Origin of the sequence: Bombella saccharophila (genome assembly GCF_026385475.1) — a bacterium.
Taxonomy (GTDB): domain Bacteria; phylum Pseudomonadota; class Alphaproteobacteria; order Acetobacterales; family Acetobacteraceae; genus Bombella; species Bombella saccharophila.
In genome coordinates this window covers 691,156-913,540 of the sequence record NZ_JANIDW010000001.1, presented here as the reverse complement: position 1 = coordinate 913,540, position 222,385 = coordinate 691,156, and the positions used below count along the sequence as shown (strand labels likewise).

General features: G+C 52.9%; 226 protein-coding genes, 11 tRNA genes, 1 other RNA gene and 1 riboswitch (1 of these 239 cut by a window edge). Of the genes, 131 read left to right on the top strand and 107 right to left on the bottom strand.

Going from position 1 to position 222,385, the window contains the following annotated elements; all coding sequences use genetic code 11:
* Positions 1-163: 163 nt before the first annotated feature.
* The 4 genes from NQF64_RS04235 to NQF64_RS04220 all read right to left on the bottom strand — a co-directional run bounded on the left by NQF64_RS04235 (position 164) and on the right by NQF64_RS04220 (position 1,762).
* Entirely contained in the window at positions 164-496 is a 333-nt protein-coding gene (locus NQF64_RS04235) for a type II toxin-antitoxin system HicB family antitoxin (RefSeq protein WP_266106597.1), read from the bottom strand.
* Positions 493-747: a type II toxin-antitoxin system HicA family toxin gene (locus NQF64_RS04230; protein ID WP_266106560.1), complete on the bottom strand. Its 255-nt coding sequence runs from the start codon at positions 745-747 to the stop codon at positions 493-495. Before NQF64_RS04230 ends, NQF64_RS04235 begins: the two co-directional genes overlap by 4 nt.
* A gap of 92 nt (positions 748-839) precedes the next feature.
* Entirely contained in the window at positions 840-1,586 is a 747-nt protein-coding gene (locus tag NQF64_RS04225) for a phage antirepressor KilAC domain-containing protein (RefSeq protein WP_266106559.1), read from the bottom strand.
* A 17-nt stretch (positions 1,587-1,603) separates the two neighbouring features.
* On the bottom strand, positions 1,604-1,762 hold the full coding sequence (locus NQF64_RS04220; RefSeq protein ID WP_266106558.1) for an Arc family DNA-binding protein: 159 nt from the start codon (positions 1,760-1,762) through the stop codon (positions 1,604-1,606).
* A 121-nt stretch (positions 1,763-1,883) separates the two neighbouring features.
* Between NQF64_RS04220 and NQF64_RS04215 the strand changes: the two genes are divergently transcribed.
* Both NQF64_RS04215 and NQF64_RS04210 read left to right on the top strand, forming a co-directional pair.
* Complete coding sequence (locus NQF64_RS04215) at positions 1,884-2,306, top strand: Arc family DNA-binding protein (RefSeq protein WP_266106557.1); 423 nt, start codon at positions 1,884-1,886, stop codon at positions 2,304-2,306.
* On the top strand, positions 2,303-2,731 hold the full coding sequence (locus tag NQF64_RS04210) for a hypothetical protein (protein ID WP_266106556.1): 429 nt from the start codon (positions 2,303-2,305) through the stop codon (positions 2,729-2,731). Before NQF64_RS04215 ends, NQF64_RS04210 begins: the two co-directional genes overlap by 4 nt.
* Before the next feature lie 3 nt (positions 2,732-2,734).
* On the opposite strand, the gene NQF64_RS04205 is transcribed toward NQF64_RS04210, so the two are convergent.
* The 29 genes from NQF64_RS04205 to NQF64_RS04070 form a co-directional block, all read right to left on the bottom strand.
* On the bottom strand, positions 2,735-3,274 hold the full coding sequence (locus NQF64_RS04205; protein ID WP_266106555.1) for a Gp138 family membrane-puncturing spike protein: 540 nt from the start codon (positions 3,272-3,274) through the stop codon (positions 2,735-2,737).
* 73 nt (positions 3,275-3,347) lie between these two features.
* A complete protein-coding gene (locus NQF64_RS04200) occupies positions 3,348-4,412 on the bottom strand; it encodes a hypothetical protein (RefSeq protein WP_266106554.1) in 1,065 nt (354 codons plus the stop codon).
* Entirely contained in the window at positions 4,412-4,702 is a 291-nt protein-coding gene (locus tag NQF64_RS04195; RefSeq protein ID WP_266106553.1) for a phage baseplate plug family protein, read from the bottom strand. Before NQF64_RS04195 ends, NQF64_RS04200 begins: the two co-directional genes overlap by 1 nt.
* A complete protein-coding gene (locus NQF64_RS04190) occupies positions 4,702-5,364 on the bottom strand; it encodes a hypothetical protein (protein WP_266106552.1) in 663 nt (220 codons plus the stop codon). The genes NQF64_RS04195 and NQF64_RS04190 overlap by 1 nt, the downstream gene beginning before the upstream one ends.
* Positions 5,364-6,926, bottom strand: coding sequence for a transglycosylase SLT domain-containing protein (locus NQF64_RS04185; protein ID WP_266106551.1), 1,563 nt, complete (start codon positions 6,924-6,926; stop codon positions 5,364-5,366). Before NQF64_RS04185 ends, NQF64_RS04190 begins: the two co-directional genes overlap by 1 nt.
* On the bottom strand, positions 6,913-7,053 hold the full coding sequence (locus tag NQF64_RS04180) for a hypothetical protein (protein WP_266106550.1): 141 nt from the start codon (positions 7,051-7,053) through the stop codon (positions 6,913-6,915). Before NQF64_RS04180 ends, NQF64_RS04185 begins: the two co-directional genes overlap by 14 nt.
* Positions 7,050-7,511, bottom strand: a complete 462-nt coding sequence (locus NQF64_RS04175; RefSeq protein WP_266106549.1) for a phage tail assembly chaperone — start codon at positions 7,509-7,511, stop codon at positions 7,050-7,052. The genes NQF64_RS04180 and NQF64_RS04175 overlap by 4 nt, the downstream gene beginning before the upstream one ends.
* Positions 7,512-7,514: 3 nt before the next feature.
* Positions 7,515-7,955, bottom strand: coding sequence for a phage tail fiber protein (locus tag NQF64_RS04170; RefSeq protein WP_266106548.1), 441 nt, complete (start codon positions 7,953-7,955; stop codon positions 7,515-7,517).
* The gene (locus NQF64_RS04165) at positions 7,955-9,112 is read right to left on the bottom strand and encodes a DUF3383 family protein (protein WP_266106547.1); all 1,158 of its coding nucleotides are present in this window, start codon (positions 9,110-9,112) and stop codon (positions 7,955-7,957) included. Before NQF64_RS04165 ends, NQF64_RS04170 begins: the two co-directional genes overlap by 1 nt.
* On the bottom strand, positions 9,109-9,690 hold the full coding sequence (locus NQF64_RS04160) for a phage neck terminator protein (protein WP_266106546.1): 582 nt from the start codon (positions 9,688-9,690) through the stop codon (positions 9,109-9,111). Before NQF64_RS04160 ends, NQF64_RS04165 begins: the two co-directional genes overlap by 4 nt.
* Positions 9,639-10,031, bottom strand: a complete 393-nt coding sequence (locus NQF64_RS04155) for a hypothetical protein (protein ID WP_266106545.1) — start codon at positions 10,029-10,031, stop codon at positions 9,639-9,641. Before NQF64_RS04155 ends, NQF64_RS04160 begins: the two co-directional genes overlap by 52 nt.
* The gene (locus tag NQF64_RS09015) at positions 10,024-10,494 is read right to left on the bottom strand and encodes a hypothetical protein (RefSeq protein WP_407651797.1); all 471 of its coding nucleotides are present in this window, start codon (positions 10,492-10,494) and stop codon (positions 10,024-10,026) included. The genes NQF64_RS04155 and NQF64_RS09015 overlap by 8 nt, the downstream gene beginning before the upstream one ends.
* Complete coding sequence (locus NQF64_RS09010) at positions 10,491-10,928, bottom strand: DUF4054 domain-containing protein (RefSeq protein WP_407651796.1); 438 nt, start codon at positions 10,926-10,928, stop codon at positions 10,491-10,493. The genes NQF64_RS09015 and NQF64_RS09010 overlap by 4 nt, the downstream gene beginning before the upstream one ends.
* Complete coding sequence (locus tag NQF64_RS04145) at positions 10,928-11,338, bottom strand: hypothetical protein (RefSeq protein ID WP_266106543.1); 411 nt, start codon at positions 11,336-11,338, stop codon at positions 10,928-10,930. Before NQF64_RS04145 ends, NQF64_RS09010 begins: the two co-directional genes overlap by 1 nt.
* Positions 11,339-11,340: 2 nt before the next feature.
* Entirely contained in the window at positions 11,341-12,390 is a 1,050-nt protein-coding gene (locus tag NQF64_RS04140) for a DUF2184 domain-containing protein (RefSeq protein WP_266106542.1), read from the bottom strand.
* A 17-nt stretch (positions 12,391-12,407) separates the two neighbouring features.
* On the bottom strand, positions 12,408-12,896 hold the full coding sequence (locus NQF64_RS04135; protein ID WP_266106541.1) for a structural cement protein Gp24: 489 nt from the start codon (positions 12,894-12,896) through the stop codon (positions 12,408-12,410).
* A gap of 11 nt (positions 12,897-12,907) precedes the next feature.
* Entirely contained in the window at positions 12,908-14,167 is a 1,260-nt protein-coding gene (locus NQF64_RS04130; protein WP_266106540.1) for a DUF2213 domain-containing protein, read from the bottom strand.
* A gap of 7 nt (positions 14,168-14,174) precedes the next feature.
* A complete protein-coding gene (locus tag NQF64_RS04125) occupies positions 14,175-14,975 on the bottom strand; it encodes a phage minor head protein (protein WP_266106539.1) in 801 nt (266 codons plus the stop codon).
* Positions 14,975-16,420, bottom strand: coding sequence for a phage portal protein (locus NQF64_RS04120; protein WP_266106538.1), 1,446 nt, complete (start codon positions 16,418-16,420; stop codon positions 14,975-14,977). The genes NQF64_RS04125 and NQF64_RS04120 overlap by 1 nt, the downstream gene beginning before the upstream one ends.
* A 197-nt stretch (positions 16,421-16,617) precedes the next feature.
* Positions 16,618-17,871 (bottom strand): PBSX family phage terminase large subunit, encoded by a 1,254-nt coding sequence (locus NQF64_RS04115; protein ID WP_266106537.1) that lies wholly within the window; start codon positions 17,869-17,871, stop codon positions 16,618-16,620.
* Complete coding sequence (locus NQF64_RS04110; protein WP_266106536.1) at positions 17,846-18,298, bottom strand: terminase small subunit-like protein; 453 nt, start codon at positions 18,296-18,298, stop codon at positions 17,846-17,848. Before NQF64_RS04110 ends, NQF64_RS04115 begins: the two co-directional genes overlap by 26 nt.
* The gene (locus NQF64_RS04105) at positions 18,291-18,791 is read right to left on the bottom strand and encodes a hypothetical protein (RefSeq protein ID WP_266106535.1); all 501 of its coding nucleotides are present in this window, start codon (positions 18,789-18,791) and stop codon (positions 18,291-18,293) included. Before NQF64_RS04105 ends, NQF64_RS04110 begins: the two co-directional genes overlap by 8 nt.
* Positions 18,788-19,432, bottom strand: a complete 645-nt coding sequence (locus tag NQF64_RS04100) for a hypothetical protein (protein ID WP_266106534.1) — start codon at positions 19,430-19,432, stop codon at positions 18,788-18,790. The genes NQF64_RS04105 and NQF64_RS04100 overlap by 4 nt, the downstream gene beginning before the upstream one ends.
* Positions 19,433-19,543: 111 nt before the next feature.
* Positions 19,544-20,188, bottom strand: coding sequence for a hypothetical protein (locus NQF64_RS04095; protein ID WP_266106533.1), 645 nt, complete (start codon positions 20,186-20,188; stop codon positions 19,544-19,546).
* The gene (locus NQF64_RS04090; RefSeq protein ID WP_266106532.1) at positions 20,181-21,092 is read right to left on the bottom strand and encodes a hypothetical protein; all 912 of its coding nucleotides are present in this window, start codon (positions 21,090-21,092) and stop codon (positions 20,181-20,183) included. Before NQF64_RS04090 ends, NQF64_RS04095 begins: the two co-directional genes overlap by 8 nt.
* A gap of 412 nt (positions 21,093-21,504) precedes the next feature.
* Complete coding sequence (locus NQF64_RS04085) at positions 21,505-21,735, bottom strand: hypothetical protein (RefSeq protein WP_266106531.1); 231 nt, start codon at positions 21,733-21,735, stop codon at positions 21,505-21,507.
* Positions 21,732-21,989 carry a DUF2312 domain-containing protein gene (locus NQF64_RS04080; RefSeq protein WP_266106530.1) on the bottom strand — a complete coding sequence of 86 codons (258 nt, stop codon included), beginning with the start codon at positions 21,987-21,989 and terminating at the stop codon, positions 21,732-21,734. Before NQF64_RS04080 ends, NQF64_RS04085 begins: the two co-directional genes overlap by 4 nt.
* 11 nt (positions 21,990-22,000) lie before the next feature.
* A complete protein-coding gene (gene ssb, locus NQF64_RS04075; RefSeq protein ID WP_266106529.1) occupies positions 22,001-22,474 on the bottom strand; it encodes a single-stranded DNA-binding protein in 474 nt (157 codons plus the stop codon).
* A complete protein-coding gene (locus tag NQF64_RS04070; RefSeq protein WP_266106528.1) occupies positions 22,474-22,716 on the bottom strand; it encodes a hypothetical protein in 243 nt (80 codons plus the stop codon). Before NQF64_RS04070 ends, ssb begins: the two co-directional genes overlap by 1 nt.
* A 102-nt stretch (positions 22,717-22,818) precedes the next feature.
* On the opposite strand from NQF64_RS04070, the gene NQF64_RS04065 reads away from it, so the two are divergent.
* Positions 22,819-23,034, top strand: a complete 216-nt coding sequence (locus NQF64_RS04065) for a hypothetical protein (RefSeq protein WP_266106527.1) — start codon at positions 22,819-22,821, stop codon at positions 23,032-23,034.
* Between the two features lie 137 nt (positions 23,035-23,171).
* Here NQF64_RS04065 and NQF64_RS04060 read toward each other — a convergent pair whose 3' ends face one another.
* On the bottom strand, positions 23,172-23,357 hold the full coding sequence (locus NQF64_RS04060; RefSeq protein WP_266106526.1) for a Cro/CI family transcriptional regulator: 186 nt from the start codon (positions 23,355-23,357) through the stop codon (positions 23,172-23,174).
* A gap of 245 nt (positions 23,358-23,602) precedes the next feature.
* Here NQF64_RS04060 and NQF64_RS04055 point away from each other — a divergent pair, with 245 nt between their 5' ends.
* The 10 genes from NQF64_RS04055 (at position 23,603) to NQF64_RS09005 (ending at position 28,756) form a co-directional block, all read left to right on the top strand.
* On the top strand, positions 23,603-24,145 hold the full coding sequence (locus NQF64_RS04055; RefSeq protein WP_266106525.1) for a S24 family peptidase: 543 nt from the start codon (positions 23,603-23,605) through the stop codon (positions 24,143-24,145).
* Positions 24,146-24,184: 39 nt separating this feature from the next.
* Positions 24,185-25,144 (top strand): hypothetical protein, encoded by a 960-nt coding sequence (locus NQF64_RS04050; RefSeq protein WP_266106524.1) that lies wholly within the window; start codon positions 24,185-24,187, stop codon positions 25,142-25,144.
* Between the two features lie 245 nt (positions 25,145-25,389).
* Positions 25,390-25,743: a hypothetical protein gene (locus NQF64_RS04045; protein WP_266106523.1), complete on the top strand. Its 354-nt coding sequence runs from the start codon at positions 25,390-25,392 to the stop codon at positions 25,741-25,743.
* Positions 25,743-26,012, top strand: a complete 270-nt coding sequence (locus NQF64_RS04040; RefSeq protein ID WP_266106522.1) for a hypothetical protein — start codon at positions 25,743-25,745, stop codon at positions 26,010-26,012. Before NQF64_RS04045 ends, NQF64_RS04040 begins: the two co-directional genes overlap by 1 nt.
* Complete coding sequence (locus NQF64_RS04035; protein WP_266106521.1) at positions 26,009-26,335, top strand: hypothetical protein; 327 nt, start codon at positions 26,009-26,011, stop codon at positions 26,333-26,335. Before NQF64_RS04040 ends, NQF64_RS04035 begins: the two co-directional genes overlap by 4 nt.
* Before the next feature lie 37 nt (positions 26,336-26,372).
* A complete protein-coding gene (locus NQF64_RS04030) occupies positions 26,373-26,570 on the top strand; it encodes a hypothetical protein (protein WP_266106520.1) in 198 nt (65 codons plus the stop codon).
* Positions 26,570-27,433 (top strand): PD-(D/E)XK nuclease-like domain-containing protein, encoded by an 864-nt coding sequence (locus tag NQF64_RS04025; protein ID WP_266106519.1) that lies wholly within the window; start codon positions 26,570-26,572, stop codon positions 27,431-27,433. The genes NQF64_RS04030 and NQF64_RS04025 overlap by 1 nt, the downstream gene beginning before the upstream one ends.
* A complete protein-coding gene (locus NQF64_RS04020) occupies positions 27,430-28,407 on the top strand; it encodes a recombinase RecT (RefSeq protein ID WP_266106518.1) in 978 nt (325 codons plus the stop codon). Before NQF64_RS04025 ends, NQF64_RS04020 begins: the two co-directional genes overlap by 4 nt.
* The gene (locus NQF64_RS04015) at positions 28,404-28,568 is read left to right on the top strand and encodes a hypothetical protein (RefSeq protein ID WP_266106517.1); all 165 of its coding nucleotides are present in this window, start codon (positions 28,404-28,406) and stop codon (positions 28,566-28,568) included. The genes NQF64_RS04020 and NQF64_RS04015 overlap by 4 nt, the downstream gene beginning before the upstream one ends.
* The gene (locus NQF64_RS09005; RefSeq protein ID WP_407651795.1) at positions 28,565-28,756 is read left to right on the top strand and encodes a helix-turn-helix transcriptional regulator; all 192 of its coding nucleotides are present in this window, start codon (positions 28,565-28,567) and stop codon (positions 28,754-28,756) included. Before NQF64_RS04015 ends, NQF64_RS09005 begins: the two co-directional genes overlap by 4 nt.
* Here the strand turns inward: NQF64_RS09005 and NQF64_RS04010 are convergent.
* The gene (locus NQF64_RS04010; RefSeq protein ID WP_266106516.1) at positions 28,689-29,918 is read right to left on the bottom strand and encodes a tyrosine-type recombinase/integrase; all 1,230 of its coding nucleotides are present in this window, start codon (positions 29,916-29,918) and stop codon (positions 28,689-28,691) included. The genes NQF64_RS09005 and NQF64_RS04010 overlap by 68 nt on opposite strands.
* 153 nt (positions 29,919-30,071) lie before the next feature.
* Positions 30,072-30,161: transfer RNA gene (locus NQF64_RS04005), tRNA-Ser, on the bottom strand.
* A gap of 258 nt (positions 30,162-30,419) precedes the next feature.
* Here NQF64_RS04005 and NQF64_RS04000 point away from each other — a divergent pair.
* Positions 30,420-30,548 (top strand): hypothetical protein, encoded by a 129-nt coding sequence (locus tag NQF64_RS04000; RefSeq protein WP_266106515.1) that lies wholly within the window; start codon positions 30,420-30,422, stop codon positions 30,546-30,548.
* A 189-nt stretch (positions 30,549-30,737) separates the two neighbouring features.
* On the opposite strand, the gene NQF64_RS03995 is transcribed toward NQF64_RS04000, so the two are convergent.
* Both NQF64_RS03995 and NQF64_RS03990 read right to left on the bottom strand, forming a co-directional pair.
* Positions 30,738-32,048 (bottom strand): DUF2130 domain-containing protein, encoded by a 1,311-nt coding sequence (locus tag NQF64_RS03995; RefSeq protein ID WP_266106514.1) that lies wholly within the window; start codon positions 32,046-32,048, stop codon positions 30,738-30,740.
* 52 nt (positions 32,049-32,100) lie between these two features.
* Complete coding sequence (locus NQF64_RS03990) at positions 32,101-32,901, bottom strand: NAD(P)H-dependent oxidoreductase (protein ID WP_457851384.1); 801 nt, start codon at positions 32,899-32,901, stop codon at positions 32,101-32,103.
* A gap of 178 nt (positions 32,902-33,079) precedes the next feature.
* Here NQF64_RS03990 and ffh point away from each other — a divergent pair, with 178 nt between their 5' ends.
* From ffh to NQF64_RS03935, 11 genes are all read left to right on the top strand, one after another.
* Positions 33,080-34,501, top strand: a complete 1,422-nt coding sequence (ffh, locus tag NQF64_RS03985) for a signal recognition particle protein (protein ID WP_266106513.1) — start codon at positions 33,080-33,082, stop codon at positions 34,499-34,501.
* Positions 34,502-34,554: 53 nt separating this feature from the next.
* Entirely contained in the window at positions 34,555-34,911 is a 357-nt protein-coding gene (gene rpsP, locus NQF64_RS03980) for a 30S ribosomal protein S16 (protein WP_099027235.1), read from the top strand.
* Positions 34,912-34,933: 22 nt separating this feature from the next.
* Positions 34,934-35,476: a ribosome maturation factor RimM gene (gene rimM, locus NQF64_RS03975; protein ID WP_155573381.1), complete on the top strand. Its 543-nt coding sequence runs from the start codon at positions 34,934-34,936 to the stop codon at positions 35,474-35,476.
* Complete coding sequence (trmD, locus tag NQF64_RS03970; protein WP_099027233.1) at positions 35,473-36,177, top strand: tRNA (guanosine(37)-N1)-methyltransferase TrmD; 705 nt, start codon at positions 35,473-35,475, stop codon at positions 36,175-36,177. Before rimM ends, trmD begins: the two co-directional genes overlap by 4 nt.
* Positions 36,178-36,201: 24 nt before the next feature.
* Positions 36,202-36,579, top strand: a complete 378-nt coding sequence (rplS, locus tag NQF64_RS03965) for a 50S ribosomal protein L19 (protein ID WP_099027232.1) — start codon at positions 36,202-36,204, stop codon at positions 36,577-36,579.
* 33 nt (positions 36,580-36,612) lie between these two features.
* The gene (leuC, locus tag NQF64_RS03960) at positions 36,613-38,055 is read left to right on the top strand and encodes a 3-isopropylmalate dehydratase large subunit (protein WP_266106512.1); all 1,443 of its coding nucleotides are present in this window, start codon (positions 36,613-36,615) and stop codon (positions 38,053-38,055) included.
* A gap of 2 nt (positions 38,056-38,057) precedes the next feature.
* Entirely contained in the window at positions 38,058-38,720 is a 663-nt protein-coding gene (gene leuD, locus NQF64_RS03955; protein WP_266106511.1) for a 3-isopropylmalate dehydratase small subunit, read from the top strand.
* Positions 38,717-39,826, top strand: coding sequence for a 3-isopropylmalate dehydrogenase (gene leuB, locus NQF64_RS03950; protein ID WP_266106510.1), 1,110 nt, complete (start codon positions 38,717-38,719; stop codon positions 39,824-39,826). Before leuD ends, leuB begins: the two co-directional genes overlap by 4 nt.
* A gap of 49 nt (positions 39,827-39,875) precedes the next feature.
* Positions 39,876-41,078, top strand: a complete 1,203-nt coding sequence (locus NQF64_RS03945; RefSeq protein WP_266106509.1) for a pyridoxal phosphate-dependent aminotransferase — start codon at positions 39,876-39,878, stop codon at positions 41,076-41,078.
* Positions 41,078-42,283, top strand: coding sequence for a pyridoxal phosphate-dependent aminotransferase (locus NQF64_RS03940; protein WP_266106508.1), 1,206 nt, complete (start codon positions 41,078-41,080; stop codon positions 42,281-42,283). Before NQF64_RS03945 ends, NQF64_RS03940 begins: the two co-directional genes overlap by 1 nt.
* A 137-nt stretch (positions 42,284-42,420) precedes the next feature.
* A complete protein-coding gene (locus tag NQF64_RS03935; RefSeq protein ID WP_180794242.1) occupies positions 42,421-42,741 on the top strand; it encodes a hypothetical protein in 321 nt (106 codons plus the stop codon).
* Here the strand turns inward: NQF64_RS03935 and NQF64_RS03930 are convergent.
* A complete protein-coding gene (locus NQF64_RS03930; protein ID WP_266106507.1) occupies positions 42,738-43,157 on the bottom strand; it encodes a DUF423 domain-containing protein in 420 nt (139 codons plus the stop codon). The genes NQF64_RS03935 and NQF64_RS03930 overlap by 4 nt on opposite strands.
* Before the next feature lie 75 nt (positions 43,158-43,232).
* Between NQF64_RS03930 and NQF64_RS03925 the strand changes: the two genes are divergently transcribed.
* The 3 genes from NQF64_RS03925 (at position 43,233) to NQF64_RS03915 (ending at position 45,707) form a co-directional block, all read left to right on the top strand.
* Positions 43,233-43,781 carry a DUF4142 domain-containing protein gene (locus NQF64_RS03925; RefSeq protein ID WP_266106506.1) on the top strand — a complete coding sequence of 183 codons (549 nt, stop codon included), beginning with the start codon at positions 43,233-43,235 and terminating at the stop codon, positions 43,779-43,781.
* Between the two features lie 206 nt (positions 43,782-43,987).
* Complete coding sequence (locus NQF64_RS03920; protein WP_266106505.1) at positions 43,988-44,602, top strand: hypothetical protein; 615 nt, start codon at positions 43,988-43,990, stop codon at positions 44,600-44,602.
* A gap of 1 nt (position 44,603) precedes the next feature.
* A complete protein-coding gene (locus NQF64_RS03915) occupies positions 44,604-45,707 on the top strand; it encodes a glycosyltransferase (RefSeq protein ID WP_266106504.1) in 1,104 nt (367 codons plus the stop codon).
* 17 nt (positions 45,708-45,724) lie between these two features.
* On the opposite strand, the gene NQF64_RS03910 is transcribed toward NQF64_RS03915, so the two are convergent.
* Positions 45,725-46,264 carry a hypothetical protein gene (locus NQF64_RS03910; protein WP_099027222.1) on the bottom strand — a complete coding sequence of 180 codons (540 nt, stop codon included), beginning with the start codon at positions 46,262-46,264 and terminating at the stop codon, positions 45,725-45,727.
* 226 nt (positions 46,265-46,490) lie between these two features.
* Between NQF64_RS03910 and ispH the strand changes: the two genes are divergently transcribed.
* The 8 genes from ispH to NQF64_RS03870 all read left to right on the top strand — a co-directional run bounded on the left by ispH (position 46,491) and on the right by NQF64_RS03870 (position 50,236).
* On the top strand, positions 46,491-47,513 hold the full coding sequence (gene ispH, locus NQF64_RS03905; RefSeq protein WP_099027221.1) for a 4-hydroxy-3-methylbut-2-enyl diphosphate reductase: 1,023 nt from the start codon (positions 46,491-46,493) through the stop codon (positions 47,511-47,513).
* Positions 47,514-47,519: 6 nt separating this feature from the next.
* Positions 47,520-48,473: a homoserine kinase gene (locus NQF64_RS03900; RefSeq protein WP_266106503.1), complete on the top strand. Its 954-nt coding sequence runs from the start codon at positions 47,520-47,522 to the stop codon at positions 48,471-48,473.
* Positions 48,463-48,951 (top strand): ribonuclease HI, encoded by a 489-nt coding sequence (gene rnhA / locus NQF64_RS03895; RefSeq protein ID WP_266106502.1) that lies wholly within the window; start codon positions 48,463-48,465, stop codon positions 48,949-48,951. Before NQF64_RS03900 ends, rnhA begins: the two co-directional genes overlap by 11 nt.
* 84 nt (positions 48,952-49,035) lie before the next feature.
* A tRNA-Asn gene (locus NQF64_RS03890) sits at positions 49,036-49,111 on the top strand.
* 132 nt (positions 49,112-49,243) lie between these two features.
* A tRNA-Asn gene (locus tag NQF64_RS03885) sits at positions 49,244-49,319 on the top strand.
* 146 nt (positions 49,320-49,465) lie between these two features.
* Positions 49,466-49,981, top strand: coding sequence for a xanthine phosphoribosyltransferase (gpt, locus tag NQF64_RS03880; protein WP_266106501.1), 516 nt, complete (start codon positions 49,466-49,468; stop codon positions 49,979-49,981).
* Positions 49,982-50,062: 81 nt separating this feature from the next.
* Positions 50,063-50,139, top strand: a tRNA-Pro gene (locus NQF64_RS03875).
* Positions 50,140-50,159: 20 nt separating this feature from the next.
* Positions 50,160-50,236: transfer RNA gene (locus tag NQF64_RS03870), tRNA-Arg, on the top strand.
* Between the two features lie 56 nt (positions 50,237-50,292).
* Here the strand turns inward: NQF64_RS03870 and NQF64_RS03865 are convergent.
* The gene (locus tag NQF64_RS03865) at positions 50,293-51,327 is read right to left on the bottom strand and encodes a glycosyltransferase family 32 protein (RefSeq protein WP_266106500.1); all 1,035 of its coding nucleotides are present in this window, start codon (positions 51,325-51,327) and stop codon (positions 50,293-50,295) included.
* A gap of 17 nt (positions 51,328-51,344) precedes the next feature.
* Positions 51,345-51,866, bottom strand: a complete 522-nt coding sequence (locus tag NQF64_RS03860) for a hypothetical protein (protein WP_143813654.1) — start codon at positions 51,864-51,866, stop codon at positions 51,345-51,347.
* A gap of 273 nt (positions 51,867-52,139) precedes the next feature.
* Here NQF64_RS03860 and NQF64_RS03855 point away from each other — a divergent pair, with 273 nt between their 5' ends.
* From NQF64_RS03855 to NQF64_RS03840, 4 genes are all read left to right on the top strand, one after another.
* Complete coding sequence (locus NQF64_RS03855) at positions 52,140-53,906, top strand: HAD-IIIC family phosphatase (RefSeq protein WP_266106499.1); 1,767 nt, start codon at positions 52,140-52,142, stop codon at positions 53,904-53,906.
* A 263-nt stretch (positions 53,907-54,169) separates the two neighbouring features.
* Positions 54,170-54,685 (top strand): hypothetical protein, encoded by a 516-nt coding sequence (locus NQF64_RS03850; RefSeq protein ID WP_266106498.1) that lies wholly within the window; start codon positions 54,170-54,172, stop codon positions 54,683-54,685.
* 4 nt (positions 54,686-54,689) lie between these two features.
* Positions 54,690-55,733: a glycosyltransferase family 32 protein gene (locus NQF64_RS03845; protein WP_266106497.1), complete on the top strand. Its 1,044-nt coding sequence runs from the start codon at positions 54,690-54,692 to the stop codon at positions 55,731-55,733.
* Positions 55,734-55,846: 113 nt separating this feature from the next.
* Positions 55,847-56,488, top strand: coding sequence for a hypothetical protein (locus NQF64_RS03840; protein WP_099027212.1), 642 nt, complete (start codon positions 55,847-55,849; stop codon positions 56,486-56,488).
* A gap of 68 nt (positions 56,489-56,556) precedes the next feature.
* Here NQF64_RS03840 and NQF64_RS03835 read toward each other — a convergent pair whose 3' ends face one another.
* Entirely contained in the window at positions 56,557-57,450 is an 894-nt protein-coding gene (locus NQF64_RS03835) for a glycosyltransferase family 8 protein (RefSeq protein WP_099027211.1), read from the bottom strand.
* A gap of 84 nt (positions 57,451-57,534) precedes the next feature.
* Here NQF64_RS03835 and NQF64_RS03830 point away from each other — a divergent pair, with 84 nt between their 5' ends.
* Entirely contained in the window at positions 57,535-59,466 is a 1,932-nt protein-coding gene (locus tag NQF64_RS03830) for a glycosyltransferase family 2 protein (RefSeq protein ID WP_266106496.1), read from the top strand.
* Positions 59,467-59,524: 58 nt separating this feature from the next.
* Here NQF64_RS03830 and glf read toward each other — a convergent pair whose 3' ends face one another.
* Together glf and NQF64_RS03820 are read right to left on the bottom strand one after the other, a co-directional pair.
* On the bottom strand, positions 59,525-60,679 hold the full coding sequence (gene glf / locus NQF64_RS03825; protein WP_099027209.1) for a UDP-galactopyranose mutase: 1,155 nt from the start codon (positions 60,677-60,679) through the stop codon (positions 59,525-59,527).
* Between the two features lie 104 nt (positions 60,680-60,783).
* The gene (locus NQF64_RS03820) at positions 60,784-61,695 is read right to left on the bottom strand and encodes a glycosyltransferase family 8 protein (protein WP_099027208.1); all 912 of its coding nucleotides are present in this window, start codon (positions 61,693-61,695) and stop codon (positions 60,784-60,786) included.
* A 209-nt stretch (positions 61,696-61,904) separates the two neighbouring features.
* Between NQF64_RS03820 and NQF64_RS03815 the strand changes: the two genes are divergently transcribed.
* Positions 61,905-63,374, top strand: a complete 1,470-nt coding sequence (locus NQF64_RS03815) for a glucoamylase family protein (RefSeq protein ID WP_407651793.1) — start codon at positions 61,905-61,907, stop codon at positions 63,372-63,374.
* A gap of 1 nt (position 63,375) precedes the next feature.
* Here NQF64_RS03815 and NQF64_RS03810 read toward each other — a convergent pair whose 3' ends face one another.
* The 25 genes from NQF64_RS03810 to zwf all read right to left on the bottom strand — a co-directional run bounded on the left by NQF64_RS03810 (position 63,376) and on the right by zwf (position 93,287).
* Positions 63,376-63,954, bottom strand: coding sequence for an isochorismatase family protein (locus NQF64_RS03810; RefSeq protein WP_266106495.1), 579 nt, complete (start codon positions 63,952-63,954; stop codon positions 63,376-63,378).
* The gene (locus NQF64_RS03805) at positions 63,951-65,312 is read right to left on the bottom strand and encodes a hemolysin family protein (RefSeq protein ID WP_099027206.1); all 1,362 of its coding nucleotides are present in this window, start codon (positions 65,310-65,312) and stop codon (positions 63,951-63,953) included. Before NQF64_RS03805 ends, NQF64_RS03810 begins: the two co-directional genes overlap by 4 nt.
* Positions 65,313-65,321: 9 nt before the next feature.
* Positions 65,322-67,397 carry an NAD-dependent DNA ligase LigA gene (gene ligA, locus NQF64_RS03800; RefSeq protein ID WP_266106494.1) on the bottom strand — a complete coding sequence of 692 codons (2,076 nt, stop codon included), beginning with the start codon at positions 67,395-67,397 and terminating at the stop codon, positions 65,322-65,324.
* Positions 67,394-69,130 carry a DNA repair protein RecN gene (recN, locus tag NQF64_RS03795; RefSeq protein ID WP_266106493.1) on the bottom strand — a complete coding sequence of 579 codons (1,737 nt, stop codon included), beginning with the start codon at positions 69,128-69,130 and terminating at the stop codon, positions 67,394-67,396. The genes ligA and recN overlap by 4 nt, the downstream gene beginning before the upstream one ends.
* Before the next feature lie 132 nt (positions 69,131-69,262).
* The gene (locus NQF64_RS03790; RefSeq protein WP_099027203.1) at positions 69,263-70,309 is read right to left on the bottom strand and encodes an outer membrane protein assembly factor BamD; all 1,047 of its coding nucleotides are present in this window, start codon (positions 70,307-70,309) and stop codon (positions 69,263-69,265) included.
* Positions 70,291-71,349, bottom strand: a complete 1,059-nt coding sequence (gene lpxC, locus NQF64_RS03785; protein WP_266106492.1) for a UDP-3-O-acyl-N-acetylglucosamine deacetylase — start codon at positions 71,347-71,349, stop codon at positions 70,291-70,293. The genes NQF64_RS03790 and lpxC overlap by 19 nt, the downstream gene beginning before the upstream one ends.
* A gap of 64 nt (positions 71,350-71,413) precedes the next feature.
* Positions 71,414-72,844, bottom strand: a complete 1,431-nt coding sequence (gene ftsZ / locus NQF64_RS03780) for a cell division protein FtsZ (RefSeq protein WP_266106491.1) — start codon at positions 72,842-72,844, stop codon at positions 71,414-71,416.
* Between the two features lie 128 nt (positions 72,845-72,972).
* Complete coding sequence (ftsA, locus tag NQF64_RS03775) at positions 72,973-74,304, bottom strand: cell division protein FtsA (protein WP_266106490.1); 1,332 nt, start codon at positions 74,302-74,304, stop codon at positions 72,973-72,975.
* Positions 74,305-74,310: 6 nt separating this feature from the next.
* A complete protein-coding gene (locus tag NQF64_RS03770) occupies positions 74,311-75,204 on the bottom strand; it encodes a cell division protein FtsQ/DivIB (RefSeq protein WP_266106489.1) in 894 nt (297 codons plus the stop codon).
* Between the two features lie 6 nt (positions 75,205-75,210).
* The gene (locus NQF64_RS03765; RefSeq protein ID WP_266106488.1) at positions 75,211-76,203 is read right to left on the bottom strand and encodes a D-alanine--D-alanine ligase; all 993 of its coding nucleotides are present in this window, start codon (positions 76,201-76,203) and stop codon (positions 75,211-75,213) included.
* A 13-nt stretch (positions 76,204-76,216) separates the two neighbouring features.
* Positions 76,217-77,128: a UDP-N-acetylmuramate dehydrogenase gene (gene murB, locus NQF64_RS03760; protein WP_266106487.1), complete on the bottom strand. Its 912-nt coding sequence runs from the start codon at positions 77,126-77,128 to the stop codon at positions 76,217-76,219.
* On the bottom strand, positions 77,125-78,543 hold the full coding sequence (murC, locus tag NQF64_RS03755; RefSeq protein ID WP_266106486.1) for a UDP-N-acetylmuramate--L-alanine ligase: 1,419 nt from the start codon (positions 78,541-78,543) through the stop codon (positions 77,125-77,127). The genes murB and murC overlap by 4 nt, the downstream gene beginning before the upstream one ends.
* 39 nt (positions 78,544-78,582) lie before the next feature.
* Positions 78,583-79,695, bottom strand: coding sequence for an undecaprenyldiphospho-muramoylpentapeptide beta-N-acetylglucosaminyltransferase (gene murG / locus NQF64_RS03750; protein WP_099027195.1), 1,113 nt, complete (start codon positions 79,693-79,695; stop codon positions 78,583-78,585).
* Positions 79,692-80,891 (bottom strand): FtsW/RodA/SpoVE family cell cycle protein, encoded by a 1,200-nt coding sequence (locus NQF64_RS03745; RefSeq protein ID WP_099027194.1) that lies wholly within the window; start codon positions 80,889-80,891, stop codon positions 79,692-79,694. Before NQF64_RS03745 ends, murG begins: the two co-directional genes overlap by 4 nt.
* A complete protein-coding gene (murD, locus tag NQF64_RS03740) occupies positions 80,891-82,267 on the bottom strand; it encodes a UDP-N-acetylmuramoyl-L-alanine--D-glutamate ligase (RefSeq protein ID WP_266106485.1) in 1,377 nt (458 codons plus the stop codon). The genes NQF64_RS03745 and murD overlap by 1 nt, the downstream gene beginning before the upstream one ends.
* Before the next feature lie 2 nt (positions 82,268-82,269).
* Positions 82,270-83,361, bottom strand: coding sequence for a phospho-N-acetylmuramoyl-pentapeptide-transferase (mraY, locus tag NQF64_RS03735; RefSeq protein ID WP_099027192.1), 1,092 nt, complete (start codon positions 83,359-83,361; stop codon positions 82,270-82,272).
* Positions 83,361-84,773 carry a UDP-N-acetylmuramoyl-tripeptide--D-alanyl-D-alanine ligase gene (locus NQF64_RS03730; RefSeq protein WP_266106484.1) on the bottom strand — a complete coding sequence of 471 codons (1,413 nt, stop codon included), beginning with the start codon at positions 84,771-84,773 and terminating at the stop codon, positions 83,361-83,363. Before NQF64_RS03730 ends, mraY begins: the two co-directional genes overlap by 1 nt.
* Positions 84,773-86,260: a UDP-N-acetylmuramoyl-L-alanyl-D-glutamate--2,6-diaminopimelate ligase gene (locus NQF64_RS03725; protein ID WP_266106483.1), complete on the bottom strand. Its 1,488-nt coding sequence runs from the start codon at positions 86,258-86,260 to the stop codon at positions 84,773-84,775. The genes NQF64_RS03730 and NQF64_RS03725 overlap by 1 nt, the downstream gene beginning before the upstream one ends.
* A 9-nt stretch (positions 86,261-86,269) precedes the next feature.
* The gene (locus NQF64_RS03720) at positions 86,270-88,222 is read right to left on the bottom strand and encodes a peptidoglycan D,D-transpeptidase FtsI family protein (RefSeq protein WP_407651792.1); all 1,953 of its coding nucleotides are present in this window, start codon (positions 88,220-88,222) and stop codon (positions 86,270-86,272) included.
* 55 nt (positions 88,223-88,277) lie between these two features.
* Positions 88,278-89,000, bottom strand: coding sequence for a cell division protein FtsL (gene ftsL, locus NQF64_RS03715; protein ID WP_099027188.1), 723 nt, complete (start codon positions 88,998-89,000; stop codon positions 88,278-88,280).
* A complete protein-coding gene (gene rsmH, locus NQF64_RS03710; RefSeq protein ID WP_266106594.1) occupies positions 88,997-89,941 on the bottom strand; it encodes a 16S rRNA (cytosine(1402)-N(4))-methyltransferase RsmH in 945 nt (314 codons plus the stop codon). The genes ftsL and rsmH overlap by 4 nt, the downstream gene beginning before the upstream one ends.
* Before the next feature lie 29 nt (positions 89,942-89,970).
* Positions 89,971-90,447 (bottom strand): division/cell wall cluster transcriptional repressor MraZ, encoded by a 477-nt coding sequence (gene mraZ / locus NQF64_RS03705; protein ID WP_099027187.1) that lies wholly within the window; start codon positions 90,445-90,447, stop codon positions 89,971-89,973.
* 359 nt (positions 90,448-90,806) lie between these two features.
* An RNA gene (gene rnpB / locus NQF64_RS03700) (RNase P RNA component class A) lies at positions 90,807-91,206 on the bottom strand.
* A 50-nt stretch (positions 91,207-91,256) separates the two neighbouring features.
* Positions 91,257-91,709: a hypothetical protein gene (locus NQF64_RS03695; RefSeq protein WP_266106482.1), complete on the bottom strand. Its 453-nt coding sequence runs from the start codon at positions 91,707-91,709 to the stop codon at positions 91,257-91,259.
* A 102-nt stretch (positions 91,710-91,811) separates the two neighbouring features.
* Positions 91,812-93,287, bottom strand: a complete 1,476-nt coding sequence (zwf, locus tag NQF64_RS03690; protein ID WP_099027185.1) for a glucose-6-phosphate dehydrogenase — start codon at positions 93,285-93,287, stop codon at positions 91,812-91,814.
* Positions 93,288-93,666: 379 nt separating this feature from the next.
* Here zwf and NQF64_RS03685 point away from each other — a divergent pair, with 379 nt between their 5' ends.
* Positions 93,667-93,933, top strand: coding sequence for a DUF2312 domain-containing protein (locus NQF64_RS03685; protein ID WP_099027184.1), 267 nt, complete (start codon positions 93,667-93,669; stop codon positions 93,931-93,933).
* Positions 93,934-93,938: 5 nt separating this feature from the next.
* Here the strand turns inward: NQF64_RS03685 and NQF64_RS03680 are convergent, their stop codons facing one another.
* Complete coding sequence (locus NQF64_RS03680; RefSeq protein WP_099027183.1) at positions 93,939-94,853, bottom strand: LysR family transcriptional regulator; 915 nt, start codon at positions 94,851-94,853, stop codon at positions 93,939-93,941.
* A 101-nt stretch (positions 94,854-94,954) separates the two neighbouring features.
* Between NQF64_RS03680 and budA the strand changes: the two genes are divergently transcribed.
* From budA to NQF64_RS03655, 5 genes are all read left to right on the top strand, one after another.
* On the top strand, positions 94,955-95,686 hold the full coding sequence (gene budA / locus NQF64_RS03675; protein WP_099027182.1) for an acetolactate decarboxylase: 732 nt from the start codon (positions 94,955-94,957) through the stop codon (positions 95,684-95,686).
* A gap of 77 nt (positions 95,687-95,763) precedes the next feature.
* Positions 95,764-97,446 (top strand): acetolactate synthase AlsS, encoded by a 1,683-nt coding sequence (alsS, locus tag NQF64_RS03670; RefSeq protein WP_266106481.1) that lies wholly within the window; start codon positions 95,764-95,766, stop codon positions 97,444-97,446.
* Between the two features lie 175 nt (positions 97,447-97,621).
* On the top strand, positions 97,622-98,365 hold the full coding sequence (locus NQF64_RS03665) for a (Fe-S)-binding protein (RefSeq protein ID WP_266106480.1): 744 nt from the start codon (positions 97,622-97,624) through the stop codon (positions 98,363-98,365).
* Entirely contained in the window at positions 98,362-99,774 is a 1,413-nt protein-coding gene (locus NQF64_RS03660; RefSeq protein WP_155573329.1) for a lactate utilization protein B, read from the top strand. The genes NQF64_RS03665 and NQF64_RS03660 overlap by 4 nt, the downstream gene beginning before the upstream one ends.
* A gap of 11 nt (positions 99,775-99,785) precedes the next feature.
* Complete coding sequence (locus tag NQF64_RS03655) at positions 99,786-100,376, top strand: LutC/YkgG family protein (protein ID WP_266106593.1); 591 nt, start codon at positions 99,786-99,788, stop codon at positions 100,374-100,376.
* Between the two features lie 48 nt (positions 100,377-100,424).
* Here NQF64_RS03655 and obgE read toward each other — a convergent pair whose 3' ends face one another.
* From obgE to rplU, 3 genes are all read right to left on the bottom strand, one after another.
* Positions 100,425-101,426: a GTPase ObgE gene (gene obgE, locus NQF64_RS03650; RefSeq protein ID WP_266106479.1), complete on the bottom strand. Its 1,002-nt coding sequence runs from the start codon at positions 101,424-101,426 to the stop codon at positions 100,425-100,427.
* A gap of 107 nt (positions 101,427-101,533) precedes the next feature.
* Positions 101,534-101,800, bottom strand: a complete 267-nt coding sequence (gene rpmA, locus NQF64_RS03645; protein WP_099027177.1) for a 50S ribosomal protein L27 — start codon at positions 101,798-101,800, stop codon at positions 101,534-101,536.
* A gap of 29 nt (positions 101,801-101,829) precedes the next feature.
* Positions 101,830-102,144: a 50S ribosomal protein L21 gene (rplU, locus tag NQF64_RS03640; RefSeq protein ID WP_099027176.1), complete on the bottom strand. Its 315-nt coding sequence runs from the start codon at positions 102,142-102,144 to the stop codon at positions 101,830-101,832.
* Positions 102,145-102,441: 297 nt separating this feature from the next.
* Between rplU and NQF64_RS03635 the strand changes: the two genes are divergently transcribed.
* Positions 102,442-102,531: transfer RNA gene (locus tag NQF64_RS03635), tRNA-Ser, on the top strand.
* A 91-nt stretch (positions 102,532-102,622) separates the two neighbouring features.
* Positions 102,623-103,657, top strand: a complete 1,035-nt coding sequence (locus NQF64_RS03630) for a tetratricopeptide repeat protein (protein ID WP_266106478.1) — start codon at positions 102,623-102,625, stop codon at positions 103,655-103,657.
* 146 nt (positions 103,658-103,803) lie between these two features.
* Here NQF64_RS03630 and NQF64_RS03625 read toward each other — a convergent pair whose 3' ends face one another.
* From NQF64_RS03625 to NQF64_RS03615, 3 genes are read right to left on the bottom strand one after another with little or no spacing between them, the layout of a single operon-like run.
* Positions 103,804-104,652, bottom strand: coding sequence for a fumarylacetoacetate hydrolase family protein (locus NQF64_RS03625; protein ID WP_266106477.1), 849 nt, complete (start codon positions 104,650-104,652; stop codon positions 103,804-103,806).
* The gene (locus NQF64_RS03620) at positions 104,649-105,758 is read right to left on the bottom strand and encodes a glycosyltransferase (RefSeq protein WP_266106476.1); all 1,110 of its coding nucleotides are present in this window, start codon (positions 105,756-105,758) and stop codon (positions 104,649-104,651) included. The genes NQF64_RS03625 and NQF64_RS03620 overlap by 4 nt, the downstream gene beginning before the upstream one ends.
* Before the next feature lie 5 nt (positions 105,759-105,763).
* Complete coding sequence (locus tag NQF64_RS03615; protein WP_266106475.1) at positions 105,764-107,962, bottom strand: FUSC family protein; 2,199 nt, start codon at positions 107,960-107,962, stop codon at positions 105,764-105,766.
* Between the two features lie 215 nt (positions 107,963-108,177).
* Between NQF64_RS03615 and NQF64_RS03610 the strand changes: the two genes are divergently transcribed.
* Entirely contained in the window at positions 108,178-108,660 is a 483-nt protein-coding gene (locus tag NQF64_RS03610; RefSeq protein ID WP_099027171.1) for a MucR family transcriptional regulator, read from the top strand.
* A gap of 137 nt (positions 108,661-108,797) precedes the next feature.
* Entirely contained in the window at positions 108,798-109,085 is a 288-nt protein-coding gene (locus NQF64_RS03605; protein WP_099027170.1) for an HU family DNA-binding protein, read from the top strand.
* Here NQF64_RS03605 and NQF64_RS03600 read toward each other — a convergent pair.
* Together NQF64_RS03600 and trxB are read right to left on the bottom strand one after the other, a co-directional pair.
* Positions 109,066-110,010 carry a LysR family transcriptional regulator gene (locus tag NQF64_RS03600; RefSeq protein WP_099027267.1) on the bottom strand — a complete coding sequence of 315 codons (945 nt, stop codon included), beginning with the start codon at positions 110,008-110,010 and terminating at the stop codon, positions 109,066-109,068. The genes NQF64_RS03605 and NQF64_RS03600 overlap by 20 nt on opposite strands.
* Positions 110,011-110,200: 190 nt before the next feature.
* Entirely contained in the window at positions 110,201-111,181 is a 981-nt protein-coding gene (gene trxB / locus NQF64_RS03595) for a thioredoxin-disulfide reductase (RefSeq protein WP_099027169.1), read from the bottom strand.
* 238 nt (positions 111,182-111,419) lie between these two features.
* Here trxB and NQF64_RS03590 point away from each other — a divergent pair, with 238 nt between their 5' ends.
* Both NQF64_RS03590 and NQF64_RS03585 read left to right on the top strand, forming a co-directional pair.
* Positions 111,420-111,884, top strand: coding sequence for an Lrp/AsnC family transcriptional regulator (locus NQF64_RS03590; RefSeq protein WP_099027168.1), 465 nt, complete (start codon positions 111,420-111,422; stop codon positions 111,882-111,884).
* Between the two features lie 8 nt (positions 111,885-111,892).
* On the top strand, positions 111,893-113,311 hold the full coding sequence (locus tag NQF64_RS03585; protein ID WP_266106474.1) for a glycosyltransferase family 39 protein: 1,419 nt from the start codon (positions 111,893-111,895) through the stop codon (positions 113,309-113,311).
* A gap of 74 nt (positions 113,312-113,385) precedes the next feature.
* Here NQF64_RS03585 and rpsU read toward each other — a convergent pair whose 3' ends face one another.
* A complete protein-coding gene (rpsU, locus tag NQF64_RS03580; RefSeq protein ID WP_026294133.1) occupies positions 113,386-113,589 on the bottom strand; it encodes a 30S ribosomal protein S21 in 204 nt (67 codons plus the stop codon).
* 241 nt (positions 113,590-113,830) lie between these two features.
* Between rpsU and NQF64_RS03575 the strand changes: the two genes are divergently transcribed.
* Positions 113,831-114,283, top strand: coding sequence for a MarR family winged helix-turn-helix transcriptional regulator (locus NQF64_RS03575; protein WP_266106473.1), 453 nt, complete (start codon positions 113,831-113,833; stop codon positions 114,281-114,283).
* Between the two features lie 56 nt (positions 114,284-114,339).
* Here the strand turns inward: NQF64_RS03575 and NQF64_RS03570 are convergent, their stop codons facing one another.
* On the bottom strand, positions 114,340-114,927 hold the full coding sequence (locus tag NQF64_RS03570) for an outer membrane protein assembly factor BamE (RefSeq protein WP_099027166.1): 588 nt from the start codon (positions 114,925-114,927) through the stop codon (positions 114,340-114,342).
* 144 nt (positions 114,928-115,071) lie between these two features.
* Between NQF64_RS03570 and NQF64_RS03565 the strand changes: the two genes are divergently transcribed.
* From NQF64_RS03565 to NQF64_RS03535, 7 genes are all read left to right on the top strand, one after another.
* Positions 115,072-115,674 (top strand): DUF177 domain-containing protein, encoded by a 603-nt coding sequence (locus NQF64_RS03565; protein ID WP_266106472.1) that lies wholly within the window; start codon positions 115,072-115,074, stop codon positions 115,672-115,674.
* Positions 115,675-115,898: 224 nt separating this feature from the next.
* Positions 115,899-116,102, top strand: coding sequence for a 50S ribosomal protein L32 (gene rpmF / locus NQF64_RS03560; protein ID WP_099027164.1), 204 nt, complete (start codon positions 115,899-115,901; stop codon positions 116,100-116,102).
* 100 nt (positions 116,103-116,202) lie between these two features.
* On the top strand, positions 116,203-117,306 hold the full coding sequence (plsX, locus tag NQF64_RS03555) for a phosphate acyltransferase PlsX (RefSeq protein WP_099027163.1): 1,104 nt from the start codon (positions 116,203-116,205) through the stop codon (positions 117,304-117,306).
* 8 nt (positions 117,307-117,314) lie between these two features.
* Positions 117,315-118,304 carry a beta-ketoacyl-ACP synthase III gene (locus NQF64_RS03550; protein WP_099027162.1) on the top strand — a complete coding sequence of 330 codons (990 nt, stop codon included), beginning with the start codon at positions 117,315-117,317 and terminating at the stop codon, positions 118,302-118,304.
* A 66-nt stretch (positions 118,305-118,370) separates the two neighbouring features.
* On the top strand, positions 118,371-118,682 hold the full coding sequence (locus tag NQF64_RS03545) for an integration host factor subunit alpha (RefSeq protein ID WP_099027161.1): 312 nt from the start codon (positions 118,371-118,373) through the stop codon (positions 118,680-118,682).
* Positions 118,679-119,728 (top strand): MerR family transcriptional regulator, encoded by a 1,050-nt coding sequence (locus NQF64_RS03540; protein ID WP_266106471.1) that lies wholly within the window; start codon positions 118,679-118,681, stop codon positions 119,726-119,728. Before NQF64_RS03545 ends, NQF64_RS03540 begins: the two co-directional genes overlap by 4 nt.
* 74 nt (positions 119,729-119,802) lie before the next feature.
* Positions 119,803-119,879: transfer RNA gene (locus NQF64_RS03535), tRNA-Pro, on the top strand.
* Positions 119,880-119,890: 11 nt separating this feature from the next.
* On the opposite strand, the gene NQF64_RS03530 is transcribed toward NQF64_RS03535, so the two are convergent.
* Together NQF64_RS03530 and NQF64_RS03525 are read right to left on the bottom strand one after the other, a co-directional pair.
* Positions 119,891-121,033: an AI-2E family transporter gene (locus NQF64_RS03530; RefSeq protein ID WP_099027159.1), complete on the bottom strand. Its 1,143-nt coding sequence runs from the start codon at positions 121,031-121,033 to the stop codon at positions 119,891-119,893.
* A 50-nt stretch (positions 121,034-121,083) separates the two neighbouring features.
* Positions 121,084-121,935: an NUDIX hydrolase gene (locus NQF64_RS03525; protein ID WP_230880604.1), complete on the bottom strand. Its 852-nt coding sequence runs from the start codon at positions 121,933-121,935 to the stop codon at positions 121,084-121,086.
* A gap of 170 nt (positions 121,936-122,105) precedes the next feature.
* Between NQF64_RS03525 and NQF64_RS03520 the strand changes: the two genes are divergently transcribed.
* From NQF64_RS03520 to NQF64_RS03505, 4 genes are all read left to right on the top strand, one after another.
* On the top strand, positions 122,106-123,911 hold the full coding sequence (locus NQF64_RS03520; protein ID WP_266106470.1) for an ATP-binding cassette domain-containing protein: 1,806 nt from the start codon (positions 122,106-122,108) through the stop codon (positions 123,909-123,911).
* A 129-nt stretch (positions 123,912-124,040) separates the two neighbouring features.
* The gene (rpmB, locus tag NQF64_RS03515) at positions 124,041-124,346 is read left to right on the top strand and encodes a 50S ribosomal protein L28 (RefSeq protein ID WP_099027157.1); all 306 of its coding nucleotides are present in this window, start codon (positions 124,041-124,043) and stop codon (positions 124,344-124,346) included.
* Positions 124,347-124,469: 123 nt separating this feature from the next.
* Positions 124,470-126,581 (top strand): elongation factor G, encoded by a 2,112-nt coding sequence (fusA, locus tag NQF64_RS03510; protein WP_099027156.1) that lies wholly within the window; start codon positions 124,470-124,472, stop codon positions 126,579-126,581.
* Positions 126,582-126,684: 103 nt separating this feature from the next.
* A riboswitch (Fluoride riboswitch) is annotated at positions 126,685-126,767 on the top strand.
* Between the two features lie 46 nt (positions 126,768-126,813).
* Positions 126,814-128,148 (top strand): voltage-gated chloride channel family protein, encoded by a 1,335-nt coding sequence (locus NQF64_RS03505; protein ID WP_266106469.1) that lies wholly within the window; start codon positions 126,814-126,816, stop codon positions 128,146-128,148.
* A gap of 66 nt (positions 128,149-128,214) precedes the next feature.
* Here NQF64_RS03505 and NQF64_RS03500 read toward each other — a convergent pair whose 3' ends face one another.
* Positions 128,215-131,007, bottom strand: a complete 2,793-nt coding sequence (locus NQF64_RS03500) for a phosphoenolpyruvate carboxylase (protein ID WP_266106468.1) — start codon at positions 131,005-131,007, stop codon at positions 128,215-128,217.
* Positions 131,008-131,220: 213 nt separating this feature from the next.
* Here NQF64_RS03500 and NQF64_RS03495 point away from each other — a divergent pair, with 213 nt between their 5' ends.
* The 8 genes from NQF64_RS03495 (at position 131,221) to NQF64_RS03460 (ending at position 138,543) form a co-directional block, all read left to right on the top strand.
* Complete coding sequence (locus tag NQF64_RS03495) at positions 131,221-132,477, top strand: DUF445 domain-containing protein (RefSeq protein ID WP_099027153.1); 1,257 nt, start codon at positions 131,221-131,223, stop codon at positions 132,475-132,477.
* 113 nt (positions 132,478-132,590) lie between these two features.
* Entirely contained in the window at positions 132,591-133,085 is a 495-nt protein-coding gene (locus NQF64_RS03490) for an SUF system Fe-S cluster assembly regulator (RefSeq protein ID WP_099027264.1), read from the top strand.
* Positions 133,060-134,541 (top strand): Fe-S cluster assembly protein SufB, encoded by a 1,482-nt coding sequence (gene sufB / locus NQF64_RS03485; protein WP_099027152.1) that lies wholly within the window; start codon positions 133,060-133,062, stop codon positions 134,539-134,541. Before NQF64_RS03490 ends, sufB begins: the two co-directional genes overlap by 26 nt.
* Before the next feature lie 3 nt (positions 134,542-134,544).
* Positions 134,545-135,315 (top strand): Fe-S cluster assembly ATPase SufC, encoded by a 771-nt coding sequence (sufC, locus tag NQF64_RS03480; RefSeq protein ID WP_266106467.1) that lies wholly within the window; start codon positions 134,545-134,547, stop codon positions 135,313-135,315.
* A complete protein-coding gene (sufD, locus tag NQF64_RS03475; RefSeq protein ID WP_266106466.1) occupies positions 135,312-136,514 on the top strand; it encodes a Fe-S cluster assembly protein SufD in 1,203 nt (400 codons plus the stop codon). The genes sufC and sufD overlap by 4 nt, the downstream gene beginning before the upstream one ends.
* The gene (locus NQF64_RS03470; protein ID WP_266106465.1) at positions 136,504-137,715 is read left to right on the top strand and encodes an aminotransferase class V-fold PLP-dependent enzyme; all 1,212 of its coding nucleotides are present in this window, start codon (positions 136,504-136,506) and stop codon (positions 137,713-137,715) included. Before sufD ends, NQF64_RS03470 begins: the two co-directional genes overlap by 11 nt.
* A gap of 85 nt (positions 137,716-137,800) precedes the next feature.
* A complete protein-coding gene (locus NQF64_RS03465; protein WP_370513593.1) occupies positions 137,801-138,172 on the top strand; it encodes an SUF system Fe-S cluster assembly protein in 372 nt (123 codons plus the stop codon).
* A 14-nt stretch (positions 138,173-138,186) separates the two neighbouring features.
* The gene (locus tag NQF64_RS03460) at positions 138,187-138,543 is read left to right on the top strand and encodes a HesB/IscA family protein (RefSeq protein ID WP_099027147.1); all 357 of its coding nucleotides are present in this window, start codon (positions 138,187-138,189) and stop codon (positions 138,541-138,543) included.
* Between the two features lie 12 nt (positions 138,544-138,555).
* Here NQF64_RS03460 and NQF64_RS03455 read toward each other — a convergent pair whose 3' ends face one another.
* The 3 genes from NQF64_RS03455 to NQF64_RS03445 all read right to left on the bottom strand — a co-directional run bounded on the left by NQF64_RS03455 (position 138,556) and on the right by NQF64_RS03445 (position 142,705).
* Complete coding sequence (locus NQF64_RS03455; protein ID WP_266106464.1) at positions 138,556-139,854, bottom strand: class I SAM-dependent RNA methyltransferase; 1,299 nt, start codon at positions 139,852-139,854, stop codon at positions 138,556-138,558.
* Entirely contained in the window at positions 139,851-142,082 is a 2,232-nt protein-coding gene (locus NQF64_RS03450; RefSeq protein WP_266106463.1) for a DEAD/DEAH box helicase, read from the bottom strand. The genes NQF64_RS03455 and NQF64_RS03450 overlap by 4 nt, the downstream gene beginning before the upstream one ends.
* Before the next feature lie 179 nt (positions 142,083-142,261).
* On the bottom strand, positions 142,262-142,705 hold the full coding sequence (locus NQF64_RS03445) for a hypothetical protein (protein ID WP_266106462.1): 444 nt from the start codon (positions 142,703-142,705) through the stop codon (positions 142,262-142,264).
* A 59-nt stretch (positions 142,706-142,764) separates the two neighbouring features.
* Between NQF64_RS03445 and NQF64_RS03440 the strand changes: the two genes are divergently transcribed.
* The 15 genes from NQF64_RS03440 (at position 142,765) to dnaE (ending at position 161,294) form a co-directional block, all read left to right on the top strand.
* The gene (locus NQF64_RS03440) at positions 142,765-144,210 is read left to right on the top strand and encodes an NAD(P)H-hydrate dehydratase (RefSeq protein WP_266106461.1); all 1,446 of its coding nucleotides are present in this window, start codon (positions 142,765-142,767) and stop codon (positions 144,208-144,210) included.
* A 159-nt stretch (positions 144,211-144,369) separates the two neighbouring features.
* Positions 144,370-144,454, top strand: a tRNA-Leu gene (locus NQF64_RS03435).
* A gap of 67 nt (positions 144,455-144,521) precedes the next feature.
* The gene (tig, locus tag NQF64_RS03430; protein ID WP_266106460.1) at positions 144,522-145,850 is read left to right on the top strand and encodes a trigger factor; all 1,329 of its coding nucleotides are present in this window, start codon (positions 144,522-144,524) and stop codon (positions 145,848-145,850) included.
* 160 nt (positions 145,851-146,010) lie between these two features.
* The gene (locus NQF64_RS03425; RefSeq protein WP_099027142.1) at positions 146,011-146,655 is read left to right on the top strand and encodes an ATP-dependent Clp protease proteolytic subunit; all 645 of its coding nucleotides are present in this window, start codon (positions 146,011-146,013) and stop codon (positions 146,653-146,655) included.
* Positions 146,656-146,688: 33 nt separating this feature from the next.
* Positions 146,689-147,954 (top strand): ATP-dependent Clp protease ATP-binding subunit ClpX, encoded by a 1,266-nt coding sequence (clpX, locus tag NQF64_RS03420; RefSeq protein ID WP_099027141.1) that lies wholly within the window; start codon positions 146,689-146,691, stop codon positions 147,952-147,954.
* A gap of 164 nt (positions 147,955-148,118) precedes the next feature.
* The gene (lon, locus tag NQF64_RS03415) at positions 148,119-150,689 is read left to right on the top strand and encodes an endopeptidase La (protein ID WP_266106459.1); all 2,571 of its coding nucleotides are present in this window, start codon (positions 148,119-148,121) and stop codon (positions 150,687-150,689) included.
* Between the two features lie 126 nt (positions 150,690-150,815).
* A complete protein-coding gene (locus tag NQF64_RS03410; protein WP_099027139.1) occupies positions 150,816-151,103 on the top strand; it encodes an HU family DNA-binding protein in 288 nt (95 codons plus the stop codon).
* A gap of 91 nt (positions 151,104-151,194) precedes the next feature.
* Positions 151,195-151,269: transfer RNA gene (locus tag NQF64_RS03405), tRNA-Val, on the top strand.
* Between the two features lie 22 nt (positions 151,270-151,291).
* Positions 151,292-152,029 (top strand): biotin--[acetyl-CoA-carboxylase] ligase, encoded by a 738-nt coding sequence (locus NQF64_RS03400; RefSeq protein ID WP_266106458.1) that lies wholly within the window; start codon positions 151,292-151,294, stop codon positions 152,027-152,029.
* Positions 152,030-152,037: 8 nt separating this feature from the next.
* Positions 152,038-152,871: a type III pantothenate kinase gene (locus NQF64_RS03395; protein ID WP_266106457.1), complete on the top strand. Its 834-nt coding sequence runs from the start codon at positions 152,038-152,040 to the stop codon at positions 152,869-152,871.
* Between the two features lie 18 nt (positions 152,872-152,889).
* Complete coding sequence (locus tag NQF64_RS03390; RefSeq protein WP_099027136.1) at positions 152,890-154,548, top strand: ribonuclease J; 1,659 nt, start codon at positions 152,890-152,892, stop codon at positions 154,546-154,548.
* A gap of 12 nt (positions 154,549-154,560) precedes the next feature.
* A complete protein-coding gene (gene proS, locus NQF64_RS03385) occupies positions 154,561-155,877 on the top strand; it encodes a proline--tRNA ligase (RefSeq protein ID WP_266106456.1) in 1,317 nt (438 codons plus the stop codon).
* A 1-nt stretch (position 155,878) separates the two neighbouring features.
* Positions 155,879-157,126 carry a lipoprotein-releasing ABC transporter permease subunit gene (locus tag NQF64_RS03380; RefSeq protein WP_155579394.1) on the top strand — a complete coding sequence of 416 codons (1,248 nt, stop codon included), beginning with the start codon at positions 155,879-155,881 and terminating at the stop codon, positions 157,124-157,126.
* A complete protein-coding gene (locus NQF64_RS03375) occupies positions 157,119-157,817 on the top strand; it encodes an ABC transporter ATP-binding protein (protein ID WP_266106455.1) in 699 nt (232 codons plus the stop codon). The genes NQF64_RS03380 and NQF64_RS03375 overlap by 8 nt, the downstream gene beginning before the upstream one ends.
* Before the next feature lie 48 nt (positions 157,818-157,865).
* On the top strand, positions 157,866-161,294 hold the full coding sequence (dnaE, locus tag NQF64_RS03370; RefSeq protein WP_266106454.1) for a DNA polymerase III subunit alpha: 3,429 nt from the start codon (positions 157,866-157,868) through the stop codon (positions 161,292-161,294).
* Positions 161,295-161,350: 56 nt separating this feature from the next.
* Here dnaE and NQF64_RS03365 read toward each other — a convergent pair whose 3' ends face one another.
* From NQF64_RS03365 to NQF64_RS03350, 4 genes are all read right to left on the bottom strand, one after another.
* Positions 161,351-162,250: a hypothetical protein gene (locus NQF64_RS03365; protein WP_266106453.1), complete on the bottom strand. Its 900-nt coding sequence runs from the start codon at positions 162,248-162,250 to the stop codon at positions 161,351-161,353.
* Between the two features lie 54 nt (positions 162,251-162,304).
* Complete coding sequence (locus NQF64_RS03360; RefSeq protein WP_266106452.1) at positions 162,305-164,137, bottom strand: cobaltochelatase CobT-related protein; 1,833 nt, start codon at positions 164,135-164,137, stop codon at positions 162,305-162,307.
* 3 nt (positions 164,138-164,140) lie between these two features.
* Positions 164,141-165,109, bottom strand: coding sequence for an AAA family ATPase (locus NQF64_RS03355; protein WP_266106451.1), 969 nt, complete (start codon positions 165,107-165,109; stop codon positions 164,141-164,143).
* A gap of 123 nt (positions 165,110-165,232) precedes the next feature.
* Complete coding sequence (locus NQF64_RS03350) at positions 165,233-165,844, bottom strand: J domain-containing protein (RefSeq protein WP_099027129.1); 612 nt, start codon at positions 165,842-165,844, stop codon at positions 165,233-165,235.
* 134 nt (positions 165,845-165,978) lie between these two features.
* On the opposite strand from NQF64_RS03350, the gene NQF64_RS03345 reads away from it, so the two are divergent.
* Together NQF64_RS03345 and NQF64_RS03340 are read left to right on the top strand one after the other, a co-directional pair.
* Positions 165,979-166,278: a BolA family protein gene (locus tag NQF64_RS03345; protein WP_266106450.1), complete on the top strand. Its 300-nt coding sequence runs from the start codon at positions 165,979-165,981 to the stop codon at positions 166,276-166,278.
* Positions 166,275-166,922: a LolA family protein gene (locus tag NQF64_RS03340; RefSeq protein ID WP_257875169.1), complete on the top strand. Its 648-nt coding sequence runs from the start codon at positions 166,275-166,277 to the stop codon at positions 166,920-166,922. The genes NQF64_RS03345 and NQF64_RS03340 overlap by 4 nt, the downstream gene beginning before the upstream one ends.
* Here the strand turns inward: NQF64_RS03340 and lipB are convergent.
* A complete protein-coding gene (gene lipB / locus NQF64_RS03335; RefSeq protein WP_266106449.1) occupies positions 166,906-167,589 on the bottom strand; it encodes a lipoyl(octanoyl) transferase LipB in 684 nt (227 codons plus the stop codon). The genes NQF64_RS03340 and lipB overlap by 17 nt on opposite strands.
* Positions 167,590-167,676: 87 nt before the next feature.
* Here lipB and NQF64_RS03330 point away from each other — a divergent pair.
* From NQF64_RS03330 to NQF64_RS03300, 7 genes are all read left to right on the top strand, one after another.
* Positions 167,677-167,763 (top strand) — tRNA-Leu (locus NQF64_RS03330).
* Between the two features lie 229 nt (positions 167,764-167,992).
* Complete coding sequence (gene galU / locus NQF64_RS03325) at positions 167,993-168,862, top strand: UTP--glucose-1-phosphate uridylyltransferase GalU (RefSeq protein ID WP_099027127.1); 870 nt, start codon at positions 167,993-167,995, stop codon at positions 168,860-168,862.
* A 15-nt stretch (positions 168,863-168,877) separates the two neighbouring features.
* Positions 168,878-170,287: a phosphoglucomutase/phosphomannomutase PgmG gene (gene pgmG, locus NQF64_RS03320; protein WP_266106448.1), complete on the top strand. Its 1,410-nt coding sequence runs from the start codon at positions 168,878-168,880 to the stop codon at positions 170,285-170,287.
* Between the two features lie 11 nt (positions 170,288-170,298).
* Positions 170,299-171,069: a ComF family protein gene (locus NQF64_RS03315; protein ID WP_266106447.1), complete on the top strand. Its 771-nt coding sequence runs from the start codon at positions 170,299-170,301 to the stop codon at positions 171,067-171,069.
* An 18-nt stretch (positions 171,070-171,087) separates the two neighbouring features.
* Positions 171,088-171,348, top strand: a complete 261-nt coding sequence (grxC, locus tag NQF64_RS03310; RefSeq protein ID WP_266106446.1) for a glutaredoxin 3 — start codon at positions 171,088-171,090, stop codon at positions 171,346-171,348.
* The gene (locus NQF64_RS03305; RefSeq protein WP_099027123.1) at positions 171,326-171,811 is read left to right on the top strand and encodes a DUF2147 domain-containing protein; all 486 of its coding nucleotides are present in this window, start codon (positions 171,326-171,328) and stop codon (positions 171,809-171,811) included. Before grxC ends, NQF64_RS03305 begins: the two co-directional genes overlap by 23 nt.
* Positions 171,812-171,915: 104 nt before the next feature.
* Positions 171,916-173,157, top strand: a complete 1,242-nt coding sequence (locus tag NQF64_RS03300) for a lactonase family protein (RefSeq protein ID WP_099027122.1) — start codon at positions 171,916-171,918, stop codon at positions 173,155-173,157.
* Positions 173,158-173,230: 73 nt separating this feature from the next.
* Here the strand turns inward: NQF64_RS03300 and ubiG are convergent, their stop codons facing one another.
* A complete protein-coding gene (ubiG, locus tag NQF64_RS03295) occupies positions 173,231-173,992 on the bottom strand; it encodes a bifunctional 2-polyprenyl-6-hydroxyphenol methylase/3-demethylubiquinol 3-O-methyltransferase UbiG (protein WP_266106445.1) in 762 nt (253 codons plus the stop codon).
* 210 nt (positions 173,993-174,202) lie between these two features.
* On the opposite strand from ubiG, the gene NQF64_RS03290 reads away from it, so the two are divergent.
* The 6 genes from NQF64_RS03290 (at position 174,203) to prfA (ending at position 181,275) form a co-directional block, all read left to right on the top strand.
* Positions 174,203-175,429 (top strand): aspartate kinase, encoded by a 1,227-nt coding sequence (locus tag NQF64_RS03290; protein WP_266106592.1) that lies wholly within the window; start codon positions 174,203-174,205, stop codon positions 175,427-175,429.
* Positions 175,426-176,472: an NAD(P)H-dependent flavin oxidoreductase gene (locus NQF64_RS03285; protein WP_266106444.1), complete on the top strand. Its 1,047-nt coding sequence runs from the start codon at positions 175,426-175,428 to the stop codon at positions 176,470-176,472. The genes NQF64_RS03290 and NQF64_RS03285 overlap by 4 nt, the downstream gene beginning before the upstream one ends.
* A 69-nt stretch (positions 176,473-176,541) precedes the next feature.
* Positions 176,542-177,747, top strand: a complete 1,206-nt coding sequence (locus tag NQF64_RS03280) for a RodZ domain-containing protein (RefSeq protein ID WP_266106443.1) — start codon at positions 176,542-176,544, stop codon at positions 177,745-177,747.
* Between the two features lie 86 nt (positions 177,748-177,833).
* Complete coding sequence (ispG, locus tag NQF64_RS03275; protein WP_099027117.1) at positions 177,834-178,955, top strand: flavodoxin-dependent (E)-4-hydroxy-3-methylbut-2-enyl-diphosphate synthase; 1,122 nt, start codon at positions 177,834-177,836, stop codon at positions 178,953-178,955.
* Positions 178,955-180,205, top strand: a complete 1,251-nt coding sequence (gene hisS / locus NQF64_RS03270; protein ID WP_266106442.1) for a histidine--tRNA ligase — start codon at positions 178,955-178,957, stop codon at positions 180,203-180,205. Before ispG ends, hisS begins: the two co-directional genes overlap by 1 nt.
* Complete coding sequence (gene prfA / locus NQF64_RS03265; RefSeq protein ID WP_155573272.1) at positions 180,202-181,275, top strand: peptide chain release factor 1; 1,074 nt, start codon at positions 180,202-180,204, stop codon at positions 181,273-181,275. The genes hisS and prfA overlap by 4 nt, the downstream gene beginning before the upstream one ends.
* Positions 181,276-181,284: 9 nt before the next feature.
* On the opposite strand, the gene NQF64_RS03260 is transcribed toward prfA, so the two are convergent.
* Positions 181,285-181,773: a hypothetical protein gene (locus NQF64_RS03260; protein ID WP_266106441.1), complete on the bottom strand. Its 489-nt coding sequence runs from the start codon at positions 181,771-181,773 to the stop codon at positions 181,285-181,287.
* A gap of 44 nt (positions 181,774-181,817) precedes the next feature.
* Here NQF64_RS03260 and prmC point away from each other — a divergent pair, with 44 nt between their 5' ends.
* Entirely contained in the window at positions 181,818-182,657 is an 840-nt protein-coding gene (gene prmC / locus NQF64_RS03255) for a peptide chain release factor N(5)-glutamine methyltransferase (protein ID WP_266106440.1), read from the top strand.
* A gap of 181 nt (positions 182,658-182,838) precedes the next feature.
* Entirely contained in the window at positions 182,839-183,312 is a 474-nt protein-coding gene (locus tag NQF64_RS03250; RefSeq protein WP_266106439.1) for a DUF4167 domain-containing protein, read from the top strand.
* 159 nt (positions 183,313-183,471) lie between these two features.
* Here the strand turns inward: NQF64_RS03250 and NQF64_RS03245 are convergent.
* Positions 183,472-183,546 (bottom strand) — tRNA-Met (locus NQF64_RS03245).
* Between the two features lie 179 nt (positions 183,547-183,725).
* Between NQF64_RS03245 and NQF64_RS03240 the strand changes: the two genes are divergently transcribed.
* A complete protein-coding gene (locus tag NQF64_RS03240) occupies positions 183,726-184,928 on the top strand; it encodes a mechanosensitive ion channel family protein (RefSeq protein ID WP_099027259.1) in 1,203 nt (400 codons plus the stop codon).
* Here NQF64_RS03240 and NQF64_RS03235 read toward each other — a convergent pair.
* The 3 genes from NQF64_RS03235 to NQF64_RS03225 all read right to left on the bottom strand — a co-directional run bounded on the left by NQF64_RS03235 (position 184,916) and on the right by NQF64_RS03225 (position 189,032).
* Complete coding sequence (locus tag NQF64_RS03235; protein WP_099027111.1) at positions 184,916-186,478, bottom strand: amino acid permease; 1,563 nt, start codon at positions 186,476-186,478, stop codon at positions 184,916-184,918. The genes NQF64_RS03240 and NQF64_RS03235 overlap by 13 nt on opposite strands.
* Before the next feature lie 28 nt (positions 186,479-186,506).
* Positions 186,507-188,033 carry an APC family permease gene (locus tag NQF64_RS03230; protein WP_266106438.1) on the bottom strand — a complete coding sequence of 509 codons (1,527 nt, stop codon included), beginning with the start codon at positions 188,031-188,033 and terminating at the stop codon, positions 186,507-186,509.
* Between the two features lie 129 nt (positions 188,034-188,162).
* Positions 188,163-189,032: an undecaprenyl-diphosphate phosphatase gene (locus NQF64_RS03225; RefSeq protein WP_099027109.1), complete on the bottom strand. Its 870-nt coding sequence runs from the start codon at positions 189,030-189,032 to the stop codon at positions 188,163-188,165.
* 162 nt (positions 189,033-189,194) lie between these two features.
* On the opposite strand from NQF64_RS03225, the gene NQF64_RS03220 reads away from it, so the two are divergent.
* Complete coding sequence (locus NQF64_RS03220; RefSeq protein WP_099027108.1) at positions 189,195-189,653, top strand: MlaD family protein; 459 nt, start codon at positions 189,195-189,197, stop codon at positions 189,651-189,653.
* Positions 189,654-189,664: 11 nt separating this feature from the next.
* Here NQF64_RS03220 and NQF64_RS03215 read toward each other — a convergent pair whose 3' ends face one another.
* Positions 189,665-190,729, bottom strand: coding sequence for a D-alanine--D-alanine ligase (locus tag NQF64_RS03215; protein WP_266106437.1), 1,065 nt, complete (start codon positions 190,727-190,729; stop codon positions 189,665-189,667).
* Positions 190,726-191,298, bottom strand: a complete 573-nt coding sequence (locus NQF64_RS03210) for a DedA family protein (protein WP_407651791.1) — start codon at positions 191,296-191,298, stop codon at positions 190,726-190,728. The genes NQF64_RS03215 and NQF64_RS03210 overlap by 4 nt, the downstream gene beginning before the upstream one ends.
* Before the next feature lie 97 nt (positions 191,299-191,395).
* On the opposite strand from NQF64_RS03210, the gene NQF64_RS03205 reads away from it, so the two are divergent.
* The 7 genes from NQF64_RS03205 to NQF64_RS03175 all read left to right on the top strand — a co-directional run bounded on the left by NQF64_RS03205 (position 191,396) and on the right by NQF64_RS03175 (position 198,481).
* Positions 191,396-192,424: a lytic murein transglycosylase gene (locus tag NQF64_RS03205; protein WP_407651790.1), complete on the top strand. Its 1,029-nt coding sequence runs from the start codon at positions 191,396-191,398 to the stop codon at positions 192,422-192,424.
* 101 nt (positions 192,425-192,525) lie between these two features.
* On the top strand, positions 192,526-193,752 hold the full coding sequence (locus NQF64_RS03200; protein WP_266106590.1) for a D-alanyl-D-alanine carboxypeptidase family protein: 1,227 nt from the start codon (positions 192,526-192,528) through the stop codon (positions 193,750-193,752).
* A complete protein-coding gene (gene tmk / locus NQF64_RS03195; RefSeq protein ID WP_266106436.1) occupies positions 193,739-194,398 on the top strand; it encodes a dTMP kinase in 660 nt (219 codons plus the stop codon). Before NQF64_RS03200 ends, tmk begins: the two co-directional genes overlap by 14 nt.
* 2 nt (positions 194,399-194,400) lie before the next feature.
* Complete coding sequence (locus tag NQF64_RS03190) at positions 194,401-195,318, top strand: DNA polymerase III subunit delta' (protein WP_099027257.1); 918 nt, start codon at positions 194,401-194,403, stop codon at positions 195,316-195,318.
* Between the two features lie 54 nt (positions 195,319-195,372).
* Complete coding sequence (metG, locus tag NQF64_RS03185) at positions 195,373-196,914, top strand: methionine--tRNA ligase (RefSeq protein ID WP_155573262.1); 1,542 nt, start codon at positions 195,373-195,375, stop codon at positions 196,912-196,914.
* Positions 196,911-197,696: a TatD family hydrolase gene (locus NQF64_RS03180; RefSeq protein WP_266106435.1), complete on the top strand. Its 786-nt coding sequence runs from the start codon at positions 196,911-196,913 to the stop codon at positions 197,694-197,696. The genes metG and NQF64_RS03180 overlap by 4 nt, the downstream gene beginning before the upstream one ends.
* A complete protein-coding gene (locus NQF64_RS03175) occupies positions 197,693-198,481 on the top strand; it encodes an MBL fold metallo-hydrolase (RefSeq protein ID WP_266106434.1) in 789 nt (262 codons plus the stop codon). Before NQF64_RS03180 ends, NQF64_RS03175 begins: the two co-directional genes overlap by 4 nt.
* Positions 198,482-198,685: 204 nt before the next feature.
* Here the strand turns inward: NQF64_RS03175 and argH are convergent, their stop codons facing one another.
* Entirely contained in the window at positions 198,686-200,140 is a 1,455-nt protein-coding gene (gene argH / locus NQF64_RS03170) for an argininosuccinate lyase (protein ID WP_099027100.1), read from the bottom strand.
* Between the two features lie 10 nt (positions 200,141-200,150).
* Here argH and NQF64_RS03165 point away from each other — a divergent pair, with 10 nt between their 5' ends.
* The 12 genes from NQF64_RS03165 (at position 200,151) to NQF64_RS03110 (ending at position 212,424) form a co-directional block, all read left to right on the top strand.
* Positions 200,151-200,723 (top strand): TlpA family protein disulfide reductase, encoded by a 573-nt coding sequence (locus NQF64_RS03165; protein ID WP_266106433.1) that lies wholly within the window; start codon positions 200,151-200,153, stop codon positions 200,721-200,723.
* Positions 200,724-200,737: 14 nt separating this feature from the next.
* Positions 200,738-201,505, top strand: coding sequence for an N-formylglutamate amidohydrolase (locus NQF64_RS03160; RefSeq protein ID WP_407651805.1), 768 nt, complete (start codon positions 200,738-200,740; stop codon positions 201,503-201,505).
* Positions 201,505-202,335 (top strand): shikimate dehydrogenase, encoded by an 831-nt coding sequence (locus NQF64_RS03155; RefSeq protein ID WP_266106589.1) that lies wholly within the window; start codon positions 201,505-201,507, stop codon positions 202,333-202,335. The genes NQF64_RS03160 and NQF64_RS03155 overlap by 1 nt, the downstream gene beginning before the upstream one ends.
* 2 nt (positions 202,336-202,337) lie before the next feature.
* Entirely contained in the window at positions 202,338-202,973 is a 636-nt protein-coding gene (gene coaE, locus NQF64_RS03150; RefSeq protein ID WP_266106431.1) for a dephospho-CoA kinase, read from the top strand.
* Positions 202,970-203,665 carry a DNA polymerase III subunit epsilon gene (dnaQ, locus tag NQF64_RS03145; protein WP_099027095.1) on the top strand — a complete coding sequence of 232 codons (696 nt, stop codon included), beginning with the start codon at positions 202,970-202,972 and terminating at the stop codon, positions 203,663-203,665. The genes coaE and dnaQ overlap by 4 nt, the downstream gene beginning before the upstream one ends.
* A complete protein-coding gene (locus NQF64_RS03140; protein WP_266106430.1) occupies positions 203,662-204,570 on the top strand; it encodes a glycosyltransferase family 9 protein in 909 nt (302 codons plus the stop codon). The genes dnaQ and NQF64_RS03140 overlap by 4 nt, the downstream gene beginning before the upstream one ends.
* A 51-nt stretch (positions 204,571-204,621) precedes the next feature.
* Positions 204,622-205,944: a dihydroorotase gene (locus tag NQF64_RS03135; RefSeq protein WP_266106429.1), complete on the top strand. Its 1,323-nt coding sequence runs from the start codon at positions 204,622-204,624 to the stop codon at positions 205,942-205,944.
* A gap of 105 nt (positions 205,945-206,049) precedes the next feature.
* Positions 206,050-206,742, top strand: coding sequence for a tetratricopeptide repeat protein (locus NQF64_RS03130; protein WP_266106428.1), 693 nt, complete (start codon positions 206,050-206,052; stop codon positions 206,740-206,742).
* Positions 206,739-208,148, top strand: coding sequence for a PQQ-binding-like beta-propeller repeat protein (locus tag NQF64_RS03125; protein ID WP_099027092.1), 1,410 nt, complete (start codon positions 206,739-206,741; stop codon positions 208,146-208,148). Before NQF64_RS03130 ends, NQF64_RS03125 begins: the two co-directional genes overlap by 4 nt.
* A complete protein-coding gene (der, locus tag NQF64_RS03120; RefSeq protein ID WP_266106427.1) occupies positions 208,141-209,508 on the top strand; it encodes a ribosome biogenesis GTPase Der in 1,368 nt (455 codons plus the stop codon). Before NQF64_RS03125 ends, der begins: the two co-directional genes overlap by 8 nt.
* Positions 209,509-209,594: 86 nt before the next feature.
* Complete coding sequence (locus tag NQF64_RS03115) at positions 209,595-211,028, top strand: sugar porter family MFS transporter (protein WP_099027090.1); 1,434 nt, start codon at positions 209,595-209,597, stop codon at positions 211,026-211,028.
* Between the two features lies 1 nt (position 211,029).
* Positions 211,030-212,424, top strand: coding sequence for an MFS transporter (locus NQF64_RS03110; protein ID WP_266106426.1), 1,395 nt, complete (start codon positions 211,030-211,032; stop codon positions 212,422-212,424).
* Here NQF64_RS03110 and ubiA read toward each other — a convergent pair.
* Complete coding sequence (gene ubiA, locus NQF64_RS03105; protein WP_266106425.1) at positions 212,399-213,340, bottom strand: 4-hydroxybenzoate octaprenyltransferase; 942 nt, start codon at positions 213,338-213,340, stop codon at positions 212,399-212,401. The two genes, NQF64_RS03110 and ubiA, sit on opposite strands and share 26 nt — an antisense overlap.
* A gap of 92 nt (positions 213,341-213,432) precedes the next feature.
* Between ubiA and NQF64_RS03100 the strand changes: the two genes are divergently transcribed.
* The 3 genes from NQF64_RS03100 to NQF64_RS03090 all read left to right on the top strand — a co-directional run bounded on the left by NQF64_RS03100 (position 213,433) and on the right by NQF64_RS03090 (position 216,301).
* Positions 213,433-214,140, top strand: coding sequence for a 16S rRNA (uracil(1498)-N(3))-methyltransferase (locus tag NQF64_RS03100; protein ID WP_266106424.1), 708 nt, complete (start codon positions 213,433-213,435; stop codon positions 214,138-214,140).
* A 127-nt stretch (positions 214,141-214,267) separates the two neighbouring features.
* Positions 214,268-215,653 (top strand): glutamate--cysteine ligase, encoded by a 1,386-nt coding sequence (locus tag NQF64_RS03095; RefSeq protein WP_266106423.1) that lies wholly within the window; start codon positions 214,268-214,270, stop codon positions 215,651-215,653.
* Positions 215,654-215,671: 18 nt separating this feature from the next.
* Positions 215,672-216,301 carry a LolA family protein gene (locus NQF64_RS03090; RefSeq protein ID WP_266106422.1) on the top strand — a complete coding sequence of 210 codons (630 nt, stop codon included), beginning with the start codon at positions 215,672-215,674 and terminating at the stop codon, positions 216,299-216,301.
* Here NQF64_RS03090 and rsmI read toward each other — a convergent pair.
* A complete protein-coding gene (rsmI, locus tag NQF64_RS03085) occupies positions 216,298-217,197 on the bottom strand; it encodes a 16S rRNA (cytidine(1402)-2'-O)-methyltransferase (RefSeq protein ID WP_407651788.1) in 900 nt (299 codons plus the stop codon). The two genes, NQF64_RS03090 and rsmI, sit on opposite strands and share 4 nt — an antisense overlap.
* Between rsmI and NQF64_RS03080 the strand changes: the two genes are divergently transcribed.
* Positions 217,182-218,645 carry a penicillin-binding protein activator gene (locus NQF64_RS03080; RefSeq protein ID WP_266106420.1) on the top strand — a complete coding sequence of 488 codons (1,464 nt, stop codon included), beginning with the start codon at positions 217,182-217,184 and terminating at the stop codon, positions 218,643-218,645. The genes rsmI and NQF64_RS03080 overlap by 16 nt on opposite strands.
* A gap of 55 nt (positions 218,646-218,700) precedes the next feature.
* On the opposite strand, the gene NQF64_RS03075 is transcribed toward NQF64_RS03080, so the two are convergent.
* The 4 genes from NQF64_RS03075 to NQF64_RS03060 all read right to left on the bottom strand — a co-directional run.
* Positions 218,701-219,096: a hypothetical protein gene (locus NQF64_RS03075; protein WP_266106419.1), complete on the bottom strand. Its 396-nt coding sequence runs from the start codon at positions 219,094-219,096 to the stop codon at positions 218,701-218,703.
* A gap of 180 nt (positions 219,097-219,276) precedes the next feature.
* Positions 219,277-220,176: a lysophospholipid acyltransferase family protein gene (locus NQF64_RS03070; protein WP_266106418.1), complete on the bottom strand. Its 900-nt coding sequence runs from the start codon at positions 220,174-220,176 to the stop codon at positions 219,277-219,279.
* A 10-nt stretch (positions 220,177-220,186) separates the two neighbouring features.
* A complete protein-coding gene (lpxK, locus tag NQF64_RS03065) occupies positions 220,187-221,167 on the bottom strand; it encodes a tetraacyldisaccharide 4'-kinase (protein WP_099027082.1) in 981 nt (326 codons plus the stop codon).
* Positions 221,167-222,385: the 3' portion of a 3-deoxy-D-manno-octulosonic acid transferase gene (locus NQF64_RS03060; RefSeq protein WP_266106417.1), read on the bottom strand. It continues 32 nt past the right edge of the window; only the last 1,219 of its 1,251 coding nucleotides appear in the window; the start codon falls outside the window, past its right edge — the gene reads right to left on this strand; it ends in the stop codon at positions 221,167-221,169. The genes lpxK and NQF64_RS03060 overlap by 1 nt, the downstream gene beginning before the upstream one ends.

The window sequence follows — 222,385 nt, the reverse complement described above, 5'->3', positions numbered from 1 at the left end:
CAAAATGGCGGTTTTATCAGACAGCACAACGAGATTGCCGGTGCTATCAAGCGATAAGTCCCAATCAGAGGTAAGGGAGAGGGTTTTCATGGGGGCTCCGGGCATAAAAAAACCCTCCCGGTGAGGGGAGGGTTCGTAGGTATTGCAGGTGGGTGGAGTAGGGTTACGCTTCCATGCCCGCCAGAGAGTCCCTGATGAGCTGGTTGAGGCTGACGCCACGGGCAGCGGCCATCTCGACAGCACGGGCATGTTCCTTCTCCGGCAGACGGACCTGAAACTTGCCAGAGTAATGCCGGACGGGGTCGATGCCTTTTTCCTTGCACATCTCTATGAAGATACGCAGGGACGTTTCCCCCTCTTTCTGAAGGTCTTTCACGCTTTCGGCATAGAAGTCAGCCCCGCCATTCATCCCCATGAACTCGCCACGGAACAGGCCGGTATCAGGGTCAAACTCGATGACAGCCCGATGCCCGTTGATGGTCATGATGTTCTTCATGGCTTTACTCCGTTGCTTTCCAGCCATTTCCTTACCGAGGCCACAGCCCCCTTGTCTGTGGTGGGTTGAGGGTGAGGGCGATGAAACACTTTCACCTCATTGAACAGGAAAACACCGATACGTGAGCCTTCACGTTCCGATACTTCCCCGCCCAGCGCAATGAACAGGGCCTCTATGTCGGCCCATGAGATATTGCCCGACACGGGTCGTTTGAAGATCAGTGCCAAGGTTTTGCGGTGCTTCGCCTTCATGCTTTTCTGGTACCAGATTATAGTATTGTTTTCAAGGGAAAAAGCACCCGCTAAGGTGCCCCAATCCCCGCATGGGCGGGGAACAATGTTGGTCAGGCCACGGCTTGCAAGCGGGACGGGAGCAGCTTGGCCAGCTTCCGCAAGCCTTGGGCTGTCACAAGGACGCGCTCGCAGACCTTTTCACTGCCATCAGCCTTGAGGACGGTATGCACCTTATGTTCCAGATCGCCCGTGTTGCAGCGCTGGGCATAGCCAAGCCATGTCTTGCCGCCCGGCCTGCGGTAAATCCAGTTGTTCCGGCTGAGGTAGTCGAACAGGTCCTTGGGGCGCATCTGCAAAGCCTTGGCGGCTTCCGTGATGCACAGGGACCCGTCCGCCTTGGCGATGCGGTCCAGCGCGGAAACATCTTCCTGCATATCCGCAATCTGGACCTTCTGCCGGTCAACCGTGGCTTGCAGAACCTGCATGGCCCGGAGGGCAAGCTGCTCCGGCGTTTCCTCCGGAGTTGCCACCATGTAGCCGCCCGTCTTGCGGATGGCGGGGATGACCTCTGCGGTCAGCCACTTCTTGAACCGTTTTGCCTCTGGCTTGCGGCTGGTGAGAACGAGGGACCAAAGGCCGGACTCGTTGATGATAGCAACTTCCTGTGGGCCACCAAGGGTGTCGGTAATGCCGACACCCTTTTCATCATCGTCCAGACGGGAAGATGCATCACGGCTATTGCGGATTTCCAGCACGTCGCACACATCAACCAATACCCAATGGGGCGTATCGCCCTGTTTTATGACGCGGACAGATTTTCCTTCAAAAGAGAAGGGGATTAGGTTAGTATTTGTCACAAGGTGTCCTTTCGTGGTCACTGTTCAGAGGCATCGGGATTGCTTTGGTTGGCTCCCGATGCCTTTTTTGTTGCTTCGAGCAGAAGTTCGTTAATTTCAGCAGTCATGCTACGAAAATTTTCAGCAGCAAAACGCTTCACAACCTCATAAACGTCCGGCCTAAGCCGAAGTGTCATGCGCCTGCATTTTTGGAATTGGGTTTCCATTTTTACCGCCTCCTTAACGGCACAAAACATATGCCATGGCACAACTGTTGTGTAAATAGGCAACGCTCAATTTTTGTGCCATTATCTCCTTATGAACAACACAGACCGTTATCGCCGCTTTAATCTGCGGATTCCCAAAGAAACATATGAACGTCTTCAAGAGGCCGCTGATGCAAGGTCGCATTCAATGAATGCTGAAATTGTGCAGAGGTTGGAAGAAAGTTTTTCTCAATCCACTTCAAGTTGCCGCACAGCTACAGAAGAGATGGGGTTGTTTTTTATTTTAGCTAACGCAATGTCCGCTAAGAAAAATTTTATTAAAAAACTTGAGAATGTAAGGGCTATAAGAAATGGATTGAAGGTTGATAGATTAGAGGAAGAACTGGCAAGAAGAGCATTACGAGACGCTGAAATTTCGTACGAACATTCCTTAAAAGCGACTCGTGATCTGGGTATATTTAACGATGAACTATTAATTGGGCCTGATGAAATCCAGATAGAGGATACCCCATGAAACACCTCCTCATTATTACCGCCGCCGTTATCGGGCTGGCGGGGACGGCTCGGTCCCAGCAGATGACGCAGGAGCAAATACGTGAGTTCAATAGGAAGCAGGTTGAGCATATGTGCGCTACAGGACATTGCTCTGCGCCAGCATTGACAGACGAGCAGTACAAAACCCTTAGGGATGAAGAAAACAGCGAGAACCTTGTCAGGTTGCGCCGTGTTGGCCTGACTCCCGATACCGCTCAGAAGGCCGTGTGGGCCTTGAACCACAGACCACAAAGTGCCTGTGCTGTATATGCGTCCAAGATTATCGTTGGCATCGACATGGCCCGTTCCGCTCCTGATAACCCAGCGACAGCCTATAGCCCGGATACGGACATCATCATAATTGAGCGTAACCATCTGTGCGACAGGAAGATGCTTGACAGGTAGTTTTCATGAGGGTGGTGAGGTCTTTCCACCGCCCGCCTGGACGCCGCCATGTGTGTGCTGCTTGAGAGAGATACCGCCAGCCTTTACATCGCCACTGGTCTCGATGTCGCAGTTTGCCGTGATTTTTGTGGCCTCGATGGAGACTATCCCCGGCGTTACGATGCGCCAGCCTTGCGCTGTGGCTTGAATGAATTGGTCCGGCCCATTATTCAGGAAGCCGCCCACATAGACACAGTCCTGCATGGCGAACTGCCGGAACGAGGCGGGAGGAGAGGGCTGGCGGCTGGTGACAGCGTGGGTGTGGTCGCGCCCGGATATGATGATGAAGCCAATATCGCCCAGTTTGGGGTCGATGATGAGGGCAGACGTGCCACCCTGGATGCGGAGGTAGGGGACGTTGTGAATGACCTGCCGGGGATAGGGCTTCCCCTGTTTGTCTTGCTGGTGAACCATTGGCTGCACATCGACAGAGCCTGTGATGGATGCCTCGCCGGGATGGACGGCCTCTACCTTCACCAGAAGAGGTGTCCCCAGCTTGGACACGGCGTTGCGTACCGTTGCTCGCTGGGCGGCGGCGGCGCCATTGGTCGCCGTATCGGGCGTCAGGTAAGGGGCGTCATTTTGTGGAGAAGGCATAGGGGTTGCTCAGGTCTGTACGTTGACATTCAGCCGTGGTCATCCACGGGCCGTTGAGGGTCTCGGAGGAAATATCGTGAGTGATGTTCCGGGGTGTCCATGTGCCATCCCACGGGGCGTTGCGGGCCGTGACGGCCTGCCCCTGCTGGTTCAGGCCGTTTGCATTGGTCAGCCAGCCTGCGGGTATCTGGCTGCTTTTCACATAGATGGGCGCATTGAACGCAATGTCGGGCCGGAAGAGGCAGTTCAGCACCAGCCCGGTTGCGCTGTATTCCGGGTAGCCTATCATGCCGGTCTCGGGTCCGATCAGTGGCGTTTCGGCCTTTCTTGGCTCCCGGCTCCCGTCATAGTTCGGCCCCCAGACGTGCAGGGTGCCAAGGGAAGACTTCCCCCGCTCATCCTGTGCGCTGGGGATCGGACGAAAGTCGTAAGTCCCCCCCATGGCCTCTATAATATCTTCAATCTGATTAAGGGTGGTTCCCTCGCCGTAGTGGTTGCAGAGGGTGGCATAGCTTCCCCAGCCACCATGATCGACTAGCGTCATGCCAGCCTGTGCGCAGATGTCTGAGAGGATGGACACCACGTTGCGGGGGCCACGGTAGCTTATTGCAGGAGGGATTACGGCCGTGGCTAAAGAGATTGTCCGGGCCACGACTGTGAAGATGGCCGAGCCGCCGTTGAAACTGGCGTAGGCTTTGAACACGTTGCCGTGGAAGACGGTTGGCAGTGCGTTTCCATAAGTTCCGGCCCGTACGGTGATGGTTGTGCTGGATTGGTTAGTTAGAGTTGGATTGGTAGCGTTGGGCCGATTCTCAATGAAAGAGAGGCGGTTCATATCCTGCCAGCTCATGCCTTCGATGGTCAGTGCAAGTTCTGACCCGAGGCTCATCCCTGCATGTTTGATTGTAGCCCGGATGCGGTGTGCTCCGTCTAGTGTTAGGCTGTCAGTCCCGCCGCCGGGTAGGGCCACATTAAAGGTGATTGAAATCTGCTTGCGTGTGAAGGACCGGTCGGGGGCGGTCACGGAAAGATTGGTCTGTGCCATCACGAAACTTCGTATTGAAGGAAGAAGCGGTTGCCTACACCGGTGTAGTATGGGTCGTCATTGCCCTGCGTGTCGGTGAAGAACAGTTTGCCGGAGAGGGGCGAGGTCGGGTTGCGAATGAGGTCAACGCTTGTTAAGCAGACGGCCCCCATGATGAGGGGCTGTTCATTCAGCCATAAATCCAGATACATCCCCGTGGAGAGCTGTCGGAGCCAGATGCGGCATGGCGCGCCGGATAGGGTCGTTGTTATCTCTTGAGAAGGGGAGGCATTAAGCGGAATGATTGCCATCAGTTTGCTCCTGCCTGAACGTATCCTCCACTTTCCTTCTGTGCGCCTTGAGGGTGCTTAGTATTCACCCAACCGGAGGTTTTTGCGCTCCTGATTTCCTGCACTGTCACATCAGCAGCAATTATGCCGGTTGTGCTGATGTTACGGGTAAATCGGTATCCGATGACGTTCGCTCGTTTGTAAATACGCTCGGGGGTCGCGATGAAATACAGCTTCGTATCAGCAACTAAAGTCTCTAGTGTAGCGATGAAGTCCCGCCGGATACTATCCGGGCCGTCACCTAGCAACCCGCGCACAAAGCCGGGGAGTAGGTTTTCTGCTATACTGCCTGTCTCCGAGCCGTCACATACAAAGCGAATGGTGGCGGTGTAAGGGGCCTGTACTTTGTCATAAGCCATGAAGGCCCCGTCTTCCTGCGGGGCAGTGGAAACTGTGGTCTGCCGGGTTAAGTCTAGGCTTTCCACGTGCGCTGCCGAGAGGATGTTTTTTGGCTTCCGGCTGAGAAGACTGTCTATGTCATCGCCGAGGACGCGAGCAAAAGGGCTTGGCGGTTTGTCCTCATAGGGAAGAAAGATGCCCCATTGTCGTGCGGCGCGCTGGATGGCCCAGTCAGTAATGGCACCCCCAGCAAAGCCGGATAGGGCCGCTTTAAAATCTGCCATTACATTGTCCTCTGGTCGTTTTGCGCCATCTGTTGCGGCAGAGACCGCGCCACCTCTTGCGCTATCTCATGAGCCGTTTTCCCGGCTCCGTTGATTGCAATGGAGATATTTGGAGCATGAGTTGTATTGTGATGCACAATATTCCCCGTGGCGTAATTACGACCGACTTTATTGAGGTAGTCTGAGGTCTCGGCGGGGAGAAAAGAACGCCAATTATCCCCGTGGGCAGAAATATCCTTGTCTAAATTCCCCGGACCCCAATTATAGGCGGCAAGAGATTTTGAAAGGTCGTGGTATTTTGCCAAAAGCTGCCCTAGATATTTCTGGCCAATTTGCCATGACTCATCGAGATCATAGGGGTTCTTCCCGCCTAGCCAGCGATAGGTGGAGGGGATGAACTGCAATGCACCAGCGGCCCCGGATTTCGGGTTATAAGCGTTGGGGTTTCCGTGACTTTCCTGCATTGCGACGGCCCCGGTGAGACGGTCGAGATCGACCCCACCAGACCCCGTTTTCGCTTGCGAGGCATACAGCTCGCCGACGCCCGTATCCCATGGGCTTCTTCCTGTAGAGGATACGTCATTCATGACGGTTTTGGCGACACCATACACGGCACCCAACCCAAGGGTGGACCCTATCCCGCCAGTAATTACCTTGCCTGCCCCAGAGAGTGCGCCGAACACTTTCAGAAATGATTTTGCGGTCAGAACGCCGGAAAGGACAGAAAGGGCCGCCGCAATCCCGGCCACGCCGTCCGCAATCTCCTGCGGGTGCGCTTTCTCGATGGCGATCATGGCCTGTAGGAAATTGTGCAGGGATGGTTCCAGCTCAGAGAAGACCCTCTGCATCACCTGATCGGTGTTGGCTTTTAGCTCTGTCCAGTCAGATAGAAGCTGCTCGCCCTGCCTGATTTGCTCTCGCGAAGGCCCGAGGCCTGCGAAGCGTTTTTTCAGGGCATCGTAATCGGGGCGGCTGACTAGATTGTTGAGAGAGGCTGAGCCTCCGAAGTCTTCTAGGTATCGGTCCTGAACGGCCCGGCTGCTGCTCAGGAACACCTTTGAATGAGCAATCTGGTCCAGAAGGTCGCCCCGCACATGTCCGTTTTGGTCTACAGGGTTCACACCCAGAAAAGCAGAGAGCTGCATTAGCTCACCTCTTGTAGCGGAGGAGGCGTATTTGTTCTGAACCCCCTTGAATAGGCCGTCTATATCTCCCGGGTTCACTCCGGCAGCCTTAGCAGCTTCATGAAGTTGAGTGAGTTTCTGCGGGGCTATATCTAGCTGCCGGGAGAGGTTACCTAATGCTGTATTAGCGGCGGCGATATCATGCGTGAAGGAAGCGATACCCGCCCCGCCCGTAAACAGGGCGATTGCTCCCAGAGCCTCCCGCCGGAAGGCGGCGAATGAATCTGCCCCCTTTTTGCCCACTTCCTCAAGGCTTTTCCCTGCCTTCCCGACCGCTTTATCTGTTTTGGCAAGCCCTTCTTCTGCCTGCTTGGCCCCTTTAACGAGGTTCCCGCTGTCCATCAGAAGTTGAACGGTCAGGGTATCAAGAATTGCCATTTACGCGCTCCACTGCCGCGATTTCCCAGAGCAGCCACATATCTTCACTATCGTAGATGGTCTTCAGTTCATGCAGCGTTGCCAGTTTGGCCCCCATCACCAAAGCGAGGGGGTCAGACACATTCACGCATCTTGCTGGCTTTCGCCCATCACCGGCTCCCGCAGAGCTTCGATGAGAGGATAAATCTGGTAAATCGCGGCCTTGAAAAAATCCACATTAAGCCGGAACGCCTCCGTTCGCAGGGCGGGCAATGTGTTGGGGTCTGAGATGTCAGCTTCGATGAGGGGTGCGGCCTCAACGGCGGGGTTCCCGGGGTCGCGGCGGATTGTCACGCAGTCCAAAAGCCCTTGGAAGGCTTTGTCGCAGTCCTCATCGCTCATATGACCAAACAGGGCCATGCTCTGCCCGGAGAGGCCAGCAATCCCGCTTTGCAGGGCCTCGCGCGGGGTGTTTGCGCCCGCACGGGCGAGGGAGCGAACGACATTGCGAGCCCAGCGGTCCGCTGTGAAGGCGGACATGCGGGAAATGACGAAGCACTTGCCTGCATCTGACCCGTCTTTAGGGGTCCATTCAATGGATTTCATAAATTAAATCCTCGCTGGCAAGACGTTTTCCCACCGAATATGGACGGACCGTTCGTCCAACAGCTCCCCACCGTTAGGGACCGCCGCCATCTCCACGATACAGCCCGAAACGAACGTATATTTCCGGTTCAGGCCGGGCAGTTGGAGCTCCCCATTCAGCTCATAGACTGTCCGGGCCTGCCGTGTGGCCATCTGGATGGCATCGAAGATGTCCCATGTGTTGCTATTGGGAGAGAAGTTCAGCGTCATGTCGTAGGCGGACGGCACGAAACCCTTGTTTAGCTTCCCGTCAATGGACAGCCGGGTATCCGCTAACCGGAGTGCCTGCCCTTCCCATGCCCGGTTAGTAGACCAGTTCTCCAGTCGAACCGGCACATTGAAAAGGGTTTTTACCGTAAGAGTAAAGACGGCATCAGCTGAGGTAATGAAATCGCTGTTACTCATTACTGCACCTCAATGCTGGCAAGGTTAATGGACTGGACGCTTTGACCATCCGTGTACCAAAAGCGGCAGGGCGGGCTTTTTCGAGCGACCCGAATGTCTGCGGCGGCGGTGGAGGCGTTGGGCTGGAAGTACCAACCACGGCTCTTCACCGTGTCGCTGATGGAGGTTCCGGCGGCCCGGTCGATCTGCTGCTTTTGAAGGTCCGTCAGGTTCACGCCGGGGCGGATGGCTCCGAAGCGTAGTGCCTGATTGATGGTGTCCTGCACGGCGGCGGAGATGAGGCCATCCCCCTCTGTGTTGTAGGGAATCTGCCCCACGCTCAGCAGCAGGTTGAGAAGGTCGGACTGGAAGGCGGCATTAAGCCAAATCTGATTGATGTAGCTATCAGCCCAGAGGAAGGAGCCGGACACATTCCCAGTTTCCAGCCATTGGAAGCGGCCAAGTCCGTTGGCATAGGCCCCGTAGAAGTTATAGCCATTAGCGCGCAATGTGGAAGCGGTTACGGCATCTGTTACGGTAGGGGTAAGCAACCCACTGCGGCGGAAGCATAGGTTCGTCCGGCCATTCGTGGCGTCAAAGTCGATGGAGGCCATCCAACCTAGGCAGAAGGCCGCTGCTAGCGGGTCTTTATAGAGCAGGGTGGTGCCGTCGATGTTCTGATCCTGCAACCATGTGCCGAAGCTGGTACTGTTCTGCGAGGCAAGGGCCTTCTCGTCCGTATCCCAGGGCACATACCAGTAGCGGTCAGACTGGCTGCCCGTCCATGTGGCGAAGGCCTGCTTCTGGGCGAGTGTCGGCTCCCATGTTGTGGTGAAGCCTGCGAAATCCTGCGTTTGGCCTGCCACCTCATTCATAAGGGCTGCCGGGTCTGCCTCATGGTCCACTGCTGCTACATAGATGAGTAGGGTAGAGGGGGCGGATGCCGCATTCGTATAGCCGCTGAAATAGACGGCCGCCATGCGGGCCTCTAGGGAAGAGGCTGTGAAGTCAGTCGCCACATCGCTGGCCTGTGTGTAGGTACGCAGCGTCCCAGCGGGGATAGCCCCGCCACTGGCCGCCGTGGTGATGATGAGGCCGTTGATAAAAGAAACCCCGCCAGCTGTTCCAAGCGTGGCGGGGTTGATCTTCACGGTCTGTGAAATGGGGATGGTACTCATTTGGTTTTATCCGTGGTTGTGTGAAGGTTATCAGCCTGCGTAACGGTTTCCATCCCTAGGTGGATGGCGGACTGGCCCGGTTTAGTGACGGAGGCCAGCACATCGGCAACAAGGTCAACGGACCACTGGTCCTCGTACTGTTTTTCAGCCGTAGTGAAGGCGTGTTGGCGCGGGTCGGATGCGTATAGCGGGGCAAAACCGGGCAGATGGTCTCGGAACCATGCTACGGCATCAGCGTCGCGCCACATGGTGTTGATGAGCGAGACCGCATTGCCAGCACCCTCTCCGAAGGTTGTAACCTGCACGCTCAGTTTTTCAGGCTTGTTGAGCGTGACAGATCCATCAGGATTATAACGCCGGCTGTTCGTGGCGTAGCGGTTGCGGCTGACAATCTGCATGATGGCGAAGGGCATTTCCTCGGTGGCCACGCCATTTTGCTGCCCTTGTCGGACAGTCCACGGCGGGGGGAGGATGTTCTGCACGAGCCAATCCCCAATGCCCTTCAGGATGTCGCTCTCGCTAGGCTTTAGTTCGAGGTTTGCCCGTCCTTGATTTGGCGGGTTACTGCTATTTTGCACCAGTCATCACCTCCCCATTGTTCAAGAACCTGCGTCACACGCCAGATGCCGCCGTTAAAAAGGAGAAGGTCACCGCCCGTATCTAGTGGTCGGTTGAGCGCATGAACTGCGCCTCGCATATAAACCGTTCGCATGTCGGCCTGCTGTTCGATGTTCTCAAGAAGCTGGAGGTCGCCCCCTGCGAGGGCCTGAACTTCAATATGTACGGGGATGTCCCGATAGGTGCTGGTTGCACTGTAATCTTCGGCGATGGCCACGCCATCAGAAACACGCAGCACAGCGTCCTGCATGGGATTTACATCCCCCAGCATCCCGGAGGCTGCTTCGAATACGTCAATCATCGCTGTAATCCACCTGATAGCGCACAGATTGCGCCATGTGGCCCGTATCAATTAGCGGTTTGTCTGGTCGCTCGCTGCCCTTCTTAAGCCGCTGCCTGACCGTTGAGGGAGCTAGAGGAGGCTCCGTAATCGCCGCAATCTTCTGCTGCACATCATTGCTAACCGCTGCTCCGAGCCGCTCCAGAGCCTGCCGCGCATCGCATCTAGTCGCTCGTAGAGCCGCCTCAGCCGCACAGGGCCACTGCCTGCTACGCTCGGCTATGGTTGTTCGCATGAAGGAGCGTGCGGGGATACGGTCACTCCCAAACTCCTGCACGGCAGCCACAGTGGCAACGGGTGTTCCGTCCGGGTATGTAGCGTCCCTGAAGAAGCCCACGCTTACCCGCTTGGCATTAGTGGCGTTTCGCTGAACATCATTCAGATACTTGGCCAGTTTGGCCCCGCCTCTCATCCGTGCGCTCATGGGAAAATCCTTGCGGGGTGGGGCCTTCCCGGTGTCATCCGCATCTGGCGGTACCGGGCCGTGGCCTGCCAGTAGGTAAGGCCGTACTGCGTCTGTGTGAACCAGCCCGCATTGGTGGGCAGGGCGGACCCATCGTAGGAGACGGACACGGAGCCACGGGTAGCCGATGCCAGCCGTCCCACGCCCTGCATCCCCGTCGATGAGCCGCTGCCTGCTGCTGTATTGAGACCAAGCTGTGCCTGATGCGCTACGAGCAGCCACAACAGGTCGCGCCGCTCGTCCACATCCTGCACGATGGATTGTGGGCTGTTGTTGAGGAACAGGCATGCCTGTCGGAACAGGAACCCCGTCTGTGGCTCTGCGACTGTGGAGGCCAGCTGCGGGAAGGCGGCGGCCCAGTCGGGATACACGAAATCAACAACACCCTGAGCCATTACTCTCTGTCCGCTTTCTTCACATCACCGGGGAGGGCGTTCTGGTCTGCGCCCTCAAGGCCTGTCTTTTCCTTGGCGAGCTCAGCCACGGCAGCATCAGCCTTGGCGGCATTGGCCTCAGCGAAGACAAGATGCTGCGTCACGAGCTGGTTGCGCTGGTTCTGGTCAAGCCACGCCTTCCAGAAGTCCCCGTCCACCTCAGTGCGTCCGGCACGCCCCAGAAGACGGCCTTCGGCCTTGTGATAAGTCGGATCATGCTTGGCCCCGTTTAGGGTCACGCTACGCAGGGCTACGGCGGCCTGCATCACCGGAGCCTCGGAGGAAGCCCGGCTTTTCAGGCCGTCCAGATCGTGCAGTTCCAGCGTAACGCCGGAGGGCAGGCGACAGAGTACGGTTACGGTATTGGCCATGATTAAATCCCCACCATCGTTACGCAGGCGATCGGGTAGAACCAGATGGTGCCCCATGTGCCCTGGGACTTCTTCTGGCGGATGTAAGAGCTGTAACGCTCCACGGCATGGGCACGCAGTTTGTCGGTGAAAGCGGTCGTGACCGTTTCCTGCCCGTCCACTTCCCGCAGGAAGAGCTGCATCTGCGTTACCTTGCTGAGGCCGCCGGAGAGGGTGCTGCCTGCTTCCGGCAAGGTCTCAATCGTCAGGTTCGGCAGGTTCTGCTGAATCAGCTCACGCAGGGAGACACGGAACTGGTTCGTGTACAGAAGACACTGCTGCCGTTCTGTCGGAATGACGAGAGTTAGCGGGCTTTCCAGCGTGACATTACCGCCCATCTGAACGGAAAGCTGCTGGAAGGCCTTCATGATGTCGTTATAGACCTGCACCGGGTCGGTGGTGCTCATCCAGTCATTGCCGCCTGTAGCCGTACCGGAAGGCGCAATCTTTGGCGAGGGCTGGATGGCGGCTGGCAGAGCCGTGTCGTTAAGTGCGCCACGCAGCTGAAGACCTTCCACACCGAACAGGTTGATGCGGTTGCTCGCTTTGTTCAGGACGGAGATGGACGCCTCGTTCTTCTGGCTAACCCAGTCCAGACGGGCTGCCCCCATGCGTTCCGCCTCCCGTTCTCCCCATTTCGTCCATGTCTGAAAACGGAAGGACTGACGCTGCACCCAGTTAGCGTTGGCACCGCTATCGCCGTTCTGGCTGTAGTCGCCGTAGGAGGCCGTTTCACCGGACAGCTCAACGAATGGGAACTGTGCCGTATCCGTCAGCCAGTCGCCCTTTTGGGCCTGCCCATACACCTCTTCCGACTTGATCGGGGTGATGATGGCCCGTTTGATGTTCGGGTCCGTCCATGTGGAGAAAATGGACGGGATGCCGGAGTTAGGGGCCGTAACGGCACTGTCAAAAGCACCGCTAGACCGGTCCATGACGCCGTGAACACCGAAGTCGCGCCTCAGCTGTTCAAGGGTCACAGAACGCAGATGTGCGTCTGTAGTCTGGTTCATTTTTCTACCTCAGAAGTTCAGGAAAGGGGGCCGGTGATGATGATGTCGCTGCCTGCTGGGCCGCCCTGCGATACGGTCCATCCTGTATCAACGGTGCCCTGCGGCGCATTGTCTGCCGGAGCCGTCTGAATGCTTCCGTCCGTTGTGGCGGCATACACACTGTCGCCACGGTTGGCGGGAGTGCTGGAGCGTGCCCAGTAGTCGCCACCAGCGGAGAGGGTAGCTCCAAAGCCGCCCGGAATGGTCATGGTAGCGGACTGGAGATACTGGGTCGTCAAACCCTGCTGATCGCTGTGGACGAAACCGACAGGCTTGCCCGTACCTGTGTTGGATACGGTAAGGCCGTCCTGATTGACCCATGCGAAGGCGGCGATAGTTAGGCCGGACGGACCAGCACGGAAGCCGGCCTCGGGGGAGATGACAGACCGGCGAGGGTTGGCGGAGGCGATCGTCCCCGGAAAACCCTGCGGCCATGTGTAATTAACGGAACTCTGAAACTCGCTCATTGCGGATTTCCTTACAGTTTGCGGGGGGCTTTGTAGGGGAGGGCGGCACTGTCAGCGGCCATGACTGTCTCGTAGTTGGCACGGATGCTGCGAAGCTGTGCATTGACCAGAGCTTTGAGGCCCGCTTCATTCACGCCCTTTACGCTGTCCATCGCCATGCCGCTCTGTCGCAGGGCGTAGCGATAGACCTGTGCGGCGCTGTCCATGCCATAAACCTCACCAACCAGCGGGCGCACGAGATTGCGGGCGTCTTCTGTGGCCCGGCGCATGGCACGGTCAGCGGCGAGGGCCTTCCGGATGGCGGCATCGGTCGCCATTCCCCGCCTGCGCTCCTTCTCTTCCTCGTCGTCCTCATCTTCCGCCTCAGACTGAGCGCCGGAGTTCGGACCAGTGACCTCTTCTCCGTCATCCTCTGCGCCGCCGCCCTTGAGCATTTCGGCGCACATTTCCCGGCATTTGGAAGCCTGGGCAGGGGTAAATCCCTCCTGCCGCATGAACTCTTCCATTTTGGTCAGGCGGTCGTCCTGCTGCCCGGTCTCATCGTCATCTTCGCCGCCGGGCTTGTCCGTCTCACGATCGCCCTCATCAATCAGGGCCGCCGCTTTTGCCCGGATGGCGTCATCGGAAAGGTCGCCCATGAAGGGGCGCAGGGCTTCGATGACCGGTTCCAGACCGTCCTCATCGCGGGCCGCCTTGTTGTTCATGTCCATCTTGTTCTCCTTGGTTATTGCGCTGTCATTCACCAGCACGTCCGGGCCTGCGCGGCCCTTTTCGACTAGGGCAACATGATTGCCCCGGATGTTAATCATGCGGCCATCATAGGGCTTGCCCTCGTACTGGCCGGGCGTCATATCCGCTTCGTAATTGTACCCGCAGGACAGCTCCCGCTGCTCGCCAGACTGGATGCGCTGGATAGTCGGCCCATCAAAGATGACCATGCCGACCATCAGGTAGGGTGCCTCGAAGCGGGCATTGTCCATCGTGGCCCCAACCGTCAGTTCCCGAGGATGGGCGTCCGCACTGGTTGGCGTGTGGTCCTCCAGAACCGGAAGGGAGTTGAACGTGTCCGCCGCCTTTTCCAGTTCCTTCGGGTCGCGCAGGAGGCGGTACATCTGGTCCGGGTTCAGGCCTAGCCGGGCATGGTCGGGTATTTCCCGACCCAGATACTCGCAGATATTGGCTTTGCTGATGGGGGTGCGCTCTACACGCAGGCGGCCATTATCATCAAAGCTGCGGACAGAGCCGCTACGGTCATAAGCGAGGATGGTCATTTTGTTCTCAATCGTTGTAGCCGGGAATGATGTATTCAGCTCGGCAATGGCAGTTAATCAGCTCGCCGGGCTGGATATACTCGCCCGAGATTTTGCAACCCTCGGCCACGAAGTAGCGGCGGCCATCGGCCTTCACATGGTCTTCGCGAGGGTGACGTCCTCCGCCAACATGCCGCCAGTATGCTTCTTTCAGGCCGATACCCGTTGCCCGTTCTCGCTCCACGCTCTGGTTGATTTTGTGAGACTGGTCACGGGCGATCATAGCTGCTCGCCGAGTGGAGATGCCGAAGGAGGCTTCAAGCTGGGTGGTTAGTTTCCCTAGATTACTGCCGCTGGTAACGGTATTGGTTACCACGGCCTGCACACGGTCCTGATACTGCTCGCCAATGCTCTTGATGAGGGCCACATTCTGCTCCGTGGCGATGCTGAGCTTGCGCTTGAGGTCGGCATCTGGCTTGAAGGTGATGCCAAAGCCAGCCCGGTTCAAACGCCGCCGTAGGTCACCTTCCGCATCGTTCTGACCCCGTTTGATGAAGGTTTCAGCCAACGCCTCAGCTTGTTCGTTGAACAGCTTAGACCATTTGTTACGTAGCTTGCGCAGCACATCACGTAGGGATGTGACAGGATTGGCATCCTGTGCCAGCTCCGGCTCAGCACGGCGGTAATGCACCTGTATCGTCCGCAGGGTATCGCGGTGCATCCGCTTGATGAGCAGGCATATCCGCTCGTAATAGGCTGCCCCTACGCCAGCGTTCACCCGACCTTTAGCCAGTCGAACGGGCTTGCCCGGAGCGCGCAGCTTTGCCATTAGACGCCTTCCATCCCGTCAGTATCACTCTCATCGCCAGAGCTGCCAAAGCTGGGCATATCCTGTTCAGGGATGCCCGGCGCATCGCCAGAGAGATTTACCCCTCTGTAGATACTGGATTGGTCCTGCTCCTCACGCATCCGGGCTTCATCCGGCGTGATTTTTCCGGCCTCGATGTTCACCTTGTCGGTCTCGGCCTTGGTGCGCTCCACCGCAGCAGCTTTCTCATCGTCCAGCTGCCAGAGGTTCACGAAGTCGAAGTCTATGGCGTCATCCACATCACCCCATAGATGCAGCTGCACGAGACGCAGGACGCGCTCCAGCACGGGCCGGAGGTTGTTTTCCTGGAAGGCAGCTATCTCATCGTAGAAGACCCGGATTTCACCCTCGGATGAGGCGTTCAGGCCGTTAGGGGTGATGCCGAACAGTTTGACCAGCGGGATGCCGGGGATGGATGCCATCGCCTCCATTGCCTGCGCTTGCAGGTCAGACAGACCGCCTAGAGGCGTGGCGATAATCGATACGTCCTCATTTTGATGGTCGGCGACAATCGTATCCTGACCCTCTGAGACCTGCTGCATGAAGGCCGCGCGGCCCTGAATTGACGCCTGATTGACGCCCCATTCCATACCCCCTTGGGGTGCGCCCATGTTCCCCGTCATGTCGGTTTTCAGCACCAACTTGGAGAAATTGGCCGTGATGTTGCTGACGCTGTTGCGGGTCCGCAGGAAGTTGTGGACATAAGGGCGCAGCTGCTGGGTGAGGGAGAGGCCGCCAAAGTTGAAGGCTGGTTTGAAGATGTCAGGCACCTCATACGGCACCATCTTCAGCAGCCGGTCCTTGTGGGTCAGACATCCTTGCACCCAGTAGTTGTCCGGGTCATAGAACCCGCTCCGGTAGGGACTGTCGGCATTGTAGTAGTTCGGTGCAGTCCATACCGGGTCAATCCGTTTCAGCCCGTTAAAACTGTCTTTCTCAACCCCATATTTCGTCAGCTTGAGCGGTATATTCTGGCCCGTGGCGTCCTTTGGCAGGCTGCCTACGTCTATCCATGCGTATGAGACGCCATAGAGCAGGCTGTCGAGCGTCATGCGGTACATGAGCCGCCGAACGTCCAGCCGTTTCAGCTCAGCTTCGAGGTCGCTAATCTTCTGCGCCGTATCCTGCGACAACTCTTCACGAGCCGCACGGGCCTCCTCGTCCGTGTCGTACTCGGCTTCGTCAAGATTTTTCGTGGATTTCAGCCTGACCCATTCCCGGGTTGCCTCACGGGCGATGACATCGCACGGCTTACGGAACTCGGCCCGCATGGCCATCTGGCTGAGAAGGGGATAGCCCATGAAGCCAAGGCCATCTGCCATCCACGACTGTAAGGCTACAGCATTCCCTGAGGCGTATGCGCCCAGCGAGGCGGCGACGCCATCCAGTGCGCTATCGAACGCCATCCGCTGCCCTTCCGGCACAACTCCCGGGGCTGGACGGCAGGGGGCGAGACGGACGGCAAGAGGCGGGGCGGCGTCATACGCTTGCCGCTCGACGTGGCGGAAAGCCCTTATAAACGGTTCCTTGCGCTCTGGCCGCACGTCTCCTGCGCTCTCCTGCGAGGGTGCGGGAGTACGTTTAAAAGGCCACATGATGCGTCCTATACGAATGATCGGCGAATGGTTGGCGGCCCTGCGAAGGCGGAGAAGTCCGGCATCGTCCGGCGGTTCTGGATGAGGCCGTCCAGGGCGTAACGAAGGGCGTCGATCCAGTGGTTGTTAGCGTCTTCTATTTTCGGCAGGACGTGCTCTGTCTGGCGGTCGACCTTGTAGGAATACGTCCTGAACTCACGGGCAGCTTTCTCAGCCCGCTCATGAATGCGGATGCCTCGGAAGGCTTTCAGCCGCTCGATCCCATCTTCCACGCTACCCTTCCACTTCTTGGCCGGGCCAATGCGGAATCTGTATTTATTGGCCAGATAACTGATCGTTTCTGGTCGAGCGCAATCGGCCATGATCGGCCATTCCCGTGAACCGGGGACACGATCGAACAAAGCGGGCAGGGCGTCCATTTCAATACCGATGCCGCCTTCTGCATGGTCGATGTGCAGCACGTCGTCCTGAATGAAGCAGCGGACTATGGCGGTAGGGTCTTTTGCGAAACCCCAGTCAACACCGAAGTAGAGCCGGGCATCATCCGGCGTCTCGAAGCGGCAGCCATACTCGACCCTGTTACGAAATATGAGGGCCTCGGTCGTCTGCTGGTATCCGCCTTCCCAGATATGGTCATACTCATCCGGGCGGTTCCTCAGGTCTCGTTCCCGCTCATCGTTTAGAACGGCTGGGAACCACGGGTTATCTGACCAGTTGGCGTTGATAACCACGATCTCCGGGTCGGCATCCGCCTCTGGTGTTCGCAGGAACGCATCTACCGGGTCGGTCTCTTTGGACGGGTTCCAGCTGAACCATATTTCAGAGCCCGGTTTGCGGATGGTGGGCCTTAACAGCTTCATGGAAAAGGCGGAGAGAGACTGCGCCTCCTCAACCCACGCTACGTCAAAACCCTCCAGCGACTTGATAGAGTCTGCCGTATGGTTTTGCATCCCTTGAAATATGATAATCCCATCTCCCGGTGTGCGTATTTCTTTATCCAGCACCTCGAAGCTGTCATCCAGCCCCATGCCGTTGATTTTGTCTTCAACCAGCTGCTTAACAGACATGGCCAATGACTTCTGAATCTCGCGGATGCAGACAGCCCGGAAACCGGGACGCATGAGGGCCTGCTCCACGAGCAGCTCGGCAAAGAAGTGTGATTTCCCGGACCCTCGGCCGCCCCAGACGCCCTTATATCGGGTAGGGCGGAGAAGGGGCTCGAAGACAGCAGGTGTCTCAAGGGCCAGACTGTTCGCTTCCATGATCCGGCCTCACAATGATGCGCCTGATTTCCCGCACGGGGCCGCCGCCCTCGCCAGTATGTTCAAGCGTCTGCTTGTCTCCAAAAATCTTGGGAGCCCGGCGGCCAATGTCCCACTTCTTCATTTCAAATCTCACACGATGAGCGGCGGCGTTCTCAGGGTTGGTTAGCCCCTCCAACTCTCGCACCTCATCAGCCATCAAGTGGCCGCTCATTTCTCGCGCGCGCATGTACTGCTTAAACAGGTCGTCATCCTGATGAATCCATTTCAGGAATGTGGGGCATGACGGGCGGTTTGTTGGGCCGCATATGGCACGAAGGGTCTTACCTTCGACAATCTCCATGAGCATTTCTTCAAAGAGGCCCTTGGAGTAAGGAACACTTGGCCGCTTTGGCCGTGTTGCCTTCTTTACCGGCTTCTTAGCCATAAATCCTGCTCACTTCGGTTGACCTACGCTCATAGCGTTCCCAGCGGGTCATCGCATCTTCTTTCTTCACTGCAATCAGCACACGTTGCAACAGGTCGGCACTCACGCCGTCCTGTCGGGGGCGCAGACATTTGAGCTGTAGCCGGAACGTGCGACAGCGGACCTTGTTGCCAACCATCACGCCCATCATTAGGCAGTCAGACATCGGCACCGGCACGTCAGAACGGTGGGCATGTCGGGGACGATGTAGGACACGACAGAGCACGGCTGTATCGCCTTTCACCCCCACCACAATAGCCAACAACCCACACGGGCCAGACACAACACTCCCGCGCTCAATCCGGCGTGCGGAGAGAGGGGCGGGGCGGGGCATGGGAACCTCTGAAGGCAGAAAACCCCGCTCGGATTTCAGGTCCGGCGGGGCGTTGTCGTATAGGTGATGAAGGAGGGTAGATACAGAAATCGAATCGTGACAATTTTCTACTGTTATCATGCAGTCGCTGTCAAGGCATGTTTTGGCCTGCCTAATATTTTTTCTCCACGTGCGATCAGTTGCCTCATGCCGGGAGCCGCTAGATTGAACTGCCGGCAGAGTGGAGGCAGGGACGGACAAGAGCGATAAAGCCGCGCCGCAGCAATGGCGCGACCCGCCTCACTTTTGCGCTGTTGTTTCCAGAAATCAGCCAGCATAAGCAACGCCGTTTGACATTCCGTGGAGGCCTTATGATTTCTTTGCCTTTCTTTTAAATGCGGCCAGTGATAACGCCCTATGGCAGCGAATGACCAGCTGTAGGCCAGCATCTGGACCAGCAGGCAATGACGTTGATAGCCCGCGTGTTGCCAGAATCCTTTGATAGGACGCCACGCCTTACCGCGTAGGGCATTGAAGGTGAACACATCACCCGGAACCGGTGGCTGGCCGCCATTTTTCATAGCATCACAATATCCATTCACGGCTAGTTCCCAGTCCGTTATCCAGCGGGCGGCTTCTGCGATGACATCATCACCCACCCGTGGGCGTAATACCGCTAGCGTGTCTGACCGGCGACGTTTCCGCCCGTATTTTTCCCAGTCCGGCTTTCTCATGCGTTCGCGTGTTGGCCCTGTCATTGTGCTGCTCTCCTTTTCGTTCATTATTTACAATTTGCGCGGCCGTAATTAGTCATGAGAGCGTCTCTATCCTCTGGATTGGTAAATTTGTTCGGGGGATTTGCGGCGTGTAGAAAGGCATCTCTAATTGGAGCATTATTCCATCGCTGTTCGTTTGCTCTTAAACCGGCTTAACGTGCTGCTGAGTTGCCGCTGGAGCTGGTCGCTCTGCTCGCTGGTGAGCTGGAGCGGCTCCGTGGCGTCATCCTCTGGCGGCGGGGCGTATCCCAGCGTGAATCGTTTCCCGTTGTCGTGGGTCACGATCAGGCGCACCTTGCTGATCTTCCGCTTCCATTCTGCGGCCCGCTCCTCGGCCAATTCGAGTAATTCAGCCGGGGTCGGCATCCACTTGAACCGCTTGAAACAGGCTCTGGCGAACCCATCCCCGAACGCACAGCATGGCGAATCTTCCAGAGCCATTTGGGCCGCTGCAATCCTCAACCCTAGCGTTTCCTGATCCAACGGCTTCACGGCAATAGCGTTCAGCGATTGATGCAGTTTCACCAAAAAATCCCGCAATTCTTCCGGTTCTGGGGCGGCGAGATACTTGGCTTCCATCGCCTCGGCGGTTTGTCTTGCCTCGGCCACAACAGCACGGGGCAGGTAGGGCAGCCGGCTTGCATCCGGCGCATCATCCTGAGCCCGAATAGCCTCTACCAGAACCGGGCTGTACTCGATCTGACCGCCCCGTATCATGGCGAGGAACTGCGAGTTTTCAGATGTTTTTAGCTGGTTAGCCATTGGCTTGACCTTTCAAAAAATCCAGAGAGGCCCGGCGGTTTTCCTCGTCTCGGCTCATGGGGCGGGGGAATGGTGCGACGTTGGAATGGTTGGTGTTGTTCAAAAATCGCTCTTGCCGACGGTCTGCGCTGCGACGACACCATGTCCGCCATGTGGCGGCCCAATCCAGTTTCACCCCGCCGGCACCCGGCTTGGAGTGCCAGTAGTCCCGGAAATCATCAGCTTCTCGCTGCGGGTCGAGGCTGCGCTCGGTGGCGTAGTCGATCAGCTCCTGAGATGGTTGCCAGTTGTCGGGCAGGCGATGCCCCCGCTTGGACGGTGGAGATTTTGTTTTCGGGGGAGCGGCCGGATCGCTTGCGTGCGCCTCTCGAACGGAGTGAGAGAGTATATCCTCTTCCTCTTCCTCTCCTCTTCCTAGGGGAACTGGTTCCGAACTGGTTCCGAACTGGTGGGGAACTGATGGGTAAGAGGTGCCATTTTTATCGGTACTGCTGGGGTTCCAGTTGCGAACATTGGGATAATTGTTTTCCTTATGTTCCTCCCCAATGCTCGGCACGTTCTCTGTTGCGCAGAACTTTACGATCTTTCCCGGCATCGGGAATTTGCGGTTTGGCTTCTTGGGTGACTGCCACTTGCCGAAGTTGCGAATTGCTCCAATGATCTGGCCATCAGCTTCATATTGACGGATGACGCCAATCTTGAGCAGCTCAGACAGAACCGCTTCAGCATCGACGTTGTGCATGGGCATCAGGCGGGCTTTAAGTTGGCGTGGCTTCCATGCGAATGCTCCGCCATCGTCAGCCTCATTCCAGAGGCCGATCATGAAAAGCTGGGCCTGCATCGACATCTCGAGCGTGGCTTCATCGGTCCAGAACCCTGGATGAATGGATCTTATGCGGGCCATTTTCAGTCCCTCTCAATCTCTGTTATTGTGACCACGGTTTTCTGTTCACAAAGACGGCATTTCACGGCGTGATATTCAGCTGTCATATGAGCTGGACTGTCATCCGCAATTATGCCCAGCCCCCGCTTGTTCCTCTGGCTGCCCCCCTTGCCCATGACCGGCGTTGTCAGGCAGTCGATGAGCTGCTTCCCACCTCCAACCAGATTATCGTAGTCAGGGGTCCCTGCGCTGTGCCGTTCGATAACGACGTGCGCTTTCTGAAACGGTTCACGTGGCATCCCGGTGGCTCCCCCGATTTGTTCCAGTATCGCGCCCCTGATAGCTGCCTGCTGGCGCTTTCTGACACTCCAGTGCGCCCGTAGAGAACGGTTCAGAAGCGGGTATGGTGCAGGAAGGATAAAACTGATACGTCTCACCGGAACCGCCCTTTCTCATCACGTCTCCGGCGTGCGAGGGCATCGTCTCGCTGGGCACGCAGGCGGCAGTTCTGTGCCAGAAGGGCGTCCCTGTCCTCTGCCAGTTTGCGGTTGTAGGCCATTTCGGCAAACAGTCGCTCTTCTACACCGCTGAGGGCCAGTTTCAGGGCGCAGTTTTCAGCCCTGATCCGGCCACGGCGGGTCACGATAAAATCCAGAATACTCATATCCCGAGTGCCCTCCGGTAGGCGTCTAGGATGGTCTCCTGTTCCTCCACCTCAGCCGGTTCCTGCTTACGCAGCTTAAGCAGCTGCTTGATTACCTTGACATCAAACCCAGCTGATTTTGCTTCCGTGAACACGTCCCGGATGTCAGAACCCAGAGCCTTGCGCTCATCTTCCAGACGCTCGACACGTTCGATGATGGAGCGGAGCCGGTCAGCGGCGATCCCACCCACGTTATTGGTTGTTTCATTGTTCATTGTGTGCTCCATCAGAAAGGAATTTCGTCATCCAGCTGCTGGTTCCCATACCCGTACCCGGCAGCATCGCTCATGGAGTTGCCGCTCTGGTAACGCTGGGTGCTGGTCTGGTTGCTGGCCTGTGCGGGCTGTCCCTGACTATCGAGCAGCACAAGACTGCCACGGAAGCGGTCAATCACCACCTCGGTCGTGTGCTTCTCTACGCCCTGCTTGTCCGTCCATTTGCGGGTGCGGAGTTCGCCCTCAATGTAGACCTTGCTGCCCTTGTGCAGGTAGCGTTCGGCAACATCACCGACACGCTCATTGAAGATAGACACACGGTGCCATTCTGTACGGTCCCGCCGCTCACCCGTGTTGCGGTCGTTCCATGTGTCACTCGTGGCGATGGCCAGATTAACGACCTTGCTACCGGACTGGGTATTGCGGACTTCCGGGTCTCGACCCAGATTGCCCACGAGGATCACCTTGTTGACGCTGCCTGCCATTATGCGTCCCTCCGGCGTTCCAGCTCATCGTAGGCAACACGGCCCATCAGCTTCATGAGCGGTGTCGGGATCACACCAGCGTTGATGGCGGCAAGGTCAGAGTCCGGCAGCTGGCAGAGGAATGTTCTGGCCCGTGGCTCTACCAGAGCAGGGCAGCCATGCTTCCGTAGTTCGTCATCGGTAGGGCTGGGGAAACTGCCACAGTCACGCCGTTCTTCCTGCTCGGTAGGGCCGTCATGCACGACGCAGCCTGACTGATAGCAGGCGTGCCCTGCTACGCTCCCTGTGCACCCGGCGGAGTACGAGTCCGCCGGGTGCTGTTTATCAACTACAGGAGTGGAATCATGGCTAGAACGTCCAAAGAGAGTGGAATGACCAGAGAAGACCTGATCTGGAACGTCGCCAGGGCCATTGCCAGAGCGAAGAAGAGCGCAGATGGCAGAAACTGGGTGGTCATCGATCCTGATTATACTGATTTTAATGCGACCAGGGATGGAGTGGTCGAAATTTTCAAGACGGCTGTTGCGATCGTCGATGGCAAAGCCGATCTGCCCTCTTAAGTAGAGGTCAAACAGGGCAGCGGAGGCGATGATTCTTTCCGCTGCCCACGTCTGTCCTTTCCCCGCCTCAATCGCCAGCCGCAGGCTTTCGATGGACGGCTTGATACGCACCTCATCGTGCGCTTTCTCGTTCTCGCTCATAGCGCGCTCCTTTGGGTGGGGTGTTTACGGGTCGCCAGTTTCAGCAGCGTGGAAACCGGGGTTTTGGTTAGGCGGGAGACATCCTGAATCCGGGAGAGCGGCACACGCTTCCACTGGCAAACGGCCTGCGAAGTGATGCCAAGCTGGCGGGCCATGAGTACCGGGCCGCCTCCTTTCCTCACGATCTCCTTGATCTGTTTGTTGCTCATGAAAGCGAATGTAAGAAATAATTACCAAAAGAGCAATTTATAATTACGGTGAAACGGGTATTTTTTTGAGATAGGATGAAAGAATGTCTTACACGGATGAACCGTTTTCCTCCTTCCTGGTCCGCTCTATGGCGGCGGCCAAGCTGACAAATCAGCAGGTTGCTGATCGTTTCGGTATAAAATCTCAAGCTGTAAGCCAGTGGAAGAGCGGCAGGAATATGCCGAAATCGTCCATCATTGATGAGGTCAGACGGTATCTTTCTGATGCGGCGGCCTCCGCTCCTTCAGCCTCCCACATGGCCCATCCCAAGCAAAGCCAGCTAGACGGCACTTATGGGCTGGTGCGGATCCCTGAGTATGATGTGCAGGCTGCGGCTGGCGCAGGGCTGGAGGTGCCCGACTTGCAGGATGCCTCCAGAATATGGACGCTGCCCAGAAGTGCCCTGGCTGGGGTACGGGCCACCTCGCTCAATAATCTGGCCATTGTCACGGTGGCCGGTGAGTCCATGATCCCGGATTATCTTCCGGGTGAGAAAGTCCTTGTTGATGTAGGTGACCGTATCGTCTCTCACGACGGGGCCTACATCATCCACAATCGCTACGGTCTGGTGGTGAAGATGGTCCAGATTATTCCCGGTTCCTCCCCTGAGCAGGACGTCCTCCGCATCATCAGCAAGAATCCTGACTATTCTCCGTATGACCAGCCCGTGGCGGACGTGATGATACAGGGCCGGGTGGTCGGGAAGTGGGTTTGGAAGTAGCCAACTTCTATCTGAGAATCACGGGTTAAGGGATGAAAGATGAAGGTAACGATTGTTCACAAGGCTAGTGCAACCAATAATGATTTGGGACAGAAGCAAGGGAATCTTTTCTCTCTTGTTGAAGAGGAAATTAACTCTCTTGGAATGGGGGTTTTAAGTGATGGAACGCCGTATCTAAATCAGAGAGGGTTAGCGCATATTTGTGGGGTAAAGAATGCTCATATTGGCACTATAAGCAGTCAGTGGAATGATAATGAAAAGCCAAGAATAGAAAAAATAAAGGAAATATTGAAACAAGATGTTGGCACTGTTCCTGATTTTCCTCATGTCGAAATAACACATGAAGGACGAAGCCACTATTGTTACCCAGTTGTCATCTGTCTAGCTGTTTTGCAGTATTATGCGTTTGAGGCTGGAGCTAATTGTCAAAAGGAAGCTAGAGATAACTTTAGAAAGATGGGGGGAGACTCTCTTAGTAGATTTATATACGAGCAAGTTGGGTATAATCCTAAGGATGTATCTAAGGCTTCTTTAGATCCATGGCTTGAACGGTTGAAGTTGAATTATAAATCCGCTCCAGATGGATATTTTTCTGTATTTAATGACTCAAGCGACCTTATATATGAAATGATACAGAAAGGAATAGAGGTTAATAAGTATACTGTACCAGATATATCTATTGGAAAACATTGGTCTTCTTATTGGCAAAAAGAAAATCTTTCTCAAGTTTATGGCGAACATCAGGAATGTTTACATTGGTACCCCGAGTCTCATCCTCAGTCTTATTCCAATCCTCAGAGGATCAAGTGTTATCCAATGGAGGCGTTAGGGTGTTTTAAGACATGGCTTAGAAAGGAATATGTGGAAGGTGGGAAGCTTGTGGAGTATTTTCGCGGAAAAGAGAAGCGGAAAGCTTTGCCTGAGGGCTTGTTTGGAGAGTTGGCACTGGCGTTTCCTTCAAATATTGCTTCTGCTCCGGATATTGCTGATAGAGAGTGATATACCCGGCAAGGGAATCAATTAAAAATGGCGGTAAACTGCCAAAAATTTGATTTTTCCCTTGTTTTGGGAATCAGTGATGCCAGCCGCCCTTCGGGGCGGTTTTTTTGTGCGTGGTTCCTGGGGGATTATAGCTCTACTTTCAGGCGCTTACAAATTTTTGAAACTTTTAATTACTTTTTGCTTGCGCTTAATGTAAGTTTTAATTACATTCACCTCACACCACACAAACACGGAGGTGAGAGGTGGATAACAACAGAAATGCAGCCCTAATCCGCATCAAAGCAGCCCATGACGAGCTGGAGATCGTGTCAGAGGGAACAGGGCTGACGATCAGCGAGCGCAACGAGCTGACGAACGCCATGCTGGCACTCGACAACCTGATCGACAGCCTGACCTACCCATACGAGCGCAATGAGCCGATCACAGAAGCGTCATTCCCACAGATCGGGCCGTTCAATACAGCCGCTCTGACCGAGGCTCTGTCTAGCCTCTCAATCCGCAGCGAACAGGACTACCCTCCCGCCAATCCAGAGCGGGTCCGACATGTCGAGATTGGGACAGGGCCTAGCGTGATTACGGCACGGAGGGTCGGGTGATGAGCAAAAAATACGAACTGACTGATGATACGATCGAGCATGACGGGCGCACCCTGTACCGCATCCGTGCCTTGGTAGACATCCCTGCTATCGGGGTCTCTGCGGGCGATTTGGGTGGATACGTGGAGTCTGAAAAGAATCTGTCCCATACCGGGGATTGCTGGGTGCACGGGAACGCTAGGGTTCGTGGAAACGCCTTTGTGAACGACAATGGCTTTGTTGGCAGCAATATGATCGTGAACCAGGTTATTTATGGAGAGGTGCAATGAGCCTTATCTCCGAGCAGATAGCCCACCAGAACCGCCCGACTGACAACGGACTGCTAGAGCGTGTCGAACGGGACCGTCATCCGTCGTCATTCGCCCTGCTGGCCCTGATAAGCCGTGCGGCTGACATTCTGGAAAAGAATGACACTCTCAATGAGAGGGTGGAGGATGAGACGTGGATTACGTTCGACGCTCTCGATAAATTGCGGGGGAAGTTGAGTACCATTCTCTACGAAGATGAGGCAGGAATTACTGCTGCGAATAAGCAGCTTGACTCAATCTATACCTATTACGACATGCGCCATGCCGAGGCAGTGGGCAAGTAACGCCTGTTAAGGCCAAGTAAAACTGGGAGTTTTTGAGATGCTGAAAAATGCAAACGGGGAAAGTGCGTCCCAAATTGATGAAGCGCGGCTGCTGCGCAAGCTGGCCCAGAAGGTCATTAATGATGGCCTTGTTTATGTCCGCCAAGGGGACCTCCAGAAGGCGCAGAGAGCAGAAGAAATCGCAGGGATGCTCCTCGATGAGGCTCGGGCTGTTCTGGAAGAGAGGAGGCTGTGATGGCTACAATTACCGAGCCCGGCATTTACGACCTGACGAATGAAGAATACCACGCAGACCCGTGCGAGCCCATGAGTCTGTCCGCGTCAGGAGCAAAGCAATTGATTCAAAGCTGCCCAGCTCGTTTCATCTACGACCGTACGCACTCTCGTGGTGTAAATAGAAACTTCGATATTGGCACGGCTTCTCATCTGATGGTGCTAGAGCCAGAAAAATTCGACAGCTCTGTCAGCATAGTGGAGGCAGAAGATTGGCGGAAAGCCACGTCTCGTGATGAAGCCGACCGAGCGAGGGAAGAAGGGCTAATTCCGCTCTTGAGAAAGGAGATTGATTCTCTCCAAGCCGCGCGCACTCGCCTCTGGGAAGAGCCGTTGGCTCGTATGGCCTTAACGGGCGGGGATGCTGAAAAGTCCTTATTTTGGCAGGATGAGGGAACGGGCATCTGGTGCCGCATCCGTCCGGATTACATCCCTAAAGGGGGTAAGCGGTTGTTCGATTACAAGACGGCCATATCCGCTTCGCCTGATGATTTTGGCAAGGCAATTTACCGAAATGGATATCACCAGCAAGCTGCCTGGTATCTAGATGGCTACGCTGCTGTGACAGGGGATAGACCGGATGAGTTTTGGTTCATCGTACAAGAAAAAACACCCCCTTATCTGGTCGCGTTTTACCGGATGGACCCTCTCAGTATCGAGATAGGCCGCGTTTTAAACCGCAAGGCGATAGGCATTTTCAAGTGGTGCCTTGAGCATGATGAATGGCCCGGATACGTCCCGGAAATTGGCGAGAAAGCACGGTTTTTTGACACGCAGCCCCCGGCCTGGCTGGTGAGGGAATACGAGGAGGAGATGGAACAATGAGCAATTATCGCAGCCAGGCCCCGGCCAAACTGACATCGCAGCAGTTCGCGCAGGAATTCAGCAAGATTGTTCCGCAGGTCAAGCAGCTGCTTCCGGAGCATGTCACGTTCGAGAAATTCGAGCGTGTGGTGCGGATGGCGGTCAACAAGAACAAGGCGATGCTGAATTGCACCCCCCAAAGCCTGTTCGGGGCCTGCGTCCAGGCAGCGGCAGATGGCTTGCTCCCTGACGGACGGGAAGGGGCGATCATTCCCCGCAAGGGGCAGGCCTGCTGGCAGCCCATGGTGGCGGGCCTGATGAAGCTGGCCCGGAACAGCGGGGACATAGCCAGCATTTCGGCGCAGGTTGTGTTCGAGGGGGAGAAGTTCCAGTTCCTGCTGGGGGATGAAGAGCGCATCGAGCATGAGCGCGACCTGACGAAAACCGGCGGCCGCATTGTCGCGGCCTATGCCGTGGCGCGCCTGAAGGATGGCTCGGAGCCAATCCGGGAGGTCATGAGCTGGCAGCAGATCGAGCAGGTGAAGCTGGTGAGCATGGCCCGCGAATCAGGGCCGTGGAAGGACTGGCCGGACGAGATGGCCAGAAAGACCGTCATTCGCCGCCTGTCGAAGCGGCTGCCCATGAGCACTGACAAGGAATATTCCGCCGATAGCCGGTTGCAGTCCGCCATTGAGCGCGTGGACAGCATGGTCCAGCTGAATGGCACCCGGGCTGCCAGCCCTACACCGGCCATTGAGGCACCTGACGAGTTCGCGCAGGCAGCCAATGGAATTACCCATGAGGAAGGCAAGACGCCGTCCCTGTTTGATCAGCTGCGCGCTGCGACAACCGCAGATGAAGTGTCTGCCCTGTCCGATGCTGTGCGTGAGGAAATCGACAAGGCCACGGTGAACGGAGACGAAGATTTGGCTAACGATTTGGACAACGCATTAGAGGAAGCGCACCGGCGTACCTATCAGGAGGAGACGCCATGAGCGATAAAAAGACATCTCGCATCATCTGCTGGATAACGCCTTACGCCGCAGAGAGTTTAGGGCGCGTCAAAGGCGATTTCCCGCGGTTTATTGCTGTAAGCGTCACACGCACGGAAACGCATACAGTTGCTCTTTGTGCTGATGAAGGGGGGAAACAATGAGCGGACAGGTATATATTTCCGTCGCGAAGGTGGCAGAGATCGTGGGGGTTGATAAATCAACAATCTGGCGTTGGAAAAGGGCCAAGAAGTTTCCAGCCCCTACGATACAGACCGGAGGTTCTACGCGCTGGTCGGAGAAGGTGGTTCGGGATTGGTGCTCTGGTAAAGCAGAAAGCGAGGGGGCTTGAGCCCCTCGCTTAATAGATCGCCCCATTCCTGCAATATTTCTCGCCGTTCATCCAGATACTGAGCCCGGTTATAGACAGCGGCCACTTTATCATTTTTTTCATGAGCCAGAATAAGCTCAATGAATGCGCTCTCTTTGGGGCGGCGCGTGTTCATTATTGTGGACATGGACGACCTGAACCCGTGCGGACAGTGGGTTCCCTGATAACCAGCTCTATTCAGACAGTAACCTATAGCGTTCCCTGATAGAGGTCTGTTGATGTCATGTTGAGAGGGGAATAGATAAGGCGCATCCCCTGTCAGGGTTCGTAATACTTCCAGAATCTCTAAAGCCTGTCGTGACAACGGCACAACATGAGCCCTCTTCATCTTCATGCGAGCCGCGGGGATTGACCAGATCACCCCGTTTATCTCGTCCCAGCGTGCCCCGCATACCTCACCGGGCCGCACTCCTGTTAGGGCTAGAAACCGCAATGCCAGAAAGGTTGTCGGGCGTGCCGGACGGCTCTCTACATCAGCGAATAATTGATGAATGGCGGCAATATCCGTTAAGGCCGGACGTGGGCTGTGAACCACGGGAAGCAGAACGCTTTTGAGGTCCCGGGCTGGGTTAGTGTCCGTCATTCCATGCGCAATAGCGTGTGAGAAGATAGCGGAAATGCGCTGACAAACGCGCCTACTGGTTTCAATAGCGGAACGCTTCTCCATATCCCTGATTACGGCCAGAACCATAGGGGGCGTAATCTCGGCAACTGGGACATTCCCCAATTTCGGCCAGACAAATTGCTCCAACGTCTTCTTGACCTGCCCTGCGTGCTTGGCGGTCCATCGGGGCGTGTTGATGCGCAACCATTCCTCGCCGATTGCCTGTAGGCGGTTAGCAATCCCTGCAGCAGCAGCCTTTTCCTGCTTGCGGGTAACATTTGGATCACGACCCGTTCGCAGGTCGGCCTTCGCTTTATCCCGTGCTTGCCGGGCTTGGGATAGAGAAACGGCTGGATACGGGCCGATTGATAAGGTATTCTCTTTCCCGCCTATCCTGTATCGGAACTGCCAGAGTTTTGAGCCATTGGGCAGCACTCTGATAGCCAAGCCGCCTGAGTCGGCTTTTCTATAGGGTTTCTCTTGGGGTTTGAGGCGTTTTACAGCGATGTCAGTCAGCATTTACCCACCGTAGCGGTTTTTTGCCCGCAAATATACCCACACTTATGCGCCATTGTATGCGACTAATTGCAATTTATAGCAACAAATGAAGATTGTTTTTTGGCTGTTTTCTGCGTTTTCTGAAACCCATTGCCATGGGATGAAACGCATTGATGGCGGATGGGGTGGGATTCGAACCCACGGTACGCTTCCACGCACGCTGGTTTTCAAGACCAGTTCCTTAAACCACTCGGACACCCATCCAATCTGCGGCTGTTGATACTGTCTCACGCGAATAGCGTCAAGCGGTGTTCGCGGTATGGGGGTATAAAGGGTAAAGAAAAAGCCACCCCGTTATAGAGTGGCTTTTTCCGTATATCCCCGCGAGGGCGAGGAACGTTCGGCCCCAATTGTATTCAATGGGCCATCCCTGCGCAGGCAGGGAACGATGAAGGTGTTAAAAGATGCGAGTTTATCGTGATAGGAGCATTAACCCATATCGCCGGAGCATTATGCTTCAATATGGAGGAGCATAGACATAACATCAATATCGCTATGATGATTGCACTAGGCATCAGCCATGACGATGTGTTAGAAGAGACGGAACGCACTTTTTTAGAGTGGTACTGTTTGGACATTATTACCTCTTGAAGGTGTGGGCGGATCAAGAACTGGAACTTCTTGGTCCGCTTTTTTTATGGGCAGCGGGATTGCTGTCATGAGCGCGATTCCTATCACGGTGGATTTATCCCGTCAATGTATGATTTTTATATAACTCGATATAGAAAGTTTCTATTTCGATTGTATTCAACTTGTATTTTTGTTTTGGGTCAGAGGTTATTACTCTCCCTTCAGAGCCGCAAATTGCGCCTTCATTGTTGCATTGCCGCGTGTGAGTTTTTTGATGGTGACGTCCTGGGCTTTGTCATTGGCAAGGCGGAGGTTGTTGCCCGAACTCAGCAGGTTTTCTTTGATTTTCTGAAGGTGGGAGATGGATTTATCAATCTCCTCAATCGCTTTGTTAAACTGCTTATGGGCGAGGTCGTAATTGCGGGAGAAGCCGTTTTTAAATGTCTCCAGCTTCTCCTCAAAATTGGTGACATCAATGCTTTGCTGGCGTGTGAGTTCTAGCTCTCTCTTATAGGTTAGTGCATTGGTGGACGCGTTGCGGAGGAGGGAGATAATGGGGAGGAAGAATTGCGGGCGGATGATGTACATCTTCGGGTAGCGATGTGAGACATCTACAATGCCTGTGTTATATAGCTCATTTTCTGGCTCTAGCAGGGAGACCAGCACGGCATATTCGCATTTCTTCTCCGTGCGGTCTTTGTCTAACTCTTTGAGGAAATCTTCATTCTTCTTTTTGGTGGCTGTGCTGTCATTTTCGTTCTTCATTTCAAACATGATGGAGAGGATTTCCGTTCCGCTTTCATCCATATCGCGGAAGATGTAATCGCCCTTACTGCCAGAGCGCGCGTCATTATCTTTCTCAAAATACGCGCGCGGGAAGGCCATAGCGCGGGAGCGGTTAAACTCTACCTCGCAATGCTGCTCCAACGTTTCCCCAACCATTTTGGTGGAGAGACGGGCCTTCATGTCCTTTAGCCGCTCGATGTGGTCGTCACGGTCCTTTAGCTGCAACTCGTAACGCTCTTTTAGTTGCGTGGTGGCGAGGCGGCTTTTGAGTTCAGCTTCATTTAAGGTGTTTTGTAGGGTGTCACGTTCTTTCTGAATCGCGTCCACCGCCTTCGTAATAGCAAGCTCCTGCTCTGTTTTGCTTGCTGATAGCTTGGCTTGGAGGGCATGGATTTCCCGCTCCTTAGCTTGCACAGCCTCTTGTAGCTGGGCCTTCTTTTCTGCTTCAGCGAGGCGGGCGGCGGCTTGCTGGTCGGCTTCATGTCGCTCAAGCTGGTTTTTAAGGGCTTGTATTTTCGCATCACGCTCATGAAGGGCCTGATTCATCTCACGCTCGGAGGCCAGCTTAGCGCGCTCGGCAACAAGACGTTCCTCCTGGGCAGCAGCTTCCAACTTTTCATGCAGGGCCTTGGAGAACTCCTTATCGCGCACTTGTTTAACAATGTCAGCATAGCCTGCATTATCAAGCGAGAACGTCTCATGGCAGTGCGGGCAAGTAATGTTATGTGCGGTCATGGAGCAGCTTTCAGAAGGGGGGGAGGGTTAGAGAACGCGTGTGAGAGCGGGATTAGGATAGCTTTTTGATATGGAGGTTAAAGCCATGCGCATGAGCCTCTTCCAAACCGGGACGAAGCTCCCGCGTTTTAGGGTCGTAATCCCCACTCGCTGCGGAGCGGAACGCAATAGGCGGCGTGGTCTCTAACGTGGCGAGACGCTCCCGGAAGCGGTCAACAACAGCCGGGAAGCCTTCGCCATAATCTTCTAGCCGGTCGGCGTTATAGACGAGGAAGGACGGCAAGGTAGCAAAGCCCGTATAAAAGAGCGTGCCATGGGTGAGAGGGAAGAGGAGGTCCTCAATAGGGCCGCAAATGCCGCGGGCGGCGTAGTCATGTTCTGTCCCGCCGATTGTCACGCTGAGCATGGCGCGTTTGCCCTTCATGCTTCCATCGCCGTAGCTTTTGCCTGTGCCATATGCAAAGCCAGCAGAAAAGACGCGCTCAATCCATCCCTTTAAAATAGCCGGAGCAGAAAACCACCAGAGGGGGAATTGGAAGATAACCGCATCAGCCCAGAGGAGCTTTTCTTGCTCCTCTTTAACATCTTCGGTCAGTTCTCCACTCTTATAAGCTTGGGCAGAGGAGGCTGCGACATTAAAAGGCTCGCCCGTTGTTTGATGGGGGAAGTCAGCACGATCAACCGTGGCTTTCCACTCCATGCGATAAAGGTCGGATAGACGCACTTCATGGCCGAGGGAGCCGAGTTCTCGTGCGGCAATATCAACCAAAGCCCCATTGAGGGATTGGCGTTCAGGATGGGCGAGGACGATGAGAATATTCATGCTGTAACCCTTTGTGAGTCCGATCATCATATGAAGAGGCCTCACATAGGCTACGCTTCTGCTGCAAGAGAGGCAACAGAAGGTAGGGCAGAGTGGGAAATGCTTGACGGAGGGCGGTAGAGGTCGTAAAGGCATAAAAAGTTTACGGACACGTCACTCCGCGAGGGTTCGCGCAGTGGCGCATTTGTCATGGAATTAAGGATAGATCGTGTTCGAGCAGCTTTCTGGCAGAATGTCGAAGGTCTTTGAGGGTCTCTCCCGTGGGGGGAAGCTTTCGGAGGGTGACGTCACCGAGGCCATGCGCGAGGTTCGCTTGGCCATGCTGGAGGCCGATGTCGCCCTGCCTGTGGTGCGCAGCTTTGTCAGCAAGGTAAAGGAGCGCGCTGTTGGTGGTGAGGTGCTGGATGGCGTCTCCCCCGGTCAGGCTGTGGCGAAGATTGTCAATGATGCGTTGATTGAGGCTTTGGGCGGGGCGGGGGCTGTTCCGCTTAACCTCTCTGCCCCGGCACCGATTCCGTATCTTTTGGTTGGTTTGCAGGGGGCGGGTAAAACCACGACCGCTGGTAAGCTGGCTTTGCGCCTTGCTAGCCGGGAGCGTAAAAAGGTGCTGCTGGCGAGCTTGGACGTGCAGCGTCCCGCCGCGCAGTTGCAGCTTCAGCAAATTGCTGAGCAAGTGGGGGGACGGACGGAGGGGTTAGTCACCTCATTGCCGATAGAGCAGGGACAAGGGCCGGTTGATATTGCCCGCCGCGCGCTAGAGGCTGGCCGTCGTGAAGGCTTCGATGTCGTTATTTTAGATACCGCAGGGCGTCTGGCGATTGATGAAGCCTTGATGGATGAGGTCCGTCAGGTCCGTGACGTGGCAAAACCGGTGGAAACGCTGCTGGTTGTAGATGCCATGACCGGGCAAGATGCCGTTAATACCGCCCAATCCTTTAAGGAGCAGGTCGGGCTAACAGGCGTGATTATGAGCCGTATGGATGGTGATGCCCGTGGTGGTGCCGCCCTCTCCATGAAGGCCGTAACAGGGGAGCCCATCAAATTCACCGGCTCTGGTGAGAAGATGGACGCTCTGGAAGAGTTTCATCCTGAGCGTGTTGCAGGGCGTATCCTCGGTTTAGGCGATGTCGCCGGGCTGGTGGAAAAAGCGTCCGAGCAGCTTGATCAGGAAGAAGGTGAGCGTGTTGCCAAGCGGATGCTCGCCGGCAAGTTTGATCTGAATGATTACGTCTCACAGATCAATCAAATTAACCGTCTTGGGTCTATCTCTGGTATTCTTGGTATGTTGCCGGGGATGGGCAAGCTGAAGGATAAGCTCGCGGGGAAGGATTTGGATACCTCCATCTTCAACCGGCACAAGGCGATTATTTCCTCCATGACAGCGCAGGAGCGCAAAAACCCGGAGATTATCAAGGCGTCACGCAAAAAGCGTATCGCCCTTGGCTCTGGGACGAGCGTGCCAGAGGTCAACCGGCTATTAAAGCAATTTAGCGAGATGGCCACGATGATGAAGCGGCTTAGTAAAATGGGCGGCTTAGCAGGGTTGATGCGTGGCATGGGGGGTGCTGGTGGCCTAGGTGATATGCTCAAGGGGATGGGCGGTCCAGCTGGCCGACCACCTTTTGGCTAAGTGTCTGCTTGGCTGTGTGTTTTTTGTAATGTTCTGATAAGGCAGGAGTTATTATGAGCCTGAAGATTCGTCTATCCCGCGCAGGGGCGAAGAAGCGTCCATATTATCATATTGTGATTGCCGACAGCCGCAGCCCGCGTGATGGCCGTTTTGTAGAGAAGGTCGGGGCTTATAACCCGATGCTTCCTTCCGACCATGCCGAGCGTGTCCGTCTTAATGACGAGCGCATTAAGCATTGGCTGGAGAAGGGCGCGCAAGCGACCGACCGTGTGGCACGTTTCCTCGGTCATGCAGGGCTGGCTCCGAAGCCGACCTTCCATGAGCAGCCGAAGAAATCTGCACCGAAGAAGAAAGCCCAAGAGCGTGCTGCTGCCGCTGCTGAGGCCGCTAAGGCAGCCGAGGCCGAGTAAGGCCTAAGCGGGAGATTTCCTCTTGTCACAATCTTCGTCACATCAGGATGTTTTGGTGGCCACAATTGGCCGCCCGCATGGTGTAAGGGGCCTTGTGCGCCTGCATCCTGCTACAGAGCATCCCGAAACTGTGGAGGCACTTGGCCCTCTGCATGATGAGACAGGGGCTATGTGGCATATACGCTGGAAGGCACCGGGCATAGCGGCCATTCTAGGGCAGGATGGCCAGCCATTACCGGACCGTACAGCGGCAGAAAAGCTGGTGAATCGTAAGCTCTATGCGGCGCGTGAGGCATTGCCAGAGGCAGATGAGGATGAGTTCTACCATATTGATCTCATCGGTATGGAGGCCTCTCTCACCTCTGGGGAAGCAGTTGGGCGTGTTGTGAATGTCCATGATTATGGGGCAGGTACAAGCTTAGAGCTGGAAACAGGGCAGTTGATTCCTTTCACCATGGCGTGCGTGCCGGAGCTAGACATAAAGGCAAAACGCCTTGTGATCGTTCCGCCGGAGGCTGTGGAGGTAGAAGGGGATTTAGCTGGTGAGGTAGAAGTCCGCTCATGACATGGCAGGCTGATATCTTAACCCTTTTCCCGGAGATGTTCCCCGGCCCGCTAGGCTGTTCTTTAGCAGGCCGTGCGTTAGAGCGAGCTTTATGGGCGTGCCATACGCACGACCTTCGTCCCTTTGGGCGGGGGGTGCATAAAGCTTTGGATGACGCGCCTTTTGGCGGGGGAGCAGGGATGGTTATGCGGCCTGATGTGCTGGATGACGCCCTAACCAGTGTAAAGCAGGTAGGCGATAACCGCCCGGTGATTTATCCAACACCGCGTGGGCATCGTCTAGAGCAGAAGGATATTGCACGTTACGTTCAGGGGGATGGGGTTATCATTCTTTGTGGACGCTTCGAAGGGGTGGATGAGCGCGTGCTGGAGAAACATGCAGTCGAGCAAGTCTGCATGGGGGATTTTGTCCTTTCAGGGGGGGAGATCCCAGCATTAGCCCTTTTGGATGGCTGTGTAAGGCTTCTGCCGGGTGTGATGGGGTCCGCATTAAGTGGGGAGGAAGAAAGCTTCTCTGCTGGATTGTTGGAATATCCCCAATATACACGGCCTGCATGTTGGGAGGGGCGCGAGGTTCCTCCGGTTCTGCTATCTGGCAATCATGGGGAGATCGCCCGTTGGCGTGATGAGAAATCCATTGCTGTAACGCGGACGCGCCGTCCAGACCTCTGGGCTGTGTATGAACGCTTTCAGCACCATTGAGTTTGTTTTTGCAGGAGTTTGAGTATGAACATCATTCAGCAATATGAGGCGCGCGAAATGGAGCGTCTCGCTGCTATCCGTAGCGTACCAGAGTTCGCCGCGGGGGACACAGTGCGCGTTGGTGTGCGCGTTGTGGAAGGCACACGCGAACGTGTTCAGGTGTTTGAGGGGGTCGTGATTGCCCGCTCTAACCGTGGCCTTGGCAGCAGCTTTACAGTGCGTAAAGTCTCCAATGGTGAGGGGGTGGAGCGTGTTTTCCCTCTTTTCTCCCCCGCCATTGCTGATATTACAGTAGTGCGCCGTGGTAAGGTGCGTCGCGCGAAGCTATATTACCTTCGTGGTCGCTCTGGTAAGTCCGCTCGTATTGCCGAGCGTCCACGCGATGTGAAAAAGGAGGGCTGATTTTTCAGCTCTCATTAAAGGAGATGAGAGAGAATGCAACATCCGGCTAACCCTAGAACTTTATACGATAAGATCTGGGATGATCATGTGGTGAAAACCCTTGATGACGGAACAAGCCTTCTCTACATCGACCGGCACCTCCTCCATGAGGTGACCAGCCCGCAGGCTTTTGAGAGTTTGCGGGCTGCGGGCCGCCCAGTACGGCGTCCTGATGCCACAATGGCTGTGGCAGACCATAACGTCCCGACCTCTGACCGCTCCCAACCGGTGGAAGACCCGCAGAGCCGCCTTCAAATTGAAACATTGGAGGCGAATGTTAAAGAGTTTGGCGTTCCATATTTTCCTTTACGGTCCCGCCAGCAGGGCATTGTGCATGTGGTTGGGCCAGAGCAAGGCGTTTCCCTCCCCGGCATGACGATTGTGTGCGGGGATAGCCATACCTCCACCCATGGGGCTTTTGGCTCTTTGGCTTTTGGTATTGGTACGTCTGAAGTCGAGCATGTATTGGCAACCCAGACGCTGCTTCAGAAGCGTAGCAAGAATATGCGTGTGCGGGTTGAGGGTGATGTCGCACCGGGCGTGACGGCAAAGGACATCATGCTCAGCATCATTGGCCGTATCGGTACAGCTGGTGGGACAGGCCATGTGATTGAGTTTGCAGGCTCTGCCATCCGTAATCTGGATATGGCTGGGCGCATGACGCTGTGTAATATGTCTATCGAAGCCGGAGCGCGCGCAGGCATGGTCGCACCGGATGAAACGACCTTTGCGTATGTAAAGGGTCGTCCTTTTGCCCCGCAGGGTGAGGCTTTCGAGCAAGCCGTGGCTTATTGGAAGACGTTAGCCACCGATGATGGCGCGCATTTTGATGAAGAAGTGGTGTTGGATGCCGCGGCAATTACGCCGTCTGTCACATGGGGGACAAGCCCGGAAGATGTCCTGCCCATTACAGGCACCGTGCCCCGCCCTGAGGAGTTTGCCGACCCAGCCAAGGCCGAGCGCATCCGCCGCACGCTGGCCTATATGGGGCTAGAAGCAGGGCAGAAAATTGCCGGCACACCGGTGGATGTCGTCTTTATTGGCTCTTGTACGAATAGCCGTATTGAGGACCTTCGCGCCGCTGCGGCAGTCCTTAAGGGGCGGAAGGTGGCCGAGGGTGTGCACGCGATGGTCGTGCCGGGCTCTGGCCTTGTGCGCTATGCTGCGGAGCAAGAAGGGTTGGACAAAATCTTCCGTGAAGCCGGGTTTGAATGGCGCGAAGCGGGCTGCTCTATGTGCTTGGGTATGAACCCCGATAAGCTCAGTGCGGGGCAGCGTTCTGCGTCTACTTCCAATCGTAATTTTGAGGGACGGCAAGGCCCGGATGGGCGGACGCATCTTTGCTCTCCCACCATGGCCGCTGCGGCGGCTGTGACAGGGACGCTCTGTGATGCGCGTGATTTGTTAAAGCCTGAATTGGCAGAAGGAGCCGCTTAATCATGGAAAAATTTACACGTTTAACCAGCGTTGCAGCGGCTCTCCCACAAGAGAATGTGGATACGGATCAAATCATCCCCGCTCGTTTTCTTAAAACCATTCATCGCACGGGGTTGGGTAAGCATCTTTTCGCCGGGCAACGTTATGATGCGCAGGGGAAGGAAAACCCGGATTTCGTGCTGAATAAACCAGCCTATCGTAAGGCTGGTATTCTCATCACGCTAGATAATCTGGGCTGTGGCTCTTCGCGCGAGCATGCACCTTGGGCGTTGTTGGATTTCGGTATTCGTTGCGTTATCGCGCCCAGCTTTGCCGATATTTTCTATAATAACTGCTTTAAGAATGGCATTTTGCCCATTCGCCTGCCGCGTGAGCAATGTCTCGCTCTGATGGAGGATGCGAGCCATGGTGAAAATGCGCGCTTAACCGTTGACTTGGAAAAGCAAGAGATTCATCGCCCTGATGGTGAGGTCGTGACGTTTGAGATGGACCCGTTCCGCCGTCAGGTTCTTTTAGAAGGGCTGGATGATGTGGCTCAAACGCTGAAGACTCATGAGGAGGCCATCCGCGCTTTTGAGGCCCGGCCTTCACGCGCGTGGGTGCCTTCAACGAAGCAAGCTAGCTGCCCGCAAAGCGTCATTGGCGCAAAAGGAGAAACAGCATGAGTGCTTCACATAAAATCCTTTTGCTGCCCGGTGATGGCATCGGGCCAGAGATTATGGCTCAGGCGGTCAAGATTATTGATTGGTTGAAGGCCGAGCGCGGGCTTAATGTTGACTTGTCGGAGGACCTTGTCGGTGGGGCGTCTCTGGCTAAATATGATGTACCTATCCGCGATGAGGTGATTGCCAAAGCAAAAGCGGCCGATGCTGTTTTATTTGGCTCGGTAGGGGACCCAGCATGGAAGGATGTCCCCTTTGACCGCCGGCCAGAGGTGGCTATTCTGCGCTTGCGTAAGGATTTGAATCTTTACGCAAACTTACGTCCTGCCAAATTGTTCGACCCGCTATTATCGGCATCTGCGTTAAAGCCGGATGTGGTGCGTGGGTTGGATTTGATGATTGTGCGTGAGACGGTCGGCGGTGTGTATTTTGGCGAGCCGCGCGGTATTGAGAGCCTCCCCGATGGCACAAAGCGCGGGATTAATACCGAAGTTTACACCACAGCCGAGATTGAGCGTGTGGCTCGTGTAGCGTTCGACCTCGCTCGTTTGCGGAGTGGTCGTGTTTGCTCGGTAGAGAAGGGCAATGTCATGGAGAGCGGCTTGCTCTGGCGTGAGGTTGTGACGGACCTACATAAACGTGAATATAGCGATGTCACGCTGACCCACATGTTAGCTGATAATTGTGCGATGCAGCTCGTGCGGGACCCACGGCAATTTGATGTGATGGTTACGGGGAATCTCTTTGGGGATTTATTATCTGACCTCGCCTCGATGTTGACGGGCTCTTTAGGCATGTTGCCTTCTGCCACATTAGGCACACCGGTCGGGAGTGATAAACGCGCGGCTTTATATGAGCCCATCCATGGGAGTGCACCCGATATTGCGGGCAAGGGCATTGCGAACCCGCTTGCGCAAATCCTCTCCTTAGCGATGTTACTGCGTTATTCGCTGGAGCGTGGTGAGGATGCTGCGTTGATTGAGCAAGCCGTGTCTGATGTTCTGGCCTCTGGGTTACGGACGGCAGATATTGCGGCGGCGGGCGATACCCCCGTGGGGACTGAGGAGATGGGTGCGGCTGTTCTTAAAGCATTGCGCGCCCGCGCTTAAGTGCAAGGGGCCTAAGAAGCCCCTGTTAAAGATGTAAAGAGGAGTGGATATGCCACTTGCTGCCACGCGGATGGGGCGTATTTTGCCTAGCCAGACCATCGCCATTACGCAAAAGGCGCGGGCTTTAAAAGCAGAGGGGCGGGATATTATTAGCCTCTCTGCCGGGGAGCCGGATTTTGATACGCCTGACTTCATCAAACAGGCAGCGATAGAGGCAATCCAGCGTGGCGAGACAAAATATACGGACGTAGCGGGCATACCGGCCTTACGCCAAGCTGTTGCTGCGCGGTTGAATGCTGATTTCGACCTTGATTACCGCGCGGAGGAGATTTGCATCTCTACAGGCGGTAAGCAGGTCATTTATAACGTCATGGTCGCGACATTGAATGAGGGGGATGAGGTCATCATCCCAGCCCCGGCGTGGGTCTCTTACCCTGATATTGTACAGCTGGCTGATGGTAAGCCGGTCATCGTACCCACGACGTCCGAGACGGGGTTCCGTCTAACAGCCGAGCAGTTACGGGCAGCCATTACACCGCGGACGCGTTGGCTGATGTTGAACTCCCCCTGTAATCCGACAGGCAGTGCGTATTCTCGTGAAGAGTTAAAGGCCCTAACAGATGTGCTGCTAGAGCACCCGCAGATTTGGGTTTTAACGGACGATATTTATGCCAAGCTGACCTATGATGGGCGGCAGGCTTATACCATCGTGCAGGTAGAGCCGCGCTTGCGGGAGCGTACCCTTACGATGAATGGTGTCAGCAAAGCCTATGCCATGACAGGCTGGCGTATTGGTTTTGCTGCCGCCCCCGTGCAGTTGATAAAGGAGCTGATAAAGCTGCAAGGCCAAAGTACGAGTAATGCCTGCTCTATCGCCCAAGCGGCGGCCTTGGCGGCTGTGTCTGCCCCGCAAGATTTCATTCAAGAGATGGTCTCTGTCTATCAAAAACGGCGGGACCTCGTGGTCGCAGCCCTTTCCCGCGTGCCGGGGCTTATATGCCCTAAGCCGGAAGGGGCTTTTTATGTGTTCGTCTCGGTGCAAAATCTGTTGGGTAAGCGCACAGCAAGTGGGCATGTGCTGAAGAATGATGAAGATTTCGTCACGGCCTTGCTGGATGAAACCGGGGTTGCTGCCGTGCATGGCACTGCGTTTTTGATGCCGGGTTATTTCCGTGTGTCATACGCGACAAGCACGGAGCTTTTGGAGGAAGCCTGCCGTCGCATTGCCCGTTTTTGTGAGGGGCTAGCCTAATGTTTAAACCAGCCGAGCGTTTAGCGACATTACCCACACCCGCAACCATTGCTATGGCCGCGCGTGCGCGTGAGCTTAAAGCGCAGGGTAAGCCGGTGATTTCCTTAGCCTTGGGCGAGCCGGATTTCCCATCGCCTAACGCCGCGTTGGAAGGTGCGGTAGCAGAAGTCCGCGCGGGGCATACTGGCTATCCGCCAATTCCCGGTCAGAAGCCGCTATTGGAGGCCATTGCGGCAAAGTTTAAGCGGGATAATGGGTTGGATGTATCGCTAGAGCAGTTGATGGTCTGTAATGGCGGCAAACAAGCTATTTTTAATGCGTTTATGGCCTCCTTAAATGAGGGGGATGAGGTTGTTGTTCCCGCTCCTTATTGGGTGAGTTATCCCCTCATTGCGCGGATGTTTGGTGGTGTGCCAGTGGAGGTCCCTTGCCGGGAGGAAGATGGCTTTCGCCCACAAGCAGAAGCGATTCGCGCAGCAATTACCCTACGCACGCGTTGGCTTGTGCTGAACTTCCCCAATAATCCGACCGGGGCTATCCTAGAGCGCGCTGATTTGGAGGCGATTGCTGCCGTGTTGCGCGATGCCCCGCATGTCATGGTGATGAGTGACGAGATTTACGAGCATCTCACCTTTGATGGTAAAGCGCATCTTTCTTTGCTCAATGTCGCGCCGGATTTGGCAGAGCGTGTCCTCATCATCAATGGGATGAGCAAAGCTTATGCGATGACTGGCTGGCGTGTTGGCTTCGCTTGTGGTCCTGTGCCGCTCATTAAGGCGATGATTAAAGTACAGGGCAATGCGACATCTGGCATTTGTACCTTGGCACAAGGCGGGGCCGCCGCGGCTTTGCGGGAAGATATGGCCGGGGTGCAGGCGATGCGAGCAACTTATGAGCGGCGGCGTGGCGTTGTGGTCGGGGCTTTACAGCAGATTACCGGGCTTAGCTGCGCTATGCCGCAAGGGGCATTTTATGCTTATCCCGGCTTATCTGCCTTGATGGGCATGCATTCAGCCGGGGGGCGTTTGTTAAAAGATGATGTCGCCTTTGCTGAGGCTCTGTTGGAGGAAGCGCACATCGCTACAGTTCCCGGCTCTGCCTTTGGTTATGGCCCACATTTACGGCTCTCCTTTGCGGCCGCCGATGCAGAGCTTGCCGAAGCCTGCGAGCGATTGAAGGATTTTGTGGCGGGGATAAAGGGCTAGACGTACTCCTAAGAGAGGAAGGTAGAGAAACTGTAACAATACGATGCTGAAAATGGCCTTTCGCGGCCTGGATTCCTTGATCAACTATGATTTCCTGTTAGGCTATCTTTACGTTGTGAGCAGGATGGGTGTTTGAGGTGAGACGGAAACGGCCAATTTTTTATAAAACGTCGCGTAAAGAGGTATCGGTTGCCTCTACGCTTGGTCGTATGGTCGTGTTGTTGGGGCTAACGTTTGGTTTCCTCCTGCTTGTGCGATTCTGCTCTCCTGTGTTTCATGCTGTGCAATATGTCGCGGGGACAGCGTGGTGGCAGCAACTTTATACGCTGCTGCATATAGAAACAGCTTTGGGGCGGGAGCAACTCATCCTGCTGGGTATTGTGTTAGGGGCTTTTGTGCTTGCCCTGTTAATCCAGCTGTCAGGATTATGGCTGTTGCAAAAAATACGCGGGCGTTAAGCGCTCCTCTGTTGTAGAGCAGAGGACGCTACACATAACCACGACAGGATGAGCATTGTTCCCCCTAAGGGGGCTAGTCGTGCAGGGAATAAGACCCCAACTCCATGAAGTGCAACAGGGATACTAAAGAGGGTGGTGCCGAGGGCCAGACCTATGCAGCCGCATGTAAGACGTAGCGGATGCAGTTGGGAGGCTCCTAAGCTTAGGGCACAGAGGGCGATTCCGTGCCATAAAGCAATGTCGGCAGCTCTATGGAGCATATCTCTGCCTTGTGGAGATAGAAAAGCGGCGTCGGGCAGATGGGTGGCTAGGGCTTGGCTAGCAACGGCGAGGCTGGCATAGAAGGCTCCGAAAGCGAAAAGATAACGTAAAATCCTATGGATATAGGTAGGAATTGTCCTGTTATGTTGCTGCATATTGGTTATAACCTGACGTAATTAACGACTGTTGTTGAGTGTTCCATGTGTTTGGGAGGATGAGAAGAGAAAATTATGAAACGTCATTCCATATTATGTATTGCATTTTTGGCTATGGGGGGGTGTGCATTATTCCCGCCTTCAGCACCGCGGGTTCCGCCTCTACCTAAGGGGCCAGTAACGCCGCCTAAACTGTCTGTAAGTGATGTGGCAATGTTGCAGAAAATTGAGTCTCGAGCTGTTTACATGAAGGCTATGGCGAGTTTGGCTGATACCCATAGTAGTGATGAGTTAGTGAAGGGTTTTGCTCGCCAAATGGTGCAGGATTACGATAAAACGCATGTGGCAGCGCAAAAACTGGCAACAAATTTTAATCTTGCTTTGTCAGATGCTCAATCAGCACAGGATAAGAACCGCCTAACACGCTTAGGGAAGCTGTATGGTCGTCCCTTTGATAGAAATTTTCTATACAATTTAATACATTCCTCCACAGCAAAAGAACGGGCGGAATTAAAGGCTGTGCAGAAAAATGGAAGCACAGCGGAGATGAAAAGCCTTGCCGGTGCGCTAGTAACCTTATTAGAGCAATGCCAAGTGCAAGGTAATGGGTTAATTCATCGTTAAAATTTCTAGAAACGGCTAATCGGCGACCTGTCAAAATGTTATCTTATTTTTGACATTTTCATTGTAATGTGGCAGAGGCAAGTAGTCGTTGGGAATAGAGACCTATTATTCCCTCTAATCTATAAGTCATATCTTTTAGGAGGTAGATATTATGGAGAATAGAGGGAGTGATAGTGGCTTGAATCGTATAACTTTATTGAAGATTGTTGAAATTACAGACAATGCAGGATGAATCGTATCTAACCGAGCATTCTCTCCGTGAAGCGTTGGAGAGAATGGGGATGGGTAATGACACTGTGTCACCGTCTCAACCGAGAATGGTTGGTAATCGGCAGCAAAATAGTGGTGCGTCAGGGCGTGTTCCCTTTAGGGGGCGGGTAAACCAGCAGACAACAACGCGTCGTCGCCGTTTTGCAGGGGACGATACAGTGGTTGTGGAACATCAGACCCTCGCACGCCCAGGGCAGAAGCGGAACGTAAACCGTATTGCTGCGACAATCGAGGTGGGGCAGGAGCAAGAGCGGTTAAAGCAGAGCTTGCAGCGGGAGAGACGCCGATCGCACGATGCAGAGGCCGAGTTAGCTATTCTGGGGGATCGTGTCCGTACGGCGACAACGCAAATAACGCATTTGCGTTTGCAGGTTGATGAAGGCAAGAAGCTGATACAACAGCGTGATGAAGAGATTTTGTGCCTTAGGTCGGAGTTGCACCAGTTGCGTGGGCAACAGCGTAAAAAGTCTGCTTCGGCTACAAAGGTGAAAGCGGCGTCTGTTGAGGCGGATGAATCCAACCAAAAACCAGTACAGTGGTGGAAGGATTAGAGTGCACAATGCCCGACATGGGGGAGGCGGATGGGTTACGGCGCGTCCGTTGAAGATTGTCCATGTCGGGGATTTCTTTTTTAGTTTGAAGAGAAACGCCCCTAGCCAGTTTAGTGTGGGGGGTAAGCTTTCTCACGGGTTAGTCCGCAACGGGCATCACGTTATTGATCTCTCCTACCGCGATGTTGCGCGTGCGGGGGGATGGTTTGGCAGCCGCAAATTAGGGCGGCGGTATTTATGGCGTGCGTTGAAGGAATTCCTCGCGCTAAGTGCGCCGGACCTTCTTTTATTAGGTCATGGCTATATGATTCCCCCTGCTGTCATTGCGGAGATACGCCGCCAGCAGCCAGGAATGCTCATCGTACAATGGAATATTGATGCGTTATTTGTCCCTGATAATGTGCGGGATTTTGCTGCCCGGCATCAGGTGGTGGATGCTAGTTTCATCTCCACGGCGGGGCCGATTGTGCGTGAGATTATAGGAGAAGGCGGGCGTGTTTATTTTCTGCCTAATCCAGTAGATGCGAGTGTAGAGCGTGGTCAGGCTTTTGCGCGTCAAAATATAGAAGCGGACCTTTTTTACTCTTGCGGTAATCCAGCGCGCGAGCGGCTCATTTGTGGGCAGAGCTGGGAGATGAACCAGTTTTGTCAGATGTTAGAGGGGACATTGCCGCCCACTATGCGCTATGCGTATGCAGGGGTACGCGGGCAGCCTTATGTGAGCGGGCCTGCTTACGCTGCGTTACTAGAGCAGAGCGCGATGGGCCTTAATATTAGCCGCCGGGCGGATTATCATCTTTATAGTTCAGATCGTCTTGCACAGATGGTCGGTAATGGACAGCTTGTATTTATGGAGCGACAAACAGGCTATGATTGCCTTTTTTCTGAGCGAGAGATGGGGTTTTTTAGTACAATAGATGAGCTTAGTGAGGCTATCTGTTTCTTCCATCAACATCCCAAAAGCCGCCAAGATGTCGCTCGGGCGGGGTGGCAGCGTTATCATCAACTCTTTAATGAACGTGCCGTGGCTGATTACCTCATTGGCCAGACATTCGGCACGCTCTCTGATGATGATCATACATGGCGGCAGTTTACCGCGATATAGGGGGGTAGCGCCGCTCGTTATTGCACATGTTCTTGGAATTGAGCTGCGCGTAAATGGGTCCGATTATAATCTAATTCATCATGGTTTAGCTGCAAGCCGATCTCCATAGAGTAAGGGCTGATCTGCGGATTATTGCCCGTTGGGATATCAATAAAACGCAACGGCGTATTAACCTGTGTGATGGAGAGCGCAGGTGTTAATTTTAGCGTCTCGGTGAAGATTTTTTTATCTACAATCTTTCCATCTTGTAGGATGGCCACAAAATACGGGATGGTTACGGTATCGCCTTTTGCGGCGGGACCACGCTCTAGTTGGAGGTTCAAGCTAAGACGTACACGGGTAAGGGGGCGTTTTTGCTCATCTTGCGGGCCGGTACGACAATCACCTTGCACAGCTAATATATGTGTTGAGGTGAGCCTGTGTGCAGCATCCAGCCCTTTGCCATCATAAGTAATGAGGTCCGCTAAGGGGCCGGGCACATCAAATTTGGGGCATGCTGGGGCGAAGGTATGTGTGGTATCAGCACCTTCGCAGCCGGTAAGAAAACTAATGAGCATGAGGGCACCGAAACCCCCCATCAAGCGGGAGAATATAGGGGAAGAGGGAGAGAATGCGGGCATCGGACTCAGAAAACTCCATAGAAAATGGGCGTAGGACATTGCAGCAGACGGCAATACGGACGATATAAGGGCCCAAAGGTGATGCTTTATATGCTATATCTTTGTATGAGGTATTGCCGAACCGTTCAATATCGTATCGTTTATCGCCTGCCTGGGGAAGATTATGTCAGAACAGACGACACCTGTAACCGCCAACTCTGCTAACCCCGGAGCAGATTCGCCGACCTCTCGGCCCAAGTTAAAGATTCTACTCGCAGGCCCGCGAGGCTTTTGTGCGGGGGTGGATCGGGCTATTCGTGTGGTGGAAGAGGCTTTGCGTCGCTACGGCGCGCCTGTTTATGTCCGCCATGAGATTGTTCATAACCGCACGGTTGTAGAAGGTCTGGAAGCCAAAGGGGCCATTTTTGTAGAGGAGCTAGATGAAGTTCCTGAAGATGGTCATGTAGTGTTCTCCGCCCATGGTGTGCCGAAATCCGTGCCAGCGGAGGCGCAGCGGCGTAACCTTTTATATTTGGATGCCACATGCCCGCTTGTCTCTAAAGTCCATCGGGAGGCAGAGCGTCACTTTGCCGGTGGTGGGCCAGAGCAGCGTCATATTTTGATGATTGGCCATGCAGGCCACCCCGAAGTTGTGGGAACAATGGGGCAGCTCCCTCCCGGAGCCGTCACCTTGATTAATGATGCGCGTGAGGCTGCTGAGGTTCAGCCGAAGGATGTGGACCGCCTCGCCTTCATTACTCAAACAACGCTCTCAGTTGATGATACAGCGGAGATTGTTGATATTCTGCGCACGCGTTTCCCTAATATTGTGGGGCCGCGGCGGGAAGATATTTGTTACGCCACGACGAATCGCCAAATGGCGGTTAAGGAGCTGGCTGCGGAATGTGATTTGGTGATTGTTATTGGCTCGCCCAACTCCTCCAATTCGCAACGGCTGCGCGAAGTGGCAGAACGCTCTCTTGCAAAGCGTGCCCTCTTGGTGCCGAAAGTCTCCGACATGGATTGGAGCGAATTAGATGGCGTCAAAACATTAGGGATGAGTGCCGGGGCTTCCGCACCGGAGAGCTTGGTGCAGGAGATGATAGAGGAGCTTTCCGCTCGCTATGATGTCACTATTGAGGAGCGCATTGTGAAGGAGGAGAACATCAATTTCCGCTTGCCACAGCCTCTGGCGGATGCGGTCTAAAGCCTTATGGCCGTTTATACGGAGTTAGATGAGGAGGTCTTACGGGACTTCCTCTCCCTTTACGCTATAGGGGACTTGCACTCCTTCGTTGGAATTGCGGAAGGTGTTGAAAATAGCAATTTCTTGCTCAAGACAACGCAGGGCCGCTTTATCCTAACCCTCTTTGAAAAACGCATGAACCCGCAAGAATTGCCGTGGTTCTTGGGGTTGATGGGTCATTTAGCGCAGCATGATATTGCGTGCCCTCAACCTATCATGGCGCGGGATGGCCGCGTATTGCGGCAATTAGCGGGTAAGCCTGCTGTGATTGTTAGCTTCCTTGAGGGGCACGCACGGGAGGAGATTACACCAGCGGCGTGTGCGCAAGTGGGACAGGCTTTGGCGCGTTTGCATCAGGCCGGGCAAAGCTATAAGGCGGAACGTCCCAACGCCCTTGGGCCACAGGGATGGCAGAGCGTATTTGCAAGTTGCACTGATGGTGGTGATGAGGCTGTAGCAACCCTTATTGCAGAGACAAAAGGGGCTCTCGTTGAGGTCATTAAGGCATGGCCAACGCAAGACCATTTACCACGTGGGCAGATTCATGCTGATTTATTCGTAGATAATGTCTTTTTTGAAGGAGAGATATTATCCGGCATTATCGACTTCTACTTCGCTTGTACGGACTTCCTCGCTTATGACCTCGCTATTTGTGTAAATGCGTGGTGCTTTAAAGCCGAGCAGGATTATCAACCCGACCGGGCAGAGGCTCTTTTACAAGGTTACGAGCAGATTCGCCCCCTAAGTGATGCAGAGCGGGCGGCTTTGCCGGTCTTATGCCAAGGGGCGGCGTTACGGTTTTTGCTCACACGTCTTTATGACTGGGTTCATACCCCAGCCGGGGCGTTGGTGACGCGTAAAGACCCATGGGCGTATCAGCGGCGGTTGCATCATTTCCAAAAGGTGCCGCATGTCCCCTAATGCTGAGGCAGAAGATACCCCCACTATGGAGGTCGATATTTGGACCGATGGCGGGTGTAAACCCAACCCCGGCCCTGGGGGATGGGGCGTGCTTTTGCGCTATCAAGGGCATGAAAAGGAAATGAAAGGCGGCGAAGCGGAGACGACCAATAATCGTATGGAACTTACCGCTGCCGCTATGGCTTTGGAGGCCCTAAAGCGACCTTGTATCGTGAATCTTTATACCGATAGTGCTTATTTGCAGAATGGCATAACGCGTTGGCATACAGGGTGGGTACGTCGTAACTGGCGCAATGCATCAGGTGACCCGGTAGCGAATATGGATTTATGGCGGCGCATTTTAGACGTTGCGAAACGCCATAAAATAGAATGGCATTGGGTGAAGGCTCATGCAGGGCTAGAGGAAAATGAGCGCGTTGACCAATTAGCAACAGAGGGGCGGGAAGAGCTGGAGAGGGGCCATTCTGCTGCGTCTTAATTGTTGTTGAGTGTTTTCTTGAGGAAGAAACGTATTATAGGGCTTTACCCATAGGCTGAGTTTCGCTAGATAAGCCCTAGCTGATCCCGAATAGCTCAGTTGGTAGAGCAAGCGACTGTTAATCGCTGGGTCGTAGGTTCGAGTCCTACTTCGGGAGCCAGCTTTTTTTAAGTAAGTCCGGCCTTTTAAGGGGCGGGCTTTTTTTGTGCTTAAAGCTGCGAAAGTTTTTTCATCATTGTGAAAAAAAGCCTTTACCCATTCGGGGAGTTTGGGTAGATAAGCTCCCAGCTGATCCCGAATAGCTCAGTTGGTAGAGCAAGCGACTGTTAATCGCTGGGTCGTAGGTTCGAGTCCTACTTCGGGAGCCAGCCTTTTTAAGTAAGTCCGGCCTTTTGGGGTGCGGGCTTTTTTTATATGTTCGCTAAATTATGTGATCCACCAGTTCTACCCTCCCGTACAATGCAGTATGAGGGAATGACCATCGAGGATAGCCATAAGGAAGGCATTAACCAGCATGACGGGCGTAGCGCAGACACAAGGCTCTCAGAACATTAAATACGCAACGGTTACATGGGACCAGCTGCATCGTGATGCGCGCCTGCTCGCAGCGGAGTTGATGCGGCAATATAGGCCGTTTCGTGGTATCGTAGCGATTACACGAGGGGGGCTAATTCCTGCTGCAATTTTAGGGCGGGAGTTGGGCTGCCGATTGATCGAGACGGTCTCGGTTGTGAGTTATGAAGGAGAAGAGGGCACCCAGCAGGAGCCTAAACTGCTTAAAGAGGCAGACGCGGCTGGAGACGGGGAGGGGTTTCTTATTGTGGATGACCTTGTCGATTCTGGTGTGACAGCGCGTTATGTGCGGGAGATGCTGCCTAAGGCGGTATTTGCTTGCCTTTATGCCAAACCCGATGGGCGGCCTTATACGGATCATTTTGTAACGGAAGTTGCACAAGATACATGGGTATTGTTCCCCTGGGATATGGCCCCGCAATTTGTGCCGCCCCTTAGCCGTGGAGCCGTTGTATAATTTTATGAAAAAACTCACCTGTTTGGGGTGAAACCCCCTTGCCTGAAAGGGCAAGGCCCTTTAAGAAGTAGCTCACGTCGTCGGGGCGTGGCGCAGCCTGGTAGCGCGCCTGTTTTGGGTACAGGAGGCCCCCGGTTCGAGTCCGGGCGCCCCGACCACGTTACACAGCAAAGGCAGAGCGCCCTTAGCTCAGCTGGATAGAGCAACAGCCTTCTAAGCTGTGGGTCGCTGGTTCGAATCCAGCAGGGCGCACCATCATATATTGTGGCTTGGTGCGCAATTTTTAGCTTGAAGTCTCATTTCTTCTGTAATTACGGTAACGTCTCTGGCTCGATAATGAGCGGTGTATCTTGGCGCGTATAATGTGTTGGCCCAATTTTGGCGTAATGAGCTTCGTGAGAGAAGATATTATACTCAACCCCGCTGGTTAGCGCATGGAAGAGCCGTGCATTTTGCGGTGTGCGATAGCTGTGGAGAATACGGGAATATATAATAGGCCCTGTGGTCAGGAACGTCCCTTGCAGGCCCACACTATGAATAAAGGGATCATAGAGTTTAATATTGCATAATGTTTGATGAATAATACGTCGTAGTAAAGGGTGCCCTGCTGCGTAGATGAGGAAGAATTGTTGATATTCTCCCGCATATTTAACATGCTGAATCTCGGGATATTCCGTACCCACACGCGGCCAGAAGGATAATAAGGCTGTATCGTCAGGCCGAATGATTGTGTGCAGCGGGACGACGATTGTCGATTTAAGGTCCAGATACACACCGCCGAGCTGGTAGAGGCATAGGTAACGGAAAAGATCAGCCCGTGCGGCCCCATAACGGGGATTTATTGCATTATAATAGCGTAAAACATCGTCGCCATAATGCTCCGCTATAAAATCATGAATAGCGCGGCCGCCTTGGTCGGACCAATAGCAGAAGTCATAATCTGGGTTGAGAAGAATCAAATTATCACGATTATGCCGAAATGATTCGGGGAATTCAGCCTCTTTGCCTGTTTGATGAATATATTTCGCAATGGTCGTGGCTGGTTCTATAACGGGGGGAGGTGGTGGGAGTATAGTAGGGTCAATGATGCGCACATAACTATCTGCATGGAGCGGATCGCTATGATGGGTCATGGACATATCAGGATGTAGAATGAGATTCCCTTGCTCTGGATGGGTAAAAACATATTGGTTGTTACCCATGTTTTTGAGCACATAGCCATGATGTGTCATGTCCCCTTCAGAGGCAGGGGGAAGGGCGTTCTCATCGCTATAAGCGCAAACATGCTGTTGGCTTAGCCCTTGTGGAGTACAGGCAATATAGGTGTTAAGACGGCTAAGAAACATGACGTAGGCCCATCAGTTTATGGTTTGACCGAGCGACAAAATAAGGTGAAGTGGCTGACAGACTCATTGTCATAATTTGTAAAAGAGATTGTGTGGTCTTCGCCTTCTTTTATAGAGGATAAAGCAGCTAGGCTGGGTAGGTTGTCGTAAAGATTAATCACGACCTCCCCAATGCGCCCACCACCTGGCTTATTGTCGCTAGGAGGCAAAAAGCTGAAATGCCCTACCTGCTTAGATGATGCTTCGGCCGTAATATGGCTCATATCAGGGTCACTGATGAGGGCTAAACCTTGTAACATGCGCTCTGTCACGGGGAGAAATTGCTCCCACGCATTGACGCCAGTTACAAAGCCGAGATCATCAGAGCGTGGGTTAATGCTGAGAAACTCGTTTGCGTCTTTTTTTTGTAATTTAACTAAGCCTCTGCGGATTTTTTTCATAATGAGAGGTTCGACAGGGAGCTGTTCTCCGTTAAGATTCCACCATGTGAGGTCTGCTTGTGGCGGGAGAGGAAAGGGAGAGGGAATAAAGCCGTTCATAAGTGTCCCTTGGAAAGGAGTACGTATAAGGCGGCTCTGAGAGGGGGCATAGCTAATGATGTGCCCAAAGCAATCGAAGAACCAAACTCTCTCAAAAAAAGGTAAATCTCGCTCAATCATCGAGGAACTATAGAACTTTTTGTGATTTTTTATAAGATTATTTCCTCATTCTTGAGAAAAAGTTTATAGTGCACAGAATGTAAAAACTGTAACGTGTTAACCATAGAGAAAAGAGGATGTATTCCTCCTTTGATAGCTGATTAAGGTGTGTGGATGAGTGAAGCCGTTAGATTGCTAATATGGGATATGGATGAGACCTTTTGGAAAGGAACGCTCGCTGAAGAAGGAATCATCGCTGAGAGTAATGCCGCTGCTATCGTACGGACCTTAACGGAACGCGGTATTTTAAATTCTATTTGTTCGAAGAACGATTTCGAGGCCGTAAAAGCCGAGCTTGAAGCCATGGAGATATGGGATCATTTTGTGTTCCCTAGTATCGATTGGAGCAGCAAAGGCAAACGCGTTGCTGAAATTATTCAGAAGATGCAACTTCGGCCGGAAACGGTCATGTTTATTGATGACAACCCCACAAACCGCGAGGAGGTGCGCCAAACCTGTCCTGGTATCCAAGTGGAGGATGAAACATTTGTAGAGCGTATATTAGAGTCTGACCTCTTTAAGGGGAAAGATGATAAAGAGAAAAAACGCCTTAAACAATATAAACTACAAGAGCAGAAATATAAAGATCGTAATGAAAGTGGTGATGCTGCGCTTGATGATTATGATTTTTTGCGGAAGAGCAATATACAAGTTGAAATTATTTACGATTTAACGGAGCATAAAGAGCGCGTTGCAGAATTACTAAATCGAACGAATCAGCTTAACTTTACAAAAAAGAGGCTTTCAGAAGATAAAGTTGAGGCTCTTTATGATGTTGAGCGGATGATCGAACATACAGGGACGTTCAACCATATGGCGGTCGTCCGTGTGAGAGATAATTATGGTGATTATGGCATCGTTGGTTTTTTCCACGTTGTGCAGAATGCCACGGATAATTTTCTCGTTCATTTCTGTTTTTCGTGCCGTACCCTTGGGATGCATATTGAGACATGGGTGTACCGCTATCTTGGTGAGCCATATTTAGAGGTCCAAGGGGAGGTGGCAAACGACCCGACTACAGACACAGCTCCGGTAGATTGGGTGCAGCTTACCTCTTTTGATGAAGAGGGCGAGGCTGTGCCTCTACAGCAGGCCGATTATCCTATCCTTATGGGGGGTGGTTGTGATGTTGATTCTATTCGGCATTATGTAAAAGATTGCTCGAGCGATATCACCGTTTTTACGAATACGGTGCGTAATGGTTTTTTGATTCGGCGGGACCATTCCTCCATGGTGCGTATCAGTGTGGAGGGAGGGGAGCGTGAGCATACCGCTCTGAGGCAATGTGGTTATAAGGCGGAAGATTTTTTCCCTTCTTTGCGACCTTTAGAAGAGGCCCCATGGGGGTTGGTGGTGTTTAGCTTTTGGGCAGATGCGGGCTTCCAAATTTACCGTTTGCCAGATAGTGAACATACAGCGACTTATTGCCCTCCGCAGGTAGCGTATGGGAATTTTCAGCAATTTTATGAAGATGATTTTTTAAGAATGGGCGGTCCACGCTCGGAGTTACGCTATTACCGTTTTGCGAAGGCTAATTTGCGTCCCTTAGGCGTGATTGACGAGGAACGACATAAGGAAAATTTGCGGGCAATTTTGCGGAAGGTTCCCGCACATTGTGATGTTGTGTTGTTTACACTTCCCTCTAAAGTGCCTGATCTATACCCTGAGTCCGGCATATTAGAACGGCATGCGACGGTGGCTTTTTGGCAGTATGAAGTATCGGAGGAATTTCCTAACGTACGGTGTGTAAATTTTGATCAGTTTATTCATTCTTTGGAAGAAGCTCACACATACGATCATTTCGGTCGTGTAGTATATCTTAGAGCGGGGCAATACCTGAAGGATCTGTATCAGAGAAAGGTGCGTGAATTGGAAGAATAACATCTTAAAAAGATATAAATATTAAGATTGAGTTCCTTTGTAAGGTTGTTTTTATCTTCTAACCTTGTGTTCTTTTACATATAAGAGCATAGTGAGGCACGATAGGTGAGGGGCAGGGATTGTAAATGGCTGTCAAAAATTCTTTTTTGTACTCGTTCGAGAAGGTTTGGTTTCTTGATGGTTACGGGCATATGTTGTGTTACGAGCCGTATAGGCGGGGCTTGGCGCGGGTTCCTTTATTAGGAATGTTGTTGAAGGGATTTGTGGCGTTGCCCTATCCATTGCCGGTCTCTTCTGTTCCAACATGGTGGGGGAACTCCGGTGTGCCGTTAGAGGTGCCTGCCCTTGTGTTAAACACCGAGGATAGCGGCCTTGTGACATTGCAGGATGAGGCCGGGGCGTATCTTTCTATTGATGTGCGTAATAATCACACTCTTTTTGTTGGTGCTGCCAATGAGTGGGAGCGTTTTTTGCCTATTACGCATGATATGTTTCAAGGTCTCATCCTTATGACGGACCCTGATATCGGTGAGGTTCATCTATCATCGACAGGTCAGAGAATTAAACAATTAGAGTTCCCTCAAGCCGGCGCAGCAGAATTGTATACGGCATTATTGGGAACATTACGCATTGATTTAATGAAGAGTCGGCAAGCTCTTGCAGCCTTGGGACGGTTAGGCGTTCATGATGTCATGACGTTGTCTTTGCCTTTGCATAATAGCGAGTCGTGTTGTGAGATAACGGCAACCCGTTTGAAACCGATCGTGGGGGAGGGTTGAGGATATGTTTGTTGGCTATTTGGGTACTTATATTGCCTCGTGCGATGGGATGATTGTGCAGCGGCATTTATGTTCTTGGTTTGATAAGGATGAGGTAAAGCCGTTAACGGAGGAAGAATTACGCGAGAGGGGCTATGTCCGTCAGGATGTAGCCTCACAGCGCTATGTTTTTCGGCATGAGGAGAAGGGATTCCTCTCCTTTGGCTATGATATGAGCATCGAGCATGTTACTGGCCCTGGTAAGAGTGCGATTTTTCAAAAGATTGATCCATCTATTCTACCTGACCCAGTGCCAGAACGTCCGCTAAATGCGGGGATCGAGAAGAATATTCATCAAATTGGCATCGGTTTTGGAGAGCCTGGCACTTATCCTGAAGTTTTCCGTGATAATCGCGCACAATTGCTCCATTTAAATGCTGAATATGAATATTTTTATTGGTCTGATGGTGGTTTTTTTGACATTAAAAAGTTCATTTTAGATCATTATAGCGAAGAAGTTTACAGCTATTATCAGGCCATCCACCCAGATTATGGTGCTGCTAAAGCGGACCTCTTCCGTTATTTGTGTATTTATGCGATTGGGGGCGTCTATGTGGATTTAAAGACGGCCATTGCCACGCCATTAAGCATAATTACACGGCCTGATGATCGTTTTTTAGTATCGCATTGGTGGCATGCAGCGCGCCAACATCCTGAAGTCCAGCATATGACCTACGGGGAGTATGAGCAATATTACCTTATATGTGCGTCTGGACATCCGACTATGCGGCGCATTATCCACCAGGTGATGTGTCTTTTGCGTGTTTATCAACCTGATATGCAGGGTAGCGGGCGGCATGGGACGCTATTGGTGACAGGGCCGATTGTGTATTCTCGCATGATTGAAGCTTATGGAAATGAGGGGCCAATCCGTCATATTCATAGTTTAAGTAATGGTGTGGAATATACAACGCTTGACGACAAGGGCGGTCACGAGCAGCATACGGGGGGACGCGTACATTATGCTTCTTCGTCGGCGCCTATCGTGTCGGATACTAGTGTTTTATGAGTAGATTGATAGCGTGCATCTTTTTTTGATGTTTCGTTAGGATTCTGGTAGGACTTGATAAGAGAGTATATGCTAAGTGAGGCATATACTCATTCCCTTTGGAGGAAAAATTTATGCCTGATTTTGATGCCCTGCAACGTATATGGCTTTTGGACTGGTTTGGTCATGTGGTGAATTATGATGGGGACCGGAAGGAGCTACGGCGTCAGTTTTTAACGCCGTGTGAATATCCTGACCTTTTTATGATTTCGTCTTGGCCAGTGCAGACGCCGTCGCGTGTGATGCTGCGTCGGACATCTTCTATCCCTCAGGGTTTGCCAGAAGCGCAGTTTGTCGAAGCAGGGAAGCATATTGTTGGGCTTCAAACGCAGGGGGCTGCGGGGACCTTTTTGTCCATCAACCCAAGCAATGAGGATATGCATTGGTATGCCGGCTATTTGTTGGATTGGGAACGCTTCATTCCTTTAACTAAGCCAATGATGGATGCTTTTTCCATTTTTCTAGATGGTTCTCTGGCAGAGCTTAAGATTAATGGTAAGCCAGTGAGTGGTTTGGCCTGGCCGGATGTTTCTCAGAATATTGGGAACTTTTTCTGGTTAGGGGGACAGAAAGTCGCGCTTTCTAGAAACCTAGAGAAATTGGCTGAAATTGGCGAGATTCCGGCTGGTAAGTCTGTTGATGTATTATTGCTCAGCCCAGAGAGTGACCAAGTAAAACTAACCGTGACACGCTCTAATGTACCATTAGAGGATTGAGACTTTATAAAGTAAGACGCTTTATTAGAGGTCAAAAAAATCCCCGGAGTTGATCCGGGGATTTTTTATTAGAAATACTGCATAACTCGTTCTAGAGTTCTGCGGTAATCATCTGTGAAGGGGCCGTCCCAGCCATTCCACGGCTTTGGGAAGCCTGTGTAGTGAATCGCAAAAGGATCCTTCAGGGTTTCACGATATAAGTCCCTCCAATGGGGGGGGAGATTTTCACTCGCTTCCTCACAGCCTGGCCCCCAGCAAACATCCCAATTGGGATGAATAAAGCAAACATGGCCGTAAAAGACGCGGTTGAGAATATCTTGGTCCATCATCCAAAAAAGAGTGCCGCATAGGGTGCCACACTCCCGCACTTGGTGCTCGGTAATTTTATCGATGTTGATGACCAACACGCCGCCTTGGAAATAATCGTCGGAGTTTTGAACACCCAAAGCGCCCCGGTGATAATCGATAAGAGGGGGCCCCCCGGCGACCTCTTTGGGAAGGCGGAATCCATTATGTTGAGCGGGAATCATAAGGAGGTCCCGCGTAGCGCCGATCTGCGCGTCCTTATGAATGGAGTAGAAAAGCCCGCTTGGGCAACGACGCATAAAAATATCAGAATCGAGGTAAATAACGCGCGGAAAGTTGTGAAGAACTTCTGGAATAGCCAAACGATAAAAAGTAGGACGAGACGCATGTCCTAAGTATGAGGGGTTGTTTTTATTCATCCATTCGCTAATATCGACAAAATGGATTTCCGAACGAGGCGAGTTAAAGAGGCGGCGGCCAATGTCCTGTGTCTCTTTTGACATGCCTTCATGGAATAAATAAAACGCCAGTCGGACACCAGGAAGAATATTGTCTAACCCGGATTGTATGGTAGTATAGGCGTATGGTGCGAAGTTTTCGCTTAGTCCCAAAACAATGGGGATGGTGCCTGCTGGAGGTAAAGGTAATGTTTGCATAGGCGAACAATATCAATACCTGATAAGGGTGCCAAGATAAAAAAATGAGATCGGTGTAGTGAAAATGCAGAAGGGTTGTCAGGCATGAATGCAGACCGGGGAAGTTTTTTTTATTTGGAAACTGCCCACGGAGGCTGGTTGGCCGTAAGGCAGAAGGATGGTGCTGTTTGCCATGTACGTAGTGATGAGATGACCTCGCGCGCGGAAGATGGCACGTCGGTATATCGTCCGTTGTTATGTGTGGTCTTCCCGCAGTGGCCTGATTACGCATTTTTGACGGCGGAGCCTCCCGAGGAAGTGGAGGCATCCCCCTCCGTTTTATGGATAGACCAGTTCCTCTATAAGGGCACAGTGATCCCCTTCCGGCGTATTAAGACGGTGGAAAGTGGAGAATATGCCGGGTTGGAAAGTGTTTTTGTGCAGGAGCGCTTTTGCACAACCCATGCTTGGTCCTACGCTAAGGGTGTAAATTATTTACTGGGTGATTGTGTGCAGATGAAGGGATGGGAGCAATTCCATTTCTGCCCAGTAGAACCACCAGAAGGCGCCTTATTACATTTAGGGCGAGAATTTGCAGGGCATTTTCAACGCACGATCAGCCCTGAGGGCCTGCGTGCTTTGATTCTCAATTATGAGGGGCATTATCTCCAGCATGTTTTAGACGGGCTTTTCCCTTTTATACGTACGCGGGATCTGAAAGCCTTCGCAGCTTTGTTGTTTAAGGACAAGGCGTTATTAGATGCGTTAAGTCGGAAAGTAAGAGATGTTTTTTGGCTAGATGCGATTAATAGCTTAGTTGCTTGGCAGGATGGTGGACGGCCAGCGGCGCATGGTTCGCTGCTTTGTGATGCAGCGAATATACGCTTGACATACGGCGTAGTAGGATCCCCCGAGGGGTTCTTGCATATGTTGTTACAATATATGCGAGGCCACATTACCCCTCGGAAGAAAGTATGTCTCCTCTCTACCGTGCGTAATGAAGGTATCTATTTACTGGAATGGATCGCTTACCATAGGAATATGGGGGTCGAGCATTTTTTCATCTATAGTAATGATAATGATGATCAGTCGGATATTCTTTTAAAAACTCTGCATGATGAAGGTATTATCACCTATATTGATAACAAGGTGTCTTTAGGGGATTCAGCGCAGCTTAAGGCTTATGGTCATGCGCTGAACATCCTACCGGATATTTTGGATTATGAGTGGAGCTTTATCCTCGATGGTGATGAGTTTATTACACTCTCGCCTATGTTTGATAAGGTGCAGGATTATCTAAGAGGGATGGAGCGTTGGGATACGGACGCCATCGCTTTAAACTGGCAGTTCATTTCATCTGAAGTGAATCAAAATGGTTTTGCCGACCTGACCGTCCCGCTGACACAACGTAATCGGGTTATTGTCTCTCATGGTCGTGTGGGAGAGGGGTGGCGGTTAGTGAAGTCTGTCTGTCGTCCGCAGAAGGTTTTACAATCGCGTCCGCATAATCCCCTTTGGTGGTACGGGGACTCCTTTACATATAGATTAGCAAATGGCGGATTGCATGAATATCGTAATCCACCACCTGGCATTGGGCGTGATCCTGCTTTCTCTGATCATGGCTATTTTGATAAGATCTATATATCGCACTACTACTTTAAATCCATTGTAGAATGGATATGGAAATATGCCCGTAATAGTGGATTGGATGGTGCTATTTCTTTCGGTGTAGAGCGTTATGCGGATTATTGGGCTAATTCTTATATTACCCAGCTTGAGGATACCTCTACCGCTGTTAATGAGAATGTTCTGCTGCGTGAGCTGGCAACGCAAAGGGAGTTAGACCGTTTGCGGAGTATCCCTGCCGTACGTGAGGCAGAAAATACTGTACGGCGCGCGTGGGAAGAGCGTTTAAATTACCTTTTGGATATGATTGCTGAGGCTGACGTTGCTTCTCGCTTGCGGGAGGAATGGCGGTATATTTTTGATACCATTCCCACAGAGCGGATGGGGAATTTACCCTTGCATGTTCAATAAGATGAAAATGTATGACCAGGGGATATAGAGGAATTTTGAGCCTCTGTATTTTCTCTGGTCAACTGGATGTGTGGAAGAAGCTTGGGATTGGGGTGTCTGTTTTAAGGGCATGATCAATAACTGAACATGCTTTGAGGGCCTCGTGTATGGTTACATCCATATCGAGGTAACGATAGGTCCCTAGCCGTCCTAAGAAAGAGACATGGGGAGTTGCTTCAGCGCGTTGGATATAGGTGGTGAGCATGGCGTCTTGCTGGGCTAATCTTATGGGGTAATAGGGTATGTCTTTCTCTTGGGCGAGGCGGCTATATTCCCGAAACCAGATTGTTTTTTCTAAGTGAGGTGCCTCCCATGGTGTAAAATGTTTATGTTCGGCGATGCGGGTGTAAGGGATATTTTCATCACAATAGTTAATAACGGCTGTGCCTTGGTAATCACCGTGGCCTTCCTGCTTTTCAAAATCTAATGTGCGGTAGGGTAGATGGCCATAAGCATAGTTAAAGTAACGGTCAATCGGTCCTGTATAGAAGATGTGGTCAAAAGCCTCTTTAAAAGGGAGTTCTTCAAACTTTGTATTGAGTTTGATGTCTATAGGAAGGTTTAAGAGCATAGATTCAACGAGGGCTGTATATCCTTTTTCGGGGATGCCCTGGTAAGGATGGCTAAAGTAATTATCATCGTAATTGAATCGAACAGGTAGTCTCTTTAGAATAGAAGCAGGGAGTTTTTTTGGGTCCATGCCCCATTGTTTACGTGTATAGCCTTGGAAGAAGGCGTAATATAGGTCCTTTCCAATCATAGAAAGAGCTTGTTCTTCAAAATTAGAAGGGTTTTTGATTGTTTTGTCAGAGATGGCATAAATAAATTCCTCAGCCTCGCGAGGATTCATAGTTTTTTTATAAAAGTGATTAATAGTCATTAAATTGATAGGAAGGGAAAAAATCTGATTTTGTGAGACCGCCTTAACGCGGTTAATATAAGGGCGGAATGTGCCAAATTGCGTTATGAACTCCCAAACATGGTGATGGGCTGTATGAAAGATATGCGGGCCGTAATGGTGTAGCATAATATGGCTGCTAGGATCACGTGATGTATGGCAGTTACCTGCGAGATGTGGGCGCTCATCTAGCAGGAGAACGTCATGGCCTTGTAGGGCGAGATGTCGGCTAATGATGGCCCCACTAAAACCAGCACCGATAATACAAAATTTCATTATTTACCTTTTATAAATATAAAACATTTTATTGAATGTAATTCATATAATCATTCATGAAAATAGGAAATTTAGTATTTTAATTGTGCATTAAATATTGTTTTTTATTTTGGGGGTACGCTATCCCATAGGGAACCACATAAGATTTCTGCTGCTAAGGGGGCAAGACGCTTTTGTAGTGCGTGCCATGTACTTTCATATTCGGGGTAATAGGTAAGAAGGCGGTATTCTGGTTGTTGCTGCCAAGGTTTGCTTGGTCCCGCAAAATGGCAAATGGCAGCATTCTGCCGTCCTTCGATGAGGTCTGACTGAAAAGACTGGCGGAACTCTTCTGGGGGAAGATGCATATATTCTATATTGACGTTCCATTTACTGGGAAAAAGATGCAGAGAATCTTGGAAAAGATAATTTAAAATAGATTCATCATGTGATTGCCATTGATTTTTTATCAATTCAATGCAGTGTTTTGCTTCTTCGGTAGTAATGTTTTTTGTATTAAAGAGGACGACACCACTATTAAAGTAGTTTTCATAATGTCTTATTTGAAGGGTGTTTCTTGTATAATCCTCAAAGCCCCATATATGACTTGTATGTAGATGACTATGATATGTATCCTTAACAGCGCCTATTTTTTTGTCATTAGGCATAGCATCAATCATTGTGAGAATATCATCACGAATGAAAAGGTCAGAATCTAAGAAAAGAGCTTGGTCGTAAGAGGCGAAATATTTAGGGATTAAGAGCGGGAAGAAAACTTCTTTGGGATGCCTAGGGTCGTGCGTGGGGATATTGTAACCCTCGAATGCAGTGCTGCATTTAATGAAAGTGACAAGCGGCCCGCAAGAGTGGATAAATTTCTCAATAAGATGCATAACGTAAGGGTTAAGTGCATCATAGAAAATAAAAAATTCGATACGGCGTAGGTCAGAGCAATGCTGTATAAGTGAATATATTGTTGTCAAAGCAGGTAAGGTAAAATCTTGGTTGAATGCAAGAATAATAGGTATAGAGTTCATTGTTGTAGAATCTATTAGGACGTTAACCGTTCCTTTGTTGTATAAAAAAAATGATATTAGAGCTATAAGAATTTTTTATCTCATATTATGAATTAATTATTAAAGATAAAACTTCAAAAAAAGGAATTCACAATGGTGATAATTGTCATGTAAGCTGTAAATCATTCCTTGGGGTTGGAATGAGAGAGTCTAATGGAGGGATAGTTTCCATGGCATGTTGGCATAATAAGATTTTTTCATCTTCTTGGCGTATATTGCGTATCCTTCCGCTTGCCATTGTGGGGATGGGGGGCATATTGCCTATCTCTTCTTATGCGACCGCGCAAACTGTAATTTATAAAACGTCAACTTCCCTTTCTGCTCATGATATTTTCCTTGAGGATGTGGAGCATCGTACGTTCAATTGGTTTTGGGAGACGGCGAATCCGCGCAATGGGTTGGTGCCAGACCGTGCGCCTTTGCCGCATGGGGCAGCGAGTATTGCCAGTGTTGGCTTTGGTTTGACAGCTTATGGCATTGGTGTGGAGCGCGGCTATATCACACGGGCGCAGGCTGTGGAGCGCAGTTTGGTCACGCTGCGTTTTCTTCTCTCTTTACCGCAAGGGCGCGCGGTGAATGGGACGGCGGGGTATCGTGGGTTTTTCTACCATTTCTTAGATTCTGAGACCGGTTTGCGCGTGGCAGATTGGTCGGAACTTTCGAGTATTGATACGGCCTTATTGATGGCTGGGGTGTTATTCACTCAGTCTTATTATGATGGACATAATGCTGATGAGCGTGAGATTCGGGCATTAGCGGATAAGCTTTATCGCCGTGTGAATTGGCGTTGGATGACAGGCGGTAAAAGCTCTTGGTTGAGCATGGGGTGGATGCCGCCTGATAAGTTCCTCTCTGCGGAATGGAAAGGCTATAATGAGGGGCTGATGCTGTATGTTATGGCGTTAGGGGCCCCATCTCATGCTCTGCCAGCGGGAATATGGGACCGTTGGACGGAGACGCATAAAGGACAGCAAGGGGAGTTTTACGGGCATCATCTCCTTAATTTCGCGCCATTATTTGGGCATCAATATAGCGAATCGTGGGTCGATTTCCGTGATATTCGCGATAAAGCGAGCCGTGAGCGCGGGTATGATTACTTCCAGAATAGTCGTGAGGCTGTTTATGCGCAGCGGGATTATGCCGTGCATAATCCGGGCCATTGGCGGGGATATGATGAGAATATCTGGGGCTTAACGGCCTCCGATGGGCCGGGTGAGGCTGAGCGTGAGGTCGATGGGCAGAAGCGGCATTTTATGGCTTATAGTGCCCGTGGGGCGGGGCGCGATTATGTCTTAGATGATGGTACGATTGCCCCAACGGCCATAGGTGGGTCCGTTGCGTTTGCGCCGGAAATTACGCTGCCTGCGCTAAAAGCGATGAAGGAACGTTACGGGGAGCGGATTTATAATCAATATGGTTTTTTGGATGCGTTTAACCCAAGTTTTGAGACGAAGGATGGGTTCTGGGTGGATGAGCAGCAGCTTGGTATTGATCAAGGGCCAATTTTGCTGATGATTGAGAATCTACGCAGCGGCTTTGTATGGAAGGTGATGCGGAAGAACCGTTATATCCGTGCAGGGTTGGAGAAAGCCGGATTTACGGGGGGATGGCTCTCGAAGCCGCAAGAGACGATGCCGTGAATTAGGGGTTGCTGATATGAATCTGCTCACGCTTGGCTTTTGCGAAAAATTCAGACGTGATGTTGATGCCCGCAGAGGCGTGTTGGAGGATGGTGGTGGTAAAGCCATCCTGCACGGCGTGGCGCGCGCTTGCGAGCACGCAGACATCCAACGCTACACCGCAGAGAAAGACGCGGGATACGCCTAAGCCTTTGAGCAGGGCGGTTAGCCCGGTGGATGTGCCTGCATCATCGTAAAAGGCGGAGTTGGAGTCTGCTCCCAATGCTGTGCCTTTGCGGATGATATGGGTTATAGGGTTGTGGTTTAACCCATCCACAAAGGCGGCACCGTGGCTGCCTGCGAGGCAATGGATAGGCCAAGGCCCGCCTTGTTGGGTGAAGGAGCAATGGCCTGCCGGGTGCCAGTCCTGCGTAGCGATGACGGCACGAAAGCCAAGCTTTGTTAGCTGATTGATATGAGGGATGAGCCTATCTCCATCGGAGACAGGTAAGGCCCCACCGGGCATGAAGTCCCGCTGCATATCGATAATGAGCAGCGCATCTTGGGCCGTGCCGTACGGTGTGGCAAGAGAGGGCGTCATGGAATGGCCTTCTTCATCCGTGTGACGAGGAGCTGATTGATGCGGAATCGCTCGACATCGACTACCTCAAAGCGGAACCCTGCAACCTCAATACGATCAGCCTTGCGGGCCATACGGCGGAGGCGGTGGATGACAAAGCCGCCGATTGTATCAAACTCGGCATGGTCAAGAATGAGAGGAATATCAAGCTCCCGCACGACATCAAGAACAGGGGCTGCCCCGTCAATGAGCCAAGAATCATCATCACGGCGGACGATGGCTTGTTCCTCAAATGGGTTAGCAAGCCCATCCATGAGCGCACCCATAATATCCTTATAGGTGATGAGGCCAACAACTAACCCATATTCGTTAAAGATGAGCGCAAAACCTGCCCCATGTGTATCGAACTGCGCGAGCGTCTCCCAAAGATTAAGCGTATCGGGCAGGGAGAGAACATCACGCCGCATGTTGAAGATTTGTTTGGGAGGGGCTTTTTGAGGGTTTGTCAGAGTGGCGGGTTCATCCACCACAGCGACGAGAACATCTTCAGCCCGAATAGAGCCGATAACTTGGTCTAACGAGCCATTACATAAAGGATAGCGCGAGTAAGGTCGGACACGGACTTTATCGCGTTGGCTCTCCAAGCTTTCATTGACATCAAGATAGACGATTTCATCACGCGGGGTCATGGCGGAGGTCACAGAGCGTGTCTGTAAGGCCATGACATTTTGAATCATTTGATGTTCTTGCTCTAGCAACACGCCAGAGGCTGTACCTGCGGCCAGAATGGCGCGGAGGTCCTCCGGTGTGACAGGCTCTACCGTGGCGGTAGCAGGGATGCGCAGGAGTTTTAAGATGAGGTCTGCAATATGCGAAAAGACCCACACAGCCGGGTAAAGCAATTTTAGGACAAGGGCGGGGAACCATCCAACAGCGAGGGCGATTTTATCCGGGGCGTTCATCGCTGTGCGTTTGGGCAGGAGGTCCGCAAAGAGGACGAATAGCCCAGTGACGAGGATAAAGGAGCTGAAGGAGCCTATTTTCTCCGCTAAAGGGGCGGCCATGCCTAGCGCACAAAGCCCATCGGCAAAGGGGTCGGTAAGGAGGGCATCACCAATCACACCGCCGAGAATCCCAACCGCGTTGAGGCAGATTTGGATAGCCGTCATCACTTGTCCGCTATTGCGGCGGAGGCGAAGGAAGGCGCGGGCGCGTTTATCCCCAGCCTCGGCTAGGGCACGCATACGCGTCTCGCGCGCCGCAGCGAAGGAAATCTCCGAAAGGGAGATGAGGACGGACACCCCAATAAGCAGCACAATAGCGATGAGGCCGGTTGTGAGCATCAGGAGGGGATGGTGGGTTGGTGATATAGTGGGCATGGATTGTCTCTACACGTCTCCTGCTAACCCGGCAATCGCGCGCCATTCGGCTTCGTTAACAGTGCGGATGTTAAGCTCATGGGCCTTTTTGGCTTTAGAGCCTGCTTTTTCACCCAAAACAACCAGCGTGGTGCGGCGCGAGACGCTATCTGTTACTTGCGCGCCAAGACGCTCGGCAATGGCTTTGGCTTCCGGGCGGGACATCGTGGTGAGGGAGCCAGTAAAGACCATAATCTCCCCTGTTAAAGGGGCATCGTCCCCTTCACCGCGGGTGGGGGTGGTTTCCTCTGAGATGGTGAGGGCGGGGGTGAGGTCATTTAAGGCCTCTTGATTATGCTCTTCCTCAAAGAAATTGGCGATTTCTTCTGCAATGGCGGGGCCGATGCCCATAATGGCACTAAGATGAGCGCGCTCTTCGCTATCAGGCTGTTGCGCGGCCATCATAGCTTTATGCCATATGGGGTAGCTGTGATAATGGCGGGCCAGAAGTTGGGCGTTACGTTCCCCAATACGCCGGATGCCAAGGGCGTAGATGAACCGCGCAAAGCTGATGGTGCGGCGGGCTTCAATCGCGTTAAGGAGGTTTTCGACCGATTGTGGCCCCCAGCCTTCTAACTTTTGGAGGCGGTCTTTATGCTCATATAGGCGGAAGATGTCCCCGGGGCGGCGAACAAGACCGAGCTCGTAAAAGCTGCGAATGCTGCGTTCGCCAAGGCCATCAATATCAAAGGCCTTGCGAGAGACAAAGTGAATGAGTCGCTCGACCGTTTGAGCGGGGCAGGTAAGGCCACCGCTGCATCGGCGTACGGCTTCATCACCTATACGTTCGGCATGGGCGTGGCAGACGGGGCAGTGGTCGGGGAAGTGGAAAGGCGGGGCACGGTTTGGACGCTCTGCATCCATAACGCGCACGATTTGGGGAATGACATCCCCTGCGCGTTGAATTTGGACGAGGTCACCGGGGCGGGCATCAAGGCGGCGGATTTCATCCTCATTATGCAAGGTAGCCCGCGAGACGATGACCCCACCAACATTGATAGGCTCTAAATGCGCCACGGGGGTGAGGGCCCCTGTACGGCCGACTTGGACCTCAATATCATTAAGGCGGGTGATGGCTTGTTCGGCAGGGAACTTCCACGCAATCGCCCAGCGAGGCGCACGGCCTACAAAGCCGAGCCGTGTTTGGAGGGCGATATCGTCAAGTTTAAAAACGATGCCATCAATATCATAATCAAGGTCAGGCCGTGCCGCAGCAAGCTCTGCCACATAAGCGGGGACATCACTGGCATGATGGATGGTGCGGGAGAGGGGATTAACGCTGAAGCCCCACGATTTTAGCTGATCGAGCCATTCTGTATGGGTGGTGACATCAAGCCCCGTATTATAGCCCATCCCATAAGCAAAAAGCCCTAAAGGACGGCGCGCGGTAATAGAAGCATCTAATTGGCGGAGGGACCCAGCAGCGGCATTGCGTGGGTTGGCGAAGGGCTTCTCACCGCGTTCTTCTTGTTGTTTATTGAGGGCGAGAAAGGCCGCGCGGCTCATAAAGATTTCGCCCCGGATTTCGATAACAGCAGGATAAGGGGCGGGGAGCTGTTGTGGGATTGTGCTGATGGTACGGATATTGGCTGTAACATCCTCCCCAACCGTGCCATCGCCGCGGGTGGTGGCGACTGTAAGGTGGCCATCTTCATAGGTTAGGTTGATGGAAAGCCCATCAATTTTAGGCTCTGCAATGAAGATGAGGGCATCAGTTTGGCTATTATCAAGCCCTAAAAAACGGCCAATCTTGCTGATGAAATGGGCGAAGTCTTCCTCATTAAAAACATTATCGAGCGAGAGCATAGGCGCGCGATGCTCGACCTTGCCGAAGGCAGGGTTAGGGGCAGCCCCGATCTGGGCAGAGGCACCATCTTTTCGTTTTAATTCGGGGTGGCGAGCCTCTAGCATGACAAGCTCTAGCCGGGTTTGGTCATAAAGAGCATCGGAGACTTCCGGCGCGTCATGGCCATGATACGCCTCATTCCATCGGGCGATTTTGGCTTCAAGCTCTGCGTGACGTTGGGCCGGGGTTTGGGTGGTCATGGTTTTGTGGGTCCCAAAAGGCTATCGGCCGCCGCACGGGCGGCATCGGTAACGGTAGTGCCCGCAAGCATACGGGCGAGTTCTTCCCGGCGTTCTTCCTCACTGAGGAGGGTTGCGCTGGTTTGCGTGTGGTTTTGCTTTACATGCTTGGCAATGCGGAGTTGATAATCCCCACGAGAGGCAACTTGCGGGCTATGGGTGATGGCCAGCACCTGCACATCCTGCGCTACGCGATGAAGTCGCTCGCCAATGGCTGAGGCCGTGGCCCCGCCCACGCCGGAATCAACTTCATCAAATACGAGCGTTGTAAGGGAGGACCGCCCCGCGAGTACGACTTTAAGAGCGAGCATAAGGCGGGAGAGTTCTCCCCCAGAGGCGACCTTGCCAAGTGGGCCGGGGGGTTGTCCGGGGTTAGCGGCAATGAGGAAGGCGACCTGCTCCATCCCATGGCGGTTCCATTGCTCTGGTGCGAGGGAGGAGAGTTCTACAATAAAGCGGGCGCGTTCTAATTTGAGGGGGGCTAATTCCGCCATGACGCGTTTTTCAATCTGGCGGGCGGCTTTTTCCCTAGCGGTGCTAAGCTCTTGCGCTGCGGCCTCATAAGCGGCGCGCTTTTGGTGTACTTGTTCTTCTAATTTTGTGAGAGCCTCTGTGCTGGACTCAATCGAGGCGAGGCGTTGATTGATATTGTCCAGAAAATTGGGGAGTTCGCTAACACTTATCTTATGTTTGCGGGCTTCAGCGCGAAGGGTAAAGAGCCGCCCTTCAGTCTCTTCTAAGAGGCGTGAATCCATGGTGGTATCTACCGCGAGGCGGGAGAGGAGGGTTTCGGCCTCAGCGAGATATTCTTCGGCTTTTTCTAGCGCGGTGAGAGCATCTTGCGCTTGCTCTTGCTGAGCAGAGGGAATCTCCTGTGCAGTGGCTTGTTCCCGATCTAAAGGGGAGGGTAAGAGGCGAGAGAGCGCACGATTAGCCGCACGCAGGGCATTGGCTGGCGTGGCTGAGCGGCGGTCCCGCGGGGTGAGTTCACCCAAAGCAGCGGCTACGGCCTCGCCCCGCCGTTCATCTTGTTGGAGTTTAACGCGGAGAGCGGCGAGTTCTTCCTCCTCGCCTTCTTGGGGAGCGAGGGCGGTGAGGTCCTCTGCAATTTGGCGGAGCCAGTCCTCCTCTTGGGTGGCCTCCTCTATCTCTTTGCGAGCGGTCTTTAGGGAACGGAGGGCATTTTGCCATTCATCCCACGTTTTGGCGACCTTTTGGCATAAGGTGGTAGGAACGCCGAATGCATCTAATAATGATTGATGAGCCGCTTGATTCGCCAGCCCCATTTGTTCATGCTGGCCTTGAATCTCCACCAGTAAGGCGGCAACATCCCGCAAAATAGTGATGCCGACTGGTTGGTCACAAATATAAGCGCGGGAGCGTCCCTCTTGCGTGACAATACGGCGGAGGACGATAGGCTCGCCTTCCTCAATAGAGGCAATGTCTTTTTGGCGGAGGAGGGCATAAGCGGGATGGTCAGCGGGGAGCTCAAACACGGCGGTAACGCTGCTTTGCTCTGCCCCAGAGCGGATGATGCGGCTATTGGTCCGCTCCCCCAAAGCAAGGCCTAAACTATCGAGCAAGATGGATTTACCGGCCCCGGTTTCCCCCGTTAGGACGGTTAGCCCCGCATGGAAGGGGAGGTCCAGTTTCTCGATTAAGACAACATCACGGATGGAGAGATGTGTCAGCATAATGCAGCCTCCAGAACTCGGCCAAGATGGCGTATTGCTGCCGTGGTGTTTAAATGATGCAATGTCAAATATATGAGAAGAAAAGGCCAGTTAAGCAAGGGGTACCTCGTCTAACTGGCCTTGTGATGAGGCTTATTTGGCTCCCTTAGCCTTGTTGGTAGGCGGCGGGGTGGTTGTCGTTGTTGGGGGGATATCAATCGAGGTTACAGGGTTAGAGCGTGTCTCCGAGACCGGCTGTGTAATGACGGAATCTGGCTGAGCGGGGTGGCTAACCATGGGGGCAGGCACTAATGCATCACGGTGATGTTTAGTGCGATGACGCTTTTCTTTAGGCTCTTTGCGTAGGGGCTCTGGCTTGCGAAGTTGTGGCGTAAGTTGATGGTTAGCTTTTAGCTTATTATAGGCTAAATGATACCAACGGCTATCAGGCGCGTTATAGCCTAATACGGCCGCCGCTTGGCGGGCCTCATCTGGTAAGCCAAGATCAAGGTTCACTTCTACAAGACGCTCAAGGGCTTCTGGCACATGGTTGGTCGTTTGGAAGTCTTGGATAACGCGCTGATACCGCCCATAGGCGGCTTGATAGTCTTTCTCACGCTGATAATAACGCCCTACATACATCTCTTTCCCGGCGAGATGATCGCGGCAGAGATCAACCTTCAATTGCGCATCGCGTGCGTAAGAGGTTTGGGGGAAACGGGTAATGACTTCTTGCAGGGCGTCCATAGCCTCTAGCGTGCCAAGTTGATCGCGCGAGACATCGCCGATCTGCTCATAATAGCACAAGCCGCGCAGATAATAGGCATAAGCGGCATCTGGGCTGGTGGGGTGGAGTTGCAGATAGCGTTCTAACTGCTGGACGGAGAGGGCATATTCGCCCTGGAGGTAATAGGCATACCCCTCCATCAGCTCCGCATTACCAGTATAGCCGGAATAAGGGTAATTTTGTTGCAGAAGCTCAAACTCGGCACTAGCGAGCTTATAATGGCCCCCATGGAGGGCATCAATCCCGTAATTATAGAGGGTTTCGGCATCTGCGGTGCGTGGCAATTTCGCCTGAATATCGGCATCCGATGAGCAGCCAGTGAGCAGGGCAAACCCTAGCAGAACAGGAGCTGTAAAAGCCGAAAGATAGAAACGAGAGCGGGTATTATGTGAGTTTAGGATGCTGCTGACCATGATTTTCTTATAGCATGGGAGTTTTCTAGGGGAAGAGGGTTCTTTTCCTTTAGCCTGATATTCTTCCTAGGTAAAGGAAGGTCAGGTGCGGAATCTGCAATAAACTGCCAGTTATTGCGAGATGATAACACCGCACGCAAAAGTTGGTTATTAAGGGCATGGCCTGTTTTATACCCCTCAAATTGGCCGGAGAGACCATAACCAGCACAATAAAGGTCCCCAATTGCATCAAGCATTTTATGGCGGACACATTCATCAGGACGGCGCATACCGCCAGGGTTGAGGGCATGGTCATGTTGGATGACCAAAGCGTTCTCTAGGGTTCCCCCAAGGGCGAGGCCTTGAGCATGAAGGGGGGCAATATCTTCGTAGTTTACAAAGGTGCGGGCGAAGGCGATATCGCGTTTAAAAGGCTCTTTAGCCAGTGTTAGTGCATAAGATTGCTGGCCAATAGCCGGGGCGGGGAAGTCGATACTTAAAGAGAGATGGAGGTGTCCAGTATGGTGCGGTGCAAGACGAGCATAAGCCCCATTTTTCCCCTGTACAGAAACGGGACGGCAGATGTGAATGACGTGGCGAGGTGCGTTGAGAGCGGTACGGCCTGCGGCTTCTAAGAGGAAGAGAAAAGACGAGGCACAGCCATCTAAAATGGGGAGTTCTGCATCATCGACCTGGATAAGAAGATTATCAATTTTGCAGGCATGAAGAGCCGCAAGGAGATGTTCAATCGTGGCGATGTGAAGCCCCGTTTGCCCAGGCGCAGAGGCGACCGTCGCTAGAGGGCTATTGATGATGCATTCTGGCGTGAGACGGAAGGAAGGGGTACCGGGGCAATCCAAACGTTGGAAGCGTAAGCCTGTATGAGCGGGGGCCGGGATAAGCCGTAGGGTAACGGGGCGGCCGCTATGTAAACCGACACCCCGACAATGGATCGCGTGTTTTAATGTAGTTTGTTGGAGAGGGCGACGATGCTTTTTGGGGTGAGGCAGGCGCAACCTGCGATATGTTGTAGGTTCCATATAAGCAGGTTGCGCAAGCATGCGAGCCTCATCCAACGTGATAGAACAAGCCTGATAACGACAAGGGCTCTGTCCCTAGGCTTTGTTATGATTTAGGGCCGCGTCGTAAATAGGTTGGGATGTTTAGGTCATCTTCCTCATTTGGGGGAAGGGGCTGGTCATGCCGCTTTGGCTCCGTGGGTGGGGTGGGGGTTTTACGCTCTGCCTCGGGGGTAGGGCGGGTCCGAAAAAAGCGGCTAAAAAGCCCACCACCTGTTTGTGTAGCGTCCTCTTGAGGGCGCGAAACTTCCAGAGATTCACGCTCTTGCGGAGTGTAAAGGGCATTATGGGAGGCTAGGGGGATGGAGCTGCCAGCAATCTGGTGAGGAATATCCTCAGCATGAGGCTCAGAGGTTTGGGCCTCAGCAGGGCTGGAGGATGAGGGGTTTGTCTCAGCTACAGTTGATGTATCGTCTTTTTGTGGGTGAGAGGGCGTTTCTGCGGTTGGGGTTTCGGCAGTATTACCCTCCCGTGTAACGGCATGGAGCCGGCCATCTAGCCCCGTGGCAATAACAGAGACTTGTACTTTGCCTTTCATATTCTCATTGACGACAAAGCCGCTATTAATCTCTTCGTCATCGCAATCCGCTGTCTCGCGAATGAGATTCATAATTTGGTTATAGGCAAGTAAGCTCATATCTGGCCCTAGCGTGACATTGACCAGCAAAGCACGGGCCCCCTTAATAGAGGTTTCCTCTAATAGAGGGTTAGAAATAGCACGCTCAGCAGCTGTAATGGCCCAATCCTCGCCATCTTCTTCGGCGGAGGCTGTCCCAATACCCATCATTGCCTTGCCCATACCGCTCATGACGGTACGGACATCAGCAAAGTCGAGATTTTGATAGCCGGCTTCGACCATGAGGTCCGTAACACTGCGTACACCGCTATAGAGGACATCATCCGCCATAGCGAAGGCCTCAACCAACGAGGTTGTCAGAGAGGCACTGCCGAAAAGATTTTGGTTGGGGATAACGAGTAAAGTATCAACGTATTTTTCCAGCTCGGCAATGCCGGCTGCAGCAGCGCGCCCTCGGCGGGAGCCTTCAAAATCAAATGGTTTGGAAACAACGCCAATGGTTAGAGCACCGGTCTCATGGGCAATACGTGCAACCACAGGGGCGGCACCAGTCCCTGTCCCCCCGCCCATACCAGCGGTGACGAAAACGAGGTCCACCCCTTCGAGATGTTGGCGGATCTCATCTTCCACTTCTTCGGCGGATTGGCGACCAACTTCTGGTTTAGCACCGGCCCCCAGACCGCGTGTTAAGGTGGGGCCGAGCTGTAGGCGTGTCTCTGCTTTGGAGAGGGCTAGCTGTTGGGCATCCGTATTAGCCGCGATAAAATTGACCCCGCGCAATTGGCTGGTGATCATGTTATTAACGGCATTAACACCGCCGCCGCCAACCCCAATAACAGTAATACGTGGGGGGCTTACAGCACTCAAACCGGGGGTGGTTGGTGTCAGCGTTAATGACATAATGATCTTGCTCCGGCTGGGGTTATGTACGAGGCGGACCGTAGAAAATACACGGCAGCTACAAAGTAGTGGTAGGCTACCATCTGAGCTTACAAATGTAACCTTAAATATTGATTATCCTAACCAAATTATAGTTTTTTGCGCAATAGGCCAGCTAGTCGTTTACCAAGCCCGCGTGTAGGGGCGTGTTGTTCTGCTAAGCAAAAGCTACTGCGCGCGCCAGCGGACCAAGCCAATAAGCCTGCCGCGGTAGAAAACCCTGCCCATATGGAGGGATGGCTGGATTCTGGTAAACCACGTATCCCACTGGGAGGACGAACTTGGACGGGGCGGTTTAAGATTTCTGCGGCGACGCTATCAAGACCGTTGAGCAAAGCCCCACCGCCTGTGAGGACAACGCGGCCTTCTGCGGGGCGGCCAAGGCCTGCGCCGTTAAGCTCGTGGCGGAGCATCTCTAATGTCTCTTCTACGCGGGGGGCGATAGCGCGGACAATATCGGCCCGTGTAATTTGGCGTATGCCATTATGATGCGAGAGAGGAAGGGCAATGGGAAGGCTGGCATCATCAGCGGAAGCATATGCTACGCCATAGAGTGTTTTAAGACGTTCTGCCGCGTCGATGGGGATTGAAAGAGCAAGGGCAATATCGCGTGTGATATGATGGCTACCCACCCGAATATGCCGTGTATAAAGGACACGCCCACGGGCAAAAACAGCCAATGTCGTAGTGCCTGCCCCCATATCGACGACAGTTACGCCAAGGTCGCGCTCGTCATGGTCCGTCACGGCGATGCCGGAGGCAATGGGGCTGGAGAGTATATCAATAGCGCGAAGCTCAGCCCGCTGTAGGACGGCATCTAATGTGTGGATCACACTTGTTTGGGCATCAATAATATGAAACTTGCCCATTAATCTTTCGCATTGATGGCCACAAGGGTTGAGGACGGTGATGCTCTCATCAATGTTAAAGCCTAGCGGCATAGCATGGATGATGCGGCGATCGGTTTCTATAGCGTCATAGCGGGCTTGTTCGTAAAGCTCTTGTAAGTCTGCTTCATCAACTTCTCGTCCATTGGGGGAGAGATAGGTATCAAGATGGTAACTGCGGGGAGCACCACAGGAAAGATTGACGGTTACATCTCGAATACGACGGCTAATTTTTCGCTCTGCATCACCGACGGTAGCGCGGATAACACGCTCTAGCTTTGCTGTATCAACAATCGCGCCAGAATTAACCCCCTCGGAGCGTCTCCATCCCCAACTAAGAACACGTAAGCCCCCATTTTTTAAGCCTTGTCCGATCAAGCAGGTGATTTTGGTGGAACCAATATCCAAGACCGCCTTTAAACCGGGGGTCCAAACAAAGCCTTGTTGCTCCTCTGAGGGGAGGATGGGGAGGACGGCACGATCCTGCTGGGGGACGGGAAAAGCCTGTGTATGTGAGGGGAGGGAAGATGTCATAATGGCTTAATGTCCAATTGTCGGCGGCGTGGACGATGGTGTTGGGTTATCCTGGTCAGTACTGGGGGTGGCGGGATGAATGACCATACGATCGGGTAGGCGCATGTCAATGGTCTTTAAGGGACGGTCAAGGAGTTGGTATTCCGTTTGGTAGCTATGCAGGCGCTCCAAAGCGGCAGCCTCTGCCCCTTCGGGCAGGAGGAGGGTTGTGCCATTTTGCATTAGAATATTCCAACGTCTTTGTCCGATACGGATAAAGGCAAGAACATGGCTATTAATGTCGGGATAATGGTCTAATAACCCTAAAATAGAGGCGGCTTCTAAATTGGCCCCAGCCCCGACAACGAGTGGTAATTTGCGAAAAGCAGAGCGGTTATGTGCGGTAAGCTCTTGCTGGGAGACATTATCGCCTTTTTGGTTGATGAGAATGAAATGGCCATCAATCTGCCAGATGGCGATAGGGTGTTTTTCTTCCAACGTGATGAGGACTGTATCGGGTAGATGACGCTCGACGGTCGAATGCTCAATAAAGGGTAGTTTATCAAGGCGTTTGCGGGCATCCTCTACGGAGAAACCGAAGAGCGAATGGTCTAAGCCCGTGCCGAGGGCTTCCATCACGTCGCTTTCATCAGTTAAATGGCGGCCTGTTATGGTGATGTGACGGATGCGGAGGGGGTCTAGCTGGGCGAAGCGTTCGGTTAAGGCGTTGGTAAAAGCATGGCCACCTAGGCTGAGCCATGCCAACCAACTTGTTCCAGCGAGGAGTACCCCAACGAGAATGACAATGCTCAATCGCCGGAGAATCATCTTTTGACGCTGCCAAAAGAGAAAGAGGCGAGAGGGGCGGTCCTCGTAAGGGTCTAGCGGCATGTGAGGCCGTTTTTTGAAGAAAAACGCCATAGGGTGTTAGGCTGTATGTGTCGAAGGTAGAGATGTCAGGGTAAGGGGGCTTGCTTGGCCCAGCGCGTCTTTGATCAACCAATCACAAAGTTGCGGGTAGTTGACCCCACGCGCGGCGGCTTGCTCTGGCAGGAGGGAGGTTGCTGTCATCCCCGGTTGGGTATTGACCTCCAAAATCACGAGCTGATGAGTTTGCTCATCATAGCGATAATCCGTCCGGCTTGCCCCCTTGCAGCCAAGGGCATGATGAGCTTGGCATGCTAGGGCGAGGGCGCGCTCAGTGATGGATGTGGGCAGGGGGGCGGGAATGATATGGCGGGAGCCATTCGCCTGATATTTTGCAGCGAAGTCATAAAATCCCCCGCCTTCTTGGGGGAGAATTTCTGTCACAGCGAGGGGGGTATCCCCTAATACAGCTACGGTAAGTTCCCGTCCGGGGATGAAGTGTTCAGCCAAAATCTGTGGGCCATAGGTCCATGATTCCGCAATCGTACGGCGTGTTGATTTATCATCTTGATGGAGAATATGCACCCCAACAGAGGAGCCTTCGGCGACTGGTTTGAGAACATAAGGCGCGGGAAGGGGGGCACGGTCAATAAGGGCGGCGGGGGTGATGAGGCAGCCCTCTGCCACGGGTAGGCCAGCTGCTTGGAGGGCCATGCGGGTGGTGGCCTTATTCATCGCTATTGCCGAGGCTAAAATGCCGGAATGTGTGTAGGGCAGGCCTAGCCATTCTAACACGCCCTGAATGGCACCATCCTCCCCACCGGGGCCATGCAGTGCATTAAAGACAACTGTTGGGCGGCAGGCTTTTAACGCGGCGATGGTCGTGGTGATGTCCGGCCCGACATCAAGCGCGTGGACGTGATGTCCGGCTTCTTTTAAAGCCGCCGTGACGGCTTTGCCGCTGGAGAGGCTTACACTGCGCTCGCTGGAGGTCCCGCCCATAAGAACGGCTACAGACTGTGAGGTCGGAGAGGAGGATAAGTGCTGCGTCATACTCAAAACTTCATCATGCTGGATGAGAGAGGCGGCCTAGCCGTTTGATTTCCCACTGTAGCTCTATACCGCTTTGTGCTAGCACGCGGGCGCGGACCATCTCGCCAAGGTCCTCTAGCTCGGTGCTGGTGGCGTGGCCTGTATTGAGCATAAAATTGCAGTGTTTTTCACTTATTTGTGCCCCACCATGACGCAACCCACGGCAGCCAGTGGCGTCTATCAGCTCCCATGCTTTATGACCCTCTGGGTTACGGAAGGTCGAGCCACCAGTACGAGCGCGTAAAGGCTGGCTGGCCTCGCGTTTAGCCCGCATAACGTGCATCGCTTCTTGGATGAGGGCGGGGTCTTCCGCCCCTTGGGCTTTGAGACGAGCGCGGAGGACGATGGCACCGTCTGGCAGGGTTGTATGGCGGTAGCCCATGTGCAAATCCGCTGCGGGGAGGCGTTGATATGTGCCCTCACGCGTGAGAATCTCAACCCAATCTAACAAGGAGGCCATATCCCCCTCATAAGCCCCGGCATTCATCCGTACTGCCCCGCCAATAGAGCCGGGAATGGTGGAGAGAAAGGCAAAGCCTGCCATTCCAGCGCGGGCGGCGGTTTCTGCCACGCTGCTATCCAGTGCTGCCGCCCCGGCGATGAGCCCATCACCATCAGCTTCAATCTGGGCAAAACCACCGGCGAGGCGCAGCGTTAGCCCGGCTAATCCGCCATCGCGAATGATGATGTTAGAGCACGCCCCCAAGACGGTAAGGGGCATATCAGGCGGGCTTTGCTGTAGAGCTGTGGCGAGGTCTTCTTCATCTTGTGGGACAAAGAGCCAGTCCGCCTGCCCCCCAGTGCGGAACCAACTGCGCGGGGCAAGAGGGACATTGGCTTTCAGCCTGCCACGGAGCGGCTGGAAAGGGGCTGCTGTACTGGTCATAAGCTCTCCGGTTTATGCGCAGCGAGCTGAGCAGGGAGGGCTTTTGCCCAATGGGTGATGGAGCCTGCGCCTAAGCAGAGGACATAATCCCCCGGTACGGCAATGTCTGCAATTAAGGCAGCGAGGTCTTTTTCCGAAGGGAGGGACAGAACATGGCGGTGTCCACGCTCGCGTAGCCCTTCGACCAACTGATCACGCCCAACGCCCTCAAGGGGGGGTTCCCCTGCGGCATAGACATCAGCAACGATGACGGTATCAGCATCATTCATACAGGTGCAGAAGTCGTTAAAGAGGGCTTGCAAGCGGGAATAACGATGAGGTTGTATCACAGCAATAACGTGTTTTGCCCCAGCTTGTCGCGCGGCTTTTAATACAGCGGCGATTTCAACAGGATGATGGCCGTAATCATCAATGATTTTTACGTTATTCCATGTCCCGGTGAGGGTAAAGCGGCGTTGCACCCCGCGGAAGCCGCCAAGAGCATCGGCGATGACCGTATCGGGAATGTCCATCTCTAAAGCTACGGCAATGGCAGCTACAGCATTGAGGACATTATGATGGCCAAACATGGGGAGATGGAACGGCCCTGCACGCCGTTGGGTGTTAGCGGTACGGTCTGTGATGGTGACGTGGAAGGTGACGCCCTCGCTATCTGTCCCGGTGATTTCGGCCCGGACATCCGCTTGCGGGCTGAAGCCGTAGGTAATGAGGCGATGATCAGAGAGTTGAGGGATCATCTGTTGGACGCGTGGATGGTCCACACATAAGACGGCAAAACCATAAAAGGGAATGTTGGAGACAAATTGCCGGTAGCCTGCCTCCATAGCCTCATCAGAGCCCCAATGGTCCAGATGTTCGGGGTCCATATTGGTAACAACGGCGATGATAGCCGGTAAGCGGAGGAAGGAACCGTCACTCTCATCAGCTTCTACGACCATCCAATCCCCAGCACCCATGCGGGTATTGGTGCCGTAAGCCTCGATGATTCCGCCATTGATGACGGTCGGGTCCAGCTTGGCTTGCTCTAGCACGCAGGCCACAAGGCTGGTGGTGGTGGTTTTGCCGTGCGTCCCCCCAATGGCGATGGCCCAGCGCAGGCGCATGAGTTCGGCGAGCATCTCGGCCCGTCTTACAACGGGGATGAGCCGGGCGCGTGCGGCGACAACCTCTGGGTTATCACGTTTAACCGCTGTGGAGGTTACCACCACGCGTGCTTCACCCAGATTAGCGGCATCATGGCCGATATGGACGGTGATCCCTGCTTTGCGAAGGCGTTGGACATTCGCATTCTCGGCAATGTCAGACCCCTGCACCTTATAACCCAGCAGATGCAGTACTTCTGCAATGCCGGACATGCCAATGCCCCCAATACCAACAAAATGGATCAAGCCCAGGTTAAGGGGTAATGTGCGCATGAAGGGTTACTCCAATTAATGAGGGGGAAGGGCAGATAATCAGCTTTTTAGAGTGGCTTCAACGAGGTCGGCCAGTTTTTTTGCAGCGTGGCGCTGTTGGAGGGTTCGTGCTGCATGGGCAGCACGGCTCAACTCATCAGGATGCTCAAAGAGATGGAGGAGCATGTCACAAAGTTTTTCAGATTGGAAATCACGCTGACGAATCATCCAGCCCCCGCCTGCGCGCTCCATCGCTTGGGCGTTGAAGCCTTGCTCATCAGAGGCAGCAATGGGGAGGGGCACCATAATGGAGGGGCGTCCTGCTATGGCGAGTTCTGCCACGGAGGAGCCACCAGCCCGCCCGATGACGAGATGAGCTTGTTTAAGCTCGGAGGCGACATCATTAATAAAGGGAGTAACGTGCGCTGTAATACCGACTTGTTTGTACAAATTGGTCAATACGGGGACCATATCTTCATGGGCTTGCTGGGTGACATGTAAGCGGATGCGGATATGTTGAGGTAAGTTACAGAGAGCTTGTGGCACGACTGTACTAAAAACCTGCGCACCAAGAGAGCCACCCCAGATGAGGAGATGGATGGGCTCCTCATTTGTATGGAGGGTGGGTGGGCTGTAAGGCTCATCAGCTAGGGCTTCAAGTGCAGGGCGGACGGGCATACCTGTTTGGACGACCTTTTTCCCAATAGGGAGGCGCATGACCTGTGGGTAGGAGGTGGCAATGGCATTGGCAAAGCGTGAGAGAACAGCATTGGCTTGGCCAAGAATGGCGTTGCCTTCATGGATGATGAGGGCAGGGCGGTTACGGCAGAGCAGGCGGCTGCCTAAAAGTGGAGGGATGGAAGGGTAGCCACCAAACCCGATAATTGCTGTAGGGTGATGTACAGCAATGAGCTTGCGTGCTTTTAGGCAGCTCCATAATAAGCGCGTAATAGCCTTGAATTTATCAAGCGGTTTTTTACCCGCCACGCCGCTACTGGCCAGCGTATAACGGGGATAATGTGCAAAAACACCCTGCTCGGCGCGATTATGACGTGGGTCTGTCATGAGGATGAGGGGATAGCCGCGGCGTTGGAGCTCTTCCCCCAAAGCTTCAGCGGGGAAAAAATGGCCGCCTGTTCCCCCTGCGGCGATGATGATGGGAGCGTTTGTCATACGTTATGATTCTCTTTGGATGGCGCGGTTAAGTGTGTGGTAGCGTTGGAGGATGGTGTTGTAAAACGGCTTGGCTTTGTGCGGTGGCGTGTTAAGGCTAGGGCCATGCCGATTGTTAAAGCAACAGAGAGAGCGGAACTTCCCCCATAGGAGATAAACGGTAAGGTCATCCCTTTAGTGGGGATTAAATGTAGCGATGACCCCATATTGACAAAAGCTTGTAAGCCAAAGCCTGTTATCAACCCGCTTGTGGAGAGGATGATGAAAGGGTTCTTCTCCTCCAATAAGCGATTGAGCGTGGAAAAGACCAAGATAGTAAAGAGCGCGATGATAAAAAGGCACATGACAAAGCCATATTCTTCCCCCGCGACGGAAAAGACAAAATCAGCATGAGCATCGGGTAGGAGGTCTTTAACACGGCCTTCCCCCGGCCCACGCCCGAGCAAGCCGCCATTACCAAAGGCACGCATAGAGGTATCAATTTGGTAATGGTCCCCCACATCGGGGTGGAGGAAGCGTTGCACGCGGGAGTGAACATGTTCAAACACCAAATACGCAACACCAAAAGCCCCTAAAGCTGCGGAGACGAGCATACCAAAGACAATAATAGGCAAGCCATCAATAAAGAGTTGGGTGATGAACACCATGCTAATGACAGATAGCATCCCAATATCTGGTTGGGCTTGGAGGAGTGCAGCAATGACCAGATAAACACCACAAGCGACCAAACGCCCCGGAAATCGCCAACCATTAGAGAGGGTTTTTTCATAACGAAGGTTAAGCAGCCACCCCGTCACAACGGCGAAGCAGGGCTTTAGAAACTCTGAAGGCTGCACAGACATTAAGGGTAGGGCAATCCAGCGGCGCGCGCCTTTAATTTCCATCCCATGGATGAGCGTCATGAAGGTGGCTCCCAAGGCCATGACCCCGCCAATGAGCGCAATGCGTAACACCATGCGCGGGGTCAGGCGGGATGTGACGATGACGACCGCCCCCGCTAAGGCCAAAAAGACCACTTGTTTGAGGATGAACATATTGCGGGAGGCCCCAATGCGGTGGGCCACAGCAGGGCTTGCGGCGAGCATGAGGATATAGCCAAGGGCGATGAGCGCACCAACGCAGCTAAGGCTTACATGGTCGAGACTACGCCACCATTGGGCATGGTGGGAGTTGTTCGTGCGGTCGGATAGAGCCATTAGCGGGCTTCCTCCTCAGCAGGGCAATCGGCATGGCAGAGAGTGTGTGCGAGGGTGGCAAAGGCTGTGCCACGTTCCTCAAAATTACGGAATTGGTCAAAACTCGCGCAAGCGGGGGAGAGAATAATCGGTAAGGGGGTGGTGCTGGCTTGTGCATAGGCCCAAGCGGCGCGGGTGGCTTGCTCCAACGTTGTGCTGATTTCAAAAGCTACATTATGGGCTTTAAGCGTCTCGGCCAGGAGGGGGGCATCCTGCCCAATGAGGAAGGCGCGGTGGACATGCCCTAAAACCGGGGCGAGATTTGTAATGCCACCCTCTTTAGCTATACCGCCAGCAATCCATAAAAGATGAGGAAAAGCCCGCAGGGCGTGGAAGCTGGCTTCCGCATTGGTGGCTTTGCTATCATTGATAAAAGCGATGCCCTTTGCCTCTGTGATATGTTGTAGGCGATGGTCTAACCCGGGGAAGCTGCGTATGCCACGGGCAATGCTCGCATCAGAGAGGCCAAGATGACGCGCTATGAGGCGGCAGGCTTCAATATTCTGGGCATTATGCGGGCCGGGTAGGAAGGGGGCATCCTCCGGGGAAAGGGCATCGGTGATAGTAAGAGTATGGACGTCTAGCCCCTGGGAGGTCAGGCGGGCTTGGAGGGGTTTGCTCCATGAGGCAGCCTCTCCCAAAAGGGCGAGGTCGCCCTTGGTCATGTTATCAAATACATGAGCTTTGGCGGTGAGATAGCCCTCCATAGAGCCATGACGGTCGAGATGGTCAGGTGTTAAATTGAGGAGGACAGCCGCACAAGCGTGATAATGCTCCAGACGCTCGAGCATGTAAGAGGACATCTCGATAACATAAACACCATCATCGCCAAGGGGCGGTAAGGCCAGAGAGGCCGTGCCGAAATTGCCGCCACAATAAGCAGGAATACCGGCCTCGGTGAGGATATGGGTTAATAGAGCCGTAGTGGTGGACTTGCCATTGGTCCCCGTGATGGAGACAAAGCGCGCTTTAGAGCCTGCTTTGCGGGTGACCTGCCAGAGCAACTCCGCATCGGAGAGGATGGGGATGTGCTGCTTTTGAGCAAGGCGTGCCGTAGGGTGTGGCTGCGGTAGATGATGGGCAATGCCGGGTGAGAGGATGAGGGCTGTAAAGCCGGAGAGGTCATCAAGTGGGGCCAGTGTGAGGCTGGGATGGACGGTCAGGGCTTTAGAGAGGGTAGGGCTATGGTCATCCCACGCATGAACCTCCGCCCCCATAGCGAGGAGAGCTTCCACAACAGCAGCTCCATTACGCCCTAGCCCGTATACAGCATAACGCTGCCCGGAGAGGAGGGTTTTAGGCCATGATGAGGGAGGAGGTGATGTGGGATGGGCCATGATTAGCGTATCTTCAACGTAGCGAGGCCACATAGCCCCAAGATGATAGCGACAATCCAAAAGCGTACGACAATCTTTGGCTCTTGCCAGCCCATTTTCTCAAAATGATGGTGGAGGGGAGCCATAAGGAAAATACGTTTCCCCGTCCGGCGGAACCAAAAGACTTGGAGAATGACGGAGATGGTTTCCACCACAAATAACCCCCCTACGAGGCAGAGGACTAGCTCGTGCTTAACCGCTACGGACACCGCGCCTAAAGCCCCGCCAAGGGCTAGGGAGCCGGTATCGCCCATAAAGACCTCTGCCGGGGGAGCATTGAACCATAAGAAGCCCAAACCCGCCCCAATGAGAGCCGCGCAGAAGATGCTTAGCTCCCCCGTGCCAGGGACGTGATGAAGCTGAAGATAATCTGCAAAGACGTGGTTACCAACCAGATAGGCGATTAAGGCAAAGACCAAAGCAGCGATGATGGAGGGGACGGTAGCGAGGCCATCAAGCCCATCAGTGAGGTTTACCGCATTACCAAAACCTGTGATGGTGACCATTGCAAAGAGGGGGAACACATAGCCCAAATGCAACATGAAGGTTTTTGTAAAGGGAAAGGCCACCGCATTGCGGAACTCTGGCGGGGTGAGGGCCTCCATCGCAATGCCTGCAAGACAAGAGATGAGGAACTCCCCACCGAGGCGGAGTTTTTTAGAAACCCCTTTGCTATTGCCCTTGGCGAGTTTGAGGTAATCATCTGCAAAGCCAATAGCGCCAAAGCCTAGCGTGGTGAGTAAGACAGCCCACACAAAACCATCGCGTAAATCTGCCCATAATAGGGTGGAGAGAGCGAGGGAGAAAAGAATAAGGCCCCCGCCCATTGTGGGGGTGCCTGCTTTCTCCAAAATATGGCGTTCTGGCCCTAAAGCGCGGATGGGCTGACCTTGCCGCTGAATGCGTTTAAGCTGGGCAATAAAAGGTTTCCCCAAGAGGAGAGAGATGATTAATGCCGTTAAGCAAGCACATCCGGCCCGAAAGGTCATATAATGCAGTAGGTTGAGCAGGCCACCATGGGAAGAATAGGGAGCGGCAAGGAGGTTAAACAGCATTAGGTGGACTCTGGGCTGTGGGATGATTCGGGTTGGTCTAATAACGCAATGAGGTCACGCATACGGCTTCCCAAGCTGCCCTTTACAAGCAAAACGTCCCCCTTCTGCAAAGCAGGGCGTAGAAGAAGGGCAAGTTGGGTTGATGTCTCAGCATAACCGCCCTGTAGGGATCGGGGAAGGGCCTCGTAAAGGGATTTCATATGCGGGCCACAACAAAAAGTAAGGATGTTATGCTCTGTTAACGGTTGGGCTAGGGCACGATGCTCCTCTGCGGCAAAGGTGCCAAGCTCGCGTATATCCCCCAGGGCGGCAATATGGCGGGGGGCGGGCATTAAGCTTAGCGTCTCCAGTGCTGCACGTATGCTGGGGCCGGAGGCATTATAGCTTTCATCCAATAAGGTGATTTCACCGGGTAAAAGCCGTTGTTGCCCACGCCCCGCCTCGGGCTGGAAGTGGCGTAAAGCCGTGGCCCCCGCCTGGGGCGGAAGGCCCAAAGCAGCCACTGCACCAAGAGCTAGAGCGGCATTGCGGGCGAGGTGAGGCCCCGGGGCTGTAAGTGTAAGCTGTGCCTCCCCCGCCGGCGTGGAGAGATGAAGTTGGCTCCCCGTGGCGGTGCAGTGCAGCTCATCACCATGAATGGTTGCATGAGACGTTGTCCCCACCTGCCAGAGGGAGACATCTTGTGGGATAGCGTGGGTGACAGCGGGGAATTGCGCGGCTTCTTCTGGGCAGAGGGCCGTTCCACCCGCTGGTAGAGCCGCAAAGAGGCTGGCTTTTTCCGCAGCGATGGCGTTAAGGCTGCCCATATGGCCGAGATGCGCGCTCCCGATGGTGGTAATTAGGCCAATATCGGGGCGGATTTGAGCCACTAGAGGGGCAATCTCGCCAGGGTGGTTCATGCCTACTTCGCTAATGCAAAAGGCAGCGTCTTGAGGTAAGCGCGCTAAGGTAAGGGGGACGCCCCAATGGTTGTTAAAGGAAGCCACCGAGGCATGGACCTTCCCATAAGCGGCTAAGGCTGTGGCGAGCATGTTTTTGGTTGTGGTTTTGCCTACGCTCCCTGTGATGGCAATGGCCTTGCCTTTAAACTGAGCACGGCGATAACGCCCTAATGCCTCTAGGGCCTGCATCGTGTCCGAGACGAGGAGGAGGCGAGGGTCATCGGTTAAGCCAGCTTTAGCAATGGCTGCACCATCATGCGCCATAACGCAGGCCGCGCCATGCTCTAAAGCCTGCTTGAGATATTGGTGCCCATCTGCATTATGGCCAATGAGTGCAATAAAAAGGTCCCCCGGTTGGAGGCTGCGCGTATCAATACAGACAGCACGGACATGCACATCACCGGTGAGCCGGCCTTGTGTGGCGTTGCGGAGGTCTTGGCTTGTCCAAAGTGGGGCTGTGCTGGTGGGCATTATGATAACTCCGCAGCGAGGGCGGCTGTGAGTGTACGGTCATCAAAAGGATGGGTTACCCCGTTGATAATCTGGCCAGTCTCATGGCCTTTCCCAGCGATGAGCAGCACATCACCTTCTCTGAGGCTCTCAAGAGCGGTTTGGATAGCGTCTTTGCGGTTACCAATCTCTTGCGCTTGGGGAGCTGTCGCGCGGATGGCGGCACGGATAGTGGCGGGGTCTTCGCTGCGGGGGTTATCATCAGTAATGATGACTTCATCAGCGAGATGAGCGGCAATCTGTCCCATGAGAGGGCGTTTGCCTTTGTCGCGGTCGCCTCCTGCACCAAAGACCACCACCAACCGCCCCGTTGCGTGGGGGCGGAGGCTGAGGAGAACATGCTCTAATGCATCAGGCGTATGGGCGTAATCGACATAAGCGCAGGCCCCGTTAGGGAGGGTTGCGACCGGTTCACAGCGGCCCGGCACCCCTTTTAAATGGGGGAGCAGGGCGATGATGGCGTTTGCTTCCTCCTCATGCTCCCAGCAAAGAGCGGCGGCAAGCAATGCATTTTCCGCTTGGAATCGCCCTGGCAGTGGGAAGTGAATAGGCGGTAATGTACGGCCATAAAGCTGGATGGTGAGGTCTTGCCCATGTGGGGTTGGTTGCGCATCGAGAAGGCGGATTGTCTCACCCTTTGTGCCGACTGTGCGGAGTTTTAGAGCGCGTTTTGCGGCAATATGCTGGAGGGCGTCTCGGCTCTCAACATCTATATCATCATTGATGACCGCAAGCCCCCCTTCCGGCAATAGGGTGCTAAAGAGGGAGAGCTTAGCGTCTCGATAGTCCTCCATCGTGTGATGATAATCGAGATGATCACGCGTGAGGTTGGAAAAACCTGCTGCGGTAATGGCCACGCCATCAAGCCGTTTTTGATGAAGCCCGTGGGATGATGCCTCTAAGGCGACATGCTCAACACCATAGGTTTTTAGGCGCGCGAGTGTTGTTGCTAAGCTAACAGCATCAGGTGTGGTTAAGGCTGGCAGAGGGGGCATCTCTACATCGCTGATGAGGCCTAACGTGCCGAGGCTGGCAGCTTTATAATGGCGGAGTTGATAAAGCTGGCGGAGGAAGTCAGCCGTGCTGCTTTTGCCATTTGTCCCCGTAATGGCGGTGATATGTGCTGGTTGTGGCCCTGCGAGGTAAGCGGCCGCTTGGGCGAGGAAATGGGCTGGGTCCGCTACAGGGATGAGGGGGGCTGTATGGCCGTTTTCATGTCGCTCCGGTAGGAGGGTTTCCCCTTGTTTGGGGGCAAGGATGATTGCGGCTGCCCCTTGGGCAATCGCGGCAGGGATGAAGTCTCGCCCATCATGTTTATGGCCGCTTAGGGCGACAAAGAGGCTCCCCGCTTTGACCTGCCGACTATCAGCCGTGATTGCGGTGATGAGGGGGTCATGCGTGCTGGGGGAGGAGAGAGCGTAGCGATGGAGTAAGGCAGAGAGTTTCATGAGCAGGGCCTAATGAGCGTGATGAGGGGTATGTTTAGCAGCGAGGCGATTAACAGCCGCCGCGCCGGGGTCATTACCAGGGCCAAGGGGACGACGCACTCCCGGCGGGACGGGTGGGGTCAAAGCAAGGGCGAGTTGGTCATCAAGCTGCTGGGCCTTCTCCGGCGGGGCGGGAAAGAGGCCCAGCATAGGGGCAACGCGTGTGACGATTTTGGAGAATGTCGGTGCGGCAATCCAGCCGGCGGTTGTCCAGCCATGGGTTTCTGCCGTACCTTGGGGGGCATCCAGCATGACATAGAGCGCATAGCGTGGGGCGTTCATGGGGAACATGCCGGTAAAGGCGGTAATATTGACGTGTTTAAGGTACCCGCCATGTGCCCCGATTTTCTCTGCCGTGCCGGTTTTCCCACCAACGAGATAACCGGGGCTTTCGGCCTTTTTACCGATGCCTTTTGTAACAACGAGCCGTAAAATACGCCGTAATAGGTCTGCATTATGGGTGGAGATGAGATGTGGGCCTTTCTCCTCCTCAGCCATCACGACATCATCATTGAGATGCTCGCGGGCTAAGAGTGTAGGGGTGACGAGGTACCCACCATTCCCCGTTGTGGCTGTCCCACGGACGATAGCGAGAGGGGATTCCGCAACACCATGACCAAAGCCTACGGTCATAACGGTGGTTTCCCCCCAATTTTTGAGGGAAGGGACGATGGGACGGCCCGCCTCGGGGAGTTCGACTGGGACGCGGTCGAGGAAGCCCATATTTTTAAGCCAATCATGTTGGTGTTCCCGCCCGACATCTAGGGCAATATGAGCTGAAGCTGGGTTGGAGGAAAACGCCATGACCGATGGCAGAGCCAGCCAAGGGGCGAAATGGTCGGTCTTTAAGTCGGAGATTTTAAACCGCCCCACCTTGATAGGAATGGTAGAGAATTGGTCCCACGGATGCGCTACCCCAAGCTGTAACGCCATAGCTGCTGTTTGTAGCTTAAAGGTCGATCCCGGCTCATACATACCTGTTACCGCACGGTTAAAGCGTGCATCATCTGAGGCATGGGCGAAGTCATTCGCATCATAATCAGGCAAGCTAATCATAGCGATGATTTCCCCCGTATGGACATCCATGAGGATGGCCGAGGCCCCAATAGCGCGGAAGCGTGTTTTGGCTTCATTAAGTTCATCGCGCATTGCCGCTTGCACGCGGGCATCAAGGGAGAGGCGCAGGGGTGTGCGGTCGCTGAGGAGGCGTTGATTAAAATATTTCTCCACCCCTGCAATGCCGTGATTATCAATATCCACAGCCCCTAATATTTGTGCGGCAAGCGTGCCAAGCGGGTAATGGCGTTGTTCACCATTCTCAAAATAAATGCCGGGGATGCCTAGATTATTAATTGCCAATTCATCAACAGGGGCAATATTGCGAGCGAGATAAACGAACTGTTTTTTCTGCTTTAAGCGGCGAATGGTCTCAGGGATATTTAGGTTAGGCAATATGGAATGGAGTTGTTTGGCAACATCTTCAGGCTCAATAATTTCCATCGGGTTGGCGTAAACTTGCACAACTGGCAGAGAGAGAGCCAAAGGCTGGCCGTTACGGTCTGTAATGGTAGCGCGTTGAATATTAGGCAGTACGAACCCACTGCCAGCGAGGGCTTTAGGGTCTGGGTGGGGAATGTCAGGAATAATCGCCCCGACTTGATTAGGAAGCGGGGCCATAGGGGTGAGGATTGTGGCAAAGAGGGCCTTTAACGCGACCCCACCATAAAGAAAGAGAAATCCCATCCCTAAATAAATGAGCCGATTATGGCTTGTTTCTAACCAGCTAAAAGGGTTCTGCTTACGGTCATTGCGCCAGCGGCGATAAGCCTCCACCCCACGGAGGAGAATAAACCTCCGCTTTTCCTTATGAGCGGCATGGGCAGAGTTCTTACCATCTGCCTTGCGTGAGGGTTTGGGGGCCATGGGGAGGGAGGTTCGATCACTAGGTTATGGGAGAGAGCAAGATAATGTACGCGTTTTAATTTGTTAGAGGGATAGGCGGTGGTAGAGGGCTTTGGTCGTCATCACTATTTGAGAGAGCAGCCGTATGGATGCCCCTTGCATGGTTATGATGGTCTCCTTGATGGGAAGAGGCGGTTGGATGCCAAGCAACATCGTCTGTAGATGTTGTATGTGGATGGGCCGGCACAATATGGGATTTGTGGAGGGCTAGGTCAGCATCATGACGATGATGATGTATTGGTTTGGGGGCATCAGTTTCACTCAGCAAGGCGAGGTCTTGCTCTAGAGTATGATTTGTGACGGTTTGTTTCTCCGCCCCAGTGGTTGTGCTGATGTTACGGTTATGTGCAGCATTATGCGGTGTTGCGGCAGGGGCAGAGGCCGTGGTGAGAGCTGTTAGGGTATGTTGGGCTTGTTCTCGTACGGGTGTCATAGCGATCATATGATGGCTAATTGCGGGGAGACGTTCGCGCAAATTGGTGAGTTGCACAAATTGTGTAGGCTCGACCTGCTTTAGCTGAGGCAGCACGCGTTGCGATAGCGCAGAGAGGCGGTCTGGCTGGTTAAGCAACGCCCATTGTGTGCGGAGTATTGCCGTCTCTTGTTGGACGCGACGGGTTTCCTCCACCGTTTTGCGGATATCTTGATTCAGCACAAGGGTCTCATGCTTCTTTGTGTAAAGAAAGAGGCCAGACCCAGCGGCCATAGCGGCGCAGAGAAGAGTAGCAAAACGGATCATGCGGAAGCTCCATGGGCGGAAATACGCCGCAGAGCGCGCAAACGTGCGCTGCGGGAACGAGGGTTAAGGGTAAGCTCTGTCTCGGAGGGAGAGCGAGGGCGTGTATGGAGCAGCGCAAAAGCGGGGGCTTCTGCCTGCTGTAAGGAGAGAGGGGTATGGCGCGAAGGCCCCGCAACACGGCCCGTTAGCTGGGCAAGGGCGCGCTTGACCATTCTATCCTCTAGGGAATGGAAGGTCACAATACAGAAAATACCGCCCGGGGCGAGCAAGTTAGGGGCCGTTTTTAAGGTGCGCTCTAGCTCGCCTAGTTCGTCATTCACAGCGATGCGGATGGCTTGGAAGCTCCGCGTCGCAGGGTCGAAATTGGGCCGTTCTTTCGGCACAGCCTTGCGGATGATTTCGGCAAGTTGCCCCGTCGTCTGGAGGGGGCCGCTCTGGCGAGCATCCACAATAGCGCGGGCAACCCGGCGGGAGCGGCGTTCCTCCCCATAATGGTACAGAATATCTGCCAGAGCAGCTTCGCTCTCCCCATTGACGATATCGGCCGCACTAGGGCCGGTTGCGCTCATCCGCATATCTAAAGGCCCATCATGACGGAAGGAAAAGCCGCGTTCTTCTTGGTCGAGTTGGAAGGATGAGACGCCGAGGTCCAAGACGATGCCATCAAAAGGTCCATATGCGCCGACAAGCTCTTCCATCGCGCTAAAGGTGCCTTGATGGAGGTGCAACCGGCCCTCTGAGGCAGCAATGAGAGGCTGGCCGCGTTTAATTGCATCAGGGTCGCGATCAATCGCATGGACTGTGCAGGCCGCGGCGCGGAGGAGGGCACGGCTATAGCCGCCACCACCAAAGGTGCCATCCAGATAAGTCCCGCCCGGTTTGGGGGCTAATGTCTCTAGCACTTCTGGCAGCATAACGGGGAAGTGCCCTTCCTGCTGCATGTCCTCAGCTATGCGATAAAGAGCGTGGTTCATGATGTGGACCCCTCCCGTGTGGAGGTAGCTTTGTGGCGACCCAGCTCACGCGCACGGCTGCGGGCCTGCTTCCTACGCTCTTCAGCAAGAGCGGGGTTCCATATCTGAAAGACACGCCCTAGCCCCATGAAGGTGACTTCCCCCTCTAGGTTGGCATGTTCCTTTAACGCCTTGGGGAGGTTGACGCGCCCCTCTTTATCGCAATCGAGCGGATAAGCATCAGCATACAGGCTTGTGGCGAGGTCGTCATGATCCTCAGAGAAAGGATCATACTCATCCAACGCGTTGGAGAAGGAGAAGAAGGCGGAGGATGTCCAGCCTTCCAAACAATCATGGAGGTGCGAGGGGCGGATAATCATCATCGCATCACCCGGCCGGGCATTATCGCGTAGGACTGTCCGAAAGGGAGAAGGGATGGAGATGCGCCCTTTTGCATCCACCCGGCTGGCATGGGTACCGAGAAACATCGTCATTGTTTTGAAATGCCCCTCCCCTTTGCCTGAATGATGGACGATGGATACAAAATTCCCCTCTTTGGGAAATTATGGGTTATCATGGGATTTCATGGGACGTCAAAGTTTTATTGCGCAAAAATGGCGTTTGAGTGCGTTTTTTAAGGTAAATAATCTGCGAGGAGGGGGAATGAGCAGCTCTAAAATTAATAAAATGCAAATAGATTATAAAGAGAATCTATAGGAGGTATGTGCTGTATTAAGCGTGAGAAATGCTGGTAAATGGCGCGCCAAGAGAGGCCGCTATACGCCATGATGAGGGCGCGCTCATCACAGATGATGGCTTTGTGTGATGAAAATAATGTTAGGGAGGATGATTAAGGGCCAGATGGTCTGTAAGCCGGGTTCTGTCCTATCCCCTTACGGGGATGGGGCGATCATTCCTCTGGGATGTATTTTGCAATACACCTCACGCAACCAACCCGAATGACGGGGCAGGCACCCCCAGCCATATGTGGCTTGTCATTCCTATTCGGTCTTGCTCCCGGTGGGGTTTACCATGTCCGCTGCTGTTGCCAGCCGCGCGGTGCGCTCTTACCGCACCGTTTCACCCTTATCCGCATCCTCCTCGTAAAAAGGGGGATAGGCGGACGGTTTTGTTTCTGTGGCACTGTCCCTAGGGTCACCCCCGCCGGCCGTTAGCCGGCACCGTCTTCCTGTGGAGCCCGGACTTTCCTCCCTAGCTCTTTAAAGAGCTACAGCGATCGCCCGACCATCTGGCTGGGCTGCTTATGCCTCCCTCATGGGGGGAGGTCAAGTTAACGGAAGGGTTAAGGGATGAGGGGGCGATATAATCCGGGGGAGCCTGCATCGGTCATGATGCTTTGGCCAGCACGATCAACACGAAGGTGAAATAACAGCTCAGCCGATGGTGTTGTGCCGGGGCAGCCATTCCCATGCCGTCCCAAGACATCAATAGAGGGTACGGGTGTACTCGCATCCCCGTTGACGACCATAACAAGGCAGCGGCGTGGCATGGTGGTAAGGCCCTTATGGGTAATGACCGTCCGTAAATGCTCTACCAAAGCCGTATTATCGAACCAGCTTAACTTATTAAAGGTGAAACGGTCATAGAGGCTATCTAGTGCCCCTGTTCTCACAAAAATGAACATTAAGAAAAAGGCTGGGACGATAACAATGAGCCGGCGGATGATATGCTGTTTGAGAGAGCGCGGCGGCCTTGGGCGGCGGCGGCCAAGCCGTGGGGGCGTGTTGTCTGTCACGATGTTAATTCGCTTATTATAGCAGGGGATGGATAGCAAAACCGCCCTGCTAGGAGCAGGACGGTGTGTTGCTGTCGTCTGTGGGAAGTGGTCGAGGGGGCGTTAGTTTTTCATATCTTCGTGCCATGCATCGCCTGTGGTGGCGATAAAGGCCCGTGCTTCTTTTGGCCCGTAAGAACCTGCGGGATAATGTGTCATCGGCACTTTATTAGCCGCCCATGTCTGCAATGTGGGCTCTACCCATGCCCATGCGGCTTCTACCTCATCGCGGCGGATAAAGAGAGCGGGATAGCCGCGCACAGCATCTAGCATGAGACGCTCGTAAGAATCGGGGATGAGAGAGCCATCAGCCGGGGCGAAGCGTCCATCCATAGCACCATGTTGGAGGGAGAAGTCCGCAGCGGAGGGGTTTTTGATGTTCAGGGCAAGGCCAAAACCTTCATTAGGCTGAAGGCGGATGACAAGGCGGTTATGCTCCCCATCTTTACCGAATAGGGAGGACGCTGTTTTTTTGAAGGTTACCACTACTTCGCTCACTTTTTTATGAGAGCGTTTGGCGGTGCGGATATAGAAAGGGACATCCTTCCAACGTGGTGTATCGACATAAGCGCGCATAACGGCGTAGGTCTCTGTATTGCTGTTATCGCCAAGCTCTTCCAAATAGCCGGGGACTTTTACATCATCCATTGTCCCAGTGATATATTGGGCGCGAAGTGTCTCGCTGGCTACTTTTTCGGGAGGGATAGGGCGTAGGGCTTTGAGGACCTTCACTTTAGCATCGCGCACGGAATCCGCACCAAGGTCTGCCGGGGCTTCCATCGCGCATAGGCTAAGCACTTGCAATAGATGGTTTTGAATCATATCGCGCAGGGCACCGGATGTATCATAATAAGCAGCGCGGCCCTCGACACCCACCGTCTCTGCGGCAGTGATTTGGATGCTTTGGATATGCTCAGCTGACCATACTGCGTTAAAAACAGGGTTGGCAAAGCGTAGGGCGATGATGTCTTGTACAGTCTCTTTGCCGAGATAATGGTCGATGCGGAAGATTTGTTCTTCTTTAAAAAAGCGGCTTACACCTTCATTAATAGCGCGGGCAGAGGCACTATCGGTCCCAATGGGTTTCTCCAGCACAACGCGGGATTGTGGCGTGATGAAGCTGAAGCGGTGCAGATTTTCGCTAATTGCCTCAAAAAGCTGTGGAGCAGTAGAGAAATAAAAGACGCGGATGCGGTCTGCTGGGGATTGTTTTAAGACGGTGTGAAGGTCATCCCAAGAGGCAGGATCTTCCTTCGTGCCATCTAATGTAACGTAATGGATTTTTTTGAGAAAACGCTCAATGAGGGCTGCATCTTTATGGGGAGCGGGGAGAAAATGCTCTAAAGCTTCCTGCGCGCGTGTGCGATATTCCTCAGTTGATAGCTCTGAGCGGGCTGTGCCGATGATGCGTGCGTCCTCAGGAACATGCCCAATACGGAGCTGATTATACAGGGCGGGGAGGAGCTTGCGCATCGTCAGATCGCCCGTGGCGCCGAAAATGACATAATCAAACGGTGCGGTCTGTTGAGAGTGAGCCATGATAGGGCGTTACCTTTCCTGTTGGGAAACACTAATTGAGGCAGAGGGTTTGTCTCTTGTTTCTATCTGCTCTTTGTAAAGCGTCTAGCAGCTTTCATTCAAGCGGTAACAAGCATGGGGGGCGTGTATAGGCTGTGGAGCGTGATTTTTATGGGCTGTGGTGGAGTTTGTGGATTTATGCAATAGGACGTTACGCGTTATTTACGTTTGTGTTTTTGTGATTTGCTATATTTTTTGGTAGGTTAGTGGCGTTTTTGCATAGGTAGCAGCAAAAGGGATAGAGCCTTTTGTTCTAGCAGTGGTATTGACCCCTTCATAAGGGGGCGATAAGCCGCCTTAAATATTTTGGCATATAGAGACATTGGTAGGAGAGAGATTTATGGATATGGGTCAGGGTGATGAAGGTACGGTAACAGGCGGTATTGCGGCAGATCGCTTGCGTTCTATCATCGAGCGTGTGGAGCGTTTGGAGGAGGAACGTAAAGCATTAGGGGCGGATATTCGTGATATTTTCACTGAGGCAAAATCCGCAGGGTTTGATGTCAAAGTGGTCAAACAGATTATCAAATTGCGTAAGCAAGAGCCTGCTGAGATTGAAGAGCAAGAAACATTGTTGGATATTTATCGGCGCGCTTTAGGCATGTAAGGTGGTTATGGCAGGTCAGGCAATTCGGTATGTGTTTTGCAGGCCTGTTGTAATACGCTGATGAAATGGTTGATGAGGGGTGGCTGTTCGCCTCTGCGCACCCCAATCGCGAGGGCTGCATGGGGGGCAGGCCGTGCGATTTTATGGAATGTTACCCCACCTGTATGAAGTTGGTGGAGTGATTGGGGGACGATGGACACCCCCAAGCCCGCGGCCACAAGGGGGATGGTTCCTGCAATTTGTGGGGCTTGTTGGCCAAGGGCAGGCGTAACCCCTGCATCGCGATAAGCCGCTAATATAGCGTCAAAGAATCCCGGCCCTAATTCCCGCGGGAAGATGATGAGTGGCTCGGTGGCTAAGCGGCTGAGGTGAATCTCTGCTACATTGGTAAAAGGATGCCCTTTCGGTAAGGCGATGAGGGTCGGTTCATCTAATAAAGGAATGACATGGACATTCGCTTGATCCGGCACAGGCGGGCGCAAAATTGTGATGTCCGTGCGGTAGGAGAGTAAGGCCTCGCACAAGGCGGGAGTGTTACTTTCCTCTAGGGAGAGGGTAACGCCCGGCGCAATGGTGCTGAATTGGCGGATGGCAAAAGGAATGCTGGGGAGGAGGGGGACAGCCCCTGCTAAGCCAATGCGTAGATGGCCCTTCTCCCCTCTGGCAAGGCCGTGTGCATCCTCAATGAATTGACGGCGTAAGTCGAGAATCAAACGCGCATGGGGCAGGAGTGCGCGTCCGGCTTCTGTTAGGCTGACACCGCGTGCTTGGCGGCGAAAGAGGGCAACGCCGAGTGTATGTTCTAAACGGCGGATTTGCTGGCTGAGGGGTGGTTGTTCCATCCCCAGCTTTTCAGCAGCATGGGTGATGTTGCCTGTCTCAGCAATGGTCACAAAATAGCGAAAATGACGAATCTCCATAGGAGCCATATATAAGATATATGGTGGTAATGGTAACTATATATTTGTGGCCTTCCCTAAGCTGTTTTAGGGAGGAAGACAGTAACAACACAGGGGGCAATATGACTCGACCTTCAGGTGTAAAGCCGAACCGTCTTTTCCAGACATCTACCATGGCCGCGTTGTTGGACGCTGTTTATGACGGCGAAATGACGCTGGGTGAGCTGGTTCAGCATGGTGATTTCGGTCTGGGTACGTTTGATGCTCTAGATGGTGAGATGATCGTCACCGAAGGGGAGGTACGGCAGTTCCGCTCCGAGGGGATTGCTTCTGGCACGACAGCGGATATGAAGACCCCTTTCGCTTGTGTGACCTATTTTGAGCCTGAAAAGACCGTCACAATTGATAAGCCCATGAGCAAAGAAGAGTTTGAGGCTCTTGTAAATGAGCTTATCGATAACCCTAACCTCTTTGGGGCTGTGCGGTTTACCGGTGAGTTTGAGAAAGTCGATACACGCACAGTCTTTTGCCAGCATAAGCCTTACCCGGGCATGTTGGAGGTTGTGGCCAAGCAGCCGACCTTCAAAATGGGGGAGATTAGCGGTGTGATGCTTGGCTTCCGTACCCCGCCTTATATGCAAGGGATTAATGTTGCAGGTTATCACCTCCATGTTTTGAGTGATGATCGCAAGCATGGTGGGCATGTGACGGATTACCGTGTGAAGTCTGGCAAGCTGGAAGTCGCCCGTATGTCCGACTTGGAAATCTCCCTGCCAAAGACAGAAGAATTCGCTAAGGCCGACCTCCTGCCAGCAGGCTTGCATGAGGCTATTCGCACGGCTGAGGGCGGTTGATTTTTACTTGGTTTGATATGTTTACAATAACACCGCCTAGATAATGGCGGGGTTATATGGGATTAGGAACGTAGCTCATGACGCAGAAGAAAGCTCCTAACGCGGGCAAAACAACAGCGGATCTTATCGTCCGTAATTTAGAAGCCCATGGCGTTGACCATATTGTCGGGATTCCCGGTGCAAAGATTGACCGTCTCTTTGAGGCATTGGAAGATTCTCCCATCCGCACCATTGTAGCGCGGCATGAGCAAAATGCCGTCTTTATGGCGGGGGGGATTGGCCGTATCACGGGTAAAGCTGGTGTGGCGATTGCCACATCCGGCCCCGGTGTGTCCAACCTGACAACCGGTTTGGCAACAGCAACCTCCGAGGGTGATGCTGTCCTCACCATTGGCGGGGCTGTTGGGCGTGCTGATTTGCTGAAATTGACCCATCAGAGCATGGATACAGTCAGCATGTTGCGCCCGGTGACGAAATATAGCGCAGAGATTGGTGATCCTGCTGCGGCCTCCGAGGTGATCGGCAATGCTTTTCGTGCAGCAGAGAGCCCCCGGCAGGGCGGTGCCTTTGTAAGCATCCCGATGGATGTGTTGAATGCAGAAATCACCAAAGATTATCCGCTAATGGGTAAACGCAGCTTTGCTAAAGCTGGCCCAGCCCCAGAGGATGAGATTAAGGATGCCGCTGCGGCGATTAAGAAGGCTAAAAAGCCGGTCGTCCTATTGGGGATGAAGGCCAGCAAGCCTGAAAATGCCGAGGCAATCCGTGCTTTTATTAAGGCAACCAACTTACCGGTAACGGAGACCTACCAGGCTGCTGGTACTCTCTCTAAAGACTTGCAGTCGCGCTTCTGTGGTCGGATTGGGTTGTTCCACAACCAGTATGGTGATTACCTGCTGCAAGAGGCGGACCTTGTCATTGCCATTGGGTATAACCCCATTGAGTATGATCCCGGCCTTTGGAACACGAAGCCTGATCGCCCGATTGTGAATATTGATGTCGTTCCGGCTCAGCTGGACAATGCCTTTAATCCAGAAATTGAGTTGATTGGCTCCATTGTTCATACATTGAAGCATCTGACGCGGGAGGTTTCTGGCCTTTCCAACGGTGCTGCTTTGGATAAGATTTTAGAGCTGTATCGTGCGTCTCAAAAGCTCGCTTTCGAGAAGGCAAAAAGCACCCAGCAGGGGATGCTCCATCCGCTTGAGGTCATCAAGGTGATGGAAGACATCGTCGCGCAGGATATGACAATCTGTTTGGATATGGGGTCCTTCCATATTTGGCATGCGCGTTTCTTGGACGTCTTCCGTGCACGGCAGATGCTCATCAGTAACGGCCAGCAGACGATGGGCGTTGCTCTGCCATGGGGTATGTCTGCCAGCATCCTTAACCCAGCGCAGAAGGTTATTTCCGTCTCTGGCGATGGTAGCTTCATGATGTCCTCTATGGACCTGGAGACGGCTGTTCGTCTGAAGAGCAACCTCATCCATATCATCTGGGTGGATCAGCACTTCAACATGGTCCGTATTCAGGAAGAGAAGAAATATGGCCGTGATGCCGCAGTAGCATTCGGTCCGATTGACTTTGCAGCCTTTGCCCGCTCCTTTGGGGCGAAGGGGATTAACGTCAATAGCGTAGAGAGCTTCAAAGCTGCTCTGCGTGAGGGGATGGAGACACAAGGCCCAGTTGTGATTGCTGTGCCTGTTGATTATGCCGATAACCCTGGCCTGATGGACCCGCTACCGGCTCTTGCTAAGTAAGAGGTAGCCTTTTATTAGGTCGTGAGGAGAGGGGGGCGTGATGAACGTCCCCTTTTTTCATAAGAGGGTCAGTATAGATGAGAGTGATTATTAGTTGATTGTCCTGTAAAGGATTAGGATTGATAACATTTTGTTTTATTGATGATTTATTCTACCTATCGTAGGGTAAATTATTATGAAAATTGGCTTATTTATTCCTTGTTATATAGATGTATTCTTTCCCAAAACAGGCATCGCAACGTTGGAGTTGCTAGAGAAATTGGGGCAGGATGTTGAGTATCCTATGGACCAAACCTGTTGTGGTCAGCCTATGGCGAACTCTGGATGCAATCGTGATGCGAAAGAGACAGAAGCGCTCTTTGTCCGCAATTTCGCTAAATATGATATGATTGTGGCTCCATCTGGGAGCTGTGTTCATCATATTCGTGAGAATTTTGATGCGATTGAGCAGACTGATGAGGTCCGTCATGTGCGGCAAAATACGTATGAGCTTGTAGAGTTCATTCATGATGTGCTGCGGGTGCGGGAGTTCCCTTGGGCAGAGTTTCCTCACAAAGTGGGGCTGCATAATAGTTGTGCAACATTACGTGCTTTGCGTACGGCTAGCATGTCCGAGTTGGGCGAGCCGTTCTTCTCCAAACCTAAGACGTTACTTTCTGCGGTGAAGGGTATTTCCTTCGCAACACCGAAACGCCCTGATGAATGTTGTGGTTTTGGCGGCACATATTCCGTAACGGAGGAAGCCGTCTCAGCACGGATGGGGTTGGATAAAGTGAACGATCACCATAATGCGGGGGCGGAATATATCGTCTCTGCCGATACATCTTGCATGATGCACCAACAAGGCTGTGCGGAGCGCAATGGCGTGCCAATCCGCTTTATTCATATTGCTGATATTCTTAATGGAGCGCGCTCATGAGGGAGAAGCCAGTCCCGCATGCCTCATTGGCGGCTGAGTTTTTAAAGGATGATCTGCATCGCATTTTTCACGATGAACGTCTCTGGGGGATGCGGCAGAAACGGGATGAACAAATGCACGAGCTGCCAGAATGGCAGGAGCTGCGCCAACAAGCATCCCGGCTTAAAGAGCATACACTCGCCCATTTGCCGCATTATTTGGAGCAATTTGAGCAGAATGCAAAAAAGAATGGGATTCACGTCCATTGGGCACGCGATGGGGCAGAGCATAACCGCATCGTAGAGGGCATCCTCAAGGCGCATGGTCATTCATCCATCATCAAAAGTAAGTCGATGATTACCGATGAATGTGAAATGCGCGAATATTTGGAGCCTAAAGGCATTACCGTTACGGAGACAGACCTCGGCGAGCGCATCCAACAGTTGGATAATCAGTTGCCTAGCCATGTGGTGGTCCCCGCGGTACAGAAGCTTACCAAAGATGTTGCGAAGGTTTTTGCTAAACATTACCACACAGACCCTGCGATTGATGACCCTCACGCTTTGGCAGAGGCACAACGCAATGCAGCGCGCCCCGTTTTGCTGAGTGGCGATACAGGCATGACGGGGGGGAACTTCCTTGTCGCAGAGACAGGGAGTTTTGTGGTGTGTACTAATGAAGGCAATGCGGATTTAAGTGCGAATTTGCCGAATCTGCACATCGCGACATTAGGGATTGAGCGGCTTGTGCCGCGGATGGAGGATTTAGGCGTGTTTATACGCTTATTATCCCGCAGCGCGCTTGGCTCACCCATTACGCAATATACAACGCATTTCCGTAAGCCGAAGAAGGGCGGGGAGATGCATGTCATCCTTGTGGATAATGGCCGTTCAGAACGGTTGGGGATGGAGGATTTTTGGTCCTCGCTCAAATGTATTCGCTGTGGGGCGTGTATGAACACCTGTCCCGTTTACCGGCGCTCTGGTGGGCAGTCTTATGGTGCGGTTTATTCTGGCCCTATCGGGGCGATTATCGACCCTACGTTTAATGCGAAGAAGTTTAGCACACTTCCCTTTGCCTCCACGATGAATGGAAGCTGCACGAATGTATGCCCGGTGAAGATTGATATTCACGACCAGCTTTATAAATGGCGGCGTATTTTAGCCGAGCGGCATGAGATTCCTTTTGTGAAAAAGGAAATTATGAAGATGGCCGGGCGGTTATTATCCCAGCCGAAATTATATCGCCTCTCCATTAGCGGCACAGAGGTGGCTTTAAAAACTATGCCGCGTTTTGTGCTGTATAATTATTTGAACCCATGGGGAAAACATCGCGAGCTCCCTCACCCGGTGAAGGAGACATTCCATAGTTGGTACAAAAAGAACCGTTTAAAGAAAGAGACTACCGCGCAGGAGGGGACATCATCATGAGTGATAAGGCTATGAGCGCGCGTGATGTCATTCTTAGTCGTTTACGGGCGGTGAAGTCCCCTGCGGAGGAGGCTTACCCTTTGCCTCCCATTGTGATGCTGGGTGACCAAGATGCTAGCCCGGAGCGTTTTGAATCCAATCTTGCTTTGATGGGCGGGCAGATGATTCATCGCCAAGATGGTGAGACGGTGGAGGCAGCGATTGCGCGTGCTTTCCCTAAACGGCGTAATCTCTGCACCGCTGTGCCTGAAGTAAAAGGCACGTTACGAATAGAGGACCTCACCACGCACCAAGAGGCAGATACAGTGGATGTTATGGTGGTGCGTGCAGCCTTTGGCGTGGCGGAGATGGGCGGTATCTTCCTTAGCGAAGTGGAGTTGAAGGACCATCTCGCAGATGTCCATCTTGCACAGCATTTGGTTGTTCTGCTCGCCAAAGATGAGTTGGTCGGGAACATGCATAATGCCTACCGGGAACGTTCGGAGTTCCGTACAGCAGGGTATGGCGTGTTAATGTCCGGTCCTTCTGCCACAGCGGATATTGAAGGGGTCTTAATCCGCGGCGCACAAGGCGTGCGTAGCCTTTCGGTTATATGGGCGTAGCGATAAAGGGGAGGGCGTTGGGATGAAGGCATCCCTCCCTTTAAAGGTTTAAGCGTTACGAGAGGCTGTTACGCGGTCTTGTACATAGCGGAGCAATTCTGGCAGCCCATCCCTGCTGACCCCGGAGAGGAGATGGACCTCCGCGCCAGAGGCAGCTTCCAAAGCGGCTTTACGTTCTGCAATATCTTCTGGCAGAAGTGCATCGCATTTATTAAGGACTAAAACCTCTGGTTTAGTAGCAAGGCCTTCATCATAGGCTTTGAGCTCTTTACGAATCATCCGCCAATTTTGGACGAAATGTTCATCTGTCCCATCAATGAGGTGGATGAGTAGCGCGCAGCGTTCCACATGGCCGAGAAAGCGATCACCCAGCCCTGTACCTTCGCTTGCGCCCTCAATGAGGCCGGGAATATCGGCAATGACGAACTCTTCCATAGCGTTAAGACGCACAACGCCAAGTTGAGGATGCAGGGTTGTGAAGGGATAATCAGCAATCTTTGGCCGGGCACGCGAGGCAACAGAGAGGAGAGTGGACTTACCTGCATTGGGCAGGCCCACAAGCCCGACATCGGCAATGAGTTTCAGCCGGAGCCAAACCCAGCGTTCCTCCCCGGGGAAGCCTTTATCCGCACGGCGCGGGGCCCGGTTGGTGCTGCTTTTATAATGAGCATTACCAAGTCCGCCATCACCCCCCTGACAGAGCAGAACGGTTTTATTATCTTCATCAAGGTCAGCAAGAAGGGTCTCACGGTCTTCATCAAAGATTTGCGTACCGATGGGCACATCAATGATGACATCATCCGCTCCGGCCCCCGTTCTGTTGGAGCCAGCGCCATTCCCTCCCTTACGGGCGCGGAAATGTTGAGTGTAGCGGAAGTCAATTAATGTATTAAGGCTTGGCACAGCCCGGACGTAAATATGCCCACCCCGGCCACCATCACCGCCATCAGGGCCGCCAAACTCGATATATTTTTCGCGCCGGAAAGCAACCACACCATCCCCCCCATCACCGGAGCGGACATAGATTTTAGCTTGATCAAGAAATTTCATGAGAAAGACCGCATGTACGAAGGGAGGAGGGGAGAAGAAAAAAGGCCGGCACCATGATGGAGCCGACCCTTCCTCATGCTCTGCGCCTATAAGGGCAACAGAGAGTGTTACTCAGCAGCTTCTGCTAGGGCAACGGACACATGGACCTTACCACCAGCACGACGCTGGAAGCGCACGCGGCCATCAACGAGGGAGAAAAGTGTATGGTCACGGCCCATACCAACATTCTCACCCGGATGCACCTTTGTGCCACGCTGACGGACGATGATGTTCCCAGCGATGACGCTCTGGCCACCAAATTTTTTCACACCGAGGCGGCGGCCTGCGCTATCGCGCCCGTTACGGCTGGAACCACCTGCTTTTTTTTGTGCCATGACTGTGTCTCCTTAAAGAACGGGCGAAGTTACGCGGCGTTGATTGCGGTAATACGCAGAACAGTTACCGGCTGGCGATGGCCATTCTTACGGCGGCTATTCTGACGGCGGCGTTTTTTGAAGATGATGACCGTTGGCAAGCGATCTTGGGCAACAACCTCAGCGGTAACACTAGCACCCTCGACCAGCGGAGCCCCAACCTTGGTGCTGCCTTCACCACCAACCATAAGAACATCGGAGAAGGTCACTGTGCTACCAGCCTCAGCCTCTAGCTTTTCGACCTTCAAGATAGCGTCTTTAGCAACGCGATATTGTTTCCCGCCCGTGCGGATGACTGCAAACATGCAAAACTCTCTTTATGTTACCGAAGCCTCTGGCCCTTAGCCTCCCTAGCTTTGTAGGTCTGGCAGGCCCGCTCGCTTTTTTTCATTGGTTCACCCAGCCCATGGCATGACGCGCAGAACTACGGGAACAGGGGGTTTGCTTACTCTTTCTCTGCGTGTTCGTCAATAAAAAACGGCTAGAAAGGGGCGGTGTGTTTGCTCTTTATGTCCCCTCTTGTCATATAAGAGAAAAATCGCCATAACGCACATTATTACAGGGAGTGGCGTAGGTCTTTACCTAGTGAATTCCCAAGCCCCGGAGAGGTGCCAGAGTGGTCGATTGGGGCGGTCTCGAAAACCGTTGAGCGTGCAAGCGTTCCGAGGGTTCGAATCCCTCTCTCTCCGCCAAGATTTCATATTTTTCACATATGAATCATTATAGAAGGTGCTAGTCTCGGGCAGGTTGCTGCTTGTACAGCAGAGTTTAGGGAGCTGCAGGATGAAGATGCGCATCATTCTAACTGTATTATCAGCCACGGTTATGGTCTCTTTAAGCCATGCTGGATGTGCGAAGTCTAAGCAGAATCCTAATATAGACCCGCGAGACCCGGGCATGTTTGTTATTTTCAATAAGGCAGAGCATGGCAATGCAAGTGCTCAGAGTGTCATGGGGAACGCTTATCTTTTTGGGATAAGTGTTGCACAGGATGAAGTAAGAGCGGCTGAATGGTATAAAAAGGCGGCAGATCAAGGTGATGTGCCGTCTCAATCGAAGATGGGTGAGTTTTACGATCAAGGCATAGGTGTGCCTCAAGATTACGCAAAAGCTGCCATGTGGTACCAGAAGGCGGCTGTTGAAGATGATGTTACAGCCCAAGAGGGGCTTGGGACGTTATACCGGTTGGGGCGGGGTGTTCCTCAAGATTATGGCAAGGCCTTAGAATGGTATCGGAAGGCCGCAGAGCAAGATGATTCAGTGGCCCAATATAATATTGGGTTATTATACGAGTACGGGCAGGGCGTTCCCCAAGATTATAACGAAGCTTTAAAATGGTATCAAAAGGCCGCAGCTCAAGATGATGACTTGGCGTTAGCAAAGCTTGGAGAGCTTTATAGGGATGGCCATGGTGTCCTGCGTGATTATGCAAAGGCGTTTGCGCTGTTCCAAAAAGCAGAGAAGCAAGGTAGTGCAGCGGCAGCCTATGATATAGGTTTGGCTTATGAGAATAAGCAGGGCGTGAAGCGCGATGAAGATACCGCTTTAGCGTGGTATAAAAAAGCCGCCGAGGCAGGTTACGCCCCTGCCCAAACTAAACTGGGGACAATCTATTGGGGGTGGCAAGACCTCGATACGGCGATAGCCTATTTGGAAAGTGCCGCTGCACAAGGTGATGATGTTGCGGCTTATACTTTGGGGCTTATATATCTAGAAGAACATTCAACAAGGCGGGATGTGCATGTAGCGGCAAATTGGCTTCGTAAAGCAGCATCTATGGGTAATATAGATGCACAGAAGAAGTTAAAGAAGCTGTGATATAAAACAGATAATATTGTGTTGAAAAATAAGATCATAAATTGTTTCAGCTTCACGTGCCGAGGATCAGCAATATAATATGATTCTTGTTCCTCCCGGTATTGTGAAATTGATGCTCCATATTCACGAGGATGGTGGCGGTGTTTTCATTGCCGCCACCGTATTAGTGTTTGTTTTTGCTCGCCCAGCCCTTCAATACCAAGTCGTATTTCATCACCTTCTTGCAGCCAAAGGGGTGGCTTGTGCCCCATCCCCACGCCGGGTGGGGTGCCAGTGGCGATGATGTCGCCGGGGAGGAGGGTCATGTACCGGCTGAGATAGGCGATAATCTGCCTGACGGAGAAAATCATAGTCGCTGTCGAGCCATCTTGCCGGCGTGTGCCATTCACATCTAGCCAGAGATGGAGTTGCTGTGGCTCGGCAAGTTCATCAGCCGTGACGAGATAGGGACCAACAGGTCCGAAATTATCGCAGCCTTTGCCTTTGTCCCATTGTGAGGATTGCATTTGGAAGCTGCGTTCTGACACGTCATTGATGATGCAGTATCCTGCCACATAGTTCAAAGCGTCCGCTTCTGTCACATAGCGTGCCGTGCTGCCGATGATGATGCCTAGCTCCACCTCCCAATCCATCTGTGCGGCATGGGGGGGAATGGGCTTATCATCATAAGCACCACAAAGGGCAGAAGGAGCTTTTAGAAAGACGATTGGCTCTTGCGGGATGGGAAGACCGGCTTCTTCGGCGTGGTCAGCATAGTTTAGGCCAATGCAAACACATTTAGAAACATGACTAACAGGTACGCCGAACCGTGGAGAGCCCTCCACAAGTGGCAAGGTCGCTGTATCAATCTTCGCTAGTTGGGCAAGGGAGTGGGGAGAGAGGTGCTCTGGTGTTACATCATCCCAAAAGCCGGAGAGGTCTCGTATTGTGCCAGAGCTATCAATTAATCCGGGTTTTTCAGAGCCGAGGAGGCCATAGCGGCAGAGTTTTGTCATGATGGAGTATTCTCCAATGTCTTTATGCCAGTCATCTGCGCCAGTCTTTCAACAATCGTTCCACATCGCCGCATGAAGGCGTCTCGGCTATAATGTGCATCAATATAGCTTTTAGCGGCTATGCCATAGCGGTGCAGTTCTTCAGGGTGTTGGAATATCTCTGCTAAGGTCTCACAGAATGTTTCTGGGATATGGTCAGGCTGGAGGATAAACCCCGTTTTACCGGGTTGGACGCTATGACGCATTTCCCCCACTGGTGTGGCAATGACAGGGAGGCTCATATTCATGGCTTCATGCGCGGCAAGGCACATGCCCTCATAGCGTGAGGGTTGCGTATAAAGATGGAGTGTCTTGAGGAAAGACGTGACATTTGTTTGAAAGCCTAAAAGAAACACATGGTGTTGAAGCCCATATGTTTTGATGAGGCTTTCCAACTCGGCATGTTGGGGGCCATCTCCGGCAAAGGAGAGGCGGATATGGTCGGCCCATTGTGGGTAACGCCGACGGAAGAGGGCAAGGCCTTCAATCAAGAGGGGATAATTTTTAACCTCATGTAAGCGGCCTGTAGTGCCAATATGCAGCGGTGTTGTGCCATCCCATTGCGGGGCTGGATGGCTGTTAGGCGCAGCAATATAAAGTGGCCAGCATGTTATTTTTGCTGGAGGAATCTTCATAACATCCTGTAAAAATTGTGCAACATAAGGGGAATCCGCCACCCATAACCGTGTGATGGGCCGCCCTGCTGTCGTGGTAAAACGGATGCTTGCACTATTCTTCCAACTCACAACGGGGATGGAGAGGATTTTCCCCGCAAGTTGGCCGAGTAACGTAGCGCGGCTTAGGGAGGTCCAAATAATATCAGGGCGGTCTTTGCGGAGTAAGCGTAAAATACGCAAGAGCGTGAGGAGGAAAGGCCGCCTTTTTGTCCCAAGTAGTCGATATGGGATGCCTGCGCGATCAAGATACGGGGCGGCTCCCATATCGCGGGGTTCACATGCGGTGACATCAACATGATGCCCATAGGTTTTAAGGGCATGAACGATGTCAGGAATGGCAAACTCAGCCCCGCCTGTCTCTAAGCTTGTGACGAGATAATGGATTTTCATAATCGTTAGGTGCTTTCTAATTCTTGCAATGTTGGCGGTTGAGGGGGAGGTGTGATAATGGGACCTTCCCCGCGGAAAGGCTCGCTCGCATCAAGAAAGTTCTCATTAGTACGCAATGTGTATTCAATGACGACAAGATGGGTCAAGGCGCGGGTGATTTCTAGCCGAATGATGGCCTCATGGTCTTGTGTATCAAGCTCGCGGAGGCGGCGAATGGCCGCACGGGTCAGACGGGCGGCGCGGTCATGCCGGCGGGATGAATGTTCGATGTAATAGAGAACAAGCGTAATAGGCCGGCGCGCGCTTTCGGGTAAATATTCACGATTGAGCAAACCGCGAAGGCGAATGATATTTAGCCCTAAGGTAAGGGTAGCTAATGTCCCCTGTATGCCAGCTTCTACAAGTGGAGTGATGGCCGTAGCGTGGCGAAGCAAGCGTGAGAAACGGTCCGTGTTATGGCCGATCCATGTGCTGATTTGAGGCGTGCTGTTTAAGCTGGCAAGATTACGGAGCTCGCGCAATGTGGCACGGCGTAGGCGGAAGGCTTCGGCCTTGCGATTAAAGGGAAGAATGCTGCGAAAGATCAAAACCGCTGTAACGCCCGAGAGCATAATTGCCAAGGTCGTATTATAGAACTTTGATTCATCAATAATATGATGGTTTTGGATCCCCAACATTAAGGGCATGAGGAGATTATAAGCCGCAGCCGCAGGGGCTGTTTTGGGGTTGGCACGGGCGAGTCCGCCGAGCATCATCGCGATAGAGAGGATAATGATAAGGGGCTCATAAGTTGTGACCATCGGGATAAAGGCAAAGCAGAGCAGCCACGCTACACACCAGGCTACAGCCAAGCCTTTTAGGAATTTGACAGTCCCTAATACAGGGTCTTCCTTCGTAGCAAAAAGGCCACAAATTAAGGCGGTAATACTTATAAGTGTATTGCCATTTGGCCATGCTGTTACTTCGTAAATAAAGGAGGTAACTAAGACGGCCAATGCTGCTCTAAAGCCATTATTAAAGGCAAGCCGTCCATCATGGTGTGTATGACGTTGGAATTGGAAATGATCACCACGAATTGTATGAGTACTGGCATGATATTCGGTAATGGCCTCTTCAAGATCACCAATGAGATCCCCTAGAGAGGAAAAGAGAATGCGCTCATCAAGATCGGAGTTGGTGATAAAGCTGTTTTCTCCCGTTATGGAGGGATTGGCACTTGGGAGTGTTGTGCGACGGTGAGGCGTTGCATAACGGCGGCAGAGGTCTCTGAGATGCTGGAGTTCTGCAAGGAGTTCTGCGATTTCCTCCTCTTGAGGTAAGCGTTTGGAAAAATGCTGTAAGAACTGCGTAAAGGCCATAATGACTGTGTCAAAGTCTTTATGATTAGAGGATAATAATTCCAAACGGGTTGCCATGCCGAAGCTGCGCGATAAGAGGGCGGAGACGGCTGCTAATGCGGCACGGGCGTGGTCGCCTTCATGACCATGAGCCCCCATTTCGAGCTCGGAAAATTCGATTTGGTCATTGATAGATAGGATAGTGCCAAATAATTTGCGTGCCTCGGTGAGAGCGCCGCTATCTTGCCGGATAATGTGATAAAGCGTGTCACCCACTAAAGAGAGAGCGGATTCCAGCTTTTGGCGAACGCTGATATGGGCAAGATGGTCCTGATTAAAAGCAAAAAGCAGGCCGATAAATGCCTCACATAAAACACCAAGGATGATGTAACTTGCGCGCGAGACAGCAAACATGAAGATGTTGTTGGTTTCTGGTACGACATCCATACAAATAATGGCACAGGTATAACCAGAGAGAACAAGCGCATATGAGCGGAAGTTGCTTACAAAGGTAGCAAGCCCACTGCATAAGCCAATCCATAACGCGATGAGCGGGAAAAATACCCAAGGGGCCTGCGGGTAAATACCAACAAAAATTAAGGCTGCTGTCCCGCCGATTAATGTACCGATGATGCGCCAGCGTGCTTTAGAGAGACTTTCTCCACGGGTAAGTTGTGCTACAGACCAAACCGTCATAGGTGCCCAGATGGGACTATCCAACTCTAACCAAAGAGCGATCCCTAATGCTAGGCAGGCTGCTACAGTCGTGCGGAGGGCAAAGAAAAAAGCATTAAGAGAGGGGGCGAATAACCATGGAAGAAAAGATGAAACCTTAAAATTCAGGTTGGATAGAAAACGAGCAAACATGTTACGGTCCAAAGCAATCTCTGTATAGGAATCTACTTTGCTTTGCCTATTTAGGCGAGGGGCAACACTTATAATTGAAAAGATATCGTGATGATTTGGGTGAAAAAGAGAAATTTTTTTGACAGAGGGAATATTTCCTCTTTTTTGTTTAGAGGAAAAATAGTAAAAGTTATGTGAATCCTCTCACGAAGATTTATAGCGAAGAAGGTTATTCAATGACGGAAAATATACCGGCTAGAGAAAGCCAGGGTTCCTCCAATGCTGACCGTAAACAGCTTTTGGAGTTAACCGCCGATATTGTCGTTGCTAAGTTGGCGGGCTCTGATGTGCCTGCTGATAGTTTGCCGGGACTGATACGCCAAGTGTACGACGCCTTGGCGGGGAGAGGAGGGAGCGTAAAAGAAATAGGTGTATCACCTAAACAGCAACCAGCAGTTCCTGTTCGTAAGTCTGTATTCCCTGATTACATCATTTGTTTAGAAGATGGGAAGAAGTTAAAGATGTTAAAGCGGCATCTTAAAAGTACTTACGATATGACGCCGGATCAATACAGGGAGAAATGGGGCTTGCCGTCAGATTATCCGATGGTTGCGCCAGCTTACGCAGCGCGCCGTTCTGAGCTGGCAAGGACGATTGGTTTAGGGCGCAATATTGGCGTGTCCGCGGATAATAAACGCGGCCAGAATAATGCCGGCTAATTATTGAGACGTAGCTATGATCTAGGAGAGGGCCGGGCATGTTCCCGGCCTTTTCTATGTGGTCTGTTTTTATCTTGACGCTGCCAGCCGCCTCTTGCCACTCTTAGTTACAGAAATGGTAATGGCGGAGGGCTGGGATGACGCGCTCGGAGTTTGTCGCTTTATTGACTTCGCGTCTGGATGGCATGACCAAAGACAAAGTTGGTAAAGCCGTCGATGGGGTTTTTAGCCATATTGCGGCAGGGTTAGCCGCCGGGAATAGGGCAGAGTTGCGCGGGATAGGTAGTTTTGGAACACGCCAACACACGGCCCATCAGGGACGCAACCCTCGGACGGGCCAGTCTGTTGATGTCGAGGCTAAACGTGTCCCTTTCTTCCGTGCAGGGAAGGAGCTACGCGAGCGGGTTAATCGGCCGAAGCAATAAAGGCTTCGGCACTATGGGAGGGAACGTCCTTTCCCGTGCGGGCGGTATTGAGTTCTTCTAAAAGGAAATCCCGAAAGACAGAGATTCGCTTAGAGCTCTTTAATTCTTCAGGATAGACGAAGAAGGCCTCTGCTAAGGGGCCATCGACATCGGGGAGAATACGGACCAAATTTGGATGGGCCGAGGCAGTGTAGAAGGGTAGCGTACCAATCCCGTTGCCTTGGGCGATGGCCATACCAACAGCGGCAATATTATTAACAGCGAGAGGAATGCGCGGTTGTAGGATAATTTTATCTTGCACAAGACGCTCTATGAGCCAATTGACATGCGGTAAAGGGAGGTGCCATCCCGCAAAACCGATCAGGTTATGGGAGGCAAGGTCTTTAAGGGTAGTCGGTGTGCCATGTTGCTCCAAATATTCCTTGCTAGCATAGATGGGCATATGGAAGCTTGCTAAATGGCGTTGAATGAGGTCCGGTTGTGTAGGGGGGTGTAACCTTATGGCGACATCAGCTTCGCGCATGCTGAGGTCTAGATCAGAGTCCTCTAACAGAAGGGTAACCTCAACATGAGGGTGCCGCTCCATAAAACGGTGCAGACGTGGGGTTAGCCAAGAAAGGCCAAAGCCAGAGGTCGTTGTAACTTTAATTTTGCCGGCGGCTTTTTCGCGGTTTTCGCTTAAAAAAGCTTGGGTTAAGGCCAGTTTGGAGAAAACCTCTCGCGCTGTGCGATGTAGCACTTCACCTTGTTCGGTAAGGATCAAGCCACGCGCATGACGGTGGAAGAGAGGGACGCCGAGCACTTCCTCCAACGCAGAAATCTGCCGGGAAACGGCAGATTGGCTCAGGTTTAGGCGGTCCCCTGCATGAGTGAAGGACCCTGCCTCAGCAACGGTGTGAAAGATGCGGAGTTTATCCCAATCCATTTTTTGATTCCCGTACGCCCCTTCGCAATAATCATGGCCTGATTTGCTCATACTACCCTACGCCCTGACCTCACAGTGTTTTCTTTAGTAAAAACTTCCTGAAAAGAAACGAATGGTCAAGGGTAGAATAGCATTCAGATGCGTTTCTTTTGCGTATCGTTTTATAAAAAGGGCAACAGGCTGTTTTTTATCACGGTTTTGGATCACTCATGCCCCGTTCGGCAAGGTAGCGCTCTGCCTCTAACGCGGCCATGCACCCTGTACCAGCAGCTGTGACGGCTTGGCGGTAGGTTTTGTCTTGAATATCACCGGCTGCGAAAATACCTGGGATGGAGGTGCGCGCTGTGCCTGGTGTGGTGATGATGTACCCTTCTTCATCACACGCGACTTCATGGCGGAAGGGGCCTATGCTGGGGCTGTGACCGATCGCGACAAACACGCCATCAACAGCTAAGGTCTCTGTTACATTAGGCTGGTTTGTATCAGCTAAGCGGAGGCTCGTGACGACAGCAGGGCTGCCACTGCCGCAAATTTCTTTTACTTCGCGGTTCCAATGGAGTTTGATCTTCGGGTTAGCGTGCAGGCGTTTTTGCAAGATGCGCTCTGCTCGTAATGTATCCCGACGATGAATGAGATGAACGGTAGAGGCATGATGGGTCAGGTAAAGAGCCTCCTCTACAGCCGTATTACCACCACCGATGACAGCAACCTCTTTGCCACGATAGAAGAATCCATCACAGGTAGCACAGGCGGAGACGCCGGCCCCTTGGTATGTTTTTTCGGAGTCTAAACCTAGCCATTTTGCTTGTGCCCCTGTTGCGATGACAACTGTACGAGCACGAAACTGGTCACCAGAATCCCCGGTGAGGTGGAAATATCCTTCTGCATCGGGGCCTTGCTTTAGGGAGGCTTCTGTAATGAGGTCATAGAGTAACTTTGTGCCGACATGCTCAGCTTGTTCGCGCATTTGCTCCATAAGCCAAGGGCCTTGGACGGGTTTTGCAAAGCCGGGGAAATTTTCAATTTCATCAGTGATGGTAAGCTGTCCACCAGGCTGCATACCGGTGACGAGGAGGGGATTCATCCCGGCACGTGCTGCATAGATGGCCGCCGTGTATCCTGCGGGGCCAGCACCAACAATCAGCATATCAGTCTGGTGTGTTTCAGCCATTATAAGCTCCATGTTTCAGATAAGATGACCAGCAGGCCTTCACAGGGAGGGCCATTATGGCATTAGCCTAGCTCTCTTAGGTAACAGATATAGTATATGAAAGATGTCGATAAAAATGATTATAATGAGGAAAGTGTGTGAAATATTATTTCCCATAAAGGAGTAAAGAGTTTCCACATTAAAAAGATCAGGTTATATGAGGTGCTATAGCCTTCTTCTGTAGTTTTTTGGACCGCCTATGAGCATTGCAGACCTTGATGAGATTGATCGTCACATTTTAGCTGAGTTACAGCAGGATGGGAGGGTCACCAATGTAGAGCTTGCCCGCCGTGTTGGGATTTCTGCCCCGCCTTGTCTTAGGCGGGTAAGGCGGTTGGAGGAGATGGGGCTTATCCAGGGCTATCATGCTACGTTAGCCCCGGCCCCATTAGGGTGGACTATTAGTTTTTACGCGCTTGTGGGGTTGGATAGCCAGAAAAGTATTGTGTTAGAAGAGTTTGAGGCGCTTGTCGCCCAATGGCCAGAGGCCCGGGAATGCCATATGATTCGTGGAGGAGAGGATTTTCTTGTGCGTCTCATGGCGCGTGATGTTGAGCATCAGAATCGTTTAACGCGAGACTTGATAGAAGTGTCTCATGTAGTGCGCGTACAGACCTTTCAAGTTATTAGAACAAGCTGTGAACGCGCCGGTGTACCCCTGTGAGGGGGTAGATGTTTATTTGGCACATTCTTTGTAAGTGGTGGCGTTCTACCCAGCATAATGGGGTCTTTTTCGGGGCCTTTTGTGTTGGGGTGGTTGTGCTGCTGCGTCTTGTGGGGGCGGCTCATATCCCCCTTGTGCCAGATGAAGCCTATTATTGGCTCTGGTCGCGTCATCTACAATGGGGGTATGTGGATCACCCCTTTATGGTTGCTTTTTGGGTGCGTTTGGGAACCACCCTATGGGGAGACACGGCTTTTGGTGTGCGCTTTGCGGGGCTGTTGAGTTTTGGCCTAGCCAATCTCTTCATCTTTTTTGCAGCTCGGCAGTTTTTCCCCTCCCAAACAGCGGTGGGAAGCCGTGCTGTATGGCTTTTAAATGGAATGCTCATGGCGAGCATCGGGCTTATCCCCATGACGCCAGACGTACCATTATTCATGTTTTTAAGCATGGCGTTATGGGCTTTGGCGCACGCGTTACGGTCGAGGGGTGCATGGCGTTGGTGGGCGTTATGTGGGGTGAGCCTCGGTTTGGCGGTGGATTCAAAATATACAGCCTGTTTATGGGGTGTGGGGCTTGTGGGATATGTTCTTTTAAGCGGGGGGGGGCTTTGGCGTTTGGTGGGGCCTTGGTTGGGAGGGTGCTGTGCGGGTGTCATGATTCTCCCTACCTTGTGGTGGAATGCCCATCATCATTGGGCAGGGCTGTTAAAGCAGGGGGGGAGAGCTTTGCAGTGGCAGCCAGAACGTGCAGGACAGTTTTTAGGTGAGTTGTTTATTGGCCAGCTCGCTTTAATAACGCCCTGGATAGCGGGACTATGCTGCATAGGCTTATGGAGGGTCCGACACTCCCGTGCGAGTGTGCTTTTATGGCTTAGCGTGCCGATGATGGTGATATTTTTCCTCCATGGGATGGGGGATCGTGTTCAAGCGAATTGGGTTTGGGTGTTGTATCCCCCGTTGATTTTAGCGGGGGCTGGATATGGTGGTCGTATAAAAGGGGCGGTGATGATGGGAGCTGTTGGCTCCTTCATAATCTATCTTCAGGCGTTGACGGGGCTATTGCCCTTACCGGCCCATTGGGACCCTATTGCACGTTTGAGTGCAGGTTGGCAGAGGCTGGCTATAGAGGTGGCAACACAAGCGCGGGCGAGGGGGGACTCGGTCGTGGTTGTGCGTGACTATGCTTTGGCGTCTATATTGGCGTTTCAAAAACCAGACGGCATTAAGATAATGGGGTTAGACTCGCGTTGGGCTTATTTGCAGGGGATGCCGCAGATTAGTGTGCAAAAGGCTCTTTTTATCGAAGATGCTCATTACGCTTTTGCTCAAACAGATATGTGGCGTGTGGAACGGTATAAAAACCGGATGCCCGTAAGAGCCTATCGCTTGGAGATACGACAGGTACCGTCAGGATGGCAGATTCGTTAAACTGGCTATGTGATATGAAAAAAGCCACCCCGTAGGATGGCTCTCTCATTCGTAATGGTACGACCTGTGCGGGATTAAAAACCCTCGCGCTCCAGACGCTTGCGCTCCATTTTGCGGGCACGACGTACGGCCTCGGCAACCTCGCGAGCGCGCCGCTCAGACGGCTTCTCAAAATGACGGCGCAGCTTCATCTCACGAAAAACGCCTTCGCGCTGCATTTTCTTCTTAAGGGCTTTCAGAGCCTGATCTACATTATTATCACGAACGAGAACCTGCACGGTGTCGTCATCTCCTTTGGGGGTTCTGATCCTTCCGCGTGCTATTGTTAGCTTGATGCACTGGAAGGATGGGATCCGATTACAGTGGGTAAGGGCCTATCATACTCCAAAAGATGAGACAATAGTTTCTAGGTAAGGAAAAAGAAGAGAGAGATTTTATTTGTGAGTTATGGAGATACTATAAACGCATTGGTTAGAGAGGCGGGGAGTGGAAGAGCTGATGGAGGATGAGAGGCGAGCGATGATGGATGCGCATCTCTATTTGCGAGAGAATTCCATTAGGCAATCTTTTGAGGGATTGCTCATTATGTGGCGTTGCCTCGCATTAGCGTGCGAGGAAGGGTTGGCTCAATATGGTTTGGGGCCTGCTCATCATAGAATCTTATTTATGATTAGTTGCCATGAGGGTTTATTGCCGAGTGAGTTATGCACAAAATTGGGTATCACCAAACAATCATTAGGCCGTGCTTTAGGGGAGTTGAAGAGCAAAGCCTTGGTAGAGCAACGGGAGGATCATAACGATAAAAGACGGCGCCCTGTTTTCCTGACCCCCAAAGGTAAGAATTTGGAGCAAGAGCTATTTGGGGCCATTCGGTCTGTTGTTACACAGGCTTATAAACAAGTAGATGGCACAGCCGTTGATGGTTTTCGCCGCGTATTGCGCGCGGTTGAGAGTTTAAGCCCCCCTCAGTAAAAAGGGCGCCCCCAAGTGCGCCCTGTATAATGGTCATCATGGTTAGGAGAGGTGGGTTACGGCATGGAGTTGCCCACGCCTCCATTGCCTGTTCCTTGGCCACTCATCGGCCCCATGCCATTGCCCATGCCACCGAAGGTACTGCCCATGCTGCTCATAGGGTTGTAACGCCCCACATTGCCCAATAGTTCTTGAATAACAGAGATGTGCGTCCCTGGTGTTGGTGTAGCCCCGCTAGCCATGTGAACGCGGATCGCGTCACGCTTGTTCAGCACATTCATCTTCCGCAGGACGCCAGAATTATCGAAATTGAGGACCAAAACTTGCTGCTTATCAATGACAGGATGCGCCAGCGGGACGAGGTCCTTCGTCATGGAAATATAAATCCATGTGTTGTCGTTGAATGTCGCATGTGCCGTTGGGGAGCCCAGTAGGCTTAGCGCATCATTTTGTGTGCTGGAGTTAAGAACAAGCTGGTCGTAATCCATCTTTTCGACCAAAGCACCACGCGGGATGGGAGGTGGGCTTATAGCTTCACAACCGCTTAGCATAAGAGCCCCGATAGCCGCTAAACCAGCTACGCTACAGGGGCGCACCGTAAAGGAACGAAGCAGACGGGACAAGGATGTCGTAAGGGTAATCATGAAGGGCGAACTGTCCTGATGGTATGCGGCCAAGTCATATGCGCTCTTTCCGGTGCCTTAGAGAGCGGCATATGTCAATCTTTTTCCTACATTCTCTTTTGGATGGTGGCATAATGAGGGCGATGTATTTTGTTTATAGAGGCCATGATGTCATCCAAAAAATTAGCTGATCATCACGAGATAGTGTCACCAAAACAGATAACACCGGAGTTTTCCCGCCGTGTTCCTTTAGCAAAATTGGGTCGCCCTTTGGAGGAGAAGGTAGAAGCTAACAAGGAGGAGCGTGAAGCTCTGAGAGAGCGTTTTGGGTTGTTGTCACTCAGTCAGCTTGTTTGCGTGTTTTATTTGCAACGGGGACAGGATGGTATTGTCCTCGCAGATGGACGCCTCCAAGCAAAAGCCGAACAAGCCTGCATTATCACAGGGGAGGCGGTGGAGGAGGCGATTAATGAGGCGTTTCAGCTTCGTTTTATCCCAGAATCCGATATGCCCGATGATGATGAGATTGATCTTGAAAGTCTGCTGCAAGAGGATGCTGACGATGTCCCTTATGATGGACGGATGATTGACTTGGGTGAAGCTGCAGCGGAGCAATTAGCGTTATGTCTTACACCCTATCCGCGTCGCGACGGTGCTGGGTTGGAGAGTTTTGTAGATGTGACGCCCTCAGATGATGAGCTTGAGGTTGGGGCGAAGGAAGGCAAGAAGTCGCCTTTTACTATTTTGAAAAAATTGCAGGAAAAATAACACCAAGAGTGGCCTTTTCTGGACGATTCTGATAGGAGAGCGTGCAGAGTAGATATGTCGTAAGGCATTGATGGCTTGCAGGGAGGCTTTCTCTCTGCTAGAGCCCCACGCCTGAGCACTGTAGCTTATGGCAGTGGTGAGAGTTAGTGAGATGTCCCCGGTGTGAGGCCGCGCTATGGCGGTAGCAGAAGCCGGATATATAACCCAGTGAGAGGCAAAGACCCATGGCCGTCCCTAAAAGAAAAACGACACCGTCCCGTCGCGGTATGCGCCGTAGCCACCATGCGCTTCGTATTGAAGCTCATGCGGAATGTGCAAATTGCGGAGAGATGAAACGTCCGCACCACGTATGCAGCCATTGCGGTCATTATGACGGGCGCGAGGTTGTCAATGCGGAAGGGCGTGCGCTAAAGGCAGTCCGCGCCTAATATCCCGGAAGGGAAATAGCCCTGGGTTTAGCTCAGGGCTTTGTCTGTTTTGCGGTTACGCGAGCAGGAGAGATAGAAGAATTTTCTGGGGGCTGCACTCATGACAGAGGCGTCTGTCGTCCGGGCTGAGGGTGAGGCTGATAAACAGGTGGCGCAAACTCCGGTTCCTTTTACCCTAGCGGTTGATGCTATGGGGGGAGATCACGCTCCCAAGATCGTCCTAGCAGGGTTGGAGACGGCCATTGTTCGTCATCCTGAGATTCGGATTCTCCTTATTGGGGATGAAGCGATTCTGGGGCAGGCTCTTAAGGATTATCCCCGGTTAAGTGCTGCTTGTACGGTTCGTCATGCACCGGAGAGCATCCCCATGGAGATGAAGCCCACTGCTGCACTGCGTGTGCGGGGGTCCTCTATGCGGGTGGCTATGGAGGCCGTTGCTGCTGGGGAGGCCCGAGGCGTTGTTTCGGCTGGCAATAGCGGGGCTATGCTGGCTTTAGCTAAGATTATTGTTAAGGCCTTACCGGGTATTTCCCGCCCTGCGATGGCGGCTGTTCAGCCTTCCGCGCGTGGTGATGTTGTGATGTTGGACCTAGGCGCGAATATTGTTTGTGATGCGCGTAATTTGGTCGAATTCGCAATTATGGGGGAGGCTTTTGCCCAAGCAACCCTGTCCCTTAAGGCTCCGAGCATCGGTTTGCTTAATGTCGGCTCAGAAGATTTAAAGGGCGACGAGCGGTTGAGGCAGGCAGCCGAGAGGTTGCGGGATAGTGTTTTAGCCGAGAGTTTTTATGGCTTTGTCGAGGGGCATGATATTACCGCTGGCGTGACTGATGTTGTTGTGACTGACGGGTTTACGGGTAATGTTGCCTTAAAAACAGGGGAAGGGGCTTTAAAGCTGGCTTTAGGCCTGTTGCGGCATGTTTTCCAAACAAATTGGCTGACAAAGATAGGGTATATGTTGGTCCGTCCCGGTTTGCGTCGTATGCGGGAATGGATTGATCCCAGCCGTTACAATGGTGCGGTATTTGTGGGGTTAAATGGGATTGTTGTAAAATCTCATGGCGGTGCTGATGCTGAGGGTTTTGCTTCAGCTGTGGACGTGGCGATTGATGCGGTGGATAATAATCTTAATGATAAGATCCGCCATCGGTTAGAGCAGCTTGGTATGCTTGGCCAGCCCTTAGAGGGCAAAGAGCAGGAGTAACACGTCTTATGGCGCAGCATCTTTTGCCTCGCACTGGTGCGTTAGGTAGTCGTTTGATCGGCGTGGGAGCGGCATTGCCTCAGCGCGCTGTGAGTAATGATGAGCTTGCTGCGCAGATTGATACATCAGATGAATGGATTCGGACGCGGACAGGTATCCGCCAACGTTATCTTGTTTCTGGTGATGAGACAGCAGTGTCTTTAGCGCATAAGGCCGCGCAGAACGCGTTGGACCACGCTGGTAGGTCCGCTCATGATATCGATGCGATTATCGTAGCGACATCCACACCTGATCAGGTTTTCCCATCCGTTGCGGTGCGTGTGCAGGCGGCTTTGGGGATGGAGCGTGGTTTTGGTTTTGATGTCAGCGCGGCATGTTCTGGTTTTGTTTATGCGCTGTCAGTAGGTGATTCCATGATTCGCGCGGGTCAGGTTAAGCGCGTTTTAATCATAGGGGTTGAGGTCTTTTCCCGCCTGTTGGATTGGCAAGACCGGTCCACATGCGTGTTATTTGGCGATGGTGCTGGGGCTGTGTTGCTTGAGGCCGGTGCTGGTGAGGGGGAGGGTATTTTATCCACTCACCTCCATGCGGATGGTCGGCTGGGGGACCTGCTTTACGTTAATGGCGCGGTTGGGTGTATTTCTGGCAAAGTCGCCTTGAAGATGCAGGGGCGCGAGGTTTTTCGCCATGCTGTGGTCAATCTTGCCGCTGCGGTGGATGAGGCCTTAGAGACGAATGGGCTGAGGGGGACAGACATTCAATGGATGGTCCCGCATCAGGCGAATCTCCGAATCATTGAAGGTATGGCCAAAAAACTTTCTCTCCCCTCAGAGCGTGTTGTTGTAACGGTAGATCGTCATGCGAATACGTCTGCAGCATCTATCCCGCTTGCGTTGGATGAGGCCGTGCGTGATGGCCGTATTCGACCGGGTGATTTGGTATTGATGGAAGCATTAGGCGGCGGTTTGACGTGGGGTTCAGCCCTTATTCGTATGTAATTGTTTAGCGGCGTTGTGTTTTTTGCAGTGTGCTAAATGGATGGCTCGTGATACGGTCTGCTTATTATGGAGACTATTGCACGCGCCGACTTAATAGACCTTCTTCAGGAAGAGCAGGGTTTTTCTCGCCAGCAGGCTACCTTGTTTTTGGAAGAAATGTTCGAGCTTTTTGTCCAAACGCTTGAGCGGGGTGAGCCTTTAAAAGTTAGTGGGTTTGGTACGTTTGATGTGCGAGATAAAGCGACCCGGTTGGGGCGTAACCCCTTAACGGGGGAGGAAGCTGTTATCTCGGCGCGGCGCGTGCCTTTCTTTCGCCCGTCTCGGTTATTGCGGGAGAGTGTCAATGGTAAATCACGGACGCGGAATGCCCAGTCATGACATCAACAAACGAACATCATTTATCTCATGAGACATTACGACCAGCTCTTAGTGTTGCAGAAGAGTTAGGTTTGCCTTTGTACCGTCTACGTTCGTGGGAAAGTCTTTACCCTGTTTTTAAGACTGAACAACGTGATGATGGGCAAAGTTATTACGATGGGCAGGCTGTTAACATCGTACGGCACATTGCCCGCCTCTTGTACCAAGAGGGTGCGAAAAGCCACGAAATTGTTGCTCGGTTGCAGCGAGAAGGAATTATTGGCGGGGAGGATTCTAAAGCTACGTCTCATGCTCAGATGCATGATGATAGCGAGCCCCAGCAACAAGTTGCTTCGCCTTCTGCGGCGGAGACGGATGTAGCAGCCCTTACTGAGAGATTGGCCGTTCTGGAGCGCGACAATAAGGCATTGGAGGTTCAGGTAGAGGAGTTTGGGCCTATTGCGCTCTCTCTTAAGAGCCTTGAAGATGAGAATGCGGCGTTAAAAAACGCGTTGGAAGAAGCCTCTGTAACAACTGGTGAGGAAAAAAGCTCGGCATATTTGCAGGAGTTAGAAGAGAGTAACCTCACCTTACAAGGGACGGTAGAGCGGCTTACGATGGATTTAAAAGATCATCACCATCAGGCCGAGCTGAAAGCACGTGAGCAGGAAACGGCTTTAGCTGCGATGCGTGAGAAGTTGGCTTTGGCTCAAAGTGAGCGTGAGCAAGGCGAGGCTTTGCAGAAAAAGCTTTCCCAGCTGCAAGAGGATAATAATAAACTGCGCGAAGCGGTACAACGTCTACAGGGCGAGCATGAAGTACAATTACGTGCCGGTGCGGAGCAGCAGAGCAAGTTAGAGTCGGAAAAGCACATGTTGGTCCAAAAGTTGGAGCAGTCTGTGTTGCTGATGCAGTCTTTGGAAGATGAGAATGTGCGGTTGAAACGTTCTTTGAAGGAGCGTGAAACTAAACAGGCAGAACAAGGGAAGCAGCAAGAAGGACTTAATCAATTCTTGCGTGATGTTCTTACCGAGTTGGGGCAGCTAAAGCAGCTCATTAGAGGGTGAAAAAACTTAAAAAAGCGTCTCACCCCATTGCAGGAATGGAGTGAGGCTGCTAGAGCTTCCTCATCGCAGGACGACGGGCAGTAGCGCAGTCTGGTAGCGCATCAGTCTGGGGGACTGGGGGTCGTGGGTTCGAATCCCGCCTGCCCGACCATCTCCTGCGGTTCATCTCCTCCTATGATAACGCACAACACGCAGTCCCGGGCCTTTATTACTGGTCCAGAGGCTCCAGAGCATGTGCAGGCCTGCCATAATGGCCGGGCCAAGGAACAGGCCCATAAGATGCCATGTTTCCGCCCCCCCAAGGATGCCAAGCAGAACCCATAGGAAGGGTACTTTTGTACTACCGCCGATTAAGATAGGGCGGATGAAGTGGTCGGCAATAAAGAGAACAATCGCCCCAATAAGCCACACAATGACAGCGGCGAGCATGCTACCTTTAAAGGCGATGAGGAAGCATACACCCGTTACGGCAATCCACCCCAGTAGTGGCACCATGGCAGCAATGGCTGTGGCGAGGCCGAAGATGAGTGGCTGTGGGGCCCCGGCGATGATGTAACACACCCCAATGATGGCCCCTTCACCAAGCCCAACAAGGACAAGGCCGGAGACAGTGCCATGAATGGAGGAGATAATCTGCCGCGCTAATGTTTCCCCTTGTGCGCCGAAAAGCCGCTGTGAGCCGATGAGGCATTTGCGGATGATGCTCTCACTATCTTTGAGAAGGAAGAAAAGGGTAAGCAAAGAAAAGACAAATAAGATACCGCGATGGAGAATCTCAGAGCCAAATTGTTTACCAAATGCAACCCCGCGCCCCATTCTGAGGGAGTGGACAAGCTCGTTTAACGTATCGGGGTTATTGAGATGTTGCGCCCAGAAGGCTTTCACTTGCGCGGAGGCAATAGGAAGGCGGTCCACCCAATTTGGGGTAGGGATGCCTTGATGGCGAATCTGATCGACCCATAACAAAGCCCCGCTGACCTCATCGGCGATTTTTAGGCTGATGAAGGAGACCGGTACCAAAAAGACCAAGGCCAGAATAGCGGTGAATGAGAGGGGAAGCCAAATAGAGGTCCCGAAGCGTTTGGTAGCCCGTTTATAAAGAGGCCATAACGCAATTGCAAAGATACAGCCCCATAGTAGGGCTGGCAGCATATTTCTTAGCGTCCAAAGAGCAGCGATGATGAAGAAGAGCGCAAGAAAACTGCGTGCGCGCCGCTGTAATGTTTTGGAGGGCGCAGGCAGACGCAACTGGCGTGCTTCTTTAGGGAAGGGTTTTTGTGTGGGGGGAGGAGGTGTTTCGGTCATGTTGTCCCAAAAAATACTACAACGCTCTATGGCTATGAAGGAATGAGAAACTAAGCGGGCTTAGTCTGCCCGTGTAGAGCGCGTGTCAATAATAGACTATCCTGCTTATCGAACATCTCAAGGCGGAGGAAAAGGTCTAAGAGAACGAGATTGACGTTAAATTTAAAGTCATCACTTTCCCGCACGCGTTGAAAAACCTCCTGAATAGGGGTGAGATGAAAGGATTCGACCTCACCATCATTTGCATGAGGGATGAATGTTTCAGGTAAAGTGAGGTCATAGCAATAAAGCTTATCACGCCGGAGGCCCTCTGGGCGCGTCATAGCATAATGGAGTGTGCTGGCATGATGTGCTTGTTGGGCAATGTCAGCAGGGATAGCCGCTTCTTCTTCCGCTTCTTTCACAAGGGTCTCAAGAGGTGTAAGGCCACTGCTCATACCGCCAGCAACAAGATGGTCTAACTTGCTGGGGTCTAGGCGTTTATGGGGGCTACGATGGGCAACCCAGAGATATAAACCGTCTGTTTTACGTACGAGGCCGTTCATATGGACGCCAGAGGCCTCCACACCAAAAACAGGAATAAGAGCGCGGTCAATTTGCCCGATGATGGTGCCTTCTGGTGTGCGTACATCAAACCATTCATTAAACGGTACGACACGCTCTTGCGCGATGAGGGCGGTGCTGATGTCACGCAGATGCTCCCCCGCGGGGAGGGTAATGGCGTTAGAGGTCACATGGAGCAAGGATGCACATGGACCACTGGTGAGCCAGTCTAGGGCGTTAGGGTCCACTAATCCTATTGTCATGCCTTGATATAAAAGTGGGATTCGCCCTGCGGGGAGTGTGACATTGTGGCAGCGTTTTATATGGCGGAGGAATGGTGCGGCGGCAGGGGATAGCATAAGTCCCTCTCAAGGCCTCAATAGAGGCTCGGATGCGTAAAAGATAGCCTGCTTAGGAAGGCGTGCTTGTAACAGCCATAACAGGGAACCACTGGCAGAAAAGGGCTATCTGTGTAAAAAAATTGTCATTCTTATTCAGCTCATTCCAGCGCTAAAAGGGATAGGGGCTCATGGCATCCAGCACGACACAGCGTTTATCCCTGCGTGTTTTATGGCAAAAGGTGCGACCAGCAAGGCTGTATGGCTGGGTGATGCGCTTTGGTGTGTCCTGCCTTCTATTAGTGGTGGAAAGTGGCACAACAGTGGCCACGCCATGGCTTTTTAGCCGTATGGTTGGTCAGCTTTCAGGGCGTGATGTCGTAGCGGCAGCCATGATAGCCTTGCTTGCACAATATACGGTGCTGCGTGTCTTAGGGGCCGTAGCAGGGCCAGCGCGTAGCGTGTTGATGATGCCGGTAAGGACGACCTTAAAAGAACGTATTAGCGTGTTGGGGGTGGAGCATATCCATCACCTTAGCGCACGCTTTCACCAAAGCCGGCAAACAGGGGCCTTAACGCGGATTATTGACCGCGGGGCGGACGCGGCAAGCATGATTGTGGATATGGCCCTTTCCAATCTATTGCCGAATATGCTGGGATTGGGGCTAACCTTCTTTGTCGTGTTGCGTGTGTTTAGTGGGGAGTACCTCGTTCTACTGTGCGGCACGCTCCTTTTATATAGCGCAATATCGTATCTCTTTACACGCTGGCGTATGCGGGCGCGGCGGGCGCGTAATGCGGCGAATAATATGGTGCATCGGCATATAGTGGATAGTCTGCTCAATGCCGATATCGTGCGTGCTTTTGGGAATATAGCCTATGAATGTGAGCGGCAAAAAGCCGTATGGCGGGGGTTAAATCGTGCCGAGAGCCATTTGCAATGGCTTGTTGGGGGCTCCCAAGCTATCCGTAATTGCGTAATCGCCTTTGCTAGTGCGGCTTTATTGGGGCTGGCAGTGAGGGATATTTTAGCGCATCGTCTTGGTGTAGCGCAGTTTGTATTGATGGGCACTTATTTGCGGAGTGTCTATAGCGCGGTGGGGGCCTTAAATTATGTTGGGGCTGGCTGGCGTAATGCGCGTGTAGATATTGAATCCTATCTTGAGCTTCTTGCTTTAGAGCCAGAGATACGCTCGCCTGCACATCCTACGCCATTGCCCAAAGGGCCATCAGGTAGTGTGGGGATAGAAATGCGGCATGTCTGCTTTGGCTATGAGGCTGATAAGCTGCGTCTCAAGGATGTGAGTTTTAAGCTTCATGCGGGGCAGAGGGTAGCGATTGTGGGGCGAAGTGGCTCTGGTAAATCTACGTTAGCGAAATTGGTGAGCCGCCTTTATGACCCGCTTTCTGGTACTGTATTCATGAATGGCGTGCCTTTGCCAGAGCTTGCAGTGGATGTTGTGCGTGGTCACATCGGTGTGGTTGCACAAGAGACATCCCTTTTTAACGCCACGATTGCTGAGAACATTGCTTATGGGCGGATTGGGGCTAGTAGGGATGAGATTCAACGCGTGGCAGAAGCCGCTCAGCTTGGTCCCCTATTAGCGCAGTTGCCTGATGGGCTAGAGAGTATAGTGGGTGAACGTGGGATACGCCTCTCCGGCGGGGAGCGGCAACGCATTGCGATTGCTCGTGTGATTTTGCGCAATCCGCCCCTGCTTGTGTTGGATGAGGCCACCAGTGCGTTAGATACGCGCACCGAGCATGCTATTCAGCAAGAATTATTGAAGCTCTCTCAAGGGCGGGCAACACTTGTCATTGCCCATCGCCTCTCCACGATTCAAACGGCTGACCATATTCTCGTTATGGAGGCTGGGCGTGTGGTGGAGGAGGGAACGCATGAAGAATTGCTGAGAAAAGCGGGTATTTATGCAGGAATGTGGAGATTACAGGTAAGAGGGGGTTTCACTAAGGCTCATTCGGTTGTAGAGGGATAGCGGGCTGCTTCTGTCGGTAGAAAGGCAGGAAAGACTTGACGTATCGTCGTTAGTAAGTCATAAGCCCGCCTTATTTACGGAACACGCCGAGCCTCGTTGCTTGGCGTATCACAGTATCGAGGAAGTTCTATGTCTCGCCGTTGCCATGTCACGGGCAAAGGGGTACTGACGGGCAATAACGTCAGCCACGCCAATAACAAGTCCCGCCGTCGTTTCCTGCCGAATCTGCAGGAAGCCACACTTCTTTCCGATATTCTTGGGGCTCCTGTGCGTATGCGCCTCTCCGCTAAGGGCATCCGTACGGTTGAGCATAATGGCGGGTTGGATTCCTTCCTGCTGGGCACGCCAAATCGTAAGCTAACGCCAGAGGCTCTGGTGATTAAGCGGCGTATCCTGCGCGTTCAGGAGCGTAAGACGGCACAGTCCGCAGCCTGATAAGGGTTTGATGGTTCCTCTGGGGTGGCTCTGCTGGGGGACGATTTATGATATTCATACAGGGCTTATGAGGGTGCCCCGGTATTAAGCCGAGGCACCTTTCCTTGATTTTGGAGGTTTCCCGTGACCGACGATAGCGTCCAGGGCGCGAAGTCCGCTCTCTCAAAGATTCGTAACATCGGTATTACCGCACATATTGATGCTGGTAAGACGACCACAACAGAGCGTATGCTCTACTACACTGGTATGTCTCATCGTATCGGTGAAGTGCATGACGGGAACACCACAACTGACTATATGGAGCAGGAGCGTGAGCGCGGTATTACCATTACCTCCGCTGCTGTGACGTGTGAGTGGAACGACCACCGCATTAACATCATCGACACGCCTGGCCATATCGATTTTAACATCGAGGTGAACCGCTCCCTGCGCGTGCTGGATGGTGCGATTTTCGTGATCGAGGGTGTGGCTGGTGTGCAGCCGCAATCTGAGACCAACTGGCGTTTGGCGGACCGCTATAACGTGCCGCGTATCATCTTCATCAATAAGCTGGACCGCACCGGGGCTGACTTCGACTACGCTTTCAGCACATTGAAGGAAAAGCTGGATATCGTGGCGATTCCCCTTCAGCTGCCGATTGGCTCTGAGGAGAACATGGTCGGTGTTGTGGACCTCGTGGAGATGCGCGCCATCGTATGGGAAGGCGGCGAGCTCGGGGCGAAGTTCCATTACGAAGAGATCCCAGCCGATATGAAGGAACGTGCTGAGGAAGCACGGCAGAACCTTCTCGACACAGCTTTGAGTGTCGATACCGCTGCGATGGAAGAATATTTTGATAAAGGTGAGGTGGATGTTGCCACACTGAAGCGTTGTATCAAAAAAGGTACAATCGCTGGTGAGTTCCGCCCTGTCCTGTGCGGTACTGCCTTTAAGAATAAGGGTGTGCAGCCTCTTCTTGATGCCGTGATTGATTATCTTCCTGCTCCTGATGAGGTTGAGGGCATCCGTATTGCTCCGCCGGAAGATAAGGAAGTTGATGAGAGCTTCCTGCCGATCATCCCGGTTGACCCAGAAGGTAAGTTCGCTGGTCTGGCCTTTAAGATTATCTCCGATAAATACGGCACATTGACCTTTGTGCGTGTCTATCGTGGTGTGTTGAATACGGGTGATACCGTGCTGAACACCACCAAGGGCACCAAGGAGCGTGTGGGCCGCATGTTCCAAATGCACGCTGATAAGCGTCAGGAAGTGAAGTCCGTTGGGGCTGGTGATATTGCTGCCTTCGTGGGGCTGAAGGACACTGTAACAGGTGATACTTTGGCTGATGCCGCTGACCCTGTTATTTTGGAGCGTATGCAGTTCCCGGTTCCGGTGATTGATATTTCTGTCGAGCCGAAGACCAAAGACGCTGTTGAGAAGATGACGCTGGCTCTCCAAAAGCTGACAGCTGAGGATCCGTCCTTGCATCTGCGTACAGACCAAGAGACAGGCCAGACCATCCTCTCCGGTATGGGTGAGCTGCATCTGGACATCATCGTGGACCGTTTGCGCCGTGAATATGGCGTGGATGCCAATATCGGTGCTCCGCAGGTGGCTTATCGTGAGACCATCACACAGTCCCACACCGAGACATACACGCATAAGAAGCAGTCCGGTGGGTCTGGTCAGTTCGCTGAGGTGAAGATCACCTTCGAGCCGCTGACAGAGAAGGGCGCAGAAGAGATTCTCTTTGAGAATAAGATTGTCGGTGGTGCCGTGCCGAAGGAATATATTCCTGCGGTGGAAAAAGGTATCCGTATGCAGGCCAGCACGGGTGTTCTAGCAGGCTTCGAGACTGTAGGCTTTAAGTTCACGCTGGAAGACGGTAAGTACCATGATGTTGACTCTTCCGCTCTGGCCTTTGAGATCGCCGCTAAGGCGTGCTTCCGTGAGGGGATGAAGAAGGCTGGTCCGGTCATTCTGGAGCCTATCATGGATGTGGAGATCACCACACCAAACGACCATGTTGGTGACGTTGTGGGTGACCTTAACCGCCGCCGTGGTATCATCCAGAATCAGGAGACCTCTGGCTCCACTGTTCTGATTCGCTCTCAGGTACCGCTGAAGGAAATGTTCGGTTACATTTCTCATCTGCGGTCTGCAACAAAGGGTCGTGCATCCTTTACAATGCAGTTCCATCATTATGAACCTGTGCCGCGCAACGTGCAGGATGAGATTATCGCAGAGCGTGCTTAATTCGCTTTGCAGGTAAGTCTTGCTTAGGGGAGGCCCTCTGTCAGTCATCTGGCGGAGGGTTTTCTTTTTGGCCTTGACCTTATCCCCAAGGATGATGTTATCCTCGTTACACGGTGATGGATTACCACCGGGCCGATAGGCCGAACCGCCACCCGCGAGGGAAAGGCTGATGATTCCTACCAATGGACCCCCTTATGAATTAAGGATAAGGGGCATGGTGTAGGAGTCTGATATGGTATCTTTTAAAGAAATTATAGCCTTTATGCTGCGCTTGGGCCGTTGGTTCTGCCTTTTAGCGCCGCTTGCCCTGCTTGTAGGGAGCTTCTGCGCCCTGTTCCTGTGGATGTTGGAATGGGTAACGCATTATCGCTTTACCCATCCGAACATTCTATATGGGCTGCCTTTGGCGGGTGTTGCTGTAGCGTTATCCTATTATTGGTGGGGTGGCCGTGCCGGCGGGGGCAATAACCTCATTCTTGATGAGATTAACAAGCCCGGTGAAGGCGTGCCGTTGCGTATGGCTCCCCTTGTGTTCATCGGGACGGTGGTGAGCCATTTATTCGGGGCATCTGTTGGACGGGAAGGTACAGCGGTGCAGATGGGCGGAAGCCTTGCCAGTAATTTTGCGCGGCTTTTCCACCTTGATGAAAGAGAAACGCGTATCCTCCTCATGGCCGGTATGGCCTCCGGCCTAGGGGCAGTCTATGGCACACCGATTACTGGGGCGGTGTTTGGGCTGGAGGTCGTCACGCTTGGGGCATTGGATTATTCAGCACTTTTGCCCGTTGCGGTAACGTCCATCATAGCGGATTGGACATGCCATCAATGGGGGATTCATCACGCGAGTTATATCGTTAATTTTAAAGGGTTTGCCGCACAAGGTCAGCCTGCTTTCCATGTGGATGCGTTGTTATGGGTTAAGGTGGCCCTTGCAGCGGTAGCCTTTGGGTTTGCGAGTAAGGCGTTCTCCGAGGGGGTGTATAGGCTTGCCCCGCTTATTAAAAAACTTTGCCCTCACACATGGTTGCAGCCAGCTATTGGCGGTGTCGCAACGATTGCACTGGTCTGGCTTTTAGGGACGCGGGATTATTTGGGCTTGGGCGTTACAGCACCGGAGCTTGGCGGGGCGTCCATTGTCAATTTCTTCGGCTCAACACATTATGCGTGGAGTTGGTTATTAAAGCTGCTCTTTACCGTCATTGCTTTGGCAACAGGCTATAAAGGAGGGGAGGTTACGCCGCTCTTCTTCATAGGGGCTGGGTTAGGCAATGCCCTCGCACCATTTTTAGGTGTGCCGGGGGATTTGCTCGCCGGTGTAGGCATGGTGGCTGTCTTTGGGGGCGCAGTAAATGCCCCATTAGCTTGTACCATTATGGGGGTCGAGCTTTTTGGAGGTACGAACATCGTTTATTACGCAACGGGTTGTTTTATTGCGTATTTATGCTCCGGCCATACGGGGATTTATCTCTCCCAACGGGTTGGTATCCCCAAGATTTGGCGGGCTGATTTCCAACCTGGTATCTTGTTAAAACGTGCCAGAAACGGTGTGTGGCGGGAGGAGGACTAACCGCTCGCGCGCGCTGCTTTTCTGCTTGATGGTCCCTTTCAGAGGGAAGGGACCATTATAAGCGTGTTAGCCAAAGCAATGGTTTGCATGCATGATGGCGATGCCAACCTCACGAAGGAGGTCAAACGCCTCTTGCAGCGGTTGGAAGATCTCCCGATGTTCGCGTGCAAAGCCTTGGGCTTCTCCCGCCCCGCCGGGTTCACCGAAGTCGAGGTCGGCAATGCTGGGGGCAGAGATGGGGAAAAGATCATCCAAGAGGCGCAAGGCCCGTGGGACATCGAGGCAGAGAATCAAGGTGGTGATGGCCTCACGCGTGAGGCCGCCACGCGGGCCGAAATAGGGGATCTGGGTGCCTAATGTCCAAATCCGTTCCATCAAAGCGAAACGGATGACATGGAGGAGTTTTTCTTCAACCTCCATGCGGGGTGTTTCTGGCCAGGCGGAACGTAGAGCAATATCCTCCCGTTGAATCCGGCGGAAAAGGGCGGGCACACTCTTCCAGAATTCTAGCTCCTCCAAGTCGCGCGCGATGCTGAGGAAGTGCATACGGTCATCGGCATTATCGCATTCTGTTGCGCGGTTGAGCCATGTGCCGGGGTCAAGCTGATGGATGGTCGCACGCAGGACATCCAGGTCCGAATGTTTAAGAGCTTGGATTGCGAAATCCATAAGCTGGCGAAAACGGGGAGATTTATGCCGCAATTGCTCAAATTGCTCGCTATGACGCCGTGCTGCGCCCCCAAGGCCATGTAGCACATTGGCCCACCAGCCAAGTTGTTGGAGGATGGCGTTATTAGGGATAGCGCGAATTTGGCTTGGGTGCGTAATACGCGTCACCCGCGCTGTATCGGATTGACGGGCAGAAGGGCGGGAGCCTGTTTTATCCACCAAAGCGGGGCCAAAAGCACTTAGGAGGGCTGTATAGCCGGGGTCATCCACCAAATCCCCCATCTTTAAAGCGATGGTGGAGAAGAAATCCATCGCAAAATCAGGCCTGCTAAAGAGGGGGTCTTTTAAAGCAATAGGGTCGATTGGCTCATGTTGAGCAGCGACAAACTCCGCTAATGTGGCGATGGTAGAGGCAGCAAGCTTAGCCGTGCCAAAGGGAAGATACCCATCCCCCCCTTGGAAGGCCGTTTCCACCCGGCTGGTGATACCGGCCTTTTTTAACGCTTGGCGGGTATTAGCGGGGGAGAAATAATCCAACCGCTCTTTAAGGCTGAAAGGATGCGCCCCACGGCCAATGCTCTCACCATGTGTGTCGAACATAGTGAGGGCGATGTCATCCAGCCCGTGTTCTTTCATAAGCTCTAAGGTGCGTAGCCGTAGCCGCTCGACCATTGGCCCTGCTGCGAGCTGGCCGACATACCGGCCGGAATCGGAATAACCAAATTGCAGCGAGAGCCGCCCATTAGCACGGAGATAAGCCCGCCAATGGGGAGAGCGGAAGGCTTCCTCAAGAATCTCTGCCCCATTTTCGAGAGCTGTTTCAGTCTCAAAGAGGGGAGATATTTCGATTTGCTCATCCCGAATCCCAAAGAGGCGCGCTAACCACAAGGTCGCAAGCAGCGTATAGCCGCTCTCCGTTTCTGCAATGAGGAAGCGAATGGGCGATCCGGAATCAATATGTTTGAGGATCTGCGCCATCGTCATCATCAAACGCGAGGCGGCACTTGGTTCAACCAACAAGGCCCCGAAATCAATCGCGAGGGGTTTGAGGTTATCCATCGCAGCATCAATATGGGAGAGTAAAGCCCGGCGATGGAAGGGGAGTGTTGGATCGTCCGTCAACCCTAAACGCGTGCGTGCGACATTATAAATCTGCGCAGCATTGAGGCGGGTATGGATATGGGAGATACCAAGACCGTGATTGAGAAAGCCAGCCCGGATGACATCAAGCTCTTGAGCCGTTGCATCATCCAGCTTGGCACGCTCTGCTTGGAAGAGCGGGAGCAAATCTTCCGCATGAAGCAAGGCCGTCTCGCGCAATGAGATGAGCTTGTGTGAGAATTGAACAATCTCTTCTGGCGTTAAGCTTTTCCCCGGGATGGAGCGTGGGCAGGCATCGCGTTGCTGCACAGTGGCCATAAGGGCCGCAAGAACGCGCTCCCCAAGAGGGGAATCGTGCAGTCCAATCTTTTTCAGCCCCTCTAAGAGGCGTTCTAGCTGGGCGATTTTAAGGCCGAGGCGGATGCGGATTGTATCCCACCAGCCAATATCATTACGTCCATCAGTATCAAATCCTACCCAGCTTGCGAGTTTGATAGGGGCGGGATTTAGGTTCTTGACCTCTGGCCAACGCTGACGTGCTGCTTGGAAGATGTTTTTGGCGAGGACATCCAATGCATCGCGTCCGCGCGTGATGGCGGCAAGGGCGAGGGCTTGTTCCTCATCCAATGTGGGAGGGGCAGCACGGCGATGGGTCGGCAGGATGGGGAGAGGATGGGCCGGGTCCTCCGCACATTGGGCGAGAAGGTCGTACACATCATTGGCTAAAGCAAAGGTGGGATGGGCTGTAAAAACGGCAGAAAAACCCGTTATAGCGAGGTCATCCGGCGTTTTCGCATGGGCTACAAGCTGCTCTGCTACATGGCGTAACCGTTCGGTAGGGGATGCCTCCGCCCCGTTTTGCTCTAAGCCGATATAACGGCGCAGGGCGGCAGCGCGTGTTGTGAAGTTGCGGTCCCGTAATAGACGGATCGCCTGTTTGATTGTCTCATTCTCTCCTGGAGCACTTATTTTTTCCGCTAATGTAATAATGAGGCTGGAGAGGTCATGCGGCTTATGTGTAAGCGTAGCCGCGTAGGATTTAATCAGTTCGGCAGGCGATGCGTCAGTTGGGGAGGCGCAATCTGGCATGAGGAACAGTCTCGCTTGTGTTCATTTGTGGTTATTAGGTAGGGAAGGCTTACTTCCCCTTCTAACGTGATTGTTCCTGTATAGGCGGAATCGTGCTAGAGAGCCAAGCATTGATAAAAACTGTTGCGTACTTACTTTAAGGAGCGAGGATAAGCCCCTCCGTTTTAATAAGCGTGGGTTTTATCAAGGCTTTAGGAGGGGGTGACCGTTATCATGTCCGTTCCACAGCGGAAAAATCGGGTCTCTCTGAGTGCGACATTGTTGCTGGCAGGAGCCTCCGGCGTGGCAATTATTAGCCGGTTGAGCCTATGGCAACATCTATATGGCACACCATTATGGTTGGACATGCTCCAAGCTGGTAGCCAAGCTGGTGTGGTTGGTGGGGTTGCTGATTGGTTTGCCGTGACGGCCTTATTTCGCCATCCTCTAGGGCTGCCTATCCCGCATACGGCTATCCTTCCGCAACGCAAAGCACAGCTTGGGAGTGCTTTGGGGCGGTTTATGGTGGAGCATTTTCTCACAAAAGTGGAGGTGATTCGCCTATTAGAGCAAGTTGATCTCCCTGTTTTGTTAGCGCGCTTTTTGCAAAAGCCAGAGATCGAGAATCAAATCCTAAGATATTTACGCAACCTGACCCCAGCGATTTTAGAGCGTATTGGTGATGGGCGCGGTAGTTCGTTTTTAGTGACGTTATTTCCTACGCTTTTAAAGCGTGAAGATGTCACAGCCTTAGTGTTGCGTGGTTTTAAAGCGTTAGTGGATGAGGAGATACATCAGGAGGTGTTCTCCTTTTTTCTTGCCCAGTTAAAGGAGTTTGTCACAACGCGAGAGGAGGATTTACGGAGTTTTGTAGAAAAACGGGTAAAGGAGCAAGGTGGGCGATTAATTGGTTGGGCTGTGGGAACGTCTATTGCAACACAAGTGCTTGCGGCATTACGGGCCGAGTTAGGACGTGTGGACCCTATGGATTCCGACTTAAGGCATGGCTTTACCCGATGGGTGCGCACAAAGATTCAAGAATTAGAGGACGATCCACAAGGCGCGCATGACTTGATGGAGAGCATCACAGCCTTTTTCTCGCATGAGAGTGTGAAGGAATGGAGTGGGAGCCTATGGCAGCGTTTACGTATAATGGTCGAGGATGATAGCGCGCGCGATGATGGGTTGAGCATGCAGGCTTTACGCACAATGTACCGGCAATTTGTTGAGGCCTTGTTACAGCGGACGGCATTATCCACCCGTATGAATCATGCCGTACAACAAATGGTTGTAAAGGCTTTGCCCGCTATGCAAGATTATACATCAAACATGATAGAGCGCGTGATTACAGAATGGGACGCGAAGAGCCTTTCTGCCCGGTTGGAAGCAGGCATAGGGCGTGACCTCGCTTATATTCGTGTGAATGGCACCGTGGTGGGTTTTGTGGTAGGAGCTTTGTTAGAAGCTTTGTTGGTTTGGCTGGTACCATAGCCTAAAAAACCCAAGATAAAGCTTGACCCTCGGGAAAATATAGGCCACCTCCTTGAATACGGACCGTGCAGGTCTTAAATAAAGAATCGTAACAGAGGTTGTGGGTTTTCACCGTGCTGAGATTATCCAAATTGGCTGACTATGCGACTGTCGTCCTTGTAAGGTTAGGGGGGCGTGGGACTTTGGCCACAGCTGCTGCCCTAGCACAAGAAACGGGCGTGCCAGAGCCAACCGTAGCGAAGCTTTTAAAAGGGCTTGCTGCTGGTGGGTTGGTTGCTTCCTTCCGTGGTGCGCGTGGGGGATATCGTTTGGTTGATGAGCTAAAGGATATTTCTATAGCGCGTGTGATTACAGTTGTGGACGGTCCTATTCGCGTTACAGCTTGTTGTGATGGGCGGGAATGTGCGCATGAGGAGACCTGTGGCCTCTCTGGGCAGTGGGATACGGTAAATCAGGCGGTGCGGCAGGCGTTGGAGAGCATTAGCCTTGCCGATATGGCCAACCCAGAGTGGAAGTGTAATCCGCCCTCTGCCACATCGGCAGAAGCGACAATGCGTGTATCTGAAGGACAGGGAGGATGCCATGCCGGCTGTGTCGGAAACTCGTGAAGCTGTCGAGAAACTGGCGAAGTCCAATTATGAATGGGGCTTTGAGACAGATGTGGAGATGGACCTCGCCCCTAAGGGACTGAATGAGGACATCGTCCGGCTCATCTCTGCACGGAAGAAAGAACCGCAATGGATGTTGGAATGGCGGTTAAAGGCGTTTCGGTCTTGGCAGGAGATGAGCGAGCCAAATTGGGCGAAGGTGAAGCACCCTCCCATTGATTATCAAGATGCCCATTATTTTGCTCAGCCTAAAAAGAAGCCGGGGCCTAAAAGCCTTGATGAGGTGGACCCCGAACTGCTGAAAACTTACGAGAAGCTCGGCATCCCCCTGCATGAGCAAGAGATGCTCGCTGGTGTTGAAGGGGCCGGACAAAAAACGCCCGTTGCCGTTGATGCGGTGTTTGATAGCGTCTCTGTTGCGACGACCTTCCGTAAAACATTGGCCGAAGCGGGAGTGATTTTCTGCCCAATTTCTGAGGCGATTATTGAGCATCCAGACTTGGTGAAGAAGTATCTCGGCACGGTTGTGCCAGTGGGGGATAATTTCTTCTCGGCGTTAAACTCAGCTGTTTTTACCGATGGTTCTTTCGTCTATGTGCCTAAAGGGGTACGTTGCCCGATGGAGCTATCCACTTACTTCCGCATTAATGCTCGTAATACTGGGCAGTTTGAGCGGACCTTAATCATCGCTGAGGACCGTGCCACAGTGTCCTATCTGGAGGGCTGTACAGCCCCGCAGCGTGATGAAAATCAGCTTCATGCTGCTGTTGTAGAGCTTGTGGCGATGGAGGATGCCTCCATTAAATATTCCACAGTGCAAAACTGGTATCCCGGTGATGAGGATGGCAAAGGCGGTATCTATAACTTCGTAACCAAGCGGGGGATTTGCAAAGGCGATCGCGCCCGCATCTCGTGGACGCAGGTAGAAACAGGCTCTGCTATTACATGGAAGTACCCTTCCTGCATTCTGGCCGGTAAAGGCTCAGTGGGGGAGTTTTACTCCGTTGCCGTAACAAATGGTCATCAACAAGCTGATACGGGTACGAAGATGATCCATCTCGCCCCCGATACACGCTCTACCATTGTGGCAAAGACAATTTCGGCAGGGAAGTCCGATAGCACGTATCGTGGTTTGGTGCGGATGCAGCCAAAGGCACGCAATGGGCGGAACTTTACGCAATGCGATAGCTTGCTTATTGGCGACCAATGCGGGGCGCATACAGTGCCTTACATCGAGAGCCGCTCTATGAGTGCGCGTGTCGAGCATGAGGCCACAACCTCCAAAATCTCTGAGGACCAGCTCTTTTATTGTCGCTCCCGTGGTTTTTCCGAGGAGGAAGCTGTGGGGCTTATCGTCAATGGTTTTTGCCGGGAAGTGCTTAAAGAGCTGCCAATGGAATTCGCTGTGGAAGCGCAGAAATTGCTTCAAATCAGCCTAGAAGGAAGCGTGGGGTAAGGTATGAGTGAGTTTCTAAAAATTGAGGGGCTGAAAGCCCAGATTGATGCTGATGGCACCCCAAAGGAGATTCTAAAGGGCCTAAGCTTGGAGATTCCCAAAGGGGAGGTTCATGCCATTATGGGGCCGAATGGCTCTGGTAAATCCACACTCTCTTATGTTCTGGCAGGGCGTGAGGATTACGAAGTTACGGCAGGCTCAGCGCAGTTTAAGGGGCAAGATTTATTAGCTTTAGAGCCAGAAGAACGCGCTGCTCTTGGTATGTTTTTGGCCTTTCAAGCTCCGGTGGAATTGCCGGGGGTAAATAACGCTAACTTCTTGCGGACCGCCGTTAATGCCGTGCGCAAGGCCCGCGGGGAGGAGGAGTTGGATGCTGTAAGCTTCCTCAAACTCGTACGGGCAGAGACAAAGCGTCTCTCCATGTCGGATGAGATGCTCAAACGGGCCGTGAATGTCGGCTTCTCCGGTGGTGAGAAGAAGCGTAATGAAGTGCTGCAAATGCGCTTATTGAAGCCTTCCTTAGCCATTTTGGATGAGACAGATAGCGGTTTGGATATTGATGCGCTGCGTATTGTGGCAGAGGGGGTTAACTCCCTGCGTGGGCCGGATTTCTCTTCTTTGGTGATTACTCATCATCAGCGTCTTTTGGATTACATTGTGCCAGACTGTGTGCATGTGATGGCCCATGGGCGTATCATCCATAGCGGTGGGCCAGAGGTGGCCAAATTGCTGGAAAAACAAGGCTATAAACAGTTTCTTGAGGCCGCAGCGTGAGTGAGAATAAGGCAGCAGCTTGGCAGGCTCTAACGGGTCGTGCTGGGGAGCGTGCAGCCCTGCTCGGTACGGAGGGGCTGCCGACAAGACGAGTGGAAGCATGGCATTATACGCCGCTGCAATCGCTTAATGGGGTGGCATGGCAGGCTGCTCCTGCGTTGGGGGAGGCGCACATTAAGCAGAGCGTGGCAGAGCTAGACCTCCCTCAGCATGATGGGATTTTGGTTTTTGCCAATGGGCAATTCTGCCCTGCATTGTCCCATCTACCTGCTTGTATGGAAGTGCAAGAATATGGTGATGGGGCCGCTGTACCGCGCTTGCTAACAGGGCGTTTTTCAGCGGGATTGAATGCTGCTTTGCGTCAGCCGGGTGCGCGGTTGAAGGTCCCCGCTGGGCGGGATGCGGGTTTGGTGATTATGGTCAGCCTCACCGAGGGCGAGGATGTCTCCACCCATTTGCACCATAGTGTTACCTTAGCAAAAGGGGCAAAGTTGACTTTGCTGGATATTCAGCTGGGGACTGGGCGGTATCTGACAAACCCGCAAATGGATGTTCATTGTGCGGAGGAGGCTCATTTCAGCCATATCACGCATCAAAAAGAGAGCCCCCTTGCAGCACGCCTTGCGATTGCTGGGGCCAAGATTGAGGAGCGAGGCAATTATGATAGCTTTACCCTCAATCAGGGTGGAGCCTTAGCGCGGCAAGAGGTTGTTAGCCAGCTCAATGGGCCGTTTAGCAATACGAATGTGAATGCGATTCAGCTTGTGGATGGAGAGCGGCTGAATGATCTTTCCTCTATGATTCATCATGCCGCACCGGATTGCACATCCCGCCAAACGGTGCGGACAGTCCTCTCCGAGCAAGGGCAAGGGGTCTTTCAGGGTAAGATTTTGGTGGACCCAATTGCCCAAAAGACGGACGGGTATCAGATGAATCAGGCCCTGCTTCTCTCTGAAAAAGGGCAGATGAACAGCAAGCCAGAGCTTGAGATTTATGCTGATGATGTCAAATGCAGCCACGGGGCGACTGTGGGGGCGTTGGATGAGGAGCAGCTTTTTTACCTACGCTCGCGCGGTGTGCCAGAGGCGCAGGCGCGTGATATGCTCGTACAGGCTTTCTTGCTAGAGACGGTAGAGCTCGTAGAGCATGAGAGCCTCCGTCATTATTTGCTAAAGGCATTACCCGGCCATGTTGGATGATGTACGCGCCCAATTCCCCATTCTTTCAGAGACGGCACATGGCCGCCCGCTTGTCTTTTTAGATAGTGCGGCCTCGGCTCAAAAGCCGGAATGTGTCATCGAGGCTATGGGGCATGCGGCGCGGCATTGTTATGCGAATATTCATCGCGGCCTTTATGATATGAGCGAGCGGACCACGCAGGCTTATGAGGCCGTGCGTGATGATGTGGCGCGCTTCCTTAATGCAGCGGACCGGCGTGAGATTGTCTTTACAAAGAATAGCACAGAGGGCCTTAACCTTTTGGCTCATTCCTTAGGCAATCAGCTAAAACCTGGCCAAGCGGTGCTGATTTCCGCCTTGGAGCATCATGCGAACATCGTCCCGTGGCTTATGTTGCGAGAGCGGTTGGGTATTGAGCTGCGCGTTGTACCGCTTGATGCTGCGGGGGATATTGACCTTACCGCTTATGAGGATTTGCTGCGTGATGGCCGTGTGGCTCTTGTCTCAGTCACGCATATGTCCAACGTGTTGGGGACCATTACACCGGCCAAGCGGCTTGTGGAGCTGGCCCATCATTATGGGGCAAAAATCATTTTGGATGGCTCCCAATCTATCGTGCATCGCAAGGTAGATGTGCAGGCTCTTGGTGCGGATTTTTTTGTCTTTACGGGGCATAAATTATATGGCCCGACTGGTGTTGGCATTTTGTGGGGTAAGCTGCCTTTGCTGGAGGAGATGCCGCCTTTCCTAGGGGGCGGGGATATGATTCGCTCTGTCTCTTTTAAAGTAGCAACATGGGCGGATGCGCCGCATAAGTTTGAGGCTGGGACGCCCGCTATTTTGGAGGTGCTCGGCCTTGGGGCGGCTATTCGCTTTGTTGAGAGCATAGGGGCTGAGCGGATAGAAGCGCATGAGCGTGAGTTGGTGGCTTATGCGCAAGAGCGGCTTGAAGGGCTAGAGGGTGTTCGCATTATGGGCCGCCCTGTAGAGCGTGGGGGGGTGTTCTCTTTCCAAGTGGAGGGGGCTCATCCGCATGATTTGGCTGTACTGCTGGACCAACAGGGCATTGCCATCCGTGCGGGGCAACATTGTGCCGAACCATTGATGCATGAGCTTGGCGTGCAAGCGACAGCACGTGCTAGCTTTGCTATCTATACAACATGTGATGATATAGACGCTCTGGCACACGGGATTGAGCGTACGCGTAGCTTACTTGCGTGAGGGTGTTATGACAGGCGCAGATGACCAGATGATGAATGATTCCACAGCCCCTCTGGTAGGTGAGGCGACTACGCCTACAGGAGGGATGCCCCTGCCTACGCAAGAGGAGGCTTATGCGGGGGAGGAGGAGCTTGTCCCCCCACCAGTGGATGCGCCCCCACAGCAAGATGAAGTCATTGCTGCGATTGAGACGGTCTTTGACCCGGAAATTCCAGTGAATGTGTATGAGCTAGGGCTGATTTACACGATTGATTTGCATGATGATGGCCGTGTGGATATTGAGATGTCCCTTACCGCGCCTAACTGCCCTAGCGCGCAAGAATTACCCCAGATGGTCCGTTACGCTGTTCTTTCCGTCCCCACGGTGAAGGAAGTGACCGTTAAGGTCGTGTGGGACCCGCCATGGGATATGAGCCGGATGAGCGATCAGGCCCGTTTGGCCTTGAATATGTTTTAAACAAGGGGAATATCATGACAGAAATGCCCAAGAAGCGTTCTTTACCACCCTTGATGAGCTTAACAGATAAAGCTGCTACCCGTTTAAAAGCCCTTTATGAAGGGGCAGAGCAGGGTAAGCTTTTGCGGATTAGTGTTGGTAAGCGCGGTTGCTCTGGCATGTCTTATGAGATGGATTTTGTCTCTGAGGCCACAGCAGGGGATGAGCGCGTTGAGGACCATGGCTTGACGTTGCTGGTGGACCGCAAGGCCACTTTGTTCCTCATCGGTACTGTGATGGATTATGAGGTGAAGGAGCTTGAATCAGGATTCACCTTTACCAATCCTAATGAGAAAGGCCGGTGCGGCTGCGGGGAAAGTTTCCACGTTTAAGCGGTATAGAGATTAGCTTTGCCGTGCTTTTCTCGCCTTGCGGATGCGTTTGGGGTCGCGCGAGAGTGTTAAGACGGCCTCTACGTCGCTTGACCATAGGAACTGGTCAATCACATGCCATGAGAGCAAGGCGAACCCAGCTTTGTGGAGGGCTGGAAGTTCTTTCTCCAACGCTGCAGGGCTGCAACTTACATAGATGATGTCCTGCACAGTCGAGCGTATAAGCGAGGCGAGTTGCTTGCCCGTCCCTGCATAGGGTGGGTCCAACACAACAACGCGTGCCTGATTAAGCTCGGTTGGGAGGAGAGGTTGGCGGTTTAAGTCGCGCTCTGTTCCCTCAGCGCGACTCCCATGCGTGGCTGCGCGTAACGCGGATATAGCCGCTTTATCGCCTTCATAGGCTTTCACAAAACCATGCTGTGCGAGGGGGAAGGTTAATGTCCCACAGCCTGCATAAAGCTCAATAATGCGGTCTTTACGGTTGAGGGGAGGCAGCCCTGCTAATACGGCTTCGCAAATAGCGGCCTCACCCTCGCTACTGGCTTGGAGGAAACTAGCGGGGGGCGGGGTGACTTTTACACCCCCAAAATGATGAAAAACGGGGCCATTCTGGGCAGCAGTTTCCATCATTTTGCCGGGGGCAGGCCGCCATGTGATGCGTGATATATGGTGCGCACGCGCAAAAGCTGCGAGTTTTTCACGGTCTGAGCCGCTCAAAGGGGCGGGGGTTTCTAAGGTGAGGTCTGGTCCGCTTTCGAGCAGATTAATCGCTAAAGCTCCCCGGCCTGTCAAAGCCCCTAATGAGGCAAGGCATGTACGCAATGGGGGCAATAGAGCGAATAGTTCTGGCCGGATGAGCGGACATTCCGTCATATCAACGGGGTCCCCACCGCGTTCATGTAAGCCGAGAATAACCCCACCGGGCACGCGTTGCAGGGCCACATCCAGCCTTTGGCGGCTATGAGGTGGGGTTTGATACATTATGGGGGTGGGGAGGTCGGTAAAGCCACTTTTGGTTAAAGCGTGCTCTATGTGCTGGGCCTTCCAATGTAGGAGGGCGGTAGGCTCCATATGTTGGACGGTACACCCCCCACAACGGCCTGCAAGGCTACAAGGGGGGACAACACGCTCCGGGGCATAATGATCCCACCCCAAAAGCTCTACTGATTCGTGATGAAAACGTAGATGAAGCTGCTCACCGGGCAATGTGCCGGGGATGTAATAGCTGCGTCCTTCGTAACGCACCATCCCATCGCCTGAGCGGCCTAGCTGCTCGACCGTGAGATGGCATTGCTGGGAATCCCCCCTCATGAATCAGAAGGTTCATGCGGCTCTGGCAGATAGCTGACCTTCATAAAGGCAGGGACGTTCTCACCAAAACCATCCTGCATGCCATTTGTCTCTGGCACAGGGGGGAGCAGCTCCGCCCGACCAGAGCGTTTATGGTCATGCTTACGCGCCTCAGGAAGAAGAGCGCGTGAAGCTTGCTTCTTCGGCGGTGTGGGTTGCTCGTCCGTTTTTGCCTCTGGGGCGCGTTTGTTGCGCCCTTGGCGGGTATTTTTCGCCCCATCTTTTTTATGAGATGGTTTCGCCTCATCCTCGCCGCGCCATTGCAGGGAGGGGAAATCCTCAACCTCTATAGCTTCAATTTTCTTACCGGTGAGGGCCTCAACAGCTTCGAGCAGCTTTTGCTCATCAGGCGTGGCGAGGCTATAGGCGATTCCTTCCTTCCCTGCGCGGCCTGTCCGACCAATACGGTGAACATAATCCTCCGCATTAAAGGGGAGGTCGTAATTCACAACATGGGAGAGCCCGCCAATATCAATCCCGCGTGCTGCAACGTCAGAGCAAACAAGAATGGATAACTCACCGGAGCGAAAACGCTCTAACGTATCAAAACGCACATCTTGGGCGAGGTCACCATGGAGATGCCCTACAGAGAACTTCTGTTTAGTGAGGTAATGTTCTAGGGAATCAACATCGCGCTTCCGGTTGCAGAAGATAATGGCATTTTGAACATCATCATGGCGCAGTAAGGCGGAGATAGCGCGGTTTTTATCCCGTTTCTCGACAATGAGCAGCCCTTCAGTAATCGTGCTGGCAACAGAGGATTGCCGCGCAATGGTGATTTCCTTCGGGTTATTGAGGAAATTATCCGCTAAGCGGCGAATCTCCGGGGCCATTGTCGCAGAGAAAAAGAGCGTCTGACGCTGGCGTGGGAGGAGGCTGACAATGCGCTCAATATCAGGGATGAAGCCCATATCTAGCATACGGTCTGCTTCATCAATAACGAGCGTGTCCGTTTGTGTAAGCAGCAGCCCGCCGCGGTCGAACATATCCAGTAAACGCCCCGGTGTGGCGATGAGTACATCTACCCCACGATTAAGAATATCGCGTTGTTCATTCAGCTTCCCCCCGCCGATTAACAGAGCGTGGGTTAGGCGGAGATGTGCCCCATAAAGCTTGAAGTTCTCTGCTACTTGCAATGCTAGTTCCCGCGTGGGCTCCAGAATGAGCGAACGCGGCATACGCGCTCGTGCGCGGGATTTGGAGAGCTTCTCTAAAAGAGGCAGCGTGAAAGAGGCTGTTTTACCCGTCCCTGTTTGGGCAACCCCCAGCACATCACGCCCTGCTAGAATTGCCGGCGTGGCAAGAGCTTGGATAGGCGTTGGGTGAGTATACCCCATGGCCTCAACAGCTTTAAGAATAGGGGCTGATAAGGCAAGGTCTTGGAAGCGCGGACGGCCTTCCTGCTCCGCATCCTCATGATGAGGAGTGTCTTTATGCTGCGATGAAGACGCTGTGACGGGCTGTGTCTCGGTCTGTTCAGCAGGTTTATTGGTGTCTGCACTCTTAGTGTTGCGCGTACTTGCCCGCTTCCGCGTAGTAGTACGGGGCTTTGTCTTTGGTGTGGTAGAATCGCCATCTGCTATAGCCTCATCGGCTGGTGCAGTGGCTTTTGATTCAACCGCTTTTTTACGGCGTGTACGCTGCGTTTTGGGGGCTGGAGCCTCGTCCGCATCCGTCACTTCAGGCTCAGAGGCTACGGGTTTTGCTTTGGCGCGGGTCGTTCTTTTACGCGTAGCCGGTTTGGCTTTGGCCTCGCCGTCGTCCGTGGTGGTAGGGGCCTCATCTGCACTCACCGCCTTACGGCGTGTCCGTTTAGCGGGCTTTTTTTCAGGCTCGTCAGCAAGAACGGTCTCTTCCGCTGCGGCAGCTTTGGTTGTACGGCGGCGGGTGGGTGTTTTGCGTTTTGGCGTCTCTGCTGCAGCTTCAGTCTCAATAGAAGCATCGGCTCCACTCTCTGTCTCAGCAGGAGTGACGGCCTTTTTGCGGCTTGTCGTCGTGCGGCGGCGCGTGGGTGTTTTCTTGGGGGCAGTAGGGGCAGAGTCAGGCTGTAACTCAGGCTCGTCGTCTGGCGGGTTTATCTTGTTTTCAGCCGTGGCTTTGGCTGCTTTGGTACGCGGGGAGGACGTTTTCCGCGTGCGGCTTGTGCTGCTGCGGGTTTTGGACGGACCAGAGGAGGTTTTGCTACTCAAATGACTCTCGGACTATTATCGTTACAGCTATGGCCGTCCGGCACCCCGTCGGACAGCCTCACGAGCACCCGAGGAGAGGGTAAACCACCATCCCCGATATGCGTTTCCCGTTTGTTATCTGTAAAAGCCATTCTTGGCAAGGGAATGGCTTGGCTGTTTATAGTCAAAGTAAAATGTTTTTAAACAACGCCACCTATTGCGCCAGAAATGATGGCAATAATGCCACAAATAACCATAAGAGCAGCCCGACGATGCAACGCTGTAAAGAGCTGAGGCTGAGGCCGAAGCGCACGACGTGCCGTCCGCAGGGGGCCAAAATTCATGCTCAGGAAGATGATGATCATCAGCAGGCCACATAGGGCCATTAGGTGATACGGCCACGGCAAATGCCCACCTACATGGATGATGAGTAGAATGCCACTAAGGATAGCAAGAGGAACAACATGCCATAAGGCCCGCAGAAAACGGCTATAGGTTTGGAGCAAAACTGTGCTGGCTTGTTGGGCGTCCAGTAAACGCGTGGTGCGGCGTGTTTGTAGGCAGAAAATAGCCCCACCGAGCCAATAGGTGATACAAAGAAGATGTAGGGCTAATACAAAGCCCCAAAGCAGAGAGCTGGTCATAGGTCATCCATTGTTGTGTAATGAAGTGATCGGCTATCTTATAGAGAGAAGATCGCGTTATGTCCTGTCTTTCTCACCAAAGTTTTTCATCATTAGCTCTTTTATTGCCAGATGAAACCCGTCGGATGGACCAAGCCATGGAGGCGATTCTCCCTGTGATTATGGAGCGTGCAGGCATGATGGCCGCACGGCTAATCCGCCAGCACGTAAAGCCCTGTCGTGTTGTGGTGGCGTGCGGGCCGGGGAATAATGGTGGGGATGGCTATGTGCTGGCACGGCATTTGCTCTCATGGGGGTGGCCGGTGCGTGTTGCGATGACGCAGCCCCCTGTTGAGGGCAGCTTGGCCCAGAAAATGGCGGCGCGCTGGCATGGTGATGTGGTCGATTTTACCTCGGAGGAAGCGGCAAGGGCGGAGTTGGTGGTGGATGCCGTCTTTGGGGCCGGGGTGAATCGGCCATTACCGCCTCTTGTAGAAGCCTTTTTTGCAGCGGCACCGCGCATTATTGCCATTGATGTTCCCTCTGGTCTTGATGGCGCAACGGGCAGCTTGATGGGGCAGGTAGCACCATGTGCTATGACCATTGTGCTTATTCGCAAGAGGCCGGGGCATTTGCTTTTGCCGGGACGTTCGGTTTGTGGGGAGGTGCTGTGTGCTGATTTGGCCATTCCTGAAGCGATTTTAGCTGATACGCGCAGTATAATGTGGGAGAATGGCCCTGCTTTATGGGCGTTACCGCAGCAAGAGCCGCTTGATCATAAATATAGCCGTGGTGTGGTAAGTGTGTGTGGCGGGGCCGAGATGCCCGGTGCAGCCTTTTTTGCCTCTGAGGCAGCACGGCATGTTGGGGCGGGCATGGTGCGTCTGACAGTGCCAGAGACGGCAGCCATGATTTACCGACTCGCCTCTCCCGCCGCGATTGTTGATACCCAATCTTTAGCCGCTGCTTTGGAGGATAAACGGCGGCATGTGTGGGTTTGTGGCCCTGGTTTGCAGCCTGATGAGGTGGGACGCACCCTTCCGTTACTTCAAAAGGAAGGGCGGCAGATTGTTGTTGATGCAGGTGCTTTTTCTTGGGCTGCGGGGAATCCCGAGCGTTTAAAGGGGGCGACTGTTATGACCCCGCATATGGGGGAGTTTGCACGGCTTTTCGGGCCTATTCAGGGGGATCGCTTACAGGCAGCTCGATACGCGGCAAAGCAGTTGAATCTTGTAGTCGTGCTGAAGGGGGCTGATAGCATTATTGCAGCCCCCGACGGTCGGGTCGCGATTAATAGCCACGCCACCCCCGCTTTAGCTGTAGCAGGGGCAGGGGACTTGCTTAGCGGTATTATTGCGACATGTCTCGCAGCGGGGATGCCCGCTTGGGAGGCCGCTGCGGCAGGTGTGTGGATGCATGGAGAGGCAGCACGGCGCGCTGCGGCGGCAAAGGGAGGATGGATTGTGCCAGAGGATATTTTTGGTCATCTCGGCGCAGCCCGTTATAGGGCGTCTCATGGCGCGTAGAGATCACGAAATTAACGCATTATGGGGCCATTTATAGCATAAAAGAGAGATTTGCAGGAATGGCCTCTTGCCGTGGAAGGGTTCATGCGTTAAATCCGCAGGACAATGAAGGCATCGGTTCCTTACGGGGCTGGTACTGGAGATAGCCGTCTGGTTTATGCGGGCGTGGTGAAATTGGTAGACACGCCAGATTTAGGTTCTGGTGGCGCAAGCTGTGGGGGTTCAAGTCCCTCCGCCCGCACCAAGGCACTCTCCGGCTGAAGATACGATGCTGGAGATCCCCCTGATTATAGAGAAGGAATGTCGGATTCATGCAGGTTAAGCCCATTCTCAACGAGGGCCTGAAACGGTCTTTCACAGTAGTTGTTCCTGCCGCTGACCTGCAGGGCCGGTGTGAGGCTCGTCTGGCTGAAGTGAGTCGCGATGTTAAACTCCCAGGCTTCCGCCCCGGCAAAGTGCCAGCAAGCGTTGTAAAGCAGCGTTTTGGTGAGTCTGTTCAGGCTGAGGTGGCTGAGAAGCTGGTGCAGGAGAGTGTGCGTAAGCTGCTAGAGGATGAGGCGATTCGCCCTGCTATGCAGCCGCAAGTGGATGTTGTTTCTACCGGGACAGACGGTAAGGACCTTGAGTTTAAAATCGAGATGGAAGTCCTGCCTGAGATTACCATCCCCGATGTATCTGGCACAAAGCTGACCCGGTATAGCGCGAAAGTTGCTGATGAGGTCGTAGAGAAAGCTCTGCGTGAGGTCGCACAACGTAACCGCACATTTGAGGCGATTGAAGAAAACCGCCCTGCTGTGAAGGGTGATGTGCTGAATGTCAATTTCGTTGGCAAAAAAGAAGGCACACCTTTTGAGGGTGGCACCGCTGATGATGTGAATGTCGAGATTGGTGGTGAGGGTTTCATCCCCGGTTTTGCTGAGCAGATGGAAGGCATGAAGCCCGGTGATGAGCGGGTCATTACTGTGACCTTCCCAGAGAATTATCAGGCCGCTGAGCTTGCCGGTAAGGAAGTGACGTTTGATATTAAAGCAAACGCGCTAAAGAAGCCGGTTGATCCGACTATTGATGATGAGTTCGCTAAAGGGCTGGGCCTAGAGAGTGTTGAGCAAATGCGTAAGCTCATCACCGAGCAGGCCGAGGGTGAGTATAAACAGCTTTCCCGTATGCGGATTAAGCGCGAGCTGTTGGACGCTCTTGCCGAAAAGACCAATTTTGATGCGCCTGAGAGCATGGTAGATGCCGAGTTCGCGCAAATTTGGAGTCGTATTGAGGAAGAGCGTAAGAACGGCACTCTTGATGAGCAAGATGCCGCGAAGGATGAAGACACTTTGCGCGCTGACTATCGCAAAATTGCCGAACGCCGCGTAAAGCTTGGGCTGCTCTTGGCAGAAATCGGCCGTAAGCAGGAGATTCAGGTCTCTCAGGAGGAGTTGCTCTCTGCTATGCAGCAAGAGGCGCGCCGTTATCCGGGCCAAGAGCAAATGGTGTTTGAGTTCTTTACAAAGAATCCTCAAGCCATCGAGAGCCTCCGTGGTCCAATCCTTGAGAATAAGGTGGTTGATTACCTCATTGAGCTTGCTGATGTGACGGACAAAGAAGTCACAGCCGAGGAGCTTGCTGATATGCCGGATGCGGATTAATCGCTACGTTGGATGAAGAAGGGGCAGCCCGCCGCTGCCCCTTTTTTTTGCTCTTGTAGGCGTGCCCCTCTTGTATAGCCTTGCTGCTGTTTTTATCTCCACAAAGACAAATCGTAATGGGCTGTGCTAGGCTAGAGGGAGGTTGTAAAGGAAAATACCTATGGGCATTGAAGATCGTAACCCTTTGGATGTGTTTAATAATACACTCGTGCCAATGGTGGTGGAGCAAACCTCGCGCGGGGAACGCTCATTTGATATTTACTCCCGCCTTTTGCAGGAACGCATCATTTTTCTTACAGGGCCTGTGTATGATCAGGTCTCTTCGTTGATCTGCGCTCAGCTTCTTTATCTTGAGAGTGTTAATCCTACTAAAGAGATCTCATTTTACATCAATAGCCCTGGCGGTGTGGTGTCGGCTGGTTTGGCCATGTATGACACAATGCAATATATCCGCTCGCCTGTGAGTACGGTGTGTATTGGGCAAGCAGCCTCTATGGGCTCTTTGCTGTTAGCTGCTGGTGAGGCAGGGCGGCGTTTTTGTTTGCCTAATGCGCGTGTGATGGTGCATCAACCATCTGGTGGAGCGCAGGGCCAAGCTTCTGATATTGAAATTCAGGCACGGGAGATTTTGCAAATTCGTCGTCGGCTGAATGAGATTTATCGTGAGCATACAGGCCGTGCTTTGGAGGAAATTGAGGAAGCGTTGGAGCGTGACCGTTATCTTTCCGCAACGGAAGCGAAGGATTTCGGATTGGTGGATGAAGTCGTGCTGCGCCACCCAGTAGAGAAGAAGGCCGGTGCCTGAACATACCCGCTAGTACGGGTTTGAGGAGCTGTAATGAGCGAAAAAGAGAGCGATTCTAAAAACACGCTTTATTGTTCATTCTGTGGGAAGTCTCAACATGAGGTGAAGAAGCTCATTGCCGGGCCGACCGTTTTTATTTGTAATGAATGTGTCGAGTTATGCACGGATATTATCCGTGAGGAGCGTGGGGCAAGTCCCGTTACAAATGGGGGGAGTGTACCAACACCTCGTGAGATTTGTGCGATCTTAAATGATTATGTCATAGGGCAAGAGGATGCTAAAAAAGTCCTCTCCGTTGCGGTGCATAATCATTATAAACGTCTCGAACATGCCGAGAAGGTTGGCAATGATGTAGAGATCGGCAAGGCGAATATTATGCTGATCGGCCCAACAGGGACCGGTAAGACCTTGCTTGCTCAGACATTAGCGCGGATTTTGGATGTTCCCTTCACAATGGCTGATGCCACCACGCTGACAGAGGCGGGTTATGTGGGGGAGGATGTCGAGAATATTATCCTCAAATTGCTTCAGGCTTGTGACTATAATGTTGAGCGTGCGCAACGCGGGATTGTCTATATTGATGAGATCGACAAGATCTCCCGCAAAGCTGAGAATCCGTCCATCACGCGGGATGTCTCCGGTGAGGGTGTACAACAGGCCTTATTGAAATTGATGGAAGGGACTGTAGCCTCCGTTCCTCCACAAGGGGGACGTAAGCATCCTCAGCAAGAGTTTTTGCAGGTCGATACTACGAATATGCTCTTTATTTGCGGTGGAGCTTTTGCTGGGCTGGATAAAGTCATCAGCGCACGTGGCAAGGGGAGCGGGATTGGCTTTGGGGCTGATGTACGCTCTGAAGATGATCGTAAGCTCGGTGATATTCTTAAGGATATTGAACCTGAAGATTTGATGAAATATGGCCTTATCCCGGAGTTTATTGGCCGCTTGCCTGTTATTGCTACGCTAAATGACCTCGATGAGGCCGCTTTAGTGCAGATATTAACCGAGCCAAAGAATGCTTTGGTGAAGCAATATCAACGTCTCTTCCAAATGGAAGGGGTGGAGCTAGAGTTTGAAGATGATGCGATTAAAGGGATCGCTGCCCGCGCGATTGAACGTCAAACAGGTGCGCGTGGCTTGCGCTCCATCATGGAGAAAATCCTGATGGGGACAATGTTTGACCTTCCTGGCCGCAAGACGGTCCAAAAGGTTGTGGTGAATCGTGATGTTGCAGAAGGTAAGGCCGAGCCAGTTTATCTCTATGCAGAAAAAGCTGAGTCGGAGAAACTAGCGGACTAGCTGTGGTGCGAAGGCTTAATGGCCTGTGCATTTGTACTTCGTGTGTGTGTGGGTCTTGTTCCTTATGCTTAGATACCCCACATTGATGGTATAGAGTGAAAGCCCCTGCCGTGCCTTGATTGGGCGGCAGGGGTTTGATCGTCCGGTATGGAGATCTTGAAATCATGAGTGATGAGACAAAGACAAAAACTAGCCGCCGAAAAACGACTGATAAGGGTGCTGCATCTGCATCTAGTCGTAAGGCGCCTACACGGCGTGCCCGGCGCGATGGCCCTGTAGGGAAGGCGACCAAACAGGCAAGCTCCGCTGGAGCAAAAACAAAAGCTCAACGGTCAACACCAGTTAAAAAGCCTGTTCTGCCAGTGCTGCCGTTACGGAATATTGTGGTGTTCCCCCATATGATTGTTCCGCTTTTTGTTGGGCGGGAGAAGTCGATTCATGCTCTGAATCAAATGCCAGAGGAGGTGCGGGAGATTATCCTTGTATCTCAGAAGGATGTTGGAAAAGACGAGCCAACGGCAAATGATGTGTTTCGCGTTGGCACGGTGGCGAATGTTCTTCAGCTATTGAAACTTCCAGATGGGACGGTGAAGATTCTCGTTGAGGGTCTGCGTCGTGTTCGTTTGGTCGGGTTAAAAGAGAAAGACGGTTATTTTCAGAGTGCTGCCGAGGACTTGCCTGACAAGCTGGGTGCGCGGAAGGGGGAGCGGGAGGCTCTTGCACGCTCGGCCTTATCGCGTTTTGAAGATTATTCCCGCTTGAACAAAAAGGTCGCGCCGGAAGTACTGGCATCGGTCAGTCAATTAGAGGATCCCTCTCGTTTGGCAGATACTATTGCAAGCCATCTGAATTTACGTATTCCAGAACGGCAAGAATTGCTGGAGATTTTATCTGTTGAGGAACGGCTAGAGCGTGTTTTCGCTGGTATGGAGGCAGAGATAGATGTGCTCCAAGTGGAGAAACGCATCCGCAGCCGCGTTAAGAAACAGATGGAGAAAACACAGCGCGAATATTATCTGAATGAGCAGATGAAGGCGATTCAGAAGGAGCTAGGTGAGGGCGAGGATGGTCGTGATGAGCTTGGCGAGATTGAAGAAAAGATTGAAAAAGAGGGCTTAAGCCAAGAGGCAAAAGAAAAAGCCCGTGCTGAGTTGAAGAAATTGCGCAATATGAGCCCGATGTCCGCCGAGGGCACGGTGGTGCGTAGTTATTTGGATTGGCTTGTAGGCTTGCCGTGGAAGAAACAGACAAAGCTGACGAGATCACTCCAAAAGGCGGAAGATATTTTGGAGGCTGATCATTACGGGCTGGAGAAGATCAAAGAGCGGATTTTGGAATATCTAGCGGTTCAAAGTCGCGCAAAGAAATTAAAAGGGCCGATCTTGTGCTTAGTTGGTCCTCCTGGGGTAGGGAAAACCTCTCTAGCGCGGTCTATTGCGCGGGCAACGGGCCGGAAATATGTGCGCATGTCTCTCGGCGGGATGCGTGATGAATCCGAGATTCGTGGTCATCGCCGGACTTATATCGGGGCTATGCCAGGGAAGATTATTCAGGGTATCAAAAAGGTTGGCGTGAATAATCCGCTCTTCTTACTTGATGAAGTAGATAAGCTTGGCTCCGATTGGCGAGGGGACCCATCTTCTGCATTGTTGGAGGTGCTAGACCCCGAGCAAAATAGTACCTTTGGGGACCATTATCTGGAAGTAGATTACGACCTTTCGGATATTATGTTCATTACCACGGCGAACTCCTTAGATATGCCGCAACCATTGCTGGATAGAATGGAGATTATCCGTCTTTCTGGCTATACGGAGGCGGAAAAGTTGGAGATTGCGAAGCGGCATTTGCTGGCTAAACAAGCCAAAGAGCATAATTTACGCCCTGGCGAATGGCATGTGACAGATGACGCTATATTGGCTTTGATTCGCTCTTACACGCGTGAAGCGGGGGTGCGGAATTTGGAGCGTATGATTGCGCGTCTAGCGCGTAAGGCAGTGCGTGAGATCCTTAGCAGTAAGGTTAAGCGTATAGAGGTTACGCCAGAGACGTTGGAGACATATGCTGGTGTACCTCGTTATCGCCACAGTGAGACCGATAAGGTGGATCAGGTGGGTATTGTGACAGGTCTAGCCTGGACGCAAGTTGGTGGTGAGATTTTAACTATCGAGAGCCTAACAATGCCCGGTAAAGGCAATATTCGCCAGACTGGTAAGCTAGGTGAGGTAATGAAGGAAAGTGTTTCTGCTGCTTTTTCTTACGTGAAATCACGTATGGAAGAGTTGGGAATCGATCCCAAATTGCTGGAGACAACGGATATCCATGTGCATTTACCCGAGGGAGCGGTGCCAAAGGATGGTCCTTCCGCCGGTGCTGCTTTGACGACATCGCTTGTTAGTGCGTTAACGCGCATCCCCATTCGTCACGATATTGCGATGACGGGAGAGGTGACTTTGCGGGGGCGTGTGTTGGAGATTGGCGGATTAAAAGAGAAGCTTTTGGCGGCTTTGCGTGCGGGGATTAAAACTGTGTTAATTCCTGAAATGAATGTGAAGGATCTTGTTGAAATTCCAGAGAATGTGAAGCAAGGTTTAGAGATCATCCCTGTTCATCACATGGATGATGTTCTAAATGTCGCTTTGACGGAGGCTCCCAAGGCCTTACCGGGGGCTCATATAGTGAGTGCGGAAGGCAAAAAAGAGACTCAGAAAGGAATTTCTCGTTCATTTCGTCATTAAGTGGGGGTATTCTTGCCTTCCGAAGGTTGACGCGGGAAAAATCCTCTTCATAGTGCAGATGGAAAAAGCATCGTGTGATTCTGACTCCTCCTGGGTTGGTTCACCTAACAATTAGAAAGGGTTACCATGGAGAAACCATTGAACAAGCAGGAACTTATCGCTGCTGTTGCTGAAGCTGCTGACCTCCCCAAAGCAAAGGCTGGGGATGTTGTGGACGCTGTGTTCCAGACAATTGAGAAAACCCTCTCCAAGGGGCAGGAAGTTCGCCTTGTTGGGTTTGGTAGCTTTGTTACAGCACAGCGTAAGGCAGCTAAGGGCCGTAACCCTCGTACAGGTGAGGAAATTGATATCCCAGCTTCCACCTCTGTGCGTTTTAAGCCTGGTAAAGGGCTGAAGGATGCTGTTAGCAAGTGATCTTGCACTAGGAGAACGGGGAAGCATATTTTTTGAAAAAAAAGAAGATTCCCCGTTGCCTTCTATTAGGCTTTTGCCTATAAACCGTGGCGGGCAATTAGCTCAGCGGTAGAGCGTCTCGTTTACACCGAGAGGGTCGGCGGTTCGATCCCGTCATTGCCCACCACCCATATGTTAAGTTTGTTGTTATGACCTGGCGTTTCGAGATTTATGAAACGCTGGCATCTACCTCCGATTTTTGTCGAGAGCGCGCTGAGGCCGGCGAGAAGACGGGGCTCGCTGTGTTGGCACAACGCCAGAGCGCAGCACGTGGTAGCCGTGGCCGTACATGGGAGAGTGGAGAGGGTAACCTCGCTTTCTCTTTTTTATTTCATGCGCCAGAGACAGCGTCTTTTCGTTCAGTTTTGCCTTATTTGGCCGGGTTAGCTCTTTATGATGGGCTTGTTGAAGCAGCGGCTTTATCCCCTGATGAGTGTCAGCAGCTTCACCTAAAATGGCCGAATGACCTTCTGCTTAACTCTCATAAAATGGCTGGCATCCTCATCGAGACTGGAGTGGTCTCTGCAACGGTCTGTTGGGTTGTTATTGGCATAGGGGTTAATTTGCAGAAAGCTCCTGCCCTTACCGAACGTAAGGTTGTGGCCCTCTCTGCGTTAAAGCCACCGCCTGCACCACAATTATGCGCCGAGTCTATTTTGCGGGCTTTTGATAAATGGTGGGAGAAATGGCAGCAGGACGGTGACACTGCCTTATGGGATGGCTGGATCGAACGTGCGCATCCGCTAGGTACTCGACTGATATTAGAAAGACATGGTAAGAGGACATCAGGCCGATTTGCCGGACTGGATGTGCAGGGGCGTCTTTTGCTCACACAAGATGATGGCACTGTGACCTCGGTTGTGACGGGTGATGTTATCTGTGAGTAGGGGGAGCCGTGCTGCTCGTCATTGATGCAGGCAATACGAATGTGGTTTTTGCCATTTATGACGGAGAATCATGGGTTGGGCGGTGGCGCATTTCGACCGATGACCGTAGAACAGCGGATGAATATGCCGCGTGGCTTTTGGGGTTGATGGAGCGTGCAGGCATTGGTGCGGATTGTGTAACGCAGGCGATTATTGGCACAGTGGTGCCGGCTGCGTTGTATGATCTGCGGCGTTTTTGCCGTTGCTGGCTGCATGTGGAGCCTTTGGTGGCGAATCATGAGCTGGAATGGGGAATGGATGTGCTGGTTGATACCCCGGCAGAATTGGGGGCAGACCGGTTGTTAAATGGCCTTGCGGCACGTCATCTTTATGGTGGCGGTCCCTTGGTCGTGGTGGATTTTGGTACGGCGACGACATTCGATGTTGTCGATGCGCAGGGCCGTTATTGCGGCGGGGCGATTGCACCGGGGGTGAATCTCTCGATGGATGCGTTGCACCAAGCAGCAGCACGGTTGCCGCGTGTGAGTGTAGGACGACCAATGACGGCCATAGGCCGTAATACGAGTGTGGCAATGAGGTCAGGCTTATTTTGGGGGTATGTTGGCCTGGTTGAAGGGATTGTTCAACGCATTGCTGGGGAGATGGATGAAAACCCCAAAATTGTGGCGACAGGCGGTTTAGCCCCGCTTTTCTCCGAGGGGACGAGATTATTTGATGAAGTGGCACCAGACCTCACGCTGGAGGGGCTAAAGCTTCTCGCGGAGCAGAATGAGGACCGTTTCATCACCGATTTTTCTGGGCAACAGGCCCATAATGCCCTTGGGCATCATGATAACGCTTAAAGAGGATCAAATGCGTTTATGACAGAGCAAGTAAGTGATTTTGCCTTCCTCCCTTTAGGAGGGACGGGTGAAATTGGTATGAATTTTAACCTCTACCGTATGCGTGAAAACGGTGAGGAACATTGGCTGGCGATTGATTGCGGCATTGGGTTTTCGGGTAATGATACGCCGGAGGCTGATGTCCTTATTGCAGACCCTGTTTTTATTGCAGAGCGTAAGAAGGATTTGCGCGGTTTGGTGATTACCCACGCGCATGAGGATCATATCGGGGCGGTCGCGCATTTATGGCGGTATTTAAAGTGCCCGGTTTATGCCACGCCTTTTTCTGCTGCGGTGTTGCGCCGTAAATTAACTGAGGCTGGATTACAGAATCAGGTTGTTATCCATATCATCATGCCATCCTCTCGTTTTGAGGTTGGCCCGTTTGACCTCCAATTCATCCCGGTGACCCATTCGATTGTGGAAGCACAATCGGTAGCTATTCGTACACCGCACGGGATTATTATTCATACTGGGGATTGGAAGTTAGACCCTACCCCACTTGTCGGGCCTGTGACGGATGAAGCGACCTTCCGTGCTTTGGGGGATGAGGGCGTGTTGGCCCTTGTCGGTGATAGCACGAACGTCATGAAGGAGGGGCGGTCCCAGTCCGAAGCGGATGTTCGCGTTGGCTTAACAGAAATGATTGCTGGGCTAGAAGGGCGCGTGGCTGTGACCTGCTTTGCCAGTAACGTGGCCCGTGTGGAGAGCATCGCCAAAGCAGCGTTAGCCTCTGGCCGTGAGGTCATGGTGGTAGGGCGTTCTTTACGCAATCTTGAATCAGCAGCGCGGGAATGTGGCTATTTTGCTGATTTGCCGCCCTTCTTGACGGAATATGACATTAAGGATGTCCTTGATGATAATTTGTTGATGATTATCACAGGCAGCCAAGGTGAGGCGCGTTCAGCTCTATCGCGTATTGCGAGCGATACACATTCCACCATTTCACTTGGTGAGGGTGATACGGTCATTTACAGCTCCCGCGTGATTCCGGGCAATGAGCAAGCGGTGATGACCGTGCAAGATAACCTAACGCGCCGTGGTGTTACGGTGCTGACGGATAAAGACGGCATGGTCCATACATCCGGCCATGCAACAGGTGGGGATATTCGGCATCTTTATAGCTTGGTGCGCCCGCGTTATAGCATCCCAACACATGGGGAATGGCGTCATCTTACCGCTCATGGGGCTTTAGCGCGTGAGGCGGGGGCAGAGGCTGTGTTGTTAGAGGATGGCGATATCCTCAATTTAGGGCCGGGGCCTGTCGAGGTGATTGATACCGCGCCAACGGGTTTGTTGGCTCTGGATGGCGACCGCCTCCTCCCCATGACGGGCGGGGTCTTAGCGGCGCGGCGGCGGATGCTCTTTAACGGCATCGTTCTGGCAAGCTTTGCTGTGGATGATGAGGGCTATGTTATCGGCGAGCCACGCATTAGCGCACCAGGCTTGCTGGAGCGGGATGACCCTGAAAGCGCACGGATTCGGGAAGAGTTCGCTTATGCGATTGATGAAATCCCCGATGAGTTCCGCCAAGATGATCAAGCGTTCCGCGATGCAGCACGCACGGCTCTGCGCCGCGCTTTGGGGCGGAAATTGCGGAAGCGTCCGTTGGTTGATGTCCATCTTCTGCGCGTCTGAGGCCTTAATATTATGCGTCTAAGTCAGGCTTTTCAGCCCACTTTGAAGGAAGTCCCCGCCGAGGCACAAATCGCCTCTCATCGCTTGATGCTGCGGGCGGGGCTTGTGCGGCAGACGTCATCTGGCATTTATACATGGCTGCCAGCAGGGCTGCGTGTCCTGCGCAACATTGCTACTATTGTGCGGCAAGAGCAGGATAAAATTGGTGGTCAGGAAATCCTGATGCCGACTGTTCAATCTGCCGAGCTATGGCGGCGGTCTGGTCGGTATGATGCGTACGGGCCTGAGATGCTGCGCATTGAGGACCGGCAAGGGCGCGAGATGCTCTATGGCCCAACCAATGAGGAAATGGTGACGGACCTCTTTGGCAGCACGGTGAAATCCTACCGTGAACTACCGAAGATGCTGTATCATATCCAATGGAAGTTCCGGGATGAGATCCGCCCGCGCTTTGGTGTGATGCGTGGTCGTGAGTTCTACATGAAGGACGGTTATAGCTTCGACCTCTCTTATGAGGATGCCGTAAGCAGCTATTATCGTATCATGTTGTCTTATTTGAAGATTTTCCGCCGGTTGGGTGTGCAAGCCGTGCCTATGGCTGCTGATACGGGGCCTATCGGTGGGGAATTGAGCCATGAGTTCCTCGTCCTTGCCCCAACGGGGGAGAGTGAAGTCTTTTATGATGCCGGGTGGGATGAGATCGACTGGGATAGCATCGGTCTTGACCCGCAGAAGGAGGATGACCTCCAAAAACTGCGCGAGATTGTGAAGACAACCTATTCCGCTACGGATGAAAAGCATGACCTCTCAGCTTGGGAGAGCGTGCCAGAGTCGCGCCGGCGTGGTGGCCGTGGCATTGAGGTCGGGCATATCTTCTATTTCGGGACGAAATATACCGAGGCTATGGGCGTTGAGGTTAATGGGGCTGATGGGGCACCGTTGCACCCGCATATGGGGTCCTATGGGATTGGCGTCTCCCGTCTGGTCGGGGCGATTATTGAAGCCTCTCATGATGAAGCCGGTATTATTTGGCCGGAGGAAGTGGCTCCTTACCGGGCAGCTTTGCTCAATCTCCGCCCTGGTGATGAGCTTTGTGATAAGCTTTGTGAGAGCATTTATAGCCGTGACCCAGAAGGGTTGCTTTATGATGACCGCGCCGATCGTGCTGGTGTGAAGTTTAATGATGCTGACCTGATGGGCTATCCTTGGCAAATTATTGTCGGCCCGCGTGGGGCTAAAGCCGGGATGGTGGAGCTAAAACACCGTGCTACTGGCGAGCGGAGTGAATTGCCGCTTGATGAGGCTTTGGCTAAGCTAGGGCTGGGCTAACATGTTCGGACGGTTTGAGCGAACAATCGCCCTGCGTTATTTGCGGGCCCGCAAGGGGGAGCGTTTTGCCTCTGTCATTGCGCTTTTCTCCCTTGTTGGCATCGCTTTAGGGGTGGCAACGCTCATCATCGTCATGGCCGTGATGAATGGCTTTAAAGCAGACCTCATGGGCCGGATTCTCGGCCTGCATGGGGATTTGAACGTCTATGCTTATGGGCAGCCAATTCGCAATTATCGTGATGATGCGTTTATCATCCGTAAGGTGCCCGGTGTGACGCAGGTTCTGCCCATGACGCAAGGCACTGTTTTGGCAGAGGCGGGGCGTTACTCCACCGGGGCATTGTTGGAGGGGCTAAGCCCAGAGGATTTACAGGGGTGGAAAGCCCTCACCCAAGGGGTGATGGATGGGCGGTTAGAGGATTTCCGCGGAAATGATGCGGTGGCCATTGGCGTGACCTTGGCCGAGCGTGCAGGGCTGCATGTTGGCTCAAGCTTGACCATCCTGTCCCCCAATGGCCAAGCAACGCCGTTTGGCACGATGCCACGGGTGCGGAAGGTGCATGTCGCGCTCATTTTTGATGCGAATTGGAACGACTATAACAGCAATGTCATCCTCATGCCTTTGGCGGCCTCTCAGGCTTTTTTGATGATGGGCGATAGTGTCTCGCTTATACAAGTGAGTACGCATGACCCGCTCAATATTCAGCCTCTTAGCCGCCAGATTGAGGATGCGTTGAATGATCCGCGCCTGCAAGTGCTGGATTGGACAGATAGTGCCAATGGCTTTTTGGATGCCGTGACGGTGGAGCAGAATGTAATGTTCCTTATCCTCACGCTCATTATCCTTGTGGCGGCGTTTAATGTGATTTCCTCCCTCATTATGATGGTGAAGGATAAAACGCGCGATATTGCCATTCTGCGCACCTTTGGGGCGAGCCGTGGGAGCGTGATGCGTATCTTCTTGATGTGCGGAGCCTCTGTTGGTGTGGTGGGCACTCTGGTAGGGACGGGGTTAGGCATTTGCTTTGCCCTCAATATCGAGCATATTCGCCATCTTTTGGAATCCCTAACAGGGACGAACTTATTTAACCCGGAAGTCTATTTCCTAGCGCGTCTCCCAGCGCGGTTAGTGTGGTCGCAAGTGGTAGAGGTAGCGGTGCTCTCGTTGGTTTTATCGCTCTTAGCTACGCTTTATCCCTCATGGCGTGCGGCAAAGACGGACCCGGTGGAGGCTCTGCGTCATGAGTAAGGATTCAGAGGCTTACGTCTTATCCCTTGAGGGATTAAGCCGGTCTTTCCGCTCCGGTGATGAGGAGCTGCATATCCTAAAAGAGGCGGATTTCACCCTACAAAGCGGGGAGCTGGTGGCCTTGGTCGCCCCCAGTGGGACGGGGAAATCGACCTTACTGCATCTGGCAGGTTTGCTAGAGCGTCCTGATGCTGGGGATGTGCTGATTCAAGGGCGTAGCACGCGCAAAATGAGCGAGAGCGGGCGGACAGCATTGCGGCGTGATGAGATTGGCTTTGTGTATCAATTCCATCATCTTCTGGGTGAGTTTTCGGCCTGTGAGAATGTCATGCTGCCTCAATTAGCGGCGGGGGTAAGCCGTGTCGAGGCACGTTTGCGAGCGGTTGATTTATTAACACGCTTTGGCCTGTCTCATCGGTTAGAATCTTTGCCGGGGCGGATGTCCGGTGGGGAGCAGCAACGCACAGCCATTGCTCGCGCTCTAGCGAATCGTCCTAGTTTACTCTTGGCTGATGAGCCAACGGGTAATCTTGATACAAAAACAGCGGAGCTTGTTTTTGCGGAATTAACGCGCATCGTGCGAGAAGAAGGCGTAGCCGCGCTTATTGCTACTCATAATGAGGCACTGGCTGCTGCGATGGACCGCACCGTGACATTGGCGGAAGGGCACATCGTCCCATTCCGCGCGTAAATCTGTTTTCTGTTCCATGCGGGGATGAGGGCGTGGTAAATGGAGGGCATGTCTTACGCTCATTTTGTCCATCTCCGTAATCATTCAGCCTATTCTCTTAGTCAGGGTGCTATCCGTGTGCCTGACCTTGTGAAGTTGGCAGAAGGAAACGCCATGCCAGCTGTCGCATTGACTGATAGCGGCAATATGTTTGGCGGGCTGGAGTTTTCCCAACAATGTCGTAAGGCGGGGATTCAGCCGATTATTGGGTGCCAATTAGCTTTACCATCTCCCTCTGCTCGGCCCGGTATTCCAGCAGAACCGTTGGTTGTGTTGGCGCGCACGGAAGAAGGCTTGGAGAATCTTCAATATCTCTCCACCCAAGGTTTTTTGAACGGGGATTCGGCGGATCCTTCTATGCCGCTGGATGTTTTATGCAGCCGGGCTAAAGGGTTATTTCTGCTTACAGGCGGTAATCGCGGGCCTATCAATAAATTATTGCTAGGTGAGCAAAGAGACGCAGCAAAACAGATGCTCCAACGCTTTAAAGAAGCGTTTCATGGCTATGTGGCGGTGGAGATTAACCGGCTGGATGAAGCGGGTGAGGATGTTACAGAGCCTCAGCTCATCGCTTTAGCTGATGAGCTTGACCTCCCTTTAGTAGCCACCAATGAATGTTTCTTCCCTACGCCGGATTTGCATGAAGCGCATGATGCTTTGCTCTGTATTGCTCAAGGCCGGACAATGGCGGAGGAGGACCGCTGGCGTGTCTCCCCACAAGCGTGGTTTAAAACACCGGAGGAGATGCGCGCTTTATTCCATGACCTGCCAGAGGCATGTGATAATACGTTGATTATCGCGCAGCATTGTGCCGCGGCGGTGAATACACGCAAGCCGCTTTTACCTGTTTGCCCTAAAGTGCGCGAAGGCAGCACGGAGGAGGAAACCTTGCGTGCTATGGCCCAAGAAGGGCTGGTAAAACGCCTTGCGGTTATGAAGGATGGCGAGGCCCGCCGCGCTGAGTATGAAGAACGATTGGAGACGGAACTCGGCATCATCGCCCGCATGGGGTTCCCTGGTTACTTCCTCATCGTGGCGGACTTCATCCAATGGGCGAAGGCGCATGATATTCCTGTAGGGCCGGGGCGTGGTTCTGGTGCAGGGTCATTAGTGGCTTATGCTTTGACGATTACCGACATCGACCCCATCCCCTTTGGTCTGTTATTTGAGCGTTTCCTCAACCCTGAACGTGTCTCCATGCCGGACTTTGATATCGATTTCTGTCAGGACCGGCGCGATGAGGTCATCCGCTATGTGCGTGATGAATATGGCCATGAGCGTGTGGCGCAAATCATCACCTTTGGGAAATTACAAGCCAAGGCGGCAGTGCGCGATGTAGGGCGTGTGTTGGGCTTGCCTTATGGTATGGTCAATCGTGTGGCAGAGCTTATCCCGAATAATCCGGCTAAGCCAACGCCTTTAGCGCAAGCGATTGAGGAAGAGCCACGCTTGCAGGAGATGCGCGATAATGATGAGATGATTCGCCGCCTCTTGGAGATTGCCTTGCAGTTGGAGGGGTTATTTCGCCATGCCTCCACCCATGCAGCCGGTGTGGTGATTGGGGACCGTGACCTTGTAGAGCTTGTCCCCCTCTATCGAGACCCGCGTAGTGAGATGCTCGTTACGCAATATAATATGAAGTTTGTTGAGCAAGCCGGGCTGGTGAAGTTCGACTTCCTCGGTTTGACGACATTGACCATCCTCAAGCGCGGGGTCGATTTTCTGCGTGATTTAGGGGAGGAGGTGGACCTCTCCCATATTCCACTCGATGATAAAAAAACCTTCGATATGATGGCGCGGGGGGATACGGCGGGCGTCTTTCAGTTTGAAGGCGCGGGTATGCGCGACATGCTCAAGCAGATGGCAGCCAGCCGGTTGGAGGATCTCATTGCTGGGGTGTCGCTTTACCGCCCCGGCCCGATGGAGAATATTCCCGAATATTGCCGCCGGAAACATGGCGCCCCGTGGGAGCCACCCCATGAGGAGATTCGTCCCATCCTTGAGGAGACCTACGGGATTATGGTCTATCAAGAGCAGGTGATGCAAATTGCTCAGAAGATGGCGGGTTATAGTCTTGGTGGGGCGGATTTATTACGCCGGGCGATGGGGAAGAAAATTGCCTCAGAGATGGAAAAACAACGGGCTATCTTCTGTGAGGGCGCAACAAAGCGGGGCATTACGGCAGAGAAAGCCGAGGAAGTGTTCGACCTCATGGCGAAATTTGCCAATTACGGCTTTAACAAATCCCATGCGGCGGCTTATGCGTTAGTTTCTTATCAAACCGCATGGATGAAGGCGAACCACCCGGTGCCTTTCCTTGCGGGCTGTATGTCCCTCGCACGGGAAAAGACGGAGAAGCTAGCCGCCTTGTGCCAAGAGGCTAAACGGATGGGGATTCCCGTCTTGCCCGTGGATATTAATAAATCCCAAGCTGATTTCTCTATCGAGCGGTTAGAGGATGGGCAATTGGGGATTCGTTACGCTTTGGCTGCTGTAAAGCGTGTTGGGTTTGTGGCGATGGAAGGCCTGGTAAAAGACCGTGGCACACAGCCTTTTTGCGATATGACAGATTTTGCCGAGCGTTGTGATTCCCGTCATATCAATAAGCTTCAGATGGAGAGTTTAGCCAAGGCTGGAGCGTTTGATAATTTAGAGCCTGACCGGCACACAGTCTTTGCCAGTGCGGAGATTGTGTTACGCCGTGCCCAATCGCGCGCGCAGGAGAAAGAGGTCGGGCAAGCGGGGCTTTTTGGCGGCGGCGTGGATAGTAGCCTGCGCGAAGTCTTGCGGCTGAAGAAGGTACGCCCTTGGCCGGATTTCGAGCGGTTATCGCATGAGGCTAGCGTGATTGGCTTCCATATGAGCGCACATCCTTTAGATGCGTATAAGCATGTGTTGCGGCGGCTGGCTGTGACCCCTGCGGTGCAGCTAGAGCCAAAGGCGCATCAAGGGCAGATGCGTGTTGCTATTGCCGGTTGTGTGGTGGAGAAGAAGGAACGCCCCACCAAAACAGGAAAGAAAATGGCGTGGGTGACGTTGACCGATGCGAGCGGGAGTTGCGAGGTCACGCTCTTTTCTGAGACATTGCAAGCCTGTCGGGACTTGCTGGTTGCAGGGCAGGCTGTGTTGGTGCAGGCGGAGTTGAAGCTAGATGGTGATGCGCTGCGTATTACGGCCCAGCATGTGCAGGATTTAGAGGCTGCTGCTGCTGAGGAGCAAGGGGAATTGCGGATATGGATTAACCGCGCCATCGCTCTAGACCCCCTTCAGACAATGTTAGAGGATGTAAAGGGTGGCCGAGGCCGTGTTGTCTTGCTGCCAGAGCTGGAGGAAACTCAGGCGATTGAGATTAGGCTGCCCGGTTTTTATCGCGTTACCCCACGTCTTGCCGAGCAGATGAAGACGTTGGAGGGGATTAAGGAGTTAAAACAAGCGTAAAAGAAAAGGCCACCGGGAAGGGTGGCCTCTAATAAGCAAGACGTTATCTCATCCTTTTAAAAAGGCATGGGGACTTTAACGCCATTCACGTGGATGGTGTCATGCTCTAATGTGATGTGCCACCCCGTGCGGTGGTTGGGTTCTCTCTCCCCCATGATGCGGGCAATAAGCAAAGCTGCGGTGATTTTTGTGGGAGCGATTTTGCCAAGCTGGTCTATCATCTCCCCAATATGGCTGATGGAGAGATGAACATCAGCTTTGAGATTTTCACGCCCTGCTGTGGCGAGAACATCACCTCGGCCATCAATATCGCTACCATTTAAGGCCGTATGGAGTTGATTGACCGTTACATGATAAGGCGGCTGAGAAGAGGGGATAAAGGTAATATCTCCCGAGACAGACGGCGGTAGGAGAATCGCCTGTGGGGAGGTCATCCCGTTTGCATCAAAAAGGAAATGAATAGCCGGGCTTGTGCTGAGGACACGCACATGAGCCGTGCTTGCGGTGGAGGCTCGGTCTGGCCGGGTAAGGGTGATGCCTTGCCAGCTCATCTCTGGCAGCGCATTTTTGACTTCTTGCACTCCCGGTAGAGGTTGGTTAGCGCAAGCCTCCGTCATGCCACGGTGATAAGCGGTGAGGGCAGCATAAGCAACAGCGGCATTAAGGCGGGCCAAACCGGCTGCATCAAGGGTGCGTTTATGGTCTACCACTGTGCTGGAGCGCACGGTGATGCGATGTTGCGTGCCAGTAAGTTCCGCCTGCATGTTTTTAATGATGAGGCCGCCCTGCTTCGTCTTACTCACCTGCCCGGGGCTATAGGTAAAGCAGTTGGCTGAAAGATGGGGCAGTGTTTCAGCATATGCTGCTGGCAGGGCCATAACCCCTAAAAGAGCCAGTAAGCCTAAGCTTTTTGCTCGTGCTGCCATACGGAGACGATGTGTAGAAGAATGTAACATAGTACCCCGCAGAGTGGCGGAGTCTGGCCCTTCTGGCAATGGGGCGCGGGAAAATTATCCGCGCCGTTTTGTCTTGCCAGAGGGCGGGGCAAAGAGAGCTGTGAGTTGGGCTACCATCGTATCGCCTAAATCCTCAGCCGAGCTAATGGTCACACTATTGGCGTAATAGCGGGTGACATCATGCCCAATGCCGATGGCCAAGAGTTCCCCTGCATGGTCATTTTCGAGCTGATGAATGACGCGATGGAGATGCAGATCCAAATATTCCGGCCCATTAGCGGAGGAGGTACTATCATCCACTGGAGCCCCATCGGAAATCACCATTAAAATACGGCGATGCTCTGGCCGATGTTTTAGACGTTTCCATGCCCAGAGGAGGGCCTCACCATCAATATTTTCTTTTAACAACCCTTCGCGGAGCATCAGCCCAACATTGCGTCGGGCACGCCGCCACGGGGTATCGGCTGATTTATAGATGATGTGCCGGAGGTCATTAAGCCGCCCCGGCTCTTTAGGGCGGCCATCTTCGCTCCATTTCACACGGCTTTGGCCGCCCTTCCAAGCGCGGGTAGTAAAGCCGAGAACCTCCACTTTAATGCCGCAGCGTTCGAGCGTGCGGGCAAGAATATCGCCACAAATGGCCGCTGTGGTGATGGGACGGCCGCGCATAGAGCCTGAATTATCAATCAGGAGAGTGACGACCGTATCGCGGAAATCCGCCTTGCCCTCTTGCTTATAAGAGAGGGGGAGAGAAGGATTGCTGATGATGCGCGGCAGGCGGGCTGCATCAAGAATCCCATCTTCTTGGTCAAAATGCCAGCGGCGTTGCTGTTGGGCCAAAAGCTTACGTTGCAGGCGATGCGCCAGACGGGAGACAAACCCTTGGGTTTGTTGCAACTGCTCATCCAGCTTTTCCCGCAGACGGTCTAGCTCGGTCGGGTCGCAAAGCTCATGGGCGTGGATTTCTTCATCAAACTCCTGCGTGTAAGCATGGTACCCTCCAAGGCCCGTAATTGGGCAGGGTGGTTCATCCTCACGCATCTCAGAGGGGCCAGCAGGTTGCTCAAACCCATTTTCCCCTTCTGCAAGAAGGGCCTCAATCTCATCGGAGGCTGGGTCCTCCCCACTGGAGGTGGAATCTTCCGCTTCATCATTGAGGATGGAGTGCTCATCGTCAGAGCTGCCTTCTTCCTCCTCTTCCCCTTGTGGGTCTGGCGAGGCGGAATCCCCAGCCTCACTCTCTTCACTCTGATTTTGATTACGGGAGCTAGAGGATTCCGGCTCTTCCTCATCACTTTGGCCCGTTTTTTCCAGAGTGAAGGTTTTTACAAAATGTTGTGTGGCTTGGTGGAAGCGTGATTGGTCGTCTTGGACGAGGGCGAGCGTCTCTAAAGCAGCGCGGGCTTTGGGGCCAAGGGCTTGTCGCCATTCTGCCAAGGCGGGGCCAGTTATCTCTTCTGGCAATGTTTGGCCAGAGAGTGCCTCGCGCGTGAGGAGTTCTAACGCGAGGGGGGCGGGCATATCTGCACGCTCCATCATGCGCGCGCTATTAAGCGCGTAGAGCCGCCGGGCGAGGTGGTTATTTATATTCGCCCGCACCCCGGCCATATGGCGGGAGCCATAAATCTCACAACGGGCTTGCTCCATCCCATCGGTGATGATTTGCGTTTGAGCATCCGCCAAAGTGACGCGCTTTGCAGGGTCGTGATGCCGTTGCTGTAGGGCTGCGGCATCGGTCGCCCCACGGATATACGCTATCTCCTCCGGGGTAAGAGCCGCACGCTCTAAAGAGGCTAGAGCAGGGGTTAAGGGAATGTCCTGCTGCCCACTTAAAGCACGCTGTGTGGCTAAGGTCGCCTTGCGGAAAAGGTCGTGCGGGTCAGACATAAATCACCCTAAAGGTGAGGCATTAAAACAACGCTGATAATATTCAGCAACGATGCTGCGTTCTGCCTCATCACATTTATTGAGGAAGCTGAGGCGGAAGGCGAAAGGTACATCTTTAAAGATGTCAATATTTTCCGCCCAAGAGAGGACCGTACGGGGGGAAATAACGGTGGAAATATCGCCATTCATAAAGCCTGCGCGGCTAAGGTCGGCAAGCTCTACCATTTGCCCGATGAGTGTATCATCCAGCTTACCGCCCATTTTGGCTTTGATGATGCGGACTTCTTGCTCTTTGGGAAGGTAATTGAGGGAGGTGACGATGTTCCAACGGTCCATCTGCCCTTGGTTGATTTGCTGCGTGCCGTGATACAGCCCCGTTGTATCGCCCAGCCCTACCGTATTGGCTGTTGCAAAAAGGCGGAAGGAGGGATGAGGCTGGATAACACGATTTTGGTCCAGCAAAGTAAGAGCACCATCAGTCTCCAACACGCGTTGGATGACGAACATTACATCAGGCCGCCCAGCATCATATTCATCAAAAATGAGGCTGCATGGGCTTTGTAAGCACCATGGTAACAAGCCTTCGCGAAACTCGGTGATTTGTTTGCCATCTTCTAACGTGATGGCATCTTTGCCGATGAGATCGATGCGGGAGATATGACTGTCCAAATTGATGCGCACACAAGGCCAGTTAAGACGTGCGGCAATTTGGTCGATATGAGAGGATTTCCCCGTCCCATGGAAGCCCTGCACCAACACACGGCGATTATACATAAACCCTGCCAGAATCGCGCGGGTCGTATCGCGGTCAAACTGATAGCTCGGGTCAATCTCGGGCACATGGTCTGTTTTTTGGGACCAGAGGGGGACATCAAAATCTAAATCAAGGTCAAACAGTTCCCGCGCTGGTTTTTGTGCATCGGGAGTCGCTGGCAATATGTCGGAAAGAGACTGTGTAGAGGGAAGAGCCATGTCATAATTCCTATCATAAAGATGTGTATGGATGACCAGATGGGTGGCCTGCTGTTTATTGCGGACCCCTATAGTACGATTACATAATCATCCAGCGGTGAGAAGAGAAGGGGGTAAAAGGCGTTATTGGCTACTGTTGGGTTCATGCTCGGGATTATGCGCAAAATGTTCTCGCAATGTGGCATAGGCTGTTCCAATAACTTTAAAGCGTTCTTCTGCACGCGGGTCATCCTGATTCGCATCGGGATGATAACGGCGTGCAAGGACACGATAACGCGTTTTTACCACTTCAATAGTGGTTGGCCAGTCGAGGTCAAGCTGGGCAAGGGGGTCCCGCAGGGCGGGGGGAGCTTGCTTGCGAGTCTCAGCAGCGTGTGAAGGGCGAGCCCTACGGCCTGCAAGAATATCCAACGGGTCATGCAGCCCATCAAGCGTGAAAGAGGTGCGTGCAGAATCGTGCCCCGGTGTGCCCATCTTCCAAGAGGGGCGTTGCCATGAGGTATCCTCACGCAGATGCCGCTCAATCTGGCCGGGTGTCATGCCCCGGTAATAATCCCAGTTCGCATTATAAAGGCGGACATGCTCTAGGCAAAACCAGTAATAAGCGCGCAAATTATCCCGCCCGCGTGGGGCACGATAGCCAGCAGGCAGGTCGCAATCAGGATGATCGCAGCATTGCTCTGGGGCATCTGGGTCGGGCGCGAAGGCCTTATGACGAGAGGATTTGCGTTGCATAATGGACGATATGGGGAGAGGTTCGCCTTAGATGCAAGCATCCTTTTCTTAGAGAAGGAAAGTTTTCTATTATACAAGGCGGTGAAGGGGCGTATGTTCCCTAGTTATCTGTGGGTCAGCGTGGAAGAAAGTGAATGACAAGAGCCGAGCGTATGAAGGCAGTGTTGGAGGAGGCATTGATGCCCTCTCAGCTAGAGATTCATGATGAAAGCGCACGCCATCGCCATCATGCCCACGCACGCAGCGCACAGCAGGAGGCGCGAGGGCCGGGGCAGGTGGGCGAGACGCATTATCGTCTGCATATTGTGAGCCGTCATTTTGATGGAATAAAGCCGGTAGAACGCCATCGCCTTGTTCATCAGCTTTTGGCCGCAGAGTTTGAGAGCGGTTTGCACGCCCTTTCTTTGACCTTAAAAGGGGAGATATCTGCGTGAAGGATTTATGCTCTCGGCTCATGCGCTATGGTGCGATTTATCATGTCAGGCTGTGGTCTGTTTTGCTGGTCATGTCGCTCTCTTTAATAGGGTGCGCTACAGCAGGATATGACCATCTTGCCGCAGGGGAGCGGCATGATATTCATCGGGTCGAAGCATATTTAAACGGATTGAGTTCCATCCAAGCGCAATTTGCTCAGGATGGACCAGCCCAGCAGCAGGGGGATGGTCGTTTCTTCTACGTCCCGGGGCGTTTTGAGATGGTGTATGACGTCCCACATGCAACGCGGGCTGTTGCACGTGATGGCCATCTGATTTTACGCAATGACGATAATGGCGCTGTGACGCATCTATCGCTAAAGCGTAACCCAATGGGGTTGCTGCTGCGCCATCCAATCAGCTTTGATAAAGATGTGCAGGTAACACAAGTCGCACGGGGTGAAGAATCGCTGCAAATCTCCCTAGCGGAAGCGAACGACCCTTCCCAAGGGTTGCTGACCCTGCAATTTTCTGATGTGCGGGGCAAGTTGAGTTTGATTGGCATACAGGGGGTTGATGGGCGGCATCATCATTTCGGCCTTTCCCTCTTTGATGTGCAAGAGAATCAACCGGTGGATGAAAGCCACTTCATCCCTCCTGCTTAACAGGGCCAAAGAGGGCAACCCAGTTTTTTAGCAAGGCGGCATCAGCCTCTGCCATAGTAAGGGAGGGGTTAAAGCGTTGCAGGCTGGTAACGCCGTAATCGCGTATGCCGCAGGGGATGATACCATTAAAATCCTCTAAGTTTGGCGCGACATTGAGGGAAATCCCATGCCAGCTGACCCAGCGGCTCACACGGATGCCTAAAGCGGCGATTTTCGCCTCTTGCCCTGTTTGGGTATCAAAGCACCATACGCCAATGCGTCCTTCTCGCGTAAAGGCTTCGATATTGAGGGATTCGAGGGTCATAATCAGCCAACGTTCCAAATATTGGACGAAGGCGCGTATATCCCGTGCGGAGAGGGGGCCGTGCGGGCGTGTGAGGTCGAGCATAATATAGGCAATGCGTTGGCCGGGGCCGTGATATGTCCATTGCCCGCCGCGTCCGGCCTCAAATGTTGGGTAATGATGCGGGTTGATGAGGTCTTCTGCTTTTGCTGATGTACCAGCCGTGTAGAGTGGTGGATGCTCTGTTAGCCAAATACGTTGTGGGGCTTGGTGATGGGCAATGGCCTCCACATTTTGTTGCATAAACGTGAGGGCGTCGGGGTAGGGGCAAAGAGTGTCGTCTTGTTGCCAGATAATTTCTTTATAAAACTGTGTCATGACCATTGCCCTTTCTGCGTGGCTAAGCTATAGGCGATCTCACCGGAGTGGTCACGCCTGAGGGCTAAAGAAAAGGCCACTTTATGTCACGGAGCGGCCGTGGCGGAATGGTAGACGCGCAAGCTTGAGGTGCTTGTGGGGGATAACCCCGTGGAAGTTCGAGTCTTCTCGGCCGCACCATTGTTTCGTAAGGTCGGGCAATGGTTCTTCCGTATTAACCGTTAAGGTTGCTTTAATTTCATAAAAAAGTCCTATTGTTTTGATTTCATCCTCTTATAAGGGGGGTGGCGTTAAGCTTGTGTTTTCTTTTACACTATCCCCCGTTTTGGGGGATGCGTACCTGTTTTATTAAGAGGGACAAACCCCGCATAGTACGTGAGAGTGGGAATAGATAGAGAAGAGAGTTACGATGATTAAGCCATTGAAAAAAGCTGTTTTGCCTGTTGCTGGTTTAGGGACGCGCTTTCTCCCTGCCACAAAGGCTATGCCGAAAGAGATGCTCCCTGTTGTGGATATGCCTTTGATTCAGTATGCGATTGATGAGGCGCGTGCCGCAGGGATTGAGGAGTTCTGTCTCGTCACGGCGCGTGGCAAAGATAATTTGATTGATTATTTTGACATTGCTTATGAGCTTGAATCTACTCTGCAGGCTCGCAACAAAACATCCGCTATGAAAGCGTTGGAGAGCAGCAGCGTGGAGGCGGGGTCACTCGTGGCTGTGCGGCAGCAAAATCCGCTTGGGTTGGGTCATGCGATTTGGTGTGCGCGCAACTTTATTGGTAACGACCCTTTTGCCATCCTTCTTCCCGATGATATCGTCCATGGGAAGCGCAGTTGTGTAGCGCAATTGGCTGATGTGTACCATCAAACAGGCGGTAATGTTGTTGCCGTAAATGAGGTCCCTCACGAATGGACAGACCGCTACGGTGTCCTTAAGATTGGTAAGGATGATGGGCAGAAGGTGGAAGTCACCGGCCTTGTTGAGAAGCCCGCCCCGGAGGATGCCCCCTCGAACCTCGCGATTATTGGCCGTTATGTTCTTACAGCGGATGTGTTGAAACCGCTCTCTGCGTTAAAAACGGGCGTAGGAGGAGAGGTCCAACTAACGGACGCTATGGCGGAGATGATCGGTAAGGTACCCTTCCACGGGTTACGCTACGAAGGGACGCGTTTTGATTGTGGGAGCAAGCTCGGCTTTTTGGAGGCTCAAGTCGCCATGGCATTGGAACGCGACGATCTTGCTGATGATGTCCGCGCTTTCTTAAAGAAATATGTGTGAGGGGCAAGCCGTAATATGAGTGCGTTTAAACATGATTTTGAGCCAACAAGCCTGCGTGAATATGATATCCGTGGCATTGTAGGTAAAACCCTCCACCCCGAAGATGCCTATGCTCTAGGGCGCGTCTTTGCGAGCATGATTCGCCGTAATGGCGGGCATGTGGTGACGGTTGGTTATGATGGCCGTCTCTCCTCACCGTCTTTAGAAGAAGCCTTGGTCCGTGGGGCTGTGGATTCTGGCGTGACAGTGCGGCGTGTAGGCCGTGGTCCAACACCGATGCTCTATTATGCGGCCGTTACGGGGCAATCTGATGGGGCGATTATGGTTACAGGAAGCCATAATCCGCCGGATCATAATGGCTTTAAGATGATGATGAAGGGCAAGCCCTTCTTTGGTGAGCAGATTCGCGAGGTTGGGCGTTTGGCCGCGCAAGGCGATGTTGTGCCTAAGGCTGAAGGTCGCGTTGAGACCATTGACCCTTCCGAAGCCTATATTGCCCGCCTTCTTGAGGATTATGACGGCGAGAGGCCGCTCAAGGTAGTGTGGGATAATGGTAATTCCGCCGCGGGGGAGGTCCTCACTCGTCTGATTAAGAAACTCCCCGGTGAGCATACGATTCTATATCCAGAGATTGATGGGACATTCCCCAATCATCATCCTGACCCTACTGTGGAAGGCAATTTACAGGATCTCATCAAAGAGGTACGGGCCCGTAAGGCCGATGTTGGTATCGCTTTTGATGGCGATGCGGACCGCGTAGGCGTTGTGGATGGTAAGGGAGAGATTCTCTGGGGCGATCAAATCCTCGTTCTCTTGGCGCGTGATGTGCTGAAGAAGCATCCCGGTGCGACCATCATCGCTGATGTGAAGGCGAGCCAGGTTCTTTTTGATGAAGTCGGCAAAGCCGGCGGTAAACCGCTCATGTGGCGGACGGGTCATTCGCTCATCAAAAGTAAAATGGCGGAGACGTCCTCACCTTTGGCAGGGGAAATGTCGGGCCATATTTTCTTTGCAGATAAATGGTACGGTTTTGATGATGCTCTTTACGGGGCTATCCGCGTGCTTGGTATTGTTGCCCGTCTCTCCGGTACATTAGCGGAGATGCGTGAGGGCTTGCCGCAGATGGTCAATACGCCAGAGCTGCGCTTCCCCTGTGATGACCTCAGAAAGTTTGATGTTATCAAAGAGGTCGCCTCCCGTCTGGAGAAGGAAGGGGCTGATGTCTCCTCCGTAGATGGTGTGCGGGTGAACACGGATGATGGCTGGTGGCTCTTGCGGGCCTCTAACACTCAGGCAGTGTTAGTCGGGCGGATTGAGGCACGCACTCATGAGGGGTTAGCGCGGCTTAAAGCAGCTTTTACCGCGCAATTAGAGGCGTCTGGCCTGCAAGCCCCGGATTTTGATGCGGCGGCCACTGGGCATTAAGCTTTAAACTGATGTGGGAGGGGGATGTACCGGCGGGTTTAGCCCGCTGGGGACGGCAATGCGGGCGTAATGTTCTGGATTGGCTCCTCCCGCCCAGTTGTCTATCTTGCGGTTGTGAAATCGCACCCGGGAGTGCGGGTGTGTGCGGGGCGTGTTTTAATGCGCTCCGTTTTGTGCATCCGCCCTTTTGTGATGTATGCGCTTTGCCTCTTACCCAAGATGAGGTGGCAGAGCGCGGGTGGCTGTGTGAGACGTGCGAAATACGCCCGCCTTTATGGCGGAAAGGCCGGTCTGCCTTTTTATATGAAGGCCAAGCGCGTCAGCTCATTATGGGCTTAAAATATGGCAGTAAAACCGAACATGCTGCAACATTAGCACGGTTTATGACCACTGCTGGGGCGGACATTTTAAAGCCAGATACGGTGCTTGTGCCTGTTCCAGTCCATCGTTGGCGTTTATGGACGCGTGGTTATAATCAAGCGGCTTTAATATCGCGCGTCATTGCGCGTAAACAGGGGCTGGCCCATTGCCCTAATGGGCTAAAACGGCAGTTCCGTACGGAGGCGTTAGCTCATCTATCACGGCATGGGAGGCATCACCAATTAGCAGGGGCCATGACGGTGAATCCGCGGCATTCTGAGTTCCTACAGGGGCGGTCTGTCATTTTGGTGGATGATATTTTGACGACAGGTGCAACATTGGGGAGTTGTGCAAAAGCATTGCTTGAGATTGGCTGTGTTTCGGTAGATATTCTAGTGGCGGCACGGGTAACGTTACTTTGAGAGGGAAGGAATTTTGTAATGCCAAAGATCGAGATTTATACGCAACCAGGTTGTCCTTATTGCGTGCGTGCAATTACGCTGCTTCAAGCGAAAGACGTGCCTTTTGAGGAAATCCACGCGCCTCATGGTTCTGCTGAGCGCGAAAAGGCGCAGGAGCGTTCTGGTGGGAAGACAACGGTTCCACAGATTTTTATTGATGGGAAAGCCATAGGAGGGTGCAGTGAGCTTATGCAGTTGGAGAAAGCGGGCCAGTTGGATGCGCTTTTGGGCCGCTCCTAACATCTTTCATGCAGGTTTGATGGGCGTTGTTGGCGGGCTGGTCATGGCAGCCTTTTCATCCGCCTATGCGGCATCATCGCCTTTGGCCGGCACATGGTTGGTTAAGGAGAAGGATGGTATCTTTCTCATACAATCATGCCAAAATGATGCCGCTAAATTATGCGGCTATCTGGTCGGGATGGATTATACTGAAGCCGAGCCAGAGAAGGATTATGCGGGCCGCTCGGAATGTGGGATGGAAATCATCAGTGATATGCTTCCCCGTAAGAATGGTCATTGGCATGGGACAGTGCTTAACCCACGGACAGGGAGCCGGTATCAGGCGAGTATGTGGTTAGCAAAAGATGGGACGTTGAAATTACGCGGCTATATGGGGCTAAGTATTTTTGGCCAAACCCAGACATGGAGCCGCATAGACTCCCCTGCTATTGGTGCGCAATGTCGTATGCAGAAAGGTGGCTAGTGTTAAGGTCTTTTTTCTTGTAGGGGTGGAGTGAATCGGCAGAAAATAAAATTTTATTTTATTTTCTTGGCCATGGGGTGCAGTTGAAGGAGAGTAGATACGTCATGTCACAGAGTTTTTCCCGGCGTCAATTCGCTCTAGGGCTTGCTGGGCTAGGGGCTGCGACAGCCCTGTCACCCTTGCGTAGTGTTAAAGCCGAGCAAGCACAACAGCCGCGTATTTTGTGTTTCGTTGGTGGTTATACGGAGCACGGACCGCCGGGTGTGACGGGTTATGGCAAGGGGATTGCCCTTTTCGAGATGGACCGTGATACGGGGTTTTTAACGCCGATTACAACCTTTATGGATATCCCAAGTCCATCCTTCATCACATTAAGCCGGAACCGGAAGTTCCTGTACGCGCTGAGTGAGGTTAATGATTTTGATAAAGCCGGTAGTGGCTCTGTCACGGCATTCTCGGTTGATACGCGCAACGGGACATTGGCCAAGCTGAACACGGTAAGCTCTGGCGGGGCAGTGCCTGCGCATCTAAGTGTTCATCCTTCAGGCAAATATCTGCTCGTTGCTAATTATATGGGCGGTAGCGTGTCTGTCCTGCCCATTCATGCTGATGGGTCTTTGGGTAAGGCAACGGATGTTGTGCATAATTCTGGCCCTAAACAGCCTGAGCGTGCAGCTGATAACCCAGAGGGTAATTTCGCTGTGTCCGATCATTCCGGCGCGCATCCGCATATGGTCGCCACAGACCCTAGCGGCACATTTGTATTGGTGGATGATGCTGGGTTGGACCGTGTCTATGTTTGGCGGTTGGACCTTCATACAGGCAAGTTGATCCCTGCGAAAAAGCCGTTCTACGAGATGGAGCCAGGCTCTGCACCACGTCACTTTGTGTTCGATCATACGGGGCGTGTGCTGTATAATCTGTGTGAGCAGAACTCTAAGGTTGTGGTCTCCAAATTCGATCCGCAAACGGGGGAAATTACGCAGATCCAATCTGTCAGCACGGTCACATCTCACTTCCGTGGCTCCACGCTCGCTGCTGAGATCTTGATCGCAGAGAGCGGCCGCTTTGTTTATGTCTCTAACCGTCTTGGTGATTCTCTAGCGGTCTTCTCTGTAGGGATTGATGGCACATTGACGCTGGAGGATGAGGTCTGGATGCATGCCGATTATGGCCGCGCGATGATGTTCGACCCCAGCGGGACCTTCCTCTTCTGTGCGAACCAGCGGTCTGATTCTGTGACGGCCTTCCGTGTGGATCGGGAGACGGGCAAGCCTGTCTTTACCAATCACTTTACCGCTGTGGGCAGCCCAACCACCTTTGCCTTCATGGTGGCGGATTCCTAAGCTCGCTATAGGGTAAGGTTTTCTGGAAGAAAAGGCACCTTGTGAAGAGGTGCCTTTTCTTTTTGCTAAAATGTTAGGCTTTTTGGAAAAGAGCGATGTAATTCACGCTCGTATCATGGCTCTCGCACCAATGAGGTGGCCTATAGCTAAGGCCTTTGAGGTCTAAAAGCCGCAGGCCTGCTCGGCGTGCCATTTGGTCTAACTCCGCTGGGCGGATAAACTTCTTCCAATCATGGGTGCCGATGGGCAGAAGGCGCAGCAGATATTCCGCTCCCAATTTCGCCATGAGGAAGGAGCGGATGCTGCGATCCATGGTCGAGATGGCAACATATCCGCCGGGTTTTGTCAGGCTTGCAAGTGTGGAGAGGAACTCTTGCGGGTCCCGTACATGCTCGATGACCTCCAAAGCGGAGATAACATCAAATTGCCGTCCTTCCTCCAATAATGCTTCTGCTGTGCCGCATATGTAATGGAGAGGGGCTGCATGAGGGGGTAAAGGGTAACGCTCCAAATGGGCTTGGGCGGCCTTAATGCCCTCTTGGCTGGCATCAACCCCTAATGTGTTAAAGCCTAGGCTTGCAAAGCGTTCACAAGCGATCCCCGCGCCGCAGCCAATATCTAGGAGACTGGGCGGTGTTGCTTGGGAGAATAAGGCGGAGGGGAGACGCTTGAGAACCCATGAGGTGCGCAATGGATTCATAGCATGGAGGGGGGCCATAGGCCCTTTAGGGTCCCACCATTGTGCGGCTAATGTTGCGAACTGGTTAATTTCATCCTCCACAACGGACGAGGTGTGCGTATGAGAGTGTTCGTGTGATGGTGATGAAACGGGCATTTTAGCACTTCTCCAGATAGTCTAGGTGCTTTTCTGCCATGTTGTGGCTAGACGGAAAAGGGCAGGGGAGCTATGTGAGGCAGATATTTATGCAACGATAGCCCTAGTGTTGGAGCCGCCTCTCAGATGTCCATGCTCGACTGTTCAGATAATACAGCACAGTCCGTTGATGATGTTTTGCCTTTTCAGGGTGCTGCGCGTACAGTCGTAATGAAGTTTGGCGGTACGTCCGTTAAAGACCTAGAGCGTATCCGCATTGTGGCAGAGAAAGTTAAAAAAGAGCGTGCGCGTGGGCAGCGTGTGGCTGTGGTTGTCTCGGCAATGTCGGGTGTGACGAACCAAATGGTGCACTATTGCCGCGACCTCGACCCGCAGGCTAATCCTGCTGAATATGACGCTGTGGTAGCGACTGGTGAACAAGTGACGAGTGGTTTGTTAGCCATTGCTTTGGAGGCGATTGGGGTGCCAGCACGGTCCTTTCAGGGGTGGCAAATCCCGTTACGGACAGATGAATCACATGGTTGTGCTGCGATTGAAGATGTGGAGGGGCGTGCTTTGCGCGCCTGTATGGATGAAGGGGTAGTGCCAGTTATCGCTGGCTTTCAAGGGGTGGATGTACATGGGCGTATTGCCACATTAGGCCGTGGTGGGTCTGATACATCCGCTGTTGCTGTAGCTGCGGCGATTAAGGCGGATCAGTGTGATATTTATACTGATGTGGATGGGATTTATACGACAGACCCGCGTATTGTGAAGCAAGCGCGTCGGTTAGAGCGTATTACCTATGAGGAAATGTTAGAACTTGCCTCTGTAGGGGCTAAGGTGCTGCAAACACGCAGCGTTGGGCTTGCCATGCGCGAGAAGGTGCATGTGCGCGTTCTGTCCTCTTTTGTCGAAACAGATGATAAGAGCGGGACGATAGTTGTAGATGAGGACGAAAGCGTGGAAAAAAAGCTGGTTACCGGGATCGCTTATTCTATGGATGATGCGAAAATTACCATTCGGCAAGTGCCAGATGAACCCGGCATCGCTGCGCGAATTTTTGGTCCTTTATCGGCAGCAGGTTTGAATATAGATATGATCGTCCAGAGCATTGGGGCGGATCGTAGCACGAATATGACCTTTACCGTAGGGAAAGGGGATGCTGCTCGGGCTAGCCAGATTTTAGAGGAAATGCGGGCAGATATTGGTTATGGGGCATTAAGTGCGTCTCATAATGTTGCTAAAATTAGTGTGGTTGGCGTAGGCATGCGCTCCAATACGGGGGTGGCGACGACGATGTTCCGTACATTGGCGGAGAAAGGGATTAATATTCAGGTGATTTCTACGAGTGAAATTAAGATTTCTGTTCTCATTGATGCAGAATATATGGAGCTGGCCATGCGTGCGTTGCACACAGCTTATGGGTTGGATGCGCCTGATGGAGTACAGGCATGAGTGAAGAGATGAAGGCACGTGCGACGTTAGACCAGCTCTGGAAGCCAGGGTGCGATTTTTTAGGAAGTCGCTACGCTATCCTTGGTGGAGCGATGTCGTGGGTAAGTGAGCGGAATTTGGTTTCTGCCATTTCCAACGCGGGGGGCTTTGGCGTAATTGCCTGTGGGGCGATGGAGCCGGAGCGTTTGGAAGAAGAGGTTGTCGCTACTCAGGCGCTAACGGATAAACCATTTGGTGTGAATCTCATCACGATGCATCCGAAGTTGGATGCGTTGGTGGATGTGTGCTTGGCCCGCAAGGTTAGTCACGTTGTATTGGCAGGCGGGGTGCCAAGTGGGGCAACAATCCGCCGTGTGCGTGATGGTGGGGCACGGGCTATAGGTTTTGCGCCAGCTTTGGCCTTGGGGAAACGCTTGGTCAAGCTGGGGATTGAGGCTCTGGTGATTGAAGGGTCTGAAGCAGGGGGGCATGTTGGCCCTGTCTCGCTGAATGTTCTTGCTCAAGAGATATTACCGAATATCACCGAGGTGCCAATTTTTGTTGCTGGTGGATTGGGGCGCGGGGATGCGGTTCTTTCGTACCTGGAGCAAGGGGCGGCTGGCGGCCAATTTGGGACGATTTTTGCGGCATCGCAAGAGAGTATTGCCCATGAGCGTTTTAAACAGGCCTTTCAGCGTGGTAATGCGCGTGATGCTGTGATGTCTGTGCAGTTGGATGAGCGTTTCCCTGTTATACCGGTGCGGGGCTTGGCTAATGCGGCGACACGTCATTTTATGGCTCATCAGGCTGATGTGATCGAGCGTTTCCGTAAAGGTCAGATTGAGCGCGAAGCCGCACAATTAGAGATAGAGCATTTCTGGGCTGGGGCATTACGCCGCGCTGTGATTGAAGGCGATGTCGAAAATGGCTCGATGATGGCAGGTCAATCTGTCGGGATGGTTAAGGAAATACGCCCCGTTGCTGATATTATTGCGACTTTGGTTGAGCAGGCTGTTACAGCTTTGCAAGAACGTGAGAGGCGGCTTCATCCAAACCGAGGTTGATCGACATAGGGTGACTATTGGATCATTCATCAAGCAGTGAAGTGGGGCAAGTAAAGGGAGCAAGTGGGCATGACAGAAGCGACAACGGGACAAAATACAGCCGGACAGCCATCTGTGACACTTGGTGCCCGTTTACGGGGCCGGCGTATGGAGCGTGGTTGGAGCTTAGAGCAGGTTGAATCGCATCTCAAAATGCGGCGTGCAACCTTACAAGCGATTGAAGGGGAGCGTTATTCTGAGCTGCCCGATAAAGTCTATGCTCTTGGCTTCATCAAGAGTTATGCTCATTTTTTGGAGCTTGATGTCGCGAGTATTATGGAGCAGGCCGAGCGAGAGCTGGCTTCCTTTGTCCCTAAACGGCAAACTGTCCAAGTAGAACTTCCCGGCCCGCACGAGGGACGCTCCGCTGGGTTGTGGGGGTTATTAGGTGTTGGGCTAGTTGTTATAATTGGGGGATATGCCGGCTGGTATCATTTCTACTCCCATGGGGAACTTGCTTCGTCTCTTTTACCGGCGCATGTGGCTGATAGTCATGATGCTCAGCCTGTAGATCATAAAGAGGGTGGGGCTGTTGCGACGTCCTCAGGAGAGACATCGACAGGCTCCGTAGGGGGGGACCAAACCGCTCCTTTGCCGCAGGTCACAGCGCCGAGTACAACGCAGGATGAGGGGCCGAAGCAGGATAATGTTGCAAAAGATACCCCTGACCTCGCCCCCGCACCGGAGGTCATCTCACCGGGGGCAGAGCCTAATAATGTAGCAGGGGACCATATGGGCGGTCAGGATGCCGCGCATCCATCACTTGAGAAAGGCCAAGCTGCTGAGTCTAGCGGTCCTGTGGTGCCTGCCCCAATGCCGTCTGTCCAATCTCAGGATGTAACGCAACCGCCCCCTCCTTCTGCTCAGCAGGCTGTGCAACCGCCAGCTGCTCCTGTTCAGGCACAACCGGCTGCTTCATCTGATGAAAATACGGTGGCAATTGTGGCCCATGAGGATAGCTGGGTGCAGATCAGTGATGCAACGGGTAAAGTCCTAGTGTCACGTCTCCTAAAACCGGGCGAAACATGGCAGGGGACAGCCGGAGCGAGTTATCGCATCACCTGTGGTAATGCGGGGGGTGTTGTTTTTCAGACAGGGAATGTTGTAAGCGCACCTTTAGGGCAGCGTGGACGGGTTGTTCGGAATCTGGTTGTTGATGCTACTGCCATAACACAAGGTCGTTATGGTTATGGCTCTGTTATAACAGGGGCAGCACCCACGCCAGAGGGGCACTAATAAACGTCGCCGCGTATTGTGCTTGCTTTTCCCTAAAGCAAGTAGGTTAATCATGGGTCGCAGACTGGCGACCCGGAGAGGTTTTAATGAGCAGTTTACGTCCTTATCAGCATATTGAGCGCCGTAAGTCACGGAAGATCTATGTTGGTGATGTTGCCGTTGGTGGTGATGCGCCGGTCTCGGTGCAGACCATGACCAATACACTCACGACGGATATTGAAGGTACAATTGCTCAGATCCGCAAAGCTGAGTTAGCTGGCGTGGATATTGTGCGTGTATCTTGTCCTGATGTTGCCAGCACAGAGGCTTTAAAAACCATTGTGGAAGAGGTAAACGCACCGATCGTTGCGGATATCCATTTCCACTATAAACGGGCTATTGAGGCTGCCGAGGCGGGGGCCGCTTGTTTGCGGATTAATCCGGGGAATATCGGCAGTGCGGAGCGTGTGCGCGAGGTTGTAAAGGCAGCGCGTGATCATGGTTGTTCCATTCGTATTGGGGTCAATGCTGGCTCTTTGGAGCGTCACCTATTGGAGAAATATGGTGAGCCAAAGCCGGAAGCCCTTGTCGAAAGTGCGTTAGAGCATGCGAAGATTCTTCAGGATCATGATTTTCATGAGTTTAAAATCAGCGTGAAGGCTTCGGATGTCTTTATGGCGGTGGAAGCCTATAAGCAGCTTGCTGCTTGTTGTGATCATCCGCTTCATATTGGCATTACAGAGGCCGGGTCTAAACGTGCTGGGACGGTGAAATCCGCACTAGGGCTTGGTAATCTCCTTTGGGCTGGCGTGGGTGATACGATGCGTGTCTCACTATCTGCCCCTCCAGAGGAAGAAGTGCTGGTTGGGTGGGATATTCTCAAATCCCTTGGTCTGCGTCATCGTGGGGTGAAGATTATTTCATGCCCGTCTTGTGCGCGGCAGGGCTTTAATGTGGTGGAAACTGTCCAGACGTTGGAGGATCGGTTGCAGCATATTAAAACACCGTTGACACTCTCCATCATTGGTTGTGTGGTTAATGGCCCGGGTGAGGCTTTGATGACCGACATTGGGGTGACGGGCGGTGGCTCTGGTCGCCATATGGTCTATGCTGCGGGTAAGCAGGACCATACAATGCCTGCTGAGAATATGATTGAGCATATTGTCCAGCTGGTAGAAGCACGCGTGGAAGCGATAGAGGCTGGCACAGCGGAGAAGGCCGCACATTAATGGCACGTTTGCAACCCCCGCGCGGGACAAAGGACCTTTTAGGCGAGGATATGCGCCGCCATCAGCAGGTGATTGACGCTGGGCAGACAATCTTCCACCGCTATGGTTTTCGCCAATGGGCAACGCCTATTTTTGAGGACACGGCCGTTTTTGCGCGCTCCTTAGGGGAAAGCTCGGATGTTGTCTCTAAGGAGATGTACACATTTGAGGATCGCGGTGGTGAGAGCCTCACCTTACGTCCAGAAGGGACAGCGGGGGTTGCACGGGCGTTAGTCTCCAATGCGTTGACGCAAGCCCTCCCGCAGAAGATTTTCTATACGGGGCCGATGTTCCGTTATGAGCGTCCACAAAAAGGCCGTTTTCGCCAGTTTCATCAAATTGGGGCGGAGCTGATTGGGGCGGAGAGTGCTTTTCGGGATGCAGAGATTATCGCCATGGCGCGGGATTTTCTGGTCTCGCTTGGCTTGGGTGGTGACCTTACGCTGGAGCTAAATACGCTGGGCGATAAAGCGAGCCGTATGGCATGGCGGGAGGCGCTGGTCGCTTATTTTCGTCAGCATGAAGAGCGTCTCTCGGAAGAGAGTCGGGCACGGCTTGCGCTGAATCCTTTGCGCATTTTGGATAGTAAGGCCGAGCAGGATAAAGCCCTCTTAGCGGATGCCCCTGCGTTTGATGATTTCCTTAATGAGGATTCTCGTCATTTCTGGCAGGAGTTGAAGGCGGCCTTAGCGGCTTTTGGCGTCGCATTTGTGGAGAATCCCCGCATTGTGCGTGGGTTGGATTATTACAGCCATACAGTCTTTGAGTTCGTCACGGATAAATTGGGCGCACAAGGGACGGTGTTGGCTGGTGGTCGTTATGAAGGATTAGTGGAGGAGATGGGCGGCCCTGCCGTGCCGTGTATCGGTTGGGCTGCGGGGATTGAGCGTCTTGCGGCATTAATTGCCCCCCCTGCGGAGGAGGTGAGCGATGTTGCGATTCTTCCTATGGGAGATACAGCCTTGCTCAAGGCGGCGTCTCTTGCCCGCACATTGCGTGACCATGGTTTCTCCCTTGCGATAGAGACGCGAGGGAATATGAAGAAGCGGATGGATCGCGTTGTGCAATCCGGGGCATCTCATGTTCTTTTCCTCGGTGATGATGACCTCGCTCGTGATGTGGTGCAGTTGCGTCATCTGGCCACACGGGAGCAAGAGGAAGTCCCCATTGGGCAGCTTGTTGAGGCTTTGGAGCGCGCTCGGAACTCATGAGCACGGCGATTGAGCATAAGCTAGAGCTGATTATTGCTCGTTTTGAGGAATTGCAGGCTCTCATGGCCTCTGGTGAGGTGGAGGGAGAGGCTTTCTCCCGTCTATCGCGTGATTATGCGGCGATGGAGGAGCCTGTTGCGGCGATTCGGGCATGGCAAGAGGGGCAGAAACGTCTCAAAGAGGCGCAAAGCCTTTTGCAAGATCCGGAGATGAAAGAGCTTGCTCAGCAAGAGTTAGAAGAGGTCGAGGCGGAAATGCCCGCTTTGGAGCAGGCGATGCAGCTTGCACTGCTCCCTCGCGATGATGCTGATGAGCGTAGCGCGATTTTAGAGGTTCGACCCGCTGCTGGTGGGGATGAGGCGGCTCTTTTCGCTGCAGAATTATTTGAGGCTTATCGCCGTTTTGCTGAAAATAACGGCTGGCGTTTTGAGGTCATGTCCCTCACAGAGAGTGAACTTTCTGGCATGAAGGAGGGGATGGCGACCATCACAGGGCGCGGCGTGTTTGCACGGTTTAAGTATGAATCTGGTGTGCATCGGGTTCAACGTGTCCCTGCGACAGAGAGCCAAGGCCGGATACATACCTCCACTGTTACAGTCGCTGTTCTGCCAGAGGCGGAAGAAGTGGATGTGGAGGTAAATGAGGAAGATTTACGGATTGATGTGTATCGTGCCTCCGGTGCAGGGGGACAGCATGTGAATAAGACTGAAAGTGCTGTCCGTATCACACATTTACCCACGGGTGTTGTCGTAGCGATGCAGGAGGAAAAGAGCCAGCACCGCAATAAGGCCAAGGCAATGCAGATTTTGCGCGCTCGTCTTTATGAGGCAGAACGCCAAAAAGCCCATGAGAACCGCGCGGCAGATCGTAAGTCCCAAGTGGGGACGGGGGATCGCTCGGAGCGGATTCGGACCTATAATTTCCCCCAAGGGCGCGTGACGGACCACCGCATCAATCTGACCCTTTATAAGATTGCTCAGGTAATGAGCGGAGAGTTTGGTGAGATTGTCAATGCGCTCACCCATCATGAGCAGATGGCCCTTTTGGCGGAGGAAATTGGCCAGCCTTAATGGTCGCGATTAGCTGTTGGAGGTAATACAGCGGGAGGAAGGGCCATTGCGATGCTCAGCGGCGGTGGGGTCATCCTCATCCATCAAGAAGAAATCTTTAAACTCTTCTGTGCCGATGGCTTCGTAATAATGCCCATCGGGGTTATGGAGGACGCCTTCCCCACTTACTGAGTGCGTTACAGCATGGCCATCACGCATAATGGTGATTGTACCGCACAGGCTGTAAGGCAGGTCCGTCCGGCCTAAAGGGAGTGGAATAATAGCGGAATCATCAGCATGGGCGAGGTCGAGATGGAAGGTCGCTGCAAGCTGTCCATTTACATAAAGGCGTGATTCTTCGGATAATTCATCCGAGGCGCGGCCATCATGGACGGTAAAACTCCCTCCCGTTGGGCCATCGGGCATGGGGGGTGTTGTGGCACTCCATGCCGAGGCGGTGAGGATGAAACCGCCTAAAGAGGATAAGAGTACGGAACGGAGGTACGGGCGTATGGTCATGTTATCCTCCCAAAAAAGACAGGTGAGCCGCCGGAGATGATGTTATGCGTAAAATAGACCTTTTACGGCACGCCGTGGAGAGGCTTTCTCTCGCAGGGATTGAAGATGCTAGCGCTGAGGCACGTTTATTGCTTTGCTGGGCGTGTGAATGTACGCCGCTGGAGCTTATGCAGCTTACGGAGATTGAGGCTGCACCTGTGGATCGTTTTTCCACCGCGCTGGAGCGGCGATGTGCGCGGGAGCCTATGGCCTTCATCACGGGGGAGCAGGGCTTTTGGACGTTGGATGTCTCCGTCTCACCAGAGACGCTCATCCCACGCGGGGATAGTGAGAGCCTAATTGAGGCGTTATTGGCGCATAAGCCAGAGCGTGAGTCTGTACGCTCGATTCTGGATATAGGGACAGGGACGGGTTGTTTGCTCTTGGCTGCTCTCAGTGAGTATCCGCAAGCGTGGGGATTGGGGGTGGATATTACACCCCAAGCTGCACAATTAGCCCAGCATAATGCGCGGCGGAATCACTTAGCAGAGCGAGCCGCTTTTATCGCAGGCTGCTGGGCAGAGGCGGTGAAGGGGCCTTTTGATGTGGTGCTCTCTAACCCGCCATATATTGAGCATGAGGCCATGGCACAGCTCATGCCGGAGGTTCGGCAGTATGAGCCACATCGTGCTTTAGATGGCGGAGATGATGGGCTAACCGCCTATCGTGCTTTATGCAAAAGCCTACCGCATTTATTGGCAGAAGATGGCTGTGCAATTTTAGAGCTAGGGATAGGCCAAGCCGAGGCCGTAACCTTATTGGCAGAGGCCGAGGGGTTAAAGCGTGTAGCGTGCCGGAAAGACCTTGGAGGGATAGAACGTGCGTTGGTTCTTACCTTTTCGTAGGAAAGCAGTTGGCTTATGCGTTAATGCCTGGTAGATTGCGCTCTGTTAAAGAGAAAGAGGCGCGATATGGCGTAGAGATGTCCATTGCCTCTTCGTTATGGTGTTTCTTCCGACTGTAGAGAAGAAATAACGAATTAGCTGCTTTAATGCACCGTTTTGAAAAGATTGCGGGTTTAAAAATATGAAGCGAATGAGGAACCGTCATCATCGTGCAGGCGGGGGCGGGGGAACGTCCCGCGGCAATAATGGTCAGATTCCTCTGAACCGGAACCATGTGTTCGAGAGTCACGGGCCGGATTTGCGTATTCGTGGCACAGCTCAGCAGCTTTTTGAGAAATATCTTCAGCTAGGGCGCGATGCGACCGGCACGGGGGACCGTGTGCAAGCGGAGGCCTATTTCCAACATGCGGAGCATTATTTCCGTGTTTTGAATGCGATGAATCAAGCCGCACAAGCTGCTCAGCAAGAGCGTGCCGAGCGGCAGCGCAATTATGAGCAAGCACGGCAAGAACGCCGCGATGCGCGGGAGCGCAGGGAACAGGATGAAGATGATTCTGCCCCTGTAGCGAGCAGCAGTGAACGCCGCCCGACAGAACGGCGGAGACGTGCTGAACGCCATGAGGAAGAGGCCGAGGCTCAGGATGATGATGAGTGATAGAGCCTCAGTTTAGGGGGTGATGTAAAGGCAGATTGGCTTTTTAAGCTAATCTGCTTTTTTATTTGGTTTGAGAGTAGTTAGAGCAGTACCACGCAACACCATTTTATCTAAGACGGAGTAGAGGGTGCATCATACTATATTATATAGGAAGGAAGATGGTAGCGGCGGACGGATTTGAACCGCCGACCAAGGGATTATGATTCCCCTGCTCTACCGCTGAGCTACGCCGCCATCACGTTTTCGCAAGTCTCTGCTCACGATGGGTGTGCTTTTATGGCAAGCTGGTGGGGGAGTCAACACTCTGGGGGGTGGCTTTACGTTTTTTCCGTCTTTTCTATGTTATTTCGCTTGATGGCCTGTTATTTTCCCTCATGCGAGAGCCTAGCCTTATCAGTAGGGGATGCGCCTTTTTGTCTCAGCATTTTACAGACGCTTTATTCACCTTCAGCAGTGCGCTGTCATGGTTGCCGCCTGCACTCGTATCAGTGTTGATGCTGGTTATTGTGGGGCTTGCGGCCTTTTATTTAGGCTATGGGGCCAGTGCGTTAATTCTACGCATCCCAGGGACCCGTAGTGGGGCGATGATTCGCAATACCGTTAGTGCATTGCGGCGTCCTATGCAGGTTATGGTTACGTTGTTGGCTTTGATTACGGCCTTGCCAGCAGCGACAGGATTTTCTTACGAGCAAGAGCAAGACCTTCGTCTCTTTTTGTTCTTTTTATTGATATTAGTATTAGGCTTTTCGCTTATTATCACGTTTCGTTTGATGTCAGAGGCGTATCTTAACCGCTTAGAGCGGCTAGATTATGCAGATGACATCATGGCGCGTGCCCATCAGACGCAAATTAAAGTATTGCGGCGGCTGGGGGAGATTCTGATAGGCCTTATTACGGTTGCTTCAGCGTTAATGCTCTTCCCTTCGGTGAAGCAATATGGGGTCTCTCTCTTCGCCTCGGCTGGTGCAGCGTCTTTGATTGTCGGTTTATCAGCCCGTGGCTTGCTTACAAATCTTATCGCTGGGGTACAAATCGCCATTACTCAGCCTATCCGTATGGAAGATTTGGTTGTGATTAATGGGGATTGGTGCTGGGTGGAGGAAATAACGGCCACCTATGTGGTGCTGCGCGTCTGGGATTGGCGGCGGCATATTGTGCCTATCTCTTATTTTCTTGAAAATCGTTTTGAGAATTGGACCCATAATTCCGCAGCAATTACAGGGGTTGTATTTCTTTGGTTGGATTATGACGCCCCAATGGATGAAATCCGCACTGTTTTGCGGGAAATTGTGCGGGGCTGCCCCCTATGGGACGGTAAGGTGTTTGATGCTCAGGTCGCTGATTGTACAGATCAAGCCATTTCTGTGCGTATCATTGCCAGTGCGCGCAATGCGATGCAAAGCTGGGATTTACGCTGCGATATTCGGGAGAAGGCTATTGCCCATATTCGGGAGCATTTCCCACAAGCCCTGCCACGGCGGCGTGTGGCATTTGTCTCTCCCGAGACAGGGGCAAAGTTGGACATAACAGACCCCGACACATTGCTCTCACCCCCCATACATTGTCCCCCGCCGGGCAGCTATAGGGGGCCGGGGAGTGAGGCTCACTCTGGGTGAGATGATGTCCCTTGCCCTTGAGGGCGTGATGGGGCCATGAGGGAATTATGATAGCCGTAAAAACGATAGGTTAAGGCCCCGACGAGAAGATAACCCACCAATAAAAGGACGGGTACGGGATTACCACCTAGAAGGGCATGAATCATATTGAAGAGCAATGGGAGGATCATCACGAGGCAGAAGATGATCCCTAAAACTGGGGTAATTCCAATCCAAAAACCACGGATGCGGATTCCCCCTAAAGGCACGCGGAAAGGACGTTTAGTTTCAGGTGCGTAATTGCGTTGCCAAATGACGGTAAAGCAGACCATCGCAAAGGCAAGAGCTGTACCGAGGGATACGAGGTCGCTGATAATATCAATAGGGAGGGTCGCCGTCATAAGGGCAATAATCCCACCCATAATGAAAGTTCCACGCGCGGGGGTGCGATAACGGGGATGTATCTCGCTAAAGATGCGGGGGATTAATCCATCACGACCTGTTGTGAGGAGAATGCGGGATTGTCCATACATCAGGCCAAGCAACACGGAGGAGAGGCCAATTGTTGCCCCGCCATTAACTAAGAGAGCAAGCCACGGCTTGCCCATAACTTGCGTTGCTATGGCGAGGGGGTCTGCCACATCGAGCTTAGCGTAAGGGACGATTCCTAAAAGGACAGCGGCCACAGCAACGTAGATGACGGTGCAGATGAGCAAACTACCAATAATCCCTATGGGGATATCACGTGTTGGGTTGCGTGCCTCGGAGGAAGCGGTAGAGACAGCCTCGAAGCCGCCATAGGCAAAGAAGATAATTGAGGCTGCCCGGAAGATGCCGGCCACACCGAAATGAAAATGCGCTTGAGCTGGGGGGATAAAAGGGGTCCAATTTGCCGGAGTGACATAGCCTATCCCGATGATGAGAAAGAGGAATAACACACCAATTTTTAAGGCGACGACAAGGGAGTTAAAGCGTGCGGATTCCTCCACCCCTCGCGCTAATAAAGCCGTCACCAAAATGACGGAGAGAAACCCGATGAGGTCGAGCCTCCATCCCGCTGTTAGGGCCGTACCTTCGGAACCGGGAACAGGTTGTAGGCTGGTGTGGGTTAGCCATAAGGGGAGTTGGATATGAAAGATACCCAGAAGGGAGTTCATATAGCCTGAAAGACCCGCTGCTACAGCCGTGCAGGAAATGCCATATTCCAACAACATGAGCCAGCTAATGTTCCACGCTGCTCTCTCACCCATAGAGATATAAGCATAGGAATAGGACGAGCCAGATACAGGAAAGGTTGAAGAAAGCTCCCCATAGCAAAAGGCAGTAAAGAGGCAGGCCGCTGCGGCAATCAGGAAGGAGAGTAGGACGGCCGGGCCTGCATACTCCGCTGCTGCGGTACCGGTCATGACATACACACCCGCCCCAACGGTTGTACCAACCCCCATTAGCAGTAATTGGGTAGCCGTTAGGCTGCGCTTAAGCGTAACAGAATCATTCTCTGCCGTAATTTGGTGCATAGTTTTCCGCCGTGGATCACGACGTTTAGCCGGGTGATGAGAGTGCTTAGGCATAAGAGTAAGGGGTCATCCAGTAATGGCGTCAGAGCTGATGATTACGAGGGTGATGGGGTGATTTTTGGTTCATAGTAGAGTTATGCCGTCCATAAAAGAGATAGGTACATACACCCAGCGCGGCATACAGGATGAAAAAGAGTAACGGGATGAGATTACCATTAAGCGTCGAGCGCGCTATGTTTAGCCCGAGGGGTACTAGCATACAAAGGCAAAAGAAAATTCCCAATAAAGGGGTGACGCCGAGCCAAATACCACGGATGTAAAAGGCTCCAAAAGGTACTTGGAAAGGCCGTGGTGCCTCTGGGTCCTGATTACGTTGCCAAATGACGGTAAAGCAGACCATGGCAAAGGCTAAGGTTGTTCCAATACAAAGGAGGTCCCCAAGGAGGGCAATGGGCATGGTGGCACTCATGACACCCATGAGGAGCCCAAGCAATAATGTGGCTAACCATGGCGTTTTAAAATGCGGATGCACAATGCTGAAAACACGTGGCAATAAGCCATCATGGCTAATGGCATGGACCATGCGAGAAATAGCGTAAAGCAAGCCAATCATGACTGAGAAAAGCCCGATGGTTGCCCCTGTATTAATGAGCAAAGCTAACCACGGTTTATGGATGAGTGTAGTCGCCACGGCTAAAGGGTCTGCCCTATCAAGGAGGTGATATGGAGCGACTCCTAAAAGAACAGCGGCAACGGTTACATAGACAATGGTGCAGATAATGAGGCTACCAATGATGCCAATAGGCACATCACGCGTTGGGTTGCGGGCTTCTGCCGCGGCGGTGGAGACGGTCTCAAAGCCGCCATAAGCAAAGAAGATGATAGATGCTGCCCGAAAAATCCCTGCAATGCCGAAATGGAAGTTCCCTTGCGAGGGGGGAATGAAAGGGTGCCAGTTGGTCGGGGTGATATAGAAAATTCCAACCCCGACAAAGAGGGCAAGCACAGCAATTTTGATGCAGACAAAAGCCGTATTAAACCGTGCGACAGCCTCGATCCCGCGTGTGAGGATAAGGCTGATAAGGAGCATAACAAGCAGCCCCGGCAGGTTAATGCTATGGTGAAAAGCTAAAAGCCCATTTGTAGAATGTGGAATGGATTGAAAGGTTGTTTGGGTAATAATAGCGGGAAGATGAATGCCAAAATTTTCCAATAACGAATTGAGATAACCCGAAAAACCGGCGGCAACTGCCGTGCCAGCAATGCCATATTCCAACAAGAGAAGCCAGCCGATCACCCACGCCATTCTCTCCCCCATAGAGAGATAAGCGTAAGAATAGGCCGAGCCGGAAACGGGGAAGGTTGAAGCTAACTCCCCATAACAAAGAGCAGCAAAGAGGCAAGCCGCAGCGGCAATAAGGAAGGAGAGCAGTACAGAAGGCCCTGCATATTCAGCTGCAGCTGTACCGGTGATGACATAAACCCCTGCTCCAATCGCTGTGCCAACCCCAAGGAGGAGGAGTTGTGTGGCCCCGAGGCTGCGCTTTAGATTATGCTGCTCGCCTGTGGATTGTATTTGAGCAAGTGTTTTACGCCGGGCTTTATTCATTATAGTGACTGCTGAGCATGGGGTGAGGCGAATCCTGTATGACACTCTAAAAACGGTATGATACCGGAATGTTTCTTTCATGGCCCGTCAGAGCTGATTTGTAAATTATGGGACGTCTTTTTTCTGTCTTTAAGGGTGAAAATACAGCCAGACGCCGCTGCTAATACCCGCAATGAGACAATAAATCCCAAAGCCAGTGAGCGTATGTTGGCTCTCTTCTTTAAAGAAGCGCAGTAGCAAACGTGAGCAGATCAACGCCGTAATCCCTGCAACAATGGCACCTAGGAGGGATTGTTCAATCACCATAGTGGTGAGATGCACATGGCGGAGTTGCCACGCCTCTTTTGCTGTAGCAGCGAGGATAATGGGTTGGGCCATAAGCAGAGAGAAGCGCGCAGCAGTGAGATGGTCTAACCCACGCATAAGCCCGCCATTGATGGTCGCACCAGAGCGCGAAAGACCTGGGAAGAGGGCTAAACACTGCCAGATGCCAATAATGAAAGCATCCTTATTGGTTAGTGTTTTTAATGTAGAGGAGTCGTTAGAGTGGTCATGTAGGCGGTGTAAGGCACGACGGCGCATGGCTTCTGTAAAGATGAGCAAAAGGCCATTGAGGGTAAGAAAGCCAGCTACCATCAGGGGGCTAGCAAAAATATGACGGAAATGATGCTCAAATACTCCGCCGATGAACACCGCTGGCAGTGTTGCGACCACGAGCAAGCCGCATAAACGTACAGCTTGAGCGCGCGCTTGGGGCGTTTGATGTGGTGCAAAGAGGCCAGAGAGGATCATGCGCCAATCGCTCCAAAAAACATGGGCAAGCGCAACCAGCGTGCCAACATGCAGCATGGTCAAAAAGGGAAGAAAGATCGCGCTATGTTCATCTAAGGGCCAATGGAGCAAAGCAGGAAGAATGACAGCATGGCCCAAACTACTAACGGGAAAAGGCTCCGTAATACCTTGAAGGATAGCGAGGATAAGAGCCTGAAACATTGTCATAGGGGAACCATTATTTATGCTGAATGGACGAGGTTAGCGGGAAAATATGCCCTACCGCTGGCGGAGCGTAGAAGGACGTGATAACCTAAATTTATTATATGTTATCAAGTCCCTTATCTTGCTGTAATAATAGCAGAAGGGAGATGGGATTTCGAGGTGTCTATGCAGGCAATGGTTAAAGGGCGTGGTGGGGCTTTTATCGCCAGTAGCTGTGTTCTTGTGCTTGCCTGTGTGTTTTTGGTCTATGGGCTGGGGCTGCTCAAGGGGCCTGGGCGTCACATGGTTACTTATCATGCCATATTTAGTTCCTCTAATGGTCTGTCTAGGGGGGCGGATGTGGACCTCGCTGGGGTGACAGTCGGGCGTGTAAAAGCAATTACACTTAACCCAGAGACAGCGGTTGTGGATGTCTCATTTGTTGTAGAGGACCGCTTAAAATTACCCTCCGATACGGCTGTTGGCATTGGGGCCCCGACCGTGGGGGGGGATAATGCCTTGCAGATCATGCCTGGTAAGGCGACCCAGACTTTACCTGCTGGGGCTGTGATTATGGATGCTAGGCCTCTTCTTTCTCTAGAGCAGCAGATCAGCAATTATATCTTCGGTACTGGGCAGCTATAAAACGGCACGGGTTAATCGTTGGTGGGATAGGACGCCAGTAAGCGCCTTTGTTTTAACCAAGAACGTAAGGTGCCGAGGAGGCCCGTACTCTTCCAGCCTTGTTTTTTCTTTGCTGCTCCGATGAGGAAGGCTTGGCGATAATGGTAGAATTGGGTGGAATAGGCTTCTGCTAAGGTTGTCCTGCGGTCCCAAATATGGATGGCCTCTGAGCCGACACCATTAATCTCGATGATCTGAAAATCCCTTCCTTCGCGAAGAGCTTCTGGGGAGAGGACTTTAAGGTCAATCCGCCCGAAATGAAAATCAGGTATATCGCGCATAATTGTGCAGATTCGTTCTTCCAAAGCGGGGGTGATGTCTTGTTTGCCGTTGCGGAAGATGGACCCTTTGCAATGGTTTCCTGCAAAAAGCAAAGACAATGTCTCGCCCGCTGGAAGAATATTATTTTCCCGCCCCTTAATACGCGGCAGATATAATTGAGGAATTTGCCCCATACGGGGGTCTTGGAGGATGAGCTCTTTTAATGTGGAGTGTCCATCGCCTGTGAGAAGGGGGGCCTCTTTATAAGTAAGAGAGGTGATACGTCCTCTTTCTTCATCAGGATGACGAATATAGAAAATACCAATCTCTGCTGGATAGGTGATAAGTTTTTGTACCATCAAGGTCACCCCGGTAGGGAAAAGAGGTAGGACATTTTGGAGCATTTCCCGAGAGGTGATGAGCTTTACGCCCGTTCCGTTGCAGCCAATATCGGGCTTCAATACGAAGGGGTAGGTAATTTCTAATGAATCCAAAGCGACAAGTACTTTTTCAAAGGCCTGAGCGTTATTTTGGATGACACGGTAAGGGGCAATGACCTGTTGTGCGATGGGGCCTGCGAGATCGAGAATGGAGCTTTTGCTCTCGCCGCATAGTCCCCCTGTCTCAATCCGTGGGTTTGCTGCGGTAGAAATTGTTAGATCACGATAGCGCAACCCCATAAAAAACCAATAAAGCACAATAGGTGTATAAAAGATTTTATCGGGCCAGAATTCGAATAGTGACAAAGAGGTATGATGGTCAGAATCAAAGGTCATGAATTATGACTTCCACGTTGAAGATGGCCGATTAAACGTCCCATTGCAAAAATACAAAGCACAAAACCCGCAATCCCAGCCCAACGCCACCCGCTTTTATGGGCAAGGAGCCATCCGCTAATATGCAGGGAGAGAAGAAAAAGCAAACTTGTCCAAACAAGCGTCGCAGCGATGGCTGTGAGTGCAAAAGCACAAAAAGGAGCACGAAAAAACCCGCAAGCCGTGTAAAGGGGAAGGCGTACACCAGGGATAAAACGCGCAATAGCGACGACAGCAATGATGTTACGCGAGAACCATGTACGGGCTTGTTCCTCACTCGGTAAGGTAAGAAAACGGCGGAGAAATACCCATCGGCTGCCAGCTAGGCCAAGGCCATAAAGGCCTACATCGCCCACAATCACCCCTAAATACAAACTTAATAAGGCGGCTATGATGGAAATATCACCATTTTTAGCAGCTGTTGCTGCTAAGACGGTTGCAACATCCTCGAGGATAAACGTACCAAGGATGATAGAAAATGCTTTCAGCCAGAGCGGCTGGGACGCCATAATGGCACTGAGACGGATCACAAAGAACGGCCTTGACTGTGAATGAGCGGAGTTGTGGCACGAAACTGACCGTGCTGCAATTATTACAAGCGCAGAACGTGAGAATAAGGTTTCTTACATGAGAAGGAAAAGTGCGGTGACGCATAGAGTAATAAGCAGACGTGGCTTCCTGACAACAACAATGCTTGGGGCAGCGGCGTCCAGCATACCAGCATGGGGACGTGGTGATTCGTACGCTGCCTTTTTGCAAGGGGTACAGCAGCAGGCTCTTACAGCGGGCGTGCCTTCTGATGTCGTTTCAGCGGCGCTTACCCTCACGACTCAGCCAAATCAGGAGGTTTTGCGGCTGGATCGTCATCAACCTGAATTTACGATGACATGGGCGCAGTATCGTCAGCGTGTCATTAGCTCATCGCGCATAGAGCAAGGACGGCAGGTTTATCAACGCGTTAAGGGCACAGTTAGTGCGCTAGCTGCGCGGTTTGGCTGCGATGAATCGAGCGTTATGGGTATATGGGGTTTGGAGTCTGGCTTTGGGGCTAAGCAAGGGCGGTTTAATGTGATCGATGCTCTTGCCACGCTCGCTTATGATGGACGCCGGGCCGCTTTCTTCCGCAGTGAACTGTTAAAAGCCCTGCAAATTCTTGGCCAAAGAGCGATAGCCCCTGCGCGTATGATGGGGAGTTATGCAGGGGCGATGGGACAGCCGCAATTCATGCCGAGTGCTTATCTGCGTTATGGTGCTGATGGCGATGGTGATGGCAAATGCGACATTTGGACCTCTGAGGCCGATGTCTTTGCCTCTATTGCGAATTATTTAGGCCGGTCTGGCTGGCAACGTGGGGAGTTGTGGGGAGAGGAGGTGAGTGTTCCCTTGGGGAATCATGGGCACTTCCAACAAATCGCTGTGACAAAATCTCGCCATGCGTCTGTCCATCCCGTGGGGACGTGGGCTGCTTTAGGGGTACGACCTGTGCAGTCATCGGGCTTTTTAGCACCGCAAGCTGAGGGTAGTTTGCTTCAACCTGATGGGCCTGGTGGACAAGCCTTCCTTATTTATCGTAATTTCCGAGCGATACGAGCTTATAATCCGTCCGATTATTACGCATTAGCGGTTGGGATTTTGGGCGATCAAATTACCCGTTAAGATGTGTTACCGGGTATGGCATGATGGTTTCTTAAAAGAGGGTTTTGCCATGTGGCAGGGCCTATAGCGCGGGGATTGACGTGCAGACAAGACGTTCTCTTATGGGTGGAGTGGCAGGTTTTTCAGCCTGTTCCTTACTGGCATTATCACGGCTAGGGCATGCCAAAGGGGCGGGGCAGCCGGGGCACCCGGTAGCGCAAAACTCCTCCCCCTCTATACAGGCAGCAAGTATGTCTGATTCGGCAATGGGGGATGCCATAACCCCTATGGGACCGATGCCGACTTCCGCGCGCTGGGCATATATTCTTGATAGTACGACCAACACCGTGCTGCTCAGCCGCAATGCGGAAGAACGTATGCCGCCATCATCCCTAACAAAGATGATGACGGCCTATGTTGTTTTTGCCTTTCTTGCCTCTGGTCGTATTAGGATGGAGCAGACATTCCCCGTGAGCCATAAAGCGTGGCGGATGGAAGGCTCGCGCATGTTCGTGCCGCTGGGGAGTTCTGTCAGCGTGGAGGATTTGATCCGCGGCATGCTCATCCAGTCGGGTAACGATGCTTGCGTGGTCTTAGCGGAGGGGATTGCTGGCTCTGAGGAACGATTTGTTACCTTGATGAATGAGGCCGCTCGTCGCATTGGCCTTCATAATTCCCATTTCATGAATGTGACCGGCTTGCCTGCGGATGGTCATTATATGTGCGCGCGGGATGTGGCTGTGTTAGCGCAGCATCTTATCCATGATTTTTCCCGTTATTATCATTTCTTTGGGGAGAAGGAATTTACCTTTAATCATATTCGTCAAGGCAATCGAAATGTCCTTGTCGATAAAGGTTTGGCCGATGGTCTAAAAACCGGCCATACAGATGCGGGCGGTTTTGGGCTTTGTGCGAGTTCGGAACGTAATGGCAATCGCATTATTGTCGCTATTAACGGGACTTCTTCCACCAATGAGCGCGCTCATGAAGGTGAGCGTTTGATGAGCTGGGCTTTTTCTAGTTTTGAGACAGTTAAGTTCCTAAGCCGTGGGCAGGTGGTCGAGCCTAAAGCCGCTGTTTGGATGGGGGAGCATCGTAGTGTGGCCCTTGCCGTGGCGGAGGATGTCAGTTTGACGATTCCTGTTGGCTGGTCCTCGAAGGTGCAAATTAGCGTGGATTATCCATCCCCGATTGCCGCCCCCATTGTCGCAGGGCAGAAGTCCGGCCATGTATCGGCTGGGTTGCCCGGTCAGCCGCGTGTATATTCTCCTCTTTACGCAGTAGAGGCTGTGGCAGAGCTGGGCGTTGTGGGGCGGCTTATGGCACGGTTTGGCCATGCACCGGAGTGAACATCCCGGTATCTTCATCACGCTAGAAGGTGGGGAAGGCGGGGGTAAAACCACACAATCCCACCTCCTGAGTGAGCGTTTGCGGGCGGATGGATGGCGCGTTTACCAAACACGCGAGCCCGGTGGTACCCCTGCGGCGGAAGCCTTGCGGAATCTTCTCCTTTTTGGCGAGGCGGAGTTTTGCTGGCAGGCCGAGATAATGGCGCATATGGCAGCTCGAGCGGACCATCTCGCCAAAGTGATTCACCCCGCCTTAGCTGAGGGGCAGATTGTGGTGTGTGATCGGTATCACGATTCCACATGGGCGTATCAAGGTTACGGGATAGGCCAGAAGAAGCCGGAGGTTTTAGCCTTCATCAATGCGTTGCGTCAGCTTGTTGGTGGGGAGCCAGACCTGACCTTATGGTTGGACCTCCCTTGTGAGGTCGCTCATAAACGTATCGCACAACGTGGGGGCAAGCTGGACCGTTACGAGGGCCAGCAAGTGGCTTTTCATGAGCGCGTGCGTGAAGGCTTCCAGGCTATGGCTGAGCGCGATTTGGAGCGTATTATTCGGGTGGATGCAGAGCCTTCAGAGGTAGAGGTACAAGCCCGTCTATATGAGGTTGTGACCCAATATCTCGCCCAAAAGAGGGGAGCATCGTGAGCCTGCCAGAACCGCGACAGGCCGCGCGTTTATGGGGGCATGAAGCGGCTGTACAACGGTTTGAGGAGTCGTGGCAGTCTGGGCGTTTGCATCATGCGTGGTTGATTTCTGGCCCAGCAGGGGTGGGGAAGGCGACTTTGGCCTTTCATCTTGCGCGTAAATTATTGGGGGGGAGTGACCTAAATAGCCCTGCCGGGCGGCGCATCTCCGCTGGTACACATGGGGATTTGTTGGAGATTGCTCGTAAGATTGACCCGCGCAAAGGGCGGTTGAAGGGTGAGATTACGGTTGCAGAGGTCCAGCCGGTACAGACGTTTCTTCATCATACCGCTACAGAGGGCGGGTGGCGCGTTGTGATTGTAGATGGGGTGGAGAGCTTAAATCGCTTTGCGGCGAATGCGCTGTTAAAGATTCTAGAAGAACCTCCCCCTAAGGCTGTGTTATTTTTGACAACATCAGCTCCCGGCGCGTTATTGCCTACGCTGCGGAGCCGTTGTCGGCCTTTAATGCTTTCTGGCTTGGATGAGCAGGCCATGCGAGCCTTGATTCCCGATATATCTGCCGATTTGTTACGCCGCGCTCATGGCTCCCCGGGGCGTGCGCTCTTTTTGGCGCAAGATCGTGATGGCTTATGCGCGGGCTTGGTTGAGCAAGTGATGGCAGGCACGGCTATGGATTCCGAGATGTGGGAGCGTGTTAAGCAGATTGCGCGCGAAGGGGAGGGCTTTGCTCTTTTTTGTGATTTGTTTAGTGAGGCTTTAGCCACGCAAGCGCGGGATGCGGCGATGGAAGGCAACAGCCTACAAGCCGCAGAGTGGGCGGAGCGTGTTCGTCAGCTAGCGCAACTGCGCCAGCAGACAGAACGCTTTAACCTTGATAAAGCAGAAGCACTCCGAGAAGCCCTTGCTCTAGCCCCCTAAAGGCTGGCAATAACAGGTGGCAGTATAAAGACTTGAAGCGAGATAGGACGGCTTATGACGCGGCGTTTTACCATCACGACCCCCATTTTTTATGTGAATGGCGCGCCACATATTGGCCATGCCTATACCTCTATTGCGTGTGATGTCATTGCACGTTTCCATCGGTTAGATGGCCAAGAGGTGTTGTTTGTCAGCGGGACGGATGAGCATGGTCAAAAGGTGGAGCAAAGCGCAAAAGCGCAGTCTGTTCCGCCGCAAGAGTTTGCTGATCGTATCTCCCAAAGCTTCCGTCAGATGCAGCGTGATATGGCGGTGCAGACTGATGAGTTCATCCGCACGACAGAGCCGCGCCATAAAAAGGCCGCCCAAGCATTATGGGAAAAAGTGGCGGAAAATGGCCATATCTATTTGGATGCTTATGAGGGGTGGTACTCCACACGCGATGAGATGTTCGTGGGCGAGGATGAGATTACCAAACATCCCGATGGCAGCCGGACAGCTCCCTCTGGGGCTCCGCTAGAATGGGTGCGGGAGCCTTCTTACTTCTTCCGCCTGTCTGACTTCCAAGACAAATTATTGGCGTTATATGAGGAGAATCCCGACTTTATCGGCCCTCATGGGCCAAAGCGAGAAGTGATTAGCTTTGTAAAGCAGGGTCTGCGGGACCTCTCCATCAGCCGGACGAGCTTTAAATGGGGCATTGAGGTACCCGGCGATGCGGACCATGTCATGTATGTGTGGTTCGATGCTTTGGCGAATTACCTCACCGCCGTGGGCTATCCTGATATGAAGGACCCGCGGCATGTGCATTGGCCAGCGGATGTGCATGTGGTGGGTAAGGAGATTATCCGCTTCCATTGCATTTATTGGCCTGCCTTCCTCATGGCCGCAGGTTTGCCCTTGCCTAAGCGTGTCTTTGCCCATGGATGGTGGACCGTTGAAGGCGAGAAAATGAGCAAATCGCTTGGTAATGTGTTGGACCCCAAAGCCCTTGCTGATGAGTTCGGGCTAGACCAGCTGCGCTTCTTTTTAATGCGGGAAGTCCCCTTTGGAGGGGATTCTAACTTTAGCCGCCGGTCGCTCATTACGCGGATGAATGTCGAATTAGCCAATGACCTCGGCAATCTTGCTCAAAGAACACTCAGCCAGATTGCGCGTAATCTTGATGGTGTGTTGCCAGAGCGTGGCGCATTGCAGGAAGATGATGAGCATATTTTAGCACAAGCCAGCCTTCTGCCCTCTATGACGCGTGATTATATCGGGCGTTTGGCCATTAGTGATGCGTTGGAGGAGATTTGGAAACTCATCCGTGAGGCGAATGCGTATATTGATAGGCAAGCCCCTTGGGTGTTGAAGAAGGAAAATCCCGCCCGCATGGCTGATGTATTGCGCGTGTTGGTCGATGTTATCCGCACAGTGGCGACTTTGCTCCAACCTTATATGCCTGATACGATGGCGAAGATGCTCGACCAGCTAGGGGTTGAGGAGGCTGAGCGTTGTTTTAAAGCGTTGGAAACACCCCTCCCCGGCGGGCGGGTGTTGCCAAAACCGCAAGGGCTATTCCCGCGCTTTGTGGAGGATGAAAAAGGCGCATGAAGGGGCTGATTGATACCCATTGCCATTTGGACCGGCTAGAGGACGTGCCAGCCGCTTTGGAGTTTGCGCGGCATCATGGGTTAGCGGGGATGATTACGATTGGCACGCGCTGGTCAGAGCGGGCGCGCCAACTGGCTTTAACCGCGCATGATAGCCCGGAGCTGCGTGTGTGGTGTGCGTTGGGGACACATCCCGACCATGCCCATGAGGAGGCCCTCCCTAGTCTTGATGAGATGCTCACAGCCCTTGAGGCCCCGCAAGTTGTGGCGATTGGGGAATCTGGGTTGGATTATTTCCACGGGACAGAGGCGGTGAAGCCTGCGCAACAAGCCTCTTTTCGCCGTCATATCGAGGCCGCGCGGGTAACGGGTTTGCCGTTGGTGATTCATACGCGCCAAGCTGATGATGATACGATTGCTATCTTGCAGGATGAGCATGAGAAAGGGGCGTTCCCTTTCTTAATTCATTGTTTTGCCTCTGGGGCGAAGCTTGCTGAGGCGGCTTTGGCGTTGGGGGGGTATCTTAGCTTCTCTGGTCTTTTGACCTTTAAAAAATGCGAGGAAATCCGCGAGGTCGCGCGTCATGCCCCTGAAGATCGGCTTTTGGTGGAGACTGATAGCCCCTTCTTGGCCCCTGTGCCTAAGCGTGGCAAGCCCAATACGCCGGGTTATGTTGTGCATACGGCGCAGCGTTTGGCTGAGGAGCGTGGGATGACGATGGAGCAGCTTGCGGCAGTGACGCGGGCTAATACGCAGCGTCTTTTTACAAAGAGTGCTGCATGAAGGTGACAATCCTCGGTTGTGGTGGCTCGGCCGGTGTCCCGATGATTGGGGGTGCTGAAGGAGCTGCTACGGGGATATGGGGCGTGTGTGACCCTGCTAATCAGCGGAATTATCGGTTGCGCTCTTCTATTGTGATAGAGCATGAGGGGTTTCGTCTGTTAGTCGATAGCGGGCCAGACCTCCGCCAGCAGATGCTTCATAATGGGCTGACACATATTGATGCAGTCTTTTACACCCATGCACATAGTGATCATATCGCAGGGTTAGATGAATTACGGGCGGTGAATCGCGTGATTGGCCGTCCCATCCAACTGTTAGCGAGCCAGGCGGTATTGAGTGAATTGCGGCAGCGTTTCTCTTACGCTTTTCGCCCGTGGGAGGGCGGTAATTTCTATTGCCCGGCTTTTGACGTACGAGAGGTCCCAGATTATGGCCCCGTTAGTCTTGGCCCTTTAACAGGCCATATCTTCCCGCAGAAGCATGGTTGGACGAGGAGCCTCGGCCTTAGGGTAGGGGATTTTGCTTATTGCACTGATGTCGAGAGCTTTCCCCCTGAATCCCTTACGGTTTTGCAGAATCTATCCATGTGGGTGGTAGGGTGCTTTCAACGGAAGGCTCATCCCTCTCATGGGTGGGTAGGGCGCGTGTTGGAGTGGCGTGAACAACTCCGCCCTCGTCATACAGTCTTGACCCATATGGGGCCGGATATGGATTATGAGTCCCTTTGCCGTTTATTGCCAGAGGATGTAAGGCCAGCATGGGATGGCATGGTGCTGTCTCCTTAAATGTTTCAGCACCATGGGGTTAGATGATGTTTATTGTCCCAGTGTTATTCTGGCGGATAAGGCTGCGGGTACGTTACTTTGTTAGCGGGGCCGGGCGGCTGAGGACGGCCACGTTTGCCACATGCATTTAGCCCTAAGAGTAAACTTCCCCCCACAAAGGTAAGGACGCTTAACTTAATGAGTGTCGTGCGGATGGAGCGCATCTTATTTACTTTCTTTATGATGATTAAGGCGTTCTAGCCACGCAGTGGCTTGAGCATGTACATTCTGCGGTGCGGTCCCGCCCTTGCTCGTGCGTGACGCGAGGGAGGATTCAACAGTCAAAACCTCATAGAGAGAGGCATTAATACCGGGCTCTACAGCCTGCATCTCCTCTAAGGAGAGGTCGGCAAGGTCACAGCCTTTTTGCTCGGCCAAACTCACAAGTCGCCCTGTAACATGATGCGCCGTGCGGAAGGGGAGGCGCAGTGCGCGTACAAGCCAATCGGCAAGGTCTGTCGCGGTGGAGAAACCTGCTCCCGCTAGCTCTCTCATGCGTGCCTTATTGGCTTTGAGGTCCCGAATCATACCCTCCATTGCAGCGAGGGAGAGGGTGATGGCCGTTGTTGCGTCAAAAACAGGCTCTTTATCCTCTTGCGTATCTTTCGCATAAGCGAGGGGCAGGCCCTTCATGACGGTTAGTAAGCCGATGAGGTCTCCCGTAATGCGGCCGACTTTGGCGCGGACAAGCTCCGCCGCATCAGGATTACGCTTTTGCGGCATGATGGAAGAGCCCGTTGTGAAGGCATCTGAGAGATGCACAAAATTAAATGCGGCAGACGCCCATTGTACAATCTCTTCAGAGAGACGAGAGAGATGCATCGCCTCTAGGGAGAGGGCGGAGAGATATTCCAACGCGAAATCACGGTCAGATACAGCATCAAGAGAGTTAGCTGTAGGGCGGTCAAACCCTAGGGATTGGGCCGTCATCTCGCGGTCGATGGGGAAAGAGGTCCCCGCAAGCGCGGCAGAGCCAAGGGGGCACTCATTCATCCGGCGGCGCGCATCACGCAGGCGAGAGGCATCGCGGGAGAGCATCTCCACATAGGCGAGTAAATGATGCCCAAAGGTCACAGGCTGAGCAACTTGAAGATGCGTAAAGCCCGGCATGGGGGTATCGTGATACTCCAAAGCGCGGCGGGCGAGGGTCCGCATGAGGGCTTCGGTTTGCTCTATGATGCCATCAATGGAATCCCGCACCCAAAGGCGGAAATCCGTTGCGATTTGGTCATTGCGAGAGCGGGCGGTGTGCAGACGTTTACCAGCCTCACCAATGCGCTCAGAGAGGCGGGATTCGATATTCATATGAATATCTTCCAAAGCGGGGGAGAAGGGGAATGTCCCTTCCTCAATCTCCTTACCAATGGCTGCTAAGCCGCTCTGAATCTCGGCTTCTTCTTGGGCTGTAAGTAGGCCAACCTTGCGCAGCATAGCTGCATGAGCGAGCGAGCCGCGAATATCTTGTCGCCAGAGGGTTTTATCAAACCCAATAGAGGCGTTGATTTCCTCCATAATCGCGGCGGGGCCACTGGCAAAACGTCCACCCCATTGGGGGTTGGCAGCTTCGGGAGCGGCTGGTTTATTTGCAGGGGAGGCGTTGCTGGTATTAGGGTGCGTCATGAGGACCGATATGATGAGATACTTAAAGAAGATTCGCGTAGGTGCCGTTTGTTTGGCTCTCCTTACTGTAGCGGCTGTGGGGGTAAGGCACAATTACGCGCAGGCTGATGGATTGCAGAATCTGCAAGAATTGGAGCCAGAGCCCGCTCTCTCTGCCCCGGTGATGCTTCCCGTCACTGGCTTAGCAGGGCAGAAGGCGACCCTCCCATTGCATGAAAATAAGCCTTATATGCTGCATTTATGGGCGACATGGTGCCTGCCTTGCCGGGAGGAATTGCCTAAGCTTGCAGCTTTGTTAAAGGCACATCCCGATCTTCCCATTGTGCCTGTAGCGTTAGATAGTGGGGCAGCAGAGCAAGTAGCTGCTGCTTTGCCCCGCCTGCATGCTGTGGGTTTACCCGTATGGGTCGCAGAGCGTGAGCACGTGCAACCTTTCATCAAAACGGTGAAAGATCCGGGCTTGCCGATGACGCTGCTGATTGACGCAAGCGGGCAAGTGCGAGCGATTTCCGATGGCGGGGTGGATTGGGGGGAGTCGCAGGCTGTATCTATAATCCACACTTTATTGCAGGAAACAGAATGACGCGTGCGCCAACCATGCCGTTATTAAGTGCGGCAGACCCTTTGCCTTATCATATTCTCCCTCCAAGGGAGGAAAGTCCCTTTGTGATGATTAGCGACCATGCCGGGCAGGCTGTGCCTTCATCTCTGGGGGATATGGGGGTGCCCCCTCAGGCGTGGGAGCGGCATATCGCTTATGATATTGGCATTAAGGAGGTTGGGCGGCATCTGCAAAACGCCTTGGGATGTTTGTTGATTGAGCAGGTCTATTCTCGCCTGGTGATTGATTGTAACCGGGCCGCAGGGCATCCAACGTCTATCCCGCCGGTGAGTGATGGCACGGCGATTGCGGGGAATCAGAATCTTTCCCAGCAAGAGCGGTATGCGCGAGAGGAGGAGATACTCCATACTTATCATGATGAGATAGAGCGTCATCTTGCTCAGCGGGATAAAGGGGAGTTTTTGTTTGTCTCTCTCCATAGCTTTACCCCCGCTATGGAGGGTGGAGAGCCGCGCCCGTGGGAGATTGGCCTTTTGCATGATCATGACCCACATTCAGCGCGCCTTATGCGTACTCTTTTGGAGGCAGAAGGCGGGTTATGTGTGGGGGATAATCAGCCTTATGTGTTAAATAGCCATAATGAATATAGCGTGCCTTATCATGCAGGGCGGCGTCAGCTCCCTGCTTTGGAGATTGAAATTAGGCAAGATTTAATCTCCGATGACGCTGGGCAACGCGCATGGGCGGAGCGTTTGGCACGTCTCTTGCCGCTTTTATGGGCGCAACGCAAAGAGAGAGCATGATGATTAATGGTAAAACGGTTTTAGCGGGCGTTATTGGGTGGCCTGTTGCCCATTCACGCTCGCCTATGTTGCATAATCATTGGTGTAAGGTGCATCAGATCAATGGGGCTTATGTCCCTCTGCCTGTTGCGCCGGGGCAGTTAGAGGTCGCGTTGCGTGGCTTGGCAGCAGCGGGATTTCGCGGCGTAAATGTTACAATCCCCCATAAGGAGGAGGCTTTTCGCTTATGTGATGAGCTAACAATGACCGCAAAGCGGGCTGGTGCGGCTAATACGCTACGTTTTGAGGATGGGCGCATCCTTGGGGATTGTACGGATGGCACGGGCTTTTGCGATAATTTGCGGGCTCATGCCGTATCTCCCAGCGGGTCTGTGTTGATTCTTGGTGCAGGTGGGGCAGCACGGGCGATTGCTGCAGCCTTGCAGGATTGCGGGTGCGATGTTTTCATCACTAATCGGACGACCGCACGGGCTGAAGCCTTAGTCTCGGCTCTTGGGGCAGGGGCTGTGTTGCCATGGGCGGATTGGCCTGCCCGTTTAGGGGAGATGCAGATACTCATCAATGCGACATCACTTGGTATGGGTGGCTATGATGAGACGGATTGGCCCAGCATCCTCCAACAGGCTCAATTAGGGTTGAGTGTTGCTGATATTGTTTATACCTCCCTCCAAACCCCTCTATTGCGCGCTGCTCAACAGCGTGGGTTACGCACTGTAGAGGGCTTAGGGATGTTGCTGTACCAAGCGCGGGCTGGGTTTCATGCGTGGTTTGGTTTATGGCCAGAGGTTGATAAGCAGAGCTTTGACCTTTTGATGGCAGACCTTACTTAGTTATGTATGTTCTGGGCCTTACAGGGGGAATGGCAGCGGGGAAAAGTACGATCGCGGCTTTATTTCGCCGTGCTAAGGTCCCAGTTTTTGACGCTGATGCCTGCGTGCGTCGCCTACAAGCCCCTCATGGGCGGGCTATTGGGCCTTTGCAGCGGGCGTTCCCTGCGGTGGTGCATAATGGGCAGTTAGACCGTGTGGCTCTGCGGCGGCTCATCGGGCAAGATGCAGCCGTGTTGCCCCGGTTGGAGCAGATAATCCATCCCCTTGTTAAGCAAGAAAGACGCGCATTTTTGGCGCGGTGTCGGGCGCGGGGCGTGCCGTTTTGCGTATTGGATATTCCTTTATTGTGGGAAACAGGAGCAGAGCGTGATTGCACAGCCGTGATGGTGGTGGAGGCCCCGCTCGCTGTGCGGATAGCGCGTTTGCGGCAGCGTCATCAACATCGCGGGCAGATGAGTGTTGAGGAGGCCAAAGCCTTTCTAACACGCCAAATGACAGACCAAGAGAGACGACAGCGGGCCGATATCGTGATAAAAACGGGACTGTCTCGTGCGTTTAGTGCGCGGCAGATTCATCGCTTTTTGCAGCAATTACGGCAGGAGAGGGATGAGGCTTCTGCACAGGAAGGGAAGATATGACGCGTTCTATCCTCTTTGATACAGAGACCACAGGGCTAGACCCTGATACTGGCGATAGGGTCATTGAGATTGCTGCTTTGGAATTGGTGAATGATTTGCGGACGGAAAATTACTTCCACGTCCTCATTAATCCAGAGCGAGACATCCCGGCTGAGGCCACAAAAGTGCATGGTTTTACGTTGGCCGATTTGGAGGGCAAACCCCTTTTTGCTGATATTGCTGATGAGTTTTTAGCCTTCATCGGTGATGGGAAGATGATAGCCCATAATGCACCGTTTGACTTCAAATTCATCAATGCGGAGCTAAAACGGGCCGGGCGTCCACCATTGGATTATGAAAGCCGCGCGGTTGATACAGTCATTATGGCGCGGAAGAAGTTCCCCGGTATGCCTGCGAATTTGGATGCGCTCTGCCGTCGTTTTAATATCGACCTCTCCGAGCGTGGCACGCATAATGCGTTGCTTGATTGCCGCTTGCTTGCCGATGTGTATGTAGAGCTTATCGGTGGACGACAACGCGGTTTGGGGCTGGGTAATGAGCAAACACAAAGAACTTCATCAGAGGGGCGGGTAAAGCGTAAGGCGGTAACAGGGCGTACCCCGCGCCCTATGGCCCCGCCAGATGAAGCTACATTAGCCCGTCATGCCCAGTTTTTAGAGACGGTCGATAACCCTCTTTGGATGCGAGAGTGAAGCGCGTCCTGTTCATCACGGCGCATCGGTTGGGGGATGCTGTTATCTCTTTAGCGGCCCTTTCGGCCATGATGGCACGCTATCCGCAGGCATATTTTACCATCGTATGCGGCCCGGCTGTGTGTGACCTCTTTCGTTATATGCCGCGTTGCGAACGGCTGATTGTAATGGAGAAACGCCCTTATAATCAGCATTGGCTTGCTCTATGGCGCGATGTTGTGCGTTATCGGTGGGAGGTAGTGGTGGATTTACGGGCCTCTCTTGTCAGTTATGGGGTATGGAGCAGGGCGCGTTATAAGGTTCGTGGAGGGCGGCAAAAGGGCTTAAAGCTGGCTCAACATGCGCGCGCTTTAGGCGTACAATATGCACATTACCCCACCTTATGGTTAGGAGCGCAGGAGCAGGCCTATGCTGCTACGCTTTTGCCTGATGAGGGTGTATGGCTCGCTTTAGCCATTACGGCGGGGACAGAGCATAAAATCTGGCCCGTTGAATCCTTTGCGACATTCGCGCGGCAGATGCAGGCAAGGGGGTTTCGCCCCCTTTTGGTTTATGGGCCGGGGGAGCGAGAAGCACGCCTTGCCGCCCCAGTACGGGCCTTATTGCCTAATGTGTTGGATATTGGGGGCGGGCAGTATAGCCTTGCTCAAGTAGCGGCCCTTATTGCGCGTTGCTCTCTCTTTGTGGGGGGTGATTCGGGGTTGATGCATCTTGCTGCGGCTTTAAATGTGCCAACATTAGGGTTGTTTGGGCCAAGTTATGCGTCCCAATATGCACCATCAGGCCGATGGGCGGAGGTTCTTTTGGCCCCCGGCCCGGAGGGAGAGGGTGATATGGCCGCCTTAAAGGTGGAAAATGTGCAGCATGCCGCCTTGGCTCTTTATGAACGGGCCAGAGCACAGTAGAATTACACCATTATTTAGATAGAGCGATGGCCAAGCCTCTAAGGAGATATCATGCGATTTGACCTCATCATTCGGAACGGGCGGTGCATTTTCCCATGGGGGGAGGCCCAAGCGGATATTGGGGTCCGTGATCAGAAGATTGCCTCATTGAGTGTTTCCTCGCAGGATGAAGCCACACGGGTGATTGATGCAACGGGGCTTTATGTTCTCCCCGGCCTGATTGATTCTCACGTTCATTTGCGTGACCCCGGCAAGCCTGAGGCAGAGACGTTGGAGACAGGCACACGCGCTGCTGCCTTAGGGGGGATTACCTCCGTCTTTGATATGCCTAACACAAACCCCACCGTGACCGATAAAAAGATGCTGGATTGGAAGCGTCAGCATATTATCGACACAGCCCATATAGACGTCGCAATGTATATCGGGGCTACGCGGGAGAATACCCCTTTACTTGCTGAGTTTGAGCAAGAGGAGGGCGTATGTGGAGTGAAGGTTTTTGCTGGTTCCTCCACTGGTGATTTGATGATTGAAGATGATGAGGGGATAGAGGCCGTTCTACGCTCGGGTCATCGCCGTGTCTCATTTCATTCAGAGGATGAATATCGCCTGCGGGAACGGCGGAAGCTGTTTGAGCCGGGTCAGCCTTACCATCTCCATGCAGAATGGCGAGATGCTGAATGTGCCATCCGTGGGACGAAGCGTATCTTGGCATTATCGCATAAGACGGGGCGGCCTATCCATATTCTTCATGTCTCGACAGAGGAGGAGTTTACCCTTCTGGCTGAGAACCGGCGTTACGCCACCGTGGAGGTCTTGGTTAATCATCTAACCAATGAAGGGCCGGGATGCTATGAGCGTCTTGGAGGTAAGGCGGTGATGAATCCTCCGTTGAGGAATGAACGCTGCCATTTTGAGGCTGGATGGGCCGCCTTGCGTGATGGCCGGGTGGATGTTGTTTCCTCCGACCATGCCCCGCACCCTAAGGATGCGAAGGAGCTCCCTTGGTTGGAGTGCCCCTCCGGCCTAACGGGTGTGCAGACGATTGTTCCTTTGATGTTGGACCATGTAAATGCGGGGCGGTTGAGCCTGACACGCCTTGTTGATGTGATGGCTGCTGGCCCTGCACGGGTTTATGGCCTGCCCAATAAGGGGCGGCTCGCCGTGGGGTTCGATGCTGACATCACCCTTGTGGATATGAAAAAGCAACGCACCATTAGTAATGACTGGATAGCCTCCCCCGCCGGATGGACGCCTTATGACGGTAAAAGCGTGACAGGCTGGCCCGTTGGGACGATTGTGCGCGGTCATGTGGTGATGGAGGATGATGCGATTATCACGCGTAATGTAGGCCAGCCTATCCGCTTTCAGCCATAACGAGTTAAGAAGGCGATGTTTTTTTATCGTGATAGTATGTTGGTAGCAGAGCCGCCATGCTATAGGGTGCGGAATGAGTGTGTGCAGTCCAGCTAAGGATACGGCGTGGCAGACGATTTATTTCAAGAATTAGAGGAAGAACAACGCCTTGCAAAAATGCGTAGCGTGGGCTTGCGCGTGGGTGTGGTGGTGTTGTGCGTGCTTATTGTAGCAGGCATTGGCGGTGGTGTTTGGGGATGGAAGCAGCATCAGCTTCATACTGCTCAGGCGCAAGCGTCTAATCGTTATTTTGAGGCCATGTCACTGCTTGGGGCGTTGTCGGGCAAGCCTGTGACAGAGGGGGCGGCTCATCAAAAAGCTGAAGGCATTTTACAAGAGCTTGCCCAAAGCGCGCCAGAGGGTGTGCGGAGCTACGCTGCTATGTATTTGGCGGAACTTAAACTGCAAGAGCATGACACAGCCTCCGCTTTGAGATTATGGTCCGCTGTTGCGGAAGATAAAAAAGCAGATACGTCTCTTCGCTCTATGGCGCAGTATCGAGGGTTGAATGCGCGGATGGATACGGCCCCGCGTGATGAGCTCCGGGCGGGGTATCAAGCTTTAGTGCAAGAGGGCGGGAGTTGGGTCCCTCTTGCGAAGGAAGGCCTAGCGGTGCTTGACCTCGCACCGGGTAGCACAAAGACAGACCATGAGGAGGCACGCCGCCTTTTGCAGCAAGTGCAATCCTCCCCCGATAGTACAGAGGGCCTGCGTCAACGGGCTGGGATGTTATTACAAACATTAGGAGAGGCTGGATGAGCCATCGTTTTTCTTCACCTTCGCTTGGCCAGCCTGTAAAGACATCTCGGCGGTCTGTTCTTAAAGGGGCTTGCTCTGTTGCGGCGATGGCCGGGCTTGCAGGCTGCGGTATTTTTGAGGACGATCCCAAGAAAACAGTTCTTCCCGGGCGGCGTATTGATGTCCTTTCCACCGGGGCGGGCTTGACGGTAGACCCGCATGATAAATCGGTCGTTCAATTACCAGCGGTTCAGCCTGTTCATCAATGGATGCAGGAAGGCCGTGTGCCCTCTCATGAGGCTGTAAACGCCGCATGGAGTGGTACGCGTCAGCTATGGAGCCAATCTATCGGTGCCGCCGTGAAGGAAGTGGGTTGGCTGTCCAATGTATTTTTTGTGCCCAATCGTCATGGCGCATTGCAATCCTCTCCCGTTATAGGGGGCGGGCGGCTCTTTACGGTGGATGCTCAAGGGGCTATCCGCGCTTGGAGCTGGCCAGATCGCAAGCTGTTATGGCATTGTCAGCCTGCGCGTAAAACGCGCTCGACCAATATCGGCGGCGGCATCGCGCTTGTTGATGATACACTTTATGTTGTGGATGGTATTGCACAAGCTCTCGCCCTGGATGCTGCAACAGGGAAGCAGAAATGGGTTGTCGATATTGGCACGCCGGGCCGCTCTGCCCCGACAATCGTTGATGGCTTGATGTTCTTTACCACGATTGATGCTCGCTTATTTGCGCTGGAAGCCAGCACGGGTAAACAACGTTGGACCTATCAAGCTACCAATGTGAGTACGAGCTTGTTTGGGGCAGGCGCTCCGGCTGTGGTCAATGGCATTGTAGTTGTTGGGTTCGGCAGTGGTGATCTTCTGGCCCTCCGTGCAACCTCTGGTGAGATCGTATGGAGCGATAGTCTCGGTGGGGGTAATGGGCTTGGTGCGATGCTGGACTTCGCGTGCGTGCGTGGTGGTCCTGTCGTGGTGGATGGTACAGCCTACGCAATTTCTCTCTCCCGCGTGCTGGTAGCGATTGATATGCGCTCCGGCCGCCGTTTGTGGGAGCGTGAGGTGAGCGGTCAGTCCCCGCTCTGCATTTGTGGTGATTGGCTCTATGTCATTTCGCTGGATCAGCAACTCGCTTGCCTCGACCGGGTAAGCGGGCAAGTGCGTTGGGTGAAGCAGCTGACCCGCTTTGAGGACCCCAAACACGAGAAAAAGGGCATCCAATGGACAGGCCCAATCTTGTTGAACAATAAACTTGTTTGCCTCTCCAGTATGAAGCGTGGCGGCATGGTGATTATTGATGCAAAAACAGGGAGCGATCTAGGGAAGATTGACACGCCATCATCTTGCCAAGTCCAGCCGATTGTGTGTGATGGGCAGCTGCTTGTCTTAAGTGATGATGGTGTCTTACGCGCCTATGGTTGAGTCGGTTGAATCAGGCCGGCTGCCGGTTGTCGTTATCGCAGGACGGCCAAATGTTGGGAAATCCACCATTTTCAACCGGCTTGTTGGGCGGCGTCAGGCCATTGTGTCGGACGTGCCCGGCGTAACGCGTGATCGTAAAGACGGTGTTGCGATGCTGCGCGGGCGGCGTGTGCGCCTTGTTGATACAGCCGGCTTGGAAGAAGCCGCTCCAGAGACCCTCTTTGGCCGTATGCGTGCCTCATCAGAGCAGGGTATTGCGCAAGCGGATTTGGTGGTTTTCTGTGTTGATGTACGGGCTGGTATCACCCCAGCAGATGAGCATTTTGCGAATTGGCTGCGGCGGCAGAACCGCCCCGTTCTTCTTGTGGCGAATAAGGCGGAGGGGCGTGCAGGGGCCGAGGCCGCGATGGAGGCTTATTCTCTGGGGTTAGGGACGCCTCTTGCGGTTTCTGCCGAGCATGGGGAAGGTCTGGCGGACCTTATGGGAGAGATTGCAAGTCTTCTCCCTGATGAAGATACACTTGCCGAGCATGATGGGGAAAAGCCGCTTCGCATCGCTATTATTGGCCGCCCTAATGCGGGGAAATCCACCCTTTTGAATAGTTTGCTCGGTGAGGAGCGCATGATTACCGGCCCGGAGGCTGGCTTAACGCGCGATGCTGTTAGCGTTGGGCTAGAGGATGACATTGGGCCGATTGAGATTGTCGATACAGCGGGTATGCGTAAACGTGCGCGCGTGCAAGAAGGATTAGAGCGCGTCTCTGTCTCTGCCTCTATTGAGGCAATGAAGATGGCGGAGGTCGTCATCCTCGTGCTGGATGCCGAGCGCGGTGTGGATGAGCAAGACTTGCAAATCGCACGGTTGATCGAGCGAGAAGGGCGGGCCTGTGTGCTGGCCCTTAATAAATGGGATGCGGTAAAGGAGCGTCAAGCAACACGCAAAGCTATTGCGGGACGGATCGAAATATCACTCGCGCAAATGCGAGGGATTGAGGTGGTCACATTCTCTGCTCTAACAGGTGAAGGGCTAAATCGCCTTTTGCCTGCTGTGCGTCGTGCGAGCGAGGTATGGAATGCTCGCGTGGGGACAAGCGATTTAAACCGTTGGTTTGAAGAAGCAGTGGAAAAACACCAGCCTCCTCTTGTGGATGGTCGGCGTTTGAAACTGCGTTACATGACGCAAGCAAAGAGTCGCCCTCCCACTTTTGTGCTATTTGGGACGCGGGCGGAGCAACTGCCAGATAGCTATAAGCGTTACCTTATCAATGGGCTACGGGAGACATTTCATCTTCCCGGTACGCCGATAAGATTGCTCCTGCGGGGTAGCCGTAACCCTTTTGTGAAGCAAAACGAGCATTAAAAAGATTGCAGACTAAGCCAATAAATCATACTCCCCCGATGCTTCATGCTGGAGAGGTATTTTAAAGGTATGGTTAAGGAGAGATCATGGTCGGAGTAGCACCGGTATCCCAGCGAGAGAAAGGTTCCGCAGTCACGCAGAAAGCAACAGGCCGTGCTACCGTATTGGGGATTCTGGCCGCTTTATCTGGGTTGATGTTCGGGCTGGATACGGGTGTTGTCGCTGGTGCGTTGCCTTTTATGGCGATGGATTTTCACGCTGGGCCTGTTTTACAAGGGTGGATTGTATCTTCCATGATGGCAGGTGCGGCCTTTGGGGCTATGTTTGCTGGGCGTATTTCCGTCTCCTTTGGCCGGACAGGGGCCATGCTAGGGGCTGGTATTTTCTTCCTAATAGGGACGCTCTTTTGTGCTTTTGCTCCTGGTGTGGGGTTAATTATTACGGGGCGTGTTTTGTTAGGGCTTGCTGTTGGTGTAGCCGCTTTTGCCGCCCCGCTTTATATCTCTGAAATTACGGTAGAATCTGCTCGTGGGGCGATGATTTCTTTCTATCAACTCATGGTCTCATTGGGGATTTTCCTTGCCTTTATTTCCGATAGCTTTTTGTCCTCAGGGGGGCATTGGCGGTGGATGTTAGGCATTATGGCCCTACCGGCTATATTGTTCCTTATTGTGGTGTTGATACTTCCCCAAAGCCCGCGTTGGTTGATGATGCGTGGCGATACAGAGCGTGCCCGTACGGTCCTGCGTGTTCTGCGCTCTGATGAAGAAGTAGCCGAGGCAGAGCTTGCTGATATTCATAGCCGGCTCTCTAAGAGTAGTGATGCTGGCTTTGGGTTGTTCCGTAGTAATCGTCATTTCAGACGGTCCGTATTTTTAGGGATTGTGCTGCAAATTATGCAGCAGCTAAGTGGTATTAACGCGCTTTTATATTATGCGCCTCAGGTGTTTGAGGCTGCTCATTTTGGCGTGAATGCCTCTGTTTGGGCGACTACACTTGTTGGCTTGACAAATATGGTCTTCACCGGTGTGGCGATTATGTTTGCAGACCGCTGGGGCCGGCGTCCTCTTTTGCTGACAAGCTGTGCAATTGTTGGATTAGCTTTAGTAGGGGTGAGTGTCGTTCTGGCTTATGGTGGGGGTAGTGTGACAGCTTCCTTCTTGCTTTGTGGGTTTATCCTCCTTTTTGTAGCAGGGTTTGCTATTGGGGAGGGGCCGCTTGTTTGGGCGCTTTGTTCTGAGGTACAGCCCACGCGCGGGCGGGATTTCGGCATTGGTTGTTCCACGGTGACAAATTGGGTAGCGAATTGGGTCATTTCTAGCATCTTCCCACTGCTCATGCTTGTTATGAACGCGTCATGGACGTTCATCCTTTTTGCAGCATTTAATGGTATGTTCCTTCTCATCACATTAGGTTTTGTGCCAGAGACAAAGGGTGCGTCCCTGGAGCAAATCGAGAGCAATCTTTTTGCAGGGGTTCCCCTGCGTTATTTAGGAGAGCAGAGAGATCATGGGCAGTAAAATGACCGATCCTAGCCTGGAGGGTGAATACGACCCTGAGAGACACGCTGGCCTTTATGGGATGCAGCGTGTCAAGGCGATGTCATCGGTCATTTTAGCCTTGATGCTATCGATTTTGGATTATTCAGTCGCCAATGTGGCATTGCCTACCATCGCGACGGATATGCATTCGTCTCCATCGCAGGCGATTTGGGTTATCAATGCTTATCAGCTTGCGAATTTGGCCTGCCTCTTGCCGTTGGCTGCCCTTGGGGCGCGGGTTGGCTTTGGGCGGATGAGCCAGTTAGGGATTGTCTTATTCCTCATCGCCTCGGTAGCCTGTGCTGTATCCCAAAATATGTTAGAGCTTACCTTAGCCCGCGCGTTACAAGGGGTTGGTAGCTCCTGCATTATGAGTGTGAATATTGCACTCGTACGCTTCATTTACCCTCATAAATTGATTGGTAAAGGGATTGCACTCAATGGGTTATTCATTGGGTTAGGGGTGGCATTAGGGCCGACTATTGGTTCGTTTATCCTCTCTATTGCTTCATGGCCGTGGATATTTTGGATTAACCTACCCTTGGGCGGCGCGGCTATTTTACTAGCGAGCCGTGCTTTACCTAAAACACCGCGTAGTGATGTAAAAACTGACATTCCCGGCTCTATCCTTACAGTCGTGTCCTTTACACTTTTAGGTGTGGGGTTGGATGGCTTTATGCACGGTGATATAGGCTGGGGAGCGGGTCTGACAGGTTGGAGTTTGGTGAGCTGGTGGTTGCTCTTACGCTGGCAGAAAAAACGGACTGAGCCAATTGTCCCTCTGGATTTGCTCAAACGTGTGCCGTTTCTTGTCGCGTGTTTGGTAAGCTTTTGTGGTTTTGTGGCGTCTAACCTGTATATTGTGGCGATGCCTTTCACCTTGGCGGTTGCTTTTCATAAAAACCCAGCAACAGTTGGGTTGTTGATTGCCCCTTGGGCCGTAGGGGTTGCGGTTATGTCCTTCACAGTGGGGAAAATTGCTGATCGTTTCCCTGCATCGTTATTGTCCTCCATTGGGCTGTTGATAACCTGTATTGGCTTTATTTTACTCTGTACTTTGCCATTGGATGCGAGCAATAGTGCCATTGCATGGCGGACTTTATTAGCGGGTATGGGGTTTGGGTTTTTCCAACCGCCTAATAATCGCGCGATTATGGTTACAGCCCCGCCGGGGCGCGAAGGGGGAGCAAGCGGGATGTTGTCCGTAGCGCGTCTCTCTGGCCAAACAACGGGGGCTTTGCTGGTGGCAGGGTTGTTTACCTTATTCTCCCATCCTGCCTTCATTTGCTTAGGAGCGGCGGCGTTTGTGGCCTTTTTTGGGGCTATGCTGAGTGCGGGGCGGATTTTATTTAAAAGCCGAGTGGCCCCCCGTTAACTCCCAGGCGTCCTAGGACAAAGGCGCATGCCAGTATGAGGCCTATTAGGACATTCTGCTTGAAGAAACAGAGGCAGAGTGGTGCATCATGGGGGGTGAGGCGTTTCACCTGATAGGCCATCATTAGGCCAGCGAGGAGGAAGGGCAGCCAAAAGACCGGTGCCAGGTGTGCTGTGTAAGCCGCCCCGGCAAAGAAGGCCATCGTCAGCCCATAGCAAAGCCCAACAAATAAGCGGGCATGGCTGAGCATTAAACGTGAGGTCGATTTCACGCCAATGCGTGCATCATCTTCCATATCTTGGAAGCCGTAAATCGTATCAAAACCGAGTTGCCAGAGGATAACCCCACTATAGAGGAGTATCCCCGGTAGATCGATATTCTCTTGGCTGGCAGCGTAGCCCATAGGGGCCCCAAAGCCGAAGGTGAAGCCCATCACAAGTTGTGGCCACCATGTGAGGCGTTTTGCGGTGGGGTAGAATGTCACAAAGAGCATCGCGACAGGAGCTAAGGCCCAGCAGAGGGGGGGTAAAGCGAGGAGGACAGCCAGCCCGCCTAACAGGAGAAGGATGAGCAGCCCGATTCCTTGCTTTAGGCTGAGTGCCCCACTGGCGAGGGGACGGCCTGCCGTGCGAGAGACTTGGGCGTCAATTTTGCGGTCCCATATATCGTTAATTACACATCCTGCAGAGCGCATCAGCAGTGAGCCAATGGCAAATAGCCCGACATAGAGGAGCCGTTTTTGCAAGCTGGGGCCTTGGGCAGCAAGGAAAATGCCAAACACGCCGGGGAGGAAGAGGAGCCATGTGCCAACGGGCCGGTCTAAACGGGCAAGAAGCGCGTAGGACCGCCACGGCTCACCAAGCCGCCCGATGAGGCCATTCTGGCAAATATCAGTATGAGGATGCTTTTGAATCATAAAGTTAGTGCTTAGCGAGAATGAGGGGGAGGTCAATATTTTATCATCATCTCTGGCAAGCTGTGAGGGAACGCGTTATGCCCTTAGAGATTATGAGCCGTACAGAACCACGCCTTTTTATTGTCGAATCCGCTTTCCCTTGGGATGAGGGCGCGATTATTGAGCTTTCTGCAGGGCAGGCGCATTATCTAGGTAAGGTCATGCGTTTGCAGGTGGGGGACGCTGTTGTGCTGTTTAATGGGCGCGATGGCGAATGGCATGCCGAGATTGAGAGCTTACAAAAGCAGCGTGGCTCTGCACGGTTGCGCTCTTGCCTGCGCCCGCAGGAGGAGACAAAGGGGATAGAGCTGCTTTTTGCCCCATTAAAGCGCGATGCGACGGAGTTAGTTATTCGCATGGGGACGGAGCTTGGGGTAACGCGCTTTCGCCCTGTTGTGACAGCTAGGACGAATACGCATCGCCTTAATTTGGAGCGTCTAGCCGTTATCGCGCAGGAAGCCGCAGAGCAATGCGAGCGGTTGGATGTCCCAGAGATTATGCCGTTAGAGCCATTGGCCGCTGTGCTGGCCCGTTGGCCTAACCGGCGTACCTTAACTGTTGCGTTGGAGCGTGTTGGCCAAGGTGGGGCACCGTCTTCATGTGATGCGCTGCTCATTGGGCCGGAGGGAGGTTTTGCGGAGGATGAAATCTACCGTCTAACGCGGCATGAGGCTGTGCAGTCTTTTTCTTTAGGGCCGCGTATTTTGCGGGCTGATACGGCTGCTTGTGCTGCTCTAGCGCAGATTATGGCGGTACGATAAAGGGGATTCTGTGCTGGTCTCTTGAATGAGCATCATGATGACCCCTAATATGCAGTCTCTGGCTTACGGACAATTCTGGCGGTCCTATAGCGTATTAAGATGAATTATAGCCGGTAAGGTTTTGTGTATGTCCAATCCAGGTGAGAGCAATACAGCTCCAATTGAAAATAAAGCGCAGCTTATTGATGTTCTCGCTAAGGGCTGTAAGCCGCAAGAGGCGTGGCGGATTGGGACAGAGCATGAGAAGTTCGGCTTCCGCCTGCCAGAGCGTGCGCGGGGGGATTTAAAGCCTTTTGCCCCACCAGCTTACGAACCAGAAGGGATTGAAGCCCTTTTAACCGCTTTGGAAGGGCCAGACTGGCAGGCTATCCGCGATAATGGGCATATTATTGGCCTAAAAGGTGCTGGGGCGCATAAGGGACGTTCCATCTCCCTAGAGCCTGCAGGGCAATTTGAGCTCTCTGGCGCACCCGTGCGGACGCTGCAAGAGACAGAGCAGGAGATGATTGCTCATTTCCAGCAGATTAGTGGGCCTGCGCGGGAGTTGGGTTTGGGCTTTGCCCCTTTGGGATTCCAGCCGCTTTGGCCGCGTGATGCCATGCCGTGGATGCCCAAAAGCCGCTATGCGATTATGCGCCGTTATATGCCGAAAGTTGGGCGGCGTGGGCTGGATATGATGACGCGTACCTGCACTGTGCAGGTGAATCTTGATTTCTCCAGCGAGGCCGATATGGCGCGCAAAATGCGCGTCTCCCTTGCCTTACAGCCGCTTATCACCGCGCTGATGGCCAATTCCCCATTCGCAGAGGGTAAGCCAACCGGCCGTCTCTCTAATAGGGCTTATATCTGGTTAGATACGGATAACCAGCGGAGTGGCCAGCCCACGCCTTTCTTTGAGGAAGGCTTTGGGTTTGAACGTTATGTGGATTGGGCGTTGGATGTCCCGATGTATTTTGTCAATCGGGATGGGCATAACCTTGATGTTGCAGGTTGTTCCTTCCGCAAATGGTTGGCTGGGGAGCAACAAGAGCCATTAAAGGGCCTACATCCCACCCTTGGGGATTTTGAGGATCACCTTACAACATTATTCCCTGATGTGCGGTTGAAGCAGTTTTTAGAGATGCGCGGGGCTGATGCGGGCAATCCGTCTATGATGATTGCACAATCCGCCTTCTGGGTCGGGCTGTTCTATGACCCTGATGTGCTGGCTGAGGCGGAACAGCTGGTGAAGGAGCAGCCTTGGCTACAATATCAATCCCTTGCGGAATTGGTTGTCGAGAAAGCTATGGATGCGCCATTCCCCGGTGGGTTACGCCCTCTTGCTAAGCGGGTTTTGGAGCTTTCGGAACGTGGCCTAAAAACGCGTAATTATGGGGAGGAATATTACCTCGCACCGCTTTATGAGATTGCTGATGGGGCTAAAACACAAGCCGAACGCTGGTTAGAGCAATATTATGGGGCATGGCGTGAGGATGTGCGGCCCATTTTCCAAGCTGCGGATATCTCTTTATAAGTAAGGCGGAGTGGTCAGATGAAGATGAAACATATCATAACCGCTTGCGCGATGGCTATTAGCTTAGGCAGTGGGGTCATGGCTCTGGGGAAGGAGGCATATGCTGCGGCATCCCTTACCCCGGCGCAGCAAGGTTGGGTGCATAAGATTGAATCGAGCTTGAAAGCGGCAAAAACCTTTCAAGCACGTTTTGAGCAAGTGAGCGAGCAGAATGGCACAGCCACGGGCACGGTCTTGTTAGAGCGGCCGGGGCAGATGCGTTTTTCATACGATCCACCAAGCCCGCTCTTACTAGTAGCTAATGAGGGGAAAGTGGTGTTTCAGGACCGCAGCATAGGGCAGGTTACGACCATCCCCTTGGAGCATACCCCGTTGGGGTTGCTGTTACGGCCTGACCCACGCTTCTCAGGTGATGTAACGATTCTGGATTATGAGCAACGCGGCAATGAGATTCGCTTGCGTGTCACGAGGACGGAAAACCCAAGTGAGGGGGAGATGACGCTCTATTTCGCTGCTCAGCCCCTCACTTTGAAGGGATGGACAGTGTTAGACGCACAAAGCCATAAAACGGTTGTGCATTTTACGAATATTCGTACAGGGATGCCGATTGCGGCGGGGCAATTCACCTTGCCGAAGGAAGATGATTAAGAGCTTTTCTTCCGTTTAGCTAATTCCAAAGCGCGTTGATAAACAGTGCGTTTTGGGAGGGTGACAATCCCCGCTACGAGGCTTGCAGCATCTTTAACGGAATGTGTTTTCAAGGCGTCCTCTAGCGCACGGTCTAGCTCTAACGCGCCTGTTTCTGCGGCTTCTGGGGGGCCGAGGAGGAGGGTAATCTCACCACGCGGTGGGTTTGCCTCAAAATGGGCAATGAGTTCGGCAATGGTGCCGCGGCGCATTTCTTCAAAATGTTTGGTTAATTCCCGTCCTATGGCTGCGGCTCGGTCTGCACCAAAGACTTGTTGTTGTGTGTGCAATGTATCAAGCAGGCGATGGGGGGATTCATACCATAATAATGTTGCGGTTAAGCCTGCTTGTTCCATAGCCCGGAGGGCGGCAAAATGTTGTCGTCTTGCTTCCCCGCGTGGTGGAAAACCAAGAAACATAAAAGGGTGTGGTGGCAAGCCAGAGAGGGTTAAAGCGGTGATGGCCGCATTTGCCCCCGGTAAAGAGGTGACGGCAATCTCGGCCTCTTGAGCAGCGCGCACAAGCCGATAGCCGGGGTCAGAGACAATCGGTGTTCCCGCATCGGAGACGAGTGCGAGGCATTGGCCTTGCTGTAATTGTTCAATCACAGTGGGGATGCGCTCTTGCTCATTATGGTCATGGAGGGGAATAAGCTGATTATTGATGCCATAATGGCGTAATAATTTTGTGGTAACGCGTGTATCTTCGCATAAGATGGCGTTTGCTGTCTTGAGAGCCTCAAGCGCGCGTTGGCTAATATCGGTAAGGTTCCCAATAGGCGTTGCCACAAGTATGAGCTGCCCGGTAGAAGAGGGGAACGATCCGTTAACGGGGGAAGTATATGGTTTGTCAGACATCGCCATCCTTAAAGAGCTGCTCTATCCCTTATAGCCGCGATGGGCAGGGGCGCGGCAAGAGGAAACATGGCCGTACGATAGTCATGGCGGGCGTTTTTCTTTTGCTCACAGCGTGTGGCGGTCGGGAGGAAGCCGATAAAGGGGCAGACCTCTTTGCACATCCTGCCCCTGTTGTGGAAAAACCGGCTCGTGTAGGTTTGGTCGTCCCGCTGACGGGCCCTCATGCAGCTATTGGTCAACGTATGCAAGAGGCCGCGCGCCTTGCTTTGCCAGATGGCCAATCCCCCGCCCTTGATGTGTTTGATAGTGCCGAGGCGGAAGGCCCTGCTCATGCAGCCCAAATGGCGTTGGAGAGTGGTGATAAGATTGTCCTTGGCCCTTTAACAGCGGCTGATACACAAGCGGTAGCTTCCGTGTTGCAATCGGCTCATGTGCCGGAGCTGGCCTTTACAAGTGATGTTACACAAGCGCGGCCAGGTGTGTGGGTGATGGGCTTAACGCCCGAGCAACAAGTGCGGCGGCTTGTGGATGCTGCGCGGACAGATGGGCGGAAGCATCTTGCTGCGTTCTTACCTGATACAGCTTTTGGCCATGCTTTAGGGGAAGGGCTAACATTAACCTGCCAAGAGGCAGGGTTGGACGTGCCTAAAATCATTTATCATAGCAGTGATATCAACGATATTACGCAGAAAATGGCGCAATTAAGCCATGGGGTAGCCGCCGCAGCGTCTCCATCAACGCCCACCTCAACACCAGCCGCGCCAGAGCCTAAAGAGGCTGGTCCCTCAGCAGAGGATCCGTTAGCGGAGAATGATGCGCCAGCGGCTCCCACGTCTTCATCCTCTCCAACTGCCTCTACAGCATCTACCGCTTCGGCCTCATCAGTGCCCTCTGTGCCGTTTGATGCGTTATTGCTGGGTGATACAGGCTTAGACCTTGCTCATGTCATTGAGGCCCTAAAGGCGAATCAGCTTTTAACACCGCAAATTCGTATTTTAGGGCCGATGTTATGGCGTGCCTTTGATGGCAAATTGGGGGACCTCCACGGAGCCTGGTATGTTGCGTTTGATGAGCAGCTTCGCAGTGGCTATGTGCAGACCTATCAAAATAGCTATCATCGCCCACCATCGCCCGTGTCCGATTATGCTTATGATGCCGCTGCGTTAGCTGGTGCGTTGATTCGTCAAAATCGGTTAACGACCGAGGCTTTAACCCAGCCAAAGGGCTATATTGGGATTGATGGTTTGTTCCATTTACGGGCTGATGGGCGCATGTTGCGGGCCTTGGGGGTGTACCAAATCGTCCCCGGTGGGGGGAGCCAAATAATTATCCCTGCTTCGCGTGACCTAACAGCCCCTTCAGCTTTGACAACGGCGACACCAGCAGCAACACCCGCTGCTAAAAAAGCTGAGGAGCCAAAAGAGACACCTCTTCCAGCGGATTTCTAAAGGGCGCGCCTCATAATAGAAAAAAGCCCGCCTGTATGTTTAGGCGGGCTTTTTGTTAGCAGGAAGCAGCAGCTTCTTCTGGTAGAGGAAGAACAGGGCGAATTGTATGGAGTGCCATATTGAGGTTTTTATATCGGCCTAATTCGTGTTCTCTGAGGCAGTCTATTAAGACCCATTGGTGCCCATCTTGGTGCCCATCAAGCCGGATGAGATAAGCAGGGTCTGCATTTTCCCGTACCCAAATAACAATAAGGGGTGAAGGGCTATCCTGTGTGCTCTCTATAGAGGCATCAAGAATACCCATCGGTTGGCTTGCGGTAAGCCAGTGTGCGAGATAGCGCCGATGATGAGGTAGGAGTTTCTGGCGAAAAGGAATGATAGTGGCAGGGCCCTGCTGGGAGGAAGAGGAGGCAGCGGCACGATCTGCCACACGAAACGCTTTTTGAGCCATGTCAGCATCTCCTTCGTGAGAACGGGGCAGATAACCTGCCGCATTACTCTATGAACCGCCCTTGAGTGCCATGCATGCTATGCAAAAAATGAATAGGAATGCGAGGTCTCTATGTGTCAGTTCTTATTTTGCAATCCTACCATGTTTTCAACGCATGACTAGAGGAAAGTTACAATCTTGTTATCGATAATACTTTTTTTCCCAGCGGCGATGTAGCCAGAGCCAATCACTCGGCCGTTCTGTAATCCATGATTCCAATTGGTCATTAAGATGCTGTGTTAGATGGCGGATTTTCTCTTGGCGGGATGAGGAGGGGGGAACCATCATGTGTGGGTCCAGACAGGAGCAGACCTCTAAGGTAAGGCGTGCAGGCCCATCCCGCCAAACCCGCCCGGTGACGATTAAGGCATTAAAGCGCAGTGCCAAGGCAGCCGTGGCGGGGGCTGTCATGGTGGGGTGGCCAAAGAAGGAAACCTCTATTCCGTCATTCATTTTCTGGTCCCCTAACACACCAAGATGCCCGCCTTTAGCGAGGTGACGGATGGCCTCTAGGGCTCCTTCTTTGCCTTTAGGAAAAAACTGTACAGGCTCATTGATAAGTTTGCGGCGTAAGTGGCAGAGAAGACGATCGACTAAAGGGTTGTTCGGGGCCCGATAAAAGGGGGAGAAAGCCAGGCCATAACGTGCCACGACAAGGGGCATGAGTTCCCAATTCCCTAAATGGCCGGAGAAGAAAAGAATAGGCCGTTGCTGCATACGGGCATGGTGTAAAATATGCTCGTTTAGAACATACCATCCTGGCCCGTTATCTGGGTGAGCAGGCAAGGTTGCAAGATGGGGTAATTCTGCGAAGGTACGGCCTAGATTTTCCCAACAGTTAGCGAGAATCGTATTACGTTCTACTGCGCTCATGGCGGGAAAAGCACGCTGGAGATTTACCATCGCAACGCGGGATGAAGGTAGGAAGCGGCCAATATACCGCGCCACGCGCCCGCCAAGGGTAGAGGCAAAACCAGGGGAGAGTTTGCCAAAACACCAGAGCAGCCCGCGCAGGCTCCACGCTTCCAGATGAGTCTTCATGCCTCAGAGGCTAGCACGGCATAAAGCGGTCTAGAAGTTCTTCCGGTAAAGAAGGATTACGCCATGAGGGTTCAATCTTGATGGTGGTGACAAAGTCTTGGAACAGTGAGGGGAGTTTTACACTATCCTTCTCAGTTGTTACCAAAACCGTATTGGGTGTATGGGCAAGCTGGGCGAGGTGTTGAAGTTCTTGCTCGGAATAAATGTGATGATTAGGAAAGGTGAGCGTTCTTAAAATTGTGAGATTTGCCTCACGTAACATATTAAAGAATTTTTGCGGCCTTCCGATACCTGCAAAAGCGATGATGTTGCGTCCGCTAAGCTGGTGGATCGCGCAAGAGGGCATTAAGCGACCGTGCAATAAGGGCAGAGTTTCCGGTAGTTGTTGGGTAATATTATGGCGGTCTTGTCCAAAAATAACCGCAGCATCTAAACGCGGTAGAGCATCAGCCAAGGTTTCCCGAAGAGGACCAGCAGGCAGAAGGCGTTGATTGCCAAAGCCTACTGGGCCATCAATAGTAAGGATAGATAAGTCTTTATGAAGGCTAGGGTCCTGCAGACCATCATCCATAACAAGACAATCGGCTCCTGCTTCAATGGCATGTTGAGCGTTTGTGTAACGGTCAGAGCCACGCCATGTCGGGGCGAGGCGGGCAAGAAGCATGGCTTCATCCCCAACATCTGTAGCCTTATCATGCGTAGGTTGTATACGTCCTGTTTTTTTGGATAGCCCGCCATAACCGCGCGTAATCACATGCGGGTTATGCCCACGCTGAATAAGTTTTTGCAGCAAATAAAGTGTAAGTGGTGTTTTACCTGTCCCCCCTACGCTGATATTGCCGCAGCATAAAACAGGGACAGGTAATTTCGCAGATGGCTTTTTCTGGCGGTGTCGGTTGAGGTAACCCGTCACCTTACTGACAGGCAGCAAAAGGTCGGATACAACGCTTGACGTCCCGCTCTGCCAAAAAGATGGAGCAATTCGTTTCATTATTTTTCCTTATTACCAAGGATTATGTTCATAATAAGGCATGTAGCATCATGGCTAATTTTAGAGCGCTTTAATGGTGGGGGGGCGGGTATTGTAGGTCTTACAAGCCACTGGATGAGAGCGTCTTTGTCATGGAGTTGATGGAGGAATGTGGCATATGTGGTGCAAATATCCTGCCAATTCTGCATATAAGGTCCATATGCCGTCGGACGACGAAAGCGCAGAGATTCCAAAGGGTTATGACCTCCGCCGGGCGGGTAGAGGGAGTGGCCAATCAAAACACGCTCAGCTAAGTGAAGGAATAATCCGACCTCGCCTAATGTATCAATAATCCAAAGGGGATCTTGGTCTTGTGGCATGGTGTTTTGGGAGCGGCATGGGGCTTTAAATTGGGCTGCCAAAGCGGCTCCGCGCTCTGGGTGGCGGGGGATGATGACGGTAAGGAGGTTAGGTCGTTGTTGACGGGCTTCTTGCGCAGCGGCAACGATAAGGTCTTCTTCACCTGGATGGGTGGATGTTGCAACAAAGAGAGGGCGTCCTCCCAAATGCTGCCGTATTTTGACGGCGTCTGCGGCATCAAAAGGGAGGGGAGGTGCATCTTCTTTTAGGTCTGCTGGGGGAAGCAAGGGAGCGATGCCAAGCTGTGTGAAGGCGCGTTGGTCAGCTTGGCTGCGTGGCATAATCCAGCGGCAAGGGCGTAATAAGTAGCGTAAAAGAGGGGCAGCTAATTGCCAGCGGCGGGCAGAACGCGCCGAGAGCCGTCCGTTGAGCACCATAACAGGGATATGTTCCCTCTGGCAGAGGCATAGCAGACCCGGCCATAATTCACTCTCTATCAGGACCAGCCCATTAGGTCGCCAATGGGCGAAGAAGCGACTGAGTAAATGAGGGGCGTCATAAGGGATAAATTGATGGATCAAACGTCCCTTAAAGGAAGCGGCATGGGCTGTAACGACCTGCCCCCCAGTGCGGGTAGCGGTGGTTATGAGGATGGTAAGGGAGGGGTGTTGCCTAAAGAGGCATTCTATAACAGGTAGAACCGCACGACACTCTCCTACACTAGCAGCATGAATCCATAAAACAGGCATATGAAGTGGCGGGCGTGGCTGCGTTGGGTAGCCAAAACGCTCGCCTAAACGGGATGCTTCTTCTTTGCCCGTTTGTAAGCGGGTTTGAGTATGCCGGCGCAGCCACGGCATGGCCGCATAACCAATGAGG

Excerpts from the sequence above, each read along its gene's own strand:
- NQF64_RS04235 (WP_266106597.1), bottom strand. The coding sequence starts at position 496 with ATGAAGAACATCATGACCATCAACGGGCATCGGGCTGTCATCGAGTTT.
- NQF64_RS04230 (WP_266106560.1), bottom strand. The coding sequence starts at position 747 with ATGAAGGCGAAGCACCGCAAAACCTTGGCACTGATCTTCAAACGACCC.
- NQF64_RS04220 (WP_266106558.1), bottom strand. The coding sequence starts at position 1,762 with ATGACACTTCGGCTTAGGCCGGACGTTTATGAGGTTGTGAAGCGTTTT.
- NQF64_RS04215 (WP_266106557.1), top strand. The coding sequence starts at position 1,884 with ATGAACAACACAGACCGTTATCGCCGCTTTAATCTGCGGATTCCCAAA.
- NQF64_RS04210 (WP_266106556.1), top strand. The coding sequence starts at position 2,303 with ATGAAACACCTCCTCATTATTACCGCCGCCGTTATCGGGCTGGCGGGG.
- NQF64_RS04200 (WP_266106554.1), bottom strand. The coding sequence starts at position 4,412 with ATGGCACAGACCAATCTTTCCGTGACCGCCCCCGACCGGTCCTTCACA.
- NQF64_RS04195 (WP_266106553.1), bottom strand. The coding sequence starts at position 4,702 with ATGGCAATCATTCCGCTTAATGCCTCCCCTTCTCAAGAGATAACAACG.
- NQF64_RS04190 (WP_266106552.1), bottom strand. The coding sequence starts at position 5,364 with ATGGCAGATTTTAAAGCGGCCCTATCCGGCTTTGCTGGGGGTGCCATT.
- NQF64_RS04185 (WP_266106551.1), bottom strand. The coding sequence starts at position 6,926 with ATGGCAATTCTTGATACCCTGACCGTTCAACTTCTGATGGACAGCGGG.
- NQF64_RS04175 (WP_266106549.1), bottom strand. The coding sequence starts at position 7,511 with ATGAAATCCATTGAATGGACCCCTAAAGACGGGTCAGATGCAGGCAAG.
- NQF64_RS04170 (WP_266106548.1), bottom strand. The coding sequence starts at position 7,955 with ATGAGTAACAGCGATTTCATTACCTCAGCTGATGCCGTCTTTACTCTT.
- NQF64_RS04165 (WP_266106547.1), bottom strand. The coding sequence starts at position 9,112 with ATGAGTACCATCCCCATTTCACAGACCGTGAAGATCAACCCCGCCACG.
- NQF64_RS04155 (WP_266106545.1), bottom strand. The coding sequence starts at position 10,031 with ATGATTGACGTATTCGAAGCAGCCTCCGGGATGCTGGGGGATGTAAAT.
- NQF64_RS09015 (WP_407651797.1), bottom strand. The coding sequence starts at position 10,494 with ATGAGCGCACGGATGAGAGGCGGGGCCAAACTGGCCAAGTATCTGAAT.
- NQF64_RS09010 (WP_407651796.1), bottom strand. The coding sequence starts at position 10,928 with ATGGCTCAGGGTGTTGTTGATTTCGTGTATCCCGACTGGGCCGCCGCC.
- NQF64_RS04145 (WP_266106543.1), bottom strand. The coding sequence starts at position 11,338 with ATGGCCAATACCGTAACCGTACTCTGTCGCCTGCCCTCCGGCGTTACG.
- NQF64_RS04140 (WP_266106542.1), bottom strand. The coding sequence starts at position 12,390 with ATGAACCAGACTACAGACGCACATCTGCGTTCTGTGACCCTTGAACAG.
- NQF64_RS04135 (WP_266106541.1), bottom strand. The coding sequence starts at position 12,896 with ATGAGCGAGTTTCAGAGTTCCGTTAATTACACATGGCCGCAGGGTTTT.
- NQF64_RS04130 (WP_266106540.1), bottom strand. The coding sequence starts at position 14,167 with ATGACCATCCTCGCTTATGACCGTAGCGGCTCTGTCCGCAGCTTTGAT.
- NQF64_RS04125 (WP_266106539.1), bottom strand. The coding sequence starts at position 14,975 with ATGGCAAAGCTGCGCGCTCCGGGCAAGCCCGTTCGACTGGCTAAAGGT.
- NQF64_RS04120 (WP_266106538.1), bottom strand. The coding sequence starts at position 16,420 with ATGGCGTTCGATAGCGCACTGGATGGCGTCGCCGCCTCGCTGGGCGCA.
- NQF64_RS04115 (WP_266106537.1), bottom strand. The coding sequence starts at position 17,871 with ATGGAAGCGAACAGTCTGGCCCTTGAGACACCTGCTGTCTTCGAGCCC.
- NQF64_RS04110 (WP_266106536.1), bottom strand. The coding sequence starts at position 18,298 with ATGGCTAAGAAGCCGGTAAAGAAGGCAACACGGCCAAAGCGGCCAAGT.
- NQF64_RS04105 (WP_266106535.1), bottom strand. The coding sequence starts at position 18,791 with ATGATAACAGTAGAAAATTGTCACGATTCGATTTCTGTATCTACCCTC.
- NQF64_RS04100 (WP_266106534.1), bottom strand. The coding sequence starts at position 19,432 with ATGAACGAAAAGGAGAGCAGCACAATGACAGGGCCAACACGCGAACGC.
- NQF64_RS04095 (WP_266106533.1), bottom strand. The coding sequence starts at position 20,188 with ATGGCTAACCAGCTAAAAACATCTGAAAACTCGCAGTTCCTCGCCATG.
- NQF64_RS04090 (WP_266106532.1), bottom strand. The coding sequence starts at position 21,092 with ATGGCCCGCATAAGATCCATTCATCCAGGGTTCTGGACCGATGAAGCC.
- NQF64_RS04085 (WP_266106531.1), bottom strand. The coding sequence starts at position 21,735 with ATGAGTATTCTGGATTTTATCGTGACCCGCCGTGGCCGGATCAGGGCT.
- NQF64_RS04080 (WP_266106530.1), bottom strand. The coding sequence starts at position 21,989 with ATGAACAATGAAACAACCAATAACGTGGGTGGGATCGCCGCTGACCGG.
- ssb (WP_266106529.1), bottom strand. The coding sequence starts at position 22,474 with ATGGCAGGCAGCGTCAACAAGGTGATCCTCGTGGGCAATCTGGGTCGA.
- NQF64_RS04065 (WP_266106527.1), top strand. The coding sequence starts at position 22,819 with ATGGCTAGAACGTCCAAAGAGAGTGGAATGACCAGAGAAGACCTGATC.
- NQF64_RS04055 (WP_266106525.1), top strand. The coding sequence starts at position 23,603 with ATGCCGAAATCGTCCATCATTGATGAGGTCAGACGGTATCTTTCTGAT.
- NQF64_RS04050 (WP_266106524.1), top strand. The coding sequence starts at position 24,185 with ATGAAGGTAACGATTGTTCACAAGGCTAGTGCAACCAATAATGATTTG.
- NQF64_RS04040 (WP_266106522.1), top strand. The coding sequence starts at position 25,743 with ATGAGCAAAAAATACGAACTGACTGATGATACGATCGAGCATGACGGG.
- NQF64_RS04035 (WP_266106521.1), top strand. The coding sequence starts at position 26,009 with ATGAGCCTTATCTCCGAGCAGATAGCCCACCAGAACCGCCCGACTGAC.
- NQF64_RS04030 (WP_266106520.1), top strand. The coding sequence starts at position 26,373 with ATGCTGAAAAATGCAAACGGGGAAAGTGCGTCCCAAATTGATGAAGCG.
- NQF64_RS04025 (WP_266106519.1), top strand. The coding sequence starts at position 26,570 with ATGGCTACAATTACCGAGCCCGGCATTTACGACCTGACGAATGAAGAA.
- NQF64_RS04020 (WP_266106518.1), top strand. The coding sequence starts at position 27,430 with ATGAGCAATTATCGCAGCCAGGCCCCGGCCAAACTGACATCGCAGCAG.
- NQF64_RS04015 (WP_266106517.1), top strand. The coding sequence starts at position 28,404 with ATGAGCGATAAAAAGACATCTCGCATCATCTGCTGGATAACGCCTTAC.
- NQF64_RS09005 (WP_407651795.1), top strand. The coding sequence starts at position 28,565 with ATGAGCGGACAGGTATATATTTCCGTCGCGAAGGTGGCAGAGATCGTG.
- NQF64_RS04010 (WP_266106516.1), bottom strand. The coding sequence starts at position 29,918 with ATGCTGACTGACATCGCTGTAAAACGCCTCAAACCCCAAGAGAAACCC.
- NQF64_RS04000 (WP_266106515.1), top strand. The coding sequence starts at position 30,420 with ATGGAGGAGCATAGACATAACATCAATATCGCTATGATGATTGCACTA.
- NQF64_RS03995 (WP_266106514.1), bottom strand. The coding sequence starts at position 32,048 with ATGACCGCACATAACATTACTTGCCCGCACTGCCATGAGACGTTCTCG.
- NQF64_RS03990 (WP_457851384.1), bottom strand. The coding sequence starts at position 32,901 with ATGATGATCGGACTCACAAAGGGTTACAGCATGAATATTCTCATCGTC.
- rpsP (WP_099027235.1), top strand. The coding sequence starts at position 34,555 with ATGAGCCTGAAGATTCGTCTATCCCGCGCAGGGGCGAAGAAGCGTCCA.
- trmD (WP_099027233.1), top strand. The coding sequence starts at position 35,473 with ATGACATGGCAGGCTGATATCTTAACCCTTTTCCCGGAGATGTTCCCC.
- rplS (WP_099027232.1), top strand. The coding sequence starts at position 36,202 with ATGAACATCATTCAGCAATATGAGGCGCGCGAAATGGAGCGTCTCGCT.
- leuC (WP_266106512.1), top strand. The coding sequence starts at position 36,613 with ATGCAACATCCGGCTAACCCTAGAACTTTATACGATAAGATCTGGGAT.
- leuD (WP_266106511.1), top strand. The coding sequence starts at position 38,058 with ATGGAAAAATTTACACGTTTAACCAGCGTTGCAGCGGCTCTCCCACAA.
- leuB (WP_266106510.1), top strand. The coding sequence starts at position 38,717 with ATGAGTGCTTCACATAAAATCCTTTTGCTGCCCGGTGATGGCATCGGG.
- NQF64_RS03945 (WP_266106509.1), top strand. The coding sequence starts at position 39,876 with ATGCCACTTGCTGCCACGCGGATGGGGCGTATTTTGCCTAGCCAGACC.
- NQF64_RS03940 (WP_266106508.1), top strand. The coding sequence starts at position 41,078 with ATGTTTAAACCAGCCGAGCGTTTAGCGACATTACCCACACCCGCAACC.
- NQF64_RS03930 (WP_266106507.1), bottom strand. The coding sequence starts at position 43,157 with ATGCAGCAACATAACAGGACAATTCCTACCTATATCCATAGGATTTTA.
- NQF64_RS03925 (WP_266106506.1), top strand. The coding sequence starts at position 43,233 with ATGAAACGTCATTCCATATTATGTATTGCATTTTTGGCTATGGGGGGG.
- NQF64_RS03910 (WP_099027222.1), bottom strand. The coding sequence starts at position 46,264 with ATGCTCATTAGTTTTCTTACCGGCTGCGAAGGTGCTGATACCACACAT.
- ispH (WP_099027221.1), top strand. The coding sequence starts at position 46,491 with ATGTCAGAACAGACGACACCTGTAACCGCCAACTCTGCTAACCCCGGA.
- NQF64_RS03900 (WP_266106503.1), top strand. The coding sequence starts at position 47,520 with ATGGCCGTTTATACGGAGTTAGATGAGGAGGTCTTACGGGACTTCCTC.
- rnhA (WP_266106502.1), top strand. The coding sequence starts at position 48,463 with ATGTCCCCTAATGCTGAGGCAGAAGATACCCCCACTATGGAGGTCGAT.
- gpt (WP_266106501.1), top strand. The coding sequence starts at position 49,466 with ATGACGGGCGTAGCGCAGACACAAGGCTCTCAGAACATTAAATACGCA.
- NQF64_RS03865 (WP_266106500.1), bottom strand. The coding sequence starts at position 51,327 with ATGTTTCTTAGCCGTCTTAACACCTATATTGCCTGTACTCCACAAGGG.
- NQF64_RS03860 (WP_143813654.1), bottom strand. The coding sequence starts at position 51,866 with ATGAACGGCTTTATTCCCTCTCCCTTTCCTCTCCCGCCACAAGCAGAC.
- NQF64_RS03855 (WP_266106499.1), top strand. The coding sequence starts at position 52,140 with ATGAGTGAAGCCGTTAGATTGCTAATATGGGATATGGATGAGACCTTT.
- NQF64_RS03845 (WP_266106497.1), top strand. The coding sequence starts at position 54,690 with ATGTTTGTTGGCTATTTGGGTACTTATATTGCCTCGTGCGATGGGATG.
- NQF64_RS03840 (WP_099027212.1), top strand. The coding sequence starts at position 55,847 with ATGCCTGATTTTGATGCCCTGCAACGTATATGGCTTTTGGACTGGTTT.
- NQF64_RS03835 (WP_099027211.1), bottom strand. The coding sequence starts at position 57,450 with ATGCAAACATTACCTTTACCTCCAGCAGGCACCATCCCCATTGTTTTG.
- NQF64_RS03830 (WP_266106496.1), top strand. The coding sequence starts at position 57,535 with ATGAATGCAGACCGGGGAAGTTTTTTTTATTTGGAAACTGCCCACGGA.
- glf (WP_099027209.1), bottom strand. The coding sequence starts at position 60,679 with ATGAAATTTTGTATTATCGGTGCTGGTTTTAGTGGGGCCATCATTAGC.
- NQF64_RS03820 (WP_099027208.1), bottom strand. The coding sequence starts at position 61,695 with ATGAACTCTATACCTATTATTCTTGCATTCAACCAAGATTTTACCTTA.
- NQF64_RS03815 (WP_407651793.1), top strand. The coding sequence starts at position 61,905 with ATGGCATGTTGGCATAATAAGATTTTTTCATCTTCTTGGCGTATATTG.
- NQF64_RS03810 (WP_266106495.1), bottom strand. The coding sequence starts at position 63,954 with ATGACGCCCTCTCTTGCCACACCGTACGGCACGGCCCAAGATGCGCTG.
- NQF64_RS03805 (WP_099027206.1), bottom strand. The coding sequence starts at position 65,312 with ATGCCCACTATATCACCAACCCACCATCCCCTCCTGATGCTCACAACC.
- ligA (WP_266106494.1), bottom strand. The coding sequence starts at position 67,397 with ATGACCACCCAAACCCCGGCCCAACGTCACGCAGAGCTTGAAGCCAAA.
- recN (WP_266106493.1), bottom strand. The coding sequence starts at position 69,130 with ATGCTGACACATCTCTCCATCCGTGATGTTGTCTTAATCGAGAAACTG.
- NQF64_RS03790 (WP_099027203.1), bottom strand. The coding sequence starts at position 70,309 with ATGGTCAGCAGCATCCTAAACTCACATAATACCCGCTCTCGTTTCTAT.
- lpxC (WP_266106492.1), bottom strand. The coding sequence starts at position 71,349 with ATGCTTGCGCAACCTGCTTATATGGAACCTACAACATATCGCAGGTTG.
- ftsZ (WP_266106491.1), bottom strand. The coding sequence starts at position 72,844 with ATGTCATTAACGCTGACACCAACCACCCCCGGTTTGAGTGCTGTAAGC.
- ftsA (WP_266106490.1), bottom strand. The coding sequence starts at position 74,304 with ATGACATCTTCCCTCCCCTCACATACACAGGCTTTTCCCGTCCCCCAG.
- NQF64_RS03770 (WP_266106489.1), bottom strand. The coding sequence starts at position 75,204 with ATGGCGTTTTTCTTCAAAAAACGGCCTCACATGCCGCTAGACCCTTAC.
- NQF64_RS03765 (WP_266106488.1), bottom strand. The coding sequence starts at position 76,203 with ATGACGCAGCACTTATCCTCCTCTCCGACCTCACAGTCTGTAGCCGTT.
- murB (WP_266106487.1), bottom strand. The coding sequence starts at position 77,128 with ATGACCAGTACAGCAGCCCCTTTCCAGCCGCTCCGTGGCAGGCTGAAA.
- murC (WP_266106486.1), bottom strand. The coding sequence starts at position 78,543 with ATGCGCACATTACCCCTTAACCTGGGCTTGATCCATTTTGTTGGTATT.
- murG (WP_099027195.1), bottom strand. The coding sequence starts at position 79,695 with ATGACAAACGCTCCCATCATCATCGCCGCAGGGGGAACAGGCGGCCAT.
- NQF64_RS03745 (WP_099027194.1), bottom strand. The coding sequence starts at position 80,891 with ATGGCTCTATCCGACCGCACGAACAACTCCCACCATGCCCAATGGTGG.
- murD (WP_266106485.1), bottom strand. The coding sequence starts at position 82,267 with ATGGCCCATCCCACATCACCTCCTCCCTCATCATGGCCTAAAACCCTC.
- mraY (WP_099027192.1), bottom strand. The coding sequence starts at position 83,361 with ATGCTGTTTAACCTCCTTGCCGCTCCCTATTCTTCCCATGGTGGCCTG.
- NQF64_RS03730 (WP_266106484.1), bottom strand. The coding sequence starts at position 84,773 with ATGCCCACCAGCACAGCCCCACTTTGGACAAGCCAAGACCTCCGCAAC.
- NQF64_RS03725 (WP_266106483.1), bottom strand. The coding sequence starts at position 86,260 with ATGAAACTCTCTGCCTTACTCCATCGCTACGCTCTCTCCTCCCCCAGC.
- NQF64_RS03720 (WP_407651792.1), bottom strand. The coding sequence starts at position 88,222 with ATGGCCCCCAAACCCTCACGCAAGGCAGATGGTAAGAACTCTGCCCAT.
- ftsL (WP_099027188.1), bottom strand. The coding sequence starts at position 89,000 with ATGATCCGTTTTGCTACTCTTCTCTGCGCCGCTATGGCCGCTGGGTCT.
- rsmH (WP_266106594.1), bottom strand. The coding sequence starts at position 89,941 with ATGCAGCAGGAAGGGCACTTCCCCGTTATGCTGCCAGAAGTGCTAGAG.
- mraZ (WP_099027187.1), bottom strand. The coding sequence starts at position 90,447 with ATGACGATGTTTCTCGGTACCCATGCCAGCCGGGTGGATGCAAAAGGG.
- zwf (WP_099027185.1), bottom strand. The coding sequence starts at position 93,287 with ATGGCTCACTCTCAACAGACCGCACCGTTTGATTATGTCATTTTCGGC.
- NQF64_RS03685 (WP_099027184.1), top strand. The coding sequence starts at position 93,667 with ATGGATATGGGTCAGGGTGATGAAGGTACGGTAACAGGCGGTATTGCG.
- NQF64_RS03680 (WP_099027183.1), bottom strand. The coding sequence starts at position 94,853 with ATGGAGATTCGTCATTTTCGCTATTTTGTGACCATTGCTGAGACAGGC.
- budA (WP_099027182.1), top strand. The coding sequence starts at position 94,955 with ATGACTCGACCTTCAGGTGTAAAGCCGAACCGTCTTTTCCAGACATCT.
- alsS (WP_266106481.1), top strand. The coding sequence starts at position 95,764 with ATGACGCAGAAGAAAGCTCCTAACGCGGGCAAAACAACAGCGGATCTT.
- NQF64_RS03665 (WP_266106480.1), top strand. The coding sequence starts at position 97,622 with ATGAAAATTGGCTTATTTATTCCTTGTTATATAGATGTATTCTTTCCC.
- NQF64_RS03660 (WP_155573329.1), top strand. The coding sequence starts at position 98,362 with ATGAGGGAGAAGCCAGTCCCGCATGCCTCATTGGCGGCTGAGTTTTTA.
- NQF64_RS03655 (WP_266106593.1), top strand. The coding sequence starts at position 99,786 with ATGAGCGCGCGTGATGTCATTCTTAGTCGTTTACGGGCGGTGAAGTCC.
- obgE (WP_266106479.1), bottom strand. The coding sequence starts at position 101,426 with ATGAAATTTCTTGATCAAGCTAAAATCTATGTCCGCTCCGGTGATGGG.
- rpmA (WP_099027177.1), bottom strand. The coding sequence starts at position 101,800 with ATGGCACAAAAAAAAGCAGGTGGTTCCAGCCGTAACGGGCGCGATAGC.
- rplU (WP_099027176.1), bottom strand. The coding sequence starts at position 102,144 with ATGTTTGCAGTCATCCGCACGGGCGGGAAACAATATCGCGTTGCTAAA.
- NQF64_RS03630 (WP_266106478.1), top strand. The coding sequence starts at position 102,623 with ATGAAGATGCGCATCATTCTAACTGTATTATCAGCCACGGTTATGGTC.
- NQF64_RS03625 (WP_266106477.1), bottom strand. The coding sequence starts at position 104,652 with ATGACAAAACTCTGCCGCTATGGCCTCCTCGGCTCTGAAAAACCCGGA.
- NQF64_RS03620 (WP_266106476.1), bottom strand. The coding sequence starts at position 105,758 with ATGAAAATCCATTATCTCGTCACAAGCTTAGAGACAGGCGGGGCTGAG.
- NQF64_RS03615 (WP_266106475.1), bottom strand. The coding sequence starts at position 107,962 with ATGTTTGCTCGTTTTCTATCCAACCTGAATTTTAAGGTTTCATCTTTT.
- NQF64_RS03610 (WP_099027171.1), top strand. The coding sequence starts at position 108,178 with ATGACGGAAAATATACCGGCTAGAGAAAGCCAGGGTTCCTCCAATGCT.
- NQF64_RS03605 (WP_099027170.1), top strand. The coding sequence starts at position 108,798 with ATGACGCGCTCGGAGTTTGTCGCTTTATTGACTTCGCGTCTGGATGGC.
- NQF64_RS03600 (WP_099027267.1), bottom strand. The coding sequence starts at position 110,010 with ATGGATTGGGATAAACTCCGCATCTTTCACACCGTTGCTGAGGCAGGG.
- trxB (WP_099027169.1), bottom strand. The coding sequence starts at position 111,181 with ATGGCTGAAACACACCAGACTGATATGCTGATTGTTGGTGCTGGCCCC.
- NQF64_RS03590 (WP_099027168.1), top strand. The coding sequence starts at position 111,420 with ATGAGCATTGCAGACCTTGATGAGATTGATCGTCACATTTTAGCTGAG.
- NQF64_RS03585 (WP_266106474.1), top strand. The coding sequence starts at position 111,893 with ATGTTTATTTGGCACATTCTTTGTAAGTGGTGGCGTTCTACCCAGCAT.
- NQF64_RS03575 (WP_266106473.1), top strand. The coding sequence starts at position 113,831 with ATGATGGATGCGCATCTCTATTTGCGAGAGAATTCCATTAGGCAATCT.
- NQF64_RS03570 (WP_099027166.1), bottom strand. The coding sequence starts at position 114,927 with ATGATTACCCTTACGACATCCTTGTCCCGTCTGCTTCGTTCCTTTACG.
- NQF64_RS03565 (WP_266106472.1), top strand. The coding sequence starts at position 115,072 with ATGATGTCATCCAAAAAATTAGCTGATCATCACGAGATAGTGTCACCA.
- rpmF (WP_099027164.1), top strand. The coding sequence starts at position 115,899 with ATGGCCGTCCCTAAAAGAAAAACGACACCGTCCCGTCGCGGTATGCGC.
- plsX (WP_099027163.1), top strand. The coding sequence starts at position 116,203 with ATGACAGAGGCGTCTGTCGTCCGGGCTGAGGGTGAGGCTGATAAACAG.
- NQF64_RS03550 (WP_099027162.1), top strand. The coding sequence starts at position 117,315 with ATGGCGCAGCATCTTTTGCCTCGCACTGGTGCGTTAGGTAGTCGTTTG.
- NQF64_RS03545 (WP_099027161.1), top strand. The coding sequence starts at position 118,371 with ATGGAGACTATTGCACGCGCCGACTTAATAGACCTTCTTCAGGAAGAG.
- NQF64_RS03540 (WP_266106471.1), top strand. The coding sequence starts at position 118,679 with ATGACATCAACAAACGAACATCATTTATCTCATGAGACATTACGACCA.
- NQF64_RS03530 (WP_099027159.1), bottom strand. The coding sequence starts at position 121,033 with ATGACCGAAACACCTCCTCCCCCCACACAAAAACCCTTCCCTAAAGAA.
- NQF64_RS03525 (WP_230880604.1), bottom strand. The coding sequence starts at position 121,935 with ATGCTATCCCCTGCCGCCGCACCATTCCTCCGCCATATAAAACGCTGC.
- NQF64_RS03520 (WP_266106470.1), top strand. The coding sequence starts at position 122,106 with ATGGCATCCAGCACGACACAGCGTTTATCCCTGCGTGTTTTATGGCAA.
- rpmB (WP_099027157.1), top strand. The coding sequence starts at position 124,041 with ATGTCTCGCCGTTGCCATGTCACGGGCAAAGGGGTACTGACGGGCAAT.
- NQF64_RS03505 (WP_266106469.1), top strand. The coding sequence starts at position 126,814 with ATGGTATCTTTTAAAGAAATTATAGCCTTTATGCTGCGCTTGGGCCGT.
- NQF64_RS03500 (WP_266106468.1), bottom strand. The coding sequence starts at position 131,007 with ATGCCAGATTGCGCCTCCCCAACTGACGCATCGCCTGCCGAACTGATT.
- NQF64_RS03495 (WP_099027153.1), top strand. The coding sequence starts at position 131,221 with ATGTCCGTTCCACAGCGGAAAAATCGGGTCTCTCTGAGTGCGACATTG.
- sufB (WP_099027152.1), top strand. The coding sequence starts at position 133,060 with ATGCCGGCTGTGTCGGAAACTCGTGAAGCTGTCGAGAAACTGGCGAAG.
- sufC (WP_266106467.1), top strand. The coding sequence starts at position 134,545 with ATGAGTGAGTTTCTAAAAATTGAGGGGCTGAAAGCCCAGATTGATGCT.
- NQF64_RS03470 (WP_266106465.1), top strand. The coding sequence starts at position 136,504 with ATGTTGGATGATGTACGCGCCCAATTCCCCATTCTTTCAGAGACGGCA.
- NQF64_RS03465 (WP_370513593.1), top strand. The coding sequence starts at position 137,801 with ATGCCCCTGCCTACGCAAGAGGAGGCTTATGCGGGGGAGGAGGAGCTT.
- NQF64_RS03460 (WP_099027147.1), top strand. The coding sequence starts at position 138,187 with ATGACAGAAATGCCCAAGAAGCGTTCTTTACCACCCTTGATGAGCTTA.
- NQF64_RS03455 (WP_266106464.1), bottom strand. The coding sequence starts at position 139,854 with ATGAGGGGGGATTCCCAGCAATGCCATCTCACGGTCGAGCAGCTAGGC.
- NQF64_RS03445 (WP_266106462.1), bottom strand. The coding sequence starts at position 142,705 with ATGACCAGCTCTCTGCTTTGGGGCTTTGTATTAGCCCTACATCTTCTT.
- NQF64_RS03440 (WP_266106461.1), top strand. The coding sequence starts at position 142,765 with ATGTCCTGTCTTTCTCACCAAAGTTTTTCATCATTAGCTCTTTTATTG.
- tig (WP_266106460.1), top strand. The coding sequence starts at position 144,522 with ATGCAGGTTAAGCCCATTCTCAACGAGGGCCTGAAACGGTCTTTCACA.
- NQF64_RS03425 (WP_099027142.1), top strand. The coding sequence starts at position 146,011 with ATGGGCATTGAAGATCGTAACCCTTTGGATGTGTTTAATAATACACTC.
- clpX (WP_099027141.1), top strand. The coding sequence starts at position 146,689 with ATGAGCGAAAAAGAGAGCGATTCTAAAAACACGCTTTATTGTTCATTC.
- lon (WP_266106459.1), top strand. The coding sequence starts at position 148,119 with ATGAGTGATGAGACAAAGACAAAAACTAGCCGCCGAAAAACGACTGAT.
- NQF64_RS03410 (WP_099027139.1), top strand. The coding sequence starts at position 150,816 with ATGGAGAAACCATTGAACAAGCAGGAACTTATCGCTGCTGTTGCTGAA.
- NQF64_RS03400 (WP_266106458.1), top strand. The coding sequence starts at position 151,292 with ATGACCTGGCGTTTCGAGATTTATGAAACGCTGGCATCTACCTCCGAT.
- NQF64_RS03390 (WP_099027136.1), top strand. The coding sequence starts at position 152,890 with ATGACAGAGCAAGTAAGTGATTTTGCCTTCCTCCCTTTAGGAGGGACG.
- proS (WP_266106456.1), top strand. The coding sequence starts at position 154,561 with ATGCGTCTAAGTCAGGCTTTTCAGCCCACTTTGAAGGAAGTCCCCGCC.
- NQF64_RS03380 (WP_155579394.1), top strand. The coding sequence starts at position 155,879 with ATGTTCGGACGGTTTGAGCGAACAATCGCCCTGCGTTATTTGCGGGCC.
- NQF64_RS03375 (WP_266106455.1), top strand. The coding sequence starts at position 157,119 with ATGAGTAAGGATTCAGAGGCTTACGTCTTATCCCTTGAGGGATTAAGC.
- dnaE (WP_266106454.1), top strand. The coding sequence starts at position 157,866 with ATGTCTTACGCTCATTTTGTCCATCTCCGTAATCATTCAGCCTATTCT.
- NQF64_RS03365 (WP_266106453.1), bottom strand. The coding sequence starts at position 162,250 with ATGTTACATTCTTCTACACATCGTCTCCGTATGGCAGCACGAGCAAAA.
- NQF64_RS03360 (WP_266106452.1), bottom strand. The coding sequence starts at position 164,137 with ATGTCTGACCCGCACGACCTTTTCCGCAAGGCGACCTTAGCCACACAG.
- NQF64_RS03355 (WP_266106451.1), bottom strand. The coding sequence starts at position 165,109 with ATGGCTCTTCCCTCTACACAGTCTCTTTCCGACATATTGCCAGCGACT.
- NQF64_RS03350 (WP_099027129.1), bottom strand. The coding sequence starts at position 165,844 with ATGCAACGCAAATCCTCTCGTCATAAGGCCTTCGCGCCCGACCCAGAT.
- NQF64_RS03345 (WP_266106450.1), top strand. The coding sequence starts at position 165,979 with ATGACAAGAGCCGAGCGTATGAAGGCAGTGTTGGAGGAGGCATTGATG.
- lipB (WP_266106449.1), bottom strand. The coding sequence starts at position 167,589 with ATGGTCATGACACAGTTTTATAAAGAAATTATCTGGCAACAAGACGAC.
- galU (WP_099027127.1), top strand. The coding sequence starts at position 167,993 with ATGATTAAGCCATTGAAAAAAGCTGTTTTGCCTGTTGCTGGTTTAGGG.
- pgmG (WP_266106448.1), top strand. The coding sequence starts at position 168,878 with ATGAGTGCGTTTAAACATGATTTTGAGCCAACAAGCCTGCGTGAATAT.
- NQF64_RS03315 (WP_266106447.1), top strand. The coding sequence starts at position 170,299 with ATGTGGGAGGGGGATGTACCGGCGGGTTTAGCCCGCTGGGGACGGCAA.
- grxC (WP_266106446.1), top strand. The coding sequence starts at position 171,088 with ATGCCAAAGATCGAGATTTATACGCAACCAGGTTGTCCTTATTGCGTG.
- NQF64_RS03305 (WP_099027123.1), top strand. The coding sequence starts at position 171,326 with ATGCGCTTTTGGGCCGCTCCTAACATCTTTCATGCAGGTTTGATGGGC.
- NQF64_RS03300 (WP_099027122.1), top strand. The coding sequence starts at position 171,916 with ATGTCACAGAGTTTTTCCCGGCGTCAATTCGCTCTAGGGCTTGCTGGG.
- ubiG (WP_266106445.1), bottom strand. The coding sequence starts at position 173,992 with ATGCCCGTTTCATCACCATCACACGAACACTCTCATACGCACACCTCG.
- NQF64_RS03290 (WP_266106592.1), top strand. The coding sequence starts at position 174,203 with ATGAAGTTTGGCGGTACGTCCGTTAAAGACCTAGAGCGTATCCGCATT.
- NQF64_RS03285 (WP_266106444.1), top strand. The coding sequence starts at position 175,426 with ATGAGTGAAGAGATGAAGGCACGTGCGACGTTAGACCAGCTCTGGAAG.
- NQF64_RS03280 (WP_266106443.1), top strand. The coding sequence starts at position 176,542 with ATGACAGAAGCGACAACGGGACAAAATACAGCCGGACAGCCATCTGTG.
- ispG (WP_099027117.1), top strand. The coding sequence starts at position 177,834 with ATGAGCAGTTTACGTCCTTATCAGCATATTGAGCGCCGTAAGTCACGG.
- hisS (WP_266106442.1), top strand. The coding sequence starts at position 178,955 with ATGGCACGTTTGCAACCCCCGCGCGGGACAAAGGACCTTTTAGGCGAG.
- prfA (WP_155573272.1), top strand. The coding sequence starts at position 180,202 with ATGAGCACGGCGATTGAGCATAAGCTAGAGCTGATTATTGCTCGTTTT.
- NQF64_RS03260 (WP_266106441.1), bottom strand. The coding sequence starts at position 181,773 with ATGACCATACGCCCGTACCTCCGTTCCGTACTCTTATCCTCTTTAGGC.
- prmC (WP_266106440.1), top strand. The coding sequence starts at position 181,818 with ATGCGTAAAATAGACCTTTTACGGCACGCCGTGGAGAGGCTTTCTCTC.
- NQF64_RS03250 (WP_266106439.1), top strand. The coding sequence starts at position 182,839 with ATGAAGCGAATGAGGAACCGTCATCATCGTGCAGGCGGGGGCGGGGGA.
- NQF64_RS03235 (WP_099027111.1), bottom strand. The coding sequence starts at position 186,478 with ATGCCTAAGCACTCTCATCACCCGGCTAAACGTCGTGATCCACGGCGG.
- NQF64_RS03230 (WP_266106438.1), bottom strand. The coding sequence starts at position 188,033 with ATGAATAAAGCCCGGCGTAAAACACTTGCTCAAATACAATCCACAGGC.
- NQF64_RS03225 (WP_099027109.1), bottom strand. The coding sequence starts at position 189,032 with ATGACAATGTTTCAGGCTCTTATCCTCGCTATCCTTCAAGGTATTACG.
- NQF64_RS03220 (WP_099027108.1), top strand. The coding sequence starts at position 189,195 with ATGCAGGCAATGGTTAAAGGGCGTGGTGGGGCTTTTATCGCCAGTAGC.
- NQF64_RS03215 (WP_266106437.1), bottom strand. The coding sequence starts at position 190,729 with ATGACCTTTGATTCTGACCATCATACCTCTTTGTCACTATTCGAATTC.
- NQF64_RS03205 (WP_407651790.1), top strand. The coding sequence starts at position 191,396 with ATGAGAAGGAAAAGTGCGGTGACGCATAGAGTAATAAGCAGACGTGGC.
- NQF64_RS03200 (WP_266106590.1), top strand. The coding sequence starts at position 192,526 with ATGGGTGGAGTGGCAGGTTTTTCAGCCTGTTCCTTACTGGCATTATCA.
- tmk (WP_266106436.1), top strand. The coding sequence starts at position 193,739 with ATGCACCGGAGTGAACATCCCGGTATCTTCATCACGCTAGAAGGTGGG.
- metG (WP_155573262.1), top strand. The coding sequence starts at position 195,373 with ATGACGCGGCGTTTTACCATCACGACCCCCATTTTTTATGTGAATGGC.
- NQF64_RS03180 (WP_266106435.1), top strand. The coding sequence starts at position 196,911 with ATGAAGGGGCTGATTGATACCCATTGCCATTTGGACCGGCTAGAGGAC.
- NQF64_RS03175 (WP_266106434.1), top strand. The coding sequence starts at position 197,693 with ATGAAGGTGACAATCCTCGGTTGTGGTGGCTCGGCCGGTGTCCCGATG.
- argH (WP_099027100.1), bottom strand. The coding sequence starts at position 200,140 with ATGACGCACCCTAATACCAGCAACGCCTCCCCTGCAAATAAACCAGCC.
- NQF64_RS03165 (WP_266106433.1), top strand. The coding sequence starts at position 200,151 with ATGATGAGATACTTAAAGAAGATTCGCGTAGGTGCCGTTTGTTTGGCT.
- NQF64_RS03160 (WP_407651805.1), top strand. The coding sequence starts at position 200,738 with ATGCCGTTATTAAGTGCGGCAGACCCTTTGCCTTATCATATTCTCCCT.
- NQF64_RS03155 (WP_266106589.1), top strand. The coding sequence starts at position 201,505 with ATGATTAATGGTAAAACGGTTTTAGCGGGCGTTATTGGGTGGCCTGTT.
- coaE (WP_266106431.1), top strand. The coding sequence starts at position 202,338 with ATGTATGTTCTGGGCCTTACAGGGGGAATGGCAGCGGGGAAAAGTACG.
- dnaQ (WP_099027095.1), top strand. The coding sequence starts at position 202,970 with ATGACGCGTTCTATCCTCTTTGATACAGAGACCACAGGGCTAGACCCT.
- NQF64_RS03135 (WP_266106429.1), top strand. The coding sequence starts at position 204,622 with ATGCGATTTGACCTCATCATTCGGAACGGGCGGTGCATTTTCCCATGG.
- NQF64_RS03125 (WP_099027092.1), top strand. The coding sequence starts at position 206,739 with ATGAGCCATCGTTTTTCTTCACCTTCGCTTGGCCAGCCTGTAAAGACA.
- der (WP_266106427.1), top strand. The coding sequence starts at position 208,141 with ATGGTTGAGTCGGTTGAATCAGGCCGGCTGCCGGTTGTCGTTATCGCA.
- NQF64_RS03115 (WP_099027090.1), top strand. The coding sequence starts at position 209,595 with ATGGTCGGAGTAGCACCGGTATCCCAGCGAGAGAAAGGTTCCGCAGTC.
- NQF64_RS03110 (WP_266106426.1), top strand. The coding sequence starts at position 211,030 with ATGACCGATCCTAGCCTGGAGGGTGAATACGACCCTGAGAGACACGCT.
- ubiA (WP_266106425.1), bottom strand. The coding sequence starts at position 213,340 with ATGATTCAAAAGCATCCTCATACTGATATTTGCCAGAATGGCCTCATC.
- NQF64_RS03100 (WP_266106424.1), top strand. The coding sequence starts at position 213,433 with ATGAGCCGTACAGAACCACGCCTTTTTATTGTCGAATCCGCTTTCCCT.
- NQF64_RS03095 (WP_266106423.1), top strand. The coding sequence starts at position 214,268 with ATGTCCAATCCAGGTGAGAGCAATACAGCTCCAATTGAAAATAAAGCG.
- NQF64_RS03090 (WP_266106422.1), top strand. The coding sequence starts at position 215,672 with ATGAAGATGAAACATATCATAACCGCTTGCGCGATGGCTATTAGCTTA.
- NQF64_RS03080 (WP_266106420.1), top strand. The coding sequence starts at position 217,182 with ATGGTTTGTCAGACATCGCCATCCTTAAAGAGCTGCTCTATCCCTTAT.
- rsmI (WP_407651788.1), bottom strand. The coding sequence starts at position 217,197 with ATGTCTGACAAACCATATACTTCCCCCGTTAACGGATCGTTCCCCTCT.
- NQF64_RS03075 (WP_266106419.1), bottom strand. The coding sequence starts at position 219,096 with ATGGCTCAAAAAGCGTTTCGTGTGGCAGATCGTGCCGCTGCCTCCTCT.
- NQF64_RS03070 (WP_266106418.1), bottom strand. The coding sequence starts at position 220,176 with ATGAAGACTCATCTGGAAGCGTGGAGCCTGCGCGGGCTGCTCTGGTGT.
- lpxK (WP_099027082.1), bottom strand. The coding sequence starts at position 221,167 with ATGAAACGAATTGCTCCATCTTTTTGGCAGAGCGGGACGTCAAGCGTT.